247 protein-coding genes, 2 tRNA genes, 1 pseudogene and 1 other annotated feature (1 of these 251 cut by a window edge) are annotated in these 230686 nt (G+C 30.9%); of the genes and pseudogenes, 185 read left to right on the top strand and 65 right to left on the bottom strand.

The window, feature by feature from the left end; all coding sequences use genetic code 11:
* The 9 genes from KQ51_RS07640 to nagB (KQ51_RS07600) all read left to right on the top strand — a co-directional run.
* On the top strand, positions 1-809 hold the 3' portion of the coding sequence (locus tag KQ51_RS07640) for a YhfT family protein (protein ID WP_038470911.1). It extends 475 nt beyond the left edge of the window; only the last 809 of its 1284 coding nucleotides appear in the window; the start codon falls outside the window, past its left edge; the stop codon is at positions 807-809.
* A 64-nt stretch (positions 810-873) separates the two neighbouring features.
* The gene (locus KQ51_RS07635) at positions 874-1908 is read left to right on the top strand and encodes an amidase family protein (protein WP_052609358.1); all 1035 of its coding nucleotides are present in this window, start codon (positions 874-876) and stop codon (positions 1906-1908) included.
* Positions 1909-1969: 61 nt separating this feature from the next.
* Positions 1970-2884: a GntR family transcriptional regulator YhfZ gene (gene yhfZ / locus KQ51_RS07630; RefSeq protein ID WP_038470909.1), complete on the top strand. Its 915-nt coding sequence runs from the start codon at positions 1970-1972 to the stop codon at positions 2882-2884.
* 9 nt (positions 2885-2893) lie between these two features.
* Positions 2894-3259, top strand: coding sequence for a PRD domain-containing protein (locus KQ51_RS07625; RefSeq protein WP_038470907.1), 366 nt, complete (start codon positions 2894-2896; stop codon positions 3257-3259).
* Position 3260: 1 nt separating this feature from the next.
* The gene (locus KQ51_RS07620; protein WP_038470905.1) at positions 3261-4142 is read left to right on the top strand and encodes a phosphotriesterase family protein; all 882 of its coding nucleotides are present in this window, start codon (positions 3261-3263) and stop codon (positions 4140-4142) included.
* Positions 4139-5233: an aminotransferase class V-fold PLP-dependent enzyme gene (locus tag KQ51_RS07615; protein WP_038470903.1), complete on the top strand. Its 1095-nt coding sequence runs from the start codon at positions 4139-4141 to the stop codon at positions 5231-5233. Before KQ51_RS07620 ends, KQ51_RS07615 begins: the two co-directional genes overlap by 4 nt.
* A gap of 12 nt (positions 5234-5245) precedes the next feature.
* Positions 5246-6388, top strand: a complete 1143-nt coding sequence (locus KQ51_RS07610; RefSeq protein WP_038470900.1) for an alanine racemase — start codon at positions 5246-5248, stop codon at positions 6386-6388.
* A 1-nt stretch (position 6389) separates the two neighbouring features.
* Positions 6390-7604, top strand: a complete 1215-nt coding sequence (locus KQ51_RS07605) for a phosphopentomutase (RefSeq protein WP_038470898.1) — start codon at positions 6390-6392, stop codon at positions 7602-7604.
* Between the two features lie 9 nt (positions 7605-7613).
* Positions 7614-8336 (top strand): glucosamine-6-phosphate deaminase, encoded by a 723-nt coding sequence (nagB, locus tag KQ51_RS07600; RefSeq protein ID WP_038470896.1) that lies wholly within the window; start codon positions 7614-7616, stop codon positions 8334-8336.
* An 83-nt stretch (positions 8337-8419) separates the two neighbouring features.
* On the opposite strand, the gene KQ51_RS07595 is transcribed toward nagB (KQ51_RS07600), so the two are convergent.
* Complete coding sequence (locus KQ51_RS07595; RefSeq protein WP_038470894.1) at positions 8420-8842, bottom strand: hypothetical protein; 423 nt, start codon at positions 8840-8842, stop codon at positions 8420-8422.
* Positions 8843-9027: 185 nt separating this feature from the next.
* Here KQ51_RS07595 and KQ51_RS07590 point away from each other — a divergent pair, with 185 nt between their 5' ends.
* Entirely contained in the window at positions 9028-9258 is a 231-nt protein-coding gene (locus KQ51_RS07590; protein ID WP_038470892.1) for a DUF1858 domain-containing protein, read from the top strand.
* A gap of 49 nt (positions 9259-9307) precedes the next feature.
* Here KQ51_RS07590 and KQ51_RS07585 read toward each other — a convergent pair whose 3' ends face one another.
* Together KQ51_RS07585 and KQ51_RS07580 are read right to left on the bottom strand one after the other, a co-directional pair.
* Positions 9308-10213, bottom strand: coding sequence for a Gfo/Idh/MocA family protein (locus tag KQ51_RS07585; protein WP_038470889.1), 906 nt, complete (start codon positions 10211-10213; stop codon positions 9308-9310).
* 12 nt (positions 10214-10225) lie between these two features.
* Positions 10226-10906, bottom strand: a complete 681-nt coding sequence (locus KQ51_RS07580) for a copper homeostasis protein CutC (protein ID WP_038470887.1) — start codon at positions 10904-10906, stop codon at positions 10226-10228.
* A 96-nt stretch (positions 10907-11002) separates the two neighbouring features.
* Between KQ51_RS07580 and nagA the strand changes: the two genes are divergently transcribed.
* The 11 genes from nagA to KQ51_RS07525 all read left to right on the top strand — a co-directional run bounded on the left by nagA (position 11003) and on the right by KQ51_RS07525 (position 19967).
* A complete protein-coding gene (gene nagA / locus KQ51_RS07575) occupies positions 11003-12130 on the top strand; it encodes an N-acetylglucosamine-6-phosphate deacetylase (RefSeq protein ID WP_038470885.1) in 1128 nt (375 codons plus the stop codon).
* A gap of 139 nt (positions 12131-12269) precedes the next feature.
* Positions 12270-13748, top strand: a complete 1479-nt coding sequence (gene nagE, locus KQ51_RS07570; RefSeq protein ID WP_038470883.1) for an N-acetylglucosamine-specific PTS transporter subunit IIBC — start codon at positions 12270-12272, stop codon at positions 13746-13748.
* 61 nt (positions 13749-13809) lie between these two features.
* Positions 13810-14535, top strand: a complete 726-nt coding sequence (nagB, locus tag KQ51_RS07565) for a glucosamine-6-phosphate deaminase (RefSeq protein WP_052609356.1) — start codon at positions 13810-13812, stop codon at positions 14533-14535.
* Complete coding sequence (locus KQ51_RS07560; protein WP_038470878.1) at positions 14535-14990, top strand: PTS sugar transporter subunit IIA; 456 nt, start codon at positions 14535-14537, stop codon at positions 14988-14990. Before nagB (KQ51_RS07565) ends, KQ51_RS07560 begins: the two co-directional genes overlap by 1 nt.
* A 12-nt stretch (positions 14991-15002) precedes the next feature.
* A complete protein-coding gene (locus KQ51_RS07555) occupies positions 15003-15698 on the top strand; it encodes a GntR family transcriptional regulator (RefSeq protein WP_038470876.1) in 696 nt (231 codons plus the stop codon).
* 61 nt (positions 15699-15759) lie between these two features.
* Positions 15760-16029, top strand: a complete 270-nt coding sequence (locus KQ51_RS07550) for an HPr family phosphocarrier protein (RefSeq protein ID WP_052609354.1) — start codon at positions 15760-15762, stop codon at positions 16027-16029.
* Positions 16030-16041: 12 nt separating this feature from the next.
* Complete coding sequence (locus tag KQ51_RS07545; RefSeq protein WP_038470874.1) at positions 16042-16302, top strand: HPr family phosphocarrier protein; 261 nt, start codon at positions 16042-16044, stop codon at positions 16300-16302.
* 168 nt (positions 16303-16470) lie between these two features.
* The gene (locus tag KQ51_RS07540) at positions 16471-17229 is read left to right on the top strand and encodes a GNAT family N-acetyltransferase (protein WP_038470872.1); all 759 of its coding nucleotides are present in this window, start codon (positions 16471-16473) and stop codon (positions 17227-17229) included.
* 267 nt (positions 17230-17496) lie between these two features.
* On the top strand, positions 17497-18495 hold the full coding sequence (locus KQ51_RS07535; protein WP_038470870.1) for a methionine ABC transporter ATP-binding protein: 999 nt from the start codon (positions 17497-17499) through the stop codon (positions 18493-18495).
* A complete protein-coding gene (locus KQ51_RS07530) occupies positions 18488-19144 on the top strand; it encodes a methionine ABC transporter permease (RefSeq protein ID WP_038470868.1) in 657 nt (218 codons plus the stop codon). The genes KQ51_RS07535 and KQ51_RS07530 overlap by 8 nt, the downstream gene beginning before the upstream one ends.
* A 10-nt stretch (positions 19145-19154) precedes the next feature.
* Positions 19155-19967 (top strand): MetQ/NlpA family ABC transporter substrate-binding protein, encoded by an 813-nt coding sequence (locus KQ51_RS07525; protein ID WP_038470866.1) that lies wholly within the window; start codon positions 19155-19157, stop codon positions 19965-19967.
* Positions 19968-20018: 51 nt separating this feature from the next.
* Here KQ51_RS07525 and KQ51_RS07520 read toward each other — a convergent pair whose 3' ends face one another.
* Entirely contained in the window at positions 20019-20657 is a 639-nt protein-coding gene (locus KQ51_RS07520) for a deoxynucleoside kinase (RefSeq protein ID WP_038470864.1), read from the bottom strand.
* Between the two features lie 145 nt (positions 20658-20802).
* On the opposite strand from KQ51_RS07520, the gene KQ51_RS07515 reads away from it, so the two are divergent.
* The 19 genes from KQ51_RS07515 to KQ51_RS09765 all read left to right on the top strand — a co-directional run bounded on the left by KQ51_RS07515 (position 20803) and on the right by KQ51_RS09765 (position 42835).
* Positions 20803-21132: a YciI family protein gene (locus KQ51_RS07515; protein WP_038470862.1), complete on the top strand. Its 330-nt coding sequence runs from the start codon at positions 20803-20805 to the stop codon at positions 21130-21132.
* 146 nt (positions 21133-21278) lie between these two features.
* Complete coding sequence (locus KQ51_RS07510; protein WP_038470860.1) at positions 21279-22415, top strand: ROK family protein; 1137 nt, start codon at positions 21279-21281, stop codon at positions 22413-22415.
* A gap of 90 nt (positions 22416-22505) precedes the next feature.
* Positions 22506-23762, top strand: a complete 1257-nt coding sequence (locus KQ51_RS07505) for an ABC transporter substrate-binding protein (RefSeq protein WP_038470858.1) — start codon at positions 22506-22508, stop codon at positions 23760-23762.
* Between the two features lie 60 nt (positions 23763-23822).
* Entirely contained in the window at positions 23823-24668 is an 846-nt protein-coding gene (locus KQ51_RS07500) for a carbohydrate ABC transporter permease (RefSeq protein WP_232958007.1), read from the top strand.
* A gap of 2 nt (positions 24669-24670) precedes the next feature.
* Complete coding sequence (locus KQ51_RS07495; RefSeq protein ID WP_038470856.1) at positions 24671-25492, top strand: carbohydrate ABC transporter permease; 822 nt, start codon at positions 24671-24673, stop codon at positions 25490-25492.
* Between the two features lie 8 nt (positions 25493-25500).
* A complete protein-coding gene (locus KQ51_RS07490) occupies positions 25501-27144 on the top strand; it encodes a glycoside hydrolase family 66 protein (protein ID WP_052609350.1) in 1644 nt (547 codons plus the stop codon).
* 8 nt (positions 27145-27152) lie between these two features.
* Positions 27153-28751, top strand: a complete 1599-nt coding sequence (locus tag KQ51_RS07485) for an alpha-glucosidase (protein WP_038470854.1) — start codon at positions 27153-27155, stop codon at positions 28749-28751.
* A gap of 297 nt (positions 28752-29048) precedes the next feature.
* A complete protein-coding gene (locus tag KQ51_RS07480) occupies positions 29049-30029 on the top strand; it encodes a LacI family DNA-binding transcriptional regulator (protein WP_038470852.1) in 981 nt (326 codons plus the stop codon).
* Positions 30030-30282: 253 nt separating this feature from the next.
* Positions 30283-31224 (top strand): carbohydrate kinase family protein, encoded by a 942-nt coding sequence (locus KQ51_RS07475; protein ID WP_038470850.1) that lies wholly within the window; start codon positions 30283-30285, stop codon positions 31222-31224.
* Positions 31221-32699: a glycosyltransferase gene (locus KQ51_RS07470; protein ID WP_038470848.1), complete on the top strand. Its 1479-nt coding sequence runs from the start codon at positions 31221-31223 to the stop codon at positions 32697-32699. Before KQ51_RS07475 ends, KQ51_RS07470 begins: the two co-directional genes overlap by 4 nt.
* Complete coding sequence (locus KQ51_RS07465; protein ID WP_038470846.1) at positions 32699-33643, top strand: carbohydrate ABC transporter permease; 945 nt, start codon at positions 32699-32701, stop codon at positions 33641-33643. Before KQ51_RS07470 ends, KQ51_RS07465 begins: the two co-directional genes overlap by 1 nt.
* Positions 33643-34548, top strand: a complete 906-nt coding sequence (locus KQ51_RS07460; RefSeq protein WP_081909937.1) for a carbohydrate ABC transporter permease — start codon at positions 33643-33645, stop codon at positions 34546-34548. The genes KQ51_RS07465 and KQ51_RS07460 overlap by 1 nt, the downstream gene beginning before the upstream one ends.
* 4 nt (positions 34549-34552) lie before the next feature.
* Positions 34553-36775, top strand: a complete 2223-nt coding sequence (locus tag KQ51_RS07455) for a glycoside hydrolase family 65 protein (protein WP_038470844.1) — start codon at positions 34553-34555, stop codon at positions 36773-36775.
* Positions 36776-36845: 70 nt separating this feature from the next.
* Positions 36846-38123 (top strand): ABC transporter substrate-binding protein, encoded by a 1278-nt coding sequence (locus tag KQ51_RS07450; RefSeq protein ID WP_038470842.1) that lies wholly within the window; start codon positions 36846-36848, stop codon positions 38121-38123.
* A 65-nt stretch (positions 38124-38188) separates the two neighbouring features.
* Entirely contained in the window at positions 38189-38827 is a 639-nt protein-coding gene (gene pgmB, locus KQ51_RS07445; protein ID WP_052609347.1) for a beta-phosphoglucomutase, read from the top strand.
* Between the two features lie 210 nt (positions 38828-39037).
* Positions 39038-39874, top strand: coding sequence for a CPBP family glutamic-type intramembrane protease (locus KQ51_RS07440; protein ID WP_052609345.1), 837 nt, complete (start codon positions 39038-39040; stop codon positions 39872-39874).
* Positions 39867-40706 (top strand): type II CAAX endopeptidase family protein, encoded by an 840-nt coding sequence (locus tag KQ51_RS09515; RefSeq protein WP_052609343.1) that lies wholly within the window; start codon positions 39867-39869, stop codon positions 40704-40706. The genes KQ51_RS07440 and KQ51_RS09515 overlap by 8 nt, the downstream gene beginning before the upstream one ends.
* A gap of 198 nt (positions 40707-40904) precedes the next feature.
* Positions 40905-41753 carry a DegV family protein gene (locus KQ51_RS07430; protein ID WP_038470840.1) on the top strand — a complete coding sequence of 283 codons (849 nt, stop codon included), beginning with the start codon at positions 40905-40907 and terminating at the stop codon, positions 41751-41753.
* A 152-nt stretch (positions 41754-41905) separates the two neighbouring features.
* The gene (locus tag KQ51_RS09765) at positions 41906-42835 is read left to right on the top strand and encodes a hypothetical protein (protein WP_038470838.1); all 930 of its coding nucleotides are present in this window, start codon (positions 41906-41908) and stop codon (positions 42833-42835) included.
* Positions 42836-42888: 53 nt separating this feature from the next.
* On the opposite strand, the gene KQ51_RS07420 is transcribed toward KQ51_RS09765, so the two are convergent.
* On the bottom strand, positions 42889-43785 hold the full coding sequence (locus KQ51_RS07420) for an ADP-ribosylglycohydrolase family protein (protein ID WP_038470836.1): 897 nt from the start codon (positions 43783-43785) through the stop codon (positions 42889-42891).
* A gap of 135 nt (positions 43786-43920) precedes the next feature.
* Here KQ51_RS07420 and KQ51_RS07415 point away from each other — a divergent pair, with 135 nt between their 5' ends.
* The 5 genes from KQ51_RS07415 (at position 43921) to KQ51_RS07395 (ending at position 48206) form a co-directional block, all read left to right on the top strand.
* The gene (locus tag KQ51_RS07415; RefSeq protein WP_038470834.1) at positions 43921-44256 is read left to right on the top strand and encodes a hypothetical protein; all 336 of its coding nucleotides are present in this window, start codon (positions 43921-43923) and stop codon (positions 44254-44256) included.
* A 111-nt stretch (positions 44257-44367) separates the two neighbouring features.
* A complete protein-coding gene (locus tag KQ51_RS07410; RefSeq protein ID WP_038470832.1) occupies positions 44368-45954 on the top strand; it encodes a gamma-glutamyltransferase family protein in 1587 nt (528 codons plus the stop codon).
* 14 nt (positions 45955-45968) lie between these two features.
* Positions 45969-46268, top strand: coding sequence for a hypothetical protein (locus KQ51_RS07405; RefSeq protein ID WP_038470830.1), 300 nt, complete (start codon positions 45969-45971; stop codon positions 46266-46268).
* 49 nt (positions 46269-46317) lie between these two features.
* Positions 46318-46665: a hypothetical protein gene (locus KQ51_RS07400; RefSeq protein ID WP_038470828.1), complete on the top strand. Its 348-nt coding sequence runs from the start codon at positions 46318-46320 to the stop codon at positions 46663-46665.
* A 74-nt stretch (positions 46666-46739) separates the two neighbouring features.
* Positions 46740-48206 carry a hypothetical protein gene (locus KQ51_RS07395; protein WP_038470826.1) on the top strand — a complete coding sequence of 489 codons (1467 nt, stop codon included), beginning with the start codon at positions 46740-46742 and terminating at the stop codon, positions 48204-48206.
* A gap of 29 nt (positions 48207-48235) precedes the next feature.
* Here KQ51_RS07395 and KQ51_RS07390 read toward each other — a convergent pair whose 3' ends face one another.
* A complete protein-coding gene (locus KQ51_RS07390; protein ID WP_038470823.1) occupies positions 48236-48613 on the bottom strand; it encodes a rhodanese-like domain-containing protein in 378 nt (125 codons plus the stop codon).
* A 182-nt stretch (positions 48614-48795) separates the two neighbouring features.
* On the opposite strand from KQ51_RS07390, the gene efp reads away from it, so the two are divergent.
* The 10 genes from efp to KQ51_RS07340 all read left to right on the top strand — a co-directional run bounded on the left by efp (position 48796) and on the right by KQ51_RS07340 (position 58089).
* A complete protein-coding gene (gene efp, locus KQ51_RS07385; protein ID WP_038470821.1) occupies positions 48796-49356 on the top strand; it encodes an elongation factor P in 561 nt (186 codons plus the stop codon).
* A gap of 14 nt (positions 49357-49370) precedes the next feature.
* Positions 49371-50741, top strand: coding sequence for a hemolysin family protein (locus KQ51_RS07380; RefSeq protein ID WP_232958006.1), 1371 nt, complete (start codon positions 49371-49373; stop codon positions 50739-50741).
* A gap of 39 nt (positions 50742-50780) precedes the next feature.
* Complete coding sequence (locus tag KQ51_RS07375) at positions 50781-51500, top strand: pseudouridine synthase (RefSeq protein WP_038470819.1); 720 nt, start codon at positions 50781-50783, stop codon at positions 51498-51500.
* A 60-nt stretch (positions 51501-51560) separates the two neighbouring features.
* Positions 51561-52226: a (d)CMP kinase gene (cmk, locus tag KQ51_RS07370; RefSeq protein WP_038470817.1), complete on the top strand. Its 666-nt coding sequence runs from the start codon at positions 51561-51563 to the stop codon at positions 52224-52226.
* Positions 52216-53583, top strand: coding sequence for a S1 RNA-binding domain-containing protein (locus tag KQ51_RS07365; protein ID WP_038470815.1), 1368 nt, complete (start codon positions 52216-52218; stop codon positions 53581-53583). The genes cmk and KQ51_RS07365 overlap by 11 nt, the downstream gene beginning before the upstream one ends.
* A 15-nt stretch (positions 53584-53598) precedes the next feature.
* On the top strand, positions 53599-54906 hold the full coding sequence (gene der, locus KQ51_RS07360) for a ribosome biogenesis GTPase Der (protein ID WP_038470813.1): 1308 nt from the start codon (positions 53599-53601) through the stop codon (positions 54904-54906).
* Positions 54907-55902 carry an NAD(P)H-dependent glycerol-3-phosphate dehydrogenase gene (locus tag KQ51_RS07355; protein WP_038470811.1) on the top strand — a complete coding sequence of 332 codons (996 nt, stop codon included), beginning with the start codon at positions 54907-54909 and terminating at the stop codon, positions 55900-55902.
* A gap of 184 nt (positions 55903-56086) precedes the next feature.
* Complete coding sequence (locus KQ51_RS07350) at positions 56087-56359, top strand: HU family DNA-binding protein (protein WP_038470809.1); 273 nt, start codon at positions 56087-56089, stop codon at positions 56357-56359.
* Positions 56360-56454: 95 nt separating this feature from the next.
* Entirely contained in the window at positions 56455-57651 is a 1197-nt protein-coding gene (locus KQ51_RS07345) for an ankyrin repeat domain-containing protein (RefSeq protein WP_038470807.1), read from the top strand.
* Positions 57652-57867: 216 nt separating this feature from the next.
* Positions 57868-58089 carry a hypothetical protein gene (locus KQ51_RS07340; RefSeq protein ID WP_038470805.1) on the top strand — a complete coding sequence of 74 codons (222 nt, stop codon included), beginning with the start codon at positions 57868-57870 and terminating at the stop codon, positions 58087-58089.
* 117 nt (positions 58090-58206) lie between these two features.
* On the opposite strand, the gene KQ51_RS07335 is transcribed toward KQ51_RS07340, so the two are convergent.
* Positions 58207-58905 (bottom strand): CPBP family intramembrane glutamic endopeptidase, encoded by a 699-nt coding sequence (locus KQ51_RS07335; RefSeq protein ID WP_038470803.1) that lies wholly within the window; start codon positions 58903-58905, stop codon positions 58207-58209.
* A 143-nt stretch (positions 58906-59048) separates the two neighbouring features.
* Here KQ51_RS07335 and KQ51_RS07330 point away from each other — a divergent pair, with 143 nt between their 5' ends.
* The 6 genes from KQ51_RS07330 (at position 59049) to KQ51_RS07305 (ending at position 62850) form a co-directional block, all read left to right on the top strand.
* On the top strand, positions 59049-59708 hold the full coding sequence (locus KQ51_RS07330) for a potassium channel family protein (RefSeq protein WP_038470801.1): 660 nt from the start codon (positions 59049-59051) through the stop codon (positions 59706-59708).
* Between the two features lie 56 nt (positions 59709-59764).
* Positions 59765-60262: a hypothetical protein gene (locus tag KQ51_RS07325; RefSeq protein WP_038470799.1), complete on the top strand. Its 498-nt coding sequence runs from the start codon at positions 59765-59767 to the stop codon at positions 60260-60262.
* Positions 60259-60846 carry an RdgB/HAM1 family non-canonical purine NTP pyrophosphatase gene (rdgB, locus tag KQ51_RS07320; protein ID WP_038470797.1) on the top strand — a complete coding sequence of 196 codons (588 nt, stop codon included), beginning with the start codon at positions 60259-60261 and terminating at the stop codon, positions 60844-60846. Before KQ51_RS07325 ends, rdgB begins: the two co-directional genes overlap by 4 nt.
* 40 nt (positions 60847-60886) lie before the next feature.
* Positions 60887-61459 (top strand): rubrerythrin, encoded by a 573-nt coding sequence (gene rbr / locus KQ51_RS07315; protein ID WP_038470795.1) that lies wholly within the window; start codon positions 60887-60889, stop codon positions 61457-61459.
* 93 nt (positions 61460-61552) lie between these two features.
* Positions 61553-62041 (top strand): metallophosphoesterase family protein, encoded by a 489-nt coding sequence (locus KQ51_RS07310; protein ID WP_158497956.1) that lies wholly within the window; start codon positions 61553-61555, stop codon positions 62039-62041.
* A gap of 2 nt (positions 62042-62043) precedes the next feature.
* Entirely contained in the window at positions 62044-62850 is an 807-nt protein-coding gene (locus KQ51_RS07305) for a prephenate dehydratase (RefSeq protein ID WP_038470792.1), read from the top strand.
* Positions 62851-62883: 33 nt separating this feature from the next.
* Here the strand turns inward: KQ51_RS07305 and KQ51_RS07300 are convergent, their stop codons facing one another.
* On the bottom strand, positions 62884-64728 hold the full coding sequence (locus tag KQ51_RS07300) for a glycoside hydrolase family 13 protein (protein ID WP_038470790.1): 1845 nt from the start codon (positions 64726-64728) through the stop codon (positions 62884-62886).
* A gap of 148 nt (positions 64729-64876) precedes the next feature.
* Here KQ51_RS07300 and KQ51_RS07295 point away from each other — a divergent pair, with 148 nt between their 5' ends.
* The 11 genes from KQ51_RS07295 (at position 64877) to recN (ending at position 76802) form a co-directional block, all read left to right on the top strand.
* Positions 64877-66556: an alpha-glucosidase gene (locus tag KQ51_RS07295; protein ID WP_038470788.1), complete on the top strand. Its 1680-nt coding sequence runs from the start codon at positions 64877-64879 to the stop codon at positions 66554-66556.
* Positions 66557-66566: 10 nt separating this feature from the next.
* Complete coding sequence (locus KQ51_RS07290) at positions 66567-67340, top strand: alpha/beta hydrolase (protein ID WP_038470786.1); 774 nt, start codon at positions 66567-66569, stop codon at positions 67338-67340.
* 146 nt (positions 67341-67486) lie between these two features.
* Positions 67487-68533, top strand: coding sequence for a spermidine/putrescine ABC transporter ATP-binding protein (gene potA, locus KQ51_RS07285; protein WP_198763750.1), 1047 nt, complete (start codon positions 67487-67489; stop codon positions 68531-68533).
* A 34-nt stretch (positions 68534-68567) separates the two neighbouring features.
* On the top strand, positions 68568-69341 hold the full coding sequence (locus tag KQ51_RS07280; RefSeq protein WP_052609340.1) for an ABC transporter permease: 774 nt from the start codon (positions 68568-68570) through the stop codon (positions 69339-69341).
* Positions 69338-70123, top strand: coding sequence for an ABC transporter permease (locus tag KQ51_RS07275; protein WP_038470779.1), 786 nt, complete (start codon positions 69338-69340; stop codon positions 70121-70123). Before KQ51_RS07280 ends, KQ51_RS07275 begins: the two co-directional genes overlap by 4 nt.
* 3 nt (positions 70124-70126) lie before the next feature.
* Complete coding sequence (locus KQ51_RS07270; RefSeq protein WP_052609338.1) at positions 70127-71188, top strand: extracellular solute-binding protein; 1062 nt, start codon at positions 70127-70129, stop codon at positions 71186-71188.
* A gap of 149 nt (positions 71189-71337) precedes the next feature.
* Positions 71338-71730 carry a transcription antitermination factor NusB gene (gene nusB, locus KQ51_RS07265; RefSeq protein ID WP_038470777.1) on the top strand — a complete coding sequence of 131 codons (393 nt, stop codon included), beginning with the start codon at positions 71338-71340 and terminating at the stop codon, positions 71728-71730.
* Positions 71731-71737: 7 nt separating this feature from the next.
* Positions 71738-73015 carry an exodeoxyribonuclease VII large subunit gene (gene xseA / locus KQ51_RS07260; RefSeq protein ID WP_038470775.1) on the top strand — a complete coding sequence of 426 codons (1278 nt, stop codon included), beginning with the start codon at positions 71738-71740 and terminating at the stop codon, positions 73013-73015.
* A gap of 1 nt (position 73016) precedes the next feature.
* Positions 73017-73229 (top strand): exodeoxyribonuclease VII small subunit, encoded by a 213-nt coding sequence (xseB, locus tag KQ51_RS07255; RefSeq protein ID WP_038470773.1) that lies wholly within the window; start codon positions 73017-73019, stop codon positions 73227-73229.
* A gap of 12 nt (positions 73230-73241) precedes the next feature.
* A complete protein-coding gene (gene dxs / locus KQ51_RS07250; protein WP_038470771.1) occupies positions 73242-75095 on the top strand; it encodes a 1-deoxy-D-xylulose-5-phosphate synthase in 1854 nt (617 codons plus the stop codon).
* Positions 75096-75104: 9 nt separating this feature from the next.
* Positions 75105-76802 (top strand): DNA repair protein RecN, encoded by a 1698-nt coding sequence (gene recN, locus KQ51_RS07245; protein WP_038470769.1) that lies wholly within the window; start codon positions 75105-75107, stop codon positions 76800-76802.
* Between the two features lie 14 nt (positions 76803-76816).
* On the opposite strand, the gene KQ51_RS09760 is transcribed toward recN, so the two are convergent.
* Positions 76817-76990: a hypothetical protein gene (locus KQ51_RS09760; protein WP_158497955.1), complete on the bottom strand. Its 174-nt coding sequence runs from the start codon at positions 76988-76990 to the stop codon at positions 76817-76819.
* A 75-nt stretch (positions 76991-77065) separates the two neighbouring features.
* Here KQ51_RS09760 and KQ51_RS07240 point away from each other — a divergent pair, with 75 nt between their 5' ends.
* On the top strand, positions 77066-78241 hold the full coding sequence (locus KQ51_RS07240; RefSeq protein ID WP_038470767.1) for a DNA polymerase IV: 1176 nt from the start codon (positions 77066-77068) through the stop codon (positions 78239-78241).
* A gap of 144 nt (positions 78242-78385) precedes the next feature.
* Positions 78386-81943 carry a hypothetical protein gene (locus KQ51_RS07235; protein ID WP_038470765.1) on the top strand — a complete coding sequence of 1186 codons (3558 nt, stop codon included), beginning with the start codon at positions 78386-78388 and terminating at the stop codon, positions 81941-81943.
* 23 nt (positions 81944-81966) lie between these two features.
* On the opposite strand, the gene KQ51_RS07230 is transcribed toward KQ51_RS07235, so the two are convergent.
* Positions 81967-82914: a 4-hydroxy-3-methylbut-2-enyl diphosphate reductase gene (locus KQ51_RS07230; RefSeq protein ID WP_038470763.1), complete on the bottom strand. Its 948-nt coding sequence runs from the start codon at positions 82912-82914 to the stop codon at positions 81967-81969.
* Between the two features lie 88 nt (positions 82915-83002).
* Here KQ51_RS07230 and KQ51_RS07225 point away from each other — a divergent pair, with 88 nt between their 5' ends.
* From KQ51_RS07225 to KQ51_RS09510, 3 genes are all read left to right on the top strand, one after another.
* Positions 83003-84298 carry a DEAD/DEAH box helicase gene (locus KQ51_RS07225; RefSeq protein ID WP_038470761.1) on the top strand — a complete coding sequence of 432 codons (1296 nt, stop codon included), beginning with the start codon at positions 83003-83005 and terminating at the stop codon, positions 84296-84298.
* Between the two features lie 3 nt (positions 84299-84301).
* On the top strand, positions 84302-85213 hold the full coding sequence (locus tag KQ51_RS07220) for a deoxyribonuclease IV (protein ID WP_038470759.1): 912 nt from the start codon (positions 84302-84304) through the stop codon (positions 85211-85213).
* A 178-nt stretch (positions 85214-85391) separates the two neighbouring features.
* A complete protein-coding gene (locus KQ51_RS09510) occupies positions 85392-85964 on the top strand; it encodes a helix-turn-helix domain-containing protein (protein WP_052609336.1) in 573 nt (190 codons plus the stop codon).
* Positions 85965-85981: 17 nt separating this feature from the next.
* Here KQ51_RS09510 and KQ51_RS07210 read toward each other — a convergent pair whose 3' ends face one another.
* On the bottom strand, positions 85982-86266 hold the full coding sequence (locus tag KQ51_RS07210) for a helix-turn-helix domain-containing protein (RefSeq protein ID WP_052609334.1): 285 nt from the start codon (positions 86264-86266) through the stop codon (positions 85982-85984).
* Between the two features lie 149 nt (positions 86267-86415).
* Between KQ51_RS07210 and KQ51_RS07205 the strand changes: the two genes are divergently transcribed.
* The 4 genes from KQ51_RS07205 to KQ51_RS07190 are packed head-to-tail and all read left to right on the top strand — an operon-like array spanning position 86416 to position 89033.
* The gene (locus KQ51_RS07205; RefSeq protein WP_038470757.1) at positions 86416-87372 is read left to right on the top strand and encodes a QueG-associated DUF1730 domain-containing protein; all 957 of its coding nucleotides are present in this window, start codon (positions 86416-86418) and stop codon (positions 87370-87372) included.
* 4 nt (positions 87373-87376) lie between these two features.
* Positions 87377-87889, top strand: a complete 513-nt coding sequence (locus KQ51_RS07200; protein WP_038470755.1) for a tRNA (cytidine(34)-2'-O)-methyltransferase — start codon at positions 87377-87379, stop codon at positions 87887-87889.
* Positions 87890-87901: 12 nt separating this feature from the next.
* Entirely contained in the window at positions 87902-88435 is a 534-nt protein-coding gene (locus KQ51_RS07195; RefSeq protein WP_038470753.1) for a DUF402 domain-containing protein, read from the top strand.
* The gene (locus tag KQ51_RS07190; RefSeq protein ID WP_038470751.1) at positions 88428-89033 is read left to right on the top strand and encodes a hypothetical protein; all 606 of its coding nucleotides are present in this window, start codon (positions 88428-88430) and stop codon (positions 89031-89033) included. Before KQ51_RS07195 ends, KQ51_RS07190 begins: the two co-directional genes overlap by 8 nt.
* A gap of 43 nt (positions 89034-89076) precedes the next feature.
* Here KQ51_RS07190 and KQ51_RS07185 read toward each other — a convergent pair whose 3' ends face one another.
* A complete protein-coding gene (locus KQ51_RS07185) occupies positions 89077-90033 on the bottom strand; it encodes a hypothetical protein (RefSeq protein WP_038470750.1) in 957 nt (318 codons plus the stop codon).
* Positions 90034-90133: 100 nt separating this feature from the next.
* Between KQ51_RS07185 and KQ51_RS07180 the strand changes: the two genes are divergently transcribed.
* Positions 90134-91075, top strand: a complete 942-nt coding sequence (locus KQ51_RS07180; protein WP_038470748.1) for a DUF697 domain-containing protein — start codon at positions 90134-90136, stop codon at positions 91073-91075.
* The gene (locus KQ51_RS07175) at positions 91068-91448 is read left to right on the top strand and encodes a hypothetical protein (protein ID WP_038470746.1); all 381 of its coding nucleotides are present in this window, start codon (positions 91068-91070) and stop codon (positions 91446-91448) included. The genes KQ51_RS07180 and KQ51_RS07175 overlap by 8 nt, the downstream gene beginning before the upstream one ends.
* Positions 91449-91461: 13 nt before the next feature.
* Here the strand turns inward: KQ51_RS07175 and KQ51_RS07170 are convergent, their stop codons facing one another.
* Positions 91462-92574, bottom strand: coding sequence for an alkaline phosphatase family protein (locus tag KQ51_RS07170; protein WP_038470744.1), 1113 nt, complete (start codon positions 92572-92574; stop codon positions 91462-91464).
* Between the two features lie 57 nt (positions 92575-92631).
* Entirely contained in the window at positions 92632-93654 is a 1023-nt protein-coding gene (locus tag KQ51_RS07165; RefSeq protein WP_038470742.1) for a M42 family metallopeptidase, read from the bottom strand.
* A gap of 68 nt (positions 93655-93722) precedes the next feature.
* On the opposite strand from KQ51_RS07165, the gene nadD reads away from it, so the two are divergent.
* From nadD to KQ51_RS07080, 17 genes and pseudogenes are all read left to right on the top strand, one after another.
* Complete coding sequence (gene nadD, locus KQ51_RS07160) at positions 93723-94310, top strand: nicotinate (nicotinamide) nucleotide adenylyltransferase (RefSeq protein ID WP_038470741.1); 588 nt, start codon at positions 93723-93725, stop codon at positions 94308-94310.
* A complete protein-coding gene (locus tag KQ51_RS07155) occupies positions 94300-96171 on the top strand; it encodes an NAD(+) synthase (protein ID WP_232958005.1) in 1872 nt (623 codons plus the stop codon). Before nadD ends, KQ51_RS07155 begins: the two co-directional genes overlap by 11 nt.
* A 16-nt stretch (positions 96172-96187) precedes the next feature.
* On the top strand, positions 96188-97321 hold the full coding sequence (gene mnmA / locus KQ51_RS07150) for a tRNA 2-thiouridine(34) synthase MnmA (protein WP_038470739.1): 1134 nt from the start codon (positions 96188-96190) through the stop codon (positions 97319-97321).
* Positions 97322-97329: 8 nt separating this feature from the next.
* Positions 97330-97755, top strand: a complete 426-nt coding sequence (locus tag KQ51_RS07145; RefSeq protein ID WP_096334947.1) for a peptidylprolyl isomerase — start codon at positions 97330-97332, stop codon at positions 97753-97755.
* Positions 97756-97765: 10 nt separating this feature from the next.
* Positions 97766-98584 carry a patatin-like phospholipase family protein gene (locus tag KQ51_RS07140; protein ID WP_038470735.1) on the top strand — a complete coding sequence of 273 codons (819 nt, stop codon included), beginning with the start codon at positions 97766-97768 and terminating at the stop codon, positions 98582-98584.
* Positions 98585-98630: 46 nt separating this feature from the next.
* Positions 98631-99290, top strand: coding sequence for a hypothetical protein (locus KQ51_RS07135; protein ID WP_038470733.1), 660 nt, complete (start codon positions 98631-98633; stop codon positions 99288-99290).
* Positions 99259-100218, top strand: coding sequence for a hypothetical protein (locus tag KQ51_RS07130; protein WP_038470731.1), 960 nt, complete (start codon positions 99259-99261; stop codon positions 100216-100218). Before KQ51_RS07135 ends, KQ51_RS07130 begins: the two co-directional genes overlap by 32 nt.
* Positions 100190-100777 (top strand): ATP-binding cassette domain-containing protein, encoded by a 588-nt coding sequence (locus KQ51_RS07125; protein WP_038470729.1) that lies wholly within the window; start codon positions 100190-100192, stop codon positions 100775-100777. Before KQ51_RS07130 ends, KQ51_RS07125 begins: the two co-directional genes overlap by 29 nt.
* Positions 100752-101480: a hypothetical protein gene (locus KQ51_RS07120; protein ID WP_038470727.1), complete on the top strand. Its 729-nt coding sequence runs from the start codon at positions 100752-100754 to the stop codon at positions 101478-101480. Before KQ51_RS07125 ends, KQ51_RS07120 begins: the two co-directional genes overlap by 26 nt.
* A 70-nt stretch (positions 101481-101550) precedes the next feature.
* Positions 101551-103335 (top strand): glutamine--fructose-6-phosphate transaminase (isomerizing), encoded by a 1785-nt coding sequence (gene glmS / locus KQ51_RS07115; RefSeq protein WP_038470724.1) that lies wholly within the window; start codon positions 101551-101553, stop codon positions 103333-103335.
* A gap of 10 nt (positions 103336-103345) precedes the next feature.
* Positions 103346-104656 carry a hypothetical protein gene (locus KQ51_RS07110; protein WP_038470722.1) on the top strand — a complete coding sequence of 437 codons (1311 nt, stop codon included), beginning with the start codon at positions 103346-103348 and terminating at the stop codon, positions 104654-104656.
* Positions 104656-106032, top strand: coding sequence for a bifunctional UDP-N-acetylglucosamine diphosphorylase/glucosamine-1-phosphate N-acetyltransferase GlmU (gene glmU / locus KQ51_RS07105; protein WP_038470720.1), 1377 nt, complete (start codon positions 104656-104658; stop codon positions 106030-106032). Before KQ51_RS07110 ends, glmU begins: the two co-directional genes overlap by 1 nt.
* A gap of 223 nt (positions 106033-106255) precedes the next feature.
* Positions 106256-106786, top strand: a complete 531-nt coding sequence (gene infC, locus KQ51_RS07100) for a translation initiation factor IF-3 (protein WP_038470718.1) — start codon at positions 106256-106258, stop codon at positions 106784-106786.
* Positions 106787-106797: 11 nt separating this feature from the next.
* Positions 106798-106998, top strand: a complete 201-nt coding sequence (gene rpmI, locus KQ51_RS07095; RefSeq protein ID WP_038470716.1) for a 50S ribosomal protein L35 — start codon at positions 106798-106800, stop codon at positions 106996-106998.
* 18 nt (positions 106999-107016) lie between these two features.
* Positions 107017-107367 (top strand): annotated as a pseudogene (gene rplT / locus KQ51_RS09900) (50S ribosomal protein L20); the annotation flags it as partial.
* 303 nt (positions 107368-107670) lie between these two features.
* Entirely contained in the window at positions 107671-108975 is a 1305-nt protein-coding gene (locus tag KQ51_RS07085) for an O-antigen ligase family protein (protein ID WP_038470709.1), read from the top strand.
* Positions 108976-109322: 347 nt separating this feature from the next.
* Positions 109323-109991, top strand: a complete 669-nt coding sequence (locus KQ51_RS07080; protein ID WP_038470706.1) for a hypothetical protein — start codon at positions 109323-109325, stop codon at positions 109989-109991.
* Positions 109992-110063: 72 nt separating this feature from the next.
* Here the strand turns inward: KQ51_RS07080 and KQ51_RS07075 are convergent, their stop codons facing one another.
* Complete coding sequence (locus KQ51_RS07075) at positions 110064-110390, bottom strand: rhodanese-like domain-containing protein (protein WP_052609332.1); 327 nt, start codon at positions 110388-110390, stop codon at positions 110064-110066.
* Between the two features lie 154 nt (positions 110391-110544).
* On the opposite strand from KQ51_RS07075, the gene KQ51_RS07070 reads away from it, so the two are divergent.
* From KQ51_RS07070 to feoB, 10 genes are all read left to right on the top strand, one after another.
* Positions 110545-110973 carry a MarR family winged helix-turn-helix transcriptional regulator gene (locus KQ51_RS07070; RefSeq protein ID WP_038470702.1) on the top strand — a complete coding sequence of 143 codons (429 nt, stop codon included), beginning with the start codon at positions 110545-110547 and terminating at the stop codon, positions 110971-110973.
* Positions 110974-111026: 53 nt separating this feature from the next.
* A complete protein-coding gene (locus tag KQ51_RS07065; protein ID WP_038470699.1) occupies positions 111027-111452 on the top strand; it encodes a hypothetical protein in 426 nt (141 codons plus the stop codon).
* A gap of 570 nt (positions 111453-112022) precedes the next feature.
* Positions 112023-112904 carry a hypothetical protein gene (locus KQ51_RS07055; protein ID WP_038470695.1) on the top strand — a complete coding sequence of 294 codons (882 nt, stop codon included), beginning with the start codon at positions 112023-112025 and terminating at the stop codon, positions 112902-112904.
* Positions 112905-113005: 101 nt separating this feature from the next.
* On the top strand, positions 113006-113203 hold the full coding sequence (locus KQ51_RS07050; protein WP_038470691.1) for a hypothetical protein: 198 nt from the start codon (positions 113006-113008) through the stop codon (positions 113201-113203).
* Positions 113204-113234: 31 nt separating this feature from the next.
* The gene (locus KQ51_RS07045; protein WP_038470687.1) at positions 113235-114293 is read left to right on the top strand and encodes a M42 family metallopeptidase; all 1059 of its coding nucleotides are present in this window, start codon (positions 113235-113237) and stop codon (positions 114291-114293) included.
* 41 nt (positions 114294-114334) lie between these two features.
* The gene (rsmD, locus tag KQ51_RS07040) at positions 114335-114880 is read left to right on the top strand and encodes a 16S rRNA (guanine(966)-N(2))-methyltransferase RsmD (RefSeq protein ID WP_038470684.1); all 546 of its coding nucleotides are present in this window, start codon (positions 114335-114337) and stop codon (positions 114878-114880) included.
* Positions 114881-115360, top strand: coding sequence for a pantetheine-phosphate adenylyltransferase (gene coaD, locus KQ51_RS07035; RefSeq protein WP_038470680.1), 480 nt, complete (start codon positions 114881-114883; stop codon positions 115358-115360).
* 129 nt (positions 115361-115489) lie between these two features.
* The gene (locus KQ51_RS07030) at positions 115490-115975 is read left to right on the top strand and encodes a Fur family transcriptional regulator (RefSeq protein WP_038470677.1); all 486 of its coding nucleotides are present in this window, start codon (positions 115490-115492) and stop codon (positions 115973-115975) included.
* 119 nt (positions 115976-116094) lie between these two features.
* Complete coding sequence (locus KQ51_RS07025; RefSeq protein WP_038470674.1) at positions 116095-116319, top strand: FeoA family protein; 225 nt, start codon at positions 116095-116097, stop codon at positions 116317-116319.
* The gene (gene feoB, locus KQ51_RS07020; protein ID WP_038470671.1) at positions 116316-118367 is read left to right on the top strand and encodes a ferrous iron transport protein B; all 2052 of its coding nucleotides are present in this window, start codon (positions 116316-116318) and stop codon (positions 118365-118367) included. The genes KQ51_RS07025 and feoB overlap by 4 nt, the downstream gene beginning before the upstream one ends.
* 38 nt (positions 118368-118405) lie before the next feature.
* Here feoB and KQ51_RS07015 read toward each other — a convergent pair whose 3' ends face one another.
* Together KQ51_RS07015 and KQ51_RS09505 are read right to left on the bottom strand one after the other, a co-directional pair.
* Complete coding sequence (locus KQ51_RS07015; protein WP_038470668.1) at positions 118406-118822, bottom strand: hypothetical protein; 417 nt, start codon at positions 118820-118822, stop codon at positions 118406-118408.
* Positions 118823-118968: 146 nt separating this feature from the next.
* Positions 118969-119529 carry a helix-turn-helix domain-containing protein gene (locus KQ51_RS09505; protein WP_052609331.1) on the bottom strand — a complete coding sequence of 187 codons (561 nt, stop codon included), beginning with the start codon at positions 119527-119529 and terminating at the stop codon, positions 118969-118971.
* A gap of 141 nt (positions 119530-119670) precedes the next feature.
* Here KQ51_RS09505 and KQ51_RS07005 point away from each other — a divergent pair, with 141 nt between their 5' ends.
* The gene (locus KQ51_RS07005; protein WP_038470665.1) at positions 119671-121500 is read left to right on the top strand and encodes an alkaline phosphatase family protein; all 1830 of its coding nucleotides are present in this window, start codon (positions 119671-119673) and stop codon (positions 121498-121500) included.
* Between the two features lie 61 nt (positions 121501-121561).
* A tRNA-Arg gene (locus KQ51_RS07000) sits at positions 121562-121638 on the top strand.
* Positions 121639-121723: 85 nt separating this feature from the next.
* Here the strand turns inward: KQ51_RS07000 and KQ51_RS06995 are convergent.
* The 7 genes from KQ51_RS06995 to KQ51_RS06960 form a co-directional block, all read right to left on the bottom strand.
* The gene (locus tag KQ51_RS06995; protein ID WP_038470662.1) at positions 121724-122572 is read right to left on the bottom strand and encodes a tyrosine-type recombinase/integrase; all 849 of its coding nucleotides are present in this window, start codon (positions 122570-122572) and stop codon (positions 121724-121726) included.
* An 11-nt stretch (positions 122573-122583) separates the two neighbouring features.
* Positions 122584-123684, bottom strand: coding sequence for a replication initiation factor domain-containing protein (locus tag KQ51_RS06990; protein WP_038470659.1), 1101 nt, complete (start codon positions 123682-123684; stop codon positions 122584-122586).
* 165 nt (positions 123685-123849) lie between these two features.
* Positions 123850-124377, bottom strand: coding sequence for a hypothetical protein (locus tag KQ51_RS06985; RefSeq protein ID WP_038470656.1), 528 nt, complete (start codon positions 124375-124377; stop codon positions 123850-123852).
* 156 nt (positions 124378-124533) lie between these two features.
* Positions 124534-124923 (bottom strand): hypothetical protein, encoded by a 390-nt coding sequence (locus tag KQ51_RS06980; RefSeq protein WP_038470654.1) that lies wholly within the window; start codon positions 124921-124923, stop codon positions 124534-124536.
* 2 nt (positions 124924-124925) lie between these two features.
* Entirely contained in the window at positions 124926-126104 is a 1179-nt protein-coding gene (locus KQ51_RS06975) for a hypothetical protein (RefSeq protein WP_038470652.1), read from the bottom strand.
* 27 nt (positions 126105-126131) lie between these two features.
* Positions 126132-126383 carry a hypothetical protein gene (locus tag KQ51_RS06970; protein WP_038470650.1) on the bottom strand — a complete coding sequence of 84 codons (252 nt, stop codon included), beginning with the start codon at positions 126381-126383 and terminating at the stop codon, positions 126132-126134.
* A 232-nt stretch (positions 126384-126615) separates the two neighbouring features.
* On the bottom strand, positions 126616-126918 hold the full coding sequence (locus KQ51_RS06960; RefSeq protein WP_038470646.1) for a hypothetical protein: 303 nt from the start codon (positions 126916-126918) through the stop codon (positions 126616-126618).
* Positions 126919-127220: 302 nt separating this feature from the next.
* Here KQ51_RS06960 and KQ51_RS06955 point away from each other — a divergent pair, with 302 nt between their 5' ends.
* From KQ51_RS06955 to KQ51_RS06940, 4 genes are all read left to right on the top strand, one after another.
* Positions 127221-127568 (top strand): helix-turn-helix domain-containing protein, encoded by a 348-nt coding sequence (locus tag KQ51_RS06955; protein ID WP_038470644.1) that lies wholly within the window; start codon positions 127221-127223, stop codon positions 127566-127568.
* On the top strand, positions 127568-127984 hold the full coding sequence (locus KQ51_RS06950; RefSeq protein ID WP_038470642.1) for a hypothetical protein: 417 nt from the start codon (positions 127568-127570) through the stop codon (positions 127982-127984). Before KQ51_RS06955 ends, KQ51_RS06950 begins: the two co-directional genes overlap by 1 nt.
* Positions 127974-128369 (top strand): hypothetical protein, encoded by a 396-nt coding sequence (locus KQ51_RS06945; RefSeq protein WP_038470641.1) that lies wholly within the window; start codon positions 127974-127976, stop codon positions 128367-128369. Before KQ51_RS06950 ends, KQ51_RS06945 begins: the two co-directional genes overlap by 11 nt.
* Positions 128370-128583: 214 nt before the next feature.
* Positions 128584-131028, top strand: a complete 2445-nt coding sequence (locus tag KQ51_RS06940) for a hypothetical protein (RefSeq protein WP_144242090.1) — start codon at positions 128584-128586, stop codon at positions 131026-131028.
* A 296-nt stretch (positions 131029-131324) separates the two neighbouring features.
* On the opposite strand, the gene KQ51_RS06935 is transcribed toward KQ51_RS06940, so the two are convergent.
* The 10 genes from KQ51_RS06935 to KQ51_RS09755 form a co-directional block, all read right to left on the bottom strand.
* A complete protein-coding gene (locus KQ51_RS06935; RefSeq protein ID WP_038470635.1) occupies positions 131325-131747 on the bottom strand; it encodes a hypothetical protein in 423 nt (140 codons plus the stop codon).
* A 12-nt stretch (positions 131748-131759) separates the two neighbouring features.
* Entirely contained in the window at positions 131760-131984 is a 225-nt protein-coding gene (locus KQ51_RS06930; protein ID WP_038470632.1) for a hypothetical protein, read from the bottom strand.
* Between the two features lie 16 nt (positions 131985-132000).
* Positions 132001-133566, bottom strand: coding sequence for a hypothetical protein (locus tag KQ51_RS06925; protein ID WP_038470629.1), 1566 nt, complete (start codon positions 133564-133566; stop codon positions 132001-132003).
* The gene (locus tag KQ51_RS06920; RefSeq protein ID WP_038470626.1) at positions 133559-133804 is read right to left on the bottom strand and encodes a hypothetical protein; all 246 of its coding nucleotides are present in this window, start codon (positions 133802-133804) and stop codon (positions 133559-133561) included. The genes KQ51_RS06925 and KQ51_RS06920 overlap by 8 nt, the downstream gene beginning before the upstream one ends.
* Entirely contained in the window at positions 133805-134938 is a 1134-nt protein-coding gene (locus KQ51_RS06915) for a hypothetical protein (protein WP_038470623.1), read from the bottom strand.
* Between the two features lie 4 nt (positions 134939-134942).
* Positions 134943-136136: an immunoglobulin-like domain-containing protein gene (locus KQ51_RS06910; protein WP_038470620.1), complete on the bottom strand. Its 1194-nt coding sequence runs from the start codon at positions 136134-136136 to the stop codon at positions 134943-134945.
* A gap of 21 nt (positions 136137-136157) precedes the next feature.
* Positions 136158-137687, bottom strand: coding sequence for an immunoglobulin-like domain-containing protein (locus KQ51_RS09500; RefSeq protein WP_052609329.1), 1530 nt, complete (start codon positions 137685-137687; stop codon positions 136158-136160).
* On the bottom strand, positions 137684-137956 hold the full coding sequence (locus KQ51_RS06900) for a hypothetical protein (protein ID WP_038470617.1): 273 nt from the start codon (positions 137954-137956) through the stop codon (positions 137684-137686). Before KQ51_RS06900 ends, KQ51_RS09500 begins: the two co-directional genes overlap by 4 nt.
* A 2-nt stretch (positions 137957-137958) precedes the next feature.
* Positions 137959-138159 carry a hypothetical protein gene (locus KQ51_RS06895; RefSeq protein ID WP_038470614.1) on the bottom strand — a complete coding sequence of 67 codons (201 nt, stop codon included), beginning with the start codon at positions 138157-138159 and terminating at the stop codon, positions 137959-137961.
* A gap of 75 nt (positions 138160-138234) precedes the next feature.
* Positions 138235-138402, bottom strand: coding sequence for a hypothetical protein (locus tag KQ51_RS09755; RefSeq protein WP_158497954.1), 168 nt, complete (start codon positions 138400-138402; stop codon positions 138235-138237).
* On the opposite strand from KQ51_RS09755, the gene KQ51_RS09715 reads away from it, so the two are divergent.
* The 3 genes from KQ51_RS09715 (at position 138401) to KQ51_RS06880 (ending at position 139908) form a co-directional block, all read left to right on the top strand.
* A tRNA-Arg gene (locus KQ51_RS09715) sits at positions 138401-138476 on the top strand. The two genes, KQ51_RS09755 and KQ51_RS09715, sit on opposite strands and share 2 nt — an antisense overlap.
* Positions 138477-138797: 321 nt before the next feature.
* A complete protein-coding gene (locus KQ51_RS06890; RefSeq protein ID WP_038470611.1) occupies positions 138798-139280 on the top strand; it encodes a hypothetical protein in 483 nt (160 codons plus the stop codon).
* Positions 139281-139632: 352 nt separating this feature from the next.
* Positions 139633-139908, top strand: a complete 276-nt coding sequence (locus tag KQ51_RS06880; protein ID WP_038470608.1) for a hypothetical protein — start codon at positions 139633-139635, stop codon at positions 139906-139908.
* A 235-nt stretch (positions 139909-140143) separates the two neighbouring features.
* Here KQ51_RS06880 and KQ51_RS09495 read toward each other — a convergent pair whose 3' ends face one another.
* Entirely contained in the window at positions 140144-140989 is an 846-nt protein-coding gene (locus KQ51_RS09495) for a tyrosine-type recombinase/integrase (RefSeq protein WP_052609327.1), read from the bottom strand.
* Positions 140990-141263: 274 nt separating this feature from the next.
* Here KQ51_RS09495 and KQ51_RS09490 point away from each other — a divergent pair, with 274 nt between their 5' ends.
* The 14 genes from KQ51_RS09490 to KQ51_RS06790 all read left to right on the top strand — a co-directional run bounded on the left by KQ51_RS09490 (position 141264) and on the right by KQ51_RS06790 (position 156799).
* Entirely contained in the window at positions 141264-141731 is a 468-nt protein-coding gene (locus KQ51_RS09490; RefSeq protein ID WP_052609325.1) for a helix-turn-helix domain-containing protein, read from the top strand.
* A 749-nt stretch (positions 141732-142480) separates the two neighbouring features.
* Complete coding sequence (locus tag KQ51_RS06855; RefSeq protein WP_038471913.1) at positions 142481-144847, top strand: restriction endonuclease subunit M; 2367 nt, start codon at positions 142481-142483, stop codon at positions 144845-144847.
* Positions 144838-146253: a hypothetical protein gene (locus KQ51_RS06850; RefSeq protein ID WP_038470599.1), complete on the top strand. Its 1416-nt coding sequence runs from the start codon at positions 144838-144840 to the stop codon at positions 146251-146253. Before KQ51_RS06855 ends, KQ51_RS06850 begins: the two co-directional genes overlap by 10 nt.
* Positions 146254-146394: 141 nt before the next feature.
* A complete protein-coding gene (locus KQ51_RS06845; RefSeq protein ID WP_038470596.1) occupies positions 146395-147033 on the top strand; it encodes a hypothetical protein in 639 nt (212 codons plus the stop codon).
* Between the two features lie 134 nt (positions 147034-147167).
* Entirely contained in the window at positions 147168-148046 is an 879-nt protein-coding gene (locus KQ51_RS06840) for a hypothetical protein (protein WP_038470594.1), read from the top strand.
* 695 nt (positions 148047-148741) lie between these two features.
* Entirely contained in the window at positions 148742-149326 is a 585-nt protein-coding gene (locus KQ51_RS06830; protein WP_038470588.1) for a hypothetical protein, read from the top strand.
* A gap of 349 nt (positions 149327-149675) precedes the next feature.
* Positions 149676-149993, top strand: a complete 318-nt coding sequence (locus KQ51_RS06825) for a hypothetical protein (protein WP_038470585.1) — start codon at positions 149676-149678, stop codon at positions 149991-149993.
* Entirely contained in the window at positions 149983-150648 is a 666-nt protein-coding gene (locus tag KQ51_RS06820) for a GSU2403 family nucleotidyltransferase fold protein (protein ID WP_038470582.1), read from the top strand. Before KQ51_RS06825 ends, KQ51_RS06820 begins: the two co-directional genes overlap by 11 nt.
* Positions 150649-150946: 298 nt before the next feature.
* Positions 150947-152650, top strand: coding sequence for a M3 family oligoendopeptidase (locus tag KQ51_RS06815; protein WP_052609323.1), 1704 nt, complete (start codon positions 150947-150949; stop codon positions 152648-152650).
* Positions 152651-152957: 307 nt separating this feature from the next.
* Positions 152958-153269: a hypothetical protein gene (locus tag KQ51_RS06810; protein WP_038470579.1), complete on the top strand. Its 312-nt coding sequence runs from the start codon at positions 152958-152960 to the stop codon at positions 153267-153269.
* A gap of 290 nt (positions 153270-153559) precedes the next feature.
* On the top strand, positions 153560-154453 hold the full coding sequence (locus KQ51_RS06805; RefSeq protein ID WP_038470576.1) for a hypothetical protein: 894 nt from the start codon (positions 153560-153562) through the stop codon (positions 154451-154453).
* Between the two features lie 222 nt (positions 154454-154675).
* On the top strand, positions 154676-155215 hold the full coding sequence (locus tag KQ51_RS06800; protein WP_038470573.1) for a hypothetical protein: 540 nt from the start codon (positions 154676-154678) through the stop codon (positions 155213-155215).
* 375 nt (positions 155216-155590) lie between these two features.
* On the top strand, positions 155591-156193 hold the full coding sequence (locus KQ51_RS06795) for a phosphotransferase-like protein (RefSeq protein ID WP_255350831.1): 603 nt from the start codon (positions 155591-155593) through the stop codon (positions 156191-156193).
* A gap of 201 nt (positions 156194-156394) precedes the next feature.
* The gene (locus tag KQ51_RS06790) at positions 156395-156799 is read left to right on the top strand and encodes a hypothetical protein (protein WP_038470566.1); all 405 of its coding nucleotides are present in this window, start codon (positions 156395-156397) and stop codon (positions 156797-156799) included.
* Positions 156800-156914: 115 nt separating this feature from the next.
* Here the strand turns inward: KQ51_RS06790 and KQ51_RS06785 are convergent, their stop codons facing one another.
* On the bottom strand, positions 156915-157655 hold the full coding sequence (locus KQ51_RS06785) for a hypothetical protein (RefSeq protein ID WP_038470563.1): 741 nt from the start codon (positions 157653-157655) through the stop codon (positions 156915-156917).
* Positions 157656-157935: 280 nt separating this feature from the next.
* Here KQ51_RS06785 and KQ51_RS06780 point away from each other — a divergent pair, with 280 nt between their 5' ends.
* The 6 genes from KQ51_RS06780 to KQ51_RS06755 all read left to right on the top strand — a co-directional run bounded on the left by KQ51_RS06780 (position 157936) and on the right by KQ51_RS06755 (position 161615).
* Complete coding sequence (locus KQ51_RS06780) at positions 157936-158859, top strand: D-2-hydroxyacid dehydrogenase (protein ID WP_052609321.1); 924 nt, start codon at positions 157936-157938, stop codon at positions 158857-158859.
* 21 nt (positions 158860-158880) lie between these two features.
* Positions 158881-159120: a hypothetical protein gene (locus tag KQ51_RS06775; protein ID WP_038470560.1), complete on the top strand. Its 240-nt coding sequence runs from the start codon at positions 158881-158883 to the stop codon at positions 159118-159120.
* Positions 159121-159342, top strand: a complete 222-nt coding sequence (locus KQ51_RS06770) for a hypothetical protein (protein ID WP_038470556.1) — start codon at positions 159121-159123, stop codon at positions 159340-159342.
* 97 nt (positions 159343-159439) lie between these two features.
* Positions 159440-160477 carry a hypothetical protein gene (locus KQ51_RS06765; protein WP_038470553.1) on the top strand — a complete coding sequence of 346 codons (1038 nt, stop codon included), beginning with the start codon at positions 159440-159442 and terminating at the stop codon, positions 160475-160477.
* Between the two features lie 309 nt (positions 160478-160786).
* Positions 160787-161317: a hypothetical protein gene (locus KQ51_RS06760; RefSeq protein ID WP_038470550.1), complete on the top strand. Its 531-nt coding sequence runs from the start codon at positions 160787-160789 to the stop codon at positions 161315-161317.
* A gap of 91 nt (positions 161318-161408) precedes the next feature.
* The gene (locus tag KQ51_RS06755; RefSeq protein ID WP_038470547.1) at positions 161409-161615 is read left to right on the top strand and encodes a hypothetical protein; all 207 of its coding nucleotides are present in this window, start codon (positions 161409-161411) and stop codon (positions 161613-161615) included.
* 76 nt (positions 161616-161691) lie between these two features.
* Here the strand turns inward: KQ51_RS06755 and KQ51_RS06750 are convergent, their stop codons facing one another.
* On the bottom strand, positions 161692-161976 hold the full coding sequence (locus KQ51_RS06750; RefSeq protein WP_038470544.1) for a hypothetical protein: 285 nt from the start codon (positions 161974-161976) through the stop codon (positions 161692-161694).
* Between the two features lie 155 nt (positions 161977-162131).
* Here KQ51_RS06750 and KQ51_RS06745 point away from each other — a divergent pair, with 155 nt between their 5' ends.
* Positions 162132-162824: an OB-fold protein gene (locus KQ51_RS06745; protein WP_038470541.1), complete on the top strand. Its 693-nt coding sequence runs from the start codon at positions 162132-162134 to the stop codon at positions 162822-162824.
* A gap of 29 nt (positions 162825-162853) precedes the next feature.
* On the opposite strand, the gene KQ51_RS06740 is transcribed toward KQ51_RS06745, so the two are convergent.
* Positions 162854-163153: a hypothetical protein gene (locus KQ51_RS06740; RefSeq protein ID WP_038470538.1), complete on the bottom strand. Its 300-nt coding sequence runs from the start codon at positions 163151-163153 to the stop codon at positions 162854-162856.
* A 135-nt stretch (positions 163154-163288) separates the two neighbouring features.
* Between KQ51_RS06740 and KQ51_RS06735 the strand changes: the two genes are divergently transcribed.
* The 24 genes from KQ51_RS06735 (at position 163289) to KQ51_RS06620 (ending at position 186978) form a co-directional block, all read left to right on the top strand.
* A complete protein-coding gene (locus tag KQ51_RS06735; protein WP_038470535.1) occupies positions 163289-163636 on the top strand; it encodes a hypothetical protein in 348 nt (115 codons plus the stop codon).
* 183 nt (positions 163637-163819) lie between these two features.
* Positions 163820-164446 carry an RDD family protein gene (locus KQ51_RS06730; protein ID WP_038470532.1) on the top strand — a complete coding sequence of 209 codons (627 nt, stop codon included), beginning with the start codon at positions 163820-163822 and terminating at the stop codon, positions 164444-164446.
* A 103-nt stretch (positions 164447-164549) separates the two neighbouring features.
* The gene (locus KQ51_RS06725; RefSeq protein ID WP_038470529.1) at positions 164550-165062 is read left to right on the top strand and encodes a YcxB family protein; all 513 of its coding nucleotides are present in this window, start codon (positions 164550-164552) and stop codon (positions 165060-165062) included.
* Between the two features lie 96 nt (positions 165063-165158).
* Complete coding sequence (locus tag KQ51_RS06720; protein WP_038470526.1) at positions 165159-165533, top strand: response regulator; 375 nt, start codon at positions 165159-165161, stop codon at positions 165531-165533.
* Between the two features lie 27 nt (positions 165534-165560).
* Complete coding sequence (locus KQ51_RS09485; protein WP_052609319.1) at positions 165561-166037, top strand: NUDIX hydrolase; 477 nt, start codon at positions 165561-165563, stop codon at positions 166035-166037.
* An 11-nt stretch (positions 166038-166048) separates the two neighbouring features.
* A complete protein-coding gene (locus tag KQ51_RS09480; RefSeq protein ID WP_052609317.1) occupies positions 166049-167836 on the top strand; it encodes a DUF2779 domain-containing protein in 1788 nt (595 codons plus the stop codon).
* Between the two features lie 69 nt (positions 167837-167905).
* Complete coding sequence (gene tig / locus KQ51_RS06705) at positions 167906-169195, top strand: trigger factor (protein ID WP_052609315.1); 1290 nt, start codon at positions 167906-167908, stop codon at positions 169193-169195.
* A gap of 314 nt (positions 169196-169509) precedes the next feature.
* Complete coding sequence (locus KQ51_RS06700; protein ID WP_038470521.1) at positions 169510-170934, top strand: PTS ascorbate transporter subunit IIC; 1425 nt, start codon at positions 169510-169512, stop codon at positions 170932-170934.
* Positions 170935-171011: 77 nt separating this feature from the next.
* Positions 171012-171824 (top strand): Cof-type HAD-IIB family hydrolase, encoded by an 813-nt coding sequence (locus KQ51_RS06695; RefSeq protein ID WP_038470519.1) that lies wholly within the window; start codon positions 171012-171014, stop codon positions 171822-171824.
* A 102-nt stretch (positions 171825-171926) separates the two neighbouring features.
* Entirely contained in the window at positions 171927-172367 is a 441-nt protein-coding gene (locus KQ51_RS06690) for a PTS sugar transporter subunit IIA (RefSeq protein WP_038470516.1), read from the top strand.
* Between the two features lie 16 nt (positions 172368-172383).
* A complete protein-coding gene (gene ulaG, locus KQ51_RS06685; RefSeq protein ID WP_038470513.1) occupies positions 172384-173445 on the top strand; it encodes an L-ascorbate 6-phosphate lactonase in 1062 nt (353 codons plus the stop codon).
* Between the two features lie 27 nt (positions 173446-173472).
* Positions 173473-173757, top strand: a complete 285-nt coding sequence (locus KQ51_RS06680; RefSeq protein WP_038470510.1) for a PTS sugar transporter subunit IIB — start codon at positions 173473-173475, stop codon at positions 173755-173757.
* Between the two features lie 74 nt (positions 173758-173831).
* Positions 173832-174488, top strand: a complete 657-nt coding sequence (locus tag KQ51_RS06675; RefSeq protein ID WP_038470507.1) for a 3-keto-L-gulonate-6-phosphate decarboxylase UlaD — start codon at positions 173832-173834, stop codon at positions 174486-174488.
* A gap of 2 nt (positions 174489-174490) precedes the next feature.
* Entirely contained in the window at positions 174491-175333 is an 843-nt protein-coding gene (locus tag KQ51_RS06670; RefSeq protein ID WP_038470504.1) for an L-ribulose-5-phosphate 3-epimerase, read from the top strand.
* 8 nt (positions 175334-175341) lie between these two features.
* On the top strand, positions 175342-176037 hold the full coding sequence (locus KQ51_RS06665; protein WP_038470501.1) for an L-ribulose-5-phosphate 4-epimerase: 696 nt from the start codon (positions 175342-175344) through the stop codon (positions 176035-176037).
* Between the two features lie 21 nt (positions 176038-176058).
* The gene (locus tag KQ51_RS06660) at positions 176059-177024 is read left to right on the top strand and encodes a sugar-binding transcriptional regulator (RefSeq protein ID WP_038470498.1); all 966 of its coding nucleotides are present in this window, start codon (positions 176059-176061) and stop codon (positions 177022-177024) included.
* Complete coding sequence (gene ptsP, locus KQ51_RS06655; RefSeq protein ID WP_096334946.1) at positions 177015-178736, top strand: phosphoenolpyruvate--protein phosphotransferase; 1722 nt, start codon at positions 177015-177017, stop codon at positions 178734-178736. Before KQ51_RS06660 ends, ptsP begins: the two co-directional genes overlap by 10 nt.
* 2 nt (positions 178737-178738) lie before the next feature.
* Positions 178739-178999, top strand: a complete 261-nt coding sequence (locus KQ51_RS06650; RefSeq protein ID WP_038470492.1) for an HPr family phosphocarrier protein — start codon at positions 178739-178741, stop codon at positions 178997-178999.
* A 174-nt stretch (positions 179000-179173) separates the two neighbouring features.
* Positions 179174-181498, top strand: coding sequence for an endopeptidase La (gene lon, locus KQ51_RS06645; RefSeq protein ID WP_038470489.1), 2325 nt, complete (start codon positions 179174-179176; stop codon positions 181496-181498).
* Positions 181499-181752: 254 nt separating this feature from the next.
* Positions 181753-182370 (top strand): TetR family transcriptional regulator, encoded by a 618-nt coding sequence (locus KQ51_RS09475; RefSeq protein ID WP_052609313.1) that lies wholly within the window; start codon positions 181753-181755, stop codon positions 182368-182370.
* An 18-nt stretch (positions 182371-182388) separates the two neighbouring features.
* On the top strand, positions 182389-183249 hold the full coding sequence (locus KQ51_RS06635) for a DMT family transporter (protein ID WP_038470485.1): 861 nt from the start codon (positions 182389-182391) through the stop codon (positions 183247-183249).
* 61 nt (positions 183250-183310) lie between these two features.
* Positions 183311-184330 (top strand): low-specificity L-threonine aldolase, encoded by a 1020-nt coding sequence (ltaE, locus tag KQ51_RS06630; RefSeq protein WP_038470482.1) that lies wholly within the window; start codon positions 183311-183313, stop codon positions 184328-184330.
* Entirely contained in the window at positions 184330-185016 is a 687-nt protein-coding gene (locus KQ51_RS06625) for an alpha/beta hydrolase (RefSeq protein WP_038470479.1), read from the top strand. The genes ltaE and KQ51_RS06625 overlap by 1 nt, the downstream gene beginning before the upstream one ends.
* A 72-nt stretch (positions 185017-185088) precedes the next feature.
* Positions 185089-186978, top strand: a complete 1890-nt coding sequence (locus tag KQ51_RS06620; protein WP_038470476.1) for a hypothetical protein — start codon at positions 185089-185091, stop codon at positions 186976-186978.
* Between the two features lie 17 nt (positions 186979-186995).
* On the opposite strand, the gene KQ51_RS06615 is transcribed toward KQ51_RS06620, so the two are convergent.
* Positions 186996-187796 (bottom strand): hypothetical protein, encoded by an 801-nt coding sequence (locus KQ51_RS06615; protein ID WP_038470473.1) that lies wholly within the window; start codon positions 187794-187796, stop codon positions 186996-186998.
* 89 nt (positions 187797-187885) lie between these two features.
* Here KQ51_RS06615 and yihA point away from each other — a divergent pair, with 89 nt between their 5' ends.
* From yihA to radC, 5 genes are all read left to right on the top strand, one after another.
* A complete protein-coding gene (gene yihA / locus KQ51_RS06610; RefSeq protein ID WP_038470470.1) occupies positions 187886-188470 on the top strand; it encodes a ribosome biogenesis GTP-binding protein YihA/YsxC in 585 nt (194 codons plus the stop codon).
* Position 188471: 1 nt separating this feature from the next.
* Positions 188472-189485, top strand: a complete 1014-nt coding sequence (locus KQ51_RS06605; protein WP_038470468.1) for an NAD-dependent epimerase/dehydratase family protein — start codon at positions 188472-188474, stop codon at positions 189483-189485.
* 276 nt (positions 189486-189761) lie between these two features.
* Positions 189762-189973 (top strand) — a binding site (T-box leader).
* 43 nt (positions 189974-190016) lie between these two features.
* On the top strand, positions 190017-192623 hold the full coding sequence (locus KQ51_RS06600; protein ID WP_038470465.1) for a valine--tRNA ligase: 2607 nt from the start codon (positions 190017-190019) through the stop codon (positions 192621-192623).
* Positions 192623-193876, top strand: coding sequence for a bifunctional folylpolyglutamate synthase/dihydrofolate synthase (locus KQ51_RS06595; protein WP_038470462.1), 1254 nt, complete (start codon positions 192623-192625; stop codon positions 193874-193876). The genes KQ51_RS06600 and KQ51_RS06595 overlap by 1 nt, the downstream gene beginning before the upstream one ends.
* A 70-nt stretch (positions 193877-193946) precedes the next feature.
* Complete coding sequence (gene radC / locus KQ51_RS06590) at positions 193947-194624, top strand: RadC family protein (protein WP_232958004.1); 678 nt, start codon at positions 193947-193949, stop codon at positions 194622-194624.
* A 22-nt stretch (positions 194625-194646) separates the two neighbouring features.
* On the opposite strand, the gene KQ51_RS06585 is transcribed toward radC, so the two are convergent.
* Both KQ51_RS06585 and KQ51_RS06580 read right to left on the bottom strand, forming a co-directional pair.
* A complete protein-coding gene (locus tag KQ51_RS06585) occupies positions 194647-195255 on the bottom strand; it encodes a hypothetical protein (protein ID WP_038470459.1) in 609 nt (202 codons plus the stop codon).
* Positions 195256-195261: 6 nt separating this feature from the next.
* Positions 195262-195876, bottom strand: a complete 615-nt coding sequence (locus tag KQ51_RS06580; RefSeq protein WP_038470456.1) for a hypothetical protein — start codon at positions 195874-195876, stop codon at positions 195262-195264.
* A gap of 293 nt (positions 195877-196169) precedes the next feature.
* Here KQ51_RS06580 and rplU point away from each other — a divergent pair, with 293 nt between their 5' ends.
* The 12 genes from rplU to KQ51_RS06520 all read left to right on the top strand — a co-directional run bounded on the left by rplU (position 196170) and on the right by KQ51_RS06520 (position 203652).
* Entirely contained in the window at positions 196170-196478 is a 309-nt protein-coding gene (rplU, locus tag KQ51_RS06575) for a 50S ribosomal protein L21 (RefSeq protein WP_038470452.1), read from the top strand.
* 24 nt (positions 196479-196502) lie between these two features.
* Positions 196503-196787 (top strand): 50S ribosomal protein L27, encoded by a 285-nt coding sequence (gene rpmA, locus KQ51_RS06570; RefSeq protein ID WP_038470449.1) that lies wholly within the window; start codon positions 196503-196505, stop codon positions 196785-196787.
* A gap of 91 nt (positions 196788-196878) precedes the next feature.
* Positions 196879-197367 (top strand): GNAT family N-acetyltransferase, encoded by a 489-nt coding sequence (locus tag KQ51_RS09470; RefSeq protein WP_052609308.1) that lies wholly within the window; start codon positions 196879-196881, stop codon positions 197365-197367.
* A gap of 2 nt (positions 197368-197369) precedes the next feature.
* Positions 197370-197708: a hypothetical protein gene (locus KQ51_RS06560; RefSeq protein WP_038470446.1), complete on the top strand. Its 339-nt coding sequence runs from the start codon at positions 197370-197372 to the stop codon at positions 197706-197708.
* The gene (locus tag KQ51_RS06555) at positions 197708-198220 is read left to right on the top strand and encodes an AAA family ATPase (RefSeq protein ID WP_038471889.1); all 513 of its coding nucleotides are present in this window, start codon (positions 197708-197710) and stop codon (positions 198218-198220) included. The genes KQ51_RS06560 and KQ51_RS06555 overlap by 1 nt, the downstream gene beginning before the upstream one ends.
* 12 nt (positions 198221-198232) lie before the next feature.
* The gene (gene obgE, locus KQ51_RS06550) at positions 198233-199519 is read left to right on the top strand and encodes a GTPase ObgE (RefSeq protein ID WP_038470444.1); all 1287 of its coding nucleotides are present in this window, start codon (positions 198233-198235) and stop codon (positions 199517-199519) included.
* A gap of 95 nt (positions 199520-199614) precedes the next feature.
* Positions 199615-200331: a DUF5058 family protein gene (locus KQ51_RS06545; RefSeq protein WP_038470441.1), complete on the top strand. Its 717-nt coding sequence runs from the start codon at positions 199615-199617 to the stop codon at positions 200329-200331.
* A gap of 9 nt (positions 200332-200340) precedes the next feature.
* Entirely contained in the window at positions 200341-201048 is a 708-nt protein-coding gene (locus tag KQ51_RS06540) for a hypothetical protein (RefSeq protein ID WP_052609304.1), read from the top strand.
* Between the two features lie 119 nt (positions 201049-201167).
* A complete protein-coding gene (ruvA, locus tag KQ51_RS06535) occupies positions 201168-201725 on the top strand; it encodes a Holliday junction branch migration protein RuvA (protein ID WP_038470438.1) in 558 nt (185 codons plus the stop codon).
* 9 nt (positions 201726-201734) lie between these two features.
* The gene (locus KQ51_RS06530) at positions 201735-202454 is read left to right on the top strand and encodes a YwaF family protein (protein ID WP_038470436.1); all 720 of its coding nucleotides are present in this window, start codon (positions 201735-201737) and stop codon (positions 202452-202454) included.
* An 11-nt stretch (positions 202455-202465) separates the two neighbouring features.
* Entirely contained in the window at positions 202466-203185 is a 720-nt protein-coding gene (locus KQ51_RS06525) for a YwaF family protein (protein WP_038470433.1), read from the top strand.
* A 17-nt stretch (positions 203186-203202) separates the two neighbouring features.
* Positions 203203-203652 (top strand): flavodoxin domain-containing protein, encoded by a 450-nt coding sequence (locus KQ51_RS06520; protein WP_038470430.1) that lies wholly within the window; start codon positions 203203-203205, stop codon positions 203650-203652.
* An 18-nt stretch (positions 203653-203670) separates the two neighbouring features.
* On the opposite strand, the gene KQ51_RS06515 is transcribed toward KQ51_RS06520, so the two are convergent.
* From KQ51_RS06515 to KQ51_RS06505, 3 genes are all read right to left on the bottom strand, one after another.
* Entirely contained in the window at positions 203671-204648 is a 978-nt protein-coding gene (locus tag KQ51_RS06515; protein ID WP_038470427.1) for an asparaginase, read from the bottom strand.
* Positions 204649-205323: 675 nt separating this feature from the next.
* Positions 205324-206109 (bottom strand): histidinol-phosphatase, encoded by a 786-nt coding sequence (locus KQ51_RS06510; RefSeq protein ID WP_052609302.1) that lies wholly within the window; start codon positions 206107-206109, stop codon positions 205324-205326.
* A 145-nt stretch (positions 206110-206254) separates the two neighbouring features.
* Positions 206255-206863, bottom strand: a complete 609-nt coding sequence (locus KQ51_RS06505) for a hypothetical protein (RefSeq protein WP_038470424.1) — start codon at positions 206861-206863, stop codon at positions 206255-206257.
* Between the two features lie 101 nt (positions 206864-206964).
* Between KQ51_RS06505 and KQ51_RS06500 the strand changes: the two genes are divergently transcribed.
* Positions 206965-208209, top strand: coding sequence for a replication-associated recombination protein A (locus KQ51_RS06500; protein ID WP_052609301.1), 1245 nt, complete (start codon positions 206965-206967; stop codon positions 208207-208209).
* Positions 208210-208220: 11 nt separating this feature from the next.
* On the opposite strand, the gene KQ51_RS06495 is transcribed toward KQ51_RS06500, so the two are convergent.
* The 7 genes from KQ51_RS06495 to KQ51_RS06465 form a co-directional block, all read right to left on the bottom strand.
* Positions 208221-209078 carry an ATP-binding protein gene (locus KQ51_RS06495; protein ID WP_038470421.1) on the bottom strand — a complete coding sequence of 286 codons (858 nt, stop codon included), beginning with the start codon at positions 209076-209078 and terminating at the stop codon, positions 208221-208223.
* Complete coding sequence (locus KQ51_RS06490) at positions 209071-209907, bottom strand: AAA family ATPase (RefSeq protein WP_038470418.1); 837 nt, start codon at positions 209905-209907, stop codon at positions 209071-209073. The genes KQ51_RS06495 and KQ51_RS06490 overlap by 8 nt, the downstream gene beginning before the upstream one ends.
* Positions 209907-210284, bottom strand: coding sequence for a NifB/NifX family molybdenum-iron cluster-binding protein (locus KQ51_RS06485; protein ID WP_052609299.1), 378 nt, complete (start codon positions 210282-210284; stop codon positions 209907-209909). Before KQ51_RS06485 ends, KQ51_RS06490 begins: the two co-directional genes overlap by 1 nt.
* Positions 210274-210960 (bottom strand): NifB/NifX family molybdenum-iron cluster-binding protein, encoded by a 687-nt coding sequence (locus tag KQ51_RS09865; protein ID WP_232958003.1) that lies wholly within the window; start codon positions 210958-210960, stop codon positions 210274-210276. Before KQ51_RS09865 ends, KQ51_RS06485 begins: the two co-directional genes overlap by 11 nt.
* Positions 210961-211056: 96 nt before the next feature.
* Complete coding sequence (locus KQ51_RS06475) at positions 211057-212091, bottom strand: ABC transporter permease (RefSeq protein WP_232958002.1); 1035 nt, start codon at positions 212089-212091, stop codon at positions 211057-211059.
* Positions 212084-213175, bottom strand: a complete 1092-nt coding sequence (locus KQ51_RS06470) for an ABC transporter permease (protein ID WP_038470415.1) — start codon at positions 213173-213175, stop codon at positions 212084-212086. Before KQ51_RS06470 ends, KQ51_RS06475 begins: the two co-directional genes overlap by 8 nt.
* Complete coding sequence (locus KQ51_RS06465) at positions 213175-214698, bottom strand: ABC transporter ATP-binding protein (RefSeq protein WP_038470412.1); 1524 nt, start codon at positions 214696-214698, stop codon at positions 213175-213177. Before KQ51_RS06465 ends, KQ51_RS06470 begins: the two co-directional genes overlap by 1 nt.
* A 207-nt stretch (positions 214699-214905) precedes the next feature.
* Between KQ51_RS06465 and KQ51_RS06460 the strand changes: the two genes are divergently transcribed.
* Positions 214906-215628, top strand: coding sequence for a Crp/Fnr family transcriptional regulator (locus KQ51_RS06460; protein WP_038470408.1), 723 nt, complete (start codon positions 214906-214908; stop codon positions 215626-215628).
* Positions 215629-215673: 45 nt separating this feature from the next.
* Here KQ51_RS06460 and KQ51_RS06455 read toward each other — a convergent pair whose 3' ends face one another.
* Both KQ51_RS06455 and KQ51_RS06450 read right to left on the bottom strand, forming a co-directional pair.
* A complete protein-coding gene (locus KQ51_RS06455; protein WP_052609297.1) occupies positions 215674-216786 on the bottom strand; it encodes a BMP family lipoprotein in 1113 nt (370 codons plus the stop codon).
* A 155-nt stretch (positions 216787-216941) separates the two neighbouring features.
* Positions 216942-218615 carry a ribonuclease J gene (locus KQ51_RS06450; RefSeq protein WP_038470406.1) on the bottom strand — a complete coding sequence of 558 codons (1674 nt, stop codon included), beginning with the start codon at positions 218613-218615 and terminating at the stop codon, positions 216942-216944.
* Positions 218616-218761: 146 nt separating this feature from the next.
* On the opposite strand from KQ51_RS06450, the gene recU reads away from it, so the two are divergent.
* Positions 218762-219340 (top strand): Holliday junction resolvase RecU, encoded by a 579-nt coding sequence (gene recU, locus KQ51_RS06445; protein WP_038470403.1) that lies wholly within the window; start codon positions 218762-218764, stop codon positions 219338-219340.
* Positions 219341-219351: 11 nt separating this feature from the next.
* Here recU and glgC read toward each other — a convergent pair whose 3' ends face one another.
* From glgC to KQ51_RS06430, 3 genes are all read right to left on the bottom strand, one after another.
* Complete coding sequence (glgC, locus tag KQ51_RS06440; protein WP_038470401.1) at positions 219352-220578, bottom strand: glucose-1-phosphate adenylyltransferase; 1227 nt, start codon at positions 220576-220578, stop codon at positions 219352-219354.
* A 3-nt stretch (positions 220579-220581) separates the two neighbouring features.
* Positions 220582-222003 (bottom strand): glycogen synthase GlgA, encoded by a 1422-nt coding sequence (gene glgA / locus KQ51_RS06435; RefSeq protein WP_038470398.1) that lies wholly within the window; start codon positions 222001-222003, stop codon positions 220582-220584.
* Between the two features lie 180 nt (positions 222004-222183).
* On the bottom strand, positions 222184-222747 hold the full coding sequence (locus tag KQ51_RS06430) for an energy-coupled thiamine transporter ThiT (RefSeq protein ID WP_038470396.1): 564 nt from the start codon (positions 222745-222747) through the stop codon (positions 222184-222186).
* A gap of 314 nt (positions 222748-223061) precedes the next feature.
* Between KQ51_RS06430 and KQ51_RS06425 the strand changes: the two genes are divergently transcribed.
* On the top strand, positions 223062-224291 hold the full coding sequence (locus KQ51_RS06425) for a CD0519/CD1768 family membrane protein (RefSeq protein ID WP_071162093.1): 1230 nt from the start codon (positions 223062-223064) through the stop codon (positions 224289-224291).
* Between the two features lie 32 nt (positions 224292-224323).
* Here KQ51_RS06425 and KQ51_RS06420 read toward each other — a convergent pair whose 3' ends face one another.
* The 9 genes from KQ51_RS06420 to KQ51_RS06380 all read right to left on the bottom strand — a co-directional run bounded on the left by KQ51_RS06420 (position 224324) and on the right by KQ51_RS06380 (position 230683).
* Positions 224324-224680 (bottom strand): hypothetical protein, encoded by a 357-nt coding sequence (locus KQ51_RS06420; RefSeq protein WP_038470393.1) that lies wholly within the window; start codon positions 224678-224680, stop codon positions 224324-224326.
* 70 nt (positions 224681-224750) lie between these two features.
* On the bottom strand, positions 224751-226055 hold the full coding sequence (locus KQ51_RS06415; RefSeq protein ID WP_038470390.1) for a pyrimidine-nucleoside phosphorylase: 1305 nt from the start codon (positions 226053-226055) through the stop codon (positions 224751-224753).
* Between the two features lie 89 nt (positions 226056-226144).
* Positions 226145-226978 (bottom strand): lysophospholipid acyltransferase family protein, encoded by an 834-nt coding sequence (locus KQ51_RS09465; protein WP_052609295.1) that lies wholly within the window; start codon positions 226976-226978, stop codon positions 226145-226147.
* A gap of 5 nt (positions 226979-226983) precedes the next feature.
* Positions 226984-227454, bottom strand: a complete 471-nt coding sequence (locus KQ51_RS06405) for a dihydrofolate reductase (RefSeq protein WP_038470387.1) — start codon at positions 227452-227454, stop codon at positions 226984-226986.
* Positions 227454-228335 carry a thymidylate synthase gene (thyA, locus tag KQ51_RS06400; protein WP_038470384.1) on the bottom strand — a complete coding sequence of 294 codons (882 nt, stop codon included), beginning with the start codon at positions 228333-228335 and terminating at the stop codon, positions 227454-227456. The genes KQ51_RS06405 and thyA overlap by 1 nt, the downstream gene beginning before the upstream one ends.
* Before the next feature lie 4 nt (positions 228336-228339).
* Positions 228340-228597 (bottom strand): hypothetical protein, encoded by a 258-nt coding sequence (locus tag KQ51_RS06395; protein ID WP_038470382.1) that lies wholly within the window; start codon positions 228595-228597, stop codon positions 228340-228342.
* 128 nt (positions 228598-228725) lie between these two features.
* Positions 228726-229055 (bottom strand): single-stranded DNA-binding protein, encoded by a 330-nt coding sequence (locus KQ51_RS06390; RefSeq protein ID WP_038470379.1) that lies wholly within the window; start codon positions 229053-229055, stop codon positions 228726-228728.
* A 177-nt stretch (positions 229056-229232) separates the two neighbouring features.
* On the bottom strand, positions 229233-229796 hold the full coding sequence (locus KQ51_RS06385; RefSeq protein ID WP_038470376.1) for a LemA family protein: 564 nt from the start codon (positions 229794-229796) through the stop codon (positions 229233-229235).
* Between the two features lie 20 nt (positions 229797-229816).
* On the bottom strand, positions 229817-230683 hold the full coding sequence (locus KQ51_RS06380) for a DUF3137 domain-containing protein (RefSeq protein ID WP_038470372.1): 867 nt from the start codon (positions 230681-230683) through the stop codon (positions 229817-229819).
* Positions 230684-230686 lie beyond the last annotated feature (3 nt).

The raw sequence follows: 230686 nt of genomic DNA, 5'->3' as shown, positions 1-230686 counted from the left end.
TTTACACAATTGGAGCGATTTTCGCGACAATGGTATTAGTAAACAGATACGGATCATTCGATATCTCAGGAAGCACTGTTAGTTTAAGTGTTGAAGGACTTGGATTATTAGTAGGTGTTGTTATGATGATTGTATTCGCTATCAGAACTGGTGAAACTACTACATCAAACCAACAACTAGTAAGTATCTTCTCATCAAATGTTGACAGAATTAAGAAAAACTGGCCTTGGTTAGTTGGAATGGGAGCACTAGTTGCTGCTGCTACAGCTGCTAACATCGTTGCTGGAGATCCTATCTCATTAAACTTAATGGCTGATGGAAAAATGACAGAAGCTGGTATCGCTGCATTTGCTAGAGGTATTGGATTTGTACCATTAATCTTTACAACAGCTATCGCAACAGGTGTTTATGCTCCTGCTGGAGTTACATTTGTATTTGCAATTGGTATCTTAACAGGAAACCCATACTTAGCATTTGTATTAGGTGGAGTTATGATTTCTGTAGAATTACTTGCATTAAGTGGAGCTGCTAAATTCTTAGACAAGTTCGCTGGTGTTAAAAACATGGGTGAACATATTAGATCAGCTATGAACTCTGTATTAGAAGTTGCATTATTAGTTGGTTCAATGATTGCTGCAAACGCAATGAGTCCTAAATTCGGATTCCTATTCGTTATCGGGTTATATACATTGAATAAAACAAGTAAAAAACCACTTGTTAGTATCGCTGTAGGACCAATCGCAGTAATAGCATTAGGTATCATCTTGAATGTTCTAGCTTTATTAGGACTTTGGATCGTTCCTGCATAAAACTATATAAAGGAGTATGCAAATACTCCTTTTATTTTTATTAAACACTAAAAGAGGTGCTTCTATGAACTACAATGATTATGATAAATATTTAAAAAGAACAGAAGTACTATCATGTAAAAAGGATAGTGTCCTAAAAGTATATGATGTAACATCGACAGTAAAAAAAGCTGTTGAAGATAAATCAGATTTTTACTTGATGGGTATAAAAAACACAGAATACATTAAAGAAGAAGTACTTTCAAAACTAAAACAAAGCGGTTTTATTCCTCATACCTTAGATAAAATGGCCCGAGGTGGAAGAGCAATAGATATAGATTTAGTAAACCCTCTAACAGGTAAACTAATGACAGGTTCTTCAAGTGGAACTGCGATAAATGTATTAGAAGATTATAACGATATCGGTCTTGGTTCTGATGGAGGAGGCTCAGTTTTAGCTCCTGCTTTAGCATTAAACCTATATGGAATTATCTCACCATTGTTCTTTCGTGATGAATCGTATGCCAAAAGTTCAACAGATGGAATCACGTTTATACCATCACTTGGATTTATCTCAAAAGACATTGATTTAATTCAAAAAGCTACTGAAACATTTGTTCAAATTGAACAAGTAAAAGATATAAATATTCTAATCCCTAATGAAAATAATATTTTGTTAGAAACAGGTGATGATGTTGGGAAAATCCTAAGTGATTCACTGACAAATAACAAATTTATAATTAATAGAGAGATATATCCAAATATATTTGGTGATAGACAAGAAAATATAGATTATTTGAATAAGAAACTTGAGCAATATGATGTAATTATGTCTTACGAAGGACCAATTGATTACTTTGGTTTTGGTGATTCAGTGTTTGGGTTGTTTAATAGTGTATCGCGACAAAACCAAGAAAAAGCAGGAAAAGGCCTTATAAGAGTAGCTAACATGGTTAATGCATCAGCCTTAGTTGTGCCATCAAATGATTTCTCAAGTGGCTATGTTTTAATCGCAAACTCAAGCAAAGAAGGTATTAGTAGTTTATTCGAAATACAAAAACACTTAAAGAACAAGATCTCAAATAAACTATATAAAAAGTACTTCACAATCAAACCTTGATAAATAGACGATATTCTTATATAATTAACTAGTACAAAATATTGTACTATAAGGAGGAATTATGGTTCTAGAATATAATAAAACATCACAAGTTGTGTTAGAGATTGTCAAAGATTTATTTGCATTAAACGTCGGAGATAAAATGAAATCTGTACGCGCTTATGTGAAGTTATTGGATTCATCTCAAGGTACAGTTCAAAATGCAATTAATTACTTAGTCGAAACTGAAGGAATCTCTATAGATAAAAGAGGATCTCAAGGTAGTTATTTAACAGGATTTGATAAAAATATCATTTTGAGCTTAATTGGGAAACGACATATCGTTGGCTGTATGCCCCTACCTTACTCAAAAAGATATGAAGGCCTTGCATCTGGATTAAGTGGTTTAGGAAATGAATCAATGCGATTTCACTTAATGTATATGAGGGGTTCTACAAATAGACTTTCAAGATTACTTGAGGGCAGTGTTGATTATGTAATTACATCACGTGCCGCAGCGCAACAGGCAATTGAAAATGGTGGAAAGTTAGAGATTGTTAAAGCGTTTGGACCAAAATCATTTGTTTCAAAACATATTCTTGTAAAAACAAAAGATTTTAATGGGATTATCGATGAGAATACAGTGCTTGGTGTCGATGAAACATCATTAGACCAAATTGAAATCGCAAAATTACTACATAAAAAAGTCAAAGTTCAATTAAAATATATCAACGCCAGTTTAATAAGAAAATATTTAGACAACGGGGATATCGATATAACGATATGGAACTTCGATGAAATACTTGAAAAACATTTGGATTACGATTACTTGGAACTAGATTTTATTGAAGGGTTATCCAAGTTTAGTGAAACAGTAATTGTTATTAAAGCTAATGATCATTTTACAAGAAGAATTATTCAAGATGAAGTTGAAGTTGAAAGTATTCTTCAAATCCAAAATGATGTAATAATGGAGAAAAAAACACCGATTTACTAAGGAGCTATTATGAAAGACCAAACAAAACTAAAGATAAATATTTTAAAAGATAGAGAAGTAATTAGTGAAACTACAGTCAAAAACATATATATAATTGAAGAAACTTTAACAAGTTTCGTAGCAAACATAGAAGAAATGGATACTGATTCTATGTTTACCCATTTAGCAATAGCTCTTGATCGAGTAGAAAAAAACAATCAATTAACAGAATCAAATGAAATCATTAAAGAACAGTTAATGATTAGTGGGTTCTATACAGAAGCAGAAGCAATACTACAAAAAGCTTCACAAAAAGCAAACGTGGTATTCAATGAAGCCGAAAGTATTATGGTTTTAGTTCATATCTGCACATTATTATTACAAAGAGGTGAGTAATATGAATATCAACGGTTATACAATGATGCATGAGCATTTAACAATTGATTTATCAAGAATTAAGAATGACCCAGATACCATTTTAGATAACATTGAAGACACTATCTCGGAATTCAAAAATCTCTACAAAAATGGAGTTAGAAATATCTTAGATGTTACAAATCATGAAATGGGCCGAAATGATGATGCCATCATCCAAATTCAAAAAGAGACAGGGATAAATATAATTACATCAACCGGTTATTATAAGGATCCTTTCCTATCACAAGAATTTATTGGTAAATCAGTTGATGAACTAGCACAGGATTTTATCACAGAGTTAGTTAATGGATTTGAGTCATCTCTTCAAAAACCACAGGTTATTGGAGAAATAGGAACAAGCAAAAATGAAATGACAGTTAATGAAGAAAAACTGTTTCATGCTTCTTCAATTGCTCAAAAGAAAACAAACTGTGTCATCTATACTCATACAACATTAGCAACATATGCTTTGGAACAAATTAGCTACTTCCAGGAAAAAGAAGTAGATCTAAGCAAAGTAATAATCGGACATGTTGATTTATCAGGTGACCAAAACTATATCGTAAAAATTCTTGAAACAGGAGTAAATGTTGGTTTTGATACAATCGGTAAAATCAACTATATGAAAGACGAAGTACGTGCTGAAATTCTTAAACATATTCAAGATATTGGAAGAATTGATCAAGTTGTATTGTCATTAGATATTACTCGTAAATCACACTTTAAGAAAAATAATGGTATAGGATATAACTACCTATTTACTGATTTTATCCCATTATTAAAGAAATATGGAGTTACTGATCAAAGCATTGAAACAATGTTAAAACATAACCCAAATCGCCTTTTAGGAGGAATTTTATGAAAACATATCCATTAAAAAGTCTTAGTTTAAAAGATGCAAAAAATGTTCAATTTAGAATCATCGATTGTATCCTAAATGAGTTCAGAGGATATGACATACTTTCACGAGGAGACCTAGGTGTTAGACAGCCAGAGAATATCCCTTTAACAACAAGTAAAGTTGAAAAAGTAATTAGTAATATATTTAATGCCGAATCGGCAATGCTTTTACGTGGTTCAGGGACAAATGCGATAAGACAAACCTTAGCACAGCTTTGTATGACTGAAAAAACAGTCTTAGTTCATGAGGCACCAATTTATCCAACTACAGAACACACCTTAAAATTAATCGGGGCAAAGCTAATTTCTGTTGACTTTAATAATCTAGAGCTAGTTAAAAAAGTGATTGAAGACAATCCTACAATTCATACTGCAATTGTCCAAATAACAAGACAAAAACTATTTGATAAATACGAAGCGAAATCAGTTATTGAAGTAATTAAAAAGACAAATAAGAACATATCAGTTGTGACAGATGATAACTATGCTGTCTTTAAAATTGAAGAAATTGGTTGTGAAATGGGCGCAGATGTTTCTGCCTTTTCAACATTTAAACTTCTAGGTCCTGAAGGGATTGGATGTATCGTTGGAAACCAAAACATAATTAGTAAAATTAAAGAAATGAATTACTCAGGTGGAAGTCAAGTTCAAGGACACGAAGCCTTAGACGTATTACGCGGATTTGTATATGCCCCAGTATCACTGGCAATCCAAGCTGAAGTAATAGAAGATGTTCATTCATATATAGAAACAACAGGCATACAAGGAGTAGAATCAAGTTTTATCGCCAATGCTCAATCTAAAGTATTAATTATTAAATTAGAGAAGAACAATGCAAAACAAGTTCTTATTGAAGCAGAAAAACTAGGAGCTCTACCACATCCTGTAGGCGCAGAATCAAAATACGAGTTTTCACCATTGTTTTATAGAGTATCGGGTACTTTTCTAAAAGATGATTCCAATGCCATAAATAATACAATACGAATAAATCCAAATCGAGCTGGAACCCATACAATAATACGGATTTTGGGAGAAGCAATAGACAACGCATAGAGGAGTGGTTTCATGTTTTTAAAAAAGCTAATGAAAGAGAATAAGTTATTAGTTGAATATACATTAATGATGCATAAAAAAGGAGTTTTATTACCTGATACATATGTTATTGATGTCGATCAAGTTGTAAGTAATGGTAAAAGAATTATCGAAGCATGTGGTTCTGAAATTACCCCAATTTTTATGCTAAAACAACTTGGGAGAAATCCATACATCGCAAAAAAATTACTAGAGATTGGTTTCAAAGGAGCTGTCGCTGTAGATTTTAAAGATTGTATCACACTAATGAGTAATAACATTCCAATTAGCCATGCTGGACACTTAGTCCAAACGCCTACACACTTACTAAAAGGATTACTAGAGTACGGAGTAGAACATATAACAATTTATAGCTATGAGAAAGCTATTGAAATAAACAAGTACGCAAAACAACTAGGAATAAATCAAAAGGTACTTATAAAAGTCTATTCATCAAAAAAAGACTTATATAATGGACAATATTCAGGAGTAACTAATGATGAGGTAGTAGAACTAAGTAGTAGTGTAAACTCATTATCAAATATTACTGTAGTGGGATTAACAACTTTCCCTGCATTTATCTATTGTCCAGAGCAAGAAGATATCATTAAAACATCTAATGTAGATGCTTTAATACAGGCAAAAAAACAACTAGAGGAAAAGGGAATCACAGTATCAGAAATAAACCTTCCTTCATCGAACTGTGTTTATAACGTGCCTTTAGTAAAAGAACTTGGGGGAACAACAATCGAACCAGGGCATTCTTTATCTGGTACAACAATGATGAATGCGACAAGTGATTTTGCTGAAAAAATCAGTTATGTTTACTTAACAGAAGTATCTCATGTGTTTGAAAATCAATCACTTGTATATGGTGGTGGATACTATGCACGAGGTAAATTAAATAACGCTTTAGTAACAACAGATGCTGTAGTTACTAAAGCTCATCAATTATCACCAGAAAGTATCGATTATCATCTACAATTAGATGGTAAATTCCGCGTAGGAAGTCCAGTACTTATGTGTTATAGAACACAAATGTTTGTTACAAGAAGTGATATTGCATTAGTCGAAGGACTACGAAGTGGAAATCCAACCTTAGTTGGAGTTTATGATACACAAGGACGAGTAAAATAACATGAAAAAGATTATTGTTTTAGTATTAGATGGATTTGGGATTGGAGCAATGGATGATGTATCTGTTGTCAGACCACAAGACATCGGTTCAAATACTGCACTTCACATATTGAAAGAAACTCATGTGCATCTTCCCAATCTTGAAAAACTGGGATTAATAAATGCGATGGGAACTACAACAGGCTCTATGAAACCTTCTGACACTGCCAATTTTGGAAGTTCAAAATTAGCACATTATGGAGGAGACACTTTTTTTGGTCACCAAGAAATTATGGGAACAAAACCAAAAAAACCTTTTAAGATGCCTTTTAATGAAGTTATTGATATCGTGGAAATGAATCTTAAAAACAAAGGATATCCAACAAAACGAATTACCAAAGATAATGTTTCATTATTATCAATTTATGATGAAGTTTATATCGGAGATAACCTAGAAACAGATTTAGGACAAGTCTATAATGTCACTACATCTTTTGATTATGTTAATTTCCAAGATGTAAAAAAAATCGCAAGAATTGTCAGAGATTCAGTTGAAGTAGCTAGGGTAATCGTCTTTGGTGGAGCAAATGTTACGAAAGAAGACCTGGTTAATGCAATTGAAACAAAGAATGAAACATATATAGGTGTGAATGCACCAAAATCAAAAGTATATATTCAAAAATATGAAGTGGAACATCTAGGATATGGTGTTGATCATACAACACAAATCCAGACAATTTTATACGATCAAAAGCTAAGTAAAACCGCATTTGTCGGTAAAGTTGCTGATATCTGTGCGAACGAAAATGGAGATTCTTATTCAATTGTTCCTACAGGTGAAGTTCTAACAAAAACAATAGAATTAATAAGAAATGATAAACATGGATTTATTTGCTCGAATGTTCAAGAAACAGATCTAGCAGGACATTCAGAAAACACCCAATTATATGCAAGTAAATTACTTGTTGTCGATGAATATATTCCGCAGATAATAAACTTACTTGATGAAAATGATGTCCTAATTATTATGGCTGATCATGGTAATGATCCTACAGTTGGACACAGTAAACACACAAGAGAAAATGTACCCCTATTGGTCTATAAAAAAGGGATACAGGGAATTAATATTGGAAATCGTGATACACTAGCGGATGTTGGTGCCACAGTCGCAGATTTCTTTGGTATCAAGAAGGTAAATTTTGGAACATCCTTCTTGGGAAAATTATTAAGTAATTGAGAGGTAAAAATGAAAATAATATTAACAAAAGATTACGATGAGTTATCAAGAACTGCTTTTAAGGAGTTTGATAAAATCGTTAAATCTGAAGAAAAACCTAGAGTAGGCTTTGCAACAGGAAGCTCACCACTTGGCCTTTACAAGGAAATAGTAAACAATTACTCAACAAATAAAGGATCTTATGAAAATGTAGATGTTTTCAATTTAGATGAGTATATTGGTTTACCTGAAAATGATAAAAATAAGTATAGCGCCTTCTTAAAAAACAACATATTTAATAAAGCTGATTTCAGTGAAGAAAACATTGATTTAATCCTTCACAATAATGAAAATATTGAACAAGAGTGTAAAAGATATCATGACATCCTAATAAACAACCCACTCAATCTTCAAATTTTAGGACTGGGTGCAAATTGTCATATCGGGTTCAATGAACCAGGAACATCTTTTGATTCAGTAACTCATATTGTGGACTTAAAAGAAGAAACAAGGCAAAGTAACGCTCGATTCTTTGATTCGATTGAAGAAGTACCAACACAGGCAATTACAGTTGGAATAAGAGAAATTATGAGCGCCGAGAATATAATACTAGTAGCTTCAGGGCAAGATAAAGCCGATGCAGTGCATAAGATGTTAAATGATGAGATTAATAATACATGCCCTGCTTCAATACTAAGAGTTCATAAATCGGTAACAGTAATTCTTGATGAAGCAGCAGCAAGTTTACTATAAAAATTCATAATAACTAAAAGGAATTTCATACTATAGAAGTATGAAATTCCTTTCTTTTTACTATTTTTATCTCATTAACGTTTTTAATTCTTAAGTGCTTTCTTAAATTCCTTAATAATTCCTTTGTTTTTAGTAACTTTGAACTCAAATAATTGCTCACGAGGACAGTGAAGATTAACAGTAGGATATAGAATATTTCTCATTGAAGTCATTTTAAACTTCTCATCAGTCGTTCCAATAGCTCTCACTTTAAGTCCTTCCTTCGAATTATTTAAATGGAATACTTCGTTGTTATTAATACAAACTATCTTTAATTTCTTGTTTCCATAAAACAAATTCTCAGCAACTGCATTGTTTGTTGATTTTCTGTAGTTATCAAAACCTGCAAACCATAAACCTCTAGAATCTAGTAATTCCTTTCTTTTTAAGAAATTACCTAAATCATTGAAATCTTGTTTTGTTGTAGCTAAAGTGTTTCTTACCTCTATATCTCTAAATGTTCTCATAAAATCCCTCTCTTTCATTTGAGTACTTAATATCTATTATATACTAATCTAAAGGCAATTTGAAATAATGATGAGAATTAGTCATATGTAGTAGCTAATCACTTATTTAGAATTTATTGTACTTTACTATACCTAAGTGTATCTTATGTGCATAATATAGTTAGAAAACTAAAGCAGGTGAGACAATGATTGAAATCGATGCAGATGCAACGATATACCAAATAGTTAAGGATTATCCAGTAATAAAAGAGATTATGGTAGAATTAGGATTTAAGGATATCCTTAAACCAGGACTCCTACAAAGCGTAGGAAGAATAATGTCGATAAACAAAGGATGTTCAATGAAAAATATCCCTATTATTGAAGCACAAAATGTATTTAAGGCAAATGGATTCTATCTAAGGATTCAGGACTAATTATAGAAATCAAAATAAAAAGACAATTTAATTGTCTTTTTTTATTTACTTATTTGCTAGTTATTAGATTATAAATTTTATTGCAAATTCGGTGTGTTTCTAATGAATCATTATCTTTTAAAAGAAATTTAGGACTATTTTTTAAGTCTTTGAGGAATTCATTTATTAAATCCGTAAATCCTCTTTTCTCAAGAGTAGTAGTCCAGCTGCTAACCGAATTATGTATTTCTTTATTATTAATGCATTGATGACTAGTATCTAAGTTATTAATCATTACTTTTTTATTAGAATAGTGAAGATCAATTTTCTCTTCAGTTATTCCAGAATCACGGAACATAAGTGCATTACAGGAAACCGTTTCTCCGGTGATAAATACATTAACTGAGTATGTGCCCTTCTCATTTGATAAATGTTTGACTTTTAAATCAACTATTTCTTCATGCATTAGGAATCTTACTGTATCAATGACATGGATAAAATCATCGAAGATATAGCTTTTCAAACTTCCAGGTAAATTATGTCGATTCTTCTGATAGAAAATAACCTGGGGCGTACCAAAGCTGTGTGCGTTTTTAATAGTAGGTGCGTACCTTCTATTAAAACCTGTTCGAAACAAAGTGTTGTTACTTTGAGCTAAAAGAAATAGCTCTTCGACTTCATTTAAATCCATAGAAACTGGTTTATCTACAAAAACAGGAATGTGACTTTCTAAGAAATACTTACATAATTGATAATGAGAATCTGTAGCAGAATGAATCATGACTGCATCAAGATCACATTTAAGTAATTCTTCAAGCGTATTGCAAATTACTACACCATTATATTCTTGTTTAATACTAACTTGTGTATCTAGATTACGAGTATAGATATATAAATCTATTTCTTTTATTCTTGTAGTGATTGGTAGATATGCTTTTCTAGCTATATCACCAATACCAACGACACCAATTTTCATAGTTACCTCCAACTAGTTTACTGATTTAACAAGATTACGTAGCAACTCAAGATCAATTTCATTAAGATTATTACGTTCAAATTTTACACCACTACCTAAATGAATCTCCTCTACATTTGATTCCTTTAGGAACTGTGGCACATTATCAGGGTTAAGTCCAGAACCTGCGAGTACTGTGACATTAGCTTTTTTTCCTTCATGATAGAATTCATTAATTAACGGGATGTTTTCCATAACTTTATTCTCTCCAGCTGAAGTAAGAATTGTATCAATATTATAGGTGATTAGTTTTTTGAATTCATCTTTGATATTTTCCGTACTATCTAACGCTCTATGAAATGTTAGTTTTAAATTTCCCTTAAGCTCTAATACTTTATTCAAAGCTTGAAAGTTTATTGTTTTATCCCGATTAAGAGCACCGAAAACAATTCCGTTTGCCTTTGTTTTTGAAATCTCTAAGATATCTTTATAGATAACTTCAAGGTCTTTAGAATCATAAATAAATGATTTTGAATGCGGTCTCACCATTACATTAACAGGAATACTTACAGTATTGCAAACTAGTTCTATTAATCCTATTGAAGGGGTTAATCCACCTTCAAGAATACCTGATACTAATTCGATTCTATCAGCACCAGCTGTTTCTATATCTATTGCTTCTTTAAGGGTTGTTGCTATTATTTCTATTATCATATCATCACCTCGTTCTTACTATAACAAGTTTTCTTTTCACTTGCAACTAAGTGAGTTGTTTGTTAATCTTTGAATAGATATGCAGGAGGTGCCGCGATGAAAGTACTAAAAAATTTAAGAATATTTACTGAAGATGGAATAGTAGAAAATGGGTTTATTAGATTTGATACTTTGATTAGAGAAATTGGACAAGGTGATGTTGAAGGGGAAGATATGAATGGTAAAACCCTAATACCTGGTTTTGTAGATCAACATATCCACGGTCTTTTAGGACACGATATTATGGATGGCAACTATGAAGGATTAAATGAAATTGCCACAAATCTACCAAAAGAAGGAACTACTTCGTTTCTAGCGACAACTATGACAGAGACAAAAGAGAATATAATCAAGGCTTTACGAAATATCAGAAACTATAATAATATTAATCAAAATATAGGAGCTGAAATTCTAGGAGTTCATTTAGAGGGACCATTTATATCCTCTATATATAAAGGAGCACAAAGAGAAGATGCAATTCAAGATATCTCAATTGAGTTATTTGATGAATACTATCAAGCGTCAGGTGAACTAATTAAACAAGTTACCATTGCGCCGGAATTAAACAATGCTAATAAACTTATAAAACATATGGTCCGAAAAGATGTAGTAGCATCGATAGGACATTCGAATACATCTGGAGAAGAAGCTTTAGAAGCTATTAAGAATGGTGCAAAGTGTTTTACTCATGCATATAATGGAATGAGCAAACTACATCATCGAAACATTGGAGCTGTCGGAGCTATGTTCTTATCTGATACTTATAGTGAGTTAATATGTGACAGGATACACACTAGTGATAATGCGACTAGATTATTATATAAAGTTAAAACAAGTGATAAACTAATTTTGATAACTGATTCCATGAGAGCTAAGCTTCTTGGTGATGGTGAATACGAACTTGGTGGGCAAAAAGTTATCGTAAATAACAGTGAAGCAAGACTGGAAGATGGGGTTCTTGCGGGTAGTACGTTGTTTATGAATGAAGCGATAAAGAACATGCAAGATATTACCGAATGTGGTATATATGAGTTGATAAAAATGTCGTCTTCTAACCCTGCTATTCTCCATAATGTTTATGATAGAAAAGGATCTATAAAAGTAGGGAAAGACGCTGATTTACTTGTTATTAAGGATGATTTATCCATCGACGAAGTATATTGTAAAGGCACTAAAACGGCATAAACAAGCCGTTTTTTTATTTACACTTATGAATCCTAGTGAATTATACAGTAAATTGTTCGTTTTCCTTGACAATCTATGTAAGCATTTGTATAATGAAGTCATAAAGTGGTATATACCACACAAAAAAATGGAGGTTATTATGAAAGGATTTTTCTCAAATGTTTTAGGTTATTTACAAAAAATAGGTAGATCTTTAATGCTACCAGTTGCAGTATTACCAGCTGCAGCATTACTTATGGGGATTGGTTATTGGATCGATCCAAATGGTTGGGGTGGAGACAGCCAAGTTGCTGCTATCCTAATTAAAACGGGTGCTTCAATTATTGATAATATGTCAATCCTATTTGCTGTAGGGGTAGCATATGGAATGTCAAAAACTAAAGATGGTTCAGCTGCTTTAAGTGGTTTAGTTTCATTCTTAGTTGTTACAACTGTTTTATCAAGTGGTTCAGTTGCACAAATTACTGGTGTAGATCCTGCTTCAGTTAATGCAGCATTTGGTAAAATCTCAAATCAATTTATTGGGATTATTGCGGGGATCATTGGTGCTACAGCTTTTAATAGATTCGGACACGTTGAATTGCCAAAAGCTTTATCATTCTTTAGTGGTAAACGTTTAGTTCCTATCGTTTCAGCAGTTGTTTCATTATTAGTATCTGTTGTATTATTATTTGTTTGGCCAGTTATCTTTACTGCTTTAGTTGGTTTCGGGGAATCAATTATTTCATTAGACGCAGTTGGTGCAGGAGTTTATGGATTCTTTAACAGATTGTTAATTCCGTTTGGTCTTCATCATGCATTAAACAGTGTATTCTGGTTTGACGTTGCAGGAATTAATGATATTCCTAACTTCTTAGGTGGACAAACTTCAATTGATGCAGGAACTGGTATCTTAGGTATCACAGGAATGTATCAAGCTGGTTTCTTCCCAGTTATGATGTTCGGTTTACCAGCAGCAGCGTTAGCTATGGTTCATACAGCTAAAAAGAAAAACAAAGTTAAAGTTGCATCATTAATGCTAGCTGCAGGACTTGCTTCATTCTTTACAGGAGTTACAGAACCAATTGAATTTGCATTCTTATTCGTTGCTCCGTTATTATTCTTAGCACATGCCGTGTTAACTGGTATTAGTGTATTCATTGCTGCTTCATTCCAATGGATTGCCGGATTTGGATTTAGTGCTGGATTTGTTGACTTTGTACTAAGCGCTAGAAACCCATTAGCTCAAAACTGGTACATGTTAATTCTTCAAGGAATCGTATTTGGATTAATTTATTACTTCTTATTCAAATTCTTAATCCTTAAATTTAACTTAAAAACACCAGGTCGTGAAGAAGACGATGAAGATGGAGAACCAAGTTTAATAGTTGGTAAAGCATCTCATAGAGAAGTAGCTGTTAAAATGTTAGCTGCTTTAGGTGGAAAAGCAAATATCGTTGAATTAGATAACTGTATTACAAGACTTAGATTAGTAATTAAAGATATCAGTGTTGTTGATGAAAAAGCTTTAAAAGCTGCAGGAGCAACAGCATTAATGAAAATATCTAAAACAAATATTCAAGTAATAGTTGGTACACAAGTTCAATTTGTTGCCGATGAAATGAAAAAACTTAAATAAGATTACAGTGTATACGAGGGGTCATCCCCTCGTATACAAACTTATTTACTGAGGTGATATCATGAAAATAATAAAATTGAAAACAAACGAAGAAGTCACGAAATATCTTGCTGAACTACTTTTACAGCAAATTGAATCTAATCCTAAATCTGTTCTAGGTTTGGCAACAGGTTCAACACCGACATTGGCATATCATCAACTAGTAAAAAAATACTTAGTTGATCAAACCGATTTTAGTCAAGTTATCACATTTAATCTTGATGAATATATCGGAATCGAGCCAGAAAACAAAAACTCATACCGTAGTTTTATGAATGAGAATTTATTTAACTATATAAACATTAATCAAGAAAACACTTTTTTACCAAGTACAGATGATCAAAACTATGCGAAATACGACGATTTAATTAAAGAATATGGAGGCATAGATTTACAAATCTTAGGTATAGGTGAAAATGGACATATAGGTTTTAACGAACCAGGGACCAAAGAATCTACTTTAACCCATAAGGTTACATTAGCAGAGAATACTAGAGAAAATAACTCAATATTCTTTGATTCATTAGAAGATGTTCCTAAGGAAGCAGTAACAATGGGGATTACTTCAATTCTAAACGCAAAGAAAATTATTCTAGCTGCAACTAAATCAAACAAAGCGGAAATTATAAAACGACTTATTAACAATGATATATCAGAGAACTTACCAGCCTCATTTTTGAAAAAACATCCTAATGTAATTATCTTAGTTGATGAGGATTCTGGAAAGTATATAGAGGAGATGATTTGATGAGTAAAATTAAAGAAGTTATAATGCTACCAATCAAAGGTGATTATGCCGATATTGAAAAAACACCAGACCAAGTATTCTCAAATAAATTCTTAGGAGAAGGTTTTGTAATTTTTCCAAAAGAAGGTAAAGTTTATGCGCCAACTAATGGTATAATAAAATCAGTGTTTCCAACAAAACACGCCATCGCATTAACAAGTGATAAAGGGTTAGATATCTTAATCCACATTGGATTAGAGACTGTGAAATTAAAAGGTGAAGGTTTTACAATGCATACAAATCTTGGTGATACAGTAAAACAAGGTGACTTACTAGTTGAATTTGATAAAGAATATATCGAAGCAAATGCCGACTCAAGTGCGACACCAATCGTCCTTGTAGATAGAAAAAAACTAATCGTAAAAAAAGTAAAAGAAAAAGAAGGACAAACATACATAACGATAATTACAGAATAGGAGGGATCACTAATGAAACCGAAATACATGATTGTTATTGATGAAATTGAAAAGATAATTGAATCACAAGAAATCAATTCATTAATTCCATCTGAACGGGTTTTGTCAGAACGCTTAGACATATCACGAATGACAATAAGAAAAGCAGTTCAGATCCTTGTTAACAAAGGGAAACTTTATAGAGTTAATAACGTCGGTACATTTATCTCAGATGAGAAATTGTACAAAGTTGTAAATACATTGGTAGGCTTTACCAATGAAGTACATGCAACTGGAAGTGTCGTTGAAAATGAGATTTTGGAATATAGTTTCATTCCAGCTTCAGAAACAGTATCTGCAAAACTGCGAATACCTGAAGGAGATATGGTTCATAAAGTAATACGTGTTAGAAAGAGAGATGGTGTTCCAATCATGATTGATACATCATACTTCCCTGCTGATATAATTGATTTAAATGTTGATGTGATTAAAGGTTCAATATACAGTCACATAACTAATACACTTGGATTATCTATATCCTCAGCAATCCAAGAAATCAAAGCAGCGTTTATTCCAGAAAAATTTAAAGGAATACTTAAGATTAAGGAAAATGAACCAACAATATTTGTTGATTTAATTGGGTACTTAGAAAATGGACGTATCTACGAGTATGCGACATCATATAAAGATCAAAATAGATATGAACTAGTTATTCAATCATTGAGATAAGTTTTGCACTTATAGAAACATGTTTTATAGAAACTACTAAGTTGTTTTAGGAGGAATGAAAATGAAAAAATCTTTTCTAATAATCAATCAAACAGGTCTTCACGCAAGACCTGCTGCTAATTTTGTAAGATGCACTTCATCTATACCAGCTCATATTCTACTAGAATGTGATGGTCACGAAACAGATGCTAAATCAATTATGGGTGTTATCGGTATGCAAATTGTAAAAGGACAGATTATTACTTTGACAATGGATAACGATGAAGAGCGATTAATGAAGATTATTGAAAACCATTTGGTTGAAAACCAAATAGCAAAAGAAGTTAAATAAAGGAGAATTTTAATGAAACGTTCATATAAAGTAATAGATGAATCAGGTGTTCACGCACGACCTGCTGCATTAATTGTAAATGTAGCTAATAAATATCCAGACAGTATTGATATTGCATATAAAGGTAAAACTCTTACCTTGAAATCAATAATGTTAGTGATGAGTTTAGGCATTCAATGCGGAGACTCATTTGATATCATTATCTCAGGAGATAATGAAGAAACAGCATTAAATGAAATAGAAGCAATCCTTGTCGAAAACGCAATTGTATAATCCTATTAGAATATAGACATAGATTAGAAATTGTATATTTGTAAAAGAATAATATTTTAAGTTATTAAGAATAGATGCTAATATATTCACAAAAGTGATGTATTTATTAGCATCTTTTTTATATACTATAAAAGAATGATGAATTTAAAAGTACTAGAGGTGAAAGATATGAGATACATAAAAAGTAGTATTGATAATGTTTTTGCAAAATACCAAGATTACTACCAGGCAATTAATGGCGGTATTGACGGTTATTATGAAAATACGATCTTAGATGCTGATATATATGAAATTATCGAAGAAGAGCCAATTGCATGCATTTCAGTGCATAAAACTAGAGGACTTACTTCGTTAGTTGTTTATACTCCATACATAAGAGACTATAGTCTTATTTTTTCATACATTATTAATCTCCCATTTATACAAAATATCCTATTTACCGAGAAAGATATGAATTTCTTAAAGAATGTTAAGAAGCACAATCTAGATTATCAAACTCAATCATATAATTTTGAAGTAGAGAAAGAAATCACAACAAATTTACAAATGGAACCTACCAATAAAAAAATGCATAAAAAAATCATAAACGAGTTTGGACAATTTATTGATTATAATAATATGCGACTATCTAAAATAAACTCATTTTATCTTGAAGAAAATAATGAGTTAATTAGTTTTGGAGCATTAGAACCACTAAGATTAAATAAAACAAGATATTGCCTATCTATGATTGTTTCAGAAAAGTATAGAGGTAAAGGATATGGAGTTGAAACGGTAAAATTTCTAATTCAATATCTTCAAGCCAATCAATTACAAGTAAATGCGCGATGTTATGTTCTTAATGATATCTCGAAAAAGACGTTATTAAGCGGTGGAATGAAGATTACCAATGAACTATATAAAATCGAAAACTTTAAAAATAAATAACAATAATCCTGATAAAAAAGGCTTGAAAACACTTACACAATTCAAGCGTTGACATGTTAACTGAATCAATATAGTATTGTTGTAAGAACAAAAACATCATTAAGAGCCACGGAGGAAAGATAACCTGTGAAATGGCAGCAACCTATTTAATTAGGTGCTTATATCGAGGGGCGTATGCCTATCAATGAGAAGCCATTTTTTTAAAAAATAAAAAAACGACTTTCATTAGAAGGTCGTTTTTATTTTTAATACCTAAGGAGACAGAATATGATAACTTTAAGAAACGTATCAAAAACATTTTTGACAAAAAAAGGGAAGTTTAAAGCACTAGATGATGTTTCCCTATCAATAAAGAGGAATGTAATACATGGAATAATTGGTCCAAGTGGTGCTGGTAAAAGCACACTAATTAGACTTATAAACCAATTAGAGATTCATGATAAGGGAGTAATTGAGGTATTTGATTATACTGATTTGAAGCAATTAAACAAGGAATCTACACGAATGTATAGAAAGAGTGTTTCAATGATTTTTCAAGGCTTTAACTTATTGGAAAGAAAAACTGTTTACGATAATATTGCTCTGCCGATTCTTCTACAACGAAAATTGACCGAAAAAGATCGTGAGAAAGTAGCTAATTTGATTAGATTAGTTGGATTAGAAGGTTATGAGGAATCATATCCAACACAACTTTCAGGAGGACAACTACAAAGAGTAGGAATTGCAAGAGCGTTAGTAAATGATCCAAAAATACTTTTATGTGATGAACCAACAAGTGCATTAGACACGCTTACTATTAAAAATATTTTGGATCTGTTGAAATCAATTCAAAGAGAGCTTAATCTAACTATTATTATAGTTACACATGATATGAATGTGATTAAAGAAGTGTGTGAATATGTAACGGTCATGGATCAAGGGAGAATAGTAGAGAATGACACAATTGACAATATTATTTTTAACCCACAGAACGCTATTACTAAATCACTTCTTGATACAGTTGGATTCAATTTAGAAAGAATCATTACAATGTACTCGAGTAAAAAAAACTTGTATTTATTGAGGTTTACAAACTCAAGAAAACAAGAAAGTATCATCTCGAACGTAAGCATATCAACAAAAGTAAGAATTAATATACTATTTGCAAATATAACACCAAGTGAACAAGGAATTATGCTTGTATCATTAGAGGTATGTAATCATGATGTGATTGAGAATGTTATACGTGAATTAAAAGAAGAAGGAGTGGCGGTTAAACATGTTTAGTAATATTGATTTACATGAGTTTGTAGAAGCTTTTATAGATACAATGTATATGTCTTTACTTTCTACTTTGTTTGTCTTCTGTTTTGGATTAATTCTTGGTATTACCCTGTTTTTTATTGGTGAAAAAGGTGTAACTCCAAATAAGGTAGTTTATCAAGTAACGTCCATTTCAGTTAATCTACTGCGTTCCATTCCTTTTTTGATTCTAATTGTACTATTAATACCTTTTACTAGAATCATAATTGGAACAATTCTTGGTCCTAGTGCAGCTATACCTGCGTTAATAATAGGAGCAACACCTTATTATGCAAGACTTATCGAATTAGCTCTTAATGAAAAAGGGGAAAAATTAATAGAAACTGGGAAAGCATTTGGTGCAAGTAATTTTCAAATTATAGTAAAAATCATATTGCCAGAAAGTATTACCTCGATTATTAGAGGAATTACTACAACGGCAATAATGATAACAGGATATACGTCTATAGCTGGGGCAATAGGAGCTGGAGGACTAGGTAATCTAGCATACCTATATGGATTTGCTAGAAATCGAACAGATGTAACATTGGCCGCAACATTGGGAATCATATTAATAATACTGTTTATCCAATTTGCAGGCGACATCACAGTTAAAAAACTGGATAAAAACTAAGGAGAAAAAAATGAAAAAAATATTACTATTAGCATTATTGAGCTTGGTGGTAATCACCACAAGCTCATGTGAGAAAAAAGAAGTTTTAAAAGTAGGTGCTACGGCAGTACCTCATGCAGAAATATTAAAACAAGTTCAACCAATTTTACTAGAAGAAGGTTATGATTTTGAAATTGTTGTCTATACTGATTATGTATTACCAAATCTATCTTTATACAGTGGTGACATTATAGCAAATTTCTTTCAACATGTACCCTATCTTGATGCGCAAATCAAAGATAATGGATATGATTTTCAAAATGTTGGTGGAGTTCACGTTGAACCAATTGGTTTATACAGTAAAGAATATAATACGCTAGAAGAACTACCAGGAGCTATTGAACTAATTATCTCAAATAGTCCTGTTGATAGACCACGGTTGTTTGGAGTTTTAGAAGAGAACGGTCTTATATCAATAAATACCACTACAACTGACGAAGACATAATTTCTTCAAGTCTGAGAAATCTGAATTCACTATTTACATCATCAAAAACTATTACTTTCATAGAAGTCGATTCAGCATTACTGTTTACTAACTATAATAATGAATCAGGAGATGTAGTCCTTATTAATGGTAACTATGCTTTAGATAATGGCTTAAATCCTTTAGAGGATGCAATAGCATTAGAAGGAAGTGCGAGTCTTTATGTAAATATACTGGTTTGTAATACAGTGGATATTGATGACCCCTTCATAATAGCCTTGAAAAAAGCACTACAAAGTACAGAAATTCAAGAATGGATTGAAAATAATTATGGTGGAGCAGTTGTTCCAGCAGCATAATCAATTAAAAAGAAAAGGACATTCTAGAGCTATCTAGAATGTCCTTTTTTATTATAGTTTTAATGATAATTGCTCATACTCTAATTGTTGATATCTTTCTTCAATTTGAGCAACTAACTCATTGAAGTGTAAATGATCAAACATATCATCAACTTTTAAGTATAAGATATTTTGCTTTTGGACATTGTATCTTGTAAAGATGCTTTCCAATACATCAGTATAATTCTTATAATGAAACTTTAAGTAATCATATTGTCCTTTTTCAAGATCTCGAGATCTTTTCTTGACGTTATTAAAAAGACTTTCTTCATCTCTAACTAAGACAATGTGAATATCTAATTCTGGTAATAACTTCATATGAGCTTCAGCTATCTTATAAGTTAATTCAACTTCATCTTTATCCATGATCTTTTCTTTATTTAATAACTCAGCAAAAACTAAGTTAGAAAACATAGTTGAATCACATATTAAAAATGGCTCATCCTTTGTATGCCACATTGATAAGAATAACTCACCGTAAAAAGCATTTTGACTTATCAAAGCGAAATTCTCTTTATCCGCATAAAAAAGAGGTAAAAACGGACTGCTTTCGACTGGTTCCTTTACAAGTGGAACGTTGTAGTATGATGCTAATAAATGTGCTAGAGTAGATTTTCCACTACCGATCGGTCCGATAATTCCAATTCTCATTTTCTTCACCTCTGATGTTTTTAATAATTATACAATCTTTATAGTAAATAGTCAAAATCAAATATGGATATCTTGTGATTATTGCATCTTACTAAGCCGTCATTTTTATTTAGTGTATTATTAAATTATAAGAGAGGTGTTAAGAATGAAAAAATATATAGTGTTTGGTTTTACAAATATAGATTCATTTGATGATATAGGTGAACCATCAAATGAAGAACGGCAAGAAATCTTTAGAAGGTGGAATGAATGGAAATTTGAACTAGGAGACCTATTAGTAAGTTTAGGTAGTCCTTTAATCAATGGTAAAGAAATAGATGCTAGTGGAATCCTTGAAGCTTCTAGGAGTGGTTTATCAGGTTATATGATCATTAAAGCTGAAGATGAAAACCATGCTCATGAGTTATTAATGAAATCTCCTTTATTTGAAAGAGGACATGGACAAAATTACGAGATGTTTGAATGTATAATGTAAGTGATTAGACAATAGTGAACGAAAGATACTATCAATATATGATTGTGTCTTTTTTTATGGAAATTATATATATAGAAAATTGCATTGAACAAAAAAGTAATTTTTGATAGAATAAAAGAGAGAATGCAAATAAGGTGGTTTTATAAATGATTAAAATGAATAATAAATTAAATGTTATAAGTTATATTAGAGAACATGTCATAACAGATCGACAATCTGTTAGTACTTTTCTTGGGATAAATGTCTCTACTTCTAAAAGAATAGTTGATGATCTAGTTTCTGAAGGTGTGGTTCGTTACTTGGGAGTAAATGAATCAACAGGTGGAAGGAAATCAACAAAGATTGGGATTAACTACAACTATGGGTTAAATCTAGTAATTAAAGTAGAAGTGGACAAACTGATTTTTTCTTTAGTTGATTTTGAACCTAAAGTATTAAATCATTTAATATGTGAGTTTCCAGTAGGAACTTCATTTGAAGAGATTGAAACACTATTAAAGGAAAATATTGTTAAAATGATTGTTGAAGCAAACGCATTAAGTACTCCTTTGTTTTCAGTAGGAATAGCTATTTCTGGAGTGGTATCTCGTGACTCTAGCACATTGATATCTTCTACATTATTAGGATGGCAAAATATTGAGTTCAAAAATTTAATTGAGTCATGGTTCAAAATACCTACATATGTTGAAAATGATGTAAATTGTGCCGTTATAGCAGAACATTGGTATGGTAAAGGTCGAGGATTAAATTCGTTCGTACTATTAACACTTGGTAAAGGAACTGGTTCTGGTATTGTCTTGGATAATTTACTATTTAAAGGTAGTTTTGGTGGTGCTGGAGAAATTGGGCATAGTATCTTTGAGAAAGATGGTAAACAATGTTACTGCGGACAAAAAGGATGTTTAGAGATGTACACTAATGAGGATTACTTGTTAGAACAGTTTGGGGTTAAGCAACTTACAGAAAGTATGTTAGAAAAAATATATAATAAAGATAAAGAAAAAACGCAAAAGGTATTAAATGATTTTGCTGTTAATATTATTTCAGGGATTATAAATCTTGTTGTAGTTATTGAACCTGAAAGAATTGTTATTGGTGGAGAGATGTCATATATATATAATTATGTAGCAGATATAATTGCAGAAAGAGTAAATGCTAATTGGATAAATAGTCTTCATCAGAGTACGAAAGTAGATGTTGTAAAATCTGATTTAGGATCGGATAGTTTTGTAAAAGGTCTTGCTGTAAAATTGATGTCTAAAGTTTTTGAAAAACAATATTAATAAAGTTTCTTGCATCGTGCAAATAAGTATGGTAATATTTTTGTGTAAGCATTTTCTTTTGCGAGCAAAAATAAAAGAAGGAGAAATATTATGAAAAAATTATTCTTATTAGTTTTAACACTAATTGTAACTTTTGGTCTTAGTGCATGTGGAGAAGATAATGATAAAGTTACAATCACTTTTCTAAACGGAAAAGCAGAAGCTGTTGATTGGGTAGATGCTGTTATTCTTGATTTTGAAGCAGAATATCCAAATATTGAAGTTGTTCATGAATTTAACACAGATGCATCTAATGCATTAAAAGTTAAAATTGCTGGTGATGATATTCCTGACATTACTACAGTATATGATACTGCATTAATGAAAGACGGATATTATTATGATCTATCTGAACTTGAAGTTTGGGATAGAATCGATCCTAGTATTAAGGCTCTTTGTACAGATCCTTTAACTGGAAACCAATATCGTATAGCTACTAATAGAACGATGGCTGGATTATTTTATAATAAAGACATCTTTACTGAAGTAGGAGCTACGGAACCAGAAACTTGGGCAGAATTTGTTGCAGTTTTAGAAGATGTAACTGATGCTGGTTATGATGGATTATACATGGGTGGTAAAGACACATGGATGATCGGACACTTAATCGAATTCTGGGCGCATGGTTTAATTAAACAAGAATTAGGTACTGTAGATGCTAATGTAGCATTCTTAATGAACCAAACTACTTTATTAAACTTTGACTCAGCTAATGGTCCTATGGAAACATTTGCTGAAAGTTTCTTAGAGTTAAAAGATGCTGGATTATTAAATGATGACTTTTTAACTGCAACATATGATAATCAAATTGATGCATTCGCAAATGGTGATGCTGCAGTAATCTCTCAAGGTATGTGGGCTTTAGGTGGAATCTTAGAAAAAGCACCAGAATTAGCTGATTCTATTGGATTTATGCCTTATCCTGCTATGGATCCTACTAAAGATGCTGTTATCTTATCAGCAGAAGATTCAGGGTATGCAATTATGGAAGCTTCAGAAAATAAAGATGCTGCAATTACATTCCTAAATTATTTATTCCAAGCAGATATTCAAAAAGAATATAGTGAATTAATGAAATCACCAAGTGCGTTTATAGACGTAATTGCTGATTGGAGTCCTATTAGTGCAGCTGTTGAAAGTGCATTAGCAAAAGGAACACATATTGGATTTACTGCAACTCCAAGTGGATTTGGTGGAGGAGAAGCAGGGATTTTGGTTCAAAACTTATATTTAGGTGAATATACAGTTGCTGAATTTGTAGAAGAATACACTGATAGCTGGAATGAAGCGTGGAACGCAAGTAATTAGCGAGCTATGAGTTCAATAAATAAAATTTTGCGTCATATTAGAACCAATTTACATAAGGGGATGATTGTTCCAGCGGTCCTCCTATTCATAACTTTTACGTTATTGCCAATTCTATTTTCAATTGGGTTATCATTAACGGATTGGAATGGTTACTCATCTCCTGACTTTATTGGTTTGCAGAATTTTATAAAGTTTTTTGAAGATGAACGGGCAATGGGCGCAGTGGAGAATTCTGTGTTCTTTGCCCTTCTCTCTGTTCCACTTCTAAATATCCTAGGTTTAAGTTACGCCATATTATTAGATCGTAAGTTCAAAGGGGTAAATCTTGTTAAAGCAATAGTCTATATCCCAGCTGTTATTTCACCATTAATTATGGGTTATGTATGGATGTTTGTTTTACAAGATAATCATGGGGCTATTTATGCCGTTTTCGAATTCATCGGAAGAGGAGAGCAATATATCAATTTCCTCGGTGATCCTAAAATGGCTATGTACATAATTATCATTGTGAATGCCTTTCAATTTGTTGGGTTAACAATGACGATTTACGCAGCGGGATTACAAGGTATTCCCCAAGACTTATACGAATCAAGTGCAGTTGATGGCGCAACAAAGTTCCAACAATTTAAAAACATTACCTTTCCAATGTTGGGGCCTTCAATAGTAATCAATGTTATAACAAATATAATTGGATCACTTGCTATATTTGACTTAGTAGTATCACTAACAGGTGGTGGGCCTGGTTATGCTACAGAATCGATAAGTTTATACATTTTTAGGCAATCTTATGGAGGGCAAAGTGGATATGCTGCATCAGTATCACTAATCATGTTTGTATTAGTGTTAGTGCCAGTTCTTATATCACTTAGACTCATGAAGAAATCAAGATTGCATTTGGAGGATTAATTATGAAATATTTAAAGAGTATATCATTTTATATTGTCATAATTATTATCGTTGTCGTTTCATTCACCCCACTATTTGTCTTAATTAAACTAGCAGTAGCCGATCCAGGTTTATCAATGTATGAAACAATTACTAACTTTACAGACTTTAGATTTGCCAATTTTATCGATGCTTGGCAAGCATCGAATTTAGGAAGATCAATCCTAAATTCATCAATTATTACCCTAGGGTCGATAGCAACATGTATTACTGTTTCAGCAATGGCTGGATATGCCATTGCAAGATTTACAACATGGTATAATAAATTATTCTTTAGAGCTCTATTATTTACAATGATGATACCAGCAATTATAAATGCTGTACCATTATATGTAATTATGAGTAAAATACATGGTTTAAATTCATACTGGGCAATTATCCTTTTATTATCAGCAAACACTCTTCCTTTCTCAGTCTTTGTATATACTAGTTTCATTAAGTCGATACCAGTTGAAGTAGAGGAAGCAGCAATTATTGATGGTTGTACAAGATTCCAAGCATTTTGGAAAGTAACTTTTCACTTTCTAAAACCAGCTACTGCATCTGTAGTTATTATTCAAGGTGTAGGTATTTGGAATAATTATGCTCAAGTTGTTTTCTATTTAACAAAAAACAATATGCAAACAATTCCCCTTAGTATTAATAGTTTCTTCCATAAATATGGAGCAGACTGGAATTCAATGGCAGCAGCATCATTAATCAGTATCGTCCCAACAATTGTTATATTTATTCTATTCCAAAAATACTTTGTTAAAGGTATTCAAGCAGGAGCACTTAAAGGTTAGGTGATTATATGAAAATATTCGATATTTATCCACTTAAATCATTGTATAGTACTAATGATAATCTGAATTTTCAGATTAATTATGATGATTATACAGGAGTTAAAATAACTGACATTAAGATTTTACGCCTTAATGAAATAGTTATAAGCAAAAATATAGAACTAGACTTCTTAAGTGGAGTTGCTACTTTAGTATTACCTGCTATGAGTGTAGAAGGTAGTTATGGAATTGTTATTAAGATCAATGAAGTTAAAGTTTTAACAGCATTTGAAATTGAAAATGATTGGAAGAAAAGACCAAGATATGGTTTCTTATCTGACTTCAGTAGTAAGAATCTTAATGAAGAAAACTATATAAAGACCTTTCTAAAACTCCATATCAATGTTGTTCAGTACTATGATTGGATGTATCAACATAATAACTTGATAGCTCCAACTGAAGAATTTACTGATTTAATGGGGAGAAAACTAAATCAAAGAGTAGTAAAAGATAAGATCAAATTATGTCAAGAACACGGTATAAAGAACATCGCTTACGGTGCCATATACGGAGCAAGTAATGAGTTCTTTAATAATCATAAGGATTGGGCATTTTACAATACTAAGAATGAACCAATAAGATTCATAGATGTATTTACGATAATGAATTTTACAAAGAATTCAGAATGGCGAAACCATCTAATTGGAGAATATAAAAAAGCAATTAATGTGATGAATTTTGATGGGATTCACATGGACACTTATGGTTATCCTAAAGTCGCCTTAGATTATCAAAAAAATGTTATTCGTTTAGATGAACATTTTAATGATTTAATAAATGATACAAAAAAAGAATTACAACAAAATTGTAATTCATCTGAACTAATCTTTAATAATGTTGGAGCTTGGCCAGTTGAAACAACATACAAAGCCAACCAAAGTGCATTGTATATAGAGGTTTGGGATCCAATGTCAACGTATAATCATTTAATGACATTGATAAAACAAGTTAAATCTTTAACAAAAGATAAAGAACTAATAATTTCAGCATATTTAAAACCTTATTACGAAAAAGGTTCGAAAAATGCTGTCAATTCTCATAAATTATTATCTTCAATACTATTTTCAAGTGGCGCTTTTCATTTGATTATGGGGGAAGATCAAAAAACTCTTAGAACAGGTTATTACTGTGATTATGGTGAGTTAAATGATGACCAGTTCAACGAAATAAGAAAGTATTATGACTTTAATACAATGTTTAGTGAAGTCCTATATGATAGAACTTTAACTGACGTTTCTTTAACACATATGGATGGCGATAATTTAGAATACGTTTTTGATAACATCGAAGTATCTCCAACAGCAGCACCAGGAAAAGTATTAACAATCATTAAAGAAAATAATCAAAGAAAAATAATCCATTTAATTAATCTTATCGATTCTACAAGTGTAAACTGGAATGAGTTTCACGAAGATAGGAAACCAATTAATAATATCAAAATTAGAGTACTAACTTTGAAAGAAGTTTCCAATATATATGTTTGTTCTCCAGACAATGGAGTATTACCAAAAGATGTATCATTCAAAGTCGAAAAAACAAATCGCGGGAACTTAGTTACTCTTATGATTGATAGTTTATTATATTGGGATATGATAGTTATCAATGAAAAGTAGGTGTACCTATGATAAAAAAAGATTGGCATAAAGACATTATATATCAAATATATCCTAAAAGTTTTTTAGATACTTCAGGTAATGGATATGGGGATATAAATGGAATTATCCAAAAATTAGACTACTTTACAGACTTAGGTGTAAATTGCTTATGGTTGTCACCCGTCTTTGAATCACCAATGAAGGATAACGGATATGACGTTAGTGATTATCTAAAAATTGATTCTCGATTTGGAACAAATAAAGATATGTATAAACTTATAGATGAAGCTAAATCAAAAGGAATAAAGATTATGCTTGATCTAGTAGTAAACCATACTAGTGACCAACATAAATGGTTTCAAGAAGCCTTAAAGGGTAAAGCAAACAAGTATCGCGATTATTATATTTGGCGCGATGATAAAAATGAAATTGAGAGTATCTTCTTGGGAGATGCTTGGGAATATGATGAGTTATCAAAACAATACTATTTTCACCTTTTTGCTAAAGAGCAACCCGATTTAAACTGGGAAAATATCGATATGAGAAATGATATCTATAACATGATGAATTTTTGGATTGATAAAGGTGTCTCTGGATTTAGAATGGATGTAATTGAGTTTTTAGGGAAACAACCAGATCAGTTAATAACTGCTGATGGACCTAACTTGCATAACTATATCTATGAAATGAATAGAAGTACATTTGGTATAAGAGACTGTATAACTGTGGGTGAAAGCTGGAGTGCAACTAATGAAACGGCAAAGCTATACACAGACCCTAGTAGAAATGAGTTATCGATGATCTTTAGATTTGATCATATAACTACTTTTTGGGATGAAAAACTTGGGAAATGGAATCCTCGTAAATTTGACTTAGTCAAATTCAAAGAGATTCTCTTTGATAGACAACAAAAAGAAAAACAAAAATATTGGAACACTCTTTTTTGGGGAAATCATGATTTACCAAGATCATCTTCTTATTATATTAAAGATGAATATCTCGATATCGGTTCTAAAATGATGTTTGGTATTACATCGTTTATGAGTGGAACTCCCTTCATCTTTCAAGGTGAAGAAATAGGGATGTCTAATTTACCGTTATCTCCAGAAGAGTATAAGGATATTGAAGCAGTAAATGCATTATCAATGTTGCAAGAAGAAGGTTATGATAAATCATTAGCTATTGAAATGGTGAACAAAATATCTAGAGATAATTCACGTACACCAATGCAATGGGCAAATGTAAAGAATGCTGGTTTTTCAAAAGTTGAACCATGGACAAAAATAAATAATAAATTTGCAGAAATAAATGTATCAAATCAGGAAAACAAACAGGAATCTGTTCTTAATTTTTATAAGCAAATTATCAAATTAAGGAAAGAGTATATTGATTTAATACTTTACGGTGATTTTGAGCCATTATACATAAATGATAAAGAGTTATTTGCTTATAAGAGACATGATGATGAGAACGAAATTAAGATTTTCGCAAATTTCTCACCAGATGTTAAAAAGATATCTTTTGATATTAATCAGGATGACATAATAATAAATAATTATAAAACTAATTTCTTTTCATATAAACTTCAACCATATCAAATCATAATAGTAAAAGAGAAGACTTAGACCTTTTCTTTTACTATTTTAATTAGGTGAAACCAACGTTAACAGAAGAGTTAGCAGAAAGAATAGGTATTACCTATAAAACGATGTAAACGAACTATAAGTGAAGAGCATATGAAAAAGCATCTATAGAAAAAATGTTTACTATTGCAATATTGATGACAGGTTGGAGATTAAATAGAATAATAGAAAAGTATTCATAAATGAATACAAAATAAAATGTGGAAACCGTTTCCACATTCTGCTTTCTATTTATATATTTATACAGTATAATTACTTTAATGACAAAGGATTGATTATATGGCAACGATAAAAGATGTGGCAAAAAAAGCAGGTGTTGGAATCGCTACAGTATCTAGAGTAATTAATGATTCTGGGTACGTAGGGAAAGAAACAAAGTTGAAAGTTCAAAAAGTAATTGAAGATATTGGATATGTACCTAACGAGATTGCTCGAAGTATGAAAAATCAAAAGACAGATATTGTTGCTTTCATACTCCCTAACAGTACACATCTATTTTTTGGTGAGTTATTGTACAATGTTGAAAAAGAGTTGTTTAAACATGGATATAAAGTTATGTTATGCAATTCAAGTGCAAGGTTAGAAAAGGAAATAGTATATCTAGATATGCTTAAAAACAATAAGGTAGATGCAGTTATCTTGCTGACAAATAATGACATTGAAGATTACCTTCAAAAGTCATTACCACTAATTTCATTTGATAGAAAGTTTGACGGTGTACCGTTTGTTGCTAGTGATAACTTTAAAGGTGGAGAACTTGCTGCTAAAAGATTAATAAGTCATGGTTGTAAACGATTAATGTTTATTGGTGATGATGCCCAAGGAGATAATACTCCTGTAGAAACAGAAGTAACTAAAAGACGTTTAGGGTTTAATGATTATATAAAGAAAAACCAAGGACTAGATACTATTAATGTTGAATATCCATTAGGTGATTATATTGTTTCACCAGATGAAATCCATAAGCTGATTGAAGATTATCCAGAAATTGACGGCGTTTTTGCCATCTCAGATGCTGTGGCGATGGCAGTAATTAAAGAATTAGCAAAAAGAGGAAAAAAAGTACCTGAAGATGTAAAAGTTATCGGATTTGATGGAGGTAGAAGTTTCCTAAATATGGGTATTAAAATCACTTCTATTTCACAAGATCCAGTATTAATAGCTAAGGCAATTTCAGAACTAATTAAGAGTTATCTGACTGGAGGAATAATTGAAAATAAGATTATCCCAGTGCACTTAGAAGACGGAGATACGGCTTAGAAAAGCCGTATCTTTTATTTTCTTAATCCATTGAAAGTGCTATTTGACAACGCTTTCAATTGGTGCTATAATTTTTGTGTTAAAGTATTTTAAATATTTTTTTAATAATGTGTGGAAAGGTTTTCACTTTTAAGCCTATGACTTGGTCGTTTAAGGGACTACTCACCCATTTAGAAAGAAGACTTAACTAGAGTTTAATGTTTTTTTTAAAACAGTATGGAAAGGTTTCCTCATTTAGGAATTGGTGTTATTTATGAGTTTTTTTGAAAAATTAAATATCAAGTCCTCAAAAATGGGTTGTGTCCTTATTGGGGAAATACTTATTGATAGAATTATGGAAAATGGGACAGAAATTGTTGGAGGGAGTACCTTCAATATAAATAGAAATCTTCATCGATTAAATCAAAAATCTACATTGTTTTCTTCTGTAGGATCTGATTCATACGGAAACTTCATTTTAAAGAAATTGAACGATTTGAAAATTGATAAATCAAATATTAATGTTACTGATACAAGTACTAGTCGGGTAGATATTTACAATGACGGTGAAACACCGATACCTAATTTTTTTAGAGGTAGTGATTATCAAATTTTATTTGATGAACACATGGAGAATGTTATTAAAAACTCTAGTATCTTACATTTCTCATTTTGGCCTTTATCAATGGAACCTTCAAAGCAAACAATTATGAATGCAATAAAAATAGCTAAAGAGAATAATGTAATAATTGGGTTTGATCCTAACTATCATGAGGATTTAATTACCTCTGAATCGTTAACAAAAGATGAACTAATGGAGATATTGAAAGTAGTAGATATTGTTAAACCGTCATTAGATGATACGATTCGAATTTTTGGGAAAAGATCAACTAATGAAGATTATATAAAGATATATGAAGACCTTGGTTGTCAATTGATAATTTTATCACTTGGTTCAAAAGGAATTATAGCTTCATATAAAGGTGAAAGAATTAAACTACAGACTTTGGCAACTGAAATAGTTGAAGTAACAGGTGCTGGAGATGCATTTTGGAGTGGGTTATATAGTGGATTACTTACAGGTAATACAATCTATAATTCCATCGAATTAGGTCTAGCAAGTAGTGCTGAAGTCCTAAAAGTAATTGGTGGAGATGTAAAATTTCCTTCAATTAAAGAACTTAAAGAAAAATATGATATAAGGGTGAAAATATGAACATAATATTTTTGAATCCACAAGGAAACTTTGATAATGCGGATTCCTTCTGGACGATGCATCCTGATTTTGGCGGACAATTAGTTTATGTCAAAGAAATAGCTATCGAAATGGCGAAACTTGGACATAGTATTGATATTGTAACTAGGCAAGTTGTTGATGAGCAATATCCAATGTTTAAAACACAGATTGATCATTATGAAAATGTCGAAAATCTTCGAATAATCCGTATTCAATGCGGTGGTAATAAATTCTTGAATAAAGAACTATTATGGGAACACTTAAATGAATGGACCAATAATATTATTGATTTCTATGAAAAAGAGAATACCAAAATAGATTTCATGACAGGTCATTATGGTGATGGTGGATTAGCTTGCGCCATGATGAAAGACAAGAAGGGTATTCCATATTCATTTACGGGTCATAGTTTAGGTGCTCAAAAATTTGATAAGTTGAATGATGATTTTAAGAATTATGATGAACTTATCAAAAAATATAGTTTCAATAAAAGAATAATCGCTGAAAGAACAGCTATTAGTAATAGTGATATGATTTTTGTTTCTACATCACAAGAACGTGACGAACAATATAGACATGTATTGTATTTTGATACTTTTCATAGAAAGAATCCTCCCAATTTTACAATTGCTCCTCCAGGGGCTAACACTAGGGTATTTGCCCCTATCTGGAGCTTGAATGTTGGTGAAGAAACTAAAAGGAAACTAGATTTTACAATAAAAAGAGATATTGAGGAATCAAGAAGAGAACTACCACATATTGTTTTAGCTAGTAGGTTAGATCCTAAGAAAAATCATATTGGTTTAGTAAAAGCTTTTGCAAAAAGTAAAGAATTACAAAGTAAATCAAATCTACTTATTTCATTAAGAGGAATTGAAAATGCATTTATAGATTACAGTAATGCAAAACCAGATGAGATAATAATCATTGATGAAATGATGGAAGTTATAAAAGAAAATGATTTACTAGGTAAAGTAATGTTTATAAGTATTAACTCTCAATTTGAATTGGCGGATACTTATAGGTATATGTCTAAACTCAAATCAGTATTTAGCTTAACAGCTTTATATGAACCATTTGGGTTAGCTCCTATTGAAGCAATGTGCGCAGGATTACCTGTCGCAGTTACTAAATATGGTGGTCCAGCGGAAGTGCTAGAAGAAAATGGTAAGGAATTTGGTGTTCTATTAGATGTATTAGATATTGATGATATTGTTTCGGGATTACTGAAGTTATTTAGTAGTTACGAGTATTATCAGGAGCAAGGTTCAAAAAGAGTTATTAGTAAATATACATGGGGTGCAACCGCAAAAAAATACTGCGATAGTATTGAAAAAGTTTTAAAGAACTACAAAAATATAAAAGTAGATATACCCGCATATTTTTATAGCAAGAGTAAACATGATTTAAATAAGAACTTTATTAAAAGTAAACTAAATCAAGAGGTGACATAATGGTAGAAAAACCTAGAAAAGTAAAGTCATATAAAAAATCAAACAATTTTGTATTCTTTCTCTTTATACTTCCTTCGTTGTTCTGTTTTACATTGTTTGTAATAGTTCCTTTCATACAGGGGATTTATTATTCAATGACAGACTGGACAGGTTTGAATACCGGAAGAGAGAATTTTATATGGTTCCAAAACTATGTAACAATCTTTTCTGATTATGGATTTGCCTATTCATTCTTTAGAACTGCAATCTATTCAGTATTGAATATTGTTGCAATTAATGCCGTTGCATTTGGCTTAGCATTACTTGTTACACAAAAAATCAAAATTAGAAATATTGCTAGAGCAGGATTCTTCTTACCAAACTTAATTGGTGGATTGGTTTTAGGATATATTTGGCAGTTTATATATAACAATGCTTTAGAATCACTTGGTGGAATTTTTAGTCCAAGTATTCTAGCAAGTGGAGATTCTGCATTATTTGGTTTAATTGTTGTTGTTACTTGGCAATATGCTGGATATATTATGATGATATATATAGCCGCTATCCAAAACGTACCTCAAGATTTACTAGAAGCAGCAAGTATTGATGGAGCTAATATTTGGCAAAGATTAAGAACAATAATCTTACCGCTTGTAGCTCAGGCATTCACAATTGCTCTGTTCTTAACACTAGTAACATCATTTAAACAGTTTGACACAGTATTATCACTTACTGGTGGTGGACCAGCAACACTATTACCGGTGTGGTTAGCAAGTCTATATAATTTAGACATTGTTCCAGCAGTTCAGTCTACTGACTTAATTGCTATCAACATTTATGATGAGGCATTTACCTATACTCGAATGGGTATAGGACAAGCAAAAGCAATTGTATTCTTCACCGTGTTAATCATATTCTCTCTTACACAAGTTTACTTCAACAAGAAAAGAGAGGTGGAGTTATAATGGCTAGAAAAACTAAAAGTTTAAAGATAAAAAATACTTATAAGATTAATACATGGAAGTTTTGGAGAAAAGTATTACTCTATGTACTTACTATTTCATTGTTCTTAATATTTATGTTTCCACTTTATATGGTCGTTATAAATGCGGCAAAAGATGCCCAAGAAATTATACAATATCCAATGGCATTACCTAAAAACATTAGTAATATTTTTACCAATATACAAGATATATTAACTAGAGACAATGTAAATTATTATAGTTCATTTATTTACTCAGTAATTATTACTACGATAAGTCTTGTAGCAATTGGGATTTTTAGTTCAATGGCTGCATGGGTATTAGTAAGAACTAAAAAATGGTATTCTACTGCAATATTCTTATTATTCATTGCAGGAATGGTTGTACCATTCCAAGTAGTAATGCTACCATTATCAAGTTTATTACAAACTCTAAAGAACATAACTGGAATACCATTCAAAGATACAATTCATGGTATTGTCCTCGCATATGTTGGATTTGGAGCACCGTTAAGTATCTTTATGTTCCACGGATTCATAAAATCAGTTCCAATTGATATTGAAGAAGCAGCAATTATTGATGGTTGTTCAAAACCACAAGTATTCTTTAAAGTGATTCTTCCGATTTTAAAACCTATCTTTGTTACAATGTTAGTTTTAAATGGTATGTGGATCTGGAACGATTACCTCTTGCCAGTTTTAATCTTAGGTAAAGGAGGAGATATTCAAACTCTTCCAATCAGTGTATCAAATCTAGCTGGATTCTATGATAAAGAGTGGGGATTAATCCTTACAGCTGTTGTTATGGCGGCATTACCAGTTGTAATTCTATTCTTATTTGCTCAGAAATATATTATTAAAGGTATGACTTCAGGAGCTATTAAATAAAATCATGAAGAATATAAATAGAGTAAATAGAGTAAAGAAAGAAGAGTTGCTAGTAGATGAATCAATCTTTAGCATTGCAAATGGTTATATGGGTACAAGAGGAACGTTTACTGAAGGATATGGAACAGAATATGAGTATAATCAAACATACATCAACGGACTTTATGAATTTTATGATTACCACTATGAAGAAAACCTAACGGGTTTTCCTCAAGAAGGACAAAAGTTTGTAAATATCATTGATGGAACAAATATAAGAATTACGTTTCAAAAAAATAGAATAAATTTAGAGACGTGTAATATTGTGTCTTTAGAAAGAGAGTACAACCTTGAAAAAGGAATTACTCTTCGAAAAATTCATTATCAAACTAAAGATGAAAAATATGATTTTTATCTTGAAGAAACAAAGTTTGTTTCAAGATTTATAAAAGAACTAATCGGAATTGAATTAATTATATATTCACCAAACTATCCACATGAAATAAAAGTTAAGAGTTTCTTAAGACAATCAAAAAGAAATCATGAAAAAAATAATGATCCACGGATTCAAACTTTAGATAATTCTATGGAAATAATAGCTATTGATTGTGAAAAAGGTTCAATTACTTCGAAAACAGAACGCTCTAAATTTACCGTTGAATCGACAATGATCCACAATGTTGATTTATATAATAAAGTTGATGACAAGATGATTAAAGCATCGGGATACTTTAAAATCGATAAACCACTTAAAGTTCAAAAATATGTAATTCATTCTTCTTCTTTGTACGATGAGAATTACGAAGCAAGAACGAAAGAAATAGTTAAAAAACTAGAAAGTTTGAGTTGGGATAATTTACTGCAAGAACAAGAAAAGTATTCAAATGAATTCTGGAATAATTCCAATATAGAAACTACAAATGCGGAAACTACAAAATTACTTAATTATAATATCTATCAGTTGAACAATTGTGGTGGTGAAAGTGACATTCACAATATAAGTGCAAAAGGACTTAGTGGTGAAGGATATGAAGGACATTATTTCTGGGACACAGAAATTTATATGATTCCATTCTTTGTTCTTACCAATCCATTAAAAGCTAAGAACTTGCTATTATATCGTTATCAAACATTAGAATTAGCAAGAGAAGAAGCTCGTGAACTAGGATATAGTAAAGGTGTCAAAATCCCCTGGAGAACAATCAATGGTGAAGAGGCATCACCTTACTATCCAGCAGGAAGTGCTCAATTTCATATCAATAGTGATGTCGCTTATGCAATAGTAAAATATTTTGAGGCTACAAATGACATTGATTTCTTAATTAATTATGGATTTGAGATGCTAATCGAAACAGCAAGATTTCTTCAAGAGGCAACAAACTATCATGAAGGTTTTTACCATTTGAATAGTGTTACAGGACCTGATGAATATACGACAGTAGTTGACGATAATTTCTATACAAATATTTTGATGAAATATCACTTCAATGAAACGGTATATTTATACAACAAATATAAGAAAGAATTAGAAAAATGCATATCTAAACTAGGTATTACTGAAAAGGAAATGAAAGTTCTAGAAGATATTGGTGAGAATATATATTTACCATTTGATAAAGAACTTAATATCTTTGCTCAAGATAAGAACTTCTTATCAAAAGCCAGATTAAACCTTGATGATATACCAAAAGACAAATTTCCATTACTACTAAATTATCACCCGTTGTATCTATATAAACACCAGGTTTTAAAACAAGCAGATACAATGTTAGCCTTACTATTATTAGATTTTGAACAGTTAGATATATTAGAAGATACATTTAATTATTATGAACCAATAACTACACATGATTCTAGTTTATCTAAATGTATTTATAGTATTATGGCATTTAAACTTAATAAGTCTAAAATGGCTAGGAAGTACTTCAATGAAGTGTTGAACACTGATTATAAAAATACTCATAACAATACTGAACAGGGCCTTCATGTAGCTAATTTGGGTGGTTCATACATAGGGTTTGCTTACGGAGTACTTGGACTTAGAATCCACCGAGGTTATTTAAAATTAGAACCTCATAGGATGAATGATTTGGAAGGATTCAATCTGAAGATTCAATATCAGAATGAAACAGTAACGATTAGTTTATCAGATAAATTAGTCATTGAAACAACCGGGGATGTAAAACTTAATATATATGGAAAAATGATTGAAGTTTCCAACGTTTACAAAACAGATTTACCAGAATAACTATGTTTTCAATTTTAATTTTAATTAATTAAAACTAAATAAAATAAAAAAAAAATAGGAGGAAATTAAATTGAAAAAATTATTATTATTAGTAGCTGCATTAGTATTAGTACTTACACTAAGCGCATGTGGTGGACAAAAAACATTAGTAATTTTTCAAAACAAAGTTGAGATCGACTCTGTTTTAAGAGATTACGCTGAAGCATGGGGAGAAGCAAATGATGTTGTAGTAGAAGTTAAAACTTGTGGTGGAGATACTTGCGCCTATGGTGAACAAATCTTAGCTGAGTTCCAAGGCGACGAACAACCTGACATTTTCGTAATTGAAGGTATGGGTGGATACGATATCTACGAAGACAAAATATTAGATGTAACAGGTGAAACTTGGACATCTAATACAGATTTAGAATTCGTAGTTGACGGTGCTACTTATGGATTCCCTGTAGCAGTTGAAGGATGGGGAATGGCTTATAATGAAGACATCTTAACTGCAGCGTTTACACTTGAAGGTGCTGGACGTACAATTGCAAGTATAGAAGATGTTTCACAAGCTGAATACATTGAAGTATTTGATGCAGTTCAAGCTTATTATGACGCAAATGATATGGATGACTATGCAGTAGTATCTATGGCTGCAGCATCTGGTATGACTTGGGTTACTGGACTTCATAACTTTAATGGTTATTTATCTGCTGGTTTAGGTTATACAGATAATTCTGTAATCAATGATTTAAACGCTGGTACAGTTAACCAATCAAGATTAGATCAACTAGCTGATTGGGTAGAAATCTTATTTACTTACGCAGATGAAGATATCTTATTAACAGGAACTTATGACTTACAAGTTGGTAAATTTGCTAATGGTGAAGCAGCATTCTTACACCAAGGTAACTGGACTGATAGTTCTTATGACGATAGTGATTTCGAAATGGGTTACTTACCACATGCTGTATTAGAAACTGGTAATGATTCAATCTTTATCGGAGCTCCTTCATTCTATGTAATCAATAAAGATTCTGATTCTATTGATGATGCTAATGCATTCTTAAATGACTTAGCAGCAACAACTGAAGGACATGAATACATGGTTAATGATGCTCATATGGTACCTGCATTCAACTCTGTAACATTAACTCCTGCTACACCTTTAAGTGCAGCAGTAATGGAATGGAACCAAAAAGGTAAAGCTTATGCATGGTGGCAAAATGATATGCCTGCAGGATTTGGTATGGATACATTAGGACCAATCTATGAATTATATGCAAAAGGTGTTACTGGTACTACAGGTGGTATAACTCAAGCTGAGTTTATTGCACAAATGAAAGCAGTAATTGAAGATTTAGGATAGAATACTTAAATTGATTAAACCTCTGGGATACCAGAGGTTTATCTTTTGTTTGGAAGGTGAGAATTATGATTAGACTTGTAATATTCGATCTTGATGGAGTTTTAACTTCGACTTCAGTAGAACATTTTGCTGCATGGAAAAAAGTAGTTAAAGATGAATTTAATATCGATATAGATGATAGTGTTGAAGAACAAACAAAAGGTGTTTCAAGAATGGATTCTTTAGAGAGGATTCTTGAATCAATTGGTAAAGAGACTATTCCTCTAATCGATAAGCAACGTATCGCAAACACAAAGAATGAAATGTATATTAAAATGATTAGGAAATACAATGAATCAAACCTGTTTGAAGGTGTTATAGAACTATTTCAATTTCTTAAAGAAAAAGGAATCAAGATTGCACTAGGAAGTGCATCAAAAAACGGGCCTAATATTGTAAAAAGTTTAGGGATTTTCAAAATGATTGATTACATTGTTGATCCTTCTGAAAACAGAGGGAAACCTAATCCCGATATATTCTTAGATGCTAAAAATCACTATGATTTATTAAGTGAGGAATGTATTGGTGTTGAAGATGCTCAAGCAGGGATAAATGCAATTAACTCCGCTGGAATGAAGAGCATCGGAATTACAAAAGAAAGCGTATTATTCAATTTTGATTATGGATATCAAGAAATTAAGGATATTGACTATTCAATATTCTAGTAATTTTCAAATGAAACACCTTTGGCTTAATAAAGCCAAAGGTGTTTTTATTTTAAATAGAAACTAGTTCGGTTTCTAAAATATATTTCTAAAAAACACTTGTACTTCTATATAATGTATGCTACTATACTAAATATAGTAGTGTGTGACATACTGTTCATGGTGATTACTAACAACACATCTAAATAAAAGAAGAGGAAGAATAAAAAAATGAATAAGAAAGTTATTAAGTATTTTATTATCACCTTTGTATGGGCATGGATATTATGGTTACCATTTGTATTACCTTATTTTGGAGTTTATGAAATGACAGAAACGTTGCAAGGATTAATTATGCCAGCAATAATGCTTGGTGCATTTGGACCTTTGGCATCTGCTGTAATTCTTACTTATAAAGATGGGGGATTTAAAGCAGTAAAAGCTTTTTTCAAAAGATGTTTAGATTTTAAAATTAAACCTAAATATTATATTATTGCATTAGTTTTAGGTGTCGGGTTAACAGCTCTAGCTTATTATATTATTACTTTTACCGGTCTAGATGTTTTACAGGATAATTTATTTCCTGAAGAATTAAATATTCCGGTATATCTATTAATTGTTCCTTATGCTTTAATGATTTTGTTTGTTGGCGGGGGACAAGAAGAATTTGGATGGAGAGGTTATGCTCAGGATCCAATGCAAGATAAACTAGGAATCATTAAAGGTAGTTTAATCTTAGGTTTATTATGGGGATTATGGCATGGACCATTGTGGTTAATAGAAGGAGAAGGACATCAGTATTATTCGTTTCTAGCTTTCCTAATCTATACAACTAGTTGGTCTTTAATTATTAGTATTATTTATAATATAAGTGGAAAGAAAGTAGTTATCGCATGGTTTATGCATACGATCGCTAATGTATCAGTTCCTTTCTTCCCAATCTTATTCTTAGAAGATGTACCTCAACCTGGTTATTGGGTTTGGGCAGGATGTAATGTTCTAGCTGCTATTGGTATTGCTATTTGGTTTACTAGAAAACAGAAAAGAGAGCAATTAAGTTATGAGTAATAAAAAAATAGTTTTATTCTTTGCTATAACTTTTGGATGGGCTTGGTTATTCTGGTTACCATATACCTTACCAACTTTCGGTGTCGAAAACTTACCAGAATGGTTAACAACTTTTAAAATGCCGATTCAGGTTCTCGGAGCTTCAGCTCCTTTAGCTTCAGCATTGATCTTAATTGGTTCAGCTGAAGGATGGCAAGGAATCAAAAAGTTCTTTAAGAAAGTATTAGACTTTAGAATTAAACCTATCTATATCGTTATTGCTTTACTTTTATCTTCAGTTTCTAATATTATCGCGCACTATTATCCTAATATTATGGGATTAGAGGAATTACCAAATTCATACTTCCCATTTGAAGCAGGATTACCAATCTTCTTAACAGTCTTTATTTATATATTTGTTATGTTTTTAATTGGTGGGGGACAAGAGGAGTTTGGCTGGAGAGGTTATATTTTAGAACCACTTCAAGAGAAATTAGGAGTTATCAAAGCAAGTTTACTAATTGGTATTATATGGGGATTATGGCATTACCCATTATGGTTAATGCCAGGTGAAAGCCATATTTACTATTCATTTATTAGCTTTGTTATATTTGCTACTACATTTTCTCTTATCATTGGTATTATGTATAACGTTAGTGGTAAAAAGTTTGTTATCGCATGGATCATGCATGCAGCAAGTAATTTCTTCTTATCATTATTTCCAGTATTCTTTACGAAAGACGTTGCGCAACCATCATATATGGTATGGATAGCAATAAATATAGTAACAGCAATTGGTCTTACTATTTGGTATCAAACAAGAAAAAACAAGCAAGTAATGCAAACACAATAAAATATAAACTAAAAGGTATAATCACAAAATTATACCTTTTTCTTATTGCTAAATAATGAAGGTTTTAATGTAAATTAAGGAACTTATAAAACAAAAACCCATATTCTGTGTACAAATAACACAACGTGGCCAATTATTATAATTATTACTTTGACACACATAGTAATTTATAGTATATTTTATTTGGGAGTGATAAAAATGAAAATTGGTATAATCACAGATTCAGCAAGTAATCTAGATTTAAAATTTATTGAGAAGCATAAGAACCTTATTATGACACCTTTAATGATATCTTTTGAAGGTGAATTTCACAGAGACATTATTGAAGTTGATTATGAGACAGTATATAAGAAATTAGAAACTACAAAAGTAACTACAAGCTTACCAAGTTTGGAAGATTTCCAAGCAGCAATTAAGAAATTTGAAAAAGAAGGATATACTGACATTTTAGTTATCACTATTTCAAGTAATTTAAGTGGTACTTTCCAAGCATTTGAAGTGGCCGCAAAAGACCATGAAGGCGCAAACTTACATTTCTATGATACAAAGACTTTATCAGCAGCTGAAGGTGACTTAGTTAAAGTTGCTTTAGATAGTATTGAACAAGGTCGTTCAATTCCGCGAATTATCGCCGATTTAAATCAAGTTAGATATGAAGATAGTGTTGCTTTATTTACAGTTGAAACGCTTAGATATTTAAGAGAAGGTGGACGTATTGGTAAAGTAGAAGGAACTATCGGTGACTTACTAAACGTGAAACCAGTTATTACTGTTACTGATGAAGGTGTTTACAATACAATCACAAAAGGTTTCGGGATGAAACGTACTATGTTAGCTATGAGAAAAGTCTTAAAAGAGAAATATAAAGATGATCCTATCTCAATTACAATTCACTACGGAAACAATCTAGAAAAAGCTCAAAGCTTAAAAGATAAACTTGAGTCTGGATTAAATACTAAAGAGGTAATTATCTCACAATTAACGCCAGTACTTGGTATTCATACCGGTCCTGAGATGTATGCTATTATCGCAAGAAGAGTAAAATAATAAAAAAGCCGTCAGGGCTTTTTTTATTCTATAATGATCTATTAAAAGACAATTACTATTCAATTTATTATTAATTGAATAGTAACTATGATAAAATATCATTGATTAGATTTATATAGTTTAAGTTATCTTATATAAGGAGGTAATGGGTAGTGATATTTATTTCTGTTGTATTACCTATTCTATTATTAATATTAGCGTCATGGTTTATTTCTATAAACTACCGCAATTACATCACTAATTGGGGTAAAGAATTAACGACAAAAAAAATAATAAAATATGGAATACAAGTTTTTATTAAAAGTTCACTTATGTTTGGTTTTATTATTATTATTCATAATTATTACCATACTGAACATCACATTGAACTATTATTGTTTGTTGGAATATATTTTGTTGTATCTATCATCCAAAGTGCCTATTCTATCGGTGGCTTTTTAAGCCGATTTAAGTTTATTATGAATTACAGTTTACTTAAGTTTAGAAAAAAGAGCCAGGAAGCAGAAGACTTTAAAAATAGGATTACTGATAGTGCATTTGATAAATATACTTTTGCTATTAAATTAATTATTATTGCTTCGTTCCTCATAATATTTATTCCTAATATATCTGTTTTTATATTAGCAAATATATTTTATTTTCTATTAATTATCTCATTAATTATCCTTAGCTTATTATTGAACAATCTAATCTACTTTGGGTTTGTTAGCTTGATGATTTTCCAGTATGCACCAGTTGATGTTTCATTTACAGGAATTAATTATTTGGTAATATTATTATCATTTCTTGTTTTGATGATAGGGGTAATACTAGAGACTAGATTAGACAGTAGAATGGTTAAGATTGTTGCTAGTAGAATGATTAAGGATGTAAATGTTTCAGTAGGATTTACACCTGTTTACCAAAAGAAAGGAATCATTGTATATCAAAACAATCATAACTTGTACTATTATGTTTATTATCGGTACAATGGTATAGTTGTAGTATTTGAGAGTTTCTTTGATGCTAAACTCTCCAATTTCATTGTAAGAAAAATGGTTAATAAAGGTTCCCAGTATTTACAGTATAATGGTGAATTATAATATATATAATTGCAAAGCAAAAAGACCCAGAGAATCAGGTCTTTTTGCTTTTTTTATATCTTATAAAAGAGGAGGATTTTATATTTTTCAGGTATTTCATAAATTCTACTTAATATAGCGCTAATATAAATACCTCTAGCACAACTAGCACCACCTAAGGTTGCATTCATTTCCATTGCTTCTTTCCAAGAAGAGGATTTTTTAATAATATGGAAAATAAGTGGTAAACTTAAACCTATTTCACAAGCAACTCCAGCGTAGTTATCCACAAATACATCTGTATTTTCTATCGTAACTGCAGCATTTAGACTATTCTTGTATACTTCTGGAGCTAATTCAATAACATCCTCTAATGCATCATCTTTTTTAATACCGTAATCAAGTTTCTTGATTAACTCATTTAACATCACTGTTAAAGACGAAATATTAGTGTACGCTGTAAGTGTTTTTGAGTATTTTACTGCTTCACCAATTTTATCAATTGAATGGTCGTTTTCATATAATTCTAGTAAGAAAACTAAACCACCTAGTTGTTTATCAATATAAGTAGTTTCTTCTAATTGCTTTTCTTTATTCTCAATAGCTTCTTTAAATCGATATAAGAAGTCTTTACCATATGATTCAAGGTAACCATCATATTCATTTTCTTTTCTAAAATACTCGTATAAGTATTCCTGCCATCTTTCGATAGTATCAGCCTTCTCATATTCATAAAACATATGATATAAGTACAAAACTTCACCCATAAAGTCTAATTGTCCTAATTGATGATTAGGATAAACATCAAAGCTTTTTTCTGATTTACTATATAAATCATGATCAATAGTTCTAAAGATCATTGAACCTTTTTTACTTTCTTTCTTAAGTATTTCCCGATCGTATATCCAGTTTAAACCTAGAGCACTTGCACTACCTAAAAGTGCAGCTTCTAACATTTTTGTATTTCTCATAATACTACCCCCTATTTGGATACTTTCATTATAAAACTATAAACGATAAATATAAATCAATATGCATATGTTATAATAAGGAAGATGTTATTTAACAATCAGCAGCTGATTTTATGAATTATTAGGAGGATTATAATGAATTTTGTTATCAATTTATTAGTAGTATTAACTTCACTAGTTATTTTGTTTTACGCTTTCTTTAAAAAATCTGAACTAGGAAAATATAGTGTTTATGTAATATTTGGTTCTATGTTGTTACAAGAGTTATTAAGCGTTTTAACTACTCTAGCATTGTTTGATTTCCTAAGGGATATTTTAGGTACTGTTACTACATTTGTAGTTTATGGGGAGATTATCTTATTAATATTTCTAGTTATTACTAGATTAAGAAAGTCATCAAATAAGTATTTCAAGATTGCGTTAGTTTTCTTGATTGTGTTAAAGGTATTACAAGTATTAGGATTATTCTAAAAAAGACCTAATTGGTCTTTTTTTATAATCTATTTACCGGTATTCCCCACTTTCTTTAAACAAAAATAATAAAGTTATGGGCTTATGTTATAATAATTAAGAGGTGATTTTGTGAATAATCCATTTTATAGTAAAAGGCAGAGCACTTACGCTAAAAACGGGGTTGTAGCCACAAGTGAAGGATTAGCTAGCCAAGCTGGTTTATCAATCCTTAAACAAGGTGGAAATGCTGTTGATGCAGCTGTCGCGACTGCTGCAGCTTTAACTGTTGTTGAACCAACTAGTAATGGAATTGGTAGTGACTGTTTTGCTTTGGTCTATATCAACGCTAAATTACACGGTATGAACAGTAGTGGGTATTCTAGTCATAATATCACAATTGATAAAGTAAAACGCTTAGGACACGAAAGAATGCCAATAGGAGGAGTTGTACCTATTACTGTACCTGGTACTCCTAAAGGTTGGGCTAGTTTAATTAACAAATGGGGTAATTTAAGTTTATTAGAAGTATTAACTCCCGCAATTATATTAGCTCGAGATGGTTTTATTATTAGTGAGACTGTTGGGTTCTATTTTACAAAAGCGATCAATACATATAAGAAAAGAAATACAACAAGTGAATACGATCATTTCTATAAAGTGTTTACTAAAAACGGTGTACCTTATAAAGCTGGAGATTTGTTTAAATCAGAGTTTCATGCGAGTACATTGGAAGAAATTGGTAAAACAAATAGTAATAGTTTTTATAAAGGTGATTTAGCTAATAAAATTGTTTCTTTCATGGAAGAAAATAATGGTTTTATTGATATGAAAGATTTAAACGAATATGAAGCAGAGTTTGTGGAACCAATCAGTGTTAATTACAAAGGTTATGATATTTGTGAGATACCTCCCAACGGACAGGGTATTACTGCACTTATGGCTCTTAATCTATTAAACGATGAAAGCTTAATAGAAGGAAAAATAGAAACTACTCATAAACAAATAGAAGCAGTAAAAATCGCTTTTAGCGATACTTTGAAATATGTTACTGATGCTAAATTTATGAAAGTAAATCCTGATTTCCTAATTAGCGATGAATACGTTAAATTAAGAAAGAAAGATATAACTGATAAAGCATTACTCCATGAACCGATTGATTACAAAAAAGCTGGAACTGTATATTTAGCTACCGCTGATAAAGATGGAAATATGGTTTCTTTTATCCAAAGTAATTATATGGGATTTGGTAGTGGAATTGTTATTCCTGGGACAGGAATAGCAATGCAAAATAGAGGTCATACTTTTAGTTTAGATGAGAATCATCATAATAAACTAGAACCAAGAAAAAGAACTTATCATACCATTATTCCTGGCTTTATTATGAAAGATAATGAAGCAGTTGGTGCATTTGGAGTTATGGGAGGGTTTATGCAACCACAAGGTCATCTGCAAGTTGTGATGAATCTTATTGATTTTAAAATGAACCCCCAAAGTGCACTTGATGCCCCAAGATTTAGATGGGATGATAAACTTAAAGTATCAATAGAGAATACTTTTGACATTTATGTTGCTCAAAAATTACGAGAAAAAGGACATCATATCAATATTGATTTATATAATGGAGGATTTGGGAGAGGCCAAATCATCTTAAAGGAAAAAGATCATTACGTTGCTGGTACAGAAACCAGATGTGATGGTTACATAGCATACTACTAATAGGAGGAATTACAATGAAATCAGAATGCCCGAAATGCAAGGAGAAAACAATTAGTTACGGAAATAGAATAACAATGCACGGAAGTATGGGGACACATTGTCCTAAATGTAATGCTGATTTAGGTACAACAAGACTTTGGAATGTTTTACTGATTTTACTGATTCCAGTTTCGATTATGGTTTTAGGACCACTAGTTAGAATGGAAGAATTTATTCTTACTTATGTAGCTTTAGGTGTTTTAGTATTAATACTGTTTGTAATTTACGCAGTTATGCCACTAGTAGAAGTAAAAAAGAAAGAACAGAAAAAGTAGATTTTATGATATAATGTTAATGATACTAAATCTGAAAAGGGGTGATGAAATGAAAAGCAATAAACATATGTATATGGCTGTTGGTATAGTTTTCGTTTTATTCACTATTTCTCAGATTTTTTATTTTGCACAAGTTAGAATAGTGCCATTTTCAACTATTACTATTTCCACATTAATTAACATCACTATTTATCTTGCTGAGGTAGTATTATTTGTTGGTTTAAGTATTATAGTAACTTATATATTACCGATAATTTGTATCTTTAAATTATCCCCATTATTTATAGGGTTTAGAAACATTAATATACCTATTATATTGGTTAATGGGTATGTTAACATAAAAGAATTTATTTTGAGTGTAGCCGTTTATAAAAGATTACAAGTCATTAGATGTTGATCATATTTTAGTTTTTATAATAAAAATTAAAATATGAGAGGAGAATTACAATTAAATTTATTAAAAAAAGATACATGTGGATCCTGTTTGTTGTAACAGTCCTAACATGGTTTTTACCAAGGTTTAATCAATTCTATTACATTACAAAACATGCAATAACTTTTATCTTTACTGGTTTGTTTAGTATTAGGATATTGATTAGGATTTATAAAAATACAATAGAAAAATATCGAGATAGAATGGTAGGGAAACGATTAATCGCTTTTAATGTTTTTACAATAATTAGTGTAGTGATTGTTTTATTCAGTTCTTCAATTGCGCAAAGAAATTATATTTTAAACGCAGAAACACCACCAATCGAAAGGTGTTATTATTATGATCAGTTTGGAAACTATATCCATGGCTCTAGGTTGTTATACAATTGTCCAACTCCAACAATCGTTACACAAACAGATGCAAAATTAGAAATGACATTTGAATATAACTACTACGGAAATAGTGAAGGTTATAGTGGTATGAGTGGAACTGGTATCACTGGTTATGAATACCGAAAAGTGGAAGATGGAGCTGTTAAAATTAGTGTTGAACTAAGATACACCGAAGATAATATCGTCGAGTATTACCGTTTAAGAGAAACAGTTAATTATATTGCGGATGATTATTCCAAGGATGAATCAGAACCTGATTTTGACAAAGCCTTTACTCTAGTTAATCAAACAAAAATATCAAACTATTTTGAAGTAACTATGGAAACCGAATTTTCAGACACGTTAATTACTCAAACTAAAAAGGTTTATAATCATTTTGATGAAATAGACAGTTTTGATGAAGTGACAGATTTTACTTTCTATGAGTTTGACGAGGATGAAGTAGATTATGAGACTATATTTAGAGTGGATTACCATCAATACCTTGTAGGTGAGTCAAGAATTGAAGTCTATAAGGATATACCATCAAGAGATAAATATGCTATTGAACCAATTTTAAAAGGTACTATAAGCAATCCGAATTCTGTAACAGACGGAAGGATTACTGCTAATTTACACACACCATATGAAGTTTTTCCAGATTATGAGAATTATACAAGCCTTACTCTACAAAAAAGAGGTGACGGAGTTTCTGACATTAATTACTTCGTTAATGGTAATCAATATGATTTGGATTATGAGTTAATAGACGAATATGATGTTTATCTTTTAGAATCAAGGGAATATAAGAACTATTTTGATGAAACCGAAAATACTTTTGAAGCATTTGACATCATTAAATATAAGGATTTCTACTATTATAAAAATGATGATTTTAAAGAACATCTAATATATCAAACAAACTACGGGATTCTAATTGAGCAATACTCACAACAAGATGGAATCAAAGATGAAAGTGAATTATCTAACTATATCGGTGAAATCGCCTTAACAAATTCAGGAGTGGATGATACAATACTCAGTTTAAGTAATTTCCAAAACCTTTATTACAAGAATTCAATCATTTGGGATAATAATCCCATTATTGAATACTTGATGTTAAAAGAGAATTAAAAAAAACGCACAATTTTGTGCGTTTTTGTTTATTTTGGATTATTGTAAGAATCAAATCCACCTTCAAGAACATAAACTTGATGATATTTTTTTCTCATTAAACTACGTGCAACTCGTTTGCTTCTTCGTCCATTTTGACAATAAAGATAAACAGTTTGATCCTTACGTAATTTACTAATTTTTGCTGTTAGTTGACGTGTTGTAAAATTACGAGCACCTTTGATTTTGTCTTCTTCATACTGCGCTTTTTTTCTAACATCTATTAATTGTCCTTTACGCATATTATCTAGAAAATCATTTCTTTTTAAAACTGATATTTTAGAAAAATCAACACCTTGATTTCGCATCATTATCAAACCTAAACCAAGACCTAAAACGATTGCTAATGCTAAACTCCAAAAGTCCATAATGTATCACTCCTCAAATATGATTATAATTGTAAGTACCGAAATAGTCAAAAGGAAATTTTGTGAAGATTTATGTTTATGTTTTACATTATAATAAATATATATGAAAGATTTGTCGTATTGTATAGACTTTTTATGAGTTTTTATATATAATATATTCTATGATTAGGAGTGAGTATAAAATGATAACAACAAATGACTTTAAAACAGGAGTAACAATCCAAAGTGACGGACACTTATGGCTAGTAATAGAGTTCCAACACGTGAAACCAGGAAAGGGTCCTGCTTTTGTAAGAAGTAAATTGAGAAACTTACGTACTCGTGCTGTAGTTGATAAAACTTGGCGTGCGGGTGAAAAAGTAGCAACCGCTCATATAGATAAGGAAAAAATGTTGTATTCTTACAACATGGGAGAAACTGCTGTATTCATGAACAATGAAACTTATGAACAAGTTGAAGTTGATATGAATGGGATTAGAGAACAGTTAAACTTTATTATCGAAGGTATGGAAGTAAATGTAATTAGCTTTGAAGGAGAAATCTTAAGTGTAGATATCCCTGAAAAAGTAACATTATCAGTAACACAAGCAGATCCAGCAGTAAAAGGTAATACAGCACAAACAGCGACAAAAGATTGTGTTGTAGAAACAGGATTTAAACTACAAGTTCCTTTATTTGTAAGTGAAGGCGATAGAATCGTCATCAATACAAATACTGGAAAGTATGATACAAGAGCTCAATAAGGAAGTGAAGTAAATTGGAATATCAGTCCATGTTTTTACTAGCATTAGGAGATTTTAAATTATTAGCGTTAAGCGATATATCTCTAGGTTTAGTAATTTTAATGATTATCTTAGTAGTTGTTTCAGCGTTTTTCTCAATGAGTGAAACGGTTTTTAGTAGCGTTAACCCAATACGTTTAAAAACAATGATAGAAGATGGTGTCGGTGGAAGTAAGAAAGCTTTATGGATAACCGAACACTTTGATAAAACTATCACAACGATATTAGTAGGGAATAATTTAGCGAACATCGCACTTACCACAGTAAGTGTTGCTTTCTTTGCGAAATTATTAACAAATAACCCACAATTAGTTGAAGTAATAAATGTATTAGTTATCACTATCATCGTGCTTATCTTCGGTGAAATCATACCCAAAAGCTTTGCCAAAAACAATGCTGATAGGATGTCTTTAGCTTTAAGTAGTATTTTATACTGGTTAATTTATGTATTATCTCCAGTAACTTGGGTTTTCCTGAAAATCAAAGGTTGGTTAGTTAAAGAAAATGGCGAAGAAAAAGTATCTGTAACAGGAGATGAACTAGAAACAATTATCGATACTATGGAAGAAGAAGGTAGTATTGATGAAGATGAAGCAGAAATGCTCCAAAGTGTATTAGATCTTTCTGAAAAGAAAGTTTATGATATTATGACACCTCGTGTTGATATGATAGGAATTGATGTTGAAGAAGAAATTGAAGACATTCTAAAAATGTTTTTTGAATCTCAATTCTCAAGAATTCCTGTTTATGAAGAGACAAGAGATAATGTTATTGGTATCTTACATGAAAGAGACTTGTTTACTAAAATAATCAAAGGACAAAAAGTTGAACTAAGGCAATTAATGAAAGTACCGATGTTTGTTTCAAAATCAATGCGTGTCGATACATTAATAGAAACACTCCAAAGAGAAAACTCACATATGGCCATTGTAAGTGGTGAATACGGGGGAACTAGTGGAATCGTTACTATGGAAGACGCTCTTGAAGAGTTAGTCGGAGAAATTTACGACGAACATGATGAAGTTGATGATGAATTCATCCAACAACTAAAAGACAACAAATATGGAATAAATGCAGAAATAGATTTAGAAGATTTATTTGAAGAATTAGAAATAGGGAATCCACCTAAAACACAATATAGTAAACTACAAGGTTGGCTATATGAAATGTTTGAGGACATTCCTGAAGTAGATGAGGGATATACATATATACAAGAAATCCCTAATTATGAGCATGACGATGATGAACCAACTTTCTTATCTTTACGTTTTGTCGTAAAAGATATTAAAGAACGTCGAATCAGTTATGTATACTTAACAATAGACGAAATAACAAAAGAAGAATAAAAGAGGGAAACCTCTTTTTGTCTTGTTTGGCGGTGTAGAATGGAAAGACTTCAAAAAGTAATCGCGAGAAGCGGATATGCAAGTAGAAGAAAAGCTGAAACCTTAATTTTAGAGAATAAAGTTAAAGTAAATGGTGTTCTTTGTAATACTCTAGGTACCAAAGTATCTAGAAAGGATGTTGTTACCGTTAATGGTAGAACAATCGAACAAGAAGAAAAAGTTTACTATGTTTTATACAAACCTGAAGGGTACATTTCAACAACACAAGATGAGAAGGATCGTCGTAAAGTAACTGACTTAGTTCCTAATGATAAACGAATCTTCCCTGTAGGAAGATTAGATTATGATACTAGTGGTGTTCTTTTAATGACGAACGATGGCGATTTCATGAACCTTATGACTTCACCAAAACATCATGTTGAAAAGGAGTACCGTGTAAAACTACAAGGGTTCTTACGAAAAGAAGAATCTTTACAGTTAGCACGAGGTGTTGAAATAGATGGATATAAAACAAAAAGATGTATTGTTAAAAATGTCGAATACAATAAGAAAAATGAAACATCTATCGCTACAATCATCATTAAAGAAGGTAAATATCATCAAGTCAAAAAGATGTTTGAAAGTGTGGACCACCCTGTCCTAAAACTAAAACGTGAACGTTTTGGTGTGGTGACTTTAAAAGGCCTTAGAACAGGCGAAGCAAGAAGATTAAAGCCATATGAAATCAAACAATTGAAAGAATCAGCGAAAGATAAATAAAGATTATGAGATTTCATAAATCTTTGTTATAATGAATATTGGTATTAAAGAGGTGAATTTATGAAATATATCCAAATAGCAATTGACGGCCCAGCTGGCGCTGGAAAATCAACAATTGCGAAACTAGTCGCAGAAAAACTTAACTTTACTTACATCGACACTGGTGCAATGTACCGTGCAATTACTTTAAAAGCTATTGAGAGCAAAATAGATTTAGAAGATGAATCTAAATTTGATTTCATATATACGACTACATTTGAATTTAAGAATACTCATCTATTTATGGATGGTGTAGATATTTCAGAAAGAATTCGCAACCATGATGTTTCAAACAATGTTTCGTTAGTATCAAGTTATTTCAGTGTTCGAAAAGAGTTAGTAAAAATTCAACAAGAAATGGCAAAACATGACAGTATTGTTATGGATGGTAGAGACATTGGCTATATCGTTTTACCAAAAGCTAATTATAAATTCTTCTTAACTGCATCAATTGATGAAAGAGCAAATAGAAGACAATTAGATAATGAAAAACGTGGTTTAAAAAGCAATTTAGATTTATTAAAAACAGAAATAGCACGAAGAGACCACTTCGATACAACAAGAGAACACAGTCCTTTAAAAGCTGCGGATGACGCAGTTATAATCGACACTTCACATTTAACAATCGAAGAAGTAGTATCTTCAATTACTTTAAGAATAAGAGAGGAAGAGTTTTATGGAGTTTAAAATGAACAATGTCAAAGTAGGAAGAGTTGTTGAAGGGACAGTTTTTCAGGTAAACGATGACGTGTGTTATGTAGACTTAGGAGCATTCGCGGATGGGTTAGTAAATAAGGATCATTTATCTTTAACACCAATTGATTCTTGTAAAGATGTCGTTAAAGAAGGAGACGTACTTAAATTTAAAGTAAGTCAAATCAATTACGATGACCAACGCATCATCTTATCTAGATTAGATATGTTACGTGGTGAAAACCGCATGAAATTTGATGAAACAATGGGTAGCGATGTTAGAATTAAAGCAAAAGTTACTAGAGTAACTCGTGGTGGATTACAACTTCGCTATAATGATATAGAGTTATTTATGCCTGCAAGTCATGTTGACGTAAAAAGAGTTGAATTAGAAGACTTTGAAGGTAAAGTTTTAGAATGTAAAATAATCGAGAATGATGGACGTAAAGTCGTAGTATCTAGAAAATTATTATTAAAAGAAGATGCTAAAGTAGCTCGTAAAGAAGCTTTAGAAAACATCAAAATTGGTGACAAATTTGATGGAACAGTTACAAAAATCATGGAATTTGGAGCATTTGTAAACATTGGTTTAGTCGAAGGATTACTTCATAGAAGTGAAATCTCTCATTACCATGTTAAAACCGTTTCTGAGGTTTTAAAAGAAGGCGACAAAGTTCATATTGAAGTTATTAAAAAAGAGAAAAACAAAATTGGCTTCAGTATTAAATCTATGGAAAAAACACCTTGGGAAATCTTCGCTGAAAACAAAAAAGTTGGCGACGAAGTAGAAGGTACAATTATCCGTAAAATGGCAACTGGTATGTTAGTTGAAGTTGACAAGGAAGTTGTGGGGATTATCAACGACCGTGATTATTCATGGAATCCTCGTGAAAACTTAGCTGGAGAAGTTGAAGTTGGAAGTAAATTAACACTTAAAATCTTAACTTTGGATCCACCTAAAAAACGTATGAGCTTATCAAAAAAACACTTAGAGTATAACCCTTGGAACGATGTTTCTGTGAAAGTTAATGAAGAAGTAAGTGGAACTGTTGAAGCCTTACAAACTAATGGAGCTTTAGTAAAAGTTCAAGGCGTTAAAGCATTCTTACCAATCGGAGAGATTAGTGGAGAACGAGTAAACCAAATTAGTGATGTTTTAAAAGTTGATGACGTTATCAAAGCTTTAGTATTAGAAGTGGATAAACGCAACTGGAGAATGAAGATTAGTATTAAAGCATTAAAAGATAGAAAAGAACGTGCCATCTTTGAAAATTATAAAAAAGATGAAGTAGAAGTAAAAAAACAAACACTTGGAGATTTATTTAAAGATAAATTTGACGAGTTTAAATAGAAGGGTTGTGGTCTTATGTTACCAACTGTCGCAATCGTTGGAAGACCAAACGTAGGTAAATCTACACTCTTTAACCGTATTATCGGTGAAAGATTAAGTATCACCGATGATGAACCAGGTATCACAAGAGATAGAATTTACTCAAAAGCCGAATGGCTTACAAAAGAATTTAATATTATAGACACGGGGGGTATCGACTTTAACGATGCTCCTTTTATTCACGAAATTAAATCACAAACAGAGATAGCTATTCAAGAAGCTGATCTGATTGTGTTGCTTTGTGATATCAGAAGTGGAATTACTGATGATGATTTATATATTGCTAGAATGCTATATAAATCAAAAAAACCAATCGTTGTTGCTCTAAATAAAGCAGATGATATTAACTTAACTGATACAATGTATGAGTTTTACTCTCTAGGTTTAGGGGACCCTGTTCCGGTATCTAGTTTACACGGTGTTGGATTAGGAGATTTATTAGACGCAATTGTGCATAAATTACCTGAAATTGAAGATATTGAATATGAAGAAGACCGAATTAAGCTATGTTTAATTGGTCGTCCTAATGTTGGAAAATCTTCACTTACTAACGCATTACTAGGTGAAAACAGAGTAATAGTTTCTAAGGTTGAAGGTACGACAAGAGACTCAATTGATAGTTTGTTCAAATATGACGATCAAGATTATGTTGTAATTGACACTGCTGGTTTAAGAAAAAGAGGTAAAGTCTACGAGAATGCTGAAAAGTATTCAGTTTTACGAGCTTTAAGCGCAATTGACAGAAGTGATATTTGTCTAGTTTTAATTGATGCCGAAACAGGTATCAGAGAACAAGACAAAAAAATTGCTGGTTATGCAATCGATGCTGGCAAATCAATTATGGTAGTAGTAAATAAATGGGACACTGTAGAAAAAGATACAAACACGATGATTAAATGGGAAAAAGAGATTAGAGCTCACTTCCAATTTATTACTTACGCACCAATCATTTTCTTAAGTGCAACAACAAAACAACGAGTAAAAACATTATTCCCAGAAATAAACAGAATCTATCATAACTTCGCAAGAAGAGTTCAAACAAGTGTTTTAAATGATGTTATCCTTGATGCATTTTACGTTAATCCACCGAAAAACCATAATGGTGGTAAAGTAAAAGTATTCTACGCTACACAAGTAGCTACCAAACCACCAACATTTGTCTTATTTGTTAATGATGAACATGTTATGCATTTTAGTTATCAAAGATATCTATTAAATCGTTTAAGAGAATCTTTTGATTTTGAAGGAACACCAATCAAGTTGATTCTAAGAAAGCGTGATTAAATGAAAATTAGTGTTATTGGTGGAGGTTCATGGGGTTTAGCATTATCTAATGTCCTTAGTAATAATAAACATGAAGTACTTGTTTATGACAAAAGTACTAAAATCATTAATAAAATCAATAAACTACACATATGTTATCAATTAAACGAGAACATAAATGAAGATATAAAAGCAACTAATAACTTAACTGAAGTTCTAAACTTTAGTGAAACAGTATTATTTGCTGTACCAACAAAAGTGTTAAGAGATGTCTTAAATGATGTAAATAAAGTTCAAAGCAAACCGAAATTATTCATCAACGCTGCAAAAGGTATCGAACCAGATACGTTTTTACGAGTTAGTGAAATATTTAACGAGATGATTCCAAGCAAATTCTTAAAAGGATTTGTTGCCCTAAGTGGACCATCACATGCAGAGGAAGTAATTAAGAATATGACGACAGTGGTCACCACTGCAAGTGATGTAAATGAACACGCAGTATTCGCCCAAATGTTATTTAATAATAATGATTATTTCCGAGTTTATTCTTCAACCGATCTAAAAGGAGTAGAACTTGGTGGAGCTTTAAAAAATATTTTTGCTCTCGCTTCTGGTTTAATTGCCGGAAAAGGGATGGGAGATAATGCAAGAGCTGCACTTATTACACGAGGATTGGTCGAAATGGAGAAATTTTACGAGAATTACGGCGCAGATACGAAAAGTCTTAAAGGTTTAACAGGTTTAGGGGACTTAGTTGTTACATGTACGAGTTCTCATTCAAGAAATTACCAAGCTGGTTTTAAAATTGGTCACGGGAAAGATCTTGAAGAGACTTTAAAATCAATGACAATGGTAGTCGAAGGAATTAGAACATGTGAAGCAGCCTATAAGTACGCTGTTGAACATGATTTAGACCTACCAATAATCACAGCTATTTATCATGTTTTGTTTGATAAAATGACTCCAGAATTAGCCCTTAAAAAGCTTTTTGAACGTAGTTTGAAGAGTGAACATTAGGACCATCTATTTTTTATGTAAACTAATGAATATGCTTACATCAAGTCATGAAGCCATATACTAAAATTGACCACAAAATTTTCTAGATTTTGTGGTTTTATTGACCATTTATCAATAATCCTTGCAATGAAGCGCTCCAACTGGTATAATGAGGTTAGAAAAAAATTAATAGGAGGAAGATAAAATGAATAAAACTGAATTAATCGCTAGAATCGCAGAAGTATCTGGATTAACTAAGAAAGATTCTGAGACTGCTTTAAACTCAACATTAGCAGCTATCCAAGAATCATTAGTTTCAGGGGAAAAAGTTGTATTAACAGGATTTGGTACTTTTGAAGTACGTGACAGAAAAGAAAGAGTTGGTCATAATCCAAGAACTAACGAAAAAATTCACATTCCTGCTCAAAAATCTCCTGCATTTAAAGCTGGTAAAGTTTTAAAAGAAGCAGTTAGATAAAACCTACATAATAATTAAAAAAAATATCGCAAATTATTGTGGTATTTTTTTTGTCTATATATTACAATTTTTATGTAGTCTAGGGAGGTGAAAATGTGGAATTATCAAAATTTTTGGAAAACGGGAACGGACATAGCGAATCTATTTATATCGCTGCATTAACAAATGATACTAAATTTATCGTTAATTACTCAAAAGAGGGTAAGGATTTGTTTTTACGAGACGAAAGAGATCAATCGTTACTTCACTTAGCAACTCGTAATAAAGCAGTATTATCTTTAGAACTATTATTAGAACTAGGGTTAGACCCTAACATTGGAGATAAATACGATGATACACCATTGCATATTGCAAGTTATATGGGGAATGATGAAATGGTAGGATTGCTACTTAAACATAACGCAAATCCTAATTATCCTAATAAAAGAGACGAAACTCCACTTCACAAAGGAGCTTTTAAAGGGAATGTAGATGTAATAAGATTATTACTAGAAAACAATGCTGATATTTATTTAACTGACGAGTTTCACGCTTCAGTTATGCAATACGCTGTAAGAAGCAAAAAAATAAAGGCAGTAAAGTTCTTAATTGAAAAAGGAGCTATTATTAACTCCCTTGATGTTAGAAACCAATCAACTTTACATTACGCTGCCCTTTATTCAACTGTCGATATTGTTAAATTTTTAATTTCGAATCGCGTTAATCCATATTCAAAAACAAATTACTTACTAACACCACTTCACTTGGCGATAGAACATCCCGATTTTGAAATGGTTGAAGTGTTTTTAGAATCAGGAGTAACTTCTTATGATAAATCTAAGTTTAATCTATCACCATACGATGAGGCAGTTCAAAAGAATCGTTTTGAAGCTGTTGAATTATTTAATAAACTTAAGAATGATACGGATTATCAATCAAAACTAAAAGCCAATGCATTAACATTATCGATTGTCAGAAATGATTTCGATCAAGCTGACAGCTTGATCCCGAGAAGCAATGTTAACGCTAAAGACATATTTGGTAATACTGCATTATTCTATGCGATTGTAAATCAAGAACCATATTTAGTTGAAAAACTATTAGAATTTGATGCTTCGATATATGCAATTGATAAAATGAATTTAGATGCAATTTATTACGGGGTCCTTGTAGGTAACAAAGAGATTGTTAAATCAATTATGAAAAAACAGGTAAACCTGAATAAAAAGTACTTAGGATATACAGTATTAGAGTATGCATTATATACAAACGACTCAGAAATTTATAAGGTATTAAAAAACGAAGCTAAATAAGCTTCGTTTTATTTTTTTAAATCAGTTCTTTTTAACTAACATCCAAAGTTCTTAATTAATATTTATATTGGAGTTGGCGAGTTTTTAACTAAGTCATCAATTGATGCAATCCTAATGCTTAATTATGCATTGAATTAACAAGGTTAACAGACTATAATATATATTATATGTTGTCTGTCTTTGCTTATTATATGAATAATAGTCTGGAGGAAAGAAATGAATAAAGTGTCAAAAGTAGTAATTGGAAATGTTATTCTATTTGGATTGTTTTCTATTATAGGTCTTGTTGTTGAACTATCTACTGGAAATTATGAAATAAAATTCTTGTTTAATATGAAGATTGAAACCAGTTATGAATCATTGTTATATGTAACAATCTTGGTTGGGGTTCTAACAATTGTTATTAAATATCTTAAATCTTTGACTATATCAGAATAGTAGAGATAAAGTGTTCAATCTAGAAAGTTTGTAATCTTGTACCAAACATAAGAGCCACCCGAACGGGAGGCTCTTTTTTTTTTGTTATTAGTTTCATTTACTTTTATACTCGAAGTTTTAATATAGAAAGAACATTGAGAATGTTACAAATCCATTTAATAACATATGGATTACAATTGGGACAATGATATTCTTGCTTCTATAATAGAAGTATCCAAGGACAACACCTAAACCAGCATAATAGAAGATTTGCTCTAAATCAAATGATCCCATAACATGGATAAATCCGAAAATTAATGATGTTATTACAACAACGGCCCAAGAAGGTAAAACTTTAATTCTCATCAAGAAATTAAACCCAGCTAGTCTAAAGACCATCTCTTCAACCATTGGTGCTAAAAATACTGCAAATAACACTAAACTCATTTGATCAAACCAACCACCTTCAAGTAATTGATTGAGTTGCTCTTGATTATCTGATGTATCAGTTATTCCGAGTAAACTGTATATTACATTCATTAACATACTTACAGCTATTAAAGTTAGGAAACCTAAACCAATAAGTTTTATATATTCCCATTTGTTTTGCTTAAATTGAGCAAATGCTTTCTTCCAAAATGATACAAGCATTACAACAAACAATAATGCCATAATTCCATAAAATGATAAATTTGCTATACTATTAAATCTAATCAAGTTTTGGTCGTTGTTCCAATTAATATTGGTGGCAGCTAGTAAACCAACTTGTATAGCTATAAGTAATATGTACAAGCCTGCATAAGTTATCACAATTTTGTTCTCGATACGCATATTCATTTTTGTCACCTCACTAATAGATTATATCATAACTAAGCCAAACGAGTCATATTATTTGTGTTTATTTGACTTTTTGATAGTTTATGGTAATATATTATAGAGTAAAAGACTACATAAAAAAATAATGTTAAAGGGTGATAAATATGCCAAGAAAATCATTTGCAGTAATTGGAATGGGACGATTTGGGCAAAGCGTAGTTGAAGAACTAATCAAACAAGAAGTTGATGTATTAGTTATTGATAAAGATCCAGAAAGAATTGCCAAAATGAGTAAAATAGCAACCCATGCAGTTACCCTAGATACAACAGATGTAATAGCTTTAAAAGAAGTTGGAATTAGTAGTATTGATCATGTTGTTGTAGCGATAGGTAAAGACTTACAAAGTAGTATCTTAACAACCTTAATCTTAAAAGATTTAGGTGTAAAACAAGTAACAGTAAAAGTACAAGATACAAACCATATGAAAATAATCAAAAAACTAGGTGCTGATGAAATCATTCAACCAGAACAACAATCTGGTAAAAGATTAGCTAGTAAAATTGTCAGTGATAATGTCTTAGATTATATTGATTTAAATGAATCTCATAGTTTCATTGTAGTTAACGCTACAGCGAAAATTATTGATTCAACAATCATTAATCTAGATGTTCGTAATAAATTTAAAATCAATGTCGTTGCAGTAAGAAGAAATGGTGATATCATTATTCCTAACGCAGACACAGTTATTGAAGATAAAGATCAATTATTATTAATTGGTTCGAATAACGATTTAGCAAAATTTAACGCATGGCTAAAAAAATAAGCAGAATTTCTGCTTATTTTTATTTTTTATAGGTTATAATTTAAGTGGTGATAATTATGAAAGAATATATTTACTATATTAGTTATGGCAGTAACTTACTAACCAAAAGATTTAACTTATATATAACCGGTGGAGAAGACAAAGAACTAAACATTAAGCAAGTTGGGTGTCTTGATAAAACATCACCTAAAGATGTCATTAAAATTCAACTACCTTACAACATTTACTTTGCAAAAAGCTCAAGTAAATGGGGAAATAAAGGAGTTGCTTTCTTAGATGTTTCTAAATCAGGTGAAAGTTATTCAAAAGGATATCTAATTACAAAAGAGCAATACCTTGAAGTAAGTAAGCAAGAAGGTGCTTGGTATGACAATGAGTTTTATCTAGGAGAATATAATGGTTATCCACTTTATACATTAACTTCTAGTACTAAATATACTAATAATCGACCTGATGAGGCATATCTTGATGTAATTAGAAAAGGGTTATTAGAAACATATAAGGATTTATCTATCAAAGAAATCAATAATTATCTATTAAGGAGACAAACATGAAAGAGATATTAATAGCTACTAAAAATAAACATAAGATAATTGAAATGAAAAAGATGTTAGAACATCTCGGTTATAAGGTTCTAACTTTATTTGATTATGAGGAATTGCCCGAAATAATCGAAGATAAAGATACCTTTAAAGGAAACGCTAAAAAGAAAGCTGAAACGTTAAGTAATTATCTTAATAAAGACGTTTTAGCAGATGATAGTGGATTAGAAGTATTTGCTTTAAACAACGAACCGGGAGTATATAGCGCTAGATACTCTGGTGAAGATGTAACATATGCTGATAATAATAAGTTACTCTTAAGTAATATGGAAAATATTGATAATAGAGGAGCAAGATTTGTAACAACTATCTGTCTATATAGAATTAATCAAGAACCAGTATATTTTGAAGATTACTTATACGGAGAAATTGCTTATAAGTATCAAGGAGACAATGGATTTGGATACGATCCTATCTTTATACCTAGCGGTGATACAAGACATTTGGCAGAATACTCTCTTGATGAAAAGAATGTCATATCACATCGTGGAAAATGCGTTCAAAAACTAATTAGTTATTTAAAACTAGGTGAATAGGTAGTATAATTATATATGATAAATATAAGGAGGTAATGTTATGTCATTAAAAGGTACAAAAACAGAGAAAAACTTACTAAAAGCTTTTGCTGGTGAATCACAAGCTCGTAATCGTTACACAATGTTTGCAAAAATTGCAAAAAAAGAAGGTTACGAACAAATTTCAGAATTATTTTTGGAAACTGCTGAGAATGAATTAGAGCATGCTAAAATTTTCTTTAGACATCTAGAAGGTGGAGTTGTAGAAATTACTGCTGCATACCCTGCTGGAATTGAAGGAGACACTAAAGAAAACTTATTTGCTGCTGCTGAAGGTGAAATGGAAGAATGGGTAGATTTATATCCAGAGTTTGCTAAAATAGCTATAGAAGAAGGATTCCCTAAAGTTGCCGCATCATTCAAAATGATTGCTAAAATTGAAAAAGATCATGAAGAAAGATATCGTAAACTATTAAGTAATTTAGAAGAAGATGTTGTTTTCAAAACTGAAGAAGAAACAATCTGGTTCTGTCGTAAATGTGGACATGTTCACATTGCTAAAAGAGCTCCAGGTATGTGTCCTGTTTGTAAACATCCACAAAGTTACTTCGAAAGAAAAAAAGCTAACTACTAAAAACTAAAAAGTGAAGATAATTCTTCACTTTTTGTTTTAGTTATGAGAAAAAACTTATTTCTTTGTTATAATAGAGAAAAGGATGTGATTTTAGTGAAGGTAGTTGTATTTAGTGATGCTCATGGAGATAAACTAGCAGTTGATCGAATAATTGATTGGAATAGTGATACAGATTATTTCTTATCAATGGGTGATACAGAGCTTCCATTAGATTATTTAGTTAGTCATGATGTAGTTATGATAAAAGGTAATTCTCGTCATGATGCTGGATTTATGAATGAACGAATGCTGGAAATAGATGGGGTAAAACTGTTTATGACGCATGGGCATAAATATAACGTACATCGTTCTTTAGATAAACTGGCAAAACTCGCATACGAAAAAAATTATGATGTTGTTTTATTTGGACACACCCACATTCTGGAAATAGAAAAAGTTGGGAAAGTACAGTTTTTAAATCCCGGTTCGTGTGCCAAACCACGAAATGCTTTACCACCGACTTATATGATTCTTGACATTACTGAAGGAGAACTTACTTGGACGATAAAAGATTCAATTGACAATAGCACAATCGAGGTGTAAATATGATTGGATATTTAGGACCAGAAGGTTCTTATACGTTTTCAGCAGCACTATCATTTAACACCATTGAAGACTTAATTCCGCACAATAATATTGGGCGATTATTCTATGCTTTAGAAAATCATGAAGTTGAAGGAATTATTGTCCCATTTGAAAATATGAAACAAGGGATTAGTTTTGATGTTTTAGGTCGAGTTAGAAAAGGTCATTACCATATTTCTAGAGAAATCGTACTAGAGATAATTCTCAGTGTTGTTTCTAAAGAACCAAACAGTGAAAATATTGAGCAAATCTTTGCGACAACTCATAGCATTAATGAATGCTACAATAATCTAAAAAAAGAGTTTGGGAAATATCAAAGATTTGAAGTGAAAACCGATAAAATGGCTTTAGAAAAACTAAATGAAGAAACTAAAGTAAAGCGAGGTAGTGTTTTATCTAATTTTGAAGAATTAGGTAGCTACAATGTAGTTGTAAGTAATATAAGAGATACGAAAGAGAATACTAATAAGTATGCTTATATCACGAGAAGCTTACAAGTAAATGGCGTTCATAATAAAACCTTAATTGCCTGTAGTCCTAAATTTAACAGAACCGGTAGTTTATATGACATTATCCATGAATTTATTATTAGAGGAGTTAATATAACTAAGATATTATCAAGTCCGCAAAAGACTAGTGACGACAATATAATTATCTATATTGAAGTTGATGGTAATATCGAAGATAAACTTATCACAGAGGCTTTAAACATTGTAAAATTAAAAAGTAGATTCATAAGTATATTAGGTAGTTATTTCAGTAAATAAAAAGAGAAATCAGCGATTTCTCTTTTTTTTAATTCATTTCTTTAAAATGTAGAATCCATAACTAGGAATAACTATGTTTTCCCCAGTTTTAACTGTTTTATTGTGGTAAATGTCCTCAAATGTTTGATTTTGGAGTTCTTTTGGTAATACTATGTTATTTTCCTTATAACGTTTAGAAATTAAGAAATATAAATCTTGTTTTTGATAGATTATATATTCCTCATTGTCATTTGTTTCTAACCATTTTATAGAATGATGTTTAAAGGCATAATTATTATTTCTCAGTTCAATAAGCTTTTTGATATGAGATTGAATATCTTTATCTTGTTTATCCTCATTCCATTCCATGCAATGTCTGTTATCTGGGTCATGTTTTCCTGTAAGACCTATTTCTCCGCCGTAATAAATACTAGGAGCTCCTGGAAAGGAAAACATAAATAGATAAGGTAACTTCACAAGATTAATATCATTAGAGCAAATCTCTAAGATTCTTGTTGTATCATGAGAATCGACTAGGTTATAAAGTGATTTTAAGACATTCTTTGGATATGTTGTTAAAACTTGATTAACTTTGAATTTAAATTCAGTAGAGGTATATTGGTTTTTATCAATATTAGTCCCAAAATAGTTCCACAACGGGAAGAGGAGTTCATAATTCATAACCCCGTCATATTGGTCCCCCATCAGCCATGGTGTTGAATTAGCCCAATTCTCACCGATGATGTAGGCATCTTCTTTAGAAGACTTAACAGAATTTCTAAATTCTCTCCAGAATTTATGACTTACTTCATCACTCACATCTAAACGCCATCCATCGATATCATATTCGTCTATCCAGTATTTAGCTGCGTTTAGAAGGTGTTCTTTCATTAATGGGTGATTAGTATTCATTTTAGGCATATAAGGTGTGAAAGCGAAAGTACGGTAGTTTAAAAGACGATGATCTTTAAAGATTTTCTTGGCACTTTCTCTATTTATTGTTTTATCTTCATTCAATTCGAAATTGATAACTGGTTTATCTTTATCAATAATATAGAAGCAATCGTAATAAGGACTATCCTTGCCTTTCTCAACAACATCTTGGAAGAAAGGATGACGGAATCCACAATGATTATAAACCGCATCTAACATTACTTTTAAACCTTGTTTATGAGCTTTTTCAACTAATTCACCAAATAGCTCATTAGTCCCAAAAGCCTGATCGATTTTAGAGTAATCATTAACGTCGTACTTATGAGTACTATCACTTTTAAAGATTGGAGTCATATAGATTCCAGTAAAACCAGAAGCTTTAATATAATCTAATTTATCGATTATTCCTTGGAGGTCTCCACCAAATCTTTGATGGTTAGAATACTCTTTTGTGTCGCCCCATTTTAAAGTGTCTGGAGTATTAATAGAAGGATCACCATTACTGAATCTTTCGGGGAAGATACTATACCATGTTTGGTTTTCTACCCAACTTGGAGCATTAAAGATATCTTCTTCATTTAAGAAAGGAAAATTAAAGTAATTGAAATGATCTTTTAAGAGTTTTGGTTGTTTTTCTAAATCAATGATTTCTCTTGAACCATATAAGTATTTTTCATTGATAATGAATGCATAACGCATTCTTTTAAATGTTGGTCTTGCTTCAATAAAGAAATGATCAAATTGCTCTGTTTGATATTCTTTTTCTAGATAGGAATCTTCACTACTATCGATTAACCAAGTCCATTTGTCATTTTCATCAGGACCCCAGTTGAAAGGATCACCATAAATAACACGGATACTTTTTACTTTGTCTTTACTAGCGATAACTTTCAAATGAACGGTATCTTTATCATATATATAAGCGAATTTGCTTTTACCTTCGTGGTAAATTGTATAATCAATCATAGTAATTCCTCCTTAGATATTTCAAGTATAACATAAACATAATAACATTCTTTGTGGTAGCGGTATCATTTTTAGTTTAAACAAGGATTTTTAGTAATATTTAGTGTATAATTTTTACATAATATAAAGATTTTTAAGGAGTTTTAATATGAAAAGAAAATGGTGGCAAGATGCGATTATATATCAATGTTATATTCGTAGCTTTTATGATAAGAACAATGATGGTATTGGAGATTTTAAAGGATTGATCGAAAAGATTGATTATTTTGATGAACTTGGGGTTAATGCTGTGTGGGTAAGTCCACACTATAAATCACCAATGGATGATAATGGTTATGATATTAGTGATTTTTATCAAGTAAGTGAAGATTATGGAACTTTAGAAGACGTTAAAGAATTTATTGCTTTAGCTCATAGTAAGAATATTAAAGTAATTTTTGATTTGGTTTTAAACCATACATCAGATGAACATGAATGGTTTAAAATTGCTTGTGATCCAACTCATCCTGAGTTTGATAAGTATCATGATTACTATATTTGGCAAGATCCTAAATATGATGAAGAAGGTAATATGCAAAAACCAACAAGATGGTTAAGTTGGTTTGGTGGTGGAGTTTGGGATTATATCCCTGCTGTTAATAAATACTACCTTCATATCTTTAGTAAAAAAATGCCTGATTTAAACTGGCGTAGCAAAGATATGGTTAAAGATTTAAAGAAAATGACAAAATGGTTAATTGATTTAGGGGTTGATGGCTTTAGAGTCGATGCTTCAAATCATTTAGAAAAGAATTGGGATTTTCCTGATGCTTATCCTGGTTATGAGAATTTCTCTAGTTTACCAAAACATCATGAATACTTAAGTGAATTTGGCGAAGAGTTATTTGTTCCAAATGATGTTATGGCAATGGGTGAAGCTGGAGGAGGAACTCCTGAAGAAGCTGAAAAGTATGTTGGATTTAATAATACTGAATTTGATATGTTAATTCAGTTTGGACATTGCTGGCAAGATGGTGATTGGGATAACAAACTTACTCCTGGTAAATGGGCCAAAGGTAATTTATATGTTAAAGGAATCAAAGAAAGTTTTAGCCACTGGGCTAAAATGCTAGATGGTGTTGGGTGGAATTTAATATACTGGCATAATCATGATCAACCAAGAGTTATTAGCCATTACGGAAATGATAAAGAATACTGGGAACAGTCAGGTAAAATGCTTTGTCAAAGTCTATATTTAATGCCAGGTACTTCAATTGTTTATCAAGGTGAAGAAATTGGGATGACAAATGTTGATTATGAAAACCTAAGTGATTTTAGAGATGTTGAAGTTTTCACTGAATATGAAAACTTTATAGGATTTGGTGCTTCAAATGAAATCGCCATGCAAGCTCTAAGAGATCGTAGCAGAGATAATGCAAGAAGTCCCTTCCAATGGAACGATACAACCAACGCAGGATTTAGTAATAATACACCGTGGATAAACACGGTAGGTAACTATAAAGAAATCAATCTCGAAAAGCAAAGAAATGAAGAGAATTCAATTTTTAAAACATATCAAAAAGTTTTTAAACTAAGAAAAGAATTAGCACTTAGTGCAGGTAAAGTTACATTCTATGATTTAGAAGGTAATGATACCTTTATGTATAAAAATGAGACCAAAGAAAATAGCCTCTTTGTTTTATCAAACTTTAAGGGTAATGAAATTACTGTTAAGATTGATGAAGAGTTATTAAATTATAAATTCATGATGTCCAATTATGACAAAATTGAATTACAAAAGGAAATGATTTTAAGACCTTACGAATCAGCAGTGTTTATTAGGAAATAGAGGTGTAAATATGCATGAATATCGTGTTTTGAAAATGGACAGTCCCGAACTAAAAAAAGATAAACGAATCTATATTTACTTACCAAAAAGTTATGGAATTTCAGATAAATCTTATCCGGTTTTATATATGCATGATGGACAAAATCTATTTGATGACAAAACTGCCTTTATGGGAGAAAGCTGGGGGATTATGGATGCATATACAGAACATCCAAAATTACCAGAGCTTATCATCGTCGGAATTGATTCCGATGAGGATCGTGCTAATGAGTTAGTGCCTTATGAATTTACTGGGCATGACGGTAAGAAAGCTGGGGGAGATGCTGATTTATATCTGAAATTTATTACTGAAACTTTAAAGCCTTATATCGACCTTAATTATAGAACATTTAAATCACCAAAAAATACGGGAATTATGGGAAGTAGTTTTGGTGGAGTTAATTCAACATACGCTGCTTTAGTATATGGTGATTATTTTACACGTTTTGGTTGTGTTTCAAATGCTTATTACTATGGTGGATTCTTTAATGAGTTAAAATCACTTACTAAGAGTTCTGATTTAAGTAGTGTTAAGAAGTTCTATATGGATGCTGGTACAAAAGAAACACCTAATGAAGCAATCAGTAAGTTATATCTTGATACTAACCAGGAAATGTATGAAATACTTAAAGAGAAAATAGATGAATCACATCTAAGATATAATGTAATCGAAGGGGCAATTCACCATGAGACAGAATGGAAAAAGCGATTCCCTGATATAATTAAATATATGTTTAATGACTAAGACAACTATTGTTGTCTTTTTAATTGACATATTACATTTTTTTTATATAATTAAAGTGCAAACAAATTAATTGTTTGGAATTGCTATCTAATACTAAACGAAGGGCATCGTTAAGTATTTTTTTTATCCCTATAAAGGTGGTGCTTATTATGGACGAAATCCTTGTTGATTTAAGACATATTAAAAAATCATATGATGATAATGAAGTAATAAAAGACTTATCATTATACATTAAGAAAAACGAATTCGTTACTTTACTAGGACCTTCTGGTTGTGGAAAAACGACTCTTTTAAGAATCATTGGAGGGTTTGAAGAAGTTGATAACGGTGAAGTGATTTTTAATGGGAACGATTTACTTAGTGTACCAGCATATAAGAGAGAGATTAATACTGTCTTTCAAAATTATGCGTTATTTCCTCATTTAAATGTGTTTGATAATATCGCGTTTGGACTTCATATTAAAAAACAACCAAAAGAAGAAATAGAAAAATTAGTTTTGCATGCTCTTGAAATGGTAAAACTTAGCGATTTTGAAAACCGTAAGATTAATCAACTTAGTGGTGGACAACAGCAAAGAGTTGCAATTGCTAGAGCAATTGTTAATAAACCTAAGTTGTTACTACTTGATGAACCTTTAGGAAGCTTAGATTTAAAATTACGTCAAGATATGCAGTATGAATTAAAAGAAATGCAAAAAGAACTAGGAATCAGTTTTATCTTTGTAACACACGACCAAGAAGAAGCTCTTACGATGAGTGATACAGTCGTTGTTATGAAAGACGGAGTAATCCAACAAATTGGTAGTCCTTTAGATATCTACAATGAACCTAAAAATAGATTTACAGCGAGTTTTATAGGTGAAAGTAATATTATTGAAGGAATCATGAAAAAGGACTTATTGGTACATTTTGAAGGGTTAGACTTTGAATGTGTTGATAAAGGCTTTGAATTGAATGAAGCTATTGAGGTTGTGATCCGTCCAGAAGATATCATTTTATCAAAACCAAATCCTCAAAAGATTACTGGTCTTGTCGATGATATTATTTTTAAAGGAGTCCATTACGAGATAATTGTTATGGTAGGAGAAAAAGAGTATGTTATTCAATCAACTGATCCAGTTGCAGTTGGAGAAACAGTTTCTCTTAATTTTGATCCTGACGATATCCATGTAATGAAACACACCGATCTCTAACTTAAAAAAATTATCTTATCCATATGTCATATGGATGGGCGTTCTAGTTCTTGTACCAACAATCCTTATTGTAATCCTCAGTATTAGTGATTTAAATATCTTTAATATTGGACCATTTACTTTAAATTTAGATGCATTTCAAATCTTTGAAAAAGAAGCAGTAAGAATTGCTGTTAAAAATAGTATTAAATTTAGCTTAATAGCTACGGTAGTTAGTTTTATCATTGGTTATCCAATAGCTTATATTCTAGCTAATAGTAATTCCAAGAATAAAACCTTATTAGTATCATTGTTCATCATTCCTGTATGGAGTAATATGTTACTAAGAATCATGGCCTGGGAAATCTTATTCTTCCCCGAAAGCATTTTAAATATGTTTGGAATCTCTCTTGATTTAATTGGGACAGATTTGGCGATTGTAATCGGAATGGTTTCAATGTATTTACCGTTTATGATTTTACCAATATATAGTGTTTTAGAAAAAATAGATAAGAGTCTTTTAGATGCTTCAAAAGACTTAGGAGCAAACAAAATAACTACCTTCAGAAAGATTGTTTTTCCCTTAAGTATTTCGGGAGTGGTCAGTGGAGTTATTATGACATTATTACCTGCGATGACAGCCTTTGCTTTACCAGAAAGATTAGGTGGAGGAAAAATTAAATTAATTGGTAATATTGTTGAAGAGAAATTTATGACATATGGGGAATATAGTGCTGGTAGTTTGATTAGTGTTTTACTAATGATTATTATTGTCGCTATGTTTATTGTCACCTTAAGATTTGATAAAGAAGGTGAGATGCTCATATGATGAAAAAAACATTAAAAGTACTTTTAGTAGTATTCGGATATTCAATCGTTTATCTGCCAATCTTTATTATTACTTTGTTAAGTTTTAATAAAACATCTTATACTTATGAATGGACTGGGTTTAGTTTTCATTGGTACAAGGAAATATTTATAAATGATAATTTAAGAGAAGCAATCTTTAGATCTTTAACAATTGCTGTATTAAGTACTATTGTTGCGACGATTGCTGGTACTCTAATAGCGATTGGAATTAATAGTTTAACAAAGAAGAATCGTGTTAGAATGATGGTTTTAAATAATATACCTGTGATTAATCCTGACATCGTTACGGGGATTAGCTTAATGTTAGTATTTAGTTTATTACCATTATCATTCGGGATGACAACAATGCTACTTGCACATATCTTCTTTAGTATTCCGTTTGTTGTATTAACGGTCTTACCAAAACTAAAAGAATTAGATCCTAACCTATTTGAAGCAGCGCTCGATTTAGGTTGTACTCATATTGAAGGTATATACAAAGTTATATTACCCTCAATTAAAACAAGTATTATCGCAGGAGCATTAATTGCATTCACAATGAGCATTGATGACTTCGTTATAAGTTATTTTACAACTGGAGATGGGTATAACAACTTCAGTATCTGGTTATACTCTGCGTTAAAAGTTCGTAGTGTTAACCCAGGAGCTTACGCCTACAACACACTTATTGTTTTTATTACAATTGGTGTCTTAGGATATATTAATTTAAGAAACAGAAAAACAATTAAAAGGAGAAAATAAAAAGTGAAAAAAATATTTATGTTAATAAGTGGTTTAATTCTTGTCTTTGCACTTAGTGCTTGTGGGAATAGTGTAGAAACACTTAGGGTTTTAAACTGGGGAGAATATATGGATGAGTCATTAGTTGATCAATTTGAAGAGGAATATGATGTTAAAGTTGTTTATGATATCGTTGATAGTAATGAAGCTATGGAGTTACGTATCAAATCGGGAACAACAAAATACGATATCGCATTTCCAAGTGATTATATGATCGATAAATTACGTCAACAAGATTTACTAAACGAAATAGATTATGATTTATTACCAGGGTTAGATAATGTTTCATTTAAATCAGAAGTTTCAAGTTTAACTGCAGATGAAGCATACAATGATTTCTTTGTACCTTATTTTTGGGGGACTTTAGGGATTATGTATAATACTGATGAAGTAGATGAAGAAGATCTTACTGGGTTTGATGTGTTATTTGATCCGAACACTGAATACAAAATAGGAATGTATGATTCAGCAAGAGATGCAGCAGCTGCAGCATTCTTAGCACAAGGTTACAATGTGAATACAAACATAACGACAGAATTAACTGCTACAGAAGATTACATGGCTGCTGGAGTTTATGATTATTTTGGTACTGATAATTTAAAGACATTAGTTCAAAGTGGAAATCTAGATATGGCTTTAGTATATAGTGGTGATTATTTTGATCAATTATATGTTGCTGAAGAAGCTGAATTAGAAATTAATTTTGCATACTTTGTTCCAGAAACTACGAATATTTGGGTTGATGGATTTGTTATTCCGACAACAAGTGAGAACATAGATTTAGCACATAAATTTATCAACTTCTTCCTTGATCTTGATGTTACTTCACAAAATGCAGATTGGGTAGGATATGCACCAGTATTAACCGAATCATATAACTTACTGGTCAGTGATGAATATGGTTATGGTGAATACGACAATTATGATCCATTCCCAGCAGGTACAACTCGTCAAGTATATAAGTTTATAAGTGATACAAGATTTACTAGATTAAATGAATTATTGGATATTGCAAAAATTGACTAAAGCAAAAATCAAAATCCCACTCGGATTTTGATTTTTTTTAGTTAAAAATACTGCAGAATATTTCACAAGTATATAGCTCATTTAACTTTCAAAAAACCCTTATATATGATATATTAGTATATATAATTTATATTAAAAGAGGTAAGAATATGGACGAGATTAAAAAATTATCAAGAAGAGAACAACGTGAAGAAGTAATTCAAAGATTATACGAGATTGATATCAACAAGATAGAAGAACCTTTTTTAAGTGAATATGAGTTCGTTGACAAAGTAGTTAACGGTGTACTTTTAAACATTGAAAAGATTGATGAGATTATTAGTGTAAACTTACAAAAATGGAAGATTAATCGTTTAACATACGTTGATCGTGCAATAGTTAGATTTGCAACATACGAATTGTATTATACTGAAACTCCACATGAAATTGTTATTAATGAAGCTTTAAATCTTACTAAGAAATTTAGTGATGAAGGCGATAACAAGATGGTAGGGTTTACTAATAAAGTTTTGGACAACATCAAAAAGTACTTAAAGAAGTAGGGATATTATGGAAGAGAAACGTTATTTAACGGTATCTGCTTTAACGAAATACATCAAATATAAATTTGATAAAGACGCACATTTAAAAAATGTGCTTTTAAAAGGTGAAATTTCAAATTTTAAACATCACTCACGTGGACATTTCTATTTCACTTTAAAAGATGACAAATCTCAAATTAGTGCGATTATGTTTGCATCTAGTAGTAAGAAGGTTATTTTTACACCAAAAGATGGAATGAGTATTTTAGTAGAAGGGTATATTACTGTTTATGAAGCAAATGGTGGATATCAAATCTATGTCAATAAAATGAGTGAGGATGGTCTTGGTGACTTATACCTTGCCTATGAGCAATTAAAGAAAAAATTAAGCGACGAAGGATTATTTGATGGTATGCATAAACAACCAATACCAAGGTTTCCTAAAAGAATCGCTGTTTTAACTAGTCCCACAGGAGCTGCTGTTAGAGATATTATCAATATCGTAAACAGAAGATTTCCCGTTTCGGAAATCATTGTTTATCCAACTTTAGTCCAAGGACCTTATGCAAAAGACAATATTGTTGAAAATATTAGAAAAGTTAATTCTGATAATTTATCAGATGTAATTATCTTAGGTAGAGGTGGAGGAAGTATTGAAGATTTGTGGCCATTCAATGAAGAACTTGTAGCTTATGAAATCTTTAAATCAAAAGTTCCAATTATCTCAAGTGTAGGACATGAAACTGATTTTACAATAAGTGATTTTGTCGCAGACTTAAGAGCACCTACTCCCTCAGGAGGAGCTGAACTTGCTGTTCCTAATCAAGATGATTTATTCAAATACCTTAGACAAATGGAAGCACAAAATGAACTAAGCTTAAAGCGATTAGTAAAAAGAAAGAATGATTCATTAAATAATATTCTAACTAGTTATATTTTCCGTGATCCACTAAGACTAACAGAGCAAAAGTCACGAAAACTGGATCACATAATGGAAAAACTAGATTTACTACATCCAGGTAATAAACTAAAACAATCAACTGAAGAAGTAGTTCATAAAACAAAGTTATTGAACAATTACTACCAAAGGTTACTAGAAAAGAAACAAAATAATTACTTACTAAAAGTTAATAAATTAGAACTAGTAAACCCCCTTTCAATAATGAAAAAGGGATATTCATTATCAAAAGTTAATGGCAAAATAATCAAAACCGTTAAAGATGTAAAAATATCTGATAAAGTCGATATTTTAGTAAATGACGGTATTATAGAAACTACGGTAATTAATGTAAGAGAGGAAGAATAATATGAGTGAAGAAAAAAGCTTTGAAAAAGCACTAGAAGAATTAGAGGTGCTTGTCAAAGAATTAGAAAATGGAGAAATCGAATTAAGTAAAGCAGTTAATAAATACAATGAAGGTATGCAGTTAAGTAAGTATTGTCATGATTTATTAAAAGACGCTGAAAATGTAATTGTGAAAATGATGAAAGACGACAAATTAGTAGATTTTAACGAATAAGAGGTGTTACGAGTGGATTTATACAATATTGAGGATCCTAACTTTTTAAATGAGTTATCCACAAAAGAACTACAAGAACTAAGTGAAGAAATTAGACAGTTTATTATTGATAAGGTTTCAAAAACAGGAGGACATTTATCCTCTAATTTAGGCGTTGTAGAACTAACAGTAGCCTTACATAGAGTTTTTGATTCACCGAAAGATAAACTGATTTTTGATGTTGGACATCAAGCATATACCCATAAAATTCTAACAGGTAGAGCAAAAGAATTTGATACATTAAGAAAGTATCAAGGTCTTTCAGGTTACCTAAAAAGAAGTGAATCACCTCATGACATATATGAAGCTGGACATAGTTCAACTTCAATCGCAGCTGCTGCGGGGATTGAGTTTAGTAAAAAATACACCAAGGATTCACACAAAATAATCCCAATAATTGGTGATGGGGCATTAACCGGAGGAATGGCTTTTGAAGCTTTAAATTTCCTTGGTGGAAACAAAGATCACCAACCAATTATTATCTTAAACGATAATGAAATGAGTATTAGTGAAAACATCGGGTACTTATCAAATGTTTTAAATGAAATAAGAGGTAAAGTAACTTATCGAAAACTAAAAACTAAAACAATTCGTTTTATGCCTAAATTCCTAAGAAAACTTACTTCTAAAGTCGAAAGAGGAATCAAAGGATTCTTAACAAATAATACAATATTTGATGATTTAGGATTTTCATATTACGGACCGATCAACGGTCACAATATGAAAGAATTAATCAAATATTTAGAAATAGCTAAGAAGGCTAATAAACCTTGTGTTATCCACGTTTTAACTGTTAAAGGTAAAGGATACAAATTCAGTGAAAACGAGAAGACAGGTACATGGCATGGTGTTAGCCCGTTTAATAAAGAGACAGGACTATCACTAGCAGTAAAAGAAGAAAACATCTTATCTTGGAGTGAGATTATTGCTCATTATATGAGTGATTACGCTCGTAAAAATGAGAAGTTCACTATCGTTGTACCAGCAATGATTGGTGGGAGTGGCTTATTAGAATATCAAAAGGAATTCCCTAACCGAATTATCGATGTTGGAATTGCTGAGCAAATGGCGGTTACTATGAGTAGCGGTTTTGCTATTGAAAACGTTGATGTATTTGTACCACTCTATTCAACATTCTTACAACGAGCATACGATCAAGTAAATCATGATGTAGCTAGACAAAATCTAAAAGTAGTATTCGGAATTGATCGAGCTGGAGTTGTTGGTGCTGATGGGGAAACTCATCAAGGTATTTATGATATTCCATTATTAAGACATATTCCTAATATGACAATAACTCATCCCCGTACCCCAGAAGAAGCATATGAGTTACTTAATTACGGATTCAAAGAGAATACCGGACCATTTGTAATTAGATATGAACGTGGTACTTTTGAGTTTGATAAAACAAAACCAATCACTGATAAAGTAGCTACTCTTAAGTGGGACATTATCAATGAAGGTAATGATTTAGTATTTATTGCTTTTGGTAGTATTCTAAATGATTACTTAAAAGTAGTAAAAGAAGAAAAATTAAGTGTGAAAATCGTGAATGCTAAAACGATTAAACCATTAGACAAAGATATGATAAATCAAGTAATTAAAATGGACAAACCAATAATTATATATGAAGAATCAGCATTATTAGGTGGATTTGGTAGTAGTGTATTAGAATACTTAACAATCAATAATTTACCTACTAAACATATTCATTTAATGGGAATTGGTGATGAATATGTTAATCATGGTTCAAAAAAAGAAATTTTAGCTGAGTTAAAATTAGATGTTAAGAGTACTATTAATAAGACAAAAGAACTTATAAAGTAGGTTGATGATATGCTTTCATACATTAGTGTTAAAAACTTCGCAATTATTGAAAATATCGAAGTTGAGTTTAAAAAAGGAATGACATCCTTAACCGGTGAAACTGGTGCAGGAAAAAGTTTGCTAATCGATGCGATTGGTCTTTTGTTAGGAGACCGAGCAACTAGTAATATAGTAAGAACAGGTAGCAATAAAGCAGAAGTTGAAGGAATCTTTAACTTCCATAATCCTGAAATTACTAGGATATTAAACAATCTAGGTATCGATGCACTAAATAATGAACTAGTTATTAGAAGACAAATTACTCCTTCAAATAACAATATTATCAAAGTAAATAGCCAGACTGTAACTTTGAAAGATCTAAAAGAAATCACTTCAAAACTAGCAGATATCCATACGCAAATGGATACGCATAGACTAATAAATCCCCTAACTTATTTAGACATTATTGACGGTTTTAAAAGAAGCAAGATTGAGGATTTAACTGCTGCTTATCAAGAAAATCTTAAAGAATATAAGAGTGATTTAAAAGAATTAAAGCGTCTCGAAAATTCTAATAATGATCTTCTCGAAAGATTAGATCTTATGCGATTTCAGTTAAAAGAAATCGAGTCTTATGATTTAGAAATCACCGAAGAAGAAACATTAGAACAAGAAGTTGAAAAACTCGAAAACTTCGATAAAATCTATCAATCATTACAACAAGCTAAGCAACTTCTAGAATCAACTAATGCAATAGCATCGATTTATGATGCAAGTAAGTATCTAGAAGAAATAAGTGATATCAATGAAAGTTATAAGGAACTTCTAAATCGTTTTAATTCAAGTTATTTCGAACTTGATGACGCATGCCAAGAACTAAGTAATGAAGCTAGTAATCTTGATTTTAATCCAACATTATTGGATGGTTACCAGGAAAGATTAAATAGTTTAGATAGTCTAAAAAGAAAGTATAAAAAAAGTATCCCAGAAATCCTGGAATACCATAAAAAAATAAAAAAAGATATTAATAATATTGATAACTTCGATGAAGTTATCAACAATCAAATTGAGAAAGTAAAAACCAGTTTCAATGTTTGCTTGAAAAGCGCAAAAATTATTACTTCTTTACGTGAAGAAATAAGTAAATTTATTGAAGTAGAACTTTTAAAAATCCTCGCTGATTTAGAACTTGATAAAACTGATTTTAAAGTCTGTTTTAATGAAGTGAATAGTGATGATTATAAATCAAGTTCAATTTTCTTTGAAAATGGAATTGATGAAGTAGATTTCTTATTAACTACAAATGTTGGTGAACCTAAGAAATCACTAAGTAAAAGTGCTAGTGGTGGAGAGATGAGTCGGATTATGTTAGGGTTTAAAAACCTTCTAACTAAATCACTCGGATTAAGCCTTATAATCTTTGACGAGATAGACACTGGAGTTAGTGGTTATGTTGCTAATCAAGTTGCCAAGAAAATGGTAGAGATAGCAAATAATACGCAAGTTATCTGTATTACTCATATCCCCCAAGTAGCTAGTATTTCTAATCATCATTTAAAAATAAGTAAAAGTGTAAGCGATGGAAGAACTAGTGCTCATATTAAAGAATTGTATGATAAGGATCGAGTTCTAGAAATAGCTGAAATGATTAGTGGTGACATTGTCACTGAAGCTAGTATTAATACCGCAAAAGAATTATTAGACAATAAAAAAAGCCTATTTAGATAGGCTTTAAATTTTTACTATGTTTGTAAGGCCATGACTAATGTATAAATTAGTCCAACAAGTCCTGATAAAACAAAACTTAATGCTAAAACAACGATAACGACACGTCCCCATCTAGTCTTAACAATGTTCTTAGTTATAGGAGCTACATGTTGTGTTTGCTTCTTTACACGTTTTTTACTATTTGGCATATCTTCACCTCAATACTACTTGATATTTAACTACATTAAATTATATATTAAATTCACTTAAAAGGAAAGATTTTTATGGAAAAAAAATATCGTGTTATTTTTCACATAGATTTAAATGCTTTTTTCGCAAGTTGTGAAATGGCGCAAGATGAAACTTTGAGAGACAAACCAATTGGTATTGGTGGAACGACTAATCGTGGTGTTTTATCAACTGCTAACTATGTTGCTAGGAAATTTGGAGTTAGTAGTGCGATGAATGTTGTAGAAGCGAAAAGACTTTGTCCCAATCTGATTCTTTTACCTGTGAATTTTGATTTATATAATGATTATAGTGAAAAGTTTTTTGGATTACTCGGGGAATATGCTAGTGAAATAGAAAAAGGCAGTATTGATGAAGGGTATATTGATGTTACTGAATTAAGTGATACTATTCATCCCCTTGATTTAGCTAAGGAAATTCAAACCAGATTACTAGATGAATACAAACTCCCAGTAAGTATCGGGATTGCTCCTAATATGTTTTTAGCTAAAATGGCTAGTGATATGAAGAAACCACTAGGAATTACTGTTTTAAGAAAACGTGATGTCGAAGAGAAATTATGGCCCTTACCAATTGAAGAGATGTATGGTATCGGAAAGAAGACTTATCCAAATTTGAAGTTACTTGGAATCAATACGATCGGTGATTTGGTTAAATATGATAACGATAAGAAACTAGCAATAGTTTTGGGTAATAGAATTGATGAATTTAAAGATAAAGCACGGGGAATTGGTTCTAATAAAGTAGATCCATATCGTCATGTTGAAATGAAGAGTATTGGAAACAGTAGTACTTATATGCAAGATTTATATGAGTATCAAGATATTCTAGAAAAACTTACTAGTTTAACAAGAAAGGTCACTAAAAGAATTCAAGATGACAATAGTGTGTGTAAAACGATTAGTATTCAAGTAAGATACAATGATTTTACACAAATTAATCGAAGTTTTACGCTTGATTATTACACTGATAATTTCTTTGAAATATATGAAGTTGTCGAAAGATTATACGATGACAATCAAGGTGATAAACCAGTTAGATTGCTTGGTGTAAGTGTTTCTAACATAATTGAAAGTAAGAATAATATTAAACAATTAAATATTTTCAAAGTTGAAGAATATACCGAAAAAGAAGAAGCTGTAAAAAATTTACTTGATAGTATAAATAATGCATATGGTCAAAAAATAATAAAAAGAGGGTCTAAAAAATAGACTCTTTTTTGTGCAAAAACGATAAAACATTGATATATGGTCATTTTTGTGATAAAATTATTAACTAGATATTGGTATTTATTATTTTGGGAAGAAATACATTATTATTTATAAAATAATAAGCAATGATATGGAGGAATGATTATGCGTAAACTATTCATATTTTTAGGGATTATGGTCATTAGTTTAGTCTTAGTGGGGTGTACAGGTAGTGCTGAAGATAAAACTCCACCAAGTTTTACCGGAATTAGAGTTGAAGACACTAATCCAATGGACGGAACTGATTATGTGACTTTTTATCGTGCAAAACAAGATACGGTTTTAATTGAGATTGGTTTAGATAATCCTGATAACCTCACAGTTAAAAGTGTTGTTATTAATGGGATTACTTACAACTCACATCGTTTTACAGAAAGTTCAACGTTTTCAACCATCCTTTTTGAGATGAATGTTGGGACAAACTTAGAAGAGACAATCTACTCTGTTGATAGAGTAAGTTACTTAGACGGAGAAAGTACATTAACTGTTGAAGGATTTAGTAATAATGAGTTCAGGGTTTATGTGTTTAAAGAGTTACCACGAATCGAACGTGAAAACTACAATTTAACAAGAAATACTATTTCAGTTGATTTCAATATCATTGACATTGATGATGTTATTGATCCATTAACTTTAAAAGCTGAATTATATAGTGGTGAAACAAGAGTAGCTACTAAAGATATAAGTTCAGGGATGGTAAGTGTTGAATTCACTGATTTACTGGCAAATAGATATTATGAAGTGAAAGTAGAAGCTTCTTATGATTTGGATGATGGTAATGGTGTACAAACAAGTGTTGTATTATACAGTGGAACATATTTAACGTTATCTAACGGAACTCCTACAGCGCTTATTAATAATGTTGATGTCACAGAAAATGAAGTATCATTTGATGTGGATATTAACGATACAGATGAAGTAATCCAAGCCGGAAGACTTCGTGTAGAAATCTATAATGGTGAAACTAAGGTTCAAGGGATTGATTACACAACTTATATTATGGGTGATGAATCAGGTTTATCATTTGAAGCTTTATTAAATGATAATGAATACACAATCAAAGTTATCGCTGATTATGATTTAAATAATGGTGAAGGTGTATTAACTAACAAAGTGTTAAGTTCGCATACCTTTAGTACTTTACCTCGTTCAGTACCAACACCTGATATTGAAAATCTAAATCTATTAGAAAACAGTATTGAATTTGATATTAATATCAGTGACCCTCTTGGAATCATTGATCAAGATACAGTAATGGCTAGACTATATATTGATGATGTACTTGTGGATACTTCAAGTGTTCATGATACATTTGTTGATATGCAAATTAGTAATCTTTTAGCTGATTCAATTATTAGAATCGAATTATTAGCTGATTATGATTTAAATGATGGTAATGGACCACAAGTTGGTGAAATTATCTATACTGAAGAGTATTCAACAAAAATTAACGAATCGCCAACCGTAACAGTAAATGAAATTCTTGTAGAACAAGGATATGTTACTATCGGTCTTAGTGCACAAGATATAAACAATACAATGATCGGTTTATTTGAGGCAGTATTATATGAAGAAGATACTCCGGTTCAAGTTATTGAATTTGGATTAGAAAATGAGTTTATCATTTTCAATTATGCAACTGCATCTGGTTCCAACTATTATGTTGAAATCTTTGCTACATATAATTTAAGAGATGGTAATGGACGTTTAACAGATCAATCATTACGTAGAATCTTGTCTTATACTGAAGAAGATAAAGCACCGATAGCAGAAATTAACAATGTTGTAACAGACACTGGAAGTATTACATTTGACCTTAACGTAATTGATGCTGATAACACGATTGAAGCAGATTCAATTATGGTTTACTTATATTACATGGGAGTTGAAGTTGATTCACAAGCAATTCTAACTTCAGGAGAACATATTGTTGTATTTGATACGGATATTCTTTCTAACAACGACTACGAAATTATTGTTGAAGTTGATTATGACTTACACGATGTCGATGAAGGAAGTAGTTTATTATTAGATCAAGTATTAAAAACACAAATAGTTAAAACAGAAGCAAAAGCAGTTCCGACTGCGGCACATACTAATGAGGAATCAACAACTGAATCTATTCAATTTGATTTATTAATCACAGATGAAGATTTGGTAATTAAAGAAGATACAGTAATTGCAACTTTATATTATAAAGGTGGAATCATTGAAGCAATCACTTTAGATGAAGTAGCTAACTATGGAGTTCTATTTGAAACAGACATTCTTTCAAATAATAACTATACAGTAATTATTACTACAACTTACAATCTAGACGATGGTAATGGTGATGAATCAATAATATTAGTAGAATTTGAAATTACTACTATAGCAAAAATAACTCCGACTGCAGAATATCGTTACGAAGCATCTACTAAAGATACAATTACCGTTGATGTTTATGTAACAGATGATGATGAAGTAGCTGGAATAGGTACATTATATGCAGTATTAGTTATGGATGATGTTCAATTAAACGCAACTAAACAAGTTGTAAATGTTGGCTTAACTAGTAATGTTAGATTTGAAGATTTATACTCAAATGAAAGATATTATGTAAGAATCATTGCTGATTTAGATTATAACGATGATGTAGCATTAGATCCTGAACAAATCGTCTTCGAAAGTCCTATAACAACTGATTCATATGATGGATTAGAAGTTGATGTTGACGATATCGTTCCAACTTCAGATTCATTTATAATCACAGTTACTATTACCGATGCCCAAAGTGTTCTAGAAGGCAATCTTCAAGCAGTAGCTTATCACGGGTTAACTGCAGTAGCTAGTGTTGATTTAGATTTAGGAGATAATATCTTAGTCGCTTTAGAAGGATTAGATCCTGACACTGAGTATTATTTAGTAATAGAAGCAGATTATGATCTGAACGAAGCTGATGGAATTGTTTATGATGGTGAATTATATAGTACATATATATTCACTGAAGAAGCAACCCCACCAACTGCTAACTTAGTAGAATTTGAAACAGAAACTGTTAATAAAAAAGACGCAGTATTCTCAATCAAAATAGATGATGATGAAGGATTCTTAACTTCATTAGTAACAGCAACATTAGTTCAATATAATGGTGAAGAAATTGCGGCATTTGTAATTGCACCAAACGCAACAACAGTTATCGACTTACAACAATTATTAAGTAATTCTGACTATCAATTAGTCCTAACGGCTACTTATGATGAACAAGATGGTGACGGAGATCAAGATTATGAATATACTTATGATTTCACTACTCTAGCACTTGAACTTCCAACTGTAGTAGTATTAGATACAAGTAGTTGGGTAAGTGCTCCGAACTTAACGTTAAGCGTTACTATCGGTCCAGATACTGATAGTGTAGCTAATGATACGGAATGGAATGCTGTATTATATGAAGACGGTGTACCAGTTATGACAGTTGATTTAGACGCTATCGCAGGCAATCCTGAAGGAACTATTACAAACTTTACATTCGCAGGTTACGACCATACTGATCCATTTACTTACACAGTCGTAATTATGTCTGATATTCAATTAAATATGTTAGATGCACTTGATCCAGATTACGAAGTAGAAACAACAACAATGCTTGGTTCAAGATCATTTATCAACGCCGGAAATTAAGAAATAGTTAAATTAAAACCGCTCTAAATTTTAGAGCGGTTTTTTATTGCGATTAAATTGTTTAATTCAATTTTAGAACGATTATCGTGAGTACTAAAGTTATCTTTATCAAAGTTCTCGAGAAACTTAATAACCTCATTAGTTACTCTTGTTGGTGTCGAAGCACCACTAGTAACACTAACCTTATTATATAGTTTTAAATTCTCTATATTTATATCTTCAATATTTTCAACAAGAGTTGCAGAAATATTAGCAATTGTTTTGGAAACATGAACTAAGTTAAGTGAATTGTTTGAAAGTTTATCACCAACAACGAAACAATGATCAATTGATTTATCTTGATTTCTCACAGCTTCTTGACGAACTCTAGTCGCATTACATATTTCATCAATGAAGACAATAGTCGGATAAATCTTTCTAATCTCTTCAGCTAAAATGTAAATATCATACAAACTCATTGTTGTTTGATTAGTAACAGCGATTTTATCGTTATTAATCGTTGCTTTTCTTAAATCATCAATGTTTTCAATAACATGCACATTTTTACTAATCCCATCAGCCGCTTCACTTTCGGGATGATGTTTTTTTCCTATAAAGAAAACATCATAGCCTTGATCACTATAATCTCTAACTTCTTTTTGTGTTTTAGTAACATCAGCACAAGTAGTATCAATTACTTCTAAACCTTTTTCTTTAGCCTTTTTATAGACTTCGGGGCTAACTCCGTGTGCTGTAAAGACAACAGTTCCTTCATCAATTTCATCAAGTAATTCTAATCTTGTTTTTGATGTAGAATGAATTGTTTTTATGCCCTTTTCCTTAAAAAAATCAACAACTTGCTTGTTGTGGATAACCATTCCGAGGATGGTTATTGTTTTAAAGGTTGACAAATTGGTTAGATTTGATATAGTATTTATTGCGTTTACAACCCCATGGCAATATCCACGAGGGGAAAGTTTTACTGTTTTCATATAATCACCTATATGTATTATATCTTAAATTATATGATTTGGAAATGGTAAGACTGTAGTGTATAATTATTACCTAAGGAGAGATACTATGAATATTAATAAAGACTATATATTAAAGGCTGTAAAAAAGCTAGGATTCAACAAATTTACTGAGGTTCAGGAAAAAGTAATTCCTGTAGCTAGAAAACGAACTGATATCATTGGGTGTAGCCAAACGGGTAGTGGAAAGACCCATGCTTTTTTAATACCTATTTTTGAAAACTTAGATCTTATTGAAAAAGATGTTCAAGTTGTTATTTGCTCTCCAACTAGAGAATTAGCTAATCAAATCTATAAAAACGCTAAACAAATTGCTGAAGAATCAGAAACGTTTATCGATATCAGAAAATATACTGGTGGTTCTAATCGTACTAAAGAAGTAGAACGATTAAAAAAATCACAACCAGCTATCGTCATCGGTACTCCAGGTAAAATTAAAGATTTAGCTGTTAAAGAAAATGTCTTAAACATTTATAAAGCTGATACATTCGTTGTAGATGAAGCCGATATGGCTCTAGAAATTGGTTTCTTAGAGGATATTGACACAATTGCAGGTCTAATGAAGGACGAACTTCAAATGATGGTCTTCAGCGCAACTATACCGGAAAAACTTAAACCATTTTTACGTAAATATATGAATAACCCTTATGAGGTTTATATAAAACCTAGAGAGTTATCTAGTTTAAATATAGAACACATCTTCTTACCAATAAAATCATCAGAAAGATATACTGTTTTAGAAAGACTAGTAGGAGTTATTAATCCTTATGTAGCAATCATTTTCTGTAATACAAAAGAAGTAGTTGAAGAACTTGGTTCTAAATTATATGCTAAAGGACTTAAAGTAACTAAAATTCATGGTAATATTCCACCACGTGAAAGAAAACGTGTTATGGAACGTATTAACAAAGGTGAATTTCAATATGTCGTTGCTAGTGATATTGCTAGTAGAGGGATTGATATTGACGGTGTAAGCCATGTAATTAACTACGAATTACCAAAAGATATGGAATTTTATATCCATCGTTCAGGTAGAACTGGTCGTGCTAACTATACAGGTATGGCAATTAGTTTATACAGTACCAACGCTAATGATGGTAATTATATTGATTTCTTAGAAAATAAAGGAATCAAAATTGTATATAAAGATATTAAGAATGACGAATTAGTTGATCGTAGAGAAAGAAAAGAACGTATTAAACGTGAACATGTTACCGCAGGTTTTGATAAAAACACAGTTAACGTTAAGAAAAAGAATAAAAAAGTAAAACCAGGATACAAAAAAAGATATCACTCAAAACTCCAAAGAGAAAAGATGAAATCAATTCGTAAAAGAGGGAAATAATAGATGTTGAAAATTGGGAGTCACGTTTCAATGAATGGAAAAGAAATGTTAGTTGGTAGTGTTAAAGAAGCGCTTAGTTATAACGCTAACAGTTTTATGATATATACAGGTGCACCACAAAATACAAGAAGAAAACCTACAAGTGAAATAGGAATTGAAGAAGCATTTGCTTTGATGAAAGAGCATAATCTTTCATTAGACGATGTTGTTGTTCATGCTCCTTATGTTATGAACTTAGCTAACGGGGATCCAGAAAAAAGACAATTCGCAGTTGATTTTTTAACAAGTGAAATCAAAAGAACAGCAGCAATTGGTGCGAAACAAATCGTTTTACATCCCGGAGCTCATGTTAAACAAGGTCCCGAAATAGGTATTAAACATATTATTGAAGGTTTAAATAAGGTTGTTGAAAATACAAAAGACTTAAATGTATTAATAGCTTTAGAAACAATGGCAGGTAAAGGTACAGAAATTGGTAGAAATTTTGAAGAGTTAAAGGCAATCATTGACGGAGTAACAAACAATGAAAGAATTAGTGTTTGTTTTGATACTTGTCATACTCATGATGCTGGTTATCTAACAAAAGATAACTTTGACAAAGTTATCGAAGATTTCGACCGTATTGTTGGAAAAGAAAGAATTACGGTATTTCATATCAATGATTCTAAAAATGTTCTAGGTGCTTCAAAAGATCGACATGAAAATATTGGATTTGGATTTATTGGTTTTGAATCATTAAATTATATCGTAAATCATCCTGATTTCATGAATGTCCCGAAAATTTTAGAAACACCATATGTTACTGAACAAGAAGATTCAAAAGATAAAAGTCTACCACCATATAAATATGAAATTGAAATGTTTAGAAAGCAAATATTTAACGAAAACATTATGAACGAAATTAGAAACAAGTAAGAGATTACTTGTTTTTTTATTATATTTCATATGATATACTCTACTTGTAGTTGATAGGTTAAAATATCCTTAAATAGTCATTATTTGACAATATTCAACCTTAGGTTTAGTCAATTAAACCTATCAGTTATTACATTCAACACAAGAAAAAGATATTATTTGGGTGAGGTGATCAAAGATGAAAGAAAGTAAAGTAGCAAATGTATTAATTAATCTTAGAAAACAACATGGATATACCCAAAGTGATCTTGCTGAAAAGCTAGGTGTTTCCTTTCAAGCCGTGAGTAAATGGGAAAGAGGAGAGAATCTTCCTGATGCATTTACTTTAGTTGAACTTGCAGATATTTATAGTATTACTGTTGATGAAATCTTACATGGAAAAGTTAACATTAAAGAGTTATCCCCTAATAAACATAAAAGAAAGACTATAATCTTAGGAATTGCAGTTGCGATGATTATAATTGCTCCAGCTTCAATTTTTGTATTAGGTTATGATAATTGGAATTTGTATATCCCAATTATATTAGTAGTTACTGCAATTAGTGTCTTATTAATGATCTATTCTACAATGAGTGAGGAAAGACTAAAGAATTATAGTAATGTTACAAGAGAGCAAAAAAGAAAAGAAGAAATCATTTATGCAATATGTACAGGTGTTTTTATGGTATTAGGACTAGGATTTCAGCTGTTTCATATTGCTTGGGTAGTCTTTATATTTGGCTATGCAGCTACATTAATAGTAAAAAAATAGACCTGCATTTGCAGGTCTTATTTATTTAATAACGATTTAATGTATTCGATTTTATCAACTAGTTCATCACGATCTTGAGTACTTATAACTACTTTGTTCTTAGATTCAACCCCGAGTAAATAATCAGCACTAACATCACAAAACTCACAAAATAATTTGATTTGTTTTGGCGTTAATCTCTGAATATTACTTTCTATTTTACTATAGTTAGAACGATGTAAACCTAAATGATCTGCGATTAGTTTTTGCGGAAAACCTTTGTCTTCCCTGATTCTTTTTAATCTAGTTCCTAAATTATTCATAACATCACCACCTATATTGTAGCAAATTAGCACATTTATTGGCTCGTAAGTGGTGCATTGGCACAAAATAGTGTAAAAGAAGTAAAATAATACGATAATCAATTTTGACAATTACTATGAATAATATTATATTAGATGTAGGTGAGAAGATGAAAGATAAAGTAATTAGCATTTTAGAAAAACAAACAGATACTTATTCTTTTCTTAATGTAGATACATACATAAAGAATCATAAAGAAAACAGTATGCATGGTAATTTCGATAACTATGCTTTTTTAAATAAATTTAAAACCATTATTACTTTAGCTTTTCCTTATCCAAAAAAAGAGGTTAAATATATGGGTAAAGGTTACGGTATCTTAGCTAGATTTAGTTATAGTAATGATTACCACAAAGTAATAGCATCTAAACTCGATGAAGTAATTAGTGGCTTAAACACTTTGGGAATAAAAGGATATGGGAGTGTTGATGTTAGTAAAATAGATGAAAAATATGCTGCTAGTTTAAGCGGGATAGGTTATTTTGGGAAACATAGTATATTGATTAATCCTCAATATGGTAGTTATATGTTTTTAGCAACTATTCTAATAGATAAGAGCTTAAATGAGGATTATAAAGTAGTAGGTAGTGAGTGTGGAGACTGTACTATATGTATTGATGTATGTCCTAGTAATGCACTTGAAGATGGGTTTAACCGTGATAAATGTATTTCTCATTTATCACAAACTAAAATGCCTTTTAATGAAGAACAGATATCTTATTTTAAATCGATGATTTATGGATGCGACATCTGTTTAAAAGCTTGTCCAAAAAATAAAGGAATTGATTTCCATAAAATCGAAGAATTTGAACCAAACGGTATTGAAAACATTTGGTTAGAAGATATGCTTTTAATGAGTAAGAAAGAGTTTAGAAAAAAGTTTGGTAATAATACATCCCATTGGATTGGTGCTAGTACAATGAGAAGAAATGCATTATGTATTATTGGGAATCAAAAACTAGTAGAATACATCCCTAAAATTAAGAAAAGTATGAGTGTATATAAGGATAATTTATGGTATAATAAAACAGCTGATATTGTCCTTAAAAAGCTTGAAAGAGAGTGATATTATGAATCATGTAGTTTTATACCATCCAGAAATACCACAAAATACTGGAAACATTATGAGAACTTGTGCTGCTACTAATATGACATTACATTTAATTGAACCTTTAGGGTTTAGTTTAGATATAAAGCATGTTAGAAGAAGTGCTGCTAATTATATGGAACATGTTACCTATAAAGTATATAAAGATTTTAACCATTTTTTAGAAGAGAATAAAAATGGGAAGTATTTCTTTTTAACTAGATATGGGCAAAAAAGTCCTGATCAAATGGATTATAAATGTGAAGAAGATGTTTATTTAATCTTTGGTAGTGAATCTAGTGGAATCCCTAAAGAAATCTTAAAAGATCATTTAGATACCTGTTTACGTTTACCAATGACAGAAAAAGTAAGAAGTTTAAATTTAAGTAATACTGTTGCAGTTTTAGCATATGAAGTATTACGTCAACAAGGATATAATGACTTATATTCTTACGAACCAGAAAGTTTAAAAGGAAAAGATTGGATTATTAAATAAGGAGTGATCAATGTGGATAATAACGTACAAAGAGACATTCAAATTCAAAGTTATAAACATGATGAATCACTTCATCGTATTTGGGAAAAAGCAACGGTAATTGAAGAGAGCGAAGACCATATTGTTGTTGTTAATAAGCGCACAAAGGTTATTGAATCTAATGGTAGATTTTGGCATACTAGAGAACCTTCTGTAACGTGGTTTTATAAAGATAAATGGTATAACATCATTGGTATTATCAAGCAAGATGGAATTCATTTTTACTGTAATATAGCTTCGCCTTATCTAATCGATGATGAAGCATTAAAGTATATCGATTATGATTTAGATATAAAAGTTATTGATGATTTTAGTTATAATGTGTTAGATCGTAATGAGTATAACAAACATAAAACTAGAATGGCATATTCTTCAAAATTGAAGAATATCTTAGAAACTGAATTAGAGAATCTTAAATTGATGATTGAAAATAGAGAAGAACCTTTTAATCATGATTTAATCAAAAGTTACTATAATAAATACTTGGAGGACATTAATCATGAGTAAGGATAGTTTTTTACGTTTATATACAAAACTAAGTATTTTTATTGGGTTTGTAATGTTTATATTTGTTGCCTTCTTTGTTGGAAGATTAGGGATTGTATATAAATCATTATTAGAAGCAAATATCTTTGGAATCAAAGTTCTAATTATGAATAATGAATTTGTTATAGTTAATACACCACTAATTATCTTTTCATCTTTACTCTTATTAAATATTTATATGTTAATAAGAGTAGGAAATACAAAAGATGTTAAGCAAAAATTCTTACAAAACGTTGTATTTAACAATACATTCTTAGTGTTATTAATGATTGTTGGACAAATAGCATTTGTTCTTATGATGCCAGACAATATCAATGATCCACTTGTTAATAGATTTGTTATGATAACTTTCTATACAGGTACTAATAATCCATACAATGTAATCTTTACTAGTTATATTTTGACCTTGGTGTACTTCATTTATAATATTGTAGTTAGCGTTAAATCACCTGGTCCTAAACTTGAGGAAACTGAAGAAGTTACCCCATCGTACTACACTAGTAATGATGTTGAAGCTTTAATTGAAGAAACAGAAGAAGTAATAGAAGTAAAAGAGTAAAAATAAAACAGTTCAATTTAAATTGAACTGTTTTTTTAATCATTTATTCTATGCACATACTATCATTTGATATGTCTTCTATTTCTTGTTGATTAATGATATCGAGGATATACTCAATATTATTACCTTTAAGTTCATCAGCTAGAATTATAGCCAAACCTGATTCAAATAAAATTTCTTCACCGTCAAAATCGAATGTAAGACTCGTGTTCCAAATAAGTGTATATACTTTATCATCTAACGCACGAGTAACAACTAATTCATATGTGTTTAAATCAATTTCGCCATGATATAGATCGTTTCTAAAAGTTAAGATATCATCTATTTTAGTTACTGTGAAGCCAGTTAACTCAGCATACCTTATTGCTGTTTCAACGCCCTTATTACCATCATAACTAGGAAACTGTATTTCTGTTATATTGTGCATTAAATAGTCAAAACCAAGTATAGCATAAGTATCATCTTTATCAAGGTCATAGAATTGTAGGGAATCAATGTAGTTTTTACTATTAACTCTTATATGGATATACTTGTTCTCATCATAACTGGAATTAATTCTATAAAAATCACCTTTAATTGCAAATTCACTTAAATTGTATTCAGTTGTATCAATCATTGCCTGAACAATTCCAGCAGCAAATTCAAACTCTAACTCGAAATCATTTTGGACAACTTTTTGATAATCGTAATCAAAATTCCGATAGTAAAGGTAATTGCAATCATTTTCTGTTGTGGATTTTTCATAAAATGATTCATCATTCATAAAGTAGAAGTTATTGCCTTCTATTTTATTATATCTAAATCTCTCGTTTGGTTCTAAATCCAGTCCTTGTTCTCGATACATAATTGAGGTTAATTCTGAATCATTTACAAGTGCTGTTTCTAAACTTGCATTCTCAATATCATATTCGACCCCAAATTCATCTATATTAAACTGATCACAATGGACAAGTAACATCTGTGACAACCCAAATATAAATACCATAAACATTCTTCTCATAGCAACCACTCCTAGTTTATATTATATCATATTTCTTTTTACTAGTATCCTTAAAATATCCACATTTTTGTGGTAAAATAATTGATAGAGAGGTGATAGCATGGGTAAAAAGAGATTTTGGGTATTAATAGGTATTGGTGCTCTTATTGTTATCTTTTTTATTTTAGTAAGTAATATCTTAGAAGTAGGGGAAAGATTACGCGGTGTTCATGAATATATTGAATACGGATTTTATGGATTAAGCGCTATTTTAGTTTACTTCTTAGTATTGAATCCTTTACGAATCATTGCTTTTTCACCAACATTCACAGTTGATGCTATGTTAAGTGATGATAATAAAAGACATAAGATATATAAAGATGCAGCAAAAGTATTAATCAGTAATGAAAACATTACTGATGAGGATAAAGATTTATTAAAAGGTTCTATTAACAACAGTAAGGAATTAAAAACGTCTTTACAGACTGTTTTTACAACTTCAATTAGAACTAATATAAACGAAGTTATTGTTAGAAACTCAAAAAGTGTATTAGTAACAACTGCCTTATCACAAAATGGTAATCTTGATATGCTAAGTACTCTAATTATTCAAATAAAGATGATTAAAGAGATTGTTGAATTATCTGGATTTAGACCAAGTTATCCTTATTTGGCTAAATTAAGCGTTAACGTACTAGTTACCAGTTTAATTGCTGAAGGTATTGAGGAAATTGATTTTACTGAATATATGCCAACTAAACTGGGCGAGACTTTAACGGATATGCCTTTTATCAAAACAATAAGTAGTAGTATTATTGGTGGTATTTCAAATTCAATGTTAACTTGTCGAGTTGGAGTTATTACCCAAAAATACTTATATAACGATAATAAATTATTAAACAGAAAAGATATTAGAAGAATGGCTTATAAAGATACATTTAAGTTAATGCCTAAAATTATTACTGAAGGTTTAACTGTTTTTCCTAAAGGTGTTGCGAGTATTTTTGCTAGACCGTTTAAGAAAAGAAATAAGAAGAATAAAGAGAGTGAAGTAGATGAGTAAAATACTAAAGATTGGTGGAATAATCGCTGCTGTAGCAGCTGTTGTTTATTTGTTTTTCATCTTCTTTGTCTCACCAGCTGCAGCTAACGACCCCGAAACGCAAACAGTAAGTTATTTTGATAATATTACTGAAGATGATGTATGTGAAAAACACTTTAATTCAGAAACAGTAAGTTTCTGTGAAGTATTTAAAACTAACTTAGAAGACAAGATATTTACTTATGAATTAGTAAGTTCAGGAAGTAATATAGTTGCAACAATAACAATTGATGATGTATCAGATGATTTTACAGTTTCATTTATTGTTGAGGCAAATACTGGTATTAGTGGATTTTTCCATAGTTCTAATTATTATATAGACACAATCGAATAAACAAAAAAAAGCGCTATTTAGCGCTTTTTGAATACATTATAAGTGGTACTATCATTTCATCTTTACTAAGACCTGCGTGATGTCCAATATAATTACTTGATTTATCAAAAATAAACATATACTCTGAAATCGAAATTGCGAAGAAGTCTCCTAAAAACTCATCTAGTTTAGGATGAGGTGTTCCTTCACCTAATAGTTTCGAATCCAGGAATTCTTGTTTAGTATATAGTTTAAAATGATTGCTGAAATGCTTATTAAAGTTTTCTTTAAATTCCTTTTGCTTACCATCTTTGACAAAGAAATTTGCAGCTCGTGGTTCAATTGATGGTTTTCTTTTTAGTAAATCTGTTACATCAGGATAATCATAAAGGATAGTTTCTTTAATATTTGTTAAACCATGGTCTGCGATAGTAATAACTAGAGTATCGTCTGTAATGTTATCGATTAACTCTTCAAAGTCTTTGTTTAAGTTATTTAATACATCTTTAACTTGTTCACTATCAGTACCATATATATGCTCTGTAAAATCAGGTTCAGTCCAATAGATATAATTAAATGATTGATCAGTATTATGTGTTTTGATTAATACTTTTTCAATTTGCTCATTAAATGATTTACTACCGTTAGGTCTAAATGCTGGGAAAAACTCTGTTGTTTCAATGTTAGGATTAACATCAGTAATCTGTTCATATATCTTTTTAAATGATAAGTATTTAGTTCGTAAATCTTCTTTGGGAATTTTATTGGTATAATAATCTTCATTCAAGAAAACAACAACATCCATATCTTCATCTTTAAAGTATTGAGTCCAACCAATATGGCCATTAACAAGAGGTGGTAGTCCTGAAAGAACTGCATCTGTTGCGGCAACAGTTGTTGGTGGGAAGACAGAAGTAATTTCTTTCTTGATATGTTTCCTTAAAGCTTGTGATTTATCAAGGTGTTTATTGATTACATTAACACCCATTCCATCTAATAGAATGTAGATAATATGATTGTATCCTTTTGCTAATTCCATATCTAACAAAGGAATTGTACTGTATTTAGTTTTAACACCATAATATTTTAATATACTATTAGTGACATTCAAGATTGAGTTATTATAATCTGGGTAATATAACTTCATTAAATCACTCCTAACAGTGTATTATATTAAAAAAAATAGGAAATGCAAAGGCATTTCCTATTTTACGTAATTATATAGTAAATTGATAGTTGCTTCAATACCTTCTATATGAGTTCTTTCCATACCATGCGAAGCGTGAACTCCAGGTCCCATTAATGCACCTTTAAAGTCATTACCACCACGATTAGCAGCTGAAACATCTGAACCATAATATGGATAAATATCGACAGCATGGTTAATTTTGTTTTCTTTGGCTAAACTAATTAATTTGTTAGTTAATTCATAGTTATATGGACCACTTGAATCTTTAGGACAAATTGATACATCGTATTCAGTACAAGTTAAATCGTCACCGATACAACCCATATCAACCGCGATCATTTCATCTAATTCAGGGATGTATGAAGCACCGTGTCCAACTTCTTCATATGTCGAAATAATGAACTTAAGAGTTTGCTTTGGAGTTATATTGTTTTCTTTTAGGTATTTGATTAACCCGAAGATACTAGCAACATTGATTTTATCGTCTAAGAATCTTGATTTAACAAATCCACTTTTTGTGATTGTTGTTTTAGGATCGATGAAGATGAAGTTACCAACTTCAATACCTAATTTTTGAACGTCTTCTTTAGTTTTAACAACTTCATCAAGTCTAACATACATGCTTTCAGGGTTTCTTGCTTTAGTGTTTGCATCTTTATATACATGAACTGCAGGACTAGTTGAAAGGAATGTTCCAGTATATTCTTTATTATCTCTAGTTTTTAATGTACAGTATTCACCGTCTAAAGTAGGCCAACTAGGTCCACCAATTGATGTGAATTTAATGGCACCATCACTAGATATACTTCTAACCATAGCTCCCAAAGTATCAACATGAACACTTAAACCAAGAGTATAATCTTCTTTACCTGGCATCGTAATTATTAAGTTTCCTTTTTTAGTTTGCTCTGTTTTTAAGTTGTATAATTTGGCTTCTTTTAGAATTCTTGGGATGATTTCTACAGAGTATCCACTAGGACTTGGAATTAGTAAAATTTCCTTTGCTAAATCTAAGATATATTGTCTATTTAATTTCATAATTCTCACCTCACGTTATTATATCATAGATATGATAATATGTGTTATAATTAGTGTGAGGTGATAATATGATTGTAGTTTTTGGTGGAGCCTTTAATCCTGTTACCAATGCACACGAAGAAGTATATAAATATGTAAACAATAAATTTGATGACGTTAAGTTCATTTTTTTACCTGTTTCTAGTGCATATACCAAGAGTGATTTAGCTAGCAATTATGATCGGTTAAACATGTTAGATATAGCAATGGAGAAATACAATAATGTTACTGTTAGTGATTTAGAAATAAGTGATAGTGATTTTCTTGGCACATATCAATCATTGATAAGATTAGTTGATTTTTATGAAGAGGAGTTGGCGTTTGTCGTTGGTGCTGATAATTTATATGGTATGGAAGACTGGATCAATATCGAAGGAATACTCAGTGAATTTAAAATAATTGTTTTAGGAAGAGATGGAATTGAACCTAAAATTGTAATTAATAGTAATAAACTGTTGAAAAGATTCGAACATAGTTTTATAATATTTGAAGATTTCAATGTTAATGTTAGTTCAACTGGTTTTAGAGAAACATTTGATGAATCTTTAGTTCCAAAAGAAGTATTTGAATATATTATTGAAAATGAGTTATACAGAGGTGACGATGATGATGTATAAAAATGGGTTTATAAAAGTAGCAAGTGTTACACCAAAATTAAAGGTCGGTAATCCGACTTATAATATTGAAGAAATGTTGAAGATTTTAGAGACAGTAGAATCTAGTATTACAGTGTTTCCAGAACTTAGTGTAACAGCCTATACTTGTAACGATTTATTCTTTCAAGAAAGCTTACTAATTAACACTAAAACTGCTATTGCATATTTACTACAAAACAACCCTTATAGTGGTATAGTAGTTATCGGTGCTCCATTAGAAGTTGATGGAGTTTTATACAATTGTGCTTTTGTATTACAAGAAGATAAAATATTAGGAATTATTCCTAAATTTTATCTACCAAATACTGGAGAATTCTACGAAAAAAGATGGTTCCAAAGTGGTTTCAATATTGTTGAAAACTATGAAAGTATTGAGTACTTAAAACAAACTGTACCATTTGGTTATATTGTCTTCAAAGATAAAGAAGATCAGTTAAGTTTTGGTGTTGAAGTTTGTGAAGATATGTGGGCTCCGTTCTCACCAGGTAATATCTTGAGTTTAAACGGTGCGAGAATCATTTTAAACTTAAGTGCTTCAAATGAAGTGCTTGGTAAAAGAGAAATTCGAAGAAGAGCTATTTTAGAACATTCTAGAAGAAATGCTGGTGCTTATGTTTATTCAAGTGCGGGAGTTAATGAATCAACTAGTGAAACTGTGTTTAGTGGCCACAATGTGATCGCTCAAAATAGTGAGTTACTTGTAGAAACAGAAAACTTTAATCAAGATAGTGAAGTTATTTACGGTGATATCGATTTAGGAAAAATCGATTTTGCGAGAAGAACTAATTCAAGCTACCGTGATAGCTTAAATAGATATAGACACAAATTCTCAGAAGTGATTATCAAGTTACCAGAAAGTAAAGATTATACTTTCTCAAAAAAGTTTGATAGCACGCCATTTGTTCCTAAGGTAGATATTTTAAGTGACTTTGAAAAAGTCGCTGCCTTACAAGAAAATGCTTTAATTAAAAGGATCAAACACGTGCGTGCAAAAAGTTTAGTAATTGGGATTAGTGGTGGATTAGATTCAACATTAGCACTATTAATCGCATGCCGTGTTTATGATAATTTAAAGATATCTCGAAAGGATATCATTGCCGTAACAATGCCTGGTTTACATACTAGTAAGCATACAAAAAAGAATGCGCTAGATATGATGCATAACTTAGGAGTTACAATTCTAGAAATTGATATCAATAATCATGTTAAAGAGCATTTCAAATTAATTGGACATGACGGGATAACTGAAGATATCACTTATGAAAATACCCAAGCTAGAGCTCGTACAATGATTTTAATGAATTTAGCTAACAAACATAATGGTTTAGTTTTAGGGACAGGAGACCTAAGTGAAATGGCTCTTGGTTGGTGTACTTATAATGGAGACCAAATGAGTATGTACGGAATCAATGTTGGTATTCCAAAAACGTTAGTACGTTTTATGATATATAATTATGCAATTAATAAGTTTAGTAAAGAAGTTAGAGGAACATTACTGAGTATTGTTGATACTCCGATAACTCCTGAACTTACATCTAATCAAAAAACAGAGGATACAATCGGTAAATATGAAATTAATGATTTCATAGTTCACCGTGTCTTAAGATATGGAGATAATGAATCAAGAATTAGTTGGTTGTTACCACATGTCTTTGAAATAAATGAAGAAACAAGTAATCTATATAGTAGTAAATTCTTTAAAAGATTTTATTCACAACAATTTAAACGTCAAGCAACACCTGATGGACCTAAAATCTTAGATATTAGTGTTAGTCCAAGAGGAGATTTACGTTTACCAAGTGATATTGATTACTTGAAGTAATACTGGAGGAATTATCATGCAACAAAAAACAGTAGTATTAGGACTTAGTGGTGGTGTTGATAGTAGTGTCGCTGCCGCAATATTAAAAGAACAGGGCTATAATGTTATAGGCCTTTTCATGCGTAACTGGGATTCAACTACTAATAACGATATCTTAGGTAATCCAACTATAGACGATGAAGTATGTACTCAAGAAGTTGATTATCAAGACGCCGAGAAAGTAGCTAATAAACTAAATATACCCTTACACCGAGTAGATTTTATTAAAGAATACTGGGACAATGTATTCACTTATTTTCTCGATGAGTACAAAAAAGGAAGAACCCCAAACCCTGATATTTTATGTAATAAATATATAAAATTTGATGCGTTTATTGAACATGCTAAGAAGTTTAATCCTGATTATATAGCGATGGGACACTATGCTCGAGTTGAACACGGTGAACATCCAACAATGTTACGAGGAATTGATAATAACAAAGATCAAACTTACTTTTTAAGTCAGTTAACTGAAAAGCAATTATCAACTGTACTGTTTCCTGTTGGAGACTTAACAAAACAAGAAGTACGAGATATTGCTCATAAATATGATTTGGCTACTAAAGATAAAAAAGATTCTACGGGAATCTGTTTTATCGGTGAAAGAGATTTTAATAAATTCTTAAGTAATTACCTACCTTCTAAAAAAGGTAATATGGTTAATCTTGAAGGTGAAATAATCGCTAAACATAGTGGTTTAATGTATTATACTATAGGCCAGAGAAAAGGTTTAGGAATTGGCGGAAGTAATAAATACGGGAATGAACCATGGTTTGTAATAGGTAAGGACTTAGAAAAAAATGAATTAATTATTGGCCAAGGATTCCATCATCCAACCCTATATAGTGATTCATGTTTGGTAGAAGAAGTTAATCTAATTAATATGGGTAAATTTGATGGTGAATTAGAATGTACTGCGAAATTTAGATATCGTCAACAAGATAATGGTGTTAGTATAAAATGGGTTGAAGATAATCTAGTAGTAACATATAAAGAAGATGTTCGCGCAGTTACACCAGGACAAGCTGCCGTATTTTATTTAGGTGATGTTTGTTTAGGTGGAGGATTCATTAAAGAAGTATATAAAAATAATAAGATTTGTAAATACTAGGAGGAATTATGAAAGGTACAATTATTTTAGAGAAGAATGATCAAGTGTTAGAATTAGAATTATTTGATAAAGAAGCACCAGGAACAGTAGCAAACTTTAAAAAGTTAGCTAATGATGGTTTTTATAACGGTTTAACATTTCACCGTGTAATCCCTGGATTTGTCGCACAAGGTGGATGTCCTAAAGGGACTGGTACTGGTGGACCAGGATATACAATTAAATGTGAAACAAAAAACAATCCTAATCAACATGAAGTTGGAGCTTTAAGTATGGCTCATGCTGGTAAAGATACAGGTGGAAGCCAATTCTTTATTTGTTATGATAGTCTTCCACATTTAGATGGAGTACATACAGTATTTGGAAAAGTAGTTAGTGGTATCGAAAGTGTCTTTGATATTAAACAAGGAGACCGTATTAAAGAAATCATTATCTAGGGGTGATAAAATGAAAAAACTAGGGATAGCTTTTGCCGGAGGTGGAGCACGTGGTGCTTACCAAATCGGTGCATGGCAAGCATTAAAAGAACACGGACTTGATACAAAGTTCAGTGCTTTTAGTGGAGCAAGTGTTGGGTCCTTAAACGCAGTCTTATTTGCTATGGGTGACTATGATAAAGCATATGAAACATGGATGAGTCTTGATAAGAAAACTTTATTCAATTTAGAAAAGCACATTCTAAAACGTTTGATGAAAGAAAAACTAAACTTTATTAACCGCGGTGTTTACAACACTAGACGGTTAGAAAAGATTATCAGAAATACGATTGATTTTGAATCAATTAGAAATAAAGAAATTTATATCGCTACAACTCATTTAGGAGACCAAAAAAGTACTTTCTTTGATCTTATCAGAACCAACTACAAACATTTCTTTAAAGCAGATCAGCAAATTGAGTATATTGATTTAAATCAATTTGAAGATGAAGATAAACTTAAAACACTTCTTGCTTCTTGCGCAATCCCCGTTGCTTTCAAACCAATTGAGATTAACAAACAAACATACTATGATGGTGGGTTATTAGATAATACACCTTATCAACCACTAATCGACGCTGGTTGTGATGTAATCATTGTTATAGATTTATTCACGTTTAGTCCAATGAGGATTAAAAAAGTCCAAGGAGTAAAACTATTCACCTGTTATCCTAAAAGAAGTCTAAGGGGTATCTTAGATTTTAATCATAAATATATTACCAGACGATTTGACTTAGGATATCAAGACATGAGTAAGCTATTAGAAAAAATAAAAGATGAGTTAATATAAGAAAAAACACCTCTTAATCAATACTATATTGATGGAGGTGTTTTTTTTGAGGAAACTATTAATAGCAACATTATTTATCTTTTTAACAACATTTACAGCACAAACACTAACTGCAAACGAGTATTCAACATTTCAGGATTACGAGTTTGAACATTCAGGAATGTATTTCTTAGATAGTTATACTGATGATATGTATGAGGATTATTATGAAATGATTCCTAAAAAGAAGTTCTGGGGATGGAGTATCCTAACAGCATACAAAACAGAAAAAATCTACTATACTAAAGAAACTCTTTGGGTAATTCACAATGAAGGATTTACCCCGATTGTACAAACATTTAGCTTCAGTGCAGAGGATTCAGTAAAAAAACAGTACAACGTCTCAGGTGATTTAGGTTTAAAGGGTAGTGGAAGTGCTATGGGCTTTAAATTAGGGTTAGATGAAAAGTTATCATATTCCATTATTGCAACCACAAATTCCAAAATTGAAGAAGATTTCGATATAAAAATCCAAGTAGATCCTAACACTAAACTATATATCGAAATAAAAGGTGAAGGGAAAGTAAGTAACGGTGTTGCCAAGTACTACCGGTTTTGGCGAAAAGTAAGAGAAGGTGGTTGGGAAGTATTTTTAGTAACTACAGAATACTATTCAATTAGGAAGGAAGTTATCGATGAATCGTTACTTGATAGGAATCAGGAATAATGCTTTATATATTCTCCTAATCGCACTAGTTACAACACTTACAGTTTTACTTCTTGTTAGAGAAGAAAAAGAACTAATCATTATTTCAAGAGATTATCAGTACTCTATTTATCACAGCGATAACTACGAATCAATTGATATTGAAGTATTAACCAATATGCCAAGTAGTTATCATTTTAATCAAGATTACATAATTGACACTAAATTCTATAATAATGAAGAAGAACTTAGTATCAGTATAAAGGATATCACTATTTCAAGTAATGAGATAATGTACCAAGATGAACCATTTTATCAAATAGTATTTGCGTTTAAATTACCATTTGTTAGTAATGACTTATTAATAGAAATGGAAGACGTCAATTTAGAGATAGTTTATGAGAATATGGAAAAAGTAAGTATTAGTATCGGTGAACTAAATTACCTCTTTAAAGAGGTGGTTCCAACAAGTATTACACTGAGTAATCTTAGTGCAACTCATGAGGAAGTGAATGGATACAATACTATCGGTGGGATCAACTTAGAACTTGTAAATAATAGTTCTTATAACATTATGATTACTGACTTTAAACTGCTCAGTAAAAGTGTATATATAAACAAGGAAAGAGTAAGTACTAACAAAACATGTGAATATCAATCAACTACTTCAAGTTGTCTTGGAATTGATTATTATGACTTTTATAGTGACTATAATGATACTATTTTAAACATATTGTTAGGTAAAAATAATAGTACAGAGTTTTATCTACCACTACTATATAATAATGATTCTAAATTCATATATGAGTTTGTGATTGTAATAGAATATGAGATTAACAATCAAATAGAAGTAATGGTAATTGATGATTTTCCCTATATGAGAACTAGTATATTCAATACATTTAATGAGGATGATTTTAATGTCTACAAGTTCAGCAATACAGATTAGTAATTTTACTAAAAAATATGTAAATAAGACTATCTCAATTCACAGACTTGAGATAAAAAATAGAGTTACTCTTTTTATCGGGGAAAATGGTAGTGGGAAGAGTACAGTTTTAAAAGCATTAATGAGTATTATCAGTTTTGAGGGAGAAGTAAATCACTCAAATACACTAAGTTTTATGCCAGAGAATCCGTTCTTTCCCCGTGATATTACAGTTGAAGAATTTTTATTTAATCTATCTCAACTAAATCCAAATGATTATGATTACAAACCATATTTGACTAAATATGGACTTAATAGTAAGAAAACAGAAGATATAAGTTCGCTTTCAAAAGGGATGAAAGCGAAACTTAATCTGATTCAGTGTTTAATTAGGAACAGTGACTATTATTTACTTGATGAACCACTTAGTGGATTAGATGAAGGAAGTGTAAATATCCTTGTTAATGATATAAAGAAAAGTAGTAAATCGTTTATTGTCTCTAGTCATCTAGAAGAAGCATTTGATGATTTAGAAAAGGAGGTAATTAGGATAAATGAACTTACTGAAAGTACATTATAAATTTTTATTCACAAAAAAAGTCCTCGTAGTCATGGTTATCTTACTTATTATTAGCTATATGATTATATTACTTCAGTCTAACTTACTTAGTAGTTTAGTAGATCTCGATATAAATAGAGAGTTATATATAAAAGGATATAGTTATGATGGGTTGAATCTGATTAAGATTGTCACTGTGCTATTTACGATGTTGGTAGGTATTTATTCATTCTATATAAGTAAGTATGACGTTTTCTTGATTAGTAGAAATAGTAAAACCAGGATTATTATAAGTAAGTTTCTAACAGTATCGTTTATTAGTATTATGTTTAGTTTATGTTTAGTTCTCTTTTACTCAGTTTTATGGGTTATTCTAGATATTAATGTTGAGTTAATAATGATTGTAGAATTATTACTGAAAATGAGTCTATTCTCTGTCTATTATTCACTTTTATATGCATTCTTAGTTATAAACTTTAATAATTTATTTATTATGGTTATGCCTTTTATGGGTTATTTAATTAGTAATCTAAGTATTGATTACGGTGTCAAAATTGATGAAATAGAAAGAGGTAGTAGAATAATTAATGTTTTATTTCCTGACTTAATTGTCCTAGATGGTGCTTTTGAATATATTTATGGCAGTTATTTTGTATTAAGTGTCTTAGCTATTATCACTATATCTACAATTAGGCGCTATGCAACTCACGACATGGTTTTGTAAGATAAAAAATAAATTTGAATATAATCGTTCTTTGTGATATATTATCTCTTGTAAAAGGGAGTTGATTTCGATGTGCGGAATTGTAGGTTATTTAGGAACCAAAAATGCAAAAGAAATAATTATTAATGGCTTGAAACGTTTGGAGTATCGTGGATACGACTCTGCTGGAATAGCGTTAAGACTGTGTGACAACGGTGCTTTTCGTATATTCAAAGATAAAGGTAGAGTAGCTCATTTAGAAAGTTTAGTCGATGTTAAAGGTGAACCTTGCCTTGGTATTGGCCATACTAGATGGGCAACACATGGGGTGCCTAACCAGGTAAATTCCCATCCACAAACCTCTAGTTCAGGTCGTTTTTTTATTGTTCATAATGGTGTAGTAGATAACTATAAAGAACTAAAGAGTTCTAAATTAGGAGAAAGTGTCTTTGAAAGTGACACTGATACAGAAGTAATAGCTCATTTAATTGAAAGATACAGTTATAGAATGAGTGTTAGTGAAGCAATAAGAAAAACGATGAGTTTATTAGAAGGGTCTTACGCTCTTGCGATTATCGATAGAGATAATCCTCACCGTTTGTATGCTTGTAAAAACAAAAGCCCATTATTAATAGGTATTAGTGATGATGGTATAATTGTCGCATCAGATGTGATGGCTTGTGTTGGTTATTCAGATCGTTATGTTCCACTTGAAGATAAAACATTTGTGGAGATTGATGGTGCTAGTTATTCAATTAAAGATATTATTGGTAAAGAAGTGAAACATGAAGAGAAAGTTATTGACGTTGATTACTTTAATATTGAAAAAGGTGAATACTCACATTTCATGTTAAAAGAAATTAATGAGCAACCAGCGGTTATTAGAACGATTATTGGAAAATATTTTGATGGTGATAAACCAACAATTAACGGACCAGTAAAAAAAGCACTTGAAGAAAGTGATCGTTTATATATTATTGCCGCAGGAACTAGTATGAATGCTGGATTTATTGGAAAAGAGTTATTTGAGAAAATGGCTAACATTCCTACCGAGGTTCATATTGCTAGTGAGTTTGCTTATAACATGCCTTTACTATCTAAGAAGCCGTTATTTATCTTTATCTCACAAAGTGGTGAGACAGCAGATTTAAGGGCAGTACTTGTAAATATAAAAGCTAAAGGATATCGTAGTTTAACAATAACTAATGTTAAAACTTCAACTTTAGCTAGAGAAGCGGATCATTTTGTAGAAATTCATGCTGGACCGGAAATTGCAGTTGCTAGTACAAAAGCGTACACAGCACAAATCGCAATTCTATCAATCCTTGCTTATACATTAAATGATTCACATATAAATTTACGTAAAGAATTAAGTAAAGCCGCAATTAGTATGGAAAATATCATCGATAAAAGAGAATATATCGAAGAGTTAGTTAAAGAATATTTAACTAAACGCAATTGTTTCTATATTGGTCGCGGAATTGATTATTATAGTTGTTTGGAAGCTAGTTTAAAGCTAAAAGAAATTAGTTATATTCAAACAGAAGGATTTGCTGCTGGAGAATTAAAGCATGGAACGATTGCTTTAATTGAAGAAGATACTCCAGTTATCGCAATTATTTCACAAAGAAGTATTAGTAAAAATACGCGAAGTAACTTATATGAAGTTAAAAGTAGAGGAGCTAAAACATTAGTAATTTCAACAAGGGGTGTTCACGAGAGTGATGATCAAATTGTTGTTGATGATGTTTTTGAATTATTTAGTCCTTTACTAACAGTACTACCAGCACAATTTATCGCTTATTACGCTGCTTTACACCGTGGTTATGATATTGATAAACCACGTAACTTAGCTAAAAGTGTTACAGTAGAATAGGAGACTTATTATGGCAAAATATTTTGGGACAGACGGAATTAGAGGTCGAGTTCCTTTAGAAGTAAACAATTCAATAGCTTTCAAAGTAGGACAAAGTTTAAAAACAGCTTTAGGTACTACAAGATTAGTTGTTGGGATGGATACAAGAGAATCTGGTAGTGAGTTACTATTTAGCGTTATAAGCGGCGCTAGAAGTGTTGGAATAGATGTAATGAACGCTGGTGTTGTTTCAACACCACTAATTAGTCTTTTTTCAAAGGAAAAAGAAGTTGATGGAGTAATGATTACTGCTAGTCATAATCCTTATACTGACAACGGGATTAAAGTATTTCATTATGGAAATAAATTAAGTCATGATCAAGAATTAAAAATTGAGGATTATATTGATAATAATGATAAATTTAATATAGGAACACTTGGAGAAATATATGATGGTGAAGAAGTATTAGATTTGTATTTAGATTTAATCGATAGATTAGAGTTATATAGTACTGATTTAAAAGTAGGGATTGATAGTGCTCATGGTGCTAACTACTTAATTAGTAAAGGAATCTTAAGTGAATTAGCTGAGAATTTCTTCCAAATCGGAAATGAACCTGATGGTAAAAATATTAATAACGGAGTTGGTAGTACTCATTTAGAAGCTATTACTAATCTTGTTAAAGAGCAAAAGCTTGACATTGGATTTAGTTATGATGGTGATGGGGATAGAGTTTTAGCGGTTGACAATGAGTTAAATGTTGTTGATGGGGATAAACTAATCTTTGTTATTGCTTGTTACTTAAAAGAATTAGGATTACTAAAAAAAGATACTGTGGTTCTAACTAAAATGAGTAACTTAGGTATCATTAAAGCTTTTGAAGACAAAGGAATTAAAGTTATCCTAACTGATGTTGGTGATAAATACGTTTTAGAAGAAATAAATAAAAACGGTTATTCTATTGGTGGGGAAAACAGTGGACATATTATCTTAAGCGATTATATTAATACTGGTGATGGTTTATTAGTTAGTTTATTGTTACTAAAAATATTAGACGACAAAGAGCAATCATTAAAAGAACTAACAGATGAAATCAAAATGTGGCCTCAAGAATTATTTAATATCCGTACTTATAATAAAGAAATACTTAATGACAAAAGAGTAGTTAAGGTCGTTAACGAAGTAAAAGAAGTGTTAAAAGATAATGGTAAAGTCTTAGTAAGAGCTTCAGGGACTGAACCATTAGTAAGAGTTACTTTAAGTTGTGAAACGCAAAGTGAACTTGATAAACATATGAACAAAATTGTTTCAATGATTAATTTTGTTAAGGAGGAAGTGTAATGAAGAATTATGCAATAGTTTTAGCTGCTGGTAAAGGAACTAGAATGAAAACAGAATTACCTAAATGTGCTTTTCCAATTCTTAAAAAACCAATGATTCAATATATTCATGAAAACATCCTGAAAAGTATGGTTGATGAAACAACAGTTGTTGTTGGTTACCAAAAAGAAATCATTATGGGTATTCTTGGTGATAGCGTAGACTACGCTATTCAAAGTACTCAAAAAGGTACTGGACATGCGGTTATGGTAACAAAGGATATCATGGCTAAGAAAACAGGTACTACGATTATTATGTTAGGTGATATGCCATTAATTGATTACAAAGTAATTAATAAAGTAATTAAATATCACAGAGATAAAGATAATGATCTAACTGTTTTAACAACTAAATATCAACAACCAAAAGGTTATGGACGTATCATTAGAAATGAATATGGTAATATTGAAGCAATCGTTGAACATAATGAATGTACTAATGATCTAAAACGTATTAACGAAGTAAATACAGGTATTTACGTAGTTAATAACGAATTACTATATAAAATAGTTGATAAAATTAAATTAAATGAACGAAAACAAGAATATTATTTAACTGATATTGTTGAAATAATGAAACCTAATTACCGTGTTGATGCTTTTGAGTTATGGGATAACGAAAAAGTAATGGGTGTTAATGATTTATATTCAGCAAGTGTTGCAGAAAAGTACTTGCGTAATGAAATTAATAAATCTCATATGTTAAACGGAGTAAGTATTGTAACTCCTGAAACAGTAACTATTGGTGAGAATGTAATTATTGAAGGTAATGTTACAATTTATCCTAATACTTATATCACTGGTGAAAGTATTATTAAAAGTGGTAGTAAAATTGGACCTAATAGTGAAATTCATACTTCAGTTATCCACAATAACGTCAGAGTAAAACACAGTTTAATCTTTGATAGTGAAGTTAAAAGTGACACTGTAGTAGGACCATTTGCTCATTTAAGAAATGGTGCAGTGATTGGTGAAAATGCTCGTATTGGTAACTTTGTTGAAGTTAAAAACTCAATTATCGGTGATGGTACAAAATCTGCTCATTTAGCATATATCGGTGATACCGAAACTGGTAAAAACGTAAACTTTGGATGCGGTAGTATAACAGTAAACTATGATGGACTAAATAAACATAGAACTAAAATCGGTGATGATGTATTTATTGGTTGCAATACTAATTTAATCGCCCCTGTAGAAGTAGGTAGTAGAGTATTTATAGCAGCAGGGTCTACGGTTACTAAAAATGTTCCTGAAGGAGCCTTTACAATCGCCAGAAATAGACAAATAAACAAAGAAGATTATGCTAAGAACTTTATCACTCCAAAAGATGATAAATAACAGTTGACAAATTAATACTGTATAGTATAATAAGTATGCAATTAAATGTGGAAAGAAGAGTACCCACTCTCACCTGATAGAATCTATCTTTAGGTTGAAGCTACAAGTATAACTAATTAAATTTAGTGTGGGTACATTATGTACGCACACTTTTTATATACTTTCCACAAAACAAAATTTATATGCCCTGGGAGGTGTAACTATAAAGAAATATAGTCGTGAAATGCCAGCGAAACGAAAAGATGATAGTATCTTAAATGAAGGTATTAGAGCAAGAGAAGTTATGGTAATTACTGATTCTGGTGAAAAACTAGGAGTAATTAATACAAGAACTGCTTTAAGTCAAGCATATGATAAAAACTTAGACTTAGTTCTAGTAGCTCCGGGTGCTAAACCACCAGTTGCTAAATTCATGGATTACAACAAGTATAAATATGAACAACAACGAAAACAACGTGAAGCTCGTAAAAATCAAAAAATTGTATCGCTAAAAGAAATTAGACTTTCACCGAAGATTGACATTGGAGACTTCAATACGAAGTTAAAAAATGGTCGTAAATTCTTAGACAATGGTGACAAACTAAAAATTTCTATCCGTTTTAGAGGTAGAGAGATGGCATATACTAACAAAGGTCGCGAAATAATGCTTAAATATGCAGAACAATGTGCAGACATCGCAACAATTGAAAGTATGCCTAAAAAAGACGGTCGTAATATGTTTATGTCATTAACGCCGATCAAAGACAAAAAATAAGGAGTGAAACTATGCCAAAAATGAGAACTCATTCTGGTACTAAAAAAAGAATTAAAAGAACAGCATCAGGAAAAATTAAAGTGTCACACTCTCAAAGAGGACATTTACTAAGTCATAAAAGTACTAGCGCAAAAAGATCACACAGAAAAGCAAACTATTTAAGCGCTGGAGATTACAAAAGAATCAAACATCAAATTTCACAAGTGAAGTAATATTAGGAGGAATTAAATATGCCAAGAGTTAAAGGTGGAAACGTCGCTAGAAAAAGACGTAAAAAAATATTAAAATTAGCCAAAGGATACTTTGGAAGTAAACACATATTATATAGAACAGCAAATGAACAAGTAATGAAATCATTACGTTACGCTTACCGTGACAGAAAACAAAGAAAAAGAAACTTTAGAAAATTATGGATTACAAGAATCAACGCAGCAGCTAGACTAAGTGGTTTATCTTATTCAAGATTTATCAATGGTTTAACAAAAGCTGGAGTTGAAGTAAACCGTAAAATGTTAGCTGATATTGCTGTAACAGATCCTAAAGGATTTGCAGACATGTGCGAAATCGCTAAAAAAGGTTTAGCTGGTGAAGTAGTTGCAGCTCCAAAAGCAGCACCTAAAAAAGTAGCACCAAAAGCAGCACCTAAAAAAGTAAAAGCTCCAGTTAAAGAAGCAGCTCCAGTTGAAGAAGTTAAAGAAGTAGCAAAAGAAGAAGCTACAGATTTAAGCAAATTAACAGTAGCAGCACTTAAAGCTTTAGCTAAAGAAAAAGGTTTATCAGGATTCAGCGCACTTAAAAAAGCTGAGTTAGTAGAGTTATTAAAATAAGCAGTTTTACTGCTTTTTTTATACCCAAAATTATGGTATAATTTTATAGGTGATTTTATGAAAGAAGGACTAAGAAAAATCTCATATGACCTGTACTTAATCGTACTAGGAACATTGGCTTTCTTTAGCTTTACGGGGAAGATAGACGACTATATATTGTTGATATATGTCGGTATTGCATTCCTTGTTATTATAGCTAAGAAAAGTGTTTTTTACATACTCCCAATTTCCTTCTTTATGACTATGAGCACCAACATGTTACGAGACGATATAACCGCAATAACCATATTCATAATAATCATTCTTGTAATTATGGCTATAGATACCATAAGAAATCGTAATTTCACTAAGATTGGGTACTTATTCTTACCATTCTTAGCATTAATAATTTTAAGTGTATTTTCAAGTATGAATGCGGTAGATGGGTTTACCCCATTAGTTGGATTTGTCCTAGCAATAGCCATGGCTTTGTTTTATGTTTACTTTATTAATACAATTCAAAGAAGCAATGAAAACTATGCTAAAGTAGCGAAAATGTTTATGTATTTAGCTGTTGTAGTAACGATGCAAATGCTCCATCAAGTTAACTTACAAGAAGATGCGATTCAATTTATTCAAAGAAGAAGAATCAATCTAGAGTGGGAAAACTTAAACATTATAATCTATGTAAATCTAATTGCTATTCCGTTTGTTGCATACTTAATAACAAAAGTTAAAGTTAAATTACCCTATATGATCTTAGGGTTAATAATTACAATAGGAATATTTTTAACATTATCAAGAAGTAGTATTCTAACTGTTGGAGTTTATATTCTAATATTAGTTCCCTTGGTTTTAAAACTAGAAAAAGACAAGATGCTATTAATAATCCAAGGATTAGTTCTATTCCTTATTATTGTTATCGGGATATTCTTCTTAGAAAGATATAATTATGTCATATCAGACGTAATAAGAGCTATTACATCACGTGAATGGACAAAAACAGAAGATAGAACCGTTTTATTAGAAGTAGCGATAGAGCAATTTAAGCTTCACCCCATATTTGGTTCAGGTGGATTATATTCATCAGCCGCACACTTAGAGGCTTATAGCGCTAGAAACTATCATAATATCATAGCTAGAACTTCATCTTTAGGTGTTTTAGGATTCATTACAGTAGCGTTATTATTCATTAGGAAAACAAAACTTATTATGTTAAGTAATTCTAGTTTTAAATGGTTTGCGCTAGTCATGATATATGTGACCGCATTTGTTAATGGAATGTTCCAACCAATGTACTTCTATACTACATACATGATTTACATGATCCTGGTTCTAGCAGTCATAGAGGTTAACATAAAAGGCTCAATTAAGCGAATATAAACGAGTATGAAATTGTGTTCATACTCGTTTTTATATGCGCAACAAAATTGACTTATATATTTAATAAAGGTATAATTAGGTATCCTAAGTGGTTGGAGATCACCCAAACTGCGACCCCAATGTATTAGAAAAGGTGCCGAGACTTATCTTGTGTGGAAGCTTATCTTTATTAAGAACCCTAATAGATTAGTAAGAGGTTGCCGCATTAGTGGAACAGAGGTTCTGCATCGGGTGGTTTCCAACATCTTAGGATTTTTGTATACATTAATTTAAAAAGCTACTAAATAGTAGTATAATGATTATAGAATTAGATATTAAGTATTTTTAAAGCGAAGGAGGATTCAAAAATGAAAGCAATAAAACAATATGGGTGGTTACTACAACTCATCGGGGCAGCTTTACTGATTGGATTAGCATTATTCTTAGAATTTGGGAATGGTGAAGGAATTGTCGTACCATTTATCGGAGCAATTATCATTATCTCAGCAGGAGTAAGACTAGTTCCTTTTGTTAAAACACAAAAAAATGATTTAGTTAAGACAATAAACATTATTGAGATTACAATCGATGTCGCAATTGGGTTAGCATTAATCTTAGTAACATTACTTGCAGACAATGGGCTTGGTAATTTATTTGGTTATTTAATAGGGGTATATTTAATGCTTAGAGGTGCTGTTCACTTCTTTGGTGTTTCTGAATTTAAAGAAAATAGTGATCTACCTTTATACATATTCCATGTAGCAGCGTTAATTGTTGGTAGTTATGTATTCTTTAGTGGTGATTTTAGTCCTGCTATCTTAATTCATATCATTTTGTTCTTTAGTATCGTAGCTGGAGGTTATTTAACTTACACTGGATATAAAGGTTATAGAAGTTATCGTTATCAAAAAACATTGACGATGCCTGATATTAAACACAAGGATGATAGAGTTGAAAAAGAAGTACCAGATACAGCTGAAATAACTCCAGAAAAAGAAATAGAAGAGCCAACACAGCCACAAGATCACGTATCATAAAACTATAAAATAAAAATGAATCCATTTGGATTCATTTTTTTATTTTGATACACTTAACAGACAACTTTCTACTTACTTAGTAACACTATCAAACCTATTGACTAAATCAACACCACCAACAATGTTGATAACATCATAACCCTTTTTAGTTAGCACTTCAGTAACCAAGTAACTTCGTTGACCATGATGACAAAGAATATAGTAAGATTCATCTTTTTTTAGAAGTGAATTATATTTAGTTAATAGTGCATTCATTGGTATATTGATGGCATTTTCAAAAGGTAAATCAAGCAGTTCAAATGGTTCTCTTATATCAATAATGTTGATCGTGCTATCCTTATGTATCTTTATAAAATCTTTAGGGAATATATGTTTAATTCCATCTTGGATTTGGATCATTTTAGATCATCTCCTATTCGGAAATATTATATCACTATTTATAAAATAGTTAGTATAAGATACTTTTTTTATTAAAACCTTGTTAGTTCGCTTTACAAATCAAATATAGATATGTATAATTGATTTGTAATCTAAACTATATGGAGGTAAAGCTATGGTTAAAGAGATGTGCTATAAATTAAATAAAAGCAGCATGTTATACAAGAGATTAATGTCAAAACATTTAGAAAGATTAAATATCACTTATGCACAATTAATGGTATTAAGAGTTATTGATCAAGAACCAGGAGTAACAGCAAAAGAAATCCTAATGCAGATGGATACAGATAAGGCTACTTTAAGTGGTGTTATTTCTCGTCTAGAAAGAGATAATTATATCTACCGTGTTAAAAATGATAAAGATGGTCGTGTTAGAAATATTTATACTTCTGAAGGTAGTGAAGATATTTGTAAAGAAGTTAGTATAATAGAAGAAGCTTGCATTCAAGATTTAGTAGATGGAATCAGTCAAGATGATGCTGAGTTCTTTGTTAATGTATTAGATCGTTTTATTGCGAATCAAATTAAGAAAATTGGAGATTAAAAAAGGAGTTCTAACTCCTTTTTTTTATGATATAATTATTAGAGGGTGATAATATGACTGAACAGCAAAAACACTATGGTTATTTAAATAGATTAAGAATTATATTTTTAGTTGTTTTTTTTGTTTGCGTCGCATTACCGTTTTATATAGGACGTAACAACCTAGAATTTGATTCAGATGTAGCTAATTTTGTTTTAGGATTTTCGTGTCTCTTCCTAATTCCGGGGTTTATGATAGCGATGTTTAGAGTTGTTTCATTTGAGCAAGATACTGAACTAACTTGGCTTGCCTTACGTAAATCTATAGCATTAGGAGTAGTTATAGCTTTTGGGTTATTTGCATTTTTTGGAGTTTTGGATTGGTTATTACCTTTAACTATTAATTACTTAGCTGAAGGTGCTTACCATAACGTGTTTGCTACCGTCTTTTATTATTACAACTTAACGGTTTTGCTCTTAGTAGTTTTATATAAGGAATGAGGAAGTTTGTTTCGAGATGATAGATATAGATTTTAGGTTAATAAGGGGAAATTACATGGTGATAAAAAATGAGTTTTCAGTACTAGGTTTAATTAGAAGATATAAAGTGTTAATTGACAATGTACATGTTTCAGATCTTAAAAGGTTCAAATCGCTGGATATGGAACATCCAAATCATAAATTTTACATCCAGTTCAAGATATCTGATATTGCAACAAGTGTGAAGTATATTGTTGACGATTCACGGGTGAGTCATTTGAAAGTGGGGATAAATCCGCTAGTTAGATTATATTCTGTACTCTTTCTGGTACTATCTATACTTTCCATATTCACCAATTTTAAAATTGAGTATCTTTATCTTTACCCAATCCTATTCTTTTTTATATTTCTATTTTATATAGTTTTTCAAGGATCGTGAATTAAAGTCAAAGCATACGATAATAACAAGAAGAGGATAAAACTTAAAGAGTATAAGGCGTAGTATAACTTGGGAGGACCATAATAGTACGATAAAAGAGATATGTTGAAGTTAATCAGAGTTTTAAAAAAATATAATCAGTGGAGGAAATAATGCAAGGTATAAGAGAAGGTTTTGCGATTTACAAAAAGAATTTTATCTTTATTTTTAAACACCCATTTACACTAATTCCATTTCTATTAGCTTTAGGGGCTAGTATATTTGCAGGGATATATGTAAATTCTGTTTTCGATCTTGATTCACTTAGTATAGTCCAATTGTTAGGGCTAGTATATTTACTTACTATAGTTTCTACATTCTCAATCAGTGTTGCGTCACTATTCATTCTTGAACTATTGGAACAACACGAGACAACTGGGAAAATGAGACCATTAAAAGCTTTAGCTGACATGTTAACAAAGGATTTATGGAGAGCTTTACCAATAATCATTGTTTGGTCTATTATTGATTTTATTATTACATTGATTCTTGCTGTTTTTTCAGCTCTACGAAAAAACAAAAACGGTCGAACTACTAGACCAGCCGGTCCACTTGAAAGAGCAGTTAGGATTCTGCAAACAACAGTTCGTATGGGGATGATGGTGATCTTTACAGTGATAGCTTGGGATGATAAAGGACCCAAAGCTTCGTTTGATGAAGGAATGAAAGTCTATAAGAATTCTTTGGCAACGATGTTGACAGGAGTTGGAGTTTCTGAGATAACAGCAATAATCTTGATAGTACCGTTAATCTTGGTTCAGTTGTTAAGCAAATTTGTGTATATTCCTATTGACATATTTCTGCCAGCAACTTATATATATTTAGCTGTCTCTTGGAGTATTGGGAAATTAATCGAGCAATTATATGTTTCGGAACTATATTTATGGAATATTCACTACGAGAAAGCGTTAGAAAATAACGAAAATATTACTTCGATTTATGATGTTAGAAAGCCATCATTTACTGATAATTCATTTGATTTATTAGATCAGTAAAGACAAATAAAGTGTATAACTTATATAGCACATAATTAAATATCATAAACATAAAATTTATGTTATAATAATTTTGATTTAATATTTTGGAGGATCTGAAAATGGGATTTGTAGGAGAGATAGTAATTTCAATTGTTGGAGGACTTTTTCTTGGTGGTATAGCAACTTTGGTAGAACAAGTTGAAAATAGTCAGAGAAGTGATCAATTCAAAAAATATTGGTCTCCAACTAAAAAGAAGGTAGTTTTTTTAGTTGCATCAGTCATTGCTTCATATTTCATTTTTATAACAATAAGATAAATACAAAAATAAATTAATTTGGAGGACTTAGATGAGAAATATACTTAAAGATATGTGTATGTTAAACGGAATCCCTGGTAACGAAAGAGAAGTTCGTAAATATATGACAGATCAAATGCAAGGTAAAGCTGAAGTTAGTTATGATGGTTTAGGTAGTATTATCGGTTTAAAAGTTGGTAATGAAAAAGGACCTAAAATTATGGTGGCAGGACATATGGATGAAGTAGGATTTATTGTAACTACTATTACCGATGAAGGTTACATAAAATTTACACCAGCTGGTGGATGGTGGGGACAAGTTATGCTTGCTCAACAATTAGACATCACAACTGGTAAAGGTGAATTAATTAGAGGTGTTATTGGTGCGAAAGCTCCGCATATCTTAACTGCTGAAGAAAGAGCTAAACCAGTTGATATGAAAACAATGTTCTTAGACGTTGGTGTTAAAGACAAAGAAGAAGCAGAAAAATTAGGAATTAAACCTGGAGATATGGTTACTCCTTATATTGAATATAAAGAATTAGCTAACCCTAAATACTTATTAGGTAAAGCTTGGGACAACCGTGTTGGTTGTGCCGCAGCTATTGAGGTTTTAGAAAATGTTCAAGATAAAAAACATGATAATTTACTATATGCAGTTGGGACAGTTATGGAAGAAGTAGGTTTAAGAGGAGCCACAACAAGTGCTCATAAAATTAATCCTGATATTGGGATTGCTCTTGATACTACAATTGCTTATGATTTTCCTGGTGGAAGTAAAAATACTGTTTTAGGTAATGGTGTTGGAATCATGATTAAAGACGGTAGTATGGTTGGACATAAAGGTTTAAGAGATTTCACTGTAGCTTTATGTGAAGAAAATGATATTAAATATCAATTAACTTACTTAGAACGTGGTGGAACTGATGGTGGAGCAATGCATATGGCATTGGACGGTGCTCCTAGTATCGCTTTATGTTTACCAGTAAGATATTTACATTCTCATACTTCAATCGTTCACAAGGATGATTATGAAGCAATGGTTAAATTAGTAACATTAATGGTTAAAAAATTAGACCAAAATACAGTTGATAAAATTACATTTGGATAAAAAATAAAAGGCCTATTGAGGCCTTTTTATGAGGTGCTATTATGAGAGTTATTTCCGGAACTTTTAGAAGTAGAGTTTTAGTTGGAGTAGATAGTGATAAAACAAGAGAAACAAAAGATAGAGTTAAAGAATCAATCTTTAACTCTATTAGTAATAAACTTCAAGAAGCTACTGTTTTAGATTTATTTGCTGGTAGTGGTAGTCTAGGAATTGAAGCTATTTCTAGAGGTAGTGAATTCTGTGATTTTGTTGATCAAGAAAGAGAAGCTATTACTTCTTTAAGAAAGAATATATTAAATTTAAGAATTGAAGAGAATTCAGGAATCAATTTCATGGATTATAGTAGTTTCTTAGAAAAAACATATCATGAATATGATGTTGTTTTGTTAGACCCTCCTTATAAACTAGATGTTATTGATGAAATAATTAAAACAATAGCTAGAAAAAAACTTTTAGCAAGTAATGGAGTTATTGTATGTTTATACAGTAAAAATAATGAATTAAAAAGTGAAAATAATGGTATAATAGAATATAAGAAAAAAACTATAGGTATTACAAATGTATCATATATGAAATGGGGTATATAAATGAAATTAGCAGTTTATCCAGGTAGTTTTGATCCAATAACTTATGGACATATTGATATTGCAAAGAGAGCTTTAGAAGTATTTGATAGACTTATTATATTAATTAGTGATAACCCAAATAAAGAGAACCTATTTACATCAGAAGAACGAGCTGCAATGGTTAGAGAAGTAATGAAAGAATGTTTAGATAAGATAGACATTAAGACATCTAACGACTTAACTGTTAAGCAAACTAAGAAGTTAGGAGCTACACATATCGTTCGTGGTTTACGAGCTGTTACTGACTTTGAGTATGAGTTCCAGATGACTCATGCTAATAGAGTTTTGGAAAAAGGTATCGATAATATTTTCTTTATGACAGATAATAAACACTCGTATTTATCAAGCACTACCGTAAAAGAAATTGCGCAATTTAATGGAGACTTAAATACAATGGTTCCACCATTTGTTGAAGCAGAACTTCAAAAGAAGTTTAACTAATCTTATTTATAAAAAACTAATATATAAAAAAGAAACAAAATTAACTCAAAGGAAATAATTAATCATATTTCTTGAGTGTTTTGTTTTTCTTTTATTTATAAAAATGTTAATATGGGGTAGGTGATAAATATGGATGATAGAGAAAAGATTTTCGCGGAACTCAGAAAAAGTAATGTCCGCATAACTAAGCAAAGAAGAGCTATTATTGATGTTTTAGAAGATAAACATTTAACAATACAAGAAATTTACTCTGAACTAAAAAATCGTGGCTTTAATAATTTAGGAACAGTTTATAATAATATTGATTTCTTATTAGAAAATAAAATCGTAACACAGATTTTTATTAATGGTAAGAAACACTACGACTTAACTATCGATGAAAAAAGTCATAATGCTGATTCGCATATTCACGTAACTTGTAAAGTAAACAATAACATTATTGAAATTAATAATAGTAGTATTTTTGATGAAATAAAGGCAAATTCAATCTTTAGAAATTTTAATATCAGCAAACTACAATTGGTAGTTGAAGGATTTTGCAATCATTATGAAAAGGATACTTGTAAGAAAGATGGTAAGTGTTTTATTGGTACATTAGGAAAGGTTAGAAATTAACCTTTTTTTTATTTGTGAAATTAATTAAAAAAATTATTTATAACATTATTTAGAAAAATTATGAAATTGTTTGATTTTACTGATATGGTTGCCTATAATTCAATAGTGGAGTGATTATTATGAATATTACAGATTTGAAAAGAACTGAGAAAGCAAGTGTGCTTTCTTTAAAAAAATTAAATAAGAAATATACCGAACGTTTAATGGACGTCGGTATTTATGAGAGTGCTGAAGTTACTCTTTTAAATACATTAGCTATGGGAAGACTATATTTATTAGAAGTTGATGATATTGAGATTTGTATCAGACGCGATGACGCTCTTCTTATCGAGGTGAGAAAATGATTTATTTACTAGCAGGAAATCCTAATACCGGAAAAAGCACTTTCTTTAATTCGATGACACAATCTCATGTTCATGTCGGTAATTATAGTGGTGTAACTGTAGAAAAAAGAGTACATCATATTAAACATACTAAACTTGGTCATCATCACCATCGTCATGGTTCGATGCATACTCGTCATAATGAGGGAATGGATCTTGTCGATTTACCAGGGACATATAATGTTAGTCCGAGTGGAGAAGATGAAGGGGTTGTAACTTTTTCTTTATTAAATGAAAGCTATAATGGGATTATTAATATAGTTGATTCAACTCATTTAAAAAGAAACCTTCATTTAACAATTCAACTATTAGAACTAGGGGTTCCTAGTTTATTAGTTTTCAACTTAAAAGATGCCCTAAAAAATAATGGATATGTTATTGATACAGATAAAATGAAAAAACTCCTTAACGTGAATGCTATCAGCATTAGCGCTAAAGAGAGCAGTGATAACTATATTGATGAAGTGGTTGGTGAGTTAAGAAACTTACAAATGTCAAAGGCATTAGAACTTAATTATCCACAACCAATTAAGTGGGGATTACAAAGAATTCATGATCTATTAAGACATGATCCTGTTCAGGTTAAAAAGAAATGGTTAGCTTTACAGATTTTAGAAGGTAATGAAGGAATCTTTAACTTCCTAAATCTAACTAAAGAAGAAAAAATAAGAAATGTTGTTGAAGAAGTAGAGCAAAGAATTATAGATGAGAATATTGCTTTAAGTTTAAAAGGAGCTATTTTCAATACAAGAAGAGAATTCATTAATGAAATATATGAAGAATGTATGATTAAAGTAGAAGAAAAAGAACATTCTAAATACTTCAATCAGAAAATAGATCGAGTTTTAACTCATCAAGCATGGGGAATACCTATTTTCTTATTAATAATGCTTGGTGTTTATCAAATCAGTTTTGGTAATGTTCTAGGTTTAGGTAATTTCTTAACAGGAATATTTGAAATATTATGGAATGATTACTTACTATATTATACATCGCAATTTTTAGATTTACTCGGTGTCACTGGATTTGCTCATGGCTTAGTCGTTGACGGGTTATTAGCAGGGGTTGGAGGAGTTTTAGTCTTCTTACCACAGATTATAGTTCTGTTCTTCTTATTGGCTGTCTTAGAGGGAACAGGGTATATGGCAAGAGTGGCAATTGTTATGGATAGATTCTTAAGTAGATTTGGGTTTAATGGGAAAAGTATTGTTCCGATTATTACTGGTTTTGGTTGTACCGTACCAGCAATTATGGCAACAAGAACTATTAGTGATAAAAAAGAAAGAATTTTAACAATTTTGACGATTCCTTTTGTGTCTTGTAGTGCAAGATTACCAATCTATGTAATATTTATTAATCTATTCTTTGATCAATACCGTGCATTTGTCATGTTAGGTATTTACTTATTAGGTATTATTGTTATGTTAGTTAGTGCTAAGTTATTTAGTTTATCATATTTCAGAGGAGCAAGTAGTAACTTCATATTAGAAGTGCCTCCTTACCGTGTACCACAACTAAGAACAATTACTTATCAGTCTCTCGAAAAAGCAAAAAGATTTGTTAAAAAAGCAGGGACATTCATTTTAGTTGGTAGTGTTATTTTATGGTTATTGAGTAATATTGGACCTGCAGGGATTGATATTAATCCAGAAGATAGTTTCTTAAGTATTATCGCAGGATTTATTGCACCAGTCTTTACTCCTTTAGGTTTTGGGAACTGGCAAGCTGCAAGTAGTTTAATTAGTGGATTCTTGGCTAAAGAGATTGTTGTTTCTAGTTTAATAGTATTATACGGTGGAGAAGTTGGAATAGCTGCAGCATTTACTACTCTAGGAGCTTTAACTTATGTAATTTTCGCTAGTTTATATGTACCATGTATTAGTACTGTGGCTACGATCAGAAGTGAAACAGGAAGCACAAAGTGGACTTTGTTTGGTATTGTTTATCCGTTCTTTGTAGCTTACTTAATAGCATTAATAGTAAATTTAATATTTGGAATATTTATATAAAAAAAAGATGGAATAATTTCCATCTTTTTTTTTATTTATTACTCCTCGAAGGCTTTTTCGACTGCTTTTTCAACTTTTTCAGCGACTTTTTCGTCTATATCCTCTAGGTTTTCATCAAAACCTTTTTTAATGGCTGCTTCGACTAATTCTTTAATTTTACTTTGTCCAAGGAAAGGTAACAATGCTTGTTCTTTAAAGCCTTCAACTTTACCTTCTTTAACTTCTTCATAAAGTTTATTTAGTCTCTGACGAGACATAAATGGTAACGCAGTGTATAGATCTTTTTTATTTCCATCTTTAACTATTTCATCAACTAATTCATCAACTTCATTACTTTCTAAGAAAGGGTATAAATGCACTAATTTTACTCCTTTAACCTCTTTGGTTTTAATTTTATTTACTAATTCTTTAATGTCTTCGTCATCCATAAATGGTAATAAGTTTAATAATTTCATATTTATTCCTCCTTCAATTAATATTTTCTGTTTTTGTATTTACGGTTTGTTTTAATTGTGCTAAAGATATTTGATTGTAGATATTTAAATTCAGTACAGCAAATATCTCGTAGGTATTTATCATATTTCATTTAATTCACTCCTTTTTATTTTTTAGAGTTAAATGAATGGACATTTACCTTTCTTTGAACAAATAATTGTTCTTGGGTTGTTAGTTGATGGTAGATGTTCTTCAATTCAAAGGTACATTTTCCACCTAGGATAATTCCTAGGATGTAGATTCTTTCTTCATCGTTTAGATACGGCCAGATGTTTTTGATGACAAAACATTCTTCTGAGTGGACGATCTTATTGATTACTTTGAATCTTTCTTTTGAATTCAATAGGTAAAAGATATCGTTAATATATTGATACCAGTCTTCTTTAGATAAGAATTCTCCTAATACTGATTCACGATCGAAGTTTTTAAATTTTGTTTCGTAATCATGTTCAGCAATGTCGGTATCGTCTAATAGATAATCAATTGATACTTCTAATAGTTTGGTTAGTTCATAGAGAATATCAATTGTGGGTAAACTTTTACCGTTTTCCCACTTACTGACAGCTTGGTGAGTTACATATAAGCTTTCAGCAATGAAGTTTTGTGTAAAATCTAATTCTTTTCTGCGTTGGCTAATTCGTTTTCCGATTAGGCTTAAATTTAGCATCTTTTACCTCCTTTACACCTTAATTCTATCAAGGCTTTATCTATCTATCAAGCAACCTGTGGTTGAGTGGAAATACTCATTAAATTTTCATAAGTATATTATTAATAATATGTTATAATATGGAGACGTGGAGTGATGAATATGAAAACAAGAAGATACCATGGTTATATATACGTTATAGCGTATTTAATGGTTTTAAGAGTAGTACTAAATATAACAGTTGGTGTCAGTGCTTTTAGTACTGGGATGATTTTTGATTTAGTTATGTTAATGTTTTGGGTTGGCGCTATTGGTTTCTTTTTAAGAAGAATTCGCTCTCAAAAGATTTTTTATATAATAGTTATCCTATTAGCTACAGCGTTTGTTGTAGGTGATAGTGTTTATTTTGATTACTTTAGTGTAATTAGTGCTAGAAGTTCTTTAGCTGGATTAAAATGGTTACAAGAGGGTAATACATTAGAATATGATATTAAAATTCCTCTTGTTGCATATTTAATTACACCGTTATTAATAGGTACAATATATCTTATTATAGCAAATAAGGAAAAGGATGTCTTTCACTTACGAGATTTCTTAATTTTAAGTACTGTTTTTGCGGTTCAGGTTGGCTTTTATTTATACTGGGGTAACCAACAGTTTGAAACAAGAAATGATTACTACAGAAGTGATGCATATCTTTTTGAAAGTATGCATGACAGGATTTTATATAGTGAAAAATATGGGTGGTATCATTATCATTTACTTGATTTAACTAGATTTAGAACAATTCCAGATTTAGAAGCTTATAAAACTGAGTTAGATGATTACTTTAATAATAAGGAAGAACATGCAACTAATGATTATAGTGATCTATATAATGGATATAATGTAGTAACGATTTTAGGGGAAACTCTAGAAACAAGATTTATTGATGAGAACTTAACACCTAATTTATACTTAATGAGAGAAAATGGGTTAAGCTTTGATAACTATTACACTCCTGTTTACCAACAAGGAGCGACTTGTAATAGCGAATACATGAGTTTAACAGGATATAGTGGAATTACTACTAATGATTGGAGTAATAACGTGTGTGACGCATATAGTGGCAATGAACTCCCATATGCTCTTCCAAATCAACTAAAAGAGCAGGGATATAATACATATTACTTCCATAGTGGATTTGAATGGTTCTATAACCGTATTGAAATGGTTCCTAGTTATGGATTTGACACTGTCAAATTTCATGAAGATTTATTTAGAGATGAAGTTGTTGAAGAAGAGAACTTTACTGATAGATATGATACTGATATGATGTATTTCTTAGATGAGTATGTAAGTTTTGATGAGCCATGGTATATGAACTTATTAACTTACTCGATGCACGGAGCATATAATCAAGAAGAATTTGAAATGCATGCAGCTCAATTAGAAGCTGCATATCCTGATACTGAGTTAGATCCTGAAATTAGAAACTATATGCTGAAACTTGTTGAATTTGATAATCTATTAGGATTATTAATGGAAAGATTAGAAGCAGAAGGACAATTGGATAATACATTATTTGTCATCTATCCTGATCATTATCCTTATATGATGAATTATGATATTTATGAAGATTATATTGGTGTTGAAGATGATTTTCATGAAGTAATGAGACAAGAATTAATCATTTATGCTACAAACATGGAAAAAGAAGTAATTCATACACCAGGAAGCACAATGGATATTACCCCAACAATATTAAACTTACTAAACAGTAATTCTAACTTTGATTATTTCATGGGAGTTGATTTACTTGGTACAGATGAAAACTATGTTTTGTTCTCTGATTTAGCCATTACTGACGGCGAAAGTGTTTTATATTTAAACCAAGATTACAAAGGTAATCTTGTAGATAAAGAAGCACTAGACATAGCATTAGAACGTAAAATAAACGAGTCAGAACTTCAGAAAAAACTGTTAATTAGTGATTATTTTAAAAATGATTAAAAAAAACCGGTTTTAGCCTTTACAAACCGGTAATGTTGAGTTATAATTATCTACGCTAAATGTTTCGATAGCTCAGCTGGATAGAGCAATGCCCTTCTAAGGCATCGGTCGGGGGTTCGAATCCCTCTCGGAATGCCAGTAAACACAGTAAGTAAGCCATTTATGGTTTACTTTTTTTTTGCATTTTGAAGCAATTTTACTGTGTGGGCACTGGTCGGCCGCTTTAATTGGCCGTTCTAAAGTACTCTGACCTGACAAATTCGTTATCTAGGTGTAAATAACGCTGTGTAATCTTAATTGAACTGTGTCCAAGTATTAATCTAAGTGTTTCCAAATCACCACCTCGCTTCAAAAAGTTTGTAGCGAATGTGTGTCTCCACTTGTGAGGACGTACATTATAAGGTAACGATAATTTTAACTCAAATCGATAACAGATACTTTGTACATTAGTCACCAATAACCTTTTTTTAGCCATATAAGACATAAATATATAATTCTTTGAACGATCCTTAGATATAAGAGTTTTTAATAACCCTTTTGTATCGTCTCTGAAGTAAACATAACGGTCTCTTTTAGTTTTGGTTATCTTTACGTGTATTGTATTGGTAGAGAATTGAAAATCCTTTACCTGAAGATGTAGAGCTTCATTAATTCGCAACCCAGTATCATTTAGAAGTTTAAATAAGCAATAGTTTCTTAAACCTTCTCTAGTATCTTTTTGGTCCTTCAAATGATTCAATACTTTCTTCAATACAATATCATCAATAATTTCAACTAATGGAACACTTTCCTTTAATTTTTTTACATTAAGTCTCTTGTCTGTATGATACTCAATCAATAGTATTAATACTGATCTATACATATTAAGTGTTGTATTTTTAATAGTAGGAATTGTTTCTTTTCTCCAAGACCAAAACATTACAACATCATGTTTAGTGATATCTTCAATAGCTATTTCATTAAAATATCTTACTAAGACTTTTATTTTACGTTCATATTTGTCATAAGTACCAGCTGATTTAGTAATTTTTACATATTCTAGGTATTTCTCTGAAGCCGTAATAAACTTCATACAATCAACTCCTATACTAAACCATTAAATACAATGTAATCTTTTAAATCTTCCAAGGAATCGAATATATCGAGACCTTTTTTCATACGCTCTTTATTCACCATAGTTAAATCACTATTTTTAATTTTCTCTAACTTTTCTGAAATGATTGATTCATGCAGCTCTTCAAACTCAAGGTCAGTAGATGTAGCACGAATAAGTACTCGTGCTTTACCTGCAGATTTAACATACCAGTCTTTGGTACGAGTTATGTCTGTTTCCAACTTAGCCTGATTATATAAACGAATCTTTTCATTACCTTGAACAAACCTTTCCCAAGGTCGCCAAGTTTTCCATCGGGTAATTTGATTACTAGTACCTTTAGTTTTGAATTCCAACATACCTCTCAAGACCGAAAAATAAATCTTTGGAAGTTCTTCTATGCCATGAGCTACAATCAATTTAAGTAAATCCATTGTTTTTCTCTTTAATCTAATTTCAATTCTTAACCAGAAGTTAGTATCTACCTCATACCCTCTGTAATATCTTTCATACTGTTTGTCATAGGTACATATTTGTTCACCATCACGCCTACCATGATAAATAGTAGTACCAGTATATGAACCGTTCTTATGACCTTCAATCCACCAACACGAATTAACAGAACTAACATATTCTTTACTCTTAGCTTTCTTAAGTAGTTGATCTATCGTAAAGTATTTGGGAGTAAATATATCACAAGCTAAATGCCACGTTGATATATTTAAGTTATTAGTATATACGTACTCAAGAAGCTCGTACCAATCAATACCTAACAATTCTACTTCACGACAACCTTCTCCTTTTAATTCCAAAGCGTGAGTACGAATATCATTAACATTCGTAGGACCAGAATATTTAAAATCAATATGCTCCTCAAACTTGAGCAGTCTCTCATAATGTCCTATTTTTCCCTCATCAGTAAATTTTGTTATATCAACATCTACTAAACTCATAAAGAATCTAAAGAATTTGTTTTGATATAATGATTTCCAACTATTACCAAATTTGGAGATATAAATACTCTCATCTTCATCAATCGGGAATGTGATAGTTAAATAATCAAATAAGACATTCACCTCAGGAGTTTTCAAACCAATTTATATCACCTCAAATCTGATATTTTTATAGTAAATTAGCCTACCCTAAAATTTGCGAAGATACTGGGAGCCTAGTTGAGCGTTTTAAAGAACTTTTGAGTGCACTAGTAGGGGGGCTATTAGTCATAGCCCCCTGCAGGTGCATTTTTTTGAATAGTTTTATCCGTAAATATCGTAATCTACATCAGCTTTAGCTGCTGCAAATGCTTTAGTAGAATCTTTATCTTCAATCCATGTAATTGGAAAATCAATTACATCTAAAAGTTCAAGATCTGTTTCATCAAGAAATCCTGAAGCTACAGCTTTTCTATGTAATGCAACTTCAACACGTTTGTATTCTACTTCACCAGCTGCATTGTGTCTTACTAAGAATCTACAAGGAACATCTAGTTCATGTTTATCTTTGTTATCTTCAAATTTTCTAAGTACTTTTACAAGTTCATATTTATTGAGTCCGAAATATGTTCTATTACTTAAATCTTTTCTAAATTTTGGATGGAATATAGCTAGTAGTGATACTGAATCACCATAATTCTTTGAAGATCTTTTCTCTAAAGTTACATGACAAGTCGGTAAACCTTCAATAACTTGTCTTGGTAAATCTCTAAAATCTACATAACCAGTTTTCTTAACTGGTTTTTTAGCAGGGATATTACCTGCAGGTATTTTTTTATCTGTATCAGCCATTATTAAATCTCCTTAAAGTTTATTTTTAATATAAAAATGTTTCTAGACTTACCGCTATTTTAAGCAGCTAGAATACATATTAGACAACATTGCTTTCTAAGATTGGACCAGATGTTTAACCTGGTGATCTATTTCTATTCATCTCACATCTTCCTTTCAAAACGATAGTTTATTTTTGGCTATTCGAGCATTTATTAATTCAAAAGCTTCATAAATTACTTCTTCATAACTAAGTTCTAATCCCATGGTTAAAGCAAATCTTTTACAACAATTCTCAACACGATCATTAAATTCTAATTCTTTCAAGAAAACTGAATTAGGAGTGTGCCAGATAATAGACTTTAGTGTTTGAAGACTGTATCGGAACTTAAATTCGCCTTCCAAAAACTTAGGATACGAGAAATTAATTAACCATTTCATGCTTTCAGGGTTATTTATCGGATATTCTAGACTTAAATCTGTTATGCTTACTCGAAACCTTTTATCTATTGCTTCTTTTTTTAGTCTTTGATAATCGGCTTCATCGTATTTATTCTCGATTTTCATACTTATTTATTAAGGACATCAATACTTTTACTCAATGCTTTGCTAATATACTTATCAAACTCTGGAAATAGTCTTGTTTCAACTTTTGATTCCAAATTAATTACAACTGCCTTTAATGGATCCTCTAAGTATTTGAGTTCGAATAACGCAGGATTTGTTTTCTTATGCTTTTTAGGTTTTGCATATAAGAAAACATGATCATCTTTCCAACCTTTTGACTCGTAATAATATTCCTTATGTACGTTTGTAGCTATGTGTAAATCGATTTTTTGTAAAGTACCACTTGTATTTTTACCTAAATAAGTCAATTTTGACATTCCAGGACTTTCTTTCTTTTCTTTTGCAGGAGCATTTAATTTTTCTTTAGATTTATCAGCAATTTTTGATAAAAGTTTATCTAACTGTTTAAAATCTTTGAAACATTCAGACCACATATATAACTTATCGGATGACAAACTATATTTACTTTTTTCGGTTTCATGAAGCTTAAGTTTAATTGTAAAATCAACCTTCTTTTTATCTCTAAGAATAAGAAAATTAATAAATACTTCATAAGTTCCACTAAGCCATGAATGCTCATTTTTAGCTTTGTATTTTGATTTTATCAACTCATGAGTTACTTCGTAATTAACGAATCCTAGTCCTTTCTTCCAATCAAAAGTTTTGATGTGTTCGATTAATTGAGTAATAGAACCAGTTTTGTTGGTTAATGCTTTCAACTCTTTATTTACCTGTAACTCTACTTTCTTAGACCTTACAGCTTTTACGGACATGCTTGGAACAAATGATTTAATGTCTTTTTCATCGACACTTAGTAGTTCAACAATATTTGAGTAGCTAAAACCTTTATAAGCTTTTAATAAACTTCCATCTTTATCACAAAAACGATTTGCGATAGCAATTAAATTCTTAACTGAAGTCTTTCGTAGTTCAAATTCCTTAGCAGCGTAATCATAAATATTTTGATACTCATTGATTTCATAAAGCTTTTCTTTTTTAGCTAAAGCCAATTTACTTCCAATTTCTAAGTAGTTTCGATAAATACTTTTAACTTTGGTTTTGATTGCTTCGGTTATCTTGTTATAACTATAATTCTTTGCAATCAGTTCACCTGTGTCATTGATTTTTATAAACAAACTATCTTGTCCGACGTCGGACTTTTTAACTAATACTTTTTCCATTTTCACAACTTCCTTTTCTTTTTAGTTTTAATTCCATAATCTGAAAATTCTCTGGTTCTTAAAATCTAGTTTCTTCATTTCATCTATAGTCATTGATTTAGATGAAATGGTTGAAATGAAACTATTTAACTCATGTTTTATACCTACAACTTCGTCCAGTCTCTTTTGTTTTCGGTCATCACTTATATTAGTTTTTCTTTCAACAAACCTATATAAGCCTTCTAAGTAATTAATGTTCTTAATTAGATCACTAAGAATTACCTTTTGTATAATACTCATGGTTTATTACCAGTAGTAGCTTTGCAACTATAAAAGAGTATTATCCAGGTGCAAACTATTAATAAATCACAAAACATTATTAAGATCATGTCAGTAAACTCTAATATTAGTAAATATCTTAAGAAAGTAATGTTAAGCAATATTACTATCAACGTAGATAATACTGCTATGAAAAATGAAACTATTCGGCTTTTTGTTAATACCATTTCACATCTTCCTTTCGTTATTTTCTTTATTTATTTTTAAATTGCTTACTATGTTTTGATAGAGCAGAAAGATGAATCTTTGGCTCTATTACTTTAATTCCACGTTTTTTAATTTCCCATTGAAGCTCTTTGATTTTTTCATTTCTATTATGATTCCTTGTTGAATCTTTAAATGCTCTAAAAAATCTGCTTTTTAAAAACGAGTAGCTTAACTTCTTTTTATGATGATTTATCACCTCTATAATTCTTTTATTGCTTAAATGTGAATAATTATAGGGGCTACTAAGTAAATCATATTTCTTACCTCTTGTAGTTTTTCGTCTTTTCATCTTTTTAATTCCTTTCTAATTTTGCTATAAAAAAAACCTGGGGAGACAACAACCGGAAGATGTGAACTTGTGAGTTGTTATCTCCCTAGATTTAGTAGGTGTATGATTTATTCTTAAATCAAAGGAGATTAAGGAGTTTAATGCTTAAAAAGTCTTTTTCTCACATCTTCCAACTTTCGTAATAAGTAAGTTTCTAATCTCATTATAATACCAACTTACCTATAATGCAACTAAATATTTCTTTTTACGCAAGTTGTGTGTTTTTATAGGATTATAGTAGTAAAATACAAATAGGTGATTATATGAAGAATTTAAAGGCAGTTAGAAAGCAAAAAGGAATTAAGCAAATTGAAGTCGCAAAATTCCTAAATGTATCTGAAGGTACATACTCAAGATATGAATCAGGTAAGATTAACATGACACCGGATCAATTAATAAAATTGTCTGATTTTTTTAATGTTGCTACAGATTATTTATTAGGAATGATTGATGTTGCTTTAACACCTGAGCAAAACTTCGTTAAGAATAACTTGGATGATGCAGAAGTCATATTAAAAAAAGAGTTCAACCTGAAACTAGCGGGAGAAACTCTTACAGAAGCTGAAGCAAGAAAAATGCTAGATTTTTTAAGAATTTTGAGGGATGAGTAATGCAGTTTCCTACATGGGGTTCTTTCATCCTAGGATTAATTAGTTTTCTATTATCTATATGGTTGATTTATAATACTACAACACTTAAGAAGTATGTAAAAACTGTTGAACTAAAAAGAAGGCTTAAAGAAGATGAACAATATATAGTTTATAAAATAGAACTGATAACAAAAATAATTCTTGACGATGATGGATTTGATTCAACCACACAAAATCAAATCCTAGAAATAACAGAATACCTTACAATTTTGAAAGAAGTATTAACTAAAGAGCAAATCCAATTTATATATGAACTAAATCGTCTTATTCCTAATGTGGAAAGAAAGAATGAAATATGCAGGCTGCTAACTAGACTAAAAGTCACTTTAGTGAAAAATGTAAAGGAACTTGATGGAGGAGAAAAAAATGATGATTGATAATATGGTAAAAAAACTTATAGATAAAACAAAGAAGGGTAAAATAACTTGGATACATGTAGATAAAGAATCCGTAGAAATTAAAGATATTAAAGGCTTTAAACTAATTAAACTTTATGAAGTTCAACAAGCGTATTCGGTTATTGCAGGAGATACAAAATTGGTTATAACCGCTGAAAGATACATGTTGGGGAGCGCTTTCTCATATGAAAACACATATTATCTATATCTTTATTCAAAATCTGGAGTTATTTTTTCACAATATGGAGATAGCAATACAAATGATAAAACTTTACTTGAGCGCTTAATGACAATAATAAAAAAAGGCGGAGTCGATGAAAATGATCTATTAGAATCTATTGAGGGTTTTCTTGATAACTTATAAAGAATTAAATTAAATATAAAATAAAAAGACTAAGACGGATTGTCCGTTTTAGTCTTTTCTTTTAGTAATGCAAGGATAATATCTTCAATACTTACATCGATAATCTCATCTTGCTGTGGTGAATCCTCTTGTGGCATACATCTTCCTTCTTCCATAGAATTTCACATCTTCCATAACAATAAAAATACTATACTAATTTTCTTACAGTGTCAATATGACATTAATGTCACTGGAATTCTATGTTATAATGATTGAGGAAGGTGTGATTATTATGTATCGTGAGTTTAAAAAGGTTTTGATTAAAATTGCTAATGTTATCAAATATATTCTTAGAAAGTATTGGAAGGACATATTGATTTTGACAATTGTCTCTTTAATTGTCAGATACAATATTTTGAATAATGAAGCAATAGAAATTGTAGCTTATGATGGTTTTGACTTCATATTTATTCTTTTACCAACAGTACTAACAATAGTATCAATAACATTATCCTTGCAAAAAGAGACTATTTACGGTGTGGAGCAAAATAAATTTAGAAAGTTAAGTAAACATAGAAAATACAACTTCATGGATATGATTATAATTTCCATAGTTATAATGTGTGCCTATGTTACTTTTGACTATTACGGATTAACTATTTCTATTTTTCTCGCTATGGGAATAAGCGTTTTTTATACAATAGTATTTATAATGCAGGAGATTCCATTACTGTTAAGAAACGAGAGATATATAGAAAGAATAATTAAAAAGGCAGTTCACGAAACCGAATTAAGTGAATCATTAAAGAATGTTTTACACTATATGCTATTTACTAAAGGTCTTGAAAAAACATACAATGCTCTCAAAGTTAAAAACGATCCAGCTCTATTAATTTTACTTTTGACAGAGCAAAATGAATTTTTATTTCGGTACAAGAATAGTTATTCAATTGCAAGTAGTAAGTTTATGGATTCTAATAACCTTTACAATATAGTTGATGTTATTAAATGGTCTACAATAAATACCAGTAAGATATTTGATTCAACTGAGATATTAAACTATGCAAGTATAGTTGGTTCTAGTGAGCACTATTATCAAGTTACGAGAACATTATTTGCCTTGCACAATATTTTAGATGTCAATTTGAAACTAGAAGATATGTATATACATTCGATATCTCAAATACTTAGACCATTATTTTGGACAATAGACGGGAATAACAAGGATATTAAAGAGTTTAGCAATAAGGTTCTTACTTCAATGATGGTTAGTACTTTGTCAGCAAACGAATTATGGTTTGTTAAGTTTCTACGTAATCATTTCTATAATCACTCAACAATATACTCCGGTTCTAGTCAAATGTTTATATTTATTTCAATTTATCTCTACTATTTGTGTGAGATTGAAAAGTCAGTCTCTCCAAAATTCGCAACAGAAATTAAGAGTTTTATACAGAATACACCATTAATAAACTCTCATAATGAGCATGTTGATTCTTGGGAAGAGCATTTCAAACATGTCGTAGGATACGGAAATGTTAATGATGCAGGAAATCTATTAATTGATTTAATTAAGATTTTTGAATGTAGAGAAAGATTCAATTGGTATGATGTTCCATTTGGAAAAGTTAGAACTTCATCATTAAGTGATGAGTTTACAAAAGCATTGATTATTAACTGGTGGATTGGATACTTAATGGTAAGTGATGGGATACACACCGATAAAGACAATATATTGATGAGTTGTTTGAATAAACTTAACGATGAGGACAAAGTAATCTTTTCGGAGGAAATGAATAAAAATTGGACCGAGAATGAAATTCTAGTAGAGAACCCAAATATTACTTGGTTTGAATTTTATAACTTTGCATCAATGATACCCAAATATAAGAAGGATTCTGATATCTTTAGTGTACTTTTAGAGTTTAAAAATAAAGAATTAAAGGATAGAGAATTTGAAAATATCACCAAGAACGCTCTTAATCAAACTGCATTTGAGAGAATAAAAGAGGAATTGAAGGTTGGCTTCAATCGCGCTGTAGAAAGTATACCTTTTACAGACCATGAGATAAATATTGATGAGGAACCACAGAAAGCATACACTTTTCTTAGCGATTCAAAGTATAGTGAAACTATAATTAATCAATATATAGAGCAAATGCCTCACTCGTTAGGAAGATTAATTAGAGATGAGTTTGAGAAATCGGATATACAAGGTTCTATGCTTGAAAACAATACTCACACTATTGAAACATTAACAGAAATAATTCGGTTTTCACCAACTCTAAAAAGCTCACGAATTTATAGGTACACAAACGACCTAGAACTTGATAGTTTAATTGATAAAGTTAATAAGGTAAAAACTATTATAGATATATATATGCCTAGAAATCTTTTTATCAAGGAGAATGGCATAAGTGTTAATTTCAGGTTTAATAATGATCTCAGTTCCGTAAGAGAACTAAGTCCTGAGGAAATTGAGCAAATCATAGACAGAGATTACAAAATGACAAATGGGTATTATATGTATGTCGATGGAGTGGACGATGTTAGAAGTTTCCCTATTACACGAAAAGAATTAGGCGAGATTCTTAAAGAAAAATTGTTTTTCGCACAAATTGTATTTGCTTTTAAAGTTGAATTTAATAAAGAGAATATCAAGTATTATATTGAGTCATAGTAAGTTAATAATTATGAATATTAAAGGATTTGAATAGGTGATCCTTTCCATGACTCAACTTATTGGAATATTCAAATCTAGGATGATTACTTGTGGGAATGAAATCTTAAAATAATTGTCTTCATTACACTTTTATTAAAAAAAGCGATATTTCTATCGCTTTTTATTTTTATAATTTCTTTTATAAGAATTGTTTTTACGCTTTCTTTTACTCAAGAGAATAGAGACTAAACTGACTAATGCAGTCGCTATTCCTAATGAATAAAATGCGTATTGTAATTGATCTAAACTAGGCATTATCTATCAACTCTTCCAATAAGCTTACCACTTTTATAAATCTTAATTCCTGTAATTCCTGTTTTACTTCTAGAATAATAAGCTCTTTCGTTAGAATTTGCAACTCTTTTACTTCCAGGAGTCTCTTGCATACCAACTGTTATTGAGCCTTTTACCTTTCTAGGTCTAGTTTTATTAATTTTAAGTAAGGATTTAAGACGATTCTTAGCATATTTTCTTTGATCCAAAGTTAATGACATATCTTTTGAACGTTTTAGATAATACTTAGATTTATCTTGTTTTGAATATTTTTTCTTTGGTGATTCTTGCACTATCTTATGTGGTTTTATACCTTTTGGTCTATATCTACCATTAAGTAAGTCAAGTTCTTTTTGTGACAACGTTTTCTCTTTTGCGATTTTTCCACCGCTAATTCTAGCCATAATAACCTCTTTCTATTTTTGTAGTTTTAACATGTTTAAATATTTTCTAGCTAAAGAGAAGTTACCTTCATCTTCAGCTTTGTGCATTTTTCTTGATAATTCTGTAAATCTATTGTTTTTTCTAGGAGTAAGTACAGCTGCTCTATTCAAAGCATATTCTCTTTGCCTTGGACTAAGCTTTTTATCATTAATTCTCTTCGTGTAATAATTTAATTTCTCCGATTTTGTATAACTCATTCAAGTAATTCCTTCCTTAATCAAATGCTGAGTAATCATTTGTTAAATTTTGAGTATTAGTATTATCAAGACTATCCATTTTTTCTGTTATTCTTTCTATAGCTTTGAATCCCATGCTCAAATGCTCTTCTTTAGACATTGTAAGTTTCTTAAATGGTTTTACCATCGCTAATGGAACTGAAGCACTTGCGTTACGTTCGTCGAATAATCTAAAGTATGAATGAGTAGCATATTTTCCAAATGTGATCCCTGCAGGATAAACAATAAACATTGGAATTGATTTTCCTGATTCAATTAATGCAGTAGGATTTTTACCAATATTGTTAGAATCATCATGTAGGAACATGTACTGAACACAATATAGACTTTTACCTAGGAATATGTGAGTTTTCTCTAAAACTAACAAGATCCTTTTGTACAAGTTAAATCTAACTAGGTAATGCTCATACTTATTGTAAATTCTTTCAGACTTCTGAATATATCTTTTAATACCAGTAAGTCTATAAATCCAAGCTGCTCTCTTAACTTTTTTCATTTTCTTTCGAAACTTTTTCGATTCCTTCTTCATTAATCGATAGGCAAACCATTTTATGACATTCATTTCAAAATTGAATAAGAACTGATCTTTTGGTTCATAAAGTTCTATCGATCTATTAAAGAGTCTGCGTCTATTTGCAGTAACGTCTTTTTCACTTTGAGCAATAGTGAATCTAAGAGTAGTACCTTTACCACCATGACGCTGCAATACGTTTTCAACATCTTTTCCATCATCGTTCTCTTCTCTAGCTTCTTTTGAATTATTCGAGTTAGTTCGAGAATTATCTACAATCGCAGCTTCATCTTTAAAAGTGATTAGATATTTTTCATAAGCTCTATTGTTGGATCTAAAGAACTGGAAAGTAGATTCCTTCATTGGTAAAGACATCTTGCCAGTATTAATTGAATGAATACTAGTGTTAGATTGAATATTGTTATCTCTAAAGTATTTGTAATACATAAGTTCAACATATTCACCTAATAGAACAACAATACTTTCTTCTGAAAATGAAGTATCATTAAGTTTGTTATTAAAGTTAATCAAACTAATTTGCTTTGTTTTTATGTAATAATAGGCAAACATTTTATACATGAGTTCAGTATGAACATTTGAGAAATCGAATTTATCAAATATAAAATCATTGAAGTCTTCAAAATCTAAGTACTTAATCATTAGTAGATTCAGTTTATATAGACGTTCTTCCATATTACCGATGATAATACCTTCAGACATTTGTGTTAAGGCAGTACCATTTGCTGATTTACGACTTCCAATATAGCCGAAAATACCTATATTATAGTGTCTAACAACGTTTCTATCAACTTTTGAGATAGACTCACTATACAGCATGTTAAACAGTATGAATTGAATAAAATATCTATACACAATGAAGTTTATGATAAATGAGTAAAGTATGTATTCATTATATTCTTTTGTAAACATAGCAATTTGCATGTGATAACTGTCTATTAACCAATAACACAGATAACCTAAGAGACCTATAAATAATAGATCTACAAAGGTCATGTTTCTTATTCTAACCATAATTCTTCACCATCTTAGCTTGAAACAACGTTTTTAATAGTAACTTAAGTAAAATTAAATCAATAATCAGATATAGTAGAACAAATACTAATACATTATCTAAATGAATCCAGATGTATTTTTCTAACCATAAAATCCAACCTCTTTCAACTGAAATGTAACTTTTATACCAATACTCATAAATAACGAATGGCAGTACGCTTATTGTTAATAAATATAAGAATATCTTAAATTTCATTTATTTCTTCCAGGAGATTCCTTTTAAGAATAAATTAGCTAGTACACTTACACCTGCAATAAATGGATCTACAATAAGTTTAATAATAACTATTGCAATAGTGTTAGCTATACCTAACATAATTTCAGCCAATATTCCTAATAGTTTATCGCCAAAGTTCATACCAACTATGATAAGAACAATGACTCCTATTACAATGAAGACTACCTTTTTCAAAATGTCTTTGAAAGTAGTAAAACTTAAATCATTAATAGTAGGAGCAGTTGATTCCTCTGTTGGAGGTAAAACTTCTCTACAATTCTCATCAGTCTCTAAACATATTTCTTGAAATACCATATCATACTCTATTTCTGGGATAGCGTTGTATTCGTCATTAAGTGAAGATAGTAATTCTTGTTTCTCGGCTAAGGATAATCCATGATCTGTTTCTATTTGTGTTACTTCATAATCATACTGATCTTGAATGTCAATTTGCAATTGGTCTATTTCAGCGTCAGTTAATACATATTCAAACTCTAATATTTCTAGAGTATCAATGTCTCTAGTTTCACCATAGAGCTTTATTGAATAGTCATAATCTAAATCTGTTGGTCTTTCACCAACTAATGGAATGTTTCCATAATAAGTAATATTGTCGGCTTCTTGATACCATAACTCATCATCAACAGTGTTCTCATAAAACAATCTTTCTTCGTCAGCTTCTTCTACGGTACCAGGAATACAGATTCCAAAGAATGTAGTACAAGTTCTCTGAGTAGTGTAAGTTAACAAAATACTGTTTAATGACTTCAAATCTCTACTGAATTTTATATCAAATCTTGTCCAACCACCTAATAAGTGATCGTACATGATATTTATATCAGTAATATATGATACACCATGCCACTTGCCAGTAGTTTCATCGTATTCGATTCTATGATAAGTACCTTCTGTAGTTACATATTCACCTTCATAAACTCTGTCACCGACAGTAGAAGATGAAATACAAAGAGTATAGTCATTACCATCTTCGGATGTTCGTTCTCCAGGTGGAATACCACAATAAGAAGGTAGTTCAGAAGCTGCAAGTGTTGAAGCAGCTCCTAATGTTAAAGATATTGTAATCGCAACTAATAAAATCATTAGTTTCTTCATATTATCACTTCCTTTTTATACCTAGAATAATTACTCCGATAACTACTCCAACAATCCAGTAGTTACTAATGAATATACCAACTTTATCCCAACCTGAAGGATCCTCAACAACTAAGTTAATATCTGAAGAAATTACATGAAAATCAATTTCTCTAAGATACTCGTTACCATCATCACTAAGTAGATTAAAATTAAACTCATGTAAACCTAAACTATCAAAAGTATCTGTATAAGTATCTTTTGTTTTTTCTACAATGTAATTTGCATTTGATAAATCTCCAATGCTTTTTAATTCTGCAATAATTTCGGCTTCAGTAAATAAATCTTGATTACTTACATAAAAGTCATAATCATCAATAATCATTAAAGCATTAATACTGTTACTAACTGTAATTAATAATGTTTTGCTAGTTATGTTACCTGAATCATCTGTAATACGAAGAATTACTTCATAAGTACCAGGTACATTAGCATTACCTAAGTAATTATCTCCAACGACTTCGATTTCACTAGTAAGAGTTCCATCAACATTGTCATAAGCAGAATACATTTCTAAGTAAAAATCACTTGCAAGAATATAGTCAGCTCTTTTAATAATTTCCTCTGGACCAGTTAAAATTGGTGCTACTCCATCAATAACACTAAGAACAAAAGTTTGGGTAATATTATTTCCTGAAGAATCTGATACTGAGTAAATCAAATTGTATTCACCAATAACATCAGGATCAACTAAATCCAAACCAGTAATTTCAATTTCTTCGGTTAGATCACCTTCAAAAATGTCAGTAGCAGTTATATCTGGTAAGTTCAAGCTTAAATTACTACCTTCATGAATTGTTAATGATTCATGAACTACAACAAATTCAGGAGGAGAAACATCAACATTCCTAACAGTTATAGCTATGGTGGTTTCGATATCACCACTGTCTGTTACACCATAAACAACGATAAAATCTCCTAATGAGGATTCGTTGCCTGTGTAGTTATCAAAGACTACATATATTTCTAAAGTTAAATCACCATCAAATGGATCAGTAGCTGTTAATTCAGTTTGTATTTCTTCAACTGTCTTAGGACTATCTACATTATTTATGTAAACATAATCACTATCTTCAAAACCTTCAGCTGCCAAAGAACTGAAAGTTCCGAAGATAAATAAGAACATTGAGAAGAAAACTAAGAATAATTTCTTTTTCATAATCTCAACTCCTTCAAGTTATTAATCTAATCCTAATATCGTACGCATTTGCTCAACTGATAAAGAATTAGCATAATCAAGTGTATATAAATTAGCTGAAGTACTAAATTCTGGAGGTGTATTATCAATTACAGTTATCGTAATTGTATATTCAGAGTTCAACATTTGAGAGTCTTCAACCTCTAATACAACAGTATAAACACCTTTAATACTTTCATTGCCTGTATAATTATCTGATTTTATACTTATTGAACTAGTAACATCACCATCATAAATATCTGAAGCAGTGATATTGTCTAAAATAACTGACAATGCGAAAGGATTTCCAGTATTAAATGTATAATCTGTTTCACCAACAAAGCCTGGAGCAGTAGTGTCTCTAACTACAACAGTTCTAGTTAGTTGTGTAGCAACGTTTCCGTTACTATCAGTAATATTATAGTAGAGGTTATAAGTACCTAATACACCAACATTAACACTACCAGTAACAACTGAAGAACCTGAACCATCGTAAGCGTCAGTCCATGTAGCACCTGAATCGGTGAAATTATCACCAAACTCAACGTAAACATTACTTGGACCTGATAAAGTTTGAACAGGGGAAGTAGTATCTTGAACAACAACTAGTCTAGTTCTTTGTGTAGCAGAGTTACCGGAACTATCAGTAGCGTTGTAATATAAAGTATAATTTCCTAAAGTGTCGTTAGTAACTGAACCACTTACACTAACACTTAAATCAGTATCGAAGTTATCCGTTACACTATATCCAGGTTCATTAAATGTTGAAGGATATTCAACATAAACCGTACCACCAACTAAATTTATAATTGGATCTACTACATCAACTACTCTAAATATAATTGTCATTGTAGTACTATTGCCTGAACTGTCTTCAACAGTAAAATCAACTTCATGATCACCTAATACATCTTCGTTACCTGTATATAAATCACGACTTACTGTAATTGCAGAGGTTAAGTCTCCATCAGTTTCATCAGTAGCAGTTAATGTGCTTTTAAAAGTAGCTACTGAATTTGGTGAATCTACATTATTTAGATAAACAGCAGTTGCACCAGTAATTAATGGTGGTGTTTCATCACTGTTATTTATACCAATATATAAAGTAGCAGTACCTTGAGAAATCTTACCACCACTACAATACATTACATTGTTGACAGATATCTTATATCTTGTTGAATCTTCACCATCAATATCGCTACCATCAAGAGTATATGAAATAGTTTTAGATTGAGTACCACTAAAACTTAGACCAAGAGATACTGTTTCACCATTCAATTTTGCCTCATAAACTGTGTTTACATCTTTAATGATTGAATATGTAACGTCCATATTAGTATCATCACTATCGATGAATTCCGGATATTGAATTGATAGAAACGAACCACTACCACAACCATCATCAAATGGTTGATAAATACTTGATGTTTTTGCTCCATAACTAGCAGCACCTAAATCTGCATTTTCTTCTCCAAGGCCAAAACCGATAATACTAATTATCATTGATAAAGCCATTAACATTAATTTTTTCATTTTCTCACCTTCCTAGTTCTTTTTTTCTTTGGAAATAACATAGCCATTGTATTCACAATGCTATCCAAATGTCTATTTGCATGTTTGTTGTTTTTTGTTTCGATTCTAAGGTCTGAAACATGACCTAAAATACTATTTCGCATTATCTTTTTTTCTACTTGAGCATGTTTACCTTTGTAAATTGCCTTTTGCTTTTTGTTTTTGCTATTTTTCATCTTATTTTCGTAATAACTACTTTTCTCAAATAATGAATATTCCTTTTTCTCCATAATTAGCTTCCTTCCATTACTACAATTTCGTCGTTTGGAAATAAATCATTCCAGAAATCTTGTGTTTCAGTTTTTACGGTATTCCATGTTTCAACGACTTTGTTTTCAACAGAAGTAATAGTTGTTTCAGGAATAACTCCTTGATCTTTAAGACCAAAATATAAACCTACTAATAATGCAATTACGATAATTGTTTTCTTCATTTATTTGTTCTCCTCATTATGTCCGACATCGGACTTATTTTTAATAAAAAAAGACAGTCGTAGCTCGTAAGCTAACTAAACAGTCTTTTTAGTTTCCTTTTTTTGGATTTTCTTATAAACATAAGTACTACTAATGTTTAAAATCTTTTTTAATTTCTCATCTGAGAGGCTTTTATAAGGCTCTGGTAATGCTTTTATAAACCCTATTGCCTTCTCTCGATTACTACTAACATTTCCTTCCATAAATCACCTCTATTTTGGTTTCTAATGCCCTTCTAAGGCATCGGTCGGGGGTTCGAATCCCTCTCGGAATGCCATTTTAAAGCAAAAGCAAGCCATTTATGGTTTGCTTTTTTAATTATATATACATTATTTAACACCTATAGTATGTAGAACAATAACTGAATTCAATTTATTCTTATCAAGTAAATCTAAATATGATAAAATATAATCAACAAGGAAAGTTGCATGTCGCTATTTTTATGCCCAAAAGGTGGTATGTGTCCTAGATAATCATTACAGAGCAATCCTCGACAGATTCATGCTACTCAGTTCTTGTTGAAGATGAATCTAACTACTCACACATTCAATTATGTTTGGGTATGCTTATGAAATTAGATAATGATAGGAGAGATAATATGAGAGTTAGAAAGTTTTTGTTTATTATGGTTATTACTTTTATTACATTCCTGAGTAGTTGCAGGAATATAGAATATGATCAAACTAAGATTTCCTACATGACTAATGATGGTATCTTGAGTACTTTAGATGAGGATGAGTTCAATGTTTATTTTGGTGAAGGGATATACGGAGTTAGTATTTTTCTAGATAGAGAGCAGATCCAAAGTTTGTATGAATATCATAGTATTCCCGAAGATATTTTCGTGGAAATAGAACCCTTGTACAAACAACAACTTATTACAGAGCACGGTTCGTATTTTAATGGGATGTTTGTAGAACGTTACAATCTTATAGAATATAATATCATTCAATCACCAAATGACTCCAATATAGTTCTTCTAAATTTTGAGTTATCCTTTGAGGAATTAATGATTTTTTTAGTACCATTGGTTGAGGATATAGAATGTAAGGAGATATTATTAATAGATGATTTTCAGTAGAAGTATTGAGTAAAAGATAACAGCCAAAGGCAACTCATTCAGAAGAAGGATAGAGTTGTCTTTTTACTATACAAAGATAAATCTTTGTCCCTGAAAGAAAGCTATTATCTTTAAAATATTAGTTGTTTACCTTAAATAAAGTGCATACATAAACCTATCGATAAATGGACCAATGGCCTTCTAAGCCATCGGTCGGGGGTTCGAATCCCTCCCGGAATGCCAGCTAAGAACTAAATAGTTAAGCCATTTATGGTTTAGCTATTTTTTATTTACCTAGACCGATGGCCAGCCAGACCTTTGTTTACATAGATAATTTGGTATGATAAAATGTATAGGAAGGGGATGTGATAAAATGAAAATTAGAATTTATAATCATGGAAGCAACACAAAGAAATTCAGAGTGAATAATGCAGATTTTTCATTTGTAAATGCACATAAAGACAAAGCTATCATTTTGAATGGAAATGAAATTTTGGAGTTTAAGGATCAATTTTTGAAGAAAGCCAAACTTGACTTATCAAATTACAAAAATGATATTGATATTCATGCACTATCTTTTAGGGTTGTAAATCGTGGAATAGTTACTATTTTTGTTGTACCAATGGGAACACAAGTAAGTGTATACTAAAAAAAGACCTTCTAAGCCATCGGTCGGGGGTTCGAATCCCTCCCGGAATGCCATTTAAAAGCACAGGTTAGCCATTTATGGTTAGCCTTTTTGTTTACAATATAGTCATTTATAAAGGTATGGCCATCGGTCGGTGGCTGAAATTAGCGGTTTAGAGGACTTTTCTCATAACATTCTTAGAACATAAAAAAACAGCTTACTAGAGCTGTTTTTAATTACAATTACATTGTGATTGTTATGCTACTTTGAAATATTCATTTCTAATGAAGTCATTATCTAGATGTAAATACCTTTGTGTGGTCTTAATTGATGCATGACCTAATATCAATCTTAATGTTTCCAAATCTGCCCCACGTTTAAGAAAAGTAGTAGCAAATGTATGTCTCCATTCATGAGGTCTTATGGTATAAGATAGATTTAGCTTCTTTTCAATTCTAAAACACAAGGACTGAACATTATCGACACTTAGTCGCTTGTCTTTTTGGTAACTCTTGAAAATATAATCAATTGCTCTATCTCTGGTAATTAATTGTTTAATAAGCTTTTTAGTATCATTTTTGAAGTATACAAATCTTTCTCTCTTAGTCTTTGTAACTTTCGCATGTATAGTATTCGTTTCAAAGGAGAAGTCGCTTACTTTGAGATTTAATACTTCATTGATTCGTAAACCTGTATCAAATATCAGTTTAAATAGAACGTAATTTCTTAATCCTTCTTTGTACGTTGTTTGCTGTCTTAGGTATTCAAATACAGTAAACACGGTATGAGGATCAATAACTTCAATCATTATATGATTCTCCCGTAGCTTCCTAACTTTCAATCTGATATCAGTATGATACTCAATTATTAGTATTATGACAGTCCTATATTTATTTAATGTTTGAGGTTTAATATTGGGTAACGAAGCTTTTCTCCAAGACCAGAACTTGATTACATCTTTTTTCGTTATGACAGAAATATCAGTAGTTCCAAAATACTTATTAAGAATCTTTACTTTTCTAGTGTAAACATCCAAAGTACCATTTGCCTTAGTTATCTCAACATAATCCAAAAACTCTTTAGAAGCAGTAATAAAGTCCATGTAATCACATCCTTTCCTGATTTTTCTAGTAATTAATTTGGTAATCTATATTAATTTTGTTTGAGGGGGTGTAAAAGCATAGTAGGGTGGGTATTACCTACTGCCACCCCGCTTCGCTTTTCCAAGCGAAGGGTATTTCTGTATCGGTAATTTTAGGTGCAATAATTTCTAAAATAGAAACTATAACTTCATTATAATTTCTATAATAGAAAAAGTCAATGATTTTTCTTTCTTTTATGGAAATTTTATATTATAATCATATTGAGGTGATTACATGAGAATAGGAAGTACATTGAAGGATTTAAGAATGAAAAAAAAATTAAAACAAAAAGAAGTTGCTGATTCTTTAGGAATTACTGCAGTTGCCTATAATAGGTTTGAGAATGATAATAGAAAACCAAGTTATGAGTTACTAATCCTAATAGCGGACTTCTTTGAAGTAGATGTTGGCTACTTTTTTTACAGAGATGATATTGATAACGGATTCATATTGATACGTATTTTATTTAATGAGTATCTAAATACCTATATTGAAATTAACAAACTAGGTAAGAAATATTTAAATGAATCAGGGAGTAGAGGAAGTAAGTTAACATTGACTGAGCAAAGATTAGAAAATGAGTTAGAAGCTAAATACTTGCATCTGCAAAGTTTAAAATCTGAAATAAACCAGTTTACTAATTTGAAATCATTTGACTTATTTATTGATGACATGTGGATGAAAGGAAAAGTTGAACTGTAGATGAGAAATAATAGAGTTAGATTTAGAATTAGTAAAACACATTATGAAATTTTCAAATATTTCTGTAATAAATATAGATTCACATATAGTACAGGCTTTACTCACTTACTGTTACAAGAGAGAATACTAAAATTTATTGTGTATAGAAGGCATTCTAACAGTAAGGAGAAGGAACTTGAAATTTTCGTATCAGATGAAACTCAAAGAATATTCATGGGATTAGTATTTGAGGTTAAAATTGAGAAAGTACAAGTTTTTATTAATTTGCTAAAAACTATAAAGCTACTAGAAAATGAGATTTTATAGTTGCAGAATGATTGCTGGCTTATCTAAAATTGATGTTTGTAAAAATCTTGATGTAAGCATCTGCCATTATAACAAAATTGAGTCAAATAGCATTGAGCCTGAGCTTGATTTTATAAAGAGATTTAGTATACTTACTGGAATCACTGTAAACTATATTTTAGGTATTATTGATGAACCTTTACCCATAATGGGAGGGAAAGATCTAAAAAAGAGGAAACATTCTAGTTAATGCTTCTTTTTTTATTTTATCAGACTGTATCTATGATATAATATATAAGATAATGTGTTTTTTAAAGTCTGTACCAGCAACTTGAAATATCACTTGTTTAAGTATTTATCTACATAGGAGTCATTAGTGAGTTCCAAGAAAGAATGTATACCAATTAGATAACGAAAATACTAAAACAAAAGGTGTTGAAAATGAATATAGAATGGGGAAAATTATGAAATATGATGTAGTTGAAAAATATTTAGACAACCAAAAAAGTAAAATTGTAGAGGTTTATGATTTTGCTTCGAAAAAAGTTAAGTACACAAGCTCATTAAAAGGTATGAAAATTAGAAAATACAGGGGGGATGAAGAAGTAGTAAGATCTTTTATTCTCGCTAAACTTGTAAATGAACTTGGGTATAAAACTAAAGACATAGAAATAGAAAAAGAATATGATATTGGAAGACCTAAGGTTAACAAACCAAGGATAGATGTCGTAGTTAAGGACCCAAAGGGGGACCCATTTCTATTTATGGAACTTAAAAGCGCTTCTGAGTATGATATCGACAAAGATGAGATAATAGAAAAGCAATTATATAATCTTGCATCACAGGAAATTGGAATGGGAAATTCTGTGAAGTATCTTGTTTTATTAACTGCTGATACTATTGGAGATGCCATTGTAGAAAAGTGTATGATAATTGATTACCAGAAATACAGTTCTTTTTCAAGTTGGGTAAAATCAAGAGAATATGTTGATACTCTTCCTGAAAGATATGGTAAACCTCAAAAGATACCATTTATTAAGAGTGGTAAGAAAGATTTAGATACATCTTTTTCTCATCAGCAATTAGATAATTTGAGAAAGAATTTACATAATGTACTATGGGGTGGCGGAGGAACAGATGATAATGATATTTTTTCATCACTAGTTAATATTATCCTTGCAAAAATTCAGGATGAGAGTGAGAAGAAAAGTGGTGAAAAGTATGACTTTCAAATCTTCTCATACAAAAATGGGGAAAGTTTTGACTCTAATGAAGTACTGTTTGAAAGAATAAATGGTTTATATAGAAGAGCTCTTAAACAGAGAATGAATATAGTTGATGATGCGAAGGTGAATAAATCCTATGTTATCGATGAGAATAAGTTTTCCTTAAATAAACTAAAGTATACTATTTCAGAGTTAGAGCGTTTTAGTTTTGTTGATGGAAAAAATAGTTTAAGTGGAAAAGATATCCTTGGTGATTTCTTCGAAGGAATAATCAGAGATGGATTTAAACAAAGCAAAGGACAATTCTTCACGCACATAAATATTGTTAAGTTTTTGTTATGGGGACTACAACTAGATAAGCTAGCTATTAATAAAATTAATAATGAACTTGAATTACCATTCCTAATAGATCCAAGTGCAGGTAGTGGAACATTTTTAATTGAGTATATGAGATTTATTACAGAAAATGTTAAAAGAAGATTTAAAGACAAAATAGAAGATACCAGAGATGTTGAGGACATGTATGCAAACTGGTTTTTACCAGATCATAGAGAAAATAAATGGGCTTCAAAATATATTTATGGTGTAGAAATCAACTTTAATCTTGGAACTGCAACAAAAGTTAATATGATTTTACATGGAGATGGATCTACTAATATTTTTGTTAAAGATGGATTATCACCATTTAATCTTTATAACAAGGAAACTGCACCTAATTTCTTGAAACAATATGACAATGATCCGCTATATAATAATAAAAAAGTAAATAACCAATTTGATTGTATAATATCAAATCCCCCATTCAGTGTTAATCTTGATAATGACACTAAAAAAAATGTAAAGAAGGAATTTATTTTTGGATCTAAAAAGAATTCTGAGAATCTATTTATTGAAAGATGGTATCAATTACTTAAACCTAAAGGAAGATTTGGAGTCGTTTTACCTGATAGTGTTTTTGATACTACAGAAAATAAGTATATTAGACTTTTTATCTACAAATACTTTAATGTTAAAGCAGTAGTTTCTTTACCTCAACTTGCATTTCAGCCTTACACCAGTACTAAAACTAGTTTATTGTTTGCACAAAAAAAAGAAAAACAAGAGATTTGCGAATGGAATAAATTATGGTCTCATTATACTGGGGAGTATTCGAAACTAAAAACTAGAGTGGAGAACCTCATAAAAGTATATGTTGATGGCAAAAGCAGAAGCAAATATCCATCAATCAAGAATCTTTCCAAGCAAGAGGATATCAATATTCTTACAAGATTAATTGTGGATTTTGATTTGGAGAAATTTGAGACACCAGAAGATTACATTGCTAAATATAGGGATGAAATTGATAAAACTTTGAAGATCGATAATGATACAAAGGATCTATTTGGTAGAGTAAATACTTGGTGGGTATTTAGTCAAGTGGCGAAAGATTTAGATCAAAATATTCTTATGATAGAACTTGAGAACCTAGGGTATAAAAGAACCACAAGAGGAGAGAAAATTATGCCCAACGACTTGTACAGAACTAATGAGAATGGGGATATAATTGTAGATGATGGGAAACTAGAGACTGCACTTGATCACCTGAGAGGTATTGTATGGCAGTAATTACTTTTGATTCAAAACTAAAGGATATGGCAATTAGTATACATTGTAGACTTGATGAGAAATATCAGTATATTTCAAAGATAAAAAAATGGGAAGTATTTACTTCCAAGTTCAACCAGCTTCCTCTTGGGTATTTCATAACGGAAATGAATTCAAAGAAGTTAAAAAAGGGTATGTTGCAGAAAAAGTACAAAGTTCTTAACATTTCAGATCAGAAGCAAAATGATGGAATTATTAGAAATATTCAAATTACTGATGAGATAGGTTCAGATAAATCAATTTTAACAGGATCTGATATCCTAATATCAAAATTAGGAATGACTAGAGGATATATCTTCAAAAACACTATCAAGGATATGGATCTGCTGGGTTCAACTGAAATAATACCTTATGTAAATAATGGTAAAATGAGTACTATGCTATTAAAATATATTCTATTACATCCCAATATGGTTAATTCTTATTCATATATGCAGACAGGTAAAACACCATCACATCTTCGAGTAAACCCTATAGAATTACTACGAGTATTAATTCCTGTTATTCCAAATGAAATACAAGATAAACTTGAGAAGGAAATAACCATAATTGAAAAAAATATTTCAAAGCTAGAAAAAATGATTGTAGAACCTAAAGTGATCATTAATAAGGTTTTTGCAGATAAATTTGCTGTTGATAAGAAGTTATACAATAATGAAAAAAATAGGAAACACTTCAATGTTCCTTTATGCAGAGTAGCGAAGAATGATCATCTTAGAATGAGCACTCACTTTCATCATGTTAGCTTGAATAAGATCGATAAAGTAGTTTCTGATAAAAATAAATGGATTAAATTATCAAAAGTTTTCAAATTATCAGGAGGAAAAAGAATACCAAAGGGATTTAGTTATTCAAACTCCAACACTGATTATAGGTATTTGAGACCGGCCGAAGTGGACTTCGGAGGTATTCAGAAACAAGAATTAAAATATATATCTAAAGAATTATATGATGGACTTAAGAGGTATAGTATTCATACTGGTGATTTTTGTGTATCAATTGTTGGAACACTAGGCAAAGTTGCATATATTGATACAAAAATTTTGGGATTAAAGAAGGATAATTTGATATTGAGTGAGAATTTCATTAAGTTAAAACCTAAATTGGATTTAAATACTGATTTTATGATATATTATCTGAATAGTTTTCTTTTTGAAGCACAAGTTAATAGAGAATACACAATTACATCAGTTAAGAAACTAGGAATTGATAAATGGGATTATATTATGATTCCTAATCTAGATGAAGAAGAGCAATCTGAAATCGTAACTAACATTCGAAAGAAATTAAGAAAACAGAAGCTTATAATTGAAAGAGTAAATCAGGAAAGAATGAAGATCAACGATCTAATTAACGATAATATTTGATAACTAAATGATTAAGAAAAAAAATGGGTCTAATTTCAAGAATAAATATTTACATTTATCACTATGTATTCTGAGAAGTTTTTTATTAAACATATTAGACGCATTTTTGCTTGTAGACATTGTTAGAAAAGGGGTATGAGTATGAATAAGTCAAAAATAATAGAGGATTACAACAAATGTTTTGATAAGCTTGGAAATTCTTTTAGACATCAAGTAGATGAAGTAATTATCGATTTGAAGACATTATTGGATAAGGGTGTATGCAAAAGAAACATAAAAGGATATACTATATCTCAGTTTAATCTTCTTGAATATAAAGATATATCTGCAAAAAATGGAGTATATCTTATATTTACAGACTATCTTATAGTGGATATTCCTTCAACACAAAAATATTCATTTAAATATTTCGAAAAAGACTACTTTTTGGTTTATAGAGGCGAGGGTAGTAATTGTAGAAATAGGATCTCTAGTCACTTTCATTTTCTTAAAAAATATGATGAAAAGGTATTTAAATCAACAATGCAAGTTATAGTAAATGAGGATTCTAATTTTAATCCGAACATAAAGAAATTTAGAATTGATCTTGAAAACAATAAAATTGTTGAGGTTGTATTGAAAGATATATTCCGTTCTTATGGAATACCCAAGAATCTTAATTGTTCAAACTGGATAGTTCTTTTCTTACCTTTGGATAGCTCCAAAACGGGGTTAAGAAAACAGTTTGAGTTATCAATAAGTGATAATTTATGCTCCCCTCCCTATGGTAATGATGAATGAATATACCTCAGTTGAAAAAAAAGAACTTCTAAGCCATAGGTAGTAGAAGTATTAGATTAAATGCTAATTAGAAGTCATTTACTGACTTCTTTTTTATGCTAAAATTAAATGAAGTGTAGTTAGAAATAAAGGGGATGAAAAAGATTAATATATTAGAGGAAGTTAAAAGATTGAACGAATGCTACTTGGAGTATTTAAAAGAGATAAAAAATATTGTAGATTATGAGATAAAATTTGATAAAACTAATGCCAATAACTATATGAGGCAGTTTATAAATGAGAACACTACCAATGATGTACACTTACTTGATGAAGCATTAAAGCAAAATAAAGAAGTGGAATTTTTGCATATTTATGCAAAAACGAACATTAAAATGATGCTAAAGGACTTTATTGAAAATCTTGAAACTTCGTTTTATGCTTTAGATAAAAGACGATTGTCATCTGGATTCACATTATCTAGGAAACCAATTCAGGACACATTGTTTTATTTTGAGCAACTTTTGATTGATCACATAAGTTTCACTAGAGATTTATTGCAAGGTAAAGTTATAAGTATTGAAGAAAAACATAAGCTGCTGATTAATAAGAGAAATGATGTTTTGAGCAATATCAAGAAAATGAATACAACTTCATTTATGAATAATGAGAAGATAGAGCAAATCTATAAAATTAGATTTGATAATAACTACTTAGGTGGATTAAATTTCTTTTGGCAAAAAGGGAATCACCTTTTCACAACAAGAGGCGATGCTTATAAGACTGTTAGGGCAGATATGAATTTTGTTTTTTCTATGAAAGAAGATGAGGATGTATATTTAGAAGCATATTATCACAATTTGTATTACATGTTGGAATATTCTATGTTCATTCTTCTAGAACTGACAACAAAGACATTTAGTATAGTAAGAAAAAATACAAGCGAGTTTATTGAGAAAGTGCGAAAAATTACAAAGGAACATAATGAATATCTTCTGAAATTTGACAAAGCAAATAAGATTGGCATTGTATAGCGATTTCTCTTAATCTGTTTCTTTGTTAATTTGCGTCCAATATCATCTAATTTGCGCAAAAGACCTTCTAAACCATCGGTCGGAGGTTCGAATCCCTCCCAAAATGCCAGTTAAATACTAAATAGTTATGCCATTTAAGGTGTAGCTATTTTTTATTTTCCAAGAGCAACGGTATACGCTACAGTAAATTATGTTATAATATTTAGGAAGGAGATGAATGTTATGAGAAAAAATGTTTTATATTTTATTATTGGATTATTACTTTCTAGGTTAGGATTATGGATGCTTATGTCTGGTACGGATAGTGATTATTCCTTTGTTAAGATCGCAACATATAGTATTATATTTATTTGTATACCATTGGTATGTTGGATTTCAACTCTTATATTGATTATAAAAGATAGAATTAAGTTTACACCTCTATTTATTTGTAGTACCACATATATGGTTATTATTTTGTCTTTCTTCATTGTTTTCAATATGTGGGTTAATACGAGAATGTATCACTAAGTAAGGTTTTATGTAGAAACATAATTAGAAGAGAGATATCTTTATAAACCATAAATCCAGGATCAAAATAATCCTGGTAATAGCATGTATAAGTATAATAACCAAGCAATTTATGGATTGGTTATTTTTATTAGCTATCTTTGGTAATATTTATTATGATATAATATGAGGAAGGAGATAATTGAATGAAACATATATATACTTTTACGGTTATTGGGATATTACTATTTTTGCTATCAGGGTGTGATTTTCATAGAAGATCCCAAATTATTGAATCTGAAGGTGTTAATTACGGGGATGTATATGAGGAGTATTACTCAGATATCGAATTTGTACCTAAAGAAGGAAATATTTGTGATGATTTAGAAGATTCACAAAAAGTTTATTATGAAGTAGACAATCTTGCACCTGTAGACCTTGATGAAATGATTTCTGATAGAAGAACCAACTTTATTTATGGAGAAGTCTACAAAATTGAAGATTATAATTGTGTTAATTACAATGCATATTTTAAAGTGTTTGAGACAGGTTTTAGCGAAGATGAAGTCCCACTGATTAGAGTAATTGTTATGCATTCATATGAACTAGAAGAAGGTAAAACATATATCTTGAATCTTACATACTCTAAAGAATCTCAAAGTTATGCTTTATCAAAGGGTTATTCTTCAATATTTTATGAGGATGAATCAGGGAATGTAGTGAGATCTGGACCTGATGATTATGGAACACATAATCTTGAAGAGTTTTTAGATGAAATATTTATTAGGTAAATACCATTCGATATGGATTGTGAAATACTCACTTCTTGATTAGTAAGGAACTCTTTACTATGTGTTTGAAAAAGAGTACATATAGTAAAAAGACCTTCTAAGCCATCGGTCGGGGGTTCGAATTCCTCTAGGAACACCAGTTGAAAAGTAAAAGACCTAGTTTTAGGTCTTTTTTTATTTCCAATAGATAAGGAATATAGTATATCTTGCAACTGATTATAGTATATTAACGCATTTATGTGCTACAAATGGAAATATATCAATTTATGTGGCACACGTGCATGTGCTACAATTATAAAATCTATTGCAAATGTAGCACACATGGTGTATACTAAATTCAGGTGATATTATGAGTATATTGAAAAGCGTATTAGAAGAAGAACTCGAGAGAAATTTGAGAAATCAGAAAAGTTATGAAGAAATATTATTAAAACTACCTAAAGGAAGTATATATATATCGAATCGGAATGGGAAAGAATATATGTATAGAAAGAATAGACTAGGTAATAAGATTATAAATGAGTACATTTGCTCTCTTAGTAATGTAGAAAAAGCTAATGAGGAAAGGCAAAAATCAGAGGAATATATTAGAGTTAATAACAATATACGTATAGCTAAAAACGAAGAGAAAAAATTGAGAAAGGCATTGAAAGCTTATGAAGATTAGTTACGAAGATAAATTGTTAGAAATCATAAAAGCTTTTGGAGAAAGTGGTATTCTCGAAAATGTGATTGTTATTGGTTCATGGGCGACATATTTTTATGTTAAGATTTTTGTTGGATTTATTCCATCAATAAGAACTCTTGATTTTGATTGCTATATACCAAAAACGAAGAATATCAAGGTTTTAAAGAGTGTTAGTGAAACTTTGAAACCAATCAATTTTGATCAGGTGTTTGATTCCGGGACAGAAAAATCAAAATTTATCTCACCAGATGGATTTGAGATAGAGTTTTTAGCAAAATTAAAAAGAAATCAAAACAACATAGTGAAAGTTGATTCGTTAGGAGTGAATGCTGAACAGTTGGGGAATTTGGAACTTTTTGATAAAGGTTTTATAACAGTCAATTTTGAAGGTTGCAATGTTAAAGTTGCTAGTCCATCAGCATATGTTTTGCAAAAAGTATTGATATCTGGTAAACGCTCGGAAGAAAAAAAACTAAAGGATTTGGAGTCAATTAATCTTGTATACAAAGAAATTGAAAAGGATGTAGTTCAACTTAATCAATTTAAGACTATTATCGCTTCTTTTGGATTAAAAAGACAAAAGGCGTATAGGAAATACTTGAATGATAATAGTGTAAGTTTTCCTGAGATATAAAAAAAAGTACTTTGATTTTTTCAGAGGTGCATATAAGAAATCTAATTCTTACACTACAGATAAAAGATTTGGATGTAGCTAGATTTTATTCATATTTTTAATCAAAAAGACCTTCTAAGGCATCGGTCGGGGGTTCGAGTCCCTCCCGGAATGCCAGTAAACAACTAAATAGTTAAACCATTTATTGTTTAGCTATTTTTAATTTGCAATAAAAGATAGTGTCCTAAATCGTTATTTACTTCACTTATATGAATATGGTAGTATTAGATTGGTTTACATTTATGAGAGGGGGAGTTACATGTTAATTAAAGAACTTAAGTATGAGAGTATAAATTTAGATAAGTATATAGATGATATGGAGTATAACTTGTCGTTTTTAGCAAACAATAATGATTTTGAGACTGAATTAAATGCTATTAATGAGATTGTCAAGATTAAGGCAAAGACAGATACTGCTATTGGTCTAGCAGTCTTAAGACACTATTCTGATACATCGGATGAATTTTATAGTGAGGTAATGAAGAGTCTAGATACAATTGGTTTTGAAATTGATAAATATGAGACTATTTTTGCTAAGAAACTTTTAGATTCAAAGCATCAAGAGGAAATTACTAATCTATTTGGAGAGTATTATTTACAGAAAGCACAAATTGCACAGAGAACTAGCTCAGAAGAAGTGAAGGAACTGCTAATTGAAGAAAGCAGACTTGTTCAGGAGCGTACTATTTTGATGTCTAAGTCACAAGTTGAGTTTAGAGGTAAAACATATACTATAACTCAAATGCCACAATTTACTACAAGTGTAGATCGTGAAACAAGAAAAGCAGTCAGATTAGCTATGTCGAGTTTTTTTGAGAATCAAGAAGAACATCTTGATGAACTTTTTGATAAACTAGTAAATGTTAGAACAAAAATAGCTCACAAACTTGGTTATGACAACTTTCTTGGATTAGGTTATGATCGTCTAAATAGAATTGATTACTCCCCTTCTGACTTAAAAAAATACTATAAGTTGATGGTGAAACATTTTGTACCATTGAACGAGAAGTTAGTTGATAAAAAAAAGAAAAGATTGGGGATAGAAGACTTTAAGTATTTTGATGAGGCTATCAATTTTGTTGATGGAAATCCAACCCTAAAAGGGAATGCTGAATGGATAAAACAACAAGCAATGAAAATGTATTCAGAGATGTCTAAAGAAACTGAGGAGTTCTTTGATTATATGATGTCATATGATTTGATGGATTTTGAGTCACGAGATAATAAAGTTGATTTTGGATTCTACATGTACTTTGACATATATAAATCACCATTTGTTTTTGGTAGTTTTAATGGTACCTCTGGAGATGTCAAAATTATTACTCATGAGACGGGTCATGCATTCCAAGCATTTATAGCAAATAGGATATCAAATCTTTATTATCCACTTCAAAGATGTACCCCAGACATCATGGAAATACATTCAATGAGCATGGAGCTTCTTACAATGCCTTGGATGGAACTATTTTTTCAAGAAGATGCTGATAAATATAGAAGCAGTCATTTGGAATCATCAATTGGTGCTTTGCTGAGAATCACTTTGTATGATGAGTTCTTACATATTGTATATGAAAAACCAGAATTATCGAAAGATGAAAGAAAATTATTGTACAAAAAACTGGAGGAGAAGTATTTTCCATCCTTAGATTATGATACTAATGAATTCCTAAAAAAAGGTACAAATTGGTATCGAATTGATTTGCTATTCTCAGTTCCTTTTTATATGATAGACTATAATATCTCTCAAATGGTTGCGTACCAAATATATGCTATATCTAGAAAAGACCACAACAAAGCTCTGTCTAAATACTTTGATTTATGCAAAATGGGTGGAAAATTCTCATTATCAGAGTTACTTAGAAAGGCAGAATTGAATAGTCCTTTTGATAATGAAACGTTGATTAAGATAGTCGAGGAAGTAAGTAATCAAATAGATAAACTGGAAGATATAATAAATATGTAGTTCAAAAAGGCCTTCTAAGCCATCTGTCGGGGGTTCGAATTCCTCCCGCAATGCCATTTTAAAGTAGATAACCAAGCCGTTAATAGGTTTGGTTATTTTTTTCTAGATTAATGCAAGATTATTTATAGAAGATGTTTCCTCTTTATAAAGAATTTCAAATATGCTACAATTAAAATATAGTTGACATCTCAGATTACTGATTTGTCAGCTTTTTATACTATTTAAGGGAGATAGGATGTTCAAGGAATCGTAATTATAATAATTCTAACAATAGAGCTTTGATTAATTGAAATGAAAGGAGGTTCAAATGCTTGTAACCGATAGAGAAGTATATGAGAATGTTAAAGAATTAATCTCAGTTGGAAAATACAATCAAGCATATAAAATATGTAAGTCACACCATTGTAATGATAAAACATTAGAGGCAAAGATTAATTGTGCTAAATACATATTAAGATGCATTTCATCCTTTTCTGATATTGAGACGACATCCTTTAAATGGATTACATCATTGAAAAAAGAAAGTTATGTACCATTAAGAGAATACAAACGAGAAATAAATTTGAATTTCATGGCAAATCAAATAAATGAAATTAGAAATTTATTCGATTTACAATAATATCAATTGTTGTAACAGCAAAAGAAGTAGATTTCTACTTCTTTTTGATTAAAAGAAATCTTCTAGAAACAGTTTGGTTAGAGTTCCTCCAGAAATGATATTAAAAGCGAAAAAAGACCTTCTAAACCATCGGTCGGTGGTTCAAATCCTTCCCGGAATGCCAGTTAAGAACTAAATAGTTAAGCCATTTATGGTTTAACTATTTTTAATTTCCCTAGATCGATGGTGTTATACTAGATTTTACTTGATTATTGGATTATGATATAATTTAACTTGAAGGAGATGGTAAGGTGAAAAAATACGTATTTTTACTTCTAATTGTGCTTTCATCTAGTCTTTTTGGATGTGAGAATATCTTCAATGACGAGATTGTAACTTTAGAATATAGTTTGGAGGAACTTATTCCAACTATGGAAGGTGAGGAAATATCGGTTGATGAAGGGCTGCTACATAGTGATTTAATTGATAATGAATTTTATGTTGGTGTTTATACAAATGAATTTCAAGAGCAGGGAACAACATACACTTATAAACGATATATATCACCAAGAAGAGAGTTTTTAATTCATCTTAATGATGTTAGTGAGTTAATATATGAGAACTTTGACTTAATAAGTGATATATTTGAGGATCCAAATGATATAGGTCATATTGTTATCAATAATGATTTAGGAATATTATCCATTTTACCGAAGGACACATCATCTTTAACTACAAAAAACTCAGTAGTTTTATCTCTACCAGAGGAGTATATTATATTTGATGATGAGTATGATACTTGGCATGATGAGTTCACTGTTAATTATGAAAATGCAACTGGATTTAATTTTAGAGATATTATAATTTCCCAATTTAATATTGAGTATTCTGCTGAGTCTATGGACACGTTAGAATTCTATAGTTGGATTGTATTTACATGGTTAGAAAATGAGTTTACATTTATAGATGTTGTTATTGAAAAAACATCTGAATCGGAGAATACAAGATATCTTTATATTGATTCAGATGCATCAAGATTACTAATAGGACATCAAGGAAGTAAGGGTAACTTCACTTCAAATGAAATTCCATTAATAATTGAACGTGTATATGGTGATAAAGTATATCCTACTGATTACTTACTTAAAACGAATACAGATAAAACTGATAATAGTATAAGTGTGATTTTCTATCAAACTAGGTAACACATAGTTCCTAAAGCACCTTGATCCCATGTATGGAATCCCCAACCATCGGTCGGGGGTTAGAATTCCTCCCGGAATGCCATTATAAAGCAAAGAAGCCCTTTGGGCTTTTTTTATTTTATACCTTTTTCACAATGCCATAGGTGGGGGGAGCATTGGTGCTCATTGGTTATTTACTGCCCTCCTTTTTTATGCTAAAATATATAAGGAAGGTGATGCTTTATGAAAAAAATATGGATATTATCTATTTTACTATTATTAACTTCTTGTGGTAACTCTATCAAAGAAGTTACTTTTTTTGAATTTCTTGAGGATAGTGGATGGAATTGCTCGTTTGTAGAGTGTGAATACAGTTCTAATGCAAATAACTCTGAAACTATAGGGGGAACAAGATTAGATACTATCGATTCAATTGACTTTATTTATCACTTAGAAGAAAATTATTTTAGTGCTACATATTCCAAAGAAGTTACCGGAACAGACGAATCATTAGGCAATACCTTAGGTATTGAGGAGACAATTCTTATAACGTTTTATCCAGATTCAGGTAATGTTACTGCAAAAGCTGAATTAGATTATTACACAGCTGGATTTCAAACAATCTATAATACTGCAAATATATCTGTGAATATATTAGAAGATACTTATGAGTGTGATAGAGCTGATGGTGTAGATGATTGGTGTGGAAGTTTTATAGATACTGTGGTAACACATGTTGATTTCATGTTAGAACTCAGTAATACATACCATGAGGAGTACTAAGATTAGAATTTATAAGTTATGGTATATCCAAAATAAGATTATATAATATATTTTCATAAATTTTGATGTAATTTATAATCCAAATAAACTTTAAGAAGTGTAAAAGTTGATTTAAAAGACCTTCTAAGCCATCTGTCAGGTGTTTGGATCTCATAAGGCACTAAAAAATAAAATAAAGTTAATCCAATTATGGGTTAACTTTTTTTATCGAAGTCTTTTCACAGATCAAAGTAACTCAGGTTATTATATCAACTTCACATCTTGACTTATGCAATTCTATATGGTACTGTGTGGTATATAGTACTGTGTTACGACTTGTAGTTAAGAAATATGGAATTATTTCATAACTTATCTACATCTATGTAGCAAAAAAAAATAAGAAAGAGGAAAAAAAGTATGAACGAAGTAAAGGGTAAAATAATCATTTTAAACGGTGTCTCAAGTTCCGGTAAAACAACAATTTCCAAAGAACTACAAAAGGAAATGGAGGAACATTACTTTTGGGTAGCTAATGATACTTTTTGTGATATGAGTTCAAGTAAACATTGGAAGCAAGATTGGATAGCTATAATTAATGAAGCTTTAAATGGTATGATATATACAATAAAATCGTTTTCTGATTTAGGTTATAATGTCATAGTAGATCAGGTATTTCTTAATAATGAATCACAAGGTACAGTACTTCAAAAGTTTGTAGAGGTATTACACAACTATCCTGTTTTATTTGTAAGAGTAGACAGTTCATTAGAGGATTTACGAAAAAGAGAAATTGAACGAGGAAACAGAAGAATAGGACAAGCTGAATCCCAATTAAATATTGTTCATAGTCATCAAATTTATGATATAGCGATTAATACAAGCGAGAAATGTCTCGAGGATAATGTGCAAATAATAAAATCTGAGCTAAAAAACAATACGAAACATAACGCATTTTTCGATTTGTACAAGAAATATCAAGAAATAGATAGTGTTTATTAATATATATAGATGCAATTCATAATATAGGTCTTCTTAGCCATCGGATGGGGGTTCAAATCCCTCCTAGAATGACAGATAAGAACTAAATAGTTAAGCCATTTATGGTTTGACTATTCTTTATTTACCTAGACTGATGGCGTTTTGGGTCTTTGTTTTAACGCATGAATTTTATGTTATAATAATATAGAAGGAGAGGGTGTTATGGATTTAACAATACTAAACATAATTGGATTATCAATATTCATTGGATTGCCCTTGTTTTTCTCTAGATTGAGAATTTTGAAGAATGAGAGAGAGACCAAACTTATATATATTCAATCTTTTATCTTATTAATATATGTAGTGTTAATTACTTTAGGACAATATATTAATATAAGAAATACTGACATATATATGACTGAGTATATTGTTTATTTTTGGATTGGCTATTACTTTGTTATTGATCCACTTATAGTCTATGTATTTGTTTTCTTACAAAACAGGGAAATGGATACTACTTTTTTGTTGTATTTTATCAAGTCTACACTTTGGACTTTCATTTGGACAACAATTGCAGTTATATTATTTGTTACTTATGTTTTTTCAAGTGGAGCACTTCTAGTATGATTATTACTTAAAATTATTGGTATAGATGAGAATTAGATCTTATAAGACATCGGTCGGGGGTTCGAATCCCTCCAGGAATACTAATTAAAAGCAAAACCCCTCAATTGAGGGGTTTTTATTTCTTGTTTTTCTTCTTAAATATACTACTTTTAATTGTATTGAAATGTTCTTTTATTTCATTTTTTTGTCTTTTAGCATTTTCTTGACGTCTCGCTTTTTTCTTACTAGAACTTTTCTCCTTGTTTATACTGGCAAGCGATTCAACAAGTTTCTCATGTTCACTAAATTCTTGAGTGCTAATCGTAAGTTTATTTGAAATAACTTGTAAAGGTACATCTACCATTCCAAGAATATTTCCCTTAAAATCACCAACATCTTGTAATTTCCTTAAGAATTCTGTATCTTTGTCTAACGCAATTGTGAATAGAGTAACATACTCGGAAACAAAAAATCTAAGAAATTCTACCATGATTTGAATAATTAAAGATATTGAAGAGAATACAATTAGTGCATAAGCAATATCAGTTCCACCATGACGAATAATTTCAATCATATTCAATGCTAGCATTGAGCCATTCACAACATATTTGAAGATCCTAAAAGTTTTCTTTACTGTTTTAACGTTGCCATTACTTTTGTTTCGATAATTGGCTAGGAAATAGATGAATGCTATTGTTGATAAAGCCAAGAGTAATGTGTAAATAATCAAGTAAGTAAGATTTACTAAGTTTGTATAAATTGAATAGCCATAGTAGGCAAAGAATATTGCTTGAACTACAATTGTTGTCCAGTACAGGACTTTCTCAATATCTTTGATAAGCTTACTCGTTATTCCAAGTGTTCTGTGAAAAATCATTTTATAAAAACCCCTTCCATATTTAGAAATTCATTATGTGAATAAATCCCTTTGCTTAATATTATACATCATATGAATGTTTTAGACTATTTTAATTTATTCTTATATAGTGCTATATACTATGCTCCTGATGAAGTTCATTTCTAAATTGATAATTTTAGAGATTACTCCATTTAGACTTGAAAATATATCTAAAGACTTATAATATAAAGTAGATACAGTGAATATGAAAAGATAAAGCAAAGTAACGAAATAATAATGTTATATAAGGAGTGGTGGAATGATTGTATATCTAGATCCTAAATTAGTAGGTAAGGATAATTTTAATACATTAGTAGAAAGGTATCCAGAAATTGAGTTTGTCACTAATATTGATAGAAAGAATGAAATAGAGGTTCTGATTCCTTTTAATCCTAACTATGTAATGGGAATCAATGTCTTAGAGTATCCTAATTTGAAATGGATTCAATATTTTTCCGCAGGATTTGATGGTGTAGATTTATCACATCTAAAAGCTAATGGTATATTATTCAGTAATGCCCAAGAAATTTACTCAAAGGCAATTGCTGAAGATGTGTTTTCAAAAATACTATTTTTTAATCGGTCTTTCAAACACTATCTCCAGTCGATGAAGGAAAAGAAATGGCAGCCAATTCCAAATCACATTGAATTAACCAATTCAACGGCACTTATTTTGGGAGTAGGTTCTATTGGCAAAGAACTAGCTAAACGTTTTAAAGCTTTTGAAATGACAGTAATAGGGTATAGAAGAAATGCAAAAAAAGAAGCTAACTTCGATAAAATAATTACATTAGATACAGACTTAAATACAGAACTATGCAATGCTGATTACGTAATTTTAGCATTACCATTAAATGAAGAAACTGAATCTATGTTTGATAAAAGTAAACTTCAATTAATGAAGAAAGATTCGTTATTAATCAATGTTGCAAGGGGTAAGATAGTAAATCAGGATGATCTATATCATACTCTTAAAAATAAGCAAATCAGAGGAGCGGGTTTAGATGTGTTTGATCCAGAACCGTTACCTAGCAATAATCCATTATGGGAATTAGATAATGTTTTTATTACTCCTCATAATGCATCATCAAGTATATATATGCAGGATAGATTACTAAGTTTAATCATTATGAATCTAGATCTATATTTAGATAATAAAGCAGTAAACTATCAAATAGTTTAAGACTAATGATTAAAGAAGGAGATGAGAACTATAAAAAATTGGAGTTTGGATAAGAAAAACAGATTTGTTAATGCTTTTCTTATTGTGATTGTTTCAATATATATAATTCATTCTATTTTTGAGTCTGTTACACTATATAACTGTATTGAATGTAGTGCACCATGGCATGTTGCATTATTGTTTACCACAGCAATATACGCAATCCCAATTATCATTTTGATTGGATTGAAAATTTACTTAAAGATAATTAGGAGAGTGTAAATGAATAATAGTATAGGTAAATTAATGTATCTTATAATCTATACATTTCTAGCTGGATGTTTATTTGTGATGTCTATTTTAGGAAGTATTACTGGTTATTTGCTTTTAGCAGTAATTATTGCATTTACCATGAGTATAGTAGGGACTTTCTTTATGTACCTAAGAGTAAGGAAGGAAATAAAGCTGAATTCCGATGTTTATTCTAAGAAATCTAAACTATAAACTTCAGTCGGGTGTTTTTAACATCAAAGTAATTGAGTAAAAGATCAAAGTCCAGAAATGGACTTTTTTTGTTATAATATATCTTGGAGGTGGAACTATGAAAAAAAACACGATAAGAGTAATGATAGGTATATTAATCCTTTTGGTGATTTTGAATCTACCTATAATATCTATAAATCATAATGTTAGTTCTAATGATTATAGTAACTGGATGAAAGAATCTATTAAAGACAATGAGAAAGTAACTGAAATACATATGCTTGGAGCACATGATGCTTTTTCTAATGAAATCAATATTTTTAGTAAACCTGATTTATATGCAGATAGTATTGTGAAAGGTTTTACGGGTACATTATTAAAAGGATTTCTTGTAAGACAATCTATTACTCAAACAGCGGATGTTGATGAGTTATTAAATGGTGGAGTAAGATATTTTGATGTTAGGTTAAGCTATGATAATGAAGAATGGTATACGAAACATAATTTCATATCAAGTGAGTTTGAAAAAATTGCAAACTCGATTACCTCGTACTTAGATGAAAATAATGGAGAGATTCTTATTCTAGATTTTCAACATGTTGATGGTATCGATTATGAAAGTAACGAGGACTATCAATTATTTATTGATATGTTAGATATTTATGGATTACTTGAACATAGTTATTATAATAGTAATGATTCGTTATCTAATACAACCTATAGAGATGTAACGAGTAATAGAACTAAAACCAAAATAATTATTGTTGATAAATTTACACCTGAATTAAAAGTGACATATAATTATGAAACAACAATTAGATCAACTTGGGCAAATAATGATGATTTTGAAGCAGTAGTGGACCTCTTAAAAGCAGAGTCGATAGAAATTGAAAGCAATCCTGAACTAAATCAATACTTGCGAGTAATGCAAGCTGTAACTACAATGCAAATGGATGGTAAAGGAATCTTAAATGGAATAAAGACATGGTCATTAATTGAACGTGCTGAGAACTTCAATAGTTACTTAATTAGTCATGATGATTTTAATGAAATATTTGAAGAATTACCAATAATAATGGTAGATTACTCGAATAGTAACAATGCAGATTTCTTAGATTTGATAATGGATGAGATAATCAGTTTGAACTCAGAATAACGTTTGAAAGTTATATAAGAAAATCAAAGTTGGTAAAGTATGGATAAGTATAGAGTGTTTTGTTTTGCACTTTTAGCAATCATGTTTATAGTTTCTATAATAATGATTTTTTCAAATGATATTTGTGTTTTAAGTATCTTCTATTTCGTTTTTGGGTTTATTGGAATAATTGAGAATATTATTTTCTTTAGAAATAATAGATTTAATTAAGTCTTACTTTTACATTTAATAACAATTATATCCAATAGAAAGAATATTTACAGAGTAATTTTGCTATGTTAAAACGTTTACTGAAGGAGTGGATAAAAGATGGAGAAGAAAGTGCTTATCTTGTGGTTTTTATTTTTAGTTTTAAGCAGCTTACTATTATATTTATGTTTAACAAGTAGTTATGTGTATTATGAGGAAGGAACAATGACTATTCTTGAGTATAGTTCATATTTACATATTTTTATTATTATATCTCTTGTGACTTCAATGATTAGTTTGATTACTTTTAGTTTTTATTCACTAATTAAAGGTCCAGATGGCAAAAAAACAATAGCAGTATGGATCCTTTGTTTACCAATTCTTGGAATAGGATCTGCTATTTTCTCTTATTTTCAGGAAAGCATGACTTTTAGCTCGAGACTTAAGTACGGTCTTGGTGTCCGATTCATAAATGCTAATAGTGATTTATATCCAAATGAATTAGAAGCCCTGGATATCATTAGCATTGGAAATAGTTTAAAGTTTGATATCGGATTTTACTATGTTTTATTATTTCTATTATTAAGTGGAGTCTGGCAAATTTGTGTAATTAAGTTTCTTTGGCCTTATATTCAAAAAATTTCAAGATAGATTTCTATTTTGTTATGATAAGTATAGTAGGAGTTACTGTGATACAATATTAATAAGTAGTAATGATTGATATTATGAGAGGAGAGAAATAATGAATTATTTATGGGGCAGCTTGATGTTGCTGATAGGGGTACTAATGTTCTTAGGTGCAATGATGAAAAGTGAGTTTATACTTTATCGATTAATCCACGCAAGAGCGGAGAAGATGTGGGGAGATAATGCTCATACTTTCTTAATGATTTCAGGGTTAATCGTCGCCGGTTTAAGTTCAATGTTTTTTCTGAATGTCTGGGGATAAAAGAATATTATGGAATGAATTAGAAAAAAAGTCCAAAATGGACTTTTTTATTTTTTATAGATTAATCTGACAGTATCTAAATTATGTTATTTAGTACATCAGGGAAAAATGTTGATACTACTACAAAGGCAAGTATTATGAAAAAGATTGCAGCAATTAGTTTTTTACCTGATACAAGTTCTAGTCCAGCTATTCCCGCTAGAGCATAGATTAGATATTGTTGAACAAGATTAAAGTAACCAAAGATTTCATCCATTCCTTCGAATGTAAATCCAACAAGAGCTTGAACATTTTTTAAAGCATATAATAAAATGATTATAAAACCTAAAACAGAACCAATAACACTATAGAATTTTTTCATGATTTCCTCCTTGAGATTTATTAACTTTATTATAGTTAATAAATCAATGATTTTCAAGGAATTACATAGATATGAGATATAAGCAGGAAATTAGAATTGTTCTTTATTTGAAATATGTTACAATTAAACTAGGATAAATATCGGGAGGAATAAGAATGAAAAAACTTTTTGCTTTATTTTCAGTTTTAATTTTATCAGGATGTTCAATTGGTGGAATATTTTCAAAAGAACCTGAATTATTTGTAAATGCTGTTGATTTAGGGGTAGTTTATGATGATGATGAAGTAGCAGCAACTGCTGATTACAATGAAAAATATATTCAAGTAACTGGTGTAGTTAGTTATATTAGTACTAACGAAGATGAAGTTACTATTCAACTATATGGTGGGGTAATTTGCTTAGTTACATCAAAAATTGATGATGTTAAAGATGTTATACCACATAATAAAGTTGTTTTAAACGGAACTGTCGAAGGTCTTGATAGTGATGGAAACAAAGTAGTTATTAATAAGTGTAAATTGGAAGAAGTAATAACTGAGGTGGAGATAACAACAACCTCTTTAGAAGTTGCAGGTTTAGATATTGAAGAGATAGGATATAAGGTAATAGAAATAACTGGTGTAATCCAAGAAGTTGAGACATATCGTTTTAGTGGATGGGGACTAGTTACTGATCATGAAGAGGGTAGTCTAAATATCGTCTTTGAGTATGGTGAAGATCTATCTGGATTTGAAGCTGGAGATACCGTAACTATTATTGGGGTAATTGTTCCTTATTATGATTTCGTTTCTCCAACGAAGTATCGTATCTACAACGGAAGAATTGAAGAAATTATACCTGTGAATTAAATAAAAAAAAAGTCCATTTATGGACTTTTTTATTCAACTGGTGGTGCGTAATCGGTAAATGTACAAACACCTGCAACAAATGTTGCATCTATATAATCTCTTACAGTACCGGTACTGTCAACTGCTGATTGGACGATACCTAACATTCCTTCATCTTGTAAGACATCATTAGAGTAAAACTCATATACAGTGTCATCTTTATAGATATACTTAAATGTATCTCCTTGTGGACATACTGCAACGATTGCATCATCAGGAATCGTTGGTTCTGAACCACCACATGATGTTAAAAACAGTGCGAGTGTGAATAAGAAAAATAGTTTCTTCATATTACTCCTCCTTATTATTTAATCATTGTGTTGATATACCTTTATTTTACATAATTGATGGGACAAATGCAATATTGATATATTCAGCTCTTAAAACTGTTTTAATGTTATAATAAGTAAGAAGGGAATGATTTGATGAAATGGATAATAAGGGGAGTTATTATTTTACTGTCTGCTATTACTGTACTTTTTTGTTTGAATGAAACACCTAGAGCAATGACTAATCCGGAAATCGAGTTGTTTGAAGTTGCTTATGAAAGTGATAGATATTCTATATATGAAAGAATATATGTCGATCCAGACAACTATTATACAATGCAAGGGTATTATATTGGATCAAAGGATGATCTTTGTATAACCGGAGCAAAAGAAAATCATATCTATATGGTTTTATATAAATCAAAGTTTTATATTTTATCAGAGGGAAATAAGTTTGGGGTTATAACAACAGATGTTTTAAGGGAAATCGGGATTTGTGATTGAAAATATGTTAAAGGGAATGGGTAATCAGAGAAAGTTGAAGACATTATAAATACTGGATTACATTTAAGATACGATGTAGGTTTATTTGTCGTATAAATACTATTGATTATAATACTAGTTACACAATTAGTGTTTGCCATAAGATATAATAGAATCATTGAATTAGATTAAGGGGGTATTTTTATGAATTATGAAACCAAACTAGGAATTAGAGTAGGAGCCTTTATTTTAGATATGCTTGTTATTTCAGCAATAAGTTCTTTATTAACTAATTTAGGTCTAGGTGTAGAATATGAGGTTTTTCCTGGAGTAGTTATTAAAGATCTAACCATTTGGCAAAGCTTCTTGCTTTATGCAATATACTTTGTTGGTTTTGCTGTATTTAATAATGGAATCACTGTAGGTAAGATGGTAACTAATTTAAAAGTTAAAGATGTAGGTTATAATGAATTACCACAAAACAAAATAATATTTAGAGAAACTATTAAGGCAATTTTAATGCCGATTTCTTTCATATCATTTATTGTTGCGGTTTTACGTGAGGATAATAAATCTATCCATGATATGATTTTTGATACTGTGGTTGTAAAAGAAGTGAAAGATATCCAGGATCCTTATAATATAAAAGGAAAACGAGATATCAAAAGTGTTTTTAAAGAAAACACTTTTGAAGATTACCAAAAATCAAACCAAAAAGCACAACCCAGAAAATCAGAAAGACAGTTCAATGTACCTGATGATGAGTATTATGATGATCCGGCAGATAACGATGTTACTCCTGACAATGAGGACGACAATTATTACCAATAAAAGACAATATTTACCTTTTATTGTGATAGTATTGTGAAAATATTTGGATTATCAAATAAATGTGTTAAAATTGATTTGAAGATAATAAAAAGGAGAATAAATTATGGATTATAAATTTAAACAAGATGTTAGCAAAGATGATTATGTATCTTTCGTTACTAATCATATGAAACAAAGTTTTATTAAACCTTTAAATGTAATTTTATTCACAGTGAGTATTGGATATTTAATGATCAGCCCATTCTTAATGGCAGCTGAAGATAGAAATTATACATTCACGTTTATTGGTGTTGGATTAATGTTATTATTAGTCGCTTTGGTAATCTTTAGTAAAAAAGCTGCTGAAAGACAATATGATAAATCAGAAGGTGGATTCAGTATGGAATACGAGATTACTGATGATGCATTAATTTATATTGTTAATGAAGGTAATATCTCTAAACAATGGTATGAATTCTATAGTGTAAATGAAAATGAAGACTATTTATATGTTTATGTTAATAAGCAAAGAGGGATGTTAATTATCAAGAGTGCTTTAAGCGGGGATGCTTTGAGATTTATAAAAGATAAATTAAGAGCAAACATAAAACCAAGGAAAGTAAAATTAATCGACTAAACTACTCAATTTTGAGTAGTTTTTTTTTAGATAATCTAGGAAAAGTAAGGTTATTATGATAAAATAAAATGGAAGAAATTACTTGGGAGGACAATTATGACTAATATCTTATGTATGGACAATAGTGATACAATTAGAAAAATCGTTATGGACTGTGTTTTAGATTTAGGATTTAATTTTTTTGAGGCAGAAAACGGTCGAGAAGGACTCGAGAAACTCAAAGAAGTTAAAGATTTAAAAATGATTATTCTTGATTGGAATATGCCAGTAATAAGTGGGAAAGAGACATTGATAAATATTCGTAATATGGAAGAATATAAAGATGTCATTGTTTTAGTTTTAATTAAGATAGAAAATAAAGACCAAGTAATGGAAGCTATTGATTTAGGAGCTACTAATTATATGTTGAAACCATTCAGCGTTAACAACTTACAAAATAAAATAGAGGAATTAATAAATGATGCAGTGTAAGCTGCATTTTCATTTTGAGGTGATTTGATGGATATAGAGATTTATGATAATGGTATAGAAAAGGAAGATTGTATTGATGTTCCTTACCGAACTGCTTGTAGAGGAATTGTTATAAAAGATGATAAGTATTTAGTAGTACACCTTTTAAAACATGATATAACTACCTTTCCTGGTGGGGGTTTAGAAGAAAACGAAACATTAGAGGAATGTGTTGTTAGAGAAGTATTAGAAGAAACAGGGATATTGTGTAAAGTTATTAAAAAGAATATTAGTGTAACTGAATACTTTATCGATAGTAAATGGACTAATGTCTATTTTACTTGTGACTTTGTTAAAGATACTAATCAAACTAACTTAGTTCCAGAAGAAGTTGAATTACAACTTGTTAAAGAATGGAAAACTTTAGATGAACTACTAGATATCTTCGAAAACAATATGACAAAACATGAATATGGTCCAAATATCCATAATAGAGAATTCTTAGGACTTATCAACAGTATTTAAGGAGGGGTATTATGTCTTCAATGAATTTAACTAAAAGTAAGTTTATGGAATTTATTAGGTGTAATAGATATCCTGCTTTAAATAAGATTCATAAACGCAAAGATTTAGATGATGCCGAAAAAGATAGATTTTATGATCTGATAGATACATTAGAAAACTTTGATTTTGACAATGAAGATTTCTTAGAACCGGATTTAGAACATTTAGAAGTAATGATGCCATATTATAATGAGGTTGAAGTTCTTGCTGCTCGTAAAGTTATGAGCGAATGGCAAGGTGAAACCCAGTACGGAACTAAATTTGGTACACAAAAGCTTTTTATGAGAGATCATAAAAGCTTTAATTTAATGTGTTATGTCGATATTTATAATAAGGATAAATCACAAATCAATATTATTGAAGTTAAAGCAACGACTTCAAATAAATATATGAGTATGGGTTACCGTGTTCAAGGTGATTTAATAAGTATATTCTATAAGGATGACAACGGAATCATTAAACTAAAAGAAGAACAAGATCCTTCCTGGTTAGATGATCCTAAATATATGAAGAAAAGACAAAGACTTTTAGATAGATTTACAGGTGAAGGTGTGTATGTATATGACCTTGCCTTCCAAAGATTTGTCATTGAAGAAGATATTCAAGATGCAAAATACTATTTAGGTGTTTTAAATCATGAATACGAGTTTGATGGAACTTATTTTGAAGGTGAACCAGTTTATACTAATGAAAGTAGTTGTTTTATTGATTTAACTAAAATTACTAAAGAGTTACTGCCAATAATCGAACGAGATATTGACTTAGTAATTGAAAGAATCATCAATGATGATGAATCTCGAGTGCATTTAGGTAAGCACTGCCAATTAAAAAAACAAAGACAGTGTATATATAAGGATATATGTTATGACAAATTCCCTAAAAAAAATAGTATCATGATGTTTACTGATAAACATCATGGATTTAAAGATGAAGAAGGAAATAAATACGATATATGGGATTTGATTCAAGAAGGTAATTATGCAATGACAGATTTATCTCATGATTTAATGAATAGAAGGAATAATCAAATTCAAAGAGATTGTGCAATTACTCATAAACCGTTTTATGATTTTGAGAAAATAAGACAAGGCATTGAAGTATTGCAATACCCTATCTATCATTTAGACTTTGAATCCTTCCCTTGTCCTTTACCGAGGTTTAAAGGAGAAAGAGCATATATGCAAAGCTTATTCCAGTTCAGTCTTCATATCGAAAGAACGCCTGGGGTATGTGACAAGGAAAAAGATCACTTTGAGTTCTTAGCCTATAATCATGAAGACACTAGAGAAGAATTAGTTCAGAAACTTTGTGAGTACATTCCTGATGACGGGGGTAGTGTTCTTGTTTATAACCAAGCATTTGAAAAAACAAGAATCAAAGAGTTAGCTATATTCTTTCCTGAATATAGTGATAAACTTCATAATATTAATAGTCGCTTATTCGATTTAATGCATATCATAAAAAACAATACAAAAATGTATGAGAGTTTAGGGTTTGATACCGACAGAGCTAAAGCTTGGAATTATTATAGCGAAGACCTATATGGAAGCTTTAGTATCAAGAAGGTGCTACCTATTTTTAGTGACTTAAGTTATCAAGATATGGTTGTTGGAAACGGAATGGCTGCTGTCTATGCTTATGCCGGATTTCATAAGCTGAATCCTGAAGAGTTAAAAGACATCAGAACTGCCTTAACAGAGTATTGTAAACAAGATACTTGGGCTATGGTAGAGATATTAGATGAATTAAGAAAGATATAAACACTTTTGGTTTACAAAAAGTGTTATTATGTTATAATGAATTGTTAAAAATTATTAGGAGGAACAATAATGGCTAAAATTGATCAATTATCAGGTAGCAAAGTACGCATTGAAATCGAAGTTTCAGCAGAACAATTCGAGCACGGATTAGCACATTCTTTTGAAGCAATAAAAGAAGATGTTGAAGTTAAAGGTTTTAGAAAAGGAAAAGTTAGTAGAAAAGTATTTGAACAACATTATGGTGTTGAATCATTATATGAAGAAGCAATTAACCACGTATTACAAGAAACTTACATCGGAGCAGTTACTGAAAATAATCTTGAGGTTGTAGCTCAACCAAAAATTGATTTAGATATCACAAAAGTTGAACAAGGTAAAGGATTTACATATGTTGCTGAAGTTGCAGTTAAACCTGTTGTTACTTTAGGTGAATATAAAGGATTATCTATGCCTAAGCAAAGTACAGAAGTTAAAGAAGAGCAAATTGAAACTGAATTACAAAAATTATTAGAGCAAAATGCTGAATTAGTTCTTAAAGAAGAAGGAACATTAGAAAATGGCGACACAGCAATCTTTGATTTTGACGGATATGTTGATGGAGAACCATTTGAAGGTGGGAAATCAGAAAATTATGAATTAGCAATCGGTAGTGGACAATTCATCCCTGGATTCGAAGAGCAAATGATTGGAATGGCTTTAGGAGAAGAAAAAGACTTAAACGTTTCATTCCCTGAAGAATACCAAGCAGAAAACTTAAAAGGTAAAGATGCAATTTTCAAAGTAAAATTACATGAAATGAAAGTTCGTGAATTACCTGTAATGAGTGATGAATTCGTTAAAGATCTTGAAAAAGAAGATATTAATACTGTTGAAGAATTAAAAGCAGATACAGTTAAGAAATTAGAGGAAAGTGTTGAAGCACAAAACAAAAGTGCAAGAGTTGATTTCGCAGTATCAGAAGCAACTAAAAATGCTAGTTACGAATTACCAGAAGAAATGATTGAAGAAGAAAAAAATCGTTTAGTAGATAATGTAAAGCAACAAGCAAAACAATACAACTTAGAATTAGATACTTATCTACAATTCAGTGGAGTTACTAAAGAAGATTTCGAAGCAAACTTATTAAAAGATGCTGCAAGAAGTATTTCTTATAACTTAGTAGTAGAAGCTATTGGTAAACAAGAAGAAATTACTGCAACTGAAGAAGAAAGAGAAGTTAAATTCGAAGAAATTGCTAAACAATATAACATGGGTATTGAACAAGTGAAAGCTGCTATTCAAGCTTATGCTGTTGATAGTGAAATTATTTATGCTAAGACTATTGATTTCTTAGTTGAAAGTATCGTATTTGAAGACTAAATAAACTTAAAACTCAACATGATCAAATGTTGAGTTTTTCTTTTACTTAATTTCTATTCTCTATAGGACATATGTATCATAAAACAAAATAAAAGGATCAATGCAACGAAACTACACGGCTCATTTAGGCCGTTTTTAAATACTTTGATAATCAAAACTTATTTAGAATCAATCTAAAATAGAATGTATATATAGTGAACATTTGTGCAAGAAAGGAAAATAAGTTTACAAAATTATCGCCTCTAGTGCATACTTAAGACATGAAAAAAGCGTTTACAAAAAAGCGCAAAAAAAAATAATTTGGAGGTTAACAAATGGATTTTATTCTTGAATTTTTCCTTGGATTTATTAACAAATTCTTAGGACAAGCACCATTATTATTAGGTATCGTTGTATTCGTTGGGTACATGTTACTTAAAAAGAAATGGTATGAAGCATTAGCTGGATTTATCAAAACTTATGTAGGATTTAAAATTTTACAAGTTGGTACTGGGGGATTAGTTGGAACATTCCGTCCAATTATTGAAGCACTAACTGCAAAATTTAATGTAACTGCATTAGTAATTGACCCATATTATGGGCAATCAAGTGCAACAGAAATGTTAGACACTGTAAGTAGCTTACAATATGTAGGATATGTTATGCTTATTGCGTTCTTACTAAACATCGTTTACGTTGGATTTAGAAAGTACACAAAAATCAGAACTTTATTTATTACAGGTCACATTATGTATCAACAATCAGCTGTTATCTTATGGGCTCTTTACTGGGTAATCATGGGTGTTACAGGTGAACCTGCTGGTATCGGGGTTGTTATCGTTTCAGGTTTATTGATTGGTACTTATTGGGCAGTTGCTTCGAACTTAATTATCGAAGCTACTAACGAAGTTACTGATGGAGCTGGATTCACTGTAGGACATCAACAAATGTTCGGTGCATGGATCGCTTATAAAGTTGCTGGTAAAATTGGTAACCCAGAGCATGACGTTAATGAAGTACATATGCCAGGTTGGTTATCTATCTTTAATGATAATGTTGTATCTAACGTTTTAATCATGACTGTGTTCGTAGGAACTTTAATGTTCATTATCGGACCTAGTAACTTTGATTTTAACCATGATAAATATTACTTTGTAACATATGTATTTGAAAGAACTGCTTACTTCGCAGTATATATTACAATCATCTTAACTGGTGTTAGAATGTTCGTTGGAGAGTTAACTAACTCATTCCAAGGTATCTCTGATAGATTATTACCAGGTTCTGTTCCTGCTGTTGACTGTGCTGTTACATTCGGATTTAGTCCAAATGCACCTGCATACGGATTTATCTTCGGATTCTTCGGACAAATGTTAGCAATCGGATTCTTAATCTTAATTAACAGTCCTATTTTAATCATCGCTGGATTCATCTGCTTATTCTTCGATAACGGTACTTTAGCTGTATTCGCAAATAAAGCTGGTGGACGTAGAGCTGCTGCTATAATTCCATTCTTCGCAGGAATCATCCAAGTATTAGGATCTGCTGCAGTATTAATGGTATTAAAAGATTCACCACTAATCGTTGGTTGGATGGGTATGTTTGACTGGGCAACTGTATGGGCTGGAACTGTTTTATTAACAGATATGATCGGAATTATTGTTCCTATCGTATTAATCCCATTAATGTTAATTATCCCACAATTACAATACAGAAGACATAAAGAAACTTACTTCACAACAATGAGAGAAGAAAAATAATTAGATAACTACAAATTATAGTGAAATCCCAAGATTAAATTTGATCTTGGGATTTGCTATTTCAAGAGGTGAATGCAATGATAAAAATGGTCGTAAGTGATATGGATGGAACATTATTAAATAGTAACTTAGAAATATCACAGAAAAACCTAGATGCGATAGAAGGTTTAAGAGAAAAAGGGATTAGATTTTGTATAGCTACAGGTCGCCCTGAGCAATTAGTGAAAGAATACATCGAACCTTTAAACATGAAAGATCCAATGATTATGTATAACGGTAGTGTTATTGGACATCCTTTTCAGGATGAAAAACTGTATGATTTAAAGCTAGAGAAGAAAGATATCAAAGAGATTATTGAATATTGTGAACTAAATGATATTATCTATATGCCTTATACAAAAGATATGATCATTAGTAAACCTAACTACCGTGTTGAGTTTTTCCAAAACAGAAATGAAAAACTAGCAGACAAAAACAAATGTATTTTTGAAGATATAAGAGATATTGATGATATTGTGAATAACCACAGTATCAACAAAGTACTATTAATCGAGAATGATCAAGAGAAGTTTGAAAAAACAAAAGAATTAGTAGCAAACTATTCACAATTTGAAATTGCGAGTAGCCAAAAAGGATTTATTGATATAAATCCAAGAGGAGCTTCAAAAGGAAATGCTTTGAAAGTATTAGCCAAACACTTTGGTTATACTTTAGATGAAATTGTGGTCTTTGGAGACCAAGATAACGATGTTAGTATGTTAGAAGTTGCAGGTGTAAGTGTAGCGATGGCTAATGCTAGTGAGAATGCAAAAAATGCTGCCGATCATATTACAAGTAGTAATAACGATTCAGGTGTAGCTGAATGGATAAATAAAAACTTATTGAAGTGAAATTTTGTTCACTTTACGATATATTGTTTACATATGTTCACTATTATAATAAAATGTAACTGTAGATAAATAACAAGAGGAAATAATAAGGAGTTGTTAAAAATGATCGATGGTTTTAACTTAACTAAAGAATTAATTTGCTTTGAAAAAGGCTTTGAAAATTGGGAAGATGCTATTAAAGCATCAAGTAAAGGACTACTAGAACAAGGATTTATTAAAGAGTCTTATGTTGATAGTATGATCGACAGTGTCAAAGAATACGGTCCTTATATCGTAATCGCACCAAACATTGCTATGCCTCACGCAAGACCTGAAGCAGGAAGCAATAAAGTAGGATTTAGTGTAATGTTATGTGAAGAAGCTGTCGGATTCTCTAAAGCTCCTGAACATCAAGCTAGGTTATTTGTAACCTTATCTTGTGTTAACGCTGATACACATTTGATGATGTTACAAGCATTAGTAGGAATTCTTGGAGATGATGATAAATTCCAAAAAATCTTAAATTCAACAACTAAAGAAGAAATTTTAGAAATATTCGAATAATTAAAGGAGAAAAATAATGGCGAAAATTGATAATATAACAAGAGAATCTTGGATATTAAGTACATTCCCTGAATGGGGTACTTGGTTAAATGAAGAAATAGAAAATGAAGTAGTAAAACCTAAATCAGTTGCTTTATGGTGGTTAGGTTGTACTGGTATGTGGTTGAAATCAGAAGGTAACACAAATATCTTATTAGATTTATGGGTTAAAGCAGGTAAAAGAACACAAAAAGTAGCACAAATGAAAGATTGGCATCAACATACAAGAGCTGTAGGAGCTAAAATTACTCAACCTAACTTACGTAACGTTCCTGTTGTAATTGATCCATTCCAATTAAAAGAATTAGACGCAGTTATGTCAACACATGATCATGGAGATCATATTGATGAAAACGTGGCAGCTGCAGTAATGCAAAATCATCCTGGTGTACCATTTATTGGTCCAAAAGCTTGTACTGATTTATGGAGAAGCTGGGGAGTACCAGAAGCAAGATTAAAAACTGTACGTCCTGGTGATAGTGTTAAAGTAGGAGACGTTAATATCGTAGTTTTAGAATCATTCGATAGAACTGAACTTGTTACAGCACCTGAAGGTATGGTATTAAAAGATAAACAAGTTAGAGATATGGATGATTTAGCTGTAAACTATCTATTTGAAACAACAGGTGGAAATGTTTATCACAGTGGAGATTCACATTACTCAAACTATTATGCAAAACACGGAAAAGATCATAAAATCGATGTAGCTCTAGGTAGCTTCGGGGAAAACCCAATTGGTATGACTGATAAAATGACAGCAATGGGTATTTTAAGAATGGCTGAAAGTACACAAACTGACGTTGTTATTCCTATCCATCATGATATCTGGAGTAACTTCCAAGCAGATCCAAATGAGATAATGGTATTATGGAATATGCGTAAGAAAAGATTACAGTATAAATTTACACCATTTATATGGCAAGTTGGAGGGAAATTCGTTTATCCTCAAGATCGTTTAAGAGAAGTTTATATGCACCGTCGTGGATTTGAAGATGCATTTGAAAATCCAAACGACTTACCTTTCAAATCTTTACTATAATAAAAAGAAGAAAAGGAGATATGAATTATGTTAAAAGTCTTAGCAGCATGTGGTAATGGTATGGGTTCAAGCCAAATCATTAAAATGCGAATTGAACAAGTTTTAAAAGCAATGGGATTAGAATTTAAAGTAGATCACGCAAGTGTTGGAGAAGCAAAAGGACAGGCAAAAAACTATGATTTAGTATTAGTTGCTCAACAACTAGTAAAAGAGTTTTCAAATGTTCCTGAATCTTGTAAAGTCGTTGGATTAATTAACTTATTAAGCGCTCAAGAGATTGAGGCAAAAGTTAAAATAGCATTAAATTTATAATACATAATAAGCGACTAAAAATGCAATTTTTAGTCGCTTAAATTTTACTAAAAAAATAAGAGGAGAAAATAAATATGAAATTACCATTATTACAAGTAGCATTAGATGAAACAAGTTTAGAAAACGCTGTGAAAAGTGTTAAGCAATATGGACACATTATTGATATTGTAGAAGTAGGAACAATCCTTCACTATGCTGAAGGTGCAAAAGCGGTTAGTGTTTTAAGAGAAATGTATCCTAATAAAATCTTATTAGACGATATTAAAGGTGCAGATGCTGGTAAAACATTAGCAGAAATCTGTTTTGGTGCTGGTGCTGACACAATGACAGCTATTTGCTCTGCAGACGTAAATACTATGATCGCTATGAAAAAAGTTGGAGATTCATACGGTGAAGGTAAAGATGTGCAAGTAGAATTATATGGAGATTGGACATTTGAACATGCTCAAAGCTGGTTAGATGCTGGTTTATCACAAGTTGTTTACCATAGAAGTAGAGATGCTGAATTAGCAGGACAAAAATGGGGACAATCAGATATCGATAAAATCGCTAAGTTAATTGAAATGGGAATCAAAGTTACAATTACTGGTGGATTAAACGTTGAGGATTTAGAATTATTCAATGGTTTAGCAATTCACGGTGTAATTGCTGGACGTAGTATCAGAGGAGCAAAAAACCCAGAACAAGCAGCGAAAGATTTTAAAGCAGAAATCGCTCGTATTTGGGGATAGTATTGAAATTACAAGAAAATAAAATTGGAATTTATGAAAAAGCAATTCCAAATGCATTTGATTGGGAACAAAAAATTAAAGTAGCTAAAGCTGCTGGGTTTGATTTTATAGAAATTAGTGTTGATGAGAGCGATGCTCGTTTAGCAAGACTTGAATGGACCAAAGAAGAACGTCAAAACTTAGTAAAATTACTAAAAGAAAACGAATTTCATTTACAATCAATGTGTTTAAGTGGCCATCGAAGATTTCCTTTTGGAAGTAAAGATGAAGCTACAAGAAATAAAGCACATGAAATCATGGACAAAGCGATAGAACTAGCGCTAGATCTCGGGGTAAAAAATATTCAGCTTGCTGGGTATGATGTATATTATGAAGAGAGCACAGTTGAATCTTTAAACCTTTTTAAGGAAGGATTAAAGTATAGTGCTAAAAAAGCAGAAGAAAATAACATTATGTTAACAATCGAAATAATGGATACTTGGCTTTGTGGGACTATCTCACGAGCTATGGAATTCTGTAATTATGTCGGTAGTGACAATTTAAAAGTGTATCCTGATTTAGGTAATTTAACACAATGGACAGATGATCCTTGTCATGAGTTAACTAAAAACATAGATAACATTGAGGCAATTCATTTAAAAGATACAAAACCGGGGGTTTTCAAATGTGTACCATTTGGAGAAGGTAGTGTATTATTTGGTGAATTGTTCCAAACATTAAGAAATCTTAATTATAATCGTCCCTTCTTAATCGAAATGTGGGCAGATAATGATAGAGAATATACTTTTGAAGAGAGTGTTAATGAAATAGCTGAAGCTAAAAAATGGCTATATAATAGGATGTGAGTTAAAAAATGTTAGAAAAACTAAAAGAAGCAGTTTTTAAGGCAAATTTAGAATTAGTAGATCAAAATTTAGTAATTTATACTTGGGGAAATGTATCAGGTTATGACCCTGAAAAAAAATTACTTGTTATTAAGCCAAGCGGTGTAAGTTATGATATAATGAAGGCTAGTGATATGGTCGTTGTAGATTTAGATGGGAACGTAGTTGAAGGTAAAATGCGTCCTTCTAGTGATACACCAACACATGTAGCTTTATATCAAAAATATCCTGAATTAAGAGGAGTTGTCCACACTCATAGTGAATGGGCGACAAGTTGGGCTGAAGCAGAAAGAGATATACCTGTTTATGGAACTACTCATTGTGATTACTTTTATGGTGACATTCCTTGTACAAGACAATTAACTAAAGAAGAAATCGAAGGTAAATATGAATACAATACAGGGTTAGTTATTATTGAAACCCTTAAAAATAGAAATATCAAAGCTTTAGAAGTACCAGGGATCAATGTTGGTCATCACGGACCATTCACTTGGGGAACAAGCCCTGTTGATGCAGTACATAACGCAAAAGTAATGGAAGAAGTTGCTAAAATGGCGTACCGTGCTGAAAAAATCAATCCTCAAGCTCGAAAAGTTTCACAAGATTTATTGGATAAGCACTATTTACGTAAACACGGTAAAAATGCTTATTATGGCCAAAAATAAGATTTGAAAGCCGGTGAATATATGGATTCACGAGATCGAAATTTGTTAGTGGAAATTGCTGTAATGTATTACTTAGAAGGAAAAACACAAACAGAGATTTCTAAAGAGATGTTTATGTCTCGTCCTAAAGTTTCTCGTTTACTTAAAAAAGCGCGTGATTTAAGTATTGTTGACATTAAGATTAATTACGAGAGTGATGACTTTAATCGTGTAATTAAGCAAGTTCAACACCGTTTTGGTGTTGAAAATGTCGTAGTAGTTAAAACATTATCGAATGAACTTGAAACTATTAAAGAAATTGGAAGAGCTGCTGCTAGTGAGGTAAAATATCATTTAACCGATGGTATTAAAGTTGGTATGTCTTGGGGACGTACTGTAAGCTCAATGGTTAGTGCTTTTAAAGAGAAGAATTTAAAGAATATTAAAGTGATTGAATTGTTTGGTGCTGTTGAATACGGGGAAGACTCACAAGAGTTTCTTAGTATTGGTTATGAGTTTAGTAAGAAAATCAATGGAACATTTTACCCACTTCCAGCTCCTTTATATATCGCAGATGAAAAAACAAGAAATATACTGTTAGAAAACCCTATCATCGATAATACATTGAAAATGATTGATGAATGTGATTTAATCATTACATCAATTGGGGTAGTAAATTCGAAACATCCCCAACGTATTTGGGACGCACACGTTGATCAAGTAACTCGAGATAAACTGATTAGTGACGGTGCAGAAGGTTATTTATGTGCTCATTTCTTTGATCAAGATGGTCGTTTTATCGAACATCCTATTAATGATCAAATTATTGGAATAAAGACTGAAAGTATTAGGAAAAACAAGATTATGTTAGTTGCTGGTGGAATGACCAAATGTAAAGCTTTATATGCTGTTTTACGTGGTGGTTACGTCAATACTTTAGTTTCTGATGATTTAACATTAAAGAAAATCTTAGAAGTAGATAAAAAACTAAGAGGAGAATTCTTATGAAAATAAAAGGAATTGCGGCAAGTGATGGTATTGCCATTAATAAAGTTTTTAGACTAGAAGCAGTAATTTTAAATATTACTGATGCCAAAGTTACAAATGTTGAACAAGAATTAAAGAAATTAAATAACGCTATTGCTGTTAGTGTTACTGAATTAAAGGTAATTCGTGATAAAACAGCGATTAAGTTAGATGAAGAACATGCAATGATTTTTGATGCACATATTCAAATAGCTGAAGACCCAGAAATAGCTCGTCAAGTAGAAGATATGATTAACTCTTCGATGGTAAACAGTGCTCATGCCTTTAAAACTGTAAGCGAAATGTTTGCGCAAATGTTTGAAAGTATGGATAATGATTATATGAAAGAGCGTGCAGCAGACGTAAGAGATGTTGCAAGAAGAATTATTGCTCACTTATTAGGTGTTGCTTTAAGTGATCCAACAATGATTAACGAAGAAGTAATTGTAGTTGCTGATGATTTAACACCAAGTGATACAGCACAGCTAGATAGAGAGTTTGTTAAAGGATTTATTACAAATATTGGTGGGAGAACTTCACATAGTGCAATTATGGCACGTAGTTTAGAGATACCGGCAATCGTTGGAACTAAGAATATCTTAGATTCAGTAAAAAATGGTGATTTAGTTATACTAGACGGTCTTGCTGGGGAAGTTATCATAAACCCTAGTGAAGAGGAAGTAGCTAAATATAAAGCTAAAAATGCTGAGTTTTTAGAAAAAGTTGCTGTTTGGAGTAAATTTGTTAATGAAAAATCAGTTACTCTCGATGGTAAGCATGTTGAACTAGCTGCAAACATCGGAAGTCCTGATGATGTTGAAAGTGTTATTAAAAATGGTGGAGAAGGTGTTGGTCTTTATAGAACTGAGTTCTTATATATGAACAATGACGATTTTCCAACAGAAGATGAGCAATATATTGCCTATAAAATGGTTTTAGAATCATTAAAAAATAAAAAAGTCGTAATTAGAACTTTGGATATTGGTGGAGACAAACATTTAGATTACCTACCAATGGATGAAGAATTAAATCCATTCCTAGGACATAGAGCACTTCGTTTATGTCTTGAGAGAATCGATTTATTTAAAACCCAACTACGAGCTTTATTAAGAGCTGGAGTTCATGGTGATTTACACATTATGTTCCCAATGGTGGCTACTTTAAATGAAGTACGAAAAGCTAAAGTCGTATTAAATGAATGTAAAGAGGAATTAAAAACTGAAGGTATAAAATATAGTGATACTGTTAAAGTAGGTATCATGGTAGAAATACCAGCAGTAGCTATTTTAGCCGATCAATTCGCTAAAGAAGTTGATTTCTTCAGTATTGGAACAAATGATTTAATCCAATATTCATTTGCTGCTGACAGAATGAACCAAAAAGTATCATACCTATACCAACCATATAACCCATCATTACTAAGATTAATCAAAATGGTTATTGATGCTTCTCATAAAGAAGGTATTTGGACTGGTATGTGCGGAGAAATGGCGGGCGATCAAATCGCAGCACCTATCTTACTTGGTTTAGGTTTAGATGAGTTTAGTATGAGCGCAACTTCAATCTTACAAACTAGATACTCATTTAGTAAGCTTACTTATAAAGAAATGAAAGAAATGGCAGAAACATGTTTAACTCTTGGTACCCACGAAGAAGTTCAAGCATTTGTAGAAAATAAAATCAAAGGAGAATAGTAATGAGAAGAGAATATAAAATTATTGATGAAGCAGGATTACATGCTCGTCCAGCAAGTTTATTAGTTCAAACAGCTACTAAATTCCCTAATGATATCTTTATTGAATATAAAGAGAGAAAACTTACTTTAAAATCAATTATGGCTGTTATGAGCTTAGGTGTACCGCAAAATAGTACTATCGCAATTGACGTTGAAGGTGACAACGCAGTAGAAGTTTTCGGTGCATTAGAGGGTATTTTAAAAGAACATCGATTAGTATGATGAACTAAAAGTGAAATTGTAAACAATTTCACTTTTTTTTTACTCTTATTGCTTTCATTATTATCTAGAATGCGTTATAATTGTTCACAGTTTTGCAAAATGCTTTTATATTGTAATGACAAGCAATTATTAGTATAATAAACATATAGAAGAATCTAAAAAAGAGGTGATAACATGTTTGAAATGAATGTACTGACTGAAGGAATCTTACCAAGTATCGCTATTCGCGGAATTGCGCCTTTTCCTCATACAGATCTTCGTATTGAAATTGGTCGAAATGTTTCTAAAAAAGCATTATTAGAAGCAGAAAAAAACTATGATTCACATGTTTTATTATTAATTCAAGAAAATCCAATGCATGACATGCCAACTGAGGCTAATGTTCTTAACCACGGTGTTGTAGCAAAAATTGGAATTAAAATAAAATTGCCAAATGGTAACTTTAAAGTGAAATTTGATCCAATCATAAGAGCTGAATTATTACAATTCCAGCAAACAGAACCATTTTTTATTACAAGATTCAAAACAATACCTACAGTTCAAGATAATATCGATCAAGAACTAGCATTAGTACGTATGCTTGCTAAACAAGTAGTAGATAATTCAAAAGTATTATTAAAGAATCCAAAAGCTTCATTAGATGCTATCCAAAAAGGTGTTTCTAGTGATAAATTGTGTGATGTTGTCGCAAATAGTTTAAAAATTAGTGAAAATCTAAAATTTAAATACATTGAAACAGCTTCTTTAAATCAAAGACTTACATATTTACTCGAAGATATTGAAAAAGAGAAATATATGGGCCAAATTGAAAACCAAATCAATATGACTGTGAAGAAAAATATTGATGAAAACCAAAAGGAATATTACTTACGTGAAAAAATGCGTGCTATCCAAGAAGAACTTGGTGATAAAGCAAAAAAAGAAAGTGATATTGAAGAGTTAAAACTAAAAATATTAGACAAAAAAATGCCTAGTAATATAGAAGAGAAAGCACTATATGAGTTATCTCGTTACCAAACTTTACCAGCATCAAGCGGGGAAAGTGGAGTAATTAGAACATATCTTGATTTTCTTGTTGATTTACCATGGCATGAAGAGAGTGTTGATGAAGTAGATATCAAAAAAGCAGAAGATGCACTTGATTCAACTCACTTCGGTCTTGAAAAAGTTAAAGAACGTATCATTGAATACCTAGCAGTTAAGATTTTAACTGGTAAAAACCCACAAACAATATTATGTTTAGTAGGTCCTCCTGGTGTTGGTAAAACATCTTTAGCACAATCTATCGCACAAGCGCTAGGTCGTAACTTCGTTAAGCAAAGTTTAGGTGGAGTTAAAGATGAATCAGAGATTAGAGGGCATAGACGTACTTATTTAGGAGCATTACCTGGTAGAATCATGCAAGGAATGAAAAAAGCAAAAGTTGTTAATCCTGTATTCTTATTAGATGAGATTGATAAACTAGGTTCAGACTACAAAGGAGATCCTAGTGCTGCTTTACTAGAAGTGCTAGATCCAGAACAAAACGCTAAATTCAGTGATCACTACTTAGAAGAGCAATATGACTTAAGTAAAGTTCTATTTATCTCAACAGCAAACTACTTAGGAAACGTTCCAGCTCCACTTAGGGACAGAATGGAAATTATTGAACTTTCAAGTTACACAGAAATTGAAAAACTAAACATCGCTAATGAACATCTAATTCAAAAACAATTAGAAGCACATGGTTTAGATCCAGAAAAATTTATTATTGATGATGAAGCAACTATGGAAATGATCCGTTCATACACCAGAGAAGCTGGTGTAAGACAATTAGATAGATTATTCGGGTCATTGATTAGAAAATCTATTAAAATCATCTTAGGAGACAAAAAAGAGAATGTTATAATCAATAAAGACAATCTTGGTTCATTCCTCGGAAAAGCTCGCTTCAGTAATACAAAAGCAGAAAAAAAAGACCAAGTAGGTTTAGTAACTGGTTTAGCTTACACGCAATTTGGTGGAGATACACTAGCTATTGAAGTAACTTATTATAAAGGTAAAGGACATCTAGTCTTAACTGGTAAATTAGGAGATGTAATGAAAGAGAGTGCACAAGCAGCTCTATCATACGTTAAATCTAATGCCGAAAGATTAGGAATTGATATGAATGTCTTTAAAGAAAATGATATCCATATCCATGTACCAGAAGGTGCAGTACCAAAAGATGGTCCTAGTGCCGGCGTAACTATAACAACTGCAATCGTAAGTGCCCTTACAGGTAAGAAAGTTGATCATTTCTTAGGAATGACAGGTGAAATAACTTTAAGAGGCCGCGTTTTACCAATTGGTGGACTAAAAGAGAAATCAATTGCTGCTCATAGAAGTGGATTAAAAACAATTATGATACCTATGGATAATAAAAAAGACTTAGAAGACATTCCTAAATCAATCAGAGAGTCTTTAGAGATCATTCCCGTAGAAACAGTTGACGAAATTATCACAAGAGCATTAAAATAACTAGCAAGAAATTGCTAGTTTTTTTTTGGAATCAACCCAATGAGTATAAAGGTGTTATTTTTCGAAAAATATCTTAAAATAGCATTCATTTTTCTGAACGACTTTTTAGTTACCACGCGAACTACCACCTGACTAGTGGTTTATAATGAGTTCTAAACAAGTACTTAGTCAAGAAAACTCAATATGTAAAGTATTTGACATATGACCACTGGTCATATATAATTAAATTAGGCTTACCTAAGGGGAGTGATGATATGCCTAAGAAAACATACATAAATCTTGTAAAAGACAAGAAAGACCGAATTTTCAATGCTGGAGTACTTGAATTTAGTTATCACGAGTTTAATGACGCCTCAGTAAACACTATTGTGAGGATGGCAAATATCTCAAAGGGTAGTTTTTATCAATATTTTAAAGATAAAAGCGATTTTTATTGGCATATAGTGATGCATATCATCGTTGGACACGTCGGTGAATATGAAAGTTTACTAAAGAAAAACAAAGGTGATCTTTTTATCACAGAAGAACAGGTTTTTAACAATATGTTAGACTTATTTGACGATCAAAAATATAAAAATCTCATTAAAAATGCATATCGATCAACATATCTCGACATTGTTCAAAAAATTAGTTCTCGAGGTTCTGTTGTGTATATCAATATGTATGACATTTTGATGAGTTTTGGGTTTAAAGGATATAACATTAAGTCAAAAGATGACTTTATAGTCGTTTTTGATATGTTGCGAAACATTACTAATAACACGATAATGACAATGATTATTGATGATTTAAGTAAAGCAGAGACAAAGAAACTTTATATCAGGCAATTACTAGTCTTAGAGAAAGGTATTCTAAAAAGAGGACTATTTTAATAGAAAAAGGTATTTAATATGTCAAACCGTGCAAAAGGAATTATCGCCATATTAGTTGCTTCACTAGGATTTGCTTTTATGAGTATCTTCGTTAAACTAGCTGGAGATTTACCAGTAGCTCAGAAAGTGATTTTTAGGAACATAGTTTCAATGATTGTTGCTTTTATCATGGTTACGATCAATAAAGAAAGCTATTATGGTAAGAAAGAAAACCGTGAATTACTATATATTAGAAGTGCATTCGGGACTATAGGTATGCTGTTATTCTTTTATTCTATCTCGAATTTAGTAGCTGCTGATGCCAATGCTTTAAATAAGTTAAGTTCTTTTTTCCTCATAGGTTTTAGTTTCCTTGTTTTAAGAGAAAGAATCTCTAAACCACAATTAATAGCGATTATTATCGCCTTTATAGGTGCTTTATTGATTATAAAACCTAGTTTAGATTTTGAAATATTACCATATTTTACTAGTATTATGGCTGCAATGTTTGCTGGTGCTGCATATACTATGCTTCGCTTATTAGGTAACAAAGAGAAATATTACACAATTGTACTATTCTTTTCAACATTTAGTTTTATAGTGCTATTACCTTTTGTTGCATATAACTATGTTCCAATGACAAGTATGCAATGGTTGTATCTGTTTCTTACGGGATTAGGTGCTACAATTGGCCAATTTGGAACAACAATCGCATACAAATACGCACCAGCTAAAGAGATATCAATCTTTAACTTTAGTAATGTAGTTTTTGTAACATTACTGGCAATTCCTATCTTAGGAGAATTACCTGATTACCTAAGTTTAATAGGGTATTTCGTTATTTTTGGTGCTTCATTCTATATGTTTAAATATAAAAAACCAGAAGTAGAAGATATTTGATATAATATACTTAAGGTGATATTTTGGATTTATAAAAATATAAATGAAGAAGGTGCAAATAATGTTTGATTTTCGTAGTGATACAGTAACAAAGCCAACTAAGGCAATGAGAGAGGCTATGGCTAATGCAATTGTTGGTGATGATGTTTATGGTGATGATCCAACAATTAATGAATTAGAAAAATTAGGCGCTAAAATGACAGGGATGGAATCTTGTGTTTTTGTTGCTAGTGGCACAATGGGGAATCAACTCGCAATATACGCTCAAACTAGTAGAGGTGATGAGATTATTGTTGGTAGTGGTTCTCATATAAAGAATTACGAAGTAGGTGCTGCCGCTGTGTTAAGCGGAGTAAGTTATCATTTAGTCGATGAGGTTGATGGGATGATGCCTTTAGAACTTATTGAAAAGGGGATTAGAGGAGAGGATATCCATTATCCTGATACCGGTCTAATTTGCCTTGAGAACGCTCATGGTAGTGGGAAAGCACTTTCTTTAGAATATATGGAAAAAGTCTATAAACTCGCAAAAAAATACGATATAAGCATTCATTTAGATGGAGCTAGAATATTTAATGCAGCTACTTCACTAGGAGTTGATGCTAAAGCGATTACTAAATATGTTGATAGTGTGACTTTTTGCTTATCAAAAGGTTTAGCCAGTCCAGTAGGTAGTTTATTATGTGGGAGTAAAGAGTTTATTAAAAAAGCTAGAAAAGGCCGTAAACTAGTTGGTGGAGGAATGCGCCAAGTTGGTGTCCTCGGTGCTTGTGGTTTAATTAGTCTTAATGATATGACAAAAAGATTAGATGAAGATCATAAAAATGCACAATATTTAGCTGCTAAATTATCTCAAATTGACGGTTTTGAAGTAGATTATGATCATTTAGAGATAAATATGGTATTTGTTAAGAGTGTTTATAATTTTGAAGAAATGACTAAATATTTATTAACTAAAAAGCTAATTGTTGGTGGATATAAAGATGAATACTTACGAATTGCTCTTCATAACGATATTTCTAGAGCTACAATAGATCTATTAGTGTTAGAAATCCATAATTACCTTAAGGAGGCTAAATAATGCCTAAGAATGAATCTTTCTTCTTTGAGGGAAAACAAAGACAAGGTGTTTTATTATTACATACTCTAGCTGGTTCACCAGCTCAGTTGTGGGATTTAGGAAAAAAACTAAATAAAAAAGGGTATTTTGTTAGTTGTCCATTATATCCAGGACATGATAAAACATTTAATGAATTAATAAATACCCAAGTTAGTGATTGGTATGAAGCGGTTGTTGAAGCTTATCATGAATTGCGTAAATACACTGATGGCGTCTATGTTGTTGGAATGAGTGTTGGTGGTAGTTTTGCTGTAAAACTGGCTGAAGAACTTGATTTACTAGGTATTTGCACAATCAATGCCCCAATTATTGGTTTTGATGTCGAAAATGATATCTTTAACTATAAGAAGCTAGGAAACAGTGAAGAATCTGTAAAAACGTACCGTAAACACCGTACCTTATATTTTGATTTTATATGTAACCTAGGCCAAATAGAGAATTTGAAAAAAATTACGTGTCCCCACTTTGTTTTACAAGGTAGTTTAGACAATGCTCGTTATAAAACATCATCTCAAATGCTAATGTTTTATACTAATAGTGAGACAAAACAACGTAAAGATTATTCTAAGAGCCCTCATTTATTGCTTTTAGAAGCAGATAAGAAAGAAGCAATGAAGGACATTATTGCCTTTATAGAAGACAATTAAGAGCATAATGCTCTTTTTTTGTTTGTTATTATTATGTGTGGTAAAATATTAGTACCTTAGGAGGTTGATTTTATGGCTATATTAGGAATTATTGGAGTTATTGCAATATTTGGATTATTTAGTATCTCTTTTATTCAATTTAGAGGAGAAAATAAATTTACTAAAGAAAATTGGAAGAACTATTACGAGTTAGATGAATTAGAAGGAGAAGTAGAAGTAACAAAAAAACAAGAAGAAATCTATAATTATATGATTAATTCTCGTAAAGCAACGTTTGAACAGTTGAGATATGCATGTGATTGTAAGAAGTCTGACATTGATGAGATGGTAAAAATGGGAATTCTTAAGTTTAATGAAGCAAAAGATGTAAAACCTAGAATGAACTCTTATGTTAAAGGTATTATCTCTGTTATCATAATCGGACTAATGTTTTATTTTGCTAATTACTATATCCTTATAAGATTTAATTTTAGATATACAGGTATCATAATTTACTTAACAGCATTTATAATTTATGCTTTGATCTATTTTGGTAAATTCAACGGTAAATTGAAGAAGAAACTAAACAATGGAATATTTATTGTTGTTGGTGTTGTTGCATTTACTCTATTATTCTACACAGCGCTCGGTGGAAGAACGTATTTCCATGCCGAAGCTTATAGTAATTTAATTGATATCAACGAAGATGAATTTGGTGTAGACGTTGGGACTGTTGACGTTGATACACTGCCAATTGTTGATAAGCAATATGGTGAAAAACTTGGTTCTTTAAAACTAGGTGAATACCCTGGTATTGGTAGTGAGTTTGAGACTGGTGCTTATAGTGACATTATTTATCAAGGAGAGCAATATTTAGTGTCTCCTTTAGAATATAGAGGTATCTTTAAATGGTTCAATAATAAGGCAACAGGAACACCAGGCTACATTATGATTAACAAGGTAACAGCAGAAACAACGCTTGTTAACATAACAGAAACTGATGGAACAGGGATGAAATACACCCCAAGTGCGTTCTTTGATCAAGATTTAGTAAGATATGCGTATATGAATGGTATGAGTAAATACCGTTACGAAGGGCAATTCTTTGAAATAGATGATAGTGGTAATCCTTATTACATCTTACAGTATAGTTTACCAACAATCTTTATCAATGGTGGTAGAGACGTTGCTAAAACAGCTGTAGTAAATGCTATAACAGGTGATATTAAGATATATGATCCTGATAAAGTCCCTAGTTGGGTTGAAAGTGTTTATCCAAGTAATTTACTATTAACTCAGTTAAACTACTGGGGATCATTACAAGATGGTTGGATTAACTCAATATTTGGCCAAAGAGGAGTATTACAACCTAGTAATGGTAAAAGAACAATCATGAATGATGGTGAATTGTATTACTTCACTGGTTTAACAAGTGCTGGTAGTGATGAATCAACAATCGGGTTTGTATATATGAATACAAGAACTAAAGAAACAAAGCTTTATAAGTTCCCGGGGGCTACTGAACAAGCAGCAATGAATAAAGTATTAACCTTGTTACCACAAAATAACATATCTACTTCATTCCCAATCCCCATTAATGTCAACGACACACCAACATACTTTATTGCGATAAAGGGTGAAGATGGACGTATTTTAAGATATGTCTTTATGAGTGTTAAGGAATTAGAGTTATATGGAATTGAAGAAACAAAAAGTAGAGCTTATACTTTATATCTTCAAAGCTTAGGTAGTGCTAATACGGATGATTTAAATGAAATAACTGGTATGATTACTGAAATAACTAGTTATGTCTTGGATGGAAATACAATATACTGGATTCAACTTGATGACGATGAAAGGTATATGATTAATGTTGCATCCTTTGAAAGTGATGTTATGATGTACTTTATTGGACTTGATATTGGTGATTCAATCACTATGAGTTTTCAGGAAAATACTGTCTTTCAAATAACGATAGAATAAAATAAAAAAGGCTAATTTTAGCCTTTTTGTTTTTGTTTAGATTTTTTACGAGCTTGTTTCTTTCGCTTCTTTTCTTTTTCTAGATTAATAAAGATCTTTTCAATTCCTAAATTCAAGTTGTCTTCGTCACGAAGTAGGATTGTACTTTGTTTAACAATCTTCTCCTCAAATAACACAAGGGATAAGTAAAGCAAGAAGACTATAAAGAAGACGAAGAACCACATTTCAAACATTCCCGTATTACCAAGTGTTATATACCAAAATATACCTCCACCCCATGTAATACCAAGCCAAACATGAATTACTCTTGTAAGTCTCGGGTTTTCTCTGGCTACCCAAAATGCAAAAGGAATAAATCCAAATGAAAGTAATACAGCAAATAATCCAGCAGTTACAAGATGAACCCAAGTCCAAAATGGTAAATCAGGTAGTGATGGTGCTGCAGCGGTAGCGATTAAGAAGATACTTCCTGAAACTATAAAAATTGTTTGTCGCTTATTTCTATATTTCTCAATTTCGAATAAAGCAAGGATTGAGGCTTGAACAATAGTTCCAACAGAAATTGCCCAAACAACAAATAAAACTCGATTACCAATATTAAACCTATTCCCTATTTTACTAAATGTATATTGGAAAGGGTTCTCAATAGAACCATACGAAACAGTAAAAAGAAGCGCACCAAGTAAGAAACTCATTAATACTAATCTTAGTCTACGATCTTTAACTAATTCCTTTTGAATATCTAATATTTGTTTTCTTTCAAGTTCCTCTTTTACCTTATCTCTATCAATCTTTTTCATACTTTTTTTCTCTGCCATAATAATACCCCCTAAAACATTAATATTATAACATAATATAGGTGTTTTTGTGTAGATTTATGGTAAAATAGACCATAGGATGTGATTTGATGATTATTAGAGATGCAAAATTTATAACAAGTGGAACAAAATTAGAACATTACCCAGACGATAACTTACCAGAAGTATTACTCGCAGGGCGTAGTAATGTCGGGAAAAGTACTTTTATTAATAGTGTACTTAACCGTAAGAATATTGCCCATGTATCAGGAAGACCTGGGAAAACACAGACGCTTAATTACTATTTAGTAAATGAAGCATTCTATTTTGTAGATGTTCCTGGTTATGGATATGCCAGAGTTAGTAAAAAAGACCGTGAAACTTTCGGTGTTATGATAGAAGAATACTTAATCAATAGAAAACAACTGAGAATTGTAATTCAATTAGTTGATTTTAGACATAAACCATCAGAAGATGATGTTTTAATGTACCAGTTTTTATCTAGTTATGGGATTCCAACTATCGTTGTAGGAACAAAAGTTGATAAAGTACCAAAAACACAACGTGCTAAGCACGAGAAACTAATTATTGAAACACTTAAACTAGAAGATGGGATGTTCTTACCATATTCTGGTGTCACAAAAATTAATCTTGATCAAATATATGAACTATTAGATCAAATAGTAGGAGAATAGTATGAAGGTATTGTTCATTGGAGGTACTGGAGTAATCAGTACTGAGGTTTCTAAACTAGCAATAAAGAAAAAGATTGATTTGTGGATATTTAATAGAGGTAAGAATAATACTAAATTACCTAAAAAGGCTTATGCAATTAGAGCAGACATCAATAATATTGATGAAATGAAACGAAAATTAGAAGGAACAATGTTTGATGTAGTTGTACAATGGATTTCTTATACAGTAGATGATGTGAAAAGAGATTATGAACTGTTTAAAGGACATACAAAACAGTATATATTTATTTCAAGTGCATCAGCTTATATAAAACCAATCCCTGACTTACCAATTACTGAAGATATGCCACTAGGAAATGATTACTGGGAGTATAGTAAGAATAAGCAACTGTGTGAAGAGTACTTAAATACCGTAAACAGTGAAGATTTCAATGTTACGATTATCCGACCTAGTCATACTTACGATGATAGTAAACTAGTCTTTCAACTTAAAAGTAGAAAACACCCATACACAATCGTTGACAGAATCCTTAATAATGAAAAGATTATTATGCCTGACAAGGGAATGAGTTTATGGACTCTAACATATAGTGGTGATTTTGCTCAAGCTTTCGTTGATTTGTTTGGAAATGAAGCAACTTACGGTGAAACATATCATTTAACAAGTGATAAGGTATATACATGGGAAAGAATCTATGAGATTATTTGTGAAAAACTAGATCGAAAACCGAATGCACTGTATATTCCGACCGATTTTCTACTAAATTATTTTCCAAGTTATAAAGGAGAATTATTAGGTGATAAAAACCATTCATTATTCTTTGATAACTCAAAGATAAAGGCTGTGGCACCTAATTACCGTAGTAAAACGGATTATGGTGACATTGTTAAAAAGGCTATAGAAAGACTCTTAACAGATAACGAACTTCAAACTATTGATAATGACTTCTTAAATAAATACAATCAATGCATTAAAGATTATGAAGCATTACCAGAAGAGGAAAAACTAAAATAAAGGTAGATTTTCTACCTTTTTTTGAAACGTTAAAAAAAATTTATTGATTTCCAAAATAAATTTTGATAGAATAATATTTGAAGAGGTGGTATTTATGAAGATGAACAGTTATCGATACTATCAAGCAGATTACAGAGGAAATGGTAACAAACGTAAAAGAGATACTAATAAAGAAATCTCATTATTTTTTATTGTTTAAATAGAAAACGACCTTTTTAGAGTCGTTTTTTAATAACAATTTGGTTTACAAACAAAATGTTATATGTTAATATATCGGTAAATACAGAGAATTGGAAGAGTAGATTAAATGATTCTTATAGAGAGTTAGCGTTTGGTGGGAGCTAATAGATAATTTAGTTGAAGGTAGCCATGGAGTAGCTATAATGAAATTAATAGTAATTATAGACGTAGATCGCGTTAAGATATTGAGTGCCTAGATTATCTAGGAACATAGGTGGTACCACGGATTTTTAAAGTTCGTCCTTATTTTAGGACGGGCTTTTTTTATTATAAAATTTAGGAGGAAATAAAATGAAAGAATTAGAAAAGAAGTATAATCATTTAGAAGTTGAAAAAGGTAAGTATGATTTTTGGTTAAAAGGTGGCTACTTCAAAAGTGGTGATTTAAGCAAGAAACCATACACAATCGTAATTCCTCCACCAAACGTCACTGGTAAGCTCCATTTAGGACATGCTTGGGATAATACATTACAGGATTTAATTATAAGAAGAAAGAGAATGCAAGGTTATGATGCGTTATATTTACCAGGAATGGATCATGCAGGTATTGCAACTCAAGCTAAAGTAGATGCTAAACTGAAAGAACAAGGAATTTCTAGATATGATTTAGGTCGTGAGAAATTCTTAGAAGTGGCATGGGAGTGGAAACACGAATATGCTGGACATATAAGAGAACAATGGGAAGCATTAGGTATTAGTGTTGATTATGATAAAGAACGTTTTACGTTAGATGATGGTCTTTATCAAGCAGTTACTGAAGTGTTTATCAATCTTTATAAAAAAGGTTTAATTTATAGAGGAGAAAGAATTATTAACTGGGATCCTCAGGCAAATACTGCCTTAAGTAATATAGAAGTTGAACATAAAGAGATAGAAGGAGCATTCTACTACTTTAAATATGTATTAGAAGATGGTAGTGGGTTCTTAGAAATCGCAACTACTCGTCCAGAAACTATGTATGGAGATACAGCATTAATGGTTCATCCTGAAGACGAAAGATTTACCAGTTACATAGGTAAAAGAGCGTATATTCCAGGTACTGACCGTCTTATTCCAATTATCACAGACAGTTATGTAGATATGGACTTTGGTACGGGATGCGTAAAAGTTACTCCTGCGCATGACCCTAACGATTTTGAAGTAGGAAAAAGACATAATTTAGAAATGCCTCTTTGTATGAGTGATGATGGAATTATGAATGAACTTGCTCATAAGTACAATGGTATGGATAGATTCGCTTGCAGAAAAGCTTGTGTTAAAGATTTAACGGAATCAGGATTATGTACAAAAATAGAAAAACTTATCCACAACGTTGGACATAGTGAAAGAACAGGTGTCATTGTTGAACCTCGTCTTTCTAAACAATGGTTCGTAAAAATGGAACCACTAAGCGAACAAGCTACTAAAGATTCAAAAGTTGAATTTACACCAAAAAGATTTGAGAAAACATTCTTAAGATGGATGGATGGAACTTTTGATTGGTGTATTAGTCGCCAATTATGGTGGGGACATAGAATTCCAGCTTGGTACAAAGATGATGAAATTTATGTAGGTAAAGAAGCACCTGAAGGTGAAGGTTGGAAACAAGATGATGATGTACTAGATACTTGGTTTAGTAGTGCTTTATGGCCTTTTAGTACACTTGGTTGGCCAAATGAAACTAAAGATTTTGAACGTTATTACCCTACATCAACAATGGTGACAGGTTACGACATTATCTTCTTCTGGGTAGCTAGAATGATCTTCCAAGGTCTTGAGTTCACCGGAGAATCACCATTTGAAAATTGCTTAATACACGGTTTAATTAGAGATAAGGATGGTCGTAAGATGTCTAAATCCCTTGGTAATGGTGTTGATCCATTAGATATCAAAGAAAAATATGGGATTGATACTCTAAGATATTTCCTTACAACTAATAGTGCTCCTGGTATGGATTTACGTTTTGAAATAGAAAAAGTTGAATCAGCTTGGAACTTTATTAATAAGTTGTGGAATATTTCTAGATTTACATTAATGAACTTAGGAGAATTCACTATCGAAGACGTTGAAATTGATACTGATGAACTTAGTTTAGTAGATAAATGGCTTCTAGGTAAACTATATAACACAATTAAAGATATGGATTATAACTACGAGAAATTTGAATTTGGTGAAGTTGCAAGAGCTATTCACAACTTTAGTTGGGAAGACTTTGCAGCATGGTATGTAGAAATTGCTAAAATCGCCTTAAACAGTGATGATGAAAAAACTATTAAACGTACTAAATCAATTCTTTCATATGTATTGTTAGATATTATGAAGCTATTACATCCATTTATGCCATTTGTTACTGAAGAAATTTACCAACAAATACCTCATGTTGAAGAATCAATCATGATCGCTAAATGGCCTGAATTAGTTGAAGAGTTTGAAAACGATCAAGCTATCAAGGATTTTGAAATCATTCAAGAAATGATTAAGGCAATGCGTAACTTAAGAGCTGAATACAATGTAGCTCCTAGCAAACAAGTTAAGATCTTTGTAAAACCAGCAACAGCTAAAATAAAAAGCTTATTGTTAGAAAATACTGCAATCTTAGAAAAATTCTTAAATCCAGAAGACTTAGAATATATAACTGAGTACAAATCTGATGAGGAAGTCGTTTCTATTGTCCTAAATGATGTTGAAATGTACTTACCACTTGGTAGTTTAGTTGATATCTCTCAAGAAATTGAAAGATTGGAAAAAGAACTTAAAAAACTTAATGGAGAAATTAAACGTGGTGAGGGAATGCTTAGTAATCCTAACTTCATAAATAAAGCTCCTGAGCAAAAAGTGAATATCGAAAAAGCTAAACTTGAAAACTATAAAGAACAATACGGAGTAATCAAACTTCGTCTTGAAGCACTTGAAAAATAATGTTTAAAGATATTAAAGATGCAGTTAACTGGATTGAATCAGTAAAGAAGTTTGGAGACAAACTAGATTTATCAAGAATGGAATTAGCAACAACAATACTAGGACACCCTGAAAAGGAACTTAATGTTATACATATAGCTGGAACTAATGGAAAAGGTTCAACAGTATCTTACTTAAAACATATCTTATTAGAACAAGGATATAATGTAGGGACATTTACTAGTCCCTACATTGTTCACTTCAATGAACGAATAACTTGTAACTACAGTGATATAACTAATGATGAATTACTATACTATGTTAATAAAGTATATAGTTTGCATAACGAAGTATTAGATAAATTCAATGAAGTTATTACATTCTTTGAATTAATAACTTTAATTTCATTCTTATATTTTAGAGATAAAGAACTAGATTATATTTTATATGAAGTTGGTCTTGGTGGTAAACTAGATGCAACCAATATTGTATCGCCGATCATGACTGCGATAACTTCTATAAGTTATGATCATATGGGAGTCTTAGGAAACAGTCTTGAAGAGATTGCTTTAAATAAATTAGGAATTGTTAAAGACAATGTTCCATTAATCACAGCAATAAATCAAGAAGAGTTGTTTCCCCTATTTGAAGCATACACAAAAAAACGCAATAGTGAATTAACATTCATTAATTCCCAAGATATAACTAATGTCGAATATGGGAATATAACAAAGTTCGTATATAAAACTAAACCATATACAATTTCAATGCTCGGAAATCATCAAGTTTATAATGCATCTCTAGCAATAGAAATAATTAATCAAATGCAAGCAAAAAACTTGGTAACGATAGATGAGTCTAGTATAGTCTCTGGTTTATATAAAACATTTTGGCCAGGACGCATGGAAGTCTTTGGGAATATCATCATTGATGGTGCTCATAATGTTGGTGGAGTTAATGCTTTAAGAAATTCAATGGATTCTCTATTCAAAGATAAGTACATTAAAGTGCTATTTACCTCAATGGCAGATAAAGAATACTCTAATAATATAAAGATAATTGAAAAGTTTGCTGACGAACTACATTTTACTGAATTTGATTATCCTCGATGTGAGACTGCGGAAAATCTATATAGTGTCAGCAAATTTAAAAACAAATATATTCATAAAGATGCTATTAAAGCATTAGATGAATTAAGGAACTTAAAAGATAATGAAATACTTTTAATTACTGGTTCTTTGTATTTTATAAGTTATATAAGAAAAGAGATATGATTTAATATCTCTTTTTATTTTTAGTAATTATCCTTATTTATAAGTACTATTTTTTTGAAAGGATGATTAGATGTTTATGATTAAAGAAATGCCTTTAGAAGAAAGACCTCGTGAGAGGTTTTTAAAATATAAGACTGAATCAATTCAATCTTATGAGCTAATCGCTATTATCTTAAGAACTGGTTCTAGACAAGAAAGTGTTTTGGAATTATCTAAACGAGTATTATATCAATATTCCAACTTAAAAGAATTAAGTAATGCAGAGATTGAAGACTTACTAAAAATAAAAGGAATTGGTAAAACAAAGGCAATAGAATTGAAAGCTGCTTTTGAACTAGGTAGAAGAGCAAGCAATGAGTTCTTTACCAATAGTATTAAGTTGTCATCACCAGAAAGTATCTATAATTTTCTTAAAGACCAATTAGAAATGAAAACCCAAGAACACTTTATTGCATTGTACTTAAATACAAAAGCAGAGTTAATCAAGAAGGAAACATTGTTTGTAGGAAGTCTAAACTCAAGTTTAGTTCATCCTAGAGAAATATTCAGACATGCAGTATTAAGTAGTGCTGCTTCAATTATTATTGTTCACAACCATCCAAGTGGTGATCCAACCCCGAGTAAGAATGATATTGATGTTACTAAGATAATTCATCAAAACAGTCTGATGATGGATATTCAACTTGTTGATCATGTAATAATTGGGAGGAATAGATATTTCTCTTTTAAAGAAAAAAGTATAATATAAAAAAAGAGCCTGCTGGCTCTTTTTAGTATCTCTCTTGTTTTCCTCGTTGCTTTTTCTTGTAACCTTGTTGGTAAATATCATCATGATAATTACTTCCAAAATTTATAAAAGTTGTAAACATAATTAATATACCAATAACTCCAGTAATCACAGGAATAAAGTCATATTGACTATACAAGTGGTTAATTACTACTGGCAAATTACTAGAAATGATTATGTCTTCTTCAGTATTATAAGGCTCGTATGCATAATGATCCTCACTAAACTCAACTTTTGCAACGACATTATATCCTTTATATGTAGGATAATAGAACTCGGTGTAATTATGAACCACTATTCTATTTTCCGGGTCTGATAAAGGGGTAAAACTCATATAAGGACTGAAATTATAGTTTTTTAAAAAAGAAATCAGACCATCATCGTCAACAATAAGATCATATGGCTCGTTTTTAAAATAAATATAAAGTTCATCACCATCTGAAAATTGGACGTTAGTAGTGTTATAATCAGTTGCTTTATAATAATCTTGAAGTGTTACTTCTGGGTAAGGTTCTTGTAAGAGTAAGTAGGAAACAATAGAAATAATAATTATTCCTACAGCTAAACTCTGAAACCCTAGTTTCTTTTTCATATAGAGTTATTTCTTCAAGTGTTTCTTTTGATATTTAGAAATTGGAATTTGCTGGACTTTTCTAAATTGTTTGAATGTTAATAATGATAATAACACTGTTGTAATAGCTGTTAAACTAAATACTCCAATACGTGCTACATAATCAACAGATAATAATGCTAATCCACCAAAATCATCGCTATCAGCAATTGGATTAGTTGTAAATGTATATGTGTCCTCAACAAAATCAACTCTAGCGAAAGCTAAGTAATCTTTTGTCTTTACTTGTTTGTCATATGCCAGTGCAGTTAAAGTTTCTCCATCAGTATTAATTGAACCTCTAACTACTAATGTTGTTTCATATAACTCTGTTTCTAAATCTTCATCATCAACAACGGTTAGACTACTAGCGACACCGAATGTTTCCATAATCATGTGGTATCTAGTATTATCAGTATCTAATAAAACATAGTATCCACCAGGATCTGTTATTGTAATTTCTGTTTCTCCTGTTTTTGAAATAATAATCAATTCATTTTTAGATAAATTTATTCCAAATAAAATAGTTAGGATAAGTACAACAATAGATAATACTGTAAAAATAATTGGTAATCTTAATGGATTTCTTTTTTTATAGCTCATTCCCATCACCTCAAGTAATATTATAACATAATTATAGAAGCAAGAATCATTAAGTTAAAAGTTCTTATAGGGCTATTTATAAAGAAAAAGATGAAAATGACTTGCATTAATTATCCAGTAATGTATAATATCTTTGGCTATCAATATATCTTGCCGGTTTTGTATTGACAAAATTGGTACTAAATGGTATTATTTTTACGCTGATTAAAGGCATACCGCACAGAGAAGGTTATAAAGCATTTGCTACCTTAATGGCGCGTCTTAGCAAAAATAAAAATGAGGAGGTGCTTTATATGTACGCAGTAATTGAAACAGGTGGAAAACAAGTAAAGGTATCAGAAGGTAGTGTAATTTACGTTGAGAAATTAGACGTTGAAGCTGGAAGTACTTATACTTTTGACAAAGTTTTAATGGTTGGTGGCGAAGAATTAGTCGTTGGTAATCCTTACGTTGATGGTATAACTGTAGATGCTACAGTTGAAAAACAAGGAAAACAAAGAAAAATCATCGTATTCAAAATGAAACCAAAGAAAAAATATCGTCGTAAACAAGGACATAGACAACCATATACTAAATTAACAATAACTAAAATAAATAGATAGAAAGTGATTATGGAGGTGACAGAGATGTTATTAGAAATTAATATTCTAAAATGTATGGCTTCTAAAAAAGGTGTTGGATCGACTAGAAATGGTCGTGATAGTGAATCAAAACGCCTAGGAGCAAAATTATCTGACGGTCAATTCTGTACAGGTGGTTCTATCATTTATCGTCAAAGAGGAACTAAAGTTCATCCGGGTACTAATGTTGGAATTGGTGGAGATGATACATTATTTGCAAAAATCGATGGTATCGTTAAATTCGAACGTGTTGGTAAAAATAGAAAACAAGCTTCAGTTTACCCAGAATAATAAACATACGAGATAATGGCAAATCACACGGTGGTTTGCCATTTTAATTCTTAAAATGTATAATGAGAATATATAATAAGGTGGTGATTTAATGATTTCTTTAGCGTTATTAAAAGACTTAGAAGAAATTGATGAATTAGCTGTTAAAGTTATTAATCATATGGCTTTAGCAAAAATTCCGCAATGGACATTAAACTATCCAAGAAAAGCTCATTACTTTAAAGACGTTATTAATAATTGTCTTTATATATATAAGGAAGATAATGTAATTTTAGGGGCAATGACTATCCTCCCCGAAAATGATCCTCCTTATAAAACAATTGATGGATGGTTAAAAGATAAAAGTTTAGTTATTCACAGATTGATTGTTGATCCTGATAATTCAAAAAAGGGTGTTGCCCAAGAATTATTTAACTATGGATACATCTTAGGGATTAATGAAGATTATCAATCGATAAAAATAGATACTCATTTAGATAATTATAAAATGAGAAATTTTTTAAAGAAAAACAATTTCCAGGAAATTGGATACTTAGCTTGTATAAATAGACAAGCTTACGAAAAGGTGTTGGAGGAGTAATTATGAAAAAGTTACTTGTTGTTTGGAAAAGTGAGAATGAAATTGATATCTCAAAATTTATTGTACCATTTACGTACAATTCAAAAGCACAGAATTGGTTTAGTGGTGTTGAAGTATTAATCTGGGGAGGTTCTCAGGTAGTTATTACCGAAACTCCTAAATACCAAGAATATGTTAAAACATTTATTCATAATGAAATACCTGTTTATGCATGTAAAATGTGTGCTGATGATACTGGAAGTACAGAAATGCTCGAAAGTCTTGGCGTAAATGTAATGTATACAGGTGTTTATCTTGCTGAAAAATTAAATAGTTCTGATTGGGAAGTATTAACAATCTAATGAACCGCATTATTATTCTAGGACCAAGCGGAACGGGAAAAACTACATTATGTAGGAATCTTGGGAAAAAACTAGGTCTTGAAATACTACATCTTGATTCAGTTTACTGGCAAAAAGACTGGCAAAATTTAGATAAGCAAACTTTTGATTTACGGATTCGTAAGTTTTTAACAAAGCACCGTAAATTTATAATTGATGGAAACTATAGTAATAATAACCATTTTAAATATCGTCTTGAAATTGCTGATACTATCATCTTCTTAGATTTTGGTACAGAAAAAGCACTTGAAGGAATTCATCAGCGTGCTAATGAATTTAAACATCAAGTTAGAAGCGATATGGCGGATGGTTGCATTGAAGGAATAGATCAAGTGTTTTTAAAGTATGTAGCAAGCTATTACAAATTTCGTGCTAAGTACTTAAAAGCAGTAATTAAACAATATGAGAACAAGAAAAAAGTAATTGTATTTAAAACTAGAGAAGAGTTATATGTTTGGTATAATTCCTTATAGGAGGAATTCTTAATGTTTGTAGATTTAGTAAAAATTAAAGTTTCATCAGGTAAAGGTGGCGACGGTACAGTCGCTTTTCGTAGGGAAAAATTTGTTCCTATGGGTGGACCATCTGGTGGAGATGGTGGTAAAGGTGGTAATATCATCTTTGTCGGTAGAGAAGGTTTATCTACTTTAATTGATTTAAAGTATAATAAAATTTTACGCGCTGAAGAGGGCGAAAATGGAAAACCTAAAAAAATGAATGGTGCTTCAGGTAATGACTTAATTGTTCAAGTTCCTGTAGGAACTACAATTTATGATGAAGACACTGATAAAGTTATTGGTGATATCACTGAAAACGAACAACAAGTTATGATTTGTCGTGGTGGTCGCGGAGGACGTGGTAATGTTAAATTTACTACTTCAAGAAATACCGCTCCTGAAATTGCTGAAAAAGGTGAACCAGGATTTACAAGATTGATTCGTTGTGAATTAAAAGTTTTAGCTGATGTTGGATTAGTAGGATTACCTAGTGTTGGAAAAAGTACGATGTTAAGTATTGTTTCAAACAGTCGTCCAAAAATTGCTAGTTATCACTTCACAACTCTTAAACCTAATTTAGGTGTAGTTAGAGTTGAAGAATCAAGAAGTTTTGTTATGGCAGATTTGCCTGGTCTTATTGAAGGTGCTAGTTTGGGACAAGGTCTTGGACTACAATTCTTAAGACACATTGAAAGAACTAGAGTTATCTTACATGTTATTGACATGAGTGGTTCTGAAGGAAGAGATCCTTTTACTGATTATAAAGTAATCAATAATGAATTAGCTTCTTATAAATATGATCTATTAAAAAGACCACAGATCATTGTTGCTAACAAAATGGATATTCCCGGAGCAGAAGATAATTTAGAAATGTTTAAATTGGAATTAGATGATGAAGAGATTCAAATCATTCCGATTAGTGCAATAACTAGTTCAGGTGTTCAGGAATTACTGTATAAAACAATGGACTTATTAGAAAACACTAAACGCTTTGATTTATATGATGACGAGGATTACGATCAAGTTGTTGAATATACATTTGAGGCAAATGAAGAATTATTTGAAATCCACAAAGGTGATGACGGTATATTTGATGTAACTGGTATTCCCCTTAGAAAAATGTTTGATATGACAGATTTTTCCAAAGACCAATCAGTTAAAAGATTTAGTAGAATCTTAAGAAGTTTAGGAATTGATGCTAAATTGAGAGACCTAGGTGTTAAAAACGGAGACACTGTTAGAGTATTTGATTTTGCATTTGAATTTCTAGATTAAAGGTGCTTTTAGCACCTTTTTTTATTTGTAATCTTATAAACAAGCGATTTATGGTAAGATTAGAGTAAGAAAGTTAATTATAGGGGGAACAACATATGGATTTTTATGATCTTGTCAACAGTAGTTTACTATATATATTAGTATCTATTGTTATTGCTTTTGTATTCTTTCTTGCTTTTTATTTTGCAAAAAAAGCATGGAATCGAGCACTTGAGTTAGGTTATTCAAAAAAGGATTTATGGAAAGTTATTAAATCAACAATTACAGCTACTATCGTGCCAAGTATTGCAATAGTTATTGGCTTATTCACATTAGTAGCATCACTTGGTGTACCATTTCCATGGTTAAGATTAAGTGTTATTGGTAGTGTTGCGTATGAACTTGTTGCAAGTGAAACAGCAACTAACGCATTACTAGGTGAGAGTGCAAATCTTGCTGAAGCAAATGTTCAAGACTTAGTAACAGTAATGTTTGTAATGACAGCTGCAATTACTTCTGGGTTATTTACCTTGTTATTCTTTGGTAAGAAAATACAAAGTAAAGTTGATCAATTAGGAAGCAATAAAACATCGTTTGGTTTTGTTGCAATTGAATGTTTAATGGTCGCATTAGCAGCAACATTCTTACCAGCATTTTTAATGAAAGATTGGACATCGTTCCTAACATTTTTTACTAGTTTAGTTATTACAGTTTCCTTTGGAGTTCTCTCAATGAAAGTTAAGAGATTATCTTGGGTAAAAGACTTTGTATTAGCCTTAGCATTACTTGGAGGAATGGCTTCAAGTATCCTATGGTTAAGTTGGTTAGGGTAGGTGAATGATATGAAAACTAAAGAGCAATTTACAAATGAAATGAGTCGTCTTGGTAGAATCGGTATCATGATTACGATTATATTATTATTTAGTGTTCCAACTGTATTTGGATTGTATCATAATGCAATGCCAACGTTTATGGATTTCTTAACTGCAGGAGTTGGTTTGTTTGCAATCTATATTCCAATAGGTATTAGTGAAGTATTGATTTATTCACCGTTACTAGGTAGTTCTAGTTATATTACTTTTATTACAGGAAATATCTTGAATTTAAAAGTTCCTGTAGCTAATAATGCTCAAGAGTTGATGGATACAACTAAAGGTACTGAGGAATCTGATGTTATAACAACTTTAGCAATTGGCGTTAGTTCGATGGTTACAATAATCATCTTATCATTAGGTGTCTTATTATTTGTCCCACTAGGACCTATTATGGAAAATGATGTAATTCAAGAAGCTGCTAATTATGTATTACCAGCACTGTTTGGTGCACTGATTATTTCAGTATTAAGACCAAGTGGTGATGTCGTAATTAAGAACAAGTTATTATCAGGGGTTGTACCATTTATATTATTAATCATTGTTAATATATTTGTTATGAATACAACAGCATATTCAGGAGTTATCTTAATCGTTACAGTTCCAATAACTGTTGGAATTGCATATCTATTATTTAGAAAAGGTAAAATAACAATTGAACCTAAAGAAGATAAATAAACTAATGAGCATCTTAGATGCTCATTCTTTTTATCTAAGTTATAGTTCGGTTAACGAACTATAAATATAATGATAGAACATAGGTTAATATGCTATAATTTATATAGGAGTGTGATATTATGTATAGCTATTTACAAGGTGAAATTACAGAGATTCATCCAAATTATATTACTGTTGATATTAATGGAGTTGGGTATCTAGTATTCACACCGAATCCTTATGAGTTTAAACTTACTGAAGTTGAAAGAGTTTATATTCACCACTATGTACGTGAAGATGCAATTCACTTATATGGTTTTAAAACAAAGGGTGCAAAAGAATTATTTATTAAACTATTAAGTGTTAAAGGTATCGGACCTAAAAGTGCTGTTGCTATATTAGCTACTGGAAATCCTGATGATGTTATTGGAGCTATTGAGATTGGGAATGTTAAATTCTTAAGTAAGTTTCCTGGTATTGGACCAAAAGCTTCACAACAGATTATTCTTGATTTAAAAGGAAAACTGAACTTAGAGACTGATCGTATTATCTTGAATGATAATATTTCTGAAGTTGAAGAAGCTTTGAATTCTTTAGGATACCGAGCAAAGGAAATTAAAAAAGCGGTTAAGAACCTTGATGGTTCTAAACCGACAGATCAATTGTTAAAAGATGCTTTATCACAAATGTTGAAGTAGGTGATCTAAATGAGTGGTTTCTTTTCTTTTATGGAAAGTAGTAATACGTTTCAGGAATTTAGTTTAAATCATATTATACCGTTATTGTTAATTGTCGTAGGTGTAGTATTGATTTATTTAAACAGGGAAAGAATTAGAAATTCAAAATATGAGAAACAGATAAGATATGGGTTAGCCATATTAGCGATCTTAACTGAAGTGTCTTTCCAGGTTTGGCAAATGCTTCATGGAAGATGGAATTTTTATGATAGTTTACCATTACATTTATGCAGGTTAACTAATTACCTAGGAATCTATATCATGTTCACTAAGAATAACAAAGTATTTGAGATTGCATATTTTTGGTGTTTAGCAGGAGTTGTTAGTATATTGTTTCCTGATATTCTTCATGGTCCTGATCGATTTAGGTATTATCATTTTATGGTTAGTCACATCTTGTTTTTCTTTAATTTTCTGTATTTATTATTTGTTTCAGAACTTAGACTTAGTTTTAAGTCATATAAGAAAAGTTTAATTGCATTGTTCTTATTAGCAACTGTCATTATAATTCCGATCAATAATATATTTGGTATGAACTATATGTTTTTATTAGAAGCTAACGATACTCCTTTTAGTATTTTTGAAGGATATGGGTATTTTATATATTTAGTTGGATGTATAGGACTTACCGGTATTGTGATGACATTATGGTATTTACCAATTTATTTTTATAATAAAAGTAAAACATAAGGAGAACTAGTATGAAGTTTTTTAGTGATGAAGTAGGTATTAAGTTAGTACCTTTCAATGCGATTCATTTAATGCTGTTTGTATTTGTTATAGTAGGATGTATTTTAATCTATGTATATAGGGAGAAACTTAGAAATTATAAACATGAAAGAAAAGTAGCGAAAACCGTAGCGCTTTTAGCGTTTTTCTGGGAAATGGGATTATATCTATGGTTTATATTAAACGGGATATGGACATGGGAACACAGTTTACCAATAAGTCTTTGTGCCTTTACTTTGTTCATAGGTATCTTTGCTTTATACTTTAAGAAATATGAGTTGTTTGCAATTGGTTATTTCTGGACATGGGGAGCACTAGCAAGTGTGCTATTTCCTGATATAGAATTTAGTGTTGATCGATACAGATTCTATCAGTTTATGATAGGGCATGTGAATTTCTTCTTAATGTTTGTATATATGATCTTTGTATATAAATGGTATCCGACTTGGAAAGACTGGCGTAAAAGCTGTATTGCATTATCGATAATTGTTGGTATATTAATTATTGCAAGTAATGCTTCAGGAGCTAACTTAATGTTTATGCTTAATGGTGCTGATTCACCATTTGAAATGTTTGAACAATTTGGTTATTTTGGATATCTAGTTGGAGTAATATTAATGTCATTTGGAATTATATTGATATGGTTTATACCATTTATTATTTACCATAAGAGGCAAAAGAAACTAAACTAATTATTAGGGAGAAAACTATGAATTCAATTATTCTCTATCATTCAAAAACAGGATGCACTGAAAAATGTGCTAATTATATTAAAGAAAAAAATGATACAGATATCGAGAAGATTATTAAGTTTAGAGGAAGTCTTGATGACTATGAAACGATAGTTATTATGTGTCCAATCTATATGGGCAAAATCGAGAAAACTGGAAAAGAGTTTATCCAAAAGTTCACAAACGAACTAATTAACAAGAGATTGATAATAGTATTATGTGGAATGAATACAAAAGGATTTAAGGCTATGGTAGAACATAATCTTTCTGAGAAAATTAGAGAACATGCTGAGATTGTTTATGGTGGTGGAGCTTATTATCTAGAGAGAATGAGTTTCATGCAAAAGCGAATTGTTCAGTCTGTTGCTAGAGTTATTAAAAGCAGTGAACATATTAATTATGAGAATTTAGACAAAATAAAAATCTAACCGACCGGTTAGATTTTTTTATACTTTATAAAGTTTAGTTATATCATTAAAATCAAAATCATTAGCAATAGCAAGGCTAAGAAGAATACGGGCTTTTTGGCCGTTTAAGCTACCCCCGAGAATACAACCTTTATTAGTAAGATCTTTTCCTCCACCTTCATATGCATATGTATCAAGGACTCTACCTGCAGGGCATCTAGAAACAATTACAATATAGATTCCAACATTGATCGCTCGTTCAAGAGCATCTAACATAGTTGGTGGTAAATTTCCTCTACCCAATGCTTCAATTACTAAACCTCTAGCTTCATGCTCAATGAGGTAATCGATGAACTCTCCGTTCATTCCAGCATAAGCTTTTAATAAATAGACGGCATTGTTTATTTTGTTGGTTAATTGATATTTCTTATTACGTGTGACATCTCTATAATATATAACTTCATTATGGTCAATGATTCCAAGTGGACCGAATTCCATTGATCTAAATGTATCCAAACTCATAGTATGGGTCTTAGTTACTTCAACAGAACTATTAATAGTATCGTTCATAACAACTAAAGTACCTTTTCCTAAACTATCTGGAGACATACATACTTTTATACTTGAAACAAGATTAGTTAAACCATCATATCCTAGTTCACTAGCATTCTTCATTGAACCAGTGATGACGATTGGTTTGTTAGATGTAGAAACACAATTAAGATAAAACGCTGTTTCTTCTAAAACATCAGTTCCATGAACAACTATAGTTCCAACAATTTCATCTTGTTCTAAATAATCATTTACAACGTTCGCAAGATTTCTCATGTCTATTGGAGTAATCGATGGCGAAGGTTTACTTGAGAATTCATGGACGATCAAATTTTGAAATTCATCTATACCTGATAAAGTCTGAACGATTTCATTTGGACTAAGAGAGGGTATAGCTCCATGCAAATCTTTGTCAACTTTCATAGCAATTGTTCCACCAGTAAAAATCAATGCAACTTTCTTCATGATATCACCTCACATAAATCATAACATAAAGGAAGTAGAAAGAATATTAAAAAAAATTAAATGTTGCGACACAGTAAATGTGAACCATACAATATATAGGGTTTACATAATTCATTTGGATTAAGACCTTGAAAAGTAATATCAGATGACCATGTTTGTGAACCATATTGAATAGACATTTTTCGAATTATTAAAAGCTTACTATTAAAACTTTGCCAATGTAAGTTTACTGTTAGTGTTTAATTTGATTTTTGGTTTTGAGTATTTTCTTGAAGAGAGGCTGGATATGAAAAACGTCCAAATGTCATTGTGTAGGTTACTAATGGCTTTATATAGACCTCTATGATTGTTAACATAATATATATTATAGGAAGTAGAATCAATAGAAGGAAAAGGTCTCTCTTTTTGTTTTATTCTATGTATATGTGGTGTTTTATTATAAAAATCATATAATATATACCTTCTATCGAGCGGTTAACATATTCATATATATTCAATGACTATATTTAATCTCGCTACATACCTCTTCTTTTCCTATCTTCAAAAATGGGTAGAGAATATTGAGTGTTTTCGTGTTTCTATATCTCTTCTTGTATTATTGTCTAATATATAGAAAAACTGTTAGAGACAAAATTTGGCACAAAAAAACAGGTAGTAAAATTACCTGTTTTTTAACTACTTTTTGAATAGAAATTCAACTTGATTAGTCCCTAAATTTTTATAAACCACTTCTGCTTCTTTTATGGTGGTGTCATATATTTGTTCTGGAGAATGACAATCAACTCCAAAGATTGTTTTTACATTATGCTCTTTTACAAGATTCCAAAATTCAATTCTCGGATATGGTTGAGTTTTTCCCTGTGGAGTATTTCTTGTTCCTCTTCTAAATCCATTTCCATTAAATTCTAAAATCGTGTTTGTCTTCTCAGCACATTTGATAATTTTCTTAGCAACTGTTATTGCTTTTTGATTCCAATCTTGATAACCACACATATACAAATCTGGATGAGCTAAAATATTGAAGTTCATAGTTTTCATTCCTTCGCAAACAAATTCAGCATAGATTTCTATATCTTTATCTGATGTTAAAGCAAAGCTACTTTTTAGATCATTCATTTGTTTTGTATGAGAAATATAATGTTGTCCTAATATTAAGTAATCTAATTCACCTTTTAAAAATTCATAATATTTCGCATGGTCATAAAAGAATTCTACTTCCATGCCTTTTTTGATGGTCAATGAGTTCTTATATTTTTCTTGAACATATTTTATATCTTCTAAATAGGTGGTAAACTCCTTTGGTTTCATTCGAACCCCAAAATCATCTACTCTTGAATTAGGTGCATGATCACTAAAACCTAGTTCTTGATAATTGTTTTTTATTGCTTCTAATACATAATCCTCACAAGTACCAATTGCGTGTCCGCAAAGTTCATGGTGGGTATGATAGTTTGTTTTCATATGAACACCTCATGAAGTATTCTAACATTTTATATACTACTTATCAATTTATATAGAACGAAAGCCATGAACTTTCAAGTTCATGGCTTTGATATTATATATAATGATTTCATATATTATGAATCCTTGACTAACAGGTTGCAAACTATTGACCTATATAGGCTAGATATACCATAACCGGCGCAATTATCAATGTAGAGTAGTACATTAAACTAAAAAGATATAACCTCTTTTGGAAATTTGGAGCATATAAATCTTCAAGAAGATCTTCTGTACTCTCTAGTTTTTCCAGATAAAAAGTGTCATCAATGTTCTCTTCTTGTTCTATCGAAATGCTTGTTGGTGCAAAATCCGCATTCGATTTTATATGTATGTTTTTGAATTTGCTGTTGAGCATCTTGATAGTATTATCGTTGTCTTCTTTTCCGTAGGTTATACTATAGTGATTCTTTTGTTTCTTATTTTTAAGAATACCAGTTTTACCTACGATAATTATTAATGCTAGTAATCCAAAGATAACTCCTACTGTGATATGAAATGCTTTTTGGTGAATATAAGAACTTACTGAGAACAATAGAAATAGGCATACAAGATATACAATATTTGTAATTCTCATAAGCTTAGATGTTTTTCTATTGAAATGATCCTTGTTTGTTAAAGCGTTAATCTTTGCAGGTAGAAATGCAAAGATAAATGATAAAAAAATAGGTGCTATCGATGTATAAGTAGATCCTAAAAGAGTATCCCATTCCATATTATAATCTTCCTCCTATATATAACAAATATTTATGTACCTAATTGATATTATATCATAGATATCTTTGATTATATGTTAAAATATGTATAGGTGATAATATGGAAATAAAGAGACCTCTAGCATATCGAGCTAGACCTAAGAATTTAAATGAAGTTGTTGGCCAAGATCATATTCTTGGTAAGAACGGAGTAATAAAAAGAATGATTGATAACGAGAAGTTATTCAGTCTTATTTTATATGGACCTCCGGGAATTGGTAAGACAACAATAGCTGAAGCTATTGGTGAAATATTTGGTTTAAGAACATATAAGTTTAATGCTTCTACAGATCGTAAGTCCCAATTAAGTGAAATTATAAAAGTAAGTAAAAACTATGGTGCTTTATTAATCGTTGACGAAATCCATAGAATGAATAAGGATGTGCAGGATTATTTACTTCCACATGTGGAAGAAGGTAATGTTATTATGATCGGATTAACAACAAATAATCCTTATCATAGTGTTAATCCTGCTGTAAGATCTAGAACACATGTCTTAAAGCTTAAATCAATTAATAAAGATGATATTATAGAAAGATTAAAACAAGTTGAGATCGAGTTTAAAGATGAATTAGGTTGTAAACTTGATGATGTTGTTTATGAGTACATTGCAATGAGTTCTAACAATGAAATAAGAACTGCTATAAACAGTTTAGAAATTCTTAATATGAGTTATCCTAATGAAGAGATAAATCTTGAGAAGGCAAAAAATGTACTATTGTCACCAAGTCTAAGTTTAGATAAAAATGAAGATAATTACTTTAATATCTTAAGTGCCTTACAAAAATCAATTAGAGGTAGCGATGTTGATGCTAGTTTACATTATTTAGCTAGATTAGTTGCCATGGAAGATTTAACTAGTATCTTAAGAAGATTAACTGTTATTGCCTGGGAAGATATCGGATTAGCTAATCCTGCTGTTGTAACAAGAATGGATGCTTGTGCTAGAGCATGTGAAAGAGTTGGTTTTCCAGAAGCAAGGATTCCTTTAGGAACTATGGTTGTTGATCTTGCACTTAGTCCTAAAAGTAATAGTGCACATAGTGCACTTGATGATGCATTAAAAGAAGTTATGGAAGGTAAAACACCAAAAGTCCCTAATCATATTATCAATGTTGCTAATTTTGAAGATAAAACGAAATACAAATATCCTCATGATTATGATAATGCACTTGTTTATCAACAGTATTTACCTGATGAATTAAAAGATAAGGTTTATTATTATGCTAAAGAGACAGGTAAATATGAAAGAGCATTGAATGAAAGAAATAAAATTGTTAAAAAGGTATTAAAAAAGACGAAATAATATTTCGTCTTTTATTTTTGAATGTATTCGATAAATTTTAACCATTCACTACTTTCAAAAAAAGGTATATCACAAGTTGATGGTATTTTTAAATTAGAAATACTTTCAACAATCTTTTTTTCAAAAGGAATTTTTAAGATAATATCGATATTTTGCTCTTTACAGTATTTTTCTATTTCCTCAACCATGTCTAAGTTTAGATCATATTTGTTTATGATGATTTTTGCTTCAACACTAAACATTTCTGAAAGGCTTAAAACACGTTTTAAGTCATGAATTCCACTTAAAGTAGGTTCAGTAACAATTAGTGCTTTGGATACACCACTGATTGTACTAATAACATTGCAGGCTATTCCTGGTGAACCATCAATAAGGATTGTTTCAGCTTTTTCTGTTAATGCTACTTCTTTACTTCTTTTTCTAACTTCACTAACAAGTTTACCGCTTGATTCTTCTCCGGGAACTAGTCTAGCATCAATCATTGAACCAAAAATAGTTCTTCTTTGATAGATTTTACCGATTGGATGATCTACCATTGTGATTGCTCCGCTTGGACATACATAGTCACAAACACCACAACCTTCACAAAGACCTTTTTTTACTTCAATAGTTTCCGTTATTGCGTCAAAGTTGCATTTTTCATAACATAAACCACAGTATCTGCATTTTGCATAATCAATAACAGGTCTTTTAAAACCAATGAACTCTTCTTCTTTTGTAATCTCTTCACTTAAAAGGATTTTTAAGTCAGGAGCATCGACATCACAATCAGCGATTACTATTTTTTCAAAATAAGGAATCATAGACAGTAATAATGTAGATTTACCAGTACCACCTTTACCACTAATAACAGCAATTTCATTAACCATGATTTTCACACATTACCTGTGTTAAGATATTTTTGATTTTACTTCTAAAGATTTCATCATAATCAATTATTAATTCACCTTTACTGTATATCTCGGCTCGTTGTTTTGTCCACGGAATATTTTCTAAGAGTTTGATATTTTCATCTTCTAAGTATTTATAAATATCATCATTGCCGATTCCACTTTTATTAACAACAACTCCAAAAGGAATGCTATCTTCTCTAAGTAGTTCAACAACCATCCTCATATCACTAATTCCAAAAGGTGTAGGTTCAGCACAAATTATTGCATAATCAGTATTAGTTAATGCTGCAACTGTTGAACAAGAAACCCCAGGAGGACAATCCGTGATAATTAAATCATCATTACTGGTTATTTTGTTTAACTTATCAATTAAACGAACACCACTTACTTCACCAATATTAAGTTTTCCGTAATGGAATGTTTTTTCTTGGTCTGTAGAAGTAAATATTGAACCTATTTGCTTTTCCCTATAAGTAATAGCTCCTGATTTGCAAACAAGAGAGCACATTCCACAATCATGGCAAAGATCCTCGAAGACAAGGACTTTGGTCTTAGTTGGAATAATAGCGTTAAAGTTACAGTGATCTCCGCATAAACCACAAAAAGTACAAGCGTCATGATCTACAACAGGGTGATTTTTTAAAACTTCGATTGTTATTTCGTTGTTTGGTTTTATAAAAATATGGGAATTTGGTTCTTCTGTATCAGTATCAATTAAAGTAGCTTTCTCAAGATAGGCAAATAGGTTAACACTTAATGTTGTTTTACCGGTTCCACCTTTTCCTGACAAAATGGATATTTTCACTAATGCTTTCCTTTTTTTGTAAAAGAAGTTACTCTTTCTAGATTGTTTTCATAAAATTCATATACGGCATCTCTTACACTATATGATTTGGTATATCGATAAATATCAATCTCAAATGCTTCTAATGCATCATAGGCTTTTGGGCCTACTTCAGGAACTAATACAACATCAACATTTAAATCTGAAATTTGCTTAGCTGCTTTTCCACCAGCTCCACTCATTTCATCTTTGGCAATATTCTTGTAAAAAGTAAATTCTAAAGTTTCATGGTTGTAAACTGTGTAGTATTCGCATCTTGCAAAACGACTTGCAACGTTACTTTCAGTGTCAGTATCATTAGCACATATTGCGATTACCTTTACTTCTTTAACATTCATGATTATCGCCATGATTATGGTCGCAACTACTACCTGTTGATTGTAAAGCACCACCCAAATATTCATTAAGGTTTAATTCGATTGAACCCTTAGCCCCTAAAATCACATCAATATTTTGTTGGTTGAACAAATTAACTGCCATTTGTCCCATACCACCAGTTACAATAATGTCGATTCCTTGTTCTCCTAAAAAGCGAGGTAATACTCCTGGCTCATGTGGGGGTGGTGTAACGAAATTAACAGTTTTAACGTTATTACCTTCTACTGTGTATAAGGCAAATTCTTTTGTGTGTCCAAAATGTCCATCAACTGTGATTCTATCACTAGTTGGAAATGCGATTATCTTAGTGTTTTTCTCTTGTGTATTCATTTTATTCTCTCCCTTAAGTTTTATGTCTTTAATATCATTTTTAACTTCTATTGCTTTATTAAGAAGGATTGCTTCTATAATCTTCTTACGTCCTGTTTGCAACAGTCTTTGGATTGTAGCTCTTGAAACTTGCATGTCATCAGCTGCTTCAATTTGGCTTAGTCCTTCGTAATCAACTAATCGTAGTGCTTCGAATTCATCTAAGTTAAGCATGTTTCTTTCAATTTTACTTGCTTCGATACCTACTGGTTTTAAGAGTCGTTCACTACTTAGTCTTCTTGCATATCTTTTTTTTCTTGATGGCAAGACATCACCTCCTATGTGCATATGCACATTTATATATTAACTCTAAGTTTATAATATGTCAATAAAAAAAAGACGATTTCTCGTCTTTTTAATTATTTATCTTTTTCCTGGATCGTATGGTTCTCCTGATGCTTTAGGAGCTTGCGAATTACGTGAAGTAAAGGCAAGAACGATTAACGTCATTACGAATGGAATCAATGAGTAAACTTTATCTGGTAACCCAGCATCTGCTAAGATAGCAATTTTTGTATATGCACCTGATAGGTTTAACATAAATCCAAAGAAGATTGCTACAATGATAATTCTTCCTGGTTTCCATTGCCCACTAATTAATACAGCTAAAGCTAAGAATCCATATCCACTAACAGTTCCTGTGAAAGCAACAGTTAAAGGTATAATCATAATGATTCCACCAATACCAGCTAAGAAACCACTAATACCGACACCAGCATATCTCATTTTAGCAACATTGATACCAGCAGCATCTGCTGCTTGTGGATGTTCCCCGCATGCGCGCATTCTTAAACCAAATTTTGTCTTGTATAAAACAACTGATGCAATGATTATAAGCGCGATAGCATAAAATGTTGAAAGATATGTTTTAGAAAATAAGATTGGGCCAATAACCGGAATAGTTGTTAAGAATCCAGCATCCTGAACTAAGAATTGATCAGCAAAGATAATATCTTCTCCACCAAATAATATTTTAATAAAGAATAATGCGATTGCTGGAGCTAATAAGTTTAATGCCGTACCACTAATTACTTGGTTTGCTTTCATATTGATTGAAGCAAAGGCATGAATTAGTGAGAATAAGTATCCACTAATACCAGCAACGATAATACTTAAGAAATAAACTAATTGTCCGCTCATTCCAGCATCTTGTATTTTTACCATAAACAAGATACCAATGAATGCACCAAATACCATGATACCTTCTAAAGCGATATTTACAACACCACTTCGTTCTGAGAATAACCCAGCGAAAGCAACAACAGCAAGAGGGACAATGATATAGACACTACGTCTTAATACGAAGAATAAATCATCAGTTCCAAATATCCATAATACTAATATGATTCCAAGGATTGATGCGACAGTGATAATGTTCTTTCTCATAGATTTACTCACTGACATCACCTCCTTTTTTAAATTTGGCAATGATTTGCTTAGCGTATTTTTGGAAGATTAAACTTAACGCACTAAAATATACGATTGAAGCTGTAATAATTCCTGTTAAGTTCTGATCAAATCCCCAAGGTTTTAATTCTAAACCTCCAGCTTTGATATATGCAAAGAATGTTCCTGAAGCAATTGCTCCTAAAGGATGACTTAATGCAAGTAACGCAACAGCGATACCGTCAAAACCTTCACCGATTAAGTTTTGCTCGATTTTATATGTAGCACCACTAACATTTAGATATAAGACTGCAGCAGCTAGCCCAGCTAACGCACCAGCAATACCCATTGAAAGGATGATATTTCTTTTTGAATTAATCCCCGCATATTTTGCTCCATCACGGTTATGTCCTACTGCTTTTAATTCAAAACCAAATGTTGTTTTGTTTAAAACAATATGAATCACAATGGCGGCAAGGATTGCGATTAAAATCCCAATATCTAACCGAGGGTTATCAAAGATTTTATCTAAGAATAAGTTTGGCAACGCAGCAGCTTGATTTACTTTTTGTGCATTTTGAGTAGTCCCACCAACGATGTCAGCACTTGAATAAGCAATAAACGCTCCAAATACAGAAATCCAGTTCATCATTATTGTGGTAACAACTTCATTTACATTAAAGTGTGCTTTTAAAATACCTGGAACAATACCCCATAAGAATCCACCTATGATTGCGGCTAAAACAGCAGCTACCCATAAGAAGTCTCCTAGGAATGTCCATTTAATACCAACATAGATTGCAAAGAATGCACCTGCAGCCATTTGCCCACTAGCTCCAATATTGAATAAACCTGTTTTAAAAGCAAACCCAACACTTAAACCAGTAAGAATAATTGGTGCTGCATATCTTAATACATCTCCGAAGCCTTCTCGTCCATCAAGGAAACCACCGAATAGGATTGTGAACAATCCACCAAATGCTGAACCAGGTTTAACAATTAACATGATAACAAATCCGACCATAATTCCTGTTAAAATAGCAAGTATGGCACTTAAAAAGTTTATATTTCCTAAAACTTTTTTTATTTTACCCATTAGTTGTCACCTCTTTTTGATCCAGACATATAAAGACCAAGTTCGTTTTCTGTAGTTTCTTTTGGAAGCACATTTGCAACTAACTCACCTTCATACATAACAACAATACGATCACTAACACTCATTACTTCATCTAATTCTAACGAAATAAGTAATACAGCCTTATTTTGTTCACGCAACATTATTAGTTGTTTATGAATATATTCAATTGCTCCAACATCAAGACCTCTTGTTGGTTGAACAGCAATCATTAAATCGGGTTCACGATCAATTTCACGTGCAACGATAGCTTTTTGTTGATTACCACCACTCATAGCACGAGCTGGAGTTTTATCTCCTTGCCCACTTCTAATATCAAAACGTTCAATTAAATAGTTTGAGAAAGTAGAAATCTCATCAAATTTTAAGAACCCTTTATTTTGGAATCTTTCTTCGAAATAAGTTTGTAGGATTAGGTTCTCACCTAAATTGTAATCTAGAACAAGACCATGTTTATGTCTATCTTCTGGAATATGTCCAATTCCTGAAAGTGTCTTCTTTCTAATTGATAGTTTACTTATATCTTCCCCATTTAATATAACTAAACCTTTTTGGTGTGGTCTTAATCCGGTAATAGCTTCAACTAATTGAGTTTGTCCATTTCCTTCAATACCAGCTAGACATAGAATTTCTCCTCTTTTCACTTCAAAACTAACATTGTTAACATAGTTTTTGTGAGTGTGAGGATTTTCTACAGTCAAGTTTTCAACTTTAAGAACGGTTTCTCCTAGTTTCATAGGTTTTTTATCAACATCAAAACTAACAGGACGTCCAACCATCATTTCAGCCATTTGTGTTGTTGTAGTTTTATCAACTTCAACAGTACCAATGTATTTTCCTTTTCTAAGGACACTACATCTATCAGCTACAGCTTTGATCTCTTTTAATTTATGAGTAATTAGAATTACTGATTTACCTTCTTTAATAAGGTTTTTAATAATTCTCATTAGTTCATCTATTTCTTGAGGTGTTAAAACAGCAGTTGGTTCATCGAAAATAAGAATTTCGGCGTCGCGATATAACATTTTCAAAATTTCTACACGTTGCTGCATCCCTACAGTAATATCTTCAATAATCGCGTTAGGATCAATTTTAAGTTTATATCGATCACTTAGTTCCTCGATTTTTTTAATAGCATCATCCATTTTTAAAAATCCATTTTTAGTATCTTCAATACCGAGTACGATATTCTCAGCAACTGTGAAATTGTGTACTAATTTAAAATGCTGATGAACCATCCCAATGTGAAGGTCATTTGCATCGTTAGGATTTTTAATCTTAACTTCTTTTCCTCTAACCTTAATAATTCCTTCTTCTGCCTGATACAGACCAAAAAGAACACTCATTAAAGTACTTTTACCTGCTCCGTTTTCACCGAGTAAAGCATGAACTTCACCTTTTTTCAATTTTAAGGTAACATCATCATTTGCTTTAATACCCGGGAATTCTTTAGTGATATTGAGCATCTCAATAACATAATCCATTTGAATTCACCTCTAACTGTATTTATTACTTAAATTATATTATAAACACAAAAAAAATGAAAGGGTTTCCCCTTACTATCAACATTAATTTGTGCAATAACTATAATAAAAACGTTTTCTTTTTAATATCTTACCATTTGTGCTATTATTTTATTAATGACAAATGTCAGTAAAATGACAATAATTATGATTCAAGGAGATGTAATAATGACAGTAAAGCAATTCCACAATATACTTAATAATAAAATAAATAAAACAAGGAATGATAATGAGTTGATCGAACTACTAAATTCATTTGATGATGACATTTTACATAGATGTAAAATCGTTACTATAAAGAAGAACCATACTCTTCTTAAGATGGGTGACAATATTGAATACATGTATATAATTGTTCATGGACAGACTAGAGTTGTTAATGTATTTGAGAATGGTAAATTATATGAACCAGTTCTTATCAATGATAATGAGATAATCGGTACAATGGAAATCCTGCAAAATTATCCAACATATATTTCATCTATTTATACTACTTATGATACAAAGTTAATCAGAATAACTAAACAAGATACACTTAAATTACTAAATGAGAACTTGCTCTTTACTAAACTTATCTTAAAGTGTATCTCTAAAGATTTCTTTAATCAAAGTTTCCATCAAGGTGAAAAGTTAATTCAGAACTCGATGTTTCTACTTGTAGATTACTTATTACGTCAAGTAGAAACTTCACGAGATAAGAAAATTACAACAATCACAAATACTAGAGAGGTTATTTCTAACAGGACGGGAATAAACTTACGAACATTATACCGTAATATCAAACGATTAAGAGAACTAGAATTACTTGATGTGATAGATAGAAAGATTGTTATTAAAGAAAACCAAAGTAAACAACTTTATAAGTATTACGATAGATTAAGAGGAAAATAAAAAAAACACTACTTGGATAAGTAGTGTTTTTAATTTGAAAAACTATTATTCGATAATTGTTACTGTTGTATAAGTACCAGCAACATAATCTGCTAATAATTCAGCAGTAGTTTTATCTGTACCATCAACTTGTAAAGTAGCGTCAACTACATAAGTACCATCTTGAACTTTAGTTAATAAAGTAGCATATAATGTACTATCAAATGTAGTGAATCTGTCAAAGTTTTCAGGTAAAGCAACACCTAAGTTTTCAGCACTGAAACGTAATTGTCCACCTGGCCAGTTACCTTCATGCCAATCTTTTAATGTTTCATAAACTGAAGGAGCTAATTCTTTTTTAGCAGATGTAATAACTGTTGTAGATTCAGCACTTTGATCTACGTCTACACCGATTACTAATCCTTCTTCTTGCTCAGCAGCTTTCATTACTGATCCACCAGCTCCACCAGCACAAGCAAAGATAACTTCTGTACCTTCGTCATACCATGTAGCAGCTTTTGCTTGGAATGCAGGGTCTGGACCAAATCCACCTAAGTAGTTATACTTGATAGTTACCATTTTGTCCATTTCTTCAGCAGCTTTAGCAGCACCTTGAACGAATCCGTATCCGAAACGTACAACGGCAGGAACAGCTTTACCACCCATGAATCCTAATTCAGTTAAACCATCTGCAACAGCAGCATAACCAGCTAAGAATCCACTTTCATGTTCTTCATAGAAGATTGCAGTAACGTTTGCACCTTGAGTGAAATCCCAAGCTTCACCGTCAACAGTGTCTCCTGTATCCCAGTCAGCAACGTTATGAGGCGCACCATCTAAGATGATAAATTTAACTTCTGGATATTTATCTTGAACTAACCAAATTGTGTTCTCGAAGAAGAAACCAGGAGTTACAACAACTTCAGCACCATTTTCAACAGCTAAATCAATACTTTTTACATATTCATCTGTAGTTTGGTCATCTGGTTGATAGTATTGGTGAGAATATTCGAATTCTTCAGCGAATTGAACTACACCTTCCCATGCACCTTGGTTAAACGATTTGTCAGTAACAGTACCAACATCAGTTACTAATGCAACAGTAAATGTTTCTTTCTGACAAGCAGTTAAAGAAATCATTACTACAAAAGCAGCCATAAATACTAATAATTTTTTCATTAAAATCCTCCTATTTTTTCGATTTTTATCAAATCTTTACACTTATTATATGAAATTATGATGAAAAAGTAAAGTGTTTTCACCTTAATTTAAATATTTGTGTGAGCGAACGCTCATTTGTTCATACACTAAAAAAAACGGCTCATAAAGCCGTTTTAAATTTGAGTATCAATTAAAACTGGAATAATAATTGGACTTCTGCGTGTTTCTCTATACAAGTATTTACTAATATGATTCTTAACGTTGCTTTTGTAATTACGCCAATTTATGTATTTTCCAGTAAACTCGTTTTCAGAAACGTAATAGAATAAGTCAGTTACACCTTTAATGAGATCCTCATTTTCTTTCATATATACAAAGCCTCTACTTACCACTTCTGGATCACTTACTACTTTTTTGTTTCTCGCATCAATATTAGCAATGATTAATAAAACACCATCTTCAGCTAACATTTCACGGTCTCTAAGGACAACATCGCTGACATCGTCATCTAAAATACCATCAACAAGAATATCACCACTAGGTACTTTTTCCTTTGTACTAACTAATGATTTATTATTCAACTCACCAACAACACCGTTATCTAACATGATAATGTTTTTATTGTTATAACCCATGTCACGACATAAGTTTCTAAGTGCGTAAAGATGACGATATTCACCAATGACTGGGACAATATATTTTGGATTCAATATATTGATTAATAGTTTAATGTCTTCACTACTTGCGTGTGAAGGTGGTAAAATATTTTTACTGATTTTAATAACATTTAAATCATTTCTATATAGTATATCCAAAGTTCTTGCTGCGATCTTCTCAGTTCCAGGAACTGGAGGAGTCATCAAGATAATAGTGTCTTTTAAATCAGTATGAATTAAACGATCTAATTTTTTAACCATTCTTTGGAGCATATAGAAAGGTTCATGTCGATCACCTGTGACTAAAACAACGGCATCTTTTAATTCGTTTTTGTTTTTTTCATCGATGAATCGTAAATTAACTAGATTATCTTCAGGTATTTTTAAATACCCTAAATTTACTGCTATATCGACAGTTCTTTGTGTTTTACGTCCAATAATCGCAATTTTTCGATTATATTTCAAAGCGATATCGATGATTTTTTGAATACGGACTAAGTCAGTACTAAATGAAGTTACGATAATTCTACTTTCAGCTTGGTAGAATGCTTGGTTCAGAGCATAATCTAAACTTGTAGAACTATGGGTATAACCAGTTCTTTCAGCTCCTAAACTTTCTGTAAGTAAAGCTAATACAGGTTTACCGGCGATCCTACTTAGTTTGTCAAAATCAGTTTTATAGCTTTTATGAACGTTTTGATCAAAGTTATAATCAGGTGCATAAATAATAACACCATCTTTAGTTGATAATGAAATCCCGAAACTTTCAGGAATACTATGTGTTACATTATAAAAATCAATACTTACATCATCAAAACTTAATGTTTTTTTACTCGAAACGATATTAAATTTATAATCGTTAATGTCTAATCCGTAGTCTTTAATAGAATCTTTCAAAATAGCTAAAGTAAAGTATGATCCATATATTGGGATGTTTAGTGTTTTTAATAATTTAGGCACTGCTCCGATATGATCTTCGTGACCATGACTTAAAAACAGTCCAACAATACGCGACTTGTTTTTTTCTAAATAGGTAAAGTCAGGAACAATACTATCTACACCTAATAATTCTGTAGTTGGGTATTTTAATCCAGCATCTAAAATAAATAGACTATTGTCAACTTCAATACAAAACATGTTTTTACCATTTTCACCAAGTCCACCAAGAGCCAATATCTTAATTCGAGCCATAAAAACACCTCCTTTTCTTCTCTTTAATATTATAACATATAATTACTTATTATATAATTTAGTGTAAAATATTTTCGTTTTTTTCAATACATGCTATCTTATTTTCTTTATAGAACTATGTTATACTAAATTAACGAGGTGATTTGATGGTTAATTATCCAAATAAAAAGAACACATTTAGTAAGCAAAAAACTGATCATAAAAACAGAGGAATGACTTTCGAGGCAATGATTAATGAAAGTAATAATTATTACTTAGTTAATGATCTTGCTATTATTCATAAAAAGCCTATTCCAATCCAAATTGTTAAAGTTGATTATCCATCTAGAAGTGCCGCTGTTATCAAAGAAGCATATTATAAAGTGCCATCTACTACCGATTATAATGGTATATATAAAGGCTACTATATCGATTTTGAAGCAAAGGAAACCAATAATAAGACTAGTTTCCCGTTCGCTAATATTCACTCTCATCAAATTGAACATCTAAACAGGACATCTACACATGGAGGAATTAGCTTTGTATTAATCTATTTTAAAGTATTGGATGAGATTTATCTTTTAGAATCTAAGGATTTAGTTAGTTACTATAATCGTAGTAAAGAAGGTAGAAAATCAATTACAATTGACGAGATTAGAGAAAAAGGATATCTTGTTAAAGAAGGATATGCTCCACGTATTGATTACTTAAGAGTTGTTGAAGTTTTAATAAATAAAAAAGGCTAAAATTAGCCTTTTTATTTTAATGTACTTCCTGATTCAATTACTTTTGTTTCAAATTTAGCAGTACTAAAGATACGGCAATTACGTTTAATAATTGTACCTTTTGGAACAGTTACTCCACTGGCAATAGCATTAACTCCACTAACCAATAACTCAGGTTTATCAATATTCGGTGTATAGTCTTTCCCTTCACCAATTACTACATTCTCTTCAATAGTACAACGCTTATCAATAATCGCATTTTCAATATACGCGTTTGGCATAATTTCAGTATCATTTAAAATAACACTATTAATGACAGTAGCTCCGGGATGAACAATTACACCGGGAGATAATACTGATTTTTTAACAGTACCAGCTACGATACAACCATTTGATAGTAATGCTTGTGAGATAAGAGCTTTTGAACCAACTTTTACACTAGGGAGTTCTTCACTCTTAGTATAGATTGGCCATTCTCTTTCATACATATCTAGAGGTACTTTATCAACTGTACCTGTTAATTCAATATTCGATTCGATAAAGGCATCATAAGTTCCAACATCTTTCCAGTATTTATCAAAGACATAAGCATATAAATCAGAGTTTTCTAATAAATCAGGAATGATATGTTTACCAAAATCAAGATTTGGATCTTCTATTCTTGTAATAGCATCTAATAAAACATCGGTATCAAAAACATAGATACCCATTGAAGCTAGATTACTTTCAGGTTTTGCTGGTTTTTCGGAAAATTTAGTAATTCTCATATCATCATCTACTGATAAAAGTCCAAAACGATGTGCATCTTCCCAAGGTACTGGTTGAACAGCAATTGTCAATTTAGCATCATTTTTAATATGATGATCAATCATTTTTCGGTAATCCATTTTGTATATATGATCTCCACTTAAGATAAGTGTATATTTAGGATTCTTTTTTTTGATGTATTGAATGTTTTGTAAGACAGCATCAGCAGTTCCAGCATACCATTCTTTGTGAGGTTGAAGTAAGGTTACTCCTCCATCTCTTCTGTCTAAGTCCCATGGTTTACCAACACCGATATGTTCATTTAAAGATAACGGTAAATACTGTGTAAGAATTGCAATATCATAAATACCAGAATTTGTACAATTACTTAAAGTAAAGTCAATAATACGGTATTTTCCTGCGAATGGTACAGCTGGTTTAACGCGTTTTTCACTTAAAATATCTAATCTACTTCCACGTCCACCTGCTAGGATTAATGCTAAAGTTTCCATTTGTTACCCCCTTAGTTTTTTGTATAATTCAATATATTTCTTTGCTGATTCTTCCCAGCTAAAATCTTGTTGCATTCCTCTTTTTACTAATGCTTTCCAACTTTTAGGATCGCCATAAACTTCTAATGCATTATTGATAGCATAAAGCATATCAGCTGCATCATAGTTCTCAAATCCAAAGCCAGTTCCTTCGTCACTATATTTATTATATATTTCAATTGTATCTCTTAATCCACCTGTTTTTCTAACAACTGGAACAGTCCCGTACTTCAAACTGATTAGTTGTGCTAAACCACATGGTTCAAATCTTGAAGGCATTAAGAATATGTCACTACCGGCATAGATTTTACGAGCCATTTCATCATTATATCCAATATAAACACCCACATTTTTAGGGTATTTACTATGTAGTTCATTGTAGAATCTTTCAATATCTGGATCACCACTACCAAGTAGTACTAATTGGATATCACCTTTACTAACCAAACCTTCTATTACTTCACTAAGTAAGTCGAAACCTTTTTGATCAGTTAAACGTGATACAACCCCGAGGATAGGACGGTTATTTTCTTCTAGTTCATGATATTCACGAAGAGCTTTTTTATTCTCAGCTTTACCTTTTAAATAGTTATATAAACTATAATTATACGCTATTTTTTTATCTGTTTTCGGATTGAAAACATCATAATCAATTCCGTTTACAATTCCACCCAATGAGTCTTGTCTTTCTCTTAGGACATTTTGCATCCCATATCCAAAGAAATCATGAAGGATTTCTGTAGCATATGTTTCACTTACTGTCGTTATGTAATCAGCAGTAACTAGAGCAGTTTTTAAGAAGTTAATCAAGTTATCAAATTCTAAATCACTACTATATTCAACGTCTAAATAAGGCATTAGATCTTTACTAAATCTACCTTGATAAGCAATGTTGTGAATAGTATGAACAGTTTTAATTCCCTTATATTTGGTTTTAGAACTATATTTTTTTTGATATAAATAAGGTATTAACCCTGTTTGCCAATCATGAGTATGAATAATATCGGGATAGAATCCAATTTCTTCAAGCATCATTAATACTGCATTACAATAATAACCAAATCTTTCACCATCATCGTAATGACCGTAAAGAGTATTGCGATAACCAAAATAATATTCATTATCTACAAAGTAAAATGTAACACCATCAAGTTCTGTTGTTTCAATTCCAGCATATTCTTCTTTAGGTCCGACACTAACGCGGAAATTACACACTGGTACTAATTTGTCATTAAACTTCTCTTTAGTCCACATATGCTTTGGTAAAACTACACGTGCATCCATATCTAATCTGTTTAACTCTTTAGGTAAACTACCTAATACATCAGCTAATCCACCTGTTTTACTAAACGGAGTAGCCTCACTACCAACTAAAAGTATTTTCATTTGTATCTCTCCTCACTAATATAATTATAGCCTAGATACTTGAAAAACAATAGAATAAATCAATGTAAAGATTTTCATTGTATAAAATTGAACATTTGTAACAAAAAAACGCACAGAAATGTGCGTTTTTAATGATATACATAATTTTAAAATTATAAAACTAACTATTGTTACTTTTATTTAAAATAAATCTCCTTCAACATTGATTCTTTTCATTAAGAAATAACCAACGATGATAATAAGGATAGCACTTGGAACCATGTAGTATGCGTTATATACTGCACTATATGGAGCGATTGCTGTAAATTCACCAGGTAACCATGTTGGATTAGCAGTTACTAAGATTATTCCTGAGATAAAACTTGATAAAAATCTAAAGAATGAACCAATAACAACCATAAGAGCAAAACCTTTAAAGTTTTTACCTAATAGTAATACTCCGATGTAACCTAAACCTAGAGAACCAAATGCAATTAAGTAATCTAGAGGTACACTAGCCCAGTGATAAATGGCACCATCTAATAATAAATTCATAATTGAATAAATTACTCCGGCATAGATACCATATCTAAAGCCATGACGATACGTTACGATAAATATTGGTAACATTGAAAGTGATACTCTTCCTCCATAAGGTAAAGCTAAAAATGGGAAGAATGCAGCTAGTCCAGTGAAAACTACTTCAAGAACAACTGCTAAAGCTACAAGAATTGCAACTTCGGTGATAAGTTTTGTGTTTTTCATCTTTCTCTCCTTTTAAAATAAAAAATTTGTCCAATAAAACTTAGGACAAATTGTTTTTAAAAGAAAATTAAAAAGTTTATCCTACGCTGGCATTATCCAGATCAGGTAAGGTCTATTCTAGTTACAAGAATACTCTCAGCCTAGTTCTCTAAGCTCCCCGATTTTATGGCAATTTCATTATATAATATGTACCTTGTTAATGCAAGGTTTTTACAGTTTTGAAAGCGCTTAATAAAAAAAGAAAAAAAAGGTTGTATTATTTAATAAAAGGGTTTAAAATCTTTCTCGTAATTACTTTTTATTTGGAGGTTATCATGAAGAAAAAACCAGTAAGTCTAGAGACATACATTGTCCTTGGATTTTTTATTTTAGTTTTTGTAGTTTTCTCGTATGAAATGGGCCTAGCTAACTTCTTAGGAACAGCTATTGATACAGGTTATTACCTGTTAATTAACATTGCCTTTTGGATTATGGGAGTTGCTGTTTTAACAGGAGCTGCCGCAGGTGTTTTTAGTGAGTTTGGTATTGTTGCCTTATTCAATGTTATTTTGGGACCAATTGTTAGATTAATATATCGATTACCTGGAGTTGCTGGTATTGGAGCAGTTAGTGCTTATTTATCAGATAATCCTGCAGTAATTAGTTTATATAAAGAAAAAGAATTCAGGAAAAGATTTAAAGATTATCAGATTCCTGTATTAGTAAATCTTGGAACTAGTTTCGGGATGGGGTTAGTAATAGCAATTACGTTTATTAGTTTACAACAGGATTATGCTGAAGTAGGAAACTTCTTCTTAGCTGTTGGACTTGGTGTCATTGCGAGTATTATTGGGAGTATTGTTAGTGTTAGAATGCTTACGTATTATGCTAAGAAGCATTACAATGTTCCTAAGAATGACAATCCTATAAAGAAAATTGAAGGTGACGAATTTCTCCGTGAAACGAGAGAAGGTACCTTTATAAATAGATTGTTAGAAAGTGCACTTGATGGTGGTAAGAACGGAGTTGATATCGGCTTACAAATAATTCCTGGTATTTTAATTATCTCTACTTTCATTATTATGATCACAAATCAACCTCCTATTGGTGGGTTTACTGGTTCTGCGTTAGAAGGAATTGGTTATCTACCAAAAATTGGACAACATTTGATGTTTATCTTTAAGCCTTTATTTGGTTTCACTTCACCAGAGGCCATTGCATTCCCCTTAACTTCATTAGGTAGTGCTGGAGCTGCGGTTGGATTTGTTGAGGAATTCTTAAATCAAGGCTATATTGGGATTAAGGATATTGCAGTATTCACTGCTATTGGTACAACTTGGAGTGGTTACTTAAGTACTCATGTTGGAATGATGGATGCATTGCATTCAAGACCATTAACAACAAAAGCAATCATTGCCCATACAATTGGGGGATTAGTAAGCGGGGTTGCTGCGAACTACTTATTTATATTTGTTGGATTCATTACCCCTTACGCAATTACATTATTCAACTTTCTTGGAACTTATCTGCAAGATATTTGGAACTTTATAATTAATTTATTCTAAAAAAAAAGAAGAAATCTAAGATTTCTTCTTTTTTAAAAGCTACAAGATGCAAGTGACAACGATAAAGTCAGAGTAACTATAAAAAAAATCGCCAATGATATAGGAGAAGTTAGAATAATTGCCAATGTTCTTTTTATAGATGGTGATTCTTCAATATCCTTAAATGCGAATAAGTACTTCAGTAATCTTACTAAGCTAATTATAAAGTTAATAATGACAACATACATCATAAAGTATGCGAATACTAAGAATGTTCTAGCAATGCTTTCAATTGCATTTTGAGCTAAGAACATAAGCATAAGTAGGAATGCACCAAATCCAAAAACAAATAAATGAATTCTAAAAAAGATAGTTTCAAATTTATTAAACTTTTTAACCTTATCGTTCATTGTATCACCTCCACCTCATTATATGTAATTTGGATGACAAACTAAACTAATATGCAAAAAAAAGACCTTATTAAAGGTCTTTTTCAGTTATTATTTCAAAGATAATTGATTTTTTCTCTACAGGTTTTTCAGTAATAACAAATGCATCACTAATTTCTTCCAAGATACTTTCAATGTCTTCTTTATTATTATAAACATAAGCTAAAGCTTCATCTTCTTTAACAAAGTCTCCAACTTTCTTATTTAATACAACACCAACATCAGGATCTACATCTTGGTCTTTTGTTTCTCTACCAGCACCAAGTTTCATTGCTGCAACACCAATTGCTAATGCATCGATATCTTCAATGTAACCTGCAGTTCCAGAAACAACCTCAACAACTTCTTTAACTTGAACAAATCCGTCTAAGTCAGGAAGTTTTCCACCTTGCATTTCAATTAACTTGTGTTGTTTCTCACTAGCCTTATTTGATGTGATTTGCTCTTTTATAAGAGTTTTAGCTTCCTCTAAAGTCGCAGTTCTACCACCTAAATAAACCATATAAGCACCAATTTCATTGCATAATTCAGTTAAATCTTCTGGACCATTACCTTGTAATGTTTCAATAGCTTCAATTACTTCTAGTTTATTACCAACAGCAAAACCTAAAGGTTGTCCCATATCAGTAATAAAAGCAACTACTCTTTTACCAACACTTGTTCCAATTCCAACCATAACTTTACTTAATTCTCTAGCTTCTTCAATAGTTTTCATAAATGCACCGTCACCGATTTTTACATCTAAAACAATAACATCACTACCACTAGCTAATTTCTTACTCATTATGCTTGAAGCGATTAAAGGAATACTTGGTACTGTCGCAGTTACATCACGCAGTGCGTAAAGTAATTTATCAGCTGGACATAAATTAGCTGTTTGTCCTGCTACAGCGATTCCTAAATCATTAACTTGTTTAATAAAATCTTCAATTTCAATGTTAATTGATAAACCAGGAATACTTTCTAGTTTATCTAAAGTACCACCAGTATGGCCTAAACCACGACCTGATAGTTTAGCTACTTTAACACCAGCACTAGCAACAAGAGGTCCTAAAACTAAAGTCGTTTTATCACCAACACCACCAGTTGAATGTTTGTCTACTTTAATACCTTCGACCTTACTTAAATCAATAGTATCTCCGCTATTTAACATAGCCATAGTTAAAGCAGTTGATTCATCGTTTGTCATCCCATTAAAGTAAATAGCCATTAATAAAGCACTTACTTGGTAATCAGGGATATCCTTATTTGTGTATCCACTTATTATAAAGTTGATCTCTTCTTTTGTTAATTCTTGATTGTCTCTTTTTTTCTCGATTAAATCGACCATTCTCATATATATCACTCCTCGAAAACATTATATTATAACATAAACTGAATGCAAAACAAAAGAAATATGACAACAAAAAAAGAGGTTTACACCTCTTAATTAAGTTCTTTTTTAAATATATCAAGTTGTTTTTGAATTGTTGCTTTTACTTTAGCACTAACTTCATGAGAATTTAAACCTTCGTAATCTTCAAATTTTAGGATTGGATGGATGTGAACTCTAATGTGATATCTTTTCCATGGAATAGATTTAAAGGCTTTGCAAGTATCATATTGTGTCGCAATCAAAATATCAGCTTGCGGTTTCATTGCTAATTTCATAGCCCCTGATTTGAAATCAATCATTTCATTACCAAAAGCTCTTTTACCTTCTGGGAAGATTCCCATTGAGGTTCCTGATTTGTAATTTCTGATTCCCTTAATTATTGATTCAGCTGCACTTCTGTCGGCGTATCGAGAAATAAAGACATTTCCTAATACTTCAATCCATCTTCCAAAAATAGGTAAATTAGTTAAGGCTGCTTTAGCTATAAAATTTACTATGTGGTCTTTAAAAATCGGTTTAAGGATTAGGATATCCCAATTTTCTTGATGATTTGACATCAAAATGAAATTGTGATCAGGTTCAGGGATGTTTTCTTTTCCCGTTACTATAACCTTTGCGCGCATTAAATGAGTTCCAAAACGTAATAATGAATTAGCAAATTTATGGTTGAATTGATCTTTTATTCCTTTATTTTGTCTGAATATCCCAAAAATTTGTGTAATGATGATTTGTGTAGCGAAACTTATAATTGCTGATAATAAAATTGATACTACTAATAAAACATATAGCCAAGGATTGGCCAAGTTCGTAAAGTCTAAATTAAATATTAATGTAAATAAATAGGTATATATTACCCAAAATAGATAATAACTAGCAATAAACATAGGTGTTATCTCCTTTCGTAGATAGAGAAGTTTAGTTCTCCTATGATATTTTCCATAATTTTATTATATTTTTCATAATTAATTGTCTTAAAGAATACATCTCCCTCATATTCTTTATCGATATGAGTTATATATAATCTATCAGCTATATCTAAGGTTAAATCATAAATGATTTTACCACCAATAATAAAGATTTCCTTATCTTTAGGATAGTTTTTTAGATATTTGATGATATCATTTGTCGTTTCAACACCAGGATAAGTATAATCACTTAAAGTAGCTATTACACTCGTTCTGTTAGGTAATGGTTTATCGATATACGAAAGAATTGACTTGAATGTTTCCTCTCCCATAATCACGGTTTGATTAGTTGTTGTTTTTTTGAAGTATTTCATATCTTCTTTATAGTGCCAAGGAAGTTTATTTCCTTTACCGATAACGTTGTTCTTACCGATGGCAACGATTAGATTAACCATTAGACACTTACCTTACCTTTTATTAAAGGATGAGGATTATATCCAACTAATTCAAAGTCTTCATATCTGAATTGCTCGATGTTTTTGATATTTGAATTAATCTTCATTGTTGGTAATGCTCTAATATCTCTTGATAGTTGTAAATCTACTTGTTCTAAGTGATCCTTATAAATATGTGCATCTCCTAAAGTATGAACAAAGTCCCCATATTCTAAATCGCAAACTTGAGCTATCATCATTGTTAATAATGCATAACTTGCAATATTAAAAGGAATACCCAAAAATGTATCGGCACTTCTTTGATATAATTGACAAGACAATTTATTGTTATTAACATAAAAATGAAACATCATATGGCATGGCGGTAATGCCATGTCAGGGATTAATGGTGGATTCCATGCATTTACAATTAATCTTCTACTAGAAGGATTTGTTTTAATCATTTCGATTACTTCAGCTAACTGATCAACAAAACGTCCGTCAGGACCTTCAAAATGACGCCATTGCCTACCATAAACCGGTCCAAGTTCTCCGTATTTCTTAGCAAAAGTTTCATCGCTTTTTATCATAGCTACAAATTCTTTTAAAGTTTCACCTTTATAATCAGGACTGTCTTTAAAATCACGATATGGCCATTCATTCCAAATACGAACATTGTTTTCAACTAAGTATTTAATGTTTGTATCACCTTTAATAAACCAAAGCAATTCATGAATAATTGACTTTAAGTGAACTTTTTTAGTTGTTAGTAATGGAAACCCATCTTGTAAGTTAAAACGCATTTGATATCCAAAGGTTGAGATTGTACCAGTACCAGTACGATCTGTCTTTAATTCGCCATTATCTAGTATATGTTGTAATAGTTCTAAATACTGTTTCATAGTCTCACTCCTTGTCTCCTCTGATTCTTTTTACTAATTGCTTTAAAAAGACTGCGATAGCAAAAATGATCGGTATTGTTGGAGTGAAAGGACCTGCCCAGAATAAAACCCATGCAACCGCACCACCAAAATACCAACTATCACTCGTTACAATTCCAAAGAACCCAAGGGCCCAAACCGGAATGTAAAATATAAGTGCAGCAATTAAAATATATATAAACATATCTTTTACAAATATGTTTTCTTTAAGCCATTTCTTCATAATTATCACCATGTGTTTCTAGACTAAAACAATTATACCAAATTACACTATATATTTAAATATATATTACTATAAATAGCAAAAAAAGTGCTTTCGCACTTTTTTCTAGGGAAGTCGATATGACTTTGTTATTCTTTTTTAGTATTTATAAATGTAATCTTTTCAGCAATTACTTCGCCATAGCTAAATGTTTTACCCTCGTCATATTCAAAATACCTTTGAGCTAGTCTTGCTTTGACACCTATAACACTACCTTTTTTACAGTAATTTACGGTGTTTTCAGCAATTCCAGTCCACAGTGTACACTTAATAAAATCAGTGTCGTATTCACCAGTTTCAGCATTTTTATAGGGACGTTGTATTGCCATAGTAATTGTCGTAACTTTTCTTCCATCATCTAAAGTTCTTAATTCAGGATCATAAACTAATCTACCTACTAGTATAATTTGATTTAACATAATACCTCCTTTGTTATTTAGAGTATAGTACTTATGAGGAGAATATCTAAATTCTAAAAAAGGGCTATAGGTAAACAAAAAACCAGGATTTTAGAAAATCACTGGTTTTTATTTGTTATTTGATTGTTTTACTGTAATTACTCAATACTTTTTATCAAATTTTTAAGAAATTACAAATTAGAAACTAATTTCAACGTCTTTACGTTTTGAAATTTCTGCTTCAAAGAATTCTTTTTTAGTCATATGAATCGCATTAGCTACAAAGCTTGTAGGGAATGTAACGATACTTGAGTTAATTGTTGAAACATTTGAGTTATAAAGTCTTCTTGCAGCTTGTAAATGTTCTTCTACGTCAGTAATGTTTCTTTGTAAGTTTAAGAACGACTTTTCTGCTTTTAATTCAGGATAAGCTTCAACTTGAACATTGATACCTGATTGAACTGCATCCATTTTGCCCATAAACTCTTGTTTTTCTTGTAGTGTAAGGCTTTTAGGTAATCCTGCACGCCATTTAGTAACATTTTCAAATGTTTCTGCTTCATGTTTAGCATAACCTTTAACTGCTCCAACTAATTTAGTTAGTACATCAAAACGTTTTGTAAGTGCAACGTCAATTCCACTTTCTGCTTCGTTTACTTTTACTTCTAATTGACGTAAACGATTCATTGTTGCTATGTACCATAATCCCACTACTACAACTAATCCGATAACGACAAATAATACTATTAAAAAACCATCCATTTTACTTCACTCCTTATTTTTTATTGAAAAATTGAATTATTTAATTTTAATTCTATGATAACATCTTTGATTACTAAAAGGTCTCTTTCAAACTCAGCAAATACTGTGTTATCTAGTTTTCTAAACATCTTTAGTTCGAAAGTATCGATGAAATTATTTATACCGATATAAAGCATATTATCGATAAAAGAGAAATAAATCTTTCCTCTATTCTTCTTTTCAAAGTTTAATAATGCTTCCATAAAATGTGGTGTTAACACATAGAATGCACTATGTTCACTTGTTGAATATGTTTTGAATTTTTTATTAAACTGAACACTTTCCAATTTCACTTTTTTGTACTTACGATTGACTGTTGGTCTTGCACCTTCTAAGACTTGTAAGTATCCATCAAATGATTTGTTAAACTCAAAGACGAATAATCTTCCTAGGAAGTATGTTTCGTAATAAGTCTCTGTCCCGTTTTTAGTATGTCGAACATGTCTTTCTTCAAGTTTAACATCACTTGAAACAAAGTTGACATCTTCCATGCTTCCACTTAAGAAATCTTCACTGTGATAACGATCGGCTCTTTTCAGGAACTCTGAAGAATATACTTGAGTTTGAGATAAACCAAAGTGTGGATCGTATTTTCCATTATCAACTAAACTCTCCATTAAGCCAGAAATAACTTCTACTTTAAAGGTTTTAGATAGCTTTTGGAAATCATTAGCACCTAATCCTGCAAACACTCCACCAACAATAACACCAATTATTAGAATAATAAATCCATAATCTTGTCCTATCAGTAAACCAAGAGCACCGATAAGGATTATTGCTGCACCAATTATGATTCTTTTCTCAGCTTTCTTTTTTCTTTCTACGTATTTCTCTAAATCATTTACCATTTC

Source organism: Candidatus Izimaplasma bacterium HR1 (genome assembly GCA_000755705.1).
Lineage (GTDB): Bacteria > Bacillota_I > Bacilli_A > Izemoplasmatales > Izemoplasmataceae > Xianfuyuplasma.
This window is presented reverse-complemented; position numbering and strand designations above follow the sequence as displayed.

What these genes read in the sequence shown, in the direction of transcription:
- KQ51_RS07635 (WP_052609358.1), top strand. Translation starts at nt 874, where the DNA reads ATGAACTACAATGATTATGATAAATATTTAAAAAGAACAGAAGTACTA.
- yhfZ (WP_038470909.1), top strand. Translation starts at nt 1,970, where the DNA reads ATGGTTCTAGAATATAATAAAACATCACAAGTTGTGTTAGAGATTGTC.
- KQ51_RS07625 (WP_038470907.1), top strand. Translation starts at nt 2,894, where the DNA reads ATGAAAGACCAAACAAAACTAAAGATAAATATTTTAAAAGATAGAGAA.
- KQ51_RS07620 (WP_038470905.1), top strand. Translation starts at nt 3,261, where the DNA reads ATGAATATCAACGGTTATACAATGATGCATGAGCATTTAACAATTGAT.
- KQ51_RS07615 (WP_038470903.1), top strand. Translation starts at nt 4,139, where the DNA reads ATGAAAACATATCCATTAAAAAGTCTTAGTTTAAAAGATGCAAAAAAT.
- KQ51_RS07610 (WP_038470900.1), top strand. Translation starts at nt 5,246, where the DNA reads ATGTTTTTAAAAAAGCTAATGAAAGAGAATAAGTTATTAGTTGAATAT.
- KQ51_RS07605 (WP_038470898.1), top strand. Translation starts at nt 6,390, where the DNA reads ATGAAAAAGATTATTGTTTTAGTATTAGATGGATTTGGGATTGGAGCA.
- nagB (WP_038470896.1), top strand. Translation starts at nt 7,614, where the DNA reads ATGAAAATAATATTAACAAAAGATTACGATGAGTTATCAAGAACTGCT.
- KQ51_RS07595 (WP_038470894.1), bottom strand. Translation starts at nt 8,842, where the DNA reads ATGAGAACATTTAGAGATATAGAGGTAAGAAACACTTTAGCTACAACA.
- KQ51_RS07590 (WP_038470892.1), top strand. Translation starts at nt 9,028, where the DNA reads ATGATTGAAATCGATGCAGATGCAACGATATACCAAATAGTTAAGGAT.
- KQ51_RS07585 (WP_038470889.1), bottom strand. Translation starts at nt 10,213, where the DNA reads ATGAAAATTGGTGTCGTTGGTATTGGTGATATAGCTAGAAAAGCATAT.
- KQ51_RS07580 (WP_038470887.1), bottom strand. Translation starts at nt 10,906, where the DNA reads ATGATAATAGAAATAATAGCAACAACCCTTAAAGAAGCAATAGATATA.
- nagA (WP_038470885.1), top strand. Translation starts at nt 11,003, where the DNA reads ATGAAAGTACTAAAAAATTTAAGAATATTTACTGAAGATGGAATAGTA.
- nagE (WP_038470883.1), top strand. Translation starts at nt 12,270, where the DNA reads ATGAAAGGATTTTTCTCAAATGTTTTAGGTTATTTACAAAAAATAGGT.
- nagB (WP_052609356.1), top strand. Translation starts at nt 13,810, where the DNA reads ATGAAAATAATAAAATTGAAAACAAACGAAGAAGTCACGAAATATCTT.
- KQ51_RS07560 (WP_038470878.1), top strand. Translation starts at nt 14,535, where the DNA reads ATGAGTAAAATTAAAGAAGTTATAATGCTACCAATCAAAGGTGATTAT.
- KQ51_RS07555 (WP_038470876.1), top strand. Translation starts at nt 15,003, where the DNA reads ATGAAACCGAAATACATGATTGTTATTGATGAAATTGAAAAGATAATT.
- KQ51_RS07550 (WP_052609354.1), top strand. Translation starts at nt 15,760, where the DNA reads ATGAAAAAATCTTTTCTAATAATCAATCAAACAGGTCTTCACGCAAGA.
- KQ51_RS07545 (WP_038470874.1), top strand. Translation starts at nt 16,042, where the DNA reads ATGAAACGTTCATATAAAGTAATAGATGAATCAGGTGTTCACGCACGA.
- KQ51_RS07540 (WP_038470872.1), top strand. Translation starts at nt 16,471, where the DNA reads ATGAGATACATAAAAAGTAGTATTGATAATGTTTTTGCAAAATACCAA.
- KQ51_RS07535 (WP_038470870.1), top strand. Translation starts at nt 17,497, where the DNA reads ATGATAACTTTAAGAAACGTATCAAAAACATTTTTGACAAAAAAAGGG.
- KQ51_RS07530 (WP_038470868.1), top strand. Translation starts at nt 18,488, where the DNA reads ATGTTTAGTAATATTGATTTACATGAGTTTGTAGAAGCTTTTATAGAT.
- KQ51_RS07525 (WP_038470866.1), top strand. Translation starts at nt 19,155, where the DNA reads ATGAAAAAAATATTACTATTAGCATTATTGAGCTTGGTGGTAATCACC.
- KQ51_RS07520 (WP_038470864.1), bottom strand. Translation starts at nt 20,657, where the DNA reads ATGAGAATTGGAATTATCGGACCGATCGGTAGTGGAAAATCTACTCTA.
- KQ51_RS07515 (WP_038470862.1), top strand. Translation starts at nt 20,803, where the DNA reads ATGAAAAAATATATAGTGTTTGGTTTTACAAATATAGATTCATTTGAT.
- KQ51_RS07510 (WP_038470860.1), top strand. Translation starts at nt 21,279, where the DNA reads ATGATTAAAATGAATAATAAATTAAATGTTATAAGTTATATTAGAGAA.
- KQ51_RS07505 (WP_038470858.1), top strand. Translation starts at nt 22,506, where the DNA reads ATGAAAAAATTATTCTTATTAGTTTTAACACTAATTGTAACTTTTGGT.
- KQ51_RS07500 (WP_232958007.1), top strand. Translation starts at nt 23,823, where the DNA reads ATGATTGTTCCAGCGGTCCTCCTATTCATAACTTTTACGTTATTGCCA.
- KQ51_RS07495 (WP_038470856.1), top strand. Translation starts at nt 24,671, where the DNA reads ATGAAATATTTAAAGAGTATATCATTTTATATTGTCATAATTATTATC.
- KQ51_RS07490 (WP_052609350.1), top strand. Translation starts at nt 25,501, where the DNA reads ATGAAAATATTCGATATTTATCCACTTAAATCATTGTATAGTACTAAT.
- KQ51_RS07485 (WP_038470854.1), top strand. Translation starts at nt 27,153, where the DNA reads ATGATAAAAAAAGATTGGCATAAAGACATTATATATCAAATATATCCT.
- KQ51_RS07480 (WP_038470852.1), top strand. Translation starts at nt 29,049, where the DNA reads ATGGCAACGATAAAAGATGTGGCAAAAAAAGCAGGTGTTGGAATCGCT.
- KQ51_RS07475 (WP_038470850.1), top strand. Translation starts at nt 30,283, where the DNA reads ATGAGTTTTTTTGAAAAATTAAATATCAAGTCCTCAAAAATGGGTTGT.
- KQ51_RS07470 (WP_038470848.1), top strand. Translation starts at nt 31,221, where the DNA reads ATGAACATAATATTTTTGAATCCACAAGGAAACTTTGATAATGCGGAT.
- KQ51_RS07465 (WP_038470846.1), top strand. Translation starts at nt 32,699, where the DNA reads ATGGTAGAAAAACCTAGAAAAGTAAAGTCATATAAAAAATCAAACAAT.
- KQ51_RS07460 (WP_081909937.1), top strand. Translation starts at nt 33,643, where the DNA reads ATGGCTAGAAAAACTAAAAGTTTAAAGATAAAAAATACTTATAAGATT.
- KQ51_RS07455 (WP_038470844.1), top strand. Translation starts at nt 34,553, where the DNA reads ATGAAGAATATAAATAGAGTAAATAGAGTAAAGAAAGAAGAGTTGCTA.
- pgmB (WP_052609347.1), top strand. Translation starts at nt 38,189, where the DNA reads ATGATTAGACTTGTAATATTCGATCTTGATGGAGTTTTAACTTCGACT.
- KQ51_RS07440 (WP_052609345.1), top strand. Translation starts at nt 39,038, where the DNA reads ATGAATAAGAAAGTTATTAAGTATTTTATTATCACCTTTGTATGGGCA.
- KQ51_RS09515 (WP_052609343.1), top strand. Translation starts at nt 39,867, where the DNA reads ATGAGTAATAAAAAAATAGTTTTATTCTTTGCTATAACTTTTGGATGG.
- KQ51_RS07430 (WP_038470840.1), top strand. Translation starts at nt 40,905, where the DNA reads ATGAAAATTGGTATAATCACAGATTCAGCAAGTAATCTAGATTTAAAA.
- KQ51_RS07420 (WP_038470836.1), bottom strand. Translation starts at nt 43,785, where the DNA reads ATGAGAAATACAAAAATGTTAGAAGCTGCACTTTTAGGTAGTGCAAGT.
- KQ51_RS07415 (WP_038470834.1), top strand. Translation starts at nt 43,921, where the DNA reads ATGAATTTTGTTATCAATTTATTAGTAGTATTAACTTCACTAGTTATT.
- KQ51_RS07405 (WP_038470830.1), top strand. Translation starts at nt 45,969, where the DNA reads ATGAAATCAGAATGCCCGAAATGCAAGGAGAAAACAATTAGTTACGGA.
- KQ51_RS07400 (WP_038470828.1), top strand. Translation starts at nt 46,318, where the DNA reads ATGAAAAGCAATAAACATATGTATATGGCTGTTGGTATAGTTTTCGTT.
- KQ51_RS07395 (WP_038470826.1), top strand. Translation starts at nt 46,740, where the DNA reads ATGTGGATCCTGTTTGTTGTAACAGTCCTAACATGGTTTTTACCAAGG.
- KQ51_RS07390 (WP_038470823.1), bottom strand. Translation starts at nt 48,613, where the DNA reads ATGGACTTTTGGAGTTTAGCATTAGCAATCGTTTTAGGTCTTGGTTTA.
- efp (WP_038470821.1), top strand. Translation starts at nt 48,796, where the DNA reads ATGATAACAACAAATGACTTTAAAACAGGAGTAACAATCCAAAGTGAC.
- KQ51_RS07375 (WP_038470819.1), top strand. Translation starts at nt 50,781, where the DNA reads ATGGAAAGACTTCAAAAAGTAATCGCGAGAAGCGGATATGCAAGTAGA.
- cmk (WP_038470817.1), top strand. Translation starts at nt 51,561, where the DNA reads ATGAAATATATCCAAATAGCAATTGACGGCCCAGCTGGCGCTGGAAAA.
- KQ51_RS07365 (WP_038470815.1), top strand. Translation starts at nt 52,216, where the DNA reads ATGGAGTTTAAAATGAACAATGTCAAAGTAGGAAGAGTTGTTGAAGGG.
- der (WP_038470813.1), top strand. Translation starts at nt 53,599, where the DNA reads ATGTTACCAACTGTCGCAATCGTTGGAAGACCAAACGTAGGTAAATCT.
- KQ51_RS07355 (WP_038470811.1), top strand. Translation starts at nt 54,907, where the DNA reads ATGAAAATTAGTGTTATTGGTGGAGGTTCATGGGGTTTAGCATTATCT.
- KQ51_RS07350 (WP_038470809.1), top strand. Translation starts at nt 56,087, where the DNA reads ATGAATAAAACTGAATTAATCGCTAGAATCGCAGAAGTATCTGGATTA.
- KQ51_RS07340 (WP_038470805.1), top strand. Translation starts at nt 57,868, where the DNA reads ATGAATAAAGTGTCAAAAGTAGTAATTGGAAATGTTATTCTATTTGGA.
- KQ51_RS07335 (WP_038470803.1), bottom strand. Translation starts at nt 58,905, where the DNA reads ATGAATATGCGTATCGAGAACAAAATTGTGATAACTTATGCAGGCTTG.
- KQ51_RS07330 (WP_038470801.1), top strand. Translation starts at nt 59,049, where the DNA reads ATGCCAAGAAAATCATTTGCAGTAATTGGAATGGGACGATTTGGGCAA.
- KQ51_RS07325 (WP_038470799.1), top strand. Translation starts at nt 59,765, where the DNA reads ATGAAAGAATATATTTACTATATTAGTTATGGCAGTAACTTACTAACC.
- rdgB (WP_038470797.1), top strand. Translation starts at nt 60,259, where the DNA reads ATGAAAGAGATATTAATAGCTACTAAAAATAAACATAAGATAATTGAA.
- rbr (WP_038470795.1), top strand. Translation starts at nt 60,887, where the DNA reads ATGTCATTAAAAGGTACAAAAACAGAGAAAAACTTACTAAAAGCTTTT.
- KQ51_RS07305 (WP_038470792.1), top strand. Translation starts at nt 62,044, where the DNA reads ATGATTGGATATTTAGGACCAGAAGGTTCTTATACGTTTTCAGCAGCA.
- KQ51_RS07300 (WP_038470790.1), bottom strand. Translation starts at nt 64,728, where the DNA reads ATGATTGATTATACAATTTACCACGAAGGTAAAAGCAAATTCGCTTAT.
- KQ51_RS07295 (WP_038470788.1), top strand. Translation starts at nt 64,877, where the DNA reads ATGAAAAGAAAATGGTGGCAAGATGCGATTATATATCAATGTTATATT.
- KQ51_RS07290 (WP_038470786.1), top strand. Translation starts at nt 66,567, where the DNA reads ATGCATGAATATCGTGTTTTGAAAATGGACAGTCCCGAACTAAAAAAA.
- KQ51_RS07280 (WP_052609340.1), top strand. Translation starts at nt 68,568, where the DNA reads ATGGGCGTTCTAGTTCTTGTACCAACAATCCTTATTGTAATCCTCAGT.
- KQ51_RS07275 (WP_038470779.1), top strand. Translation starts at nt 69,338, where the DNA reads ATGATGAAAAAAACATTAAAAGTACTTTTAGTAGTATTCGGATATTCA.
- nusB (WP_038470777.1), top strand. Translation starts at nt 71,338, where the DNA reads ATGGACGAGATTAAAAAATTATCAAGAAGAGAACAACGTGAAGAAGTA.
- xseA (WP_038470775.1), top strand. Translation starts at nt 71,738, where the DNA reads ATGGAAGAGAAACGTTATTTAACGGTATCTGCTTTAACGAAATACATC.
- xseB (WP_038470773.1), top strand. Translation starts at nt 73,017, where the DNA reads ATGAGTGAAGAAAAAAGCTTTGAAAAAGCACTAGAAGAATTAGAGGTG.
- recN (WP_038470769.1), top strand. Translation starts at nt 75,105, where the DNA reads ATGCTTTCATACATTAGTGTTAAAAACTTCGCAATTATTGAAAATATC.
- KQ51_RS09760 (WP_158497955.1), bottom strand. Translation starts at nt 76,990, where the DNA reads ATGCCAAATAGTAAAAAACGTGTAAAGAAGCAAACACAACATGTAGCT.
- KQ51_RS07240 (WP_038470767.1), top strand. Translation starts at nt 77,066, where the DNA reads ATGGAAAAAAAATATCGTGTTATTTTTCACATAGATTTAAATGCTTTT.
- KQ51_RS07235 (WP_038470765.1), top strand. Translation starts at nt 78,386, where the DNA reads ATGCGTAAACTATTCATATTTTTAGGGATTATGGTCATTAGTTTAGTC.
- KQ51_RS07230 (WP_038470763.1), bottom strand. Translation starts at nt 82,914, where the DNA reads ATGAAAACAGTAAAACTTTCCCCTCGTGGATATTGCCATGGGGTTGTA.
- KQ51_RS07225 (WP_038470761.1), top strand. Translation starts at nt 83,003, where the DNA reads ATGAATATTAATAAAGACTATATATTAAAGGCTGTAAAAAAGCTAGGA.
- KQ51_RS07220 (WP_038470759.1), top strand. Translation starts at nt 84,302, where the DNA reads ATGTTGAAAATTGGGAGTCACGTTTCAATGAATGGAAAAGAAATGTTA.
- KQ51_RS09510 (WP_052609336.1), top strand. Translation starts at nt 85,392, where the DNA reads ATGAAAGAAAGTAAAGTAGCAAATGTATTAATTAATCTTAGAAAACAA.
- KQ51_RS07210 (WP_052609334.1), bottom strand. Translation starts at nt 86,266, where the DNA reads ATGAATAATTTAGGAACTAGATTAAAAAGAATCAGGGAAGACAAAGGT.
- KQ51_RS07205 (WP_038470757.1), top strand. Translation starts at nt 86,416, where the DNA reads ATGAAAGATAAAGTAATTAGCATTTTAGAAAAACAAACAGATACTTAT.
- KQ51_RS07200 (WP_038470755.1), top strand. Translation starts at nt 87,377, where the DNA reads ATGAATCATGTAGTTTTATACCATCCAGAAATACCACAAAATACTGGA.
- KQ51_RS07190 (WP_038470751.1), top strand. Translation starts at nt 88,428, where the DNA reads ATGAGTAAGGATAGTTTTTTACGTTTATATACAAAACTAAGTATTTTT.
- KQ51_RS07185 (WP_038470750.1), bottom strand. Translation starts at nt 90,033, where the DNA reads ATGAGAAGAATGTTTATGGTATTTATATTTGGGTTGTCACAGATGTTA.
- KQ51_RS07180 (WP_038470748.1), top strand. Translation starts at nt 90,134, where the DNA reads ATGGGTAAAAAGAGATTTTGGGTATTAATAGGTATTGGTGCTCTTATT.
- KQ51_RS07175 (WP_038470746.1), top strand. Translation starts at nt 91,068, where the DNA reads ATGAGTAAAATACTAAAGATTGGTGGAATAATCGCTGCTGTAGCAGCT.
- KQ51_RS07170 (WP_038470744.1), bottom strand. Translation starts at nt 92,574, where the DNA reads ATGAAGTTATATTACCCAGATTATAATAACTCAATCTTGAATGTCACT.
- KQ51_RS07165 (WP_038470742.1), bottom strand. Translation starts at nt 93,654, where the DNA reads ATGAAATTAAATAGACAATATATCTTAGATTTAGCAAAGGAAATTTTA.
- nadD (WP_038470741.1), top strand. Translation starts at nt 93,723, where the DNA reads ATGATTGTAGTTTTTGGTGGAGCCTTTAATCCTGTTACCAATGCACAC.
- KQ51_RS07155 (WP_232958005.1), top strand. Translation starts at nt 94,300, where the DNA reads ATGATGTATAAAAATGGGTTTATAAAAGTAGCAAGTGTTACACCAAAA.
- mnmA (WP_038470739.1), top strand. Translation starts at nt 96,188, where the DNA reads ATGCAACAAAAAACAGTAGTATTAGGACTTAGTGGTGGTGTTGATAGT.
- KQ51_RS07145 (WP_096334947.1), top strand. Translation starts at nt 97,330, where the DNA reads ATGAAAGGTACAATTATTTTAGAGAAGAATGATCAAGTGTTAGAATTA.
- KQ51_RS07140 (WP_038470735.1), top strand. Translation starts at nt 97,766, where the DNA reads ATGAAAAAACTAGGGATAGCTTTTGCCGGAGGTGGAGCACGTGGTGCT.
- KQ51_RS07130 (WP_038470731.1), top strand. Translation starts at nt 99,259, where the DNA reads ATGAATCGTTACTTGATAGGAATCAGGAATAATGCTTTATATATTCTC.
- KQ51_RS07125 (WP_038470729.1), top strand. Translation starts at nt 100,190, where the DNA reads ATGTCTACAAGTTCAGCAATACAGATTAGTAATTTTACTAAAAAATAT.
- KQ51_RS07120 (WP_038470727.1), top strand. Translation starts at nt 100,752, where the DNA reads ATGAACTTACTGAAAGTACATTATAAATTTTTATTCACAAAAAAAGTC.
- glmS (WP_038470724.1), top strand. Translation starts at nt 101,551, where the DNA reads ATGTGCGGAATTGTAGGTTATTTAGGAACCAAAAATGCAAAAGAAATA.
- KQ51_RS07110 (WP_038470722.1), top strand. Translation starts at nt 103,346, where the DNA reads ATGGCAAAATATTTTGGGACAGACGGAATTAGAGGTCGAGTTCCTTTA.
- glmU (WP_038470720.1), top strand. Translation starts at nt 104,656, where the DNA reads ATGAAGAATTATGCAATAGTTTTAGCTGCTGGTAAAGGAACTAGAATG.
- infC (WP_038470718.1), top strand. Translation starts at nt 106,256, where the DNA reads ATGCCAGCGAAACGAAAAGATGATAGTATCTTAAATGAAGGTATTAGA.
- rpmI (WP_038470716.1), top strand. Translation starts at nt 106,798, where the DNA reads ATGCCAAAAATGAGAACTCATTCTGGTACTAAAAAAAGAATTAAAAGA.
- KQ51_RS07085 (WP_038470709.1), top strand. Translation starts at nt 107,671, where the DNA reads ATGAAAGAAGGACTAAGAAAAATCTCATATGACCTGTACTTAATCGTA.
- KQ51_RS07080 (WP_038470706.1), top strand. Translation starts at nt 109,323, where the DNA reads ATGAAAGCAATAAAACAATATGGGTGGTTACTACAACTCATCGGGGCA.
- KQ51_RS07075 (WP_052609332.1), bottom strand. Translation starts at nt 110,390, where the DNA reads ATGATCCAAATCCAAGATGGAATTAAACATATATTCCCTAAAGATTTT.
- KQ51_RS07070 (WP_038470702.1), top strand. Translation starts at nt 110,545, where the DNA reads ATGGTTAAAGAGATGTGCTATAAATTAAATAAAAGCAGCATGTTATAC.
- KQ51_RS07065 (WP_038470699.1), top strand. Translation starts at nt 111,027, where the DNA reads ATGACTGAACAGCAAAAACACTATGGTTATTTAAATAGATTAAGAATT.
- KQ51_RS07055 (WP_038470695.1), top strand. Translation starts at nt 112,023, where the DNA reads ATGCAAGGTATAAGAGAAGGTTTTGCGATTTACAAAAAGAATTTTATC.
- KQ51_RS07050 (WP_038470691.1), top strand. Translation starts at nt 113,006, where the DNA reads ATGGGATTTGTAGGAGAGATAGTAATTTCAATTGTTGGAGGACTTTTT.
- KQ51_RS07045 (WP_038470687.1), top strand. Translation starts at nt 113,235, where the DNA reads ATGAGAAATATACTTAAAGATATGTGTATGTTAAACGGAATCCCTGGT.
- rsmD (WP_038470684.1), top strand. Translation starts at nt 114,335, where the DNA reads ATGAGAGTTATTTCCGGAACTTTTAGAAGTAGAGTTTTAGTTGGAGTA.
- coaD (WP_038470680.1), top strand. Translation starts at nt 114,881, where the DNA reads ATGAAATTAGCAGTTTATCCAGGTAGTTTTGATCCAATAACTTATGGA.
- KQ51_RS07030 (WP_038470677.1), top strand. Translation starts at nt 115,490, where the DNA reads ATGGATGATAGAGAAAAGATTTTCGCGGAACTCAGAAAAAGTAATGTC.
- KQ51_RS07025 (WP_038470674.1), top strand. Translation starts at nt 116,095, where the DNA reads ATGAATATTACAGATTTGAAAAGAACTGAGAAAGCAAGTGTGCTTTCT.
- feoB (WP_038470671.1), top strand. Translation starts at nt 116,316, where the DNA reads ATGATTTATTTACTAGCAGGAAATCCTAATACCGGAAAAAGCACTTTC.
- KQ51_RS07015 (WP_038470668.1), bottom strand. Translation starts at nt 118,822, where the DNA reads ATGAAATTATTAAACTTATTACCATTTATGGATGACGAAGACATTAAA.
- KQ51_RS09505 (WP_052609331.1), bottom strand. Translation starts at nt 119,529, where the DNA reads ATGCTAAATTTAAGCCTAATCGGAAAACGAATTAGCCAACGCAGAAAA.
- KQ51_RS07005 (WP_038470665.1), top strand. Translation starts at nt 119,671, where the DNA reads ATGAAAACAAGAAGATACCATGGTTATATATACGTTATAGCGTATTTA.
- KQ51_RS06995 (WP_038470662.1), bottom strand. Translation starts at nt 122,572, where the DNA reads ATGAAGTTTATTACGGCTTCAGAGAAATACCTAGAATATGTAAAAATT.
- KQ51_RS06985 (WP_038470656.1), bottom strand. Translation starts at nt 124,377, where the DNA reads ATGGCTGATACAGATAAAAAAATACCTGCAGGTAATATCCCTGCTAAA.
- KQ51_RS06980 (WP_038470654.1), bottom strand. Translation starts at nt 124,923, where the DNA reads ATGAAAATCGAGAATAAATACGATGAAGCCGATTATCAAAGACTAAAA.
- KQ51_RS06975 (WP_038470652.1), bottom strand. Translation starts at nt 126,104, where the DNA reads ATGGAAAAAGTATTAGTTAAAAAGTCCGACGTCGGACAAGATAGTTTG.
- KQ51_RS06970 (WP_038470650.1), bottom strand. Translation starts at nt 126,383, where the DNA reads ATGAGTATTATACAAAAGGTAATTCTTAGTGATCTAATTAAGAACATT.
- KQ51_RS06960 (WP_038470646.1), bottom strand. Translation starts at nt 126,918, where the DNA reads ATGAAAAGACGAAAAACTACAAGAGGTAAGAAATATGATTTACTTAGT.
- KQ51_RS06955 (WP_038470644.1), top strand. Translation starts at nt 127,221, where the DNA reads ATGAAGAATTTAAAGGCAGTTAGAAAGCAAAAAGGAATTAAGCAAATT.
- KQ51_RS06950 (WP_038470642.1), top strand. Translation starts at nt 127,568, where the DNA reads ATGCAGTTTCCTACATGGGGTTCTTTCATCCTAGGATTAATTAGTTTT.
- KQ51_RS06945 (WP_038470641.1), top strand. Translation starts at nt 127,974, where the DNA reads ATGATGATTGATAATATGGTAAAAAAACTTATAGATAAAACAAAGAAG.
- KQ51_RS06940 (WP_144242090.1), top strand. Translation starts at nt 128,584, where the DNA reads ATGACATTAATGTCACTGGAATTCTATGTTATAATGATTGAGGAAGGT.
- KQ51_RS06935 (WP_038470635.1), bottom strand. Translation starts at nt 131,747, where the DNA reads ATGGCTAGAATTAGCGGTGGAAAAATCGCAAAAGAGAAAACGTTGTCA.
- KQ51_RS06930 (WP_038470632.1), bottom strand. Translation starts at nt 131,984, where the DNA reads ATGAGTTATACAAAATCGGAGAAATTAAATTATTACACGAAGAGAATT.
- KQ51_RS06925 (WP_038470629.1), bottom strand. Translation starts at nt 133,566, where the DNA reads ATGGTTAGAATAAGAAACATGACCTTTGTAGATCTATTATTTATAGGT.
- KQ51_RS06920 (WP_038470626.1), bottom strand. Translation starts at nt 133,804, where the DNA reads ATGAAATTTAAGATATTCTTATATTTATTAACAATAAGCGTACTGCCA.
- KQ51_RS06915 (WP_038470623.1), bottom strand. Translation starts at nt 134,938, where the DNA reads ATGAAGAAACTAATGATTTTATTAGTTGCGATTACAATATCTTTAACA.
- KQ51_RS06910 (WP_038470620.1), bottom strand. Translation starts at nt 136,136, where the DNA reads ATGAAAAAGAAATTATTCTTAGTTTTCTTCTCAATGTTCTTATTTATC.
- KQ51_RS09500 (WP_052609329.1), bottom strand. Translation starts at nt 137,687, where the DNA reads ATGAAAAAATTAATGTTAATGGCTTTATCAATGATAATTAGTATTATC.
- KQ51_RS06900 (WP_038470617.1), bottom strand. Translation starts at nt 137,956, where the DNA reads ATGGAGAAAAAGGAATATTCATTATTTGAGAAAAGTAGTTATTACGAA.
- KQ51_RS06895 (WP_038470614.1), bottom strand. Translation starts at nt 138,159, where the DNA reads ATGAAGAAAACAATTATCGTAATTGCATTATTAGTAGGTTTATATTTT.
- KQ51_RS09755 (WP_158497954.1), bottom strand. Translation starts at nt 138,402, where the DNA reads ATGGAAGGAAATGTTAGTAGTAATCGAGAGAAGGCAATAGGGTTTATA.
- KQ51_RS06890 (WP_038470611.1), top strand. Translation starts at nt 138,798, where the DNA reads ATGAGAGTTAGAAAGTTTTTGTTTATTATGGTTATTACTTTTATTACA.
- KQ51_RS06880 (WP_038470608.1), top strand. Translation starts at nt 139,633, where the DNA reads ATGAAAATTAGAATTTATAATCATGGAAGCAACACAAAGAAATTCAGA.
- KQ51_RS09495 (WP_052609327.1), bottom strand. Translation starts at nt 140,989, where the DNA reads ATGGACTTTATTACTGCTTCTAAAGAGTTTTTGGATTATGTTGAGATA.
- KQ51_RS09490 (WP_052609325.1), top strand. Translation starts at nt 141,264, where the DNA reads ATGAGAATAGGAAGTACATTGAAGGATTTAAGAATGAAAAAAAAATTA.
- KQ51_RS06855 (WP_038471913.1), top strand. Translation starts at nt 142,481, where the DNA reads ATGAAATATGATGTAGTTGAAAAATATTTAGACAACCAAAAAAGTAAA.
- KQ51_RS06850 (WP_038470599.1), top strand. Translation starts at nt 144,838, where the DNA reads ATGGCAGTAATTACTTTTGATTCAAAACTAAAGGATATGGCAATTAGT.
- KQ51_RS06845 (WP_038470596.1), top strand. Translation starts at nt 146,395, where the DNA reads ATGAATAAGTCAAAAATAATAGAGGATTACAACAAATGTTTTGATAAG.
- KQ51_RS06840 (WP_038470594.1), top strand. Translation starts at nt 147,168, where the DNA reads ATGAAAAAGATTAATATATTAGAGGAAGTTAAAAGATTGAACGAATGC.
- KQ51_RS06830 (WP_038470588.1), top strand. Translation starts at nt 148,742, where the DNA reads ATGAAACATATATATACTTTTACGGTTATTGGGATATTACTATTTTTG.
- KQ51_RS06825 (WP_038470585.1), top strand. Translation starts at nt 149,676, where the DNA reads ATGAGTATATTGAAAAGCGTATTAGAAGAAGAACTCGAGAGAAATTTG.
- KQ51_RS06820 (WP_038470582.1), top strand. Translation starts at nt 149,983, where the DNA reads ATGAAGATTAGTTACGAAGATAAATTGTTAGAAATCATAAAAGCTTTT.
- KQ51_RS06815 (WP_052609323.1), top strand. Translation starts at nt 150,947, where the DNA reads ATGTTAATTAAAGAACTTAAGTATGAGAGTATAAATTTAGATAAGTAT.
- KQ51_RS06810 (WP_038470579.1), top strand. Translation starts at nt 152,958, where the DNA reads ATGCTTGTAACCGATAGAGAAGTATATGAGAATGTTAAAGAATTAATC.
- KQ51_RS06800 (WP_038470573.1), top strand. Translation starts at nt 154,676, where the DNA reads ATGAAAAAAATATGGATATTATCTATTTTACTATTATTAACTTCTTGT.
- KQ51_RS06790 (WP_038470566.1), top strand. Translation starts at nt 156,395, where the DNA reads ATGGATTTAACAATACTAAACATAATTGGATTATCAATATTCATTGGA.
- KQ51_RS06785 (WP_038470563.1), bottom strand. Translation starts at nt 157,655, where the DNA reads ATGATTTTTCACAGAACACTTGGAATAACGAGTAAGCTTATCAAAGAT.
- KQ51_RS06780 (WP_052609321.1), top strand. Translation starts at nt 157,936, where the DNA reads ATGATTGTATATCTAGATCCTAAATTAGTAGGTAAGGATAATTTTAAT.
- KQ51_RS06775 (WP_038470560.1), top strand. Translation starts at nt 158,881, where the DNA reads ATGAGAACTATAAAAAATTGGAGTTTGGATAAGAAAAACAGATTTGTT.
- KQ51_RS06770 (WP_038470556.1), top strand. Translation starts at nt 159,121, where the DNA reads ATGAATAATAGTATAGGTAAATTAATGTATCTTATAATCTATACATTT.
- KQ51_RS06765 (WP_038470553.1), top strand. Translation starts at nt 159,440, where the DNA reads ATGAAAAAAAACACGATAAGAGTAATGATAGGTATATTAATCCTTTTG.
- KQ51_RS06760 (WP_038470550.1), top strand. Translation starts at nt 160,787, where the DNA reads ATGGAGAAGAAAGTGCTTATCTTGTGGTTTTTATTTTTAGTTTTAAGC.
- KQ51_RS06755 (WP_038470547.1), top strand. Translation starts at nt 161,409, where the DNA reads ATGAATTATTTATGGGGCAGCTTGATGTTGCTGATAGGGGTACTAATG.
- KQ51_RS06750 (WP_038470544.1), bottom strand. Translation starts at nt 161,976, where the DNA reads ATGAAAAAATTCTATAGTGTTATTGGTTCTGTTTTAGGTTTTATAATC.
- KQ51_RS06745 (WP_038470541.1), top strand. Translation starts at nt 162,132, where the DNA reads ATGAAAAAACTTTTTGCTTTATTTTCAGTTTTAATTTTATCAGGATGT.
- KQ51_RS06740 (WP_038470538.1), bottom strand. Translation starts at nt 163,153, where the DNA reads ATGAAGAAACTATTTTTCTTATTCACACTCGCACTGTTTTTAACATCA.
- KQ51_RS06735 (WP_038470535.1), top strand. Translation starts at nt 163,289, where the DNA reads ATGAAATGGATAATAAGGGGAGTTATTATTTTACTGTCTGCTATTACT.
- KQ51_RS06730 (WP_038470532.1), top strand. Translation starts at nt 163,820, where the DNA reads ATGAATTATGAAACCAAACTAGGAATTAGAGTAGGAGCCTTTATTTTA.
- KQ51_RS06725 (WP_038470529.1), top strand. Translation starts at nt 164,550, where the DNA reads ATGGATTATAAATTTAAACAAGATGTTAGCAAAGATGATTATGTATCT.
- KQ51_RS06720 (WP_038470526.1), top strand. Translation starts at nt 165,159, where the DNA reads ATGACTAATATCTTATGTATGGACAATAGTGATACAATTAGAAAAATC.
- KQ51_RS09485 (WP_052609319.1), top strand. Translation starts at nt 165,561, where the DNA reads ATGGATATAGAGATTTATGATAATGGTATAGAAAAGGAAGATTGTATT.
- KQ51_RS09480 (WP_052609317.1), top strand. Translation starts at nt 166,049, where the DNA reads ATGTCTTCAATGAATTTAACTAAAAGTAAGTTTATGGAATTTATTAGG.
- tig (WP_052609315.1), top strand. Translation starts at nt 167,906, where the DNA reads ATGGCTAAAATTGATCAATTATCAGGTAGCAAAGTACGCATTGAAATC.
- KQ51_RS06700 (WP_038470521.1), top strand. Translation starts at nt 169,510, where the DNA reads ATGGATTTTATTCTTGAATTTTTCCTTGGATTTATTAACAAATTCTTA.
- KQ51_RS06695 (WP_038470519.1), top strand. Translation starts at nt 171,012, where the DNA reads ATGATAAAAATGGTCGTAAGTGATATGGATGGAACATTATTAAATAGT.
- KQ51_RS06690 (WP_038470516.1), top strand. Translation starts at nt 171,927, where the DNA reads ATGATCGATGGTTTTAACTTAACTAAAGAATTAATTTGCTTTGAAAAA.
- ulaG (WP_038470513.1), top strand. Translation starts at nt 172,384, where the DNA reads ATGGCGAAAATTGATAATATAACAAGAGAATCTTGGATATTAAGTACA.
- KQ51_RS06680 (WP_038470510.1), top strand. Translation starts at nt 173,473, where the DNA reads ATGTTAAAAGTCTTAGCAGCATGTGGTAATGGTATGGGTTCAAGCCAA.
- KQ51_RS06675 (WP_038470507.1), top strand. Translation starts at nt 173,832, where the DNA reads ATGAAATTACCATTATTACAAGTAGCATTAGATGAAACAAGTTTAGAA.
- KQ51_RS06665 (WP_038470501.1), top strand. Translation starts at nt 175,342, where the DNA reads ATGTTAGAAAAACTAAAAGAAGCAGTTTTTAAGGCAAATTTAGAATTA.
- KQ51_RS06660 (WP_038470498.1), top strand. Translation starts at nt 176,059, where the DNA reads ATGGATTCACGAGATCGAAATTTGTTAGTGGAAATTGCTGTAATGTAT.
- KQ51_RS06650 (WP_038470492.1), top strand. Translation starts at nt 178,739, where the DNA reads ATGAGAAGAGAATATAAAATTATTGATGAAGCAGGATTACATGCTCGT.
- lon (WP_038470489.1), top strand. Translation starts at nt 179,174, where the DNA reads ATGTTTGAAATGAATGTACTGACTGAAGGAATCTTACCAAGTATCGCT.
- KQ51_RS09475 (WP_052609313.1), top strand. Translation starts at nt 181,753, where the DNA reads ATGCCTAAGAAAACATACATAAATCTTGTAAAAGACAAGAAAGACCGA.
- KQ51_RS06635 (WP_038470485.1), top strand. Translation starts at nt 182,389, where the DNA reads ATGTCAAACCGTGCAAAAGGAATTATCGCCATATTAGTTGCTTCACTA.
- ltaE (WP_038470482.1), top strand. Translation starts at nt 183,311, where the DNA reads ATGTTTGATTTTCGTAGTGATACAGTAACAAAGCCAACTAAGGCAATG.
- KQ51_RS06625 (WP_038470479.1), top strand. Translation starts at nt 184,330, where the DNA reads ATGCCTAAGAATGAATCTTTCTTCTTTGAGGGAAAACAAAGACAAGGT.
- KQ51_RS06620 (WP_038470476.1), top strand. Translation starts at nt 185,089, where the DNA reads ATGGCTATATTAGGAATTATTGGAGTTATTGCAATATTTGGATTATTT.
- KQ51_RS06615 (WP_038470473.1), bottom strand. Translation starts at nt 187,796, where the DNA reads ATGGCAGAGAAAAAAAGTATGAAAAAGATTGATAGAGATAAGGTAAAA.
- yihA (WP_038470470.1), top strand. Translation starts at nt 187,886, where the DNA reads ATGATTATTAGAGATGCAAAATTTATAACAAGTGGAACAAAATTAGAA.
- KQ51_RS06605 (WP_038470468.1), top strand. Translation starts at nt 188,472, where the DNA reads ATGAAGGTATTGTTCATTGGAGGTACTGGAGTAATCAGTACTGAGGTT.
- KQ51_RS06600 (WP_038470465.1), top strand. Translation starts at nt 190,017, where the DNA reads ATGAAAGAATTAGAAAAGAAGTATAATCATTTAGAAGTTGAAAAAGGT.
- KQ51_RS06595 (WP_038470462.1), top strand. Translation starts at nt 192,623, where the DNA reads ATGTTTAAAGATATTAAAGATGCAGTTAACTGGATTGAATCAGTAAAG.
- radC (WP_232958004.1), top strand. Translation starts at nt 193,947, where the DNA reads ATGTTTATGATTAAAGAAATGCCTTTAGAAGAAAGACCTCGTGAGAGG.
- KQ51_RS06585 (WP_038470459.1), bottom strand. Translation starts at nt 195,255, where the DNA reads ATGAAAAAGAAACTAGGGTTTCAGAGTTTAGCTGTAGGAATAATTATT.
- KQ51_RS06580 (WP_038470456.1), bottom strand. Translation starts at nt 195,876, where the DNA reads ATGAGCTATAAAAAAAGAAATCCATTAAGATTACCAATTATTTTTACA.
- rplU (WP_038470452.1), top strand. Translation starts at nt 196,170, where the DNA reads ATGTACGCAGTAATTGAAACAGGTGGAAAACAAGTAAAGGTATCAGAA.
- rpmA (WP_038470449.1), top strand. Translation starts at nt 196,503, where the DNA reads ATGTTATTAGAAATTAATATTCTAAAATGTATGGCTTCTAAAAAAGGT.
- KQ51_RS09470 (WP_052609308.1), top strand. Translation starts at nt 196,879, where the DNA reads ATGATTTCTTTAGCGTTATTAAAAGACTTAGAAGAAATTGATGAATTA.
- KQ51_RS06560 (WP_038470446.1), top strand. Translation starts at nt 197,370, where the DNA reads ATGAAAAAGTTACTTGTTGTTTGGAAAAGTGAGAATGAAATTGATATC.
- KQ51_RS06555 (WP_038471889.1), top strand. Translation starts at nt 197,708, where the DNA reads ATGAACCGCATTATTATTCTAGGACCAAGCGGAACGGGAAAAACTACA.
- obgE (WP_038470444.1), top strand. Translation starts at nt 198,233, where the DNA reads ATGTTTGTAGATTTAGTAAAAATTAAAGTTTCATCAGGTAAAGGTGGC.
- KQ51_RS06545 (WP_038470441.1), top strand. Translation starts at nt 199,615, where the DNA reads ATGGATTTTTATGATCTTGTCAACAGTAGTTTACTATATATATTAGTA.
- KQ51_RS06540 (WP_052609304.1), top strand. Translation starts at nt 200,341, where the DNA reads ATGAAAACTAAAGAGCAATTTACAAATGAAATGAGTCGTCTTGGTAGA.
- ruvA (WP_038470438.1), top strand. Translation starts at nt 201,168, where the DNA reads ATGTATAGCTATTTACAAGGTGAAATTACAGAGATTCATCCAAATTAT.
- KQ51_RS06530 (WP_038470436.1), top strand. Translation starts at nt 201,735, where the DNA reads ATGAGTGGTTTCTTTTCTTTTATGGAAAGTAGTAATACGTTTCAGGAA.
- KQ51_RS06525 (WP_038470433.1), top strand. Translation starts at nt 202,466, where the DNA reads ATGAAGTTTTTTAGTGATGAAGTAGGTATTAAGTTAGTACCTTTCAAT.
- KQ51_RS06520 (WP_038470430.1), top strand. Translation starts at nt 203,203, where the DNA reads ATGAATTCAATTATTCTCTATCATTCAAAAACAGGATGCACTGAAAAA.
- KQ51_RS06515 (WP_038470427.1), bottom strand. Translation starts at nt 204,648, where the DNA reads ATGAAGAAAGTTGCATTGATTTTTACTGGTGGAACAATTGCTATGAAA.
- KQ51_RS06510 (WP_052609302.1), bottom strand. Translation starts at nt 206,109, where the DNA reads ATGAAAACAAACTATCATACCCACCATGAACTTTGCGGACACGCAATT.
- KQ51_RS06505 (WP_038470424.1), bottom strand. Translation starts at nt 206,863, where the DNA reads ATGGAATGGGATACTCTTTTAGGATCTACTTATACATCGATAGCACCT.
- KQ51_RS06500 (WP_052609301.1), top strand. Translation starts at nt 206,965, where the DNA reads ATGGAAATAAAGAGACCTCTAGCATATCGAGCTAGACCTAAGAATTTA.
- KQ51_RS06495 (WP_038470421.1), bottom strand. Translation starts at nt 209,078, where the DNA reads ATGGTTAATGAAATTGCTGTTATTAGTGGTAAAGGTGGTACTGGTAAA.
- KQ51_RS06485 (WP_052609299.1), bottom strand. Translation starts at nt 210,284, where the DNA reads ATGAATGTTAAAGAAGTAAAGGTAATCGCAATATGTGCTAATGATACT.
- KQ51_RS06470 (WP_038470415.1), bottom strand. Translation starts at nt 213,175, where the DNA reads ATGGGTAAAATAAAAAAAGTTTTAGGAAATATAAACTTTTTAAGTGCC.
- KQ51_RS06465 (WP_038470412.1), bottom strand. Translation starts at nt 214,698, where the DNA reads ATGGATTATGTTATTGAGATGCTCAATATCACTAAAGAATTCCCGGGT.
- KQ51_RS06460 (WP_038470408.1), top strand. Translation starts at nt 214,906, where the DNA reads ATGACAGTAAAGCAATTCCACAATATACTTAATAATAAAATAAATAAA.
- KQ51_RS06455 (WP_052609297.1), bottom strand. Translation starts at nt 216,786, where the DNA reads ATGAAAAAATTATTAGTATTTATGGCTGCTTTTGTAGTAATGATTTCT.
- KQ51_RS06450 (WP_038470406.1), bottom strand. Translation starts at nt 218,615, where the DNA reads ATGGCTCGAATTAAGATATTGGCTCTTGGTGGACTTGGTGAAAATGGT.
- recU (WP_038470403.1), top strand. Translation starts at nt 218,762, where the DNA reads ATGGTTAATTATCCAAATAAAAAGAACACATTTAGTAAGCAAAAAACT.
- glgC (WP_038470401.1), bottom strand. Translation starts at nt 220,578, where the DNA reads ATGGAAACTTTAGCATTAATCCTAGCAGGTGGACGTGGAAGTAGATTA.
- glgA (WP_038470398.1), bottom strand. Translation starts at nt 222,003, where the DNA reads ATGAAAATACTTTTAGTTGGTAGTGAGGCTACTCCGTTTAGTAAAACA.
- KQ51_RS06430 (WP_038470396.1), bottom strand. Translation starts at nt 222,747, where the DNA reads ATGAAAAACACAAAACTTATCACCGAAGTTGCAATTCTTGTAGCTTTA.
- KQ51_RS06425 (WP_071162093.1), top strand. Translation starts at nt 223,062, where the DNA reads ATGAAGAAAAAACCAGTAAGTCTAGAGACATACATTGTCCTTGGATTT.
- KQ51_RS06420 (WP_038470393.1), bottom strand. Translation starts at nt 224,680, where the DNA reads ATGAACGATAAGGTTAAAAAGTTTAATAAATTTGAAACTATCTTTTTT.
- KQ51_RS06415 (WP_038470390.1), bottom strand. Translation starts at nt 226,055, where the DNA reads ATGAGAATGGTCGATTTAATCGAGAAAAAAAGAGACAATCAAGAATTA.
- KQ51_RS09465 (WP_052609295.1), bottom strand. Translation starts at nt 226,978, where the DNA reads ATGTTTATTGCTAGTTATTATCTATTTTGGGTAATATATACCTATTTA.
- KQ51_RS06405 (WP_038470387.1), bottom strand. Translation starts at nt 227,454, where the DNA reads ATGGTTAATCTAATCGTTGCCATCGGTAAGAACAACGTTATCGGTAAA.
- thyA (WP_038470384.1), bottom strand. Translation starts at nt 228,335, where the DNA reads ATGAAACAGTATTTAGAACTATTACAACATATACTAGATAATGGCGAA.
- KQ51_RS06395 (WP_038470382.1), bottom strand. Translation starts at nt 228,597, where the DNA reads ATGAAGAAATGGCTTAAAGAAAACATATTTGTAAAAGATATGTTTATA.
- KQ51_RS06390 (WP_038470379.1), bottom strand. Translation starts at nt 229,055, where the DNA reads ATGTTAAATCAAATTATACTAGTAGGTAGATTAGTTTATGATCCTGAA.
- KQ51_RS06385 (WP_038470376.1), bottom strand. Translation starts at nt 229,796, where the DNA reads ATGGATGGTTTTTTAATAGTATTATTTGTCGTTATCGGATTAGTTGTA.
- KQ51_RS06380 (WP_038470372.1), bottom strand. Translation starts at nt 230,683, where the DNA reads ATGGTAAATGATTTAGAGAAATACGTAGAAAGAAAAAAGAAAGCTGAG.